Origin of the sequence: Rhizobium sp. BK491 (genome assembly GCF_014194925.1) — a bacterium.
GTDB lineage: Bacteria > Pseudomonadota > Alphaproteobacteria > Rhizobiales > Rhizobiaceae > Rhizobium.
The window spans coordinates 1-223675 of record NZ_JACIAR010000001.1; the positions used below are offsets into that span (position 1 = coordinate 1).

Here is a 223675-nt window from a genome sequence, read left to right on the forward strand (position 1 = left end):
GTCGAGATCGTCGGCATCCGTCCGACGTCGAAGACGACGGTGACGGGCGTTGAAATGTTCCGCAAGCTGCTCGACCAGGGCCAGGCCGGCGACAATATCGGCGCACTGGTTCGCGGTGTTAACCGTGACGGCGTCGAGCGTGGTCAGATCCTGTGCAAGCCGGGTTCGGTGAAGCCGCACAAGAAGTTCATGGCTGAAGCCTACATCCTGACGAAGGAAGAAGGCGGCCGTCATACGCCGTTCTTCACGAACTACCGTCCGCAGTTCTACTTCCGTACGACTGACGTGACGGGCATCGTGACGCTTCCGGAAGGCACGGAAATGGTTATGCCTGGCGACAACGTCACGGTTGCCGTTGAGCTGATCGTTCCGATCGCGATGGAAGAAAAGCTTCGCTTCGCAATCCGCGAAGGCGGCCGTACCGTCGGCGCTGGCATCGTTGCATCCATCGTCGAGTAATTCGAAGACGGCCACTCCATCCGAGTGGCCGATTCGATGACAATATTATGATGCAAGCGGCACTAGCCGCTTGCTTATGACATAGAAATGTTGCAAATGGCGCGCGAGCGCGATTTGCGCGCTGCTTCGGATGACGAAGTGGCCAATGAAATTAACAATAAGGTGGGCCGAAAGGCCTAAAGAGTGGATAGGGATGCCGTAGCCGGCGTCCCTCTCGATCTTTGAAACCGGTGGTCCGCCTTAGGAAACAGAACAAACCGTGCCTTTTCGAAAGGCACGCGAGATAACAAACACAAGGATAACGTCGAATGAACGGCCAAAATATCCGCATTCGCCTGAAGGCGTTCGATCACCGGATTCTCGATGCTTCCACGCGCGAGATCGTGTCGACGGCGAAGCGCACCGGTGCAAGCGTCCGGGGCCCCGTTCCGCTTCCGACTCGTATCGAGAAGTTTACGGTAAACCGGTCCCCGCACATCGACAAGAAGAGCCGCGAGCAGTTCGAGATGCGCACGCATAAGCGCCTCCTCGACATCGTTGACCCGACCCCGCAGACGGTAGACGCGCTGATGAAGCTCGATCTCGCCGCCGGTGTCGATGTTGAGATCAAGCTCTGAGACCTCCGGTCCTCGAGCTGAGTGAGAAGGATTGAACCGATGCGTTCAGGTGTGATTGCACAGAAGGTGGGAATGACCCGCGTCTATAACGACGCCGGCGAGCATGTCCCGGTTACCGTATTGCGTTTGGATGGCTGCCAGGTCGTAGCCCAGCGCACAGTTGAAAAGAATGGCTACACTGCAGTTCAGCTCGGTGCCGGCCAGGCTAAGGTTAAGAACACGACGAAGGCTCTTCGCGGCCATTTCGCCGTTGCAAGCGTAGAGCCGAAGGCCAAGCTCGCAGAATTCCGTGTCACGGAAGACAATCTGCTTGAAGTCGGCACCGAGCTCAACGCAGGTCACTTCACGGCGGGTCAGCTCGTCGACGTGACCGGCACGACGATCGGTAAGGGCTTTGCCGGCGCCATCAAGCGTCACGGCTTCGGCGGTCTGCGCGCCACGCACGGTGTGTCGGTTTCGCACCGCTCGCATGGTTCGACCGGTTCGCGCCAGGACCCGGGCAAGGTGTTCAAGAACAAGAAGATGGCTGGTCACATGGGCCAGACGCGCGTTACGACGCAGAACCTTGAAGTGGTATCGACCGACGAAGATCGTGGTCTGATCCTGGTCAAGGGTGCGGTTCCCGGCTCCAAGGGTGCCTGGATCATCGTGCGCGACGCCGTCAAGTCGGCAGCGAAGTAAGGGAGCCAAACCAATGGAATTCAACGTCAAGACCCTCGAGGGCAAAGACGCCGGGAAGGTTTCCCTTTCTGATGCGATTTTCGGCCTCGAGCCGCGTGAAGACATTCTCGCTCGCGTCGTTCGCTGGCAGCTTGCCAAGAAGCAGCAGGGCACGCATCAGGCAAAGGGCCGCGCGGACGTAGCGCGCACCGGCGCCAAGATGTACAAGCAGAAGGGTACGGGCCGCGCTCGTCACCATTCGGCTCGCGCTCCGCAGTTCCGCGGCGGTGGTAAGGCTCATGGCCCGGTCGCCCGCAGCCACGAGCATGATCTGCCGAAGAAGGTTCGCGCCCTCGGCCTGCGTCATGCTCTCTCGGCCAAGTTCAAGGCTGAAGACGTGATTGTTATCGACAATCTCGTCGCTACCGAAGCCAAGACCAAGGCACTCGCTGGCGCTTTCGAGACGCTCGGCCTGACGAACGCTCTGTTCATCGGCGGTGCTGAACTCGACAGCAACTTCAAGCTCGCAGCCCAGAACATCCCGAATATCGATGTTCTGCCGGTTCAGGGCATCAACGTTTACGACATCCTGCGCCGCGGCAAGCTCGTGCTGTCCAAGGCTGCAGTTGAAGCTCTAGAGGAGCGATTCAAGTGACGGATCTTCGCCATTACGATGTGATCGTTTCTCCTGCGATCACCGAAAAGTCCACGCTGCTTTCGGACAATAACCAGGTTGTTTTCAACGTTGCTAAGACCGCGACGAAGCCGGAAATCAAGGCTGCCGTCGAAGCGCTCTTCGGCGTCAAGGTTACGGCCGTTAATACTCTGCTGCGCCTCGGCAAGACCAAGCGGTTCAAGGGTCTCGTCGGCAAGCAGAAGGACGTGAAGAAGGCTGTTGTGACGCTCGCCGAAGGCCAGTCGATCGACGTCTCCACCGGTCTCTGAGGAATAAGAAAATGGCATTGAAAACATTCAATCCGACGACCCCGAGCCAGCGTCAGCTGGTCATTGTCGATCGCTCCTCGCTCTACAAGGGCAAGCCGGTCAAGTCGCTGACCGAAGGTCTCACCTCCAAGGGTGGCCGTAACAACACTGGCCGCATCACCGTCCGTTTCCAGGGCGGTGGTCACAAGCGCAGCTATCGTCTGGTCGACTTCAAGCGTCGCAAGTTCGACGTCGAGGCAACCGTCGAGCGTATCGAATACGATCCGAACCGTACGGCTTACATCGCTCTGGTGAAGTACACGGACGGCGAACTGGCCTACATCATTGCTCCGCAGCGTCTTGCTTCGGGCGACAAGGTCATCGCTTCGGAAAAGGCAGTGGACGTGAAGCCGGGCAACACCATGCCGCTTCAGTTCATCCCAGTCGGCTCCATCATCCACAACGTGGAAATGAAGCCGGGCAAGGGTGGCCAGATCGCTCGCTCCGCCGGTTCCTATGCCCAGCTCGTCGGTCGTGACCAGGGCATGGCGATCCTTCGCCTGAACTCGGGCGAACAGCGCCTCGTGCACGGCACCTGCCTCGCAACGATCGGTGCGGTTTCGAACCCGGATCACGGCAACATCAACGACGGTAAGGCCGGTCGTTCGCGTTGGCGTGGCAAGAAGCCGCATAACCGCGGCGTTGTCATGAACCCGGTCGACCATCCGCACGGCGGTGGTGAAGGCCGCACCTCCGGTGGTCGCCATCCGGTGACCCCATGGGGCAAGCCGACCAAGGGCAAGCGTACGCGGTCGAACAAGTCGACCGACAAGATGATTATGCGCTCGCGCCATCAGCGCAAGAAGTAAGAGAGGAAGTCTCAAGTGGCTCGTTCAGTATGGAAAGGTCCGTTTGTTGACGGCTATCTTCTCAAGAAGGCTGAGAAGGTGCGTGAAGGCGGACGTAACGAAGTAATCAAGATGTGGAGCCGTCGCTCCACCATCATGCCGCAGTTCGTTGGTCTCACCTTCGGTGTCTACAACGGCAGCAAGCACATTCCGGTCAGCGTCAATGAAGACATGGTCGGACACAAGTTCGGCGAGTTCGCCCCGACCCGTACCTATTATGGTCACGGTGCGGACAAGAAGGCGAAGAGGAAGTAACAATGGGCAAGGCAAAAACCGAACGCCGGCTGAAGGACAATGAAGCGCAGGCAGTTGCGCGCACGCTCCGTGTCAGCCCGCAGAAGCTCAACCTGGTCGCGGCTTCGATCCGCGGCAAGAAGGTTGATCGCGCGCTCGCAGAGCTGGAATTCTCACGCAAGCGCATCGCAGGAGCCGTCAAGAAGACGCTCGAATCTGCGATCGCCAATGCAGAGAACAACCATGATCTCGACGTTGACTCGCTGGTCGTAGCGGAAGCTTACGTCGGCAAGTCGATCGTCATGAAGCGTTTTCACGCTCGTGGCCGTGGCCGCGCATCTCGCATCGAGCGTCCGTTCGCACACCTGACGATCGTCGTTCGTGAAGTGGAAGCTCAAGAGGAGGCCGCATAATGGGTCAGAAAATCAATCCGATCGGCTTTCGTCTTGGCATCAACCGCACTTGGGATAGCCGCTGGTTTGCGGACAATGCCGAGTACGGCCAGCTCCTCCACGAAGACCTGAAGATGCGCAAGTTCGTTATGAACGAACTGAAGCAGGCTGGTATCTCCAAGGTGGTCATCGAGCGTCCGCACAAGAAGTGCCGCGTCACGATCCACTCGGCTCGTCCGGGCCTGATCATCGGCAAGAAGGGCGCTGACATCGACAAGCTCCGCAAGAAGCTGTCGGACATGACGAATTCCGAAACGCACCTCAACATCGTTGAAGTTCGCAAGCCGGAAATCGACGCGACGCTGGTTGCCCAGTCGATCGCTCAGCAGCTGGAACGCCGTGTTGCTTTCCGTCGCGCCATGAAGCGCGCCGTTCAGTCCGCGATGCGTCTTGGCGCCGAAGGCATCAAGATCACCTGCGCCGGCCGTCTCGGCGGTGCTGAAATCGCTCGTACGGAATGGTACCGCGAAGGTCGCGTGCCGCTGCACACGCTGCGCGCCGACATCGACTACGGTACGGCTGAAGCAGAAACCGCTTTCGGTATCTGCGGCATCAAGGTCTGGATCTTCAAGGGCGAAATCCTTGAGCACGATCCGATGGCCTCCGAACGCCGCGCGCTCGAAGGCGACGCCCAGGGTCCGGCTAGCCGCGATCGCGATAGAGACCGTCGCCGCGACAACGCTTGATAGCGTACGTGGCAGATAAGTTCGGAGAATAAGAAAATGTTGCAGCCAAAGCGTACGAAGTACCGCAAGCAATTCAAGGGCCGCATCAAGGGCGTTGCCAAGGGTGGTTCTGATCTGGCGTTCGGCGAATTCGGCCTGAAGTCGCAGGAGCCCAATCGCGTCAACGCTCGCGAGATCGAAGCGGCTCGCCGCGCGATCACGCGCTATATGAAGCGCGCCGGCCGTGTATGGATCCGCGTGTTCCCGGATGTTCCGGTAACCGCAAAGCCGACCGAAGTCCGTATGGGTAAAGGTAAGGGCTCTGTTGAATACTGGGCATGCAAGGTCAAGCCCGGCCGTATGATGTTCGAGATCGACGGTGTGAGCGAAGAAATCGCTCGTGAGGCTCTGCGCCTCGGCGCTGCCAAGCTCTCGGTCAAGACGCGCTTCGTTCAGCGCATTGCAGAGTAAGGAAGAAGCTCATGAAAGCCGCAGATGTTCGCGCCCTGAGCGCCGACCAACTCAAGGACGAGCTTGCCAAGCTGAAGAAGGAGCAGTTCAACCTGCGCTTTCAGAAGGCGACCGGCCAGCTCGAGAAGTCCTCGCGCATCAACGAAGTCCGCAAGGACATCGCTCGCGTAAAAACCATTGCCCGCCAGAAGGCGGCAGAAGCAAAGGCCTAAAGGAAAAATAACATGCCGAAGCGCATTCTGCAGGGCGTCGTGGTCAGCGACAAGAACGAGAAGACGGTAGTTGTCCGCGTTGAGCGTCGTTTCGCTCACCCGCTGCTCCAGAAGACCGTTCGTCGTTCCAAGAAGTACAAGGCTCACGACGAAAACAATCAGTACAAGACCGGCGACGTCGTTTCCATCGAGGAATGCGCGCCGATCTCCAAGGACAAGACCTGGACGGTCATTTCCGCCCAGTCCAAGTAACAGAATTTCGCTCAGGCCCTTGCGCTTGGGCGAAATATCTGTATGAAGCACGAGCTTGGAAGCAGGACGCTCGAGAACGGGCGTTCTTTTGCTTTATTGATGGCCGGCAGAGACGATCCTTGTGGTCGCGAAGCCAGGCATAATCAGACAAGACACTAGTCCATAAGCCGGGGTAGGGGGTCTATTGGCCCAACCATTCCGGTAACAACAAGAAGGCGACCTGACATGATTCAGATGCAAACAAACCTCGACGTGGCGGATAATTCCGGCGCACGTCGTGTCATGTGCATCAAGGTGCTGGGCGGCTCGAAGCGCAAGTATGCCTCGATCGGCGACGTTATCGTCGTTTCGATCAAGGAAGCTATTCCGCGCGGCCGTGTGAAGAAGGGTGACGTGATGAAGGCGGTCGTCGTTCGTACCGCCAAGGACATCCGTCGTCCGGATGGCAGCGTCATCCGCTTCGATACCAACGCAGCAGTCCTCATCGACAACAAGAAAGAGCCGATCGGCACCCGCATCTTCGGACCGGTTCCGCGCGAACTTCGCGCCAAGAACCACATGAAGATCATCTCGCTGGCTCCAGAAGTACTGTAAGGAGCGGAGCGATGCAGAAGATCCGTAAAGGCGACAAGGTTGTCGTATTGACCGGTAAGGACAAGGGCCGTACCGGCGAAGTCATTCAAGTGCTGCCGAAGGAAGACCGTGCGGTCGTTCGTGGCGTCAACGTCATCAAGCGCCATCAGCGCCAGACGCAGAACCAGGAAGCCGGCATCATCAGCAAGGAAGCCTCGCTTCACCTGTCCAACCTGGCAATCGTCGACAAGGACGGCAAGCCGACCCGCGTCGGTTTCAAGGTTGTAGATGGCAAGAAGGTCCGCGTGGCGAAGACCTCGGGAGAAGTGATCGATGGCTGAGGTAAAGTACGAGCCGCGGCTCAAGAAAGAATACGTTGCTCGCATCCGTGCAGCCATGCAGGAGAAGTTCTCCTACGCTAACGAGATGCAGATCCCGAAGCTGGACAAGATCGTGATCAACATGGGTGTTGGCGAAGCGACGGCTGATTCGAAGAAGCCGACCGTTGCTGCTGCCGACCTGGCGGCCATCGCTGGCCAGAAGCCGGTCATCACCCGCGCACGCAACTCCATCGCTGGCTTCAAGGTCCGCGAAAATATGCCGATCGGCGCGAAGGTCACCCTGCGCGGCGCCCGCATGTATGAGTTCCTGGATCGTCTGGTCAACATCGCGCTTCCGCGCGTTCGCGACTTCCGCGGCCTGAACCCGAAGAGCTTTGACGGTCGTGGCAATTTTGCCATGGGCATCAAGGAGCACATTGTGTTCCCTGAGATCAACTACGACAAGGTTGATCAGATGTGGGGCATGGACATCATCGTTTGCACGACGGCGACGACCGACGACGAAGCACGGGCTCTTCTGACAGAGTTCAACTTCCCGTTCCGTCAATAACCGTAACGACGAGCGTAGAAAAGGAACCCTGATATGGCGAAGACAAGCGCAGTTGAAAAGAACAAGCGCCGCCGCAATACGGTTGCCAACCAGGCCGCGAAGCGGGCTGCTCTCAAGGCAATCATCATGAACCAGTCTCTCTCGATCGAAGACCGGTTCAAGGCCACTCTGAAGCTGGCATCGCTGCCGCGCGATGGATCGAAGACCCGTATTCGCAATCGTTGCGAAGTGTCTGGCCGTCCGCGCGCCTACTACCGCAAACTGCGCATGTCGCGTATCGCGCTGCGTGAACTCGGCAATCTCGGCAAGGTGCCGGGCATCGTCAAGTCCAGCTGGTAAGGAGCAGATTAGATGTCTATGACTGATCCTTTGGGCGATATGCTCACCCGCATCCGCAATGGCGCTTCGCGCCGCAAGTCGTCGGTTTCGACGCCTGCGTCCAAGCTCCGTGCACGCGTTCTCGATGTGCTCCAGGCTGAAGGCTACATCCGTGGCTACTCCGTCGTCGATTTCGGCAACGGCAAGTCTGAGCTCAACATCGAACTCAAGTACTACGAAGGCGCATCGGTGATCCGTGAGATCGGCCGTGTGTCTAAGCCGGGCCGCCGGGTTTATGTCTCGGTCAAGTCCATTCCGCAGGTCGCGAACGGCCTCGGCATCACCATCCTTTCGACTCCGAAGGGTGTGATGGCCGATCACCAGGCTCGCGAACAGAATGTTGGTGGTGAGGTTCTCTGCTCGGTCTTCTAAGATCGAACAGAAATCTCCTTCGAAACAGACAGGTTTGAAAAATGTCTCGTATCGGTAAGAAGCCCGTTCAGGTACCTGCAGGGATCACGGCCACGGTTGATGGCCAAAAAGTGACCGCTAAGGGCCCCAAGGGCGAACTGTTTTTCGTCGCTAACGACGAAATCGGTCTCAAGCTGGAAAACAATGCAATCGTCGTGACGCCGCTCAACGACTCCAAGGATGCTCGCGCAAAGTGGGGCATGTCCCGCACGATGATCGAGAACATCCTCAAGGGTGTTAAGGACGGCTACGAGCGCAAGCTCGAAATCAACGGCGTCGGCTACCGTGCCTCCATGCAGGGCAAGAACCTGCAGCTCGCGCTCGGCTTCAGCCACGACGTGGTTTATGAGCCGCCGCAGGGCATCTCGATCGCTGTACCGAAGCCGACGGAAATCGTCGTCACCGGCATCAACAAGCAGCAGGTCGGCCAGGTTGCCGCTGAAATCCGCGAATACCGCGGCCCCGAGCCTTACAAGGGCAAGGGTGTTAAGTATGCCGAAGAGCGGATCATCCGCAAAGAAGGCAAGAAGAAGTAAGGATCACGCGAAATGGCTAGCAGGAAAGAAGCACTTGCGCGTCGCGCCAACCGCGTGCGCCGCCAAATCAAGTCGGTGGCCAATGGCCGTCCGCGCCTGTCGGTTCATCGCTCGTCGAAGAACATCTACGCCCAGGTCATCGATGACGTGGCTGGCAAGACCCTCGCGGCTGCCTCCACCCTCGACAAGGATCTGCGCGGTTCTCTGAAGACCGGTGCCGATACCGCAGCCGCAGCCCTCGTTGGCAAGCTCGTTGCAGAGCGCGCCTCCAAGGCCGGCGTGAAGGAAGTCGTGTTCGATCGCGGCGCTTTCATCTACCACGGCCGTATCAAGGCTTTGGCTGAAGCAGCCCGCGAAGGCGGCCTGACCTTCTAATCAGATTTCCGGCCGGCGATCCCAGGATGCCGGCCGGATATTCACCGGACCGCAGGTTTCCCGCAAGGGAAGGCATGCGGTCTTCGTTTTGTTTGCCGATTGCACCCGGAAAAGAAAAAGGAAGAGGACAATGGCACAGGAAAAGAGGGCTCCGCGGGAAGACCGTCAGAGCCGTGAAGAGCGCGATAGCGAATTCGTCGACAAGCTGGTCGCGATTAACCGCGTCGCCAAGGTTGTTAAGGGTGGCCGTCGCTTCGGCTTCGCCGCTCTCGTCGTCGTCGGCGACCAGAAGGGCCGCGTAGGCTTCGGTCATGGCAAGGCACGTGAAGTGCCGGAAGCTATCCGCAAGGCAACCGAAAGCGCGAAGCGCGACATGATCTTCGTACCGCTGCGCGACGGCCGTACGCTGCATCACGACGTTCATGGCCGTCATGGCGCCGGCAAGGTTCTGCTGCGCTCGGCCAAGGTCGGTACCGGTATCATCGCCGGTGGCCCGATGCGCGCCGTTTTCGAAACGCTCGGCGTTCATGACGTCGTTGCCAAGTCGACCGGTTCGTCGAACCCGTACAACATGGTTCGCGCCACGTTCGACGCCCTGAAGCACCAGGTTCACCCGAAGGACATCGCAGCTCAGCGCGGCATCAAGTATGCCACCCTGCAGGCTCGCCGCGCCGCTTCGGGCAACGCCTCCGAAGAATAAGGGAGTTTGACCTATGGCCAAGACGACCAAGAAGGCTGAAGCTAAGGCGACCGTTACGGTCGAGCAGATTGGCAGCCCGATCCGCCGTCCGGATGTTCAGCAGAAGACGCTGATCGGTCTCGGACTGAACAAGATGCACCGTCGCCGCACGCTGGAAGATACTCCGGCTGTTCGTGGCATGATCCGTGCTGTCCAGCATCTCGTTCGCGTTGTCGACGAGAAGTGAGCCGGAGGTAATTCGCTATGAAACTGAATGAAATCAAGGATAACGAAGGCTCGACCCACAGCCGCAAGCGCCTCGGCCGCGGCATCGGCTCCGGCTCCGGTAAGACCGGTGGCCGTGGTGTGAAGGGTCAGAAGTCCCGTTCGGGCGTTGCGATCAACGGCTTCGAAGGCGGTCAGATGCCCATCTACCGTCGTCTGCCGAAGCGCGGCTTCAACAACATCTTCGCATCCGACTACGTCGTCGTATCGCTGGCACGCATCCAGGCTGCCGTCGATGCCGGCAAGCTCGATGCCAAGAACACCGTTGATGCAGCGGCTCTCAAGGCTGCCGGCGTTATTCGCCGCGTCAAGGACGGCGTTCGTGTTCTCTCGGACGGCGAACTGAAGGCGAAGCTTGCTCTTGAAGTTGCAGGCGCTTCCAAGTCTGCAGTCGAGAAGATCGAAAAGGCTGGCGGCTCCGTTAAGCTGCTCGCTGCCGCTGCAGAATAATATTATCAATAATCGCCCGAAGTGACTTCACTTCGGGCGATTTTGCTCCCATATGTGAGCCTCACGAATCTGATCGATGCGGCAAGTGTCTTTCCGATCGATAACGGGAACCAAGGGTGAGGCGCCCGATTGCTGCGCAATCCGTCCGAAGCCCGGCTTTTGAACAATTTACAGACCGATTCCGGACTCGGCCGACTATGCCGGAATTGGTGATGCGGAGATTTGCATGGCTTCTGCAGCGGAACAATTGGCGTCCAACCTCAATTTTTCGACCTTTGCCAAAGCCGAGGATCTCAAGAAGCGCCTGTGGTTTACGCTCGGTGCTCTCCTCGTCTACCGGCTCGGCACCCACATTCCGCTTCCTGGCCTCAATCCTGCCGCTTACGCCCAGGCTTTCCAGAATCAGTCGGGCGGCATTCTCGGCCTCTTCAACATGTTCTCGGGCGGCGCTGTGCAGCGCATGGCGATCTTCGCGCTCGGCATCATGCCCTACATTTCCGCCTCGATCATCGTTCAGCTGATGACGTCGGTCGTCCCGTCGCTCGAAAACCTGAAGAAGGAAGGCGAGCAGGGCCGTAAGATCATCAACCAGTATACCCGCTACGGCACGGTGCTGCTCGGCGCATTGCAGGCTTATGGCATTGCGATCGGTCTAGAGCATGGCAACGGCGTGGTCGTAGATCCCGGCTGGTTCTTCCGCATCTCCACCGTTATCACGCTGCTCGGCGGCACAATGTTCCTGATGTGGCTTGGTGAGCAGGTGACGTCGCGCGGTATCGGCAACGGCATCTCGCTGATCATTTTCGCGGGTATCGCTGCAGGTCTTCCGACTGCGCTTGCCGGTACGCTCGAACTCGGCCGCACCGGCGCGCTTTCCACGCCGCTCATTCTCGCCGTGCTGATCGTCGCTATTCTGGTCATCGCACTCATCGTCTTCGTCGAGCGTGCGCAGCGTCGCCTTCTGATCCAGTATCCGAAGCGCCAGGTCGGCACGCGCATGTTCCAGGGCGATACGTCGCACCTGCCGCTGAAGCTCAACACTTCGGGCGTCATCCCGGCGATCTTCGCGTCGTCGCTGCTGCTGCTGCCGGCAACCGTTGCAGGCCTCGGCAACAACACCGCGCTCCCGACCTGGGTGACTTCGATCGTTGCGGCACTCGGCCACGGCCAGCCGGTCTATATGGTGCTTTACGGCGCTCTGATTGCCTTCTTCGCTTTCTTCTACACGGCTCTCGTCTTCAATCCGAAGGACACGGCTGACAATCTGAAGAAGCACGGCGGCTTCATTCCGGGCATCCGTCCGGGTGAGCGCACCGCCGAATATATCGATTACGTGCTGACCCGCATCACGGTCGTCGGCGCGATCTATCTTGTCTTCGTCTGCATCCTGCCCGAAATTCTCGTATCCCAGACCGGTATTCCCTTGTCTCTGGGTGGCACTTCGCTTCTGATCGTGGTTAGCGTAACGCTGGATACGGTGGCGCAGATTCAGGGTCACCTGATCGCACAGCAATATGAAGGCCTGATCAAGAAATCGAAGTTGCGTGGAGGAAAGAGGGGGCGATGAGACTCATACTTTTAGGGCCGCCGGGAGCAGGTAAGGGGACCCAGGCCCAGCGCATCGTGGAAAAGCACGGCATTCCGCAGCTTTCCACAGGCGATATGTTGCGCGCGGCCGTTCAGGCCGGCACGGAAGTCGGCAAGCGCGCCAAGGCTGTCATGGACGCCGGCAAGCTTGTTTCGGATGAGATCGTGAATGCGATCGTTTCCGAGCGCATCGATCAACCGGATTGCGTCAGGGGCTTCATCCTCGACGGCTTTCCGCGCACCTTGGTGCAGGCCGATGCCACCGAAAAAATGCTCAATGCGAAGGGCCTCGAACTCTCCGTTGTGATCGAGTTGAAGGTCGATGATGCCGAACTGATTCGGCGCGTCTCCGGCCGCTATTCCTGCTCGAACTGCGGCAGCGTCTATCACGACACTGACAAGGTTCCTGCAAATGCCGGTGTCTGCGACAAATGCGGCTCGACTCATTTCAAGCGCCGCCCTGACGATAATGCTGAAACCATGGCGACTCGCCTCCAAGTCTACTACAAGGAGACGTCGCCGCTGATCGGTTACTACTATGCTAAGGGTAAGTTGCAGAGCATCGATGGCATGGCCGATATCGAGCATGTGACCGAAAGCATAGAGGCTATCCTGGCTAAGCTCTAGATAGCCTAAAATAAACTTGCCGGAGCGGTTGCTTTTTCGCGCTGATTCCGCTAAACACCGCGCCAACTCGCGACATGCTATGCGATCGGCGCGGATTTCCAACGGGAAGTCCGAGCACGGTCGTTTTGACATGTGGCGGACACACATCGAACAAGCAGCTCCCGGGCTGCATAACAAGACCCTTTGCCAAGGCAAAAGGAATGCAAGGAGAACAGGCGTGGCTCGTATCGCTGGCGTCAACATCCCGACTGCAAAGCGCGTAGTTATTGCGCTTCGTTACATTCACGGGATTGGACCGAAGTTTGCACAGGAAATCTGCGAAAAGGTTGGTATTCCGGCCGAGCGTCGCGTCAACCAGTTGACGGATGCTGAAGTTCTGCAGATCCGCGAAACCATCGACCGTGACTATCAGGTCGAAGGTGATCTGCGTCGCGAAACCGCGATGAACATCAAGCGTCTTATGGACCTGGGTTCCTACCGTGGTCTGCGTCATCGCCGCGGCCTGCCGGTTCGTGGCCAGCGCACGCACACCAATGCCCGCACCCGCAAGGGCCCGGCAAAGGCGATCGCTGGTAAGAAGAAGTAATTTCCGGGCAACCGGATTTGGGAGGCTGGCGGTCCGCCGGCCTCTTTTGAGTTTGAAGCGGTGCTCCATGGGTGCCGCTTCGGTGTAGCCGCTGGCATTACGGCGGTGCAGAGATCCAAGAAAGGACTAACATGGCCAAGGAAGCCGTACGCGTTCGTCGTCGCGAGCGTAAAAATATCACGTCGGGCGTCGCACACGTCAACTCGACCTTTAACAACACGATGATCACCATCACCGACGCACAGGGCAACGCTATTGCCTGGTCGTCCGCTGGTGCCAAGGGCTTCAAGGGTTCGCGCAAGTCGACCCCGTTCGCTGCCCAGATCGCTGCCGAAGACTGCGCCAAGAAGGCTCAGGAACACGGCATGAAGTCGCTGGAAGTTGAAGTTTGCGGTCCGGGCTCCGGTCGTGAATCCGCTCTGCGCGCCCTCCAGGCTGCTGGTTTCATGATCACGTCGATCCGCGACGTGACCCCGATCCCGCACAATGGTTGCCGCCCGCGCAAGAAGCGTCGCGTCTGATCATCGCCACTCACGACACCGGCCGGGGTAGATGCGCCCGGCTTGGTGTTACTCAAGCTCGGTTGCCACGATTGGATGGTGGCAACGAACGGAAGGCAAAAACATGATTCAGAAAAACTGGCAGGAACTGATCAAGCCCAACAAGGTCGAGTTCACCTCGAGCGGCCGCACCAAGGCAACGCTCGTGGCTGAACCGCTGGAGCGTGGCTTCGGTCTCACCCTCGGCAACGCGCTGCGTCGCGTTCTGCTGTCCTCTCTGCGCGGTGCCGCTGTAACGGCCGTGCAGATCGACGGCGTGCTGCATGAGTTCTCCTCTATCCCGGGCGTTCGGGAAGACGTGACGGACATCGTGCTGAACATCAAGGAAATCGCCATCAAGATGGACGGCGATGATGCCAAGCGCATGGTCGTCCGCAAGCAGGGCCCAGGCGTAGTAACGGCTGGCGACATCCAGACGGTCGGCGATATCGAAATCCTCAACCCTGAGCATGTCATCTGCACGCTCGACGAGGGTGCCGAAATCCGCATGGAATTCACCGTCAATAACGGCAAGGGCTATGTGCCCGCCGAGCGTAATCGTGCGGAAGATGCTCCGATCGGGCTCATCCCGGTCGACAGCCTCTATTCGCCGGTCAAGAAGGTGTCCTACAAGGTTGAAAATACCCGCGAAGGACAGGTTCTCGACTACGACAAGCTGAGCATGTCGATCGAAACCGATGGTTCGATCAGCGGCGAAGATGCAGTCGCCTTCGCGGCCCGCATTCTTCAGGATCAGCTTGGCGTGTTCGTCAACTTCGACGAGCCGCAGAAGGAAACCGAAGAGGAAGCAGTTACCGAACTCGCTTTCAATCCGGCGCTCCTCAAGAAGGTGGACGAACTCGAACTGTCCGTTCGTTCGGCAAACTGCCTGAAGAACGACAACATCGTCTACATCGGCGACCTCATTCAGAAGACCGAAGCAGAAATGCTCCGCACGCCGAATTTTGGTCGCAAGTCGCTGAACGAAATCAAGGAAGTTCTCGCTTCCATGGGCCTGCACCTCGGCATGGAAGTGCCGGCATGGCCGCCCGAGAACATCGAAGATCTCGCCAAGCGTTACGAAGACCAATACTAACCAACAAACTGCAGGCGAACGATGCCTGCAAGTGAAGGAGAATAGCCATGCGCCACGGTAAAGCCGGCCGCAAGCTGAATAGAACCGCTAGCCACCGCAAGGCGATGTTCGCCAACATGGCGGCTTCGCTCATCACCCATGAGCAGATCGTCACCACGCTCCCGAAGGCGAAGGAAATTCGTCCGATCGTCGAGAAGCTGGTAACCCTCGGCAAGCGCGGCGACCTGCACGCTCGTCGTCAGGCCATCTCGCAGATCCGCGACGCAGCTGTCGTTTCGAAGCTGTTCGACGCGATCGCAACCCGCTACGCCACCCGCAACGGCGGCTACCTGCGTATCATGAAGGCCGGCTTCCGCCAGGGCGACAATGCCGCTCTCGCAGTCGTCGAGTTCGTGGATCGTGACGTCAATGCCAAGGGCGCAGCCGACAAGGCTCGCGTTGCTGCTGAAGAAGAAGCCGCAGCCGCTTAAGGCTAAGCTTCGGATTAAATATAAAAGGCCGGATGAGCGATCGTCCGGCCTTTTGTCGTTTGTGCTATGGGAGCGGCCTTTCAATCCCTCTGAATGCTTTGGAGTATCGTAAGCAGCCTTGCTGAGTCGCAGGCGACTCGGGTGCATCAGGGCAGGGAGCGTTGTGGGACATGCAGCGAAAATTGAAGCGTGGGAGACTGCTTCTGGTCGTGGCGCTGCTGGTCACCATCGCCAGCGGTCTTGCGTTGCGGCGCTATGGTTATGCGATCAATCTGCCCTTCGTGGTCGTCAAATATGGCGGCTCGCTCCTATGGGGAGCGATGGTCTATTGGCTCCTGGCGGCAATCTTCGTGTCGCCAGCGCGTTTTGGGATTGCCGCGGCGGCATTGCTCATCGCGGTGGCCGTAGAGTTTTTCCGGCTTTGGCACACGCCTGATCTCGATGCTTTTCGATTGACTGCCGCCGGAGCCCTGTTGCTGGGCAGGGTATTCTCGCCGTGGAATATCGTCGCCTATGCCGCCGGCATTGCGCTGGCGCTGGCGGTCGATTGCGCGCTGTCGAAACCCAAACCGGTGTGAAAAGCCAAAACCGCTAGGGCGCGAGCTCATTCAGCCGCCGCAGCCAGCCTGCGCGCGGGTTCGCTACGATGAAGATGAACGGCAAGCGTGTCCCAGGGCGGTGTAATGGAGAGCTGCGCTAGAAGTCGACCGATCTCGCCTCTGTGGTAGCCCCCATGCGTGACGACATGAAGGAGCATCTCCTGGCGCGTCATGCAGCCTCTGTCGCCATCCGTGAAGACGAATGGTATCTGAGCAACGCCGATCGATGAAAGACGGGTCGAGTGGCTGGGCCGATCTCCACGCCTGCAATCTCGACCTCATTACTGTCTTGGCTATCGTTGAGCGCATAGCTGCATTTCCCATTTAGAATAGCGCTTTCGATGATAATAATTTGAATCCTAATTAGTTTAGTGCTAATAGGTTCTCATGAACTCGTCAAACGCCCTGCAACGTATATTCACCGCCAATCTGCTGACCACCGGCCGCCAATGGCGCCGGGCTGTCGATCTTGCGCTGAGCTCCCATGGCATATCCGAGGCGGTGGCCGCGCCGCTGCTTTGGATCGGCCGCCTGGGGGGAGGCGTGCGGCAGGTGGTGCTCGCCACCTGTGTCGGTATCGAAGGCCCGTCTCTGGTTCGGTTGATCGATCAGCTCGAAGGCATGGAACTTGTCATCCGCAAGGATGATCCCACGGATCGGCGCGCGAAGGGCCTGTGGCTGACGCCTGAGGGCGAAAAGCTGGCTTCCCGTATGGAAGACGTACTTGATGAGCTGCGTGGCAAGATCCTTGCCAATGTCGACCCTGCGGATATCGAAGCCGCGGTTCGCGTCCTGAAGGCTTTCGAGGAGTTTGAGGCATCCAAGGCCGTCGAGCCGGAGCCGGAGAAGGTCTCATGAGCGTTCCATCCTGGCGTGAGTGGTTATTTTCCGCCAAAGCCTTCATTGCTGCGATCATGGCGCTGTTTATCGCCTTGTCGCTCGATCTGCCGCGTCCCTATTGGGCGATGGCCGCTGTCTATGTGGTTGCCAATCCTCTTGCCGGCGCAACCAGTTCCAAGGGACTTTACCGCGCGCTCGGCACGCTTATCGGTGCTACCGCGTCGGTTATCCTTATTCCGCTCTTCGTCAACGCGCCGGAATTGCTTTCCGTCGTCGTCGCGTTATGGACCGGCACCTTGCTGTTCATCTCGATGCTCGATCGCACCTCGCGCAGCTATGTCTTCATGCTGGCCGGCTATACCTTGCCGCTGATCGCGCTGCCGACCGTCGGCTCGCCCGAAACCATTTTCGATGTGGCGCTTGCCCGCTCCGAGGAGATTATTATCGGCATCGTCTGCGCTAGCGTGGTAAGCGCCGTCGTCTTTCCGAGCAGCGTCGGCACCGTGCTCGGCCAGCGCATAGGTTCCTGGCTGGATGACGCAGGCACCTGGGCGGATGAGATCCTGCGCGGCGAGGGCGCTTCGCCCGCAACTCCCCTGAAGCGGCAGAAGCTTGCCGCCGACGTTTCCGGCCTGGATCTCGTCATCAGCCAGTTGCGCTATGATGCCGGCAGCCGCGACATCGTGAGACATTCGCGCGAGCTGCGTGGCCGTTTGTTGATGCTGCTGCCGCTCTTCTCCTCACTTGCCGATCGCCTCCACGCCTTGAAGGCTAGCGGTAGGCCGCTGCCGCAGGAATTGGTTGCCGTTCTGAATGAGGTGGCCGACTGGCTCGGGCAGGGCGGTCGCAGCAAGGCCGATGGAACGGCCGAGACCTTGTCGCGGAAGATCGAGGAGTTGCAGGAGGACGACCTCGATATCGGTTGGGACGATCTCGTCCGGTCAAGCGCTCTCGCTCGCCTCAAAGAAATTGTCGACTTGTGGCAGGATTGCCTGACGCTGCGCGCCCATATCGTCTCAGGACAGCAGGTCGGTACCTGGCGTCCCGCATTCCGCTACCGCAATGTCGTCGGTCGCAGCAGGCATTATGATTACGCCCTGCTGGCCTTCTCTGCCGGTAGCGTCATCGCCGGGATTGCCGTCGCCTGCTTCTTCTGGATCTATTCCGGCTGGGCGGATGGTGCCGGCTTCATCGCCATGGTGGCCGTTGCCTGCTCGTTTTTCGCCGCGCTCGATCGTCCCGCCCCCTTCATCACCACCATGTTCATTTGGACTGCGGTGAGCCTGGTTATCGCCTGCGTCTATATCTTCATGGTGCTGCCGTCGATTTCCGGTTTCGAGATGCTGGTGCTGGTCTTTGCACCGCCCTTCCTGGTGATGGGGCTGCTGATTACCCGCCCGCAAACCAACATGCTCGGCATGCTGCTGGCGGTAAACGGTGCAAGTTTCATTGCACTGCAGGATCGTTACACCGCCGATTTCGCCAGCTTCACCAACAGTGCGATCGCCGCTCTGGCCGGTGTTGGCTTCGCCTTGGTCTGGACCTTGCTTACCCGTCCCTTCGGTTCTGAGCTTGCCGCCTGGCGTTTGGTTCGAGCCGGCTGGAGAGATCTGGCCGAAACTGCTGCCGGTATCCGCCGCGCCGATCATGAACGGCTCTCCGGCCGCATCCTCGACCGCCTGGGTCAGCTCGTGCCCCGCCTTGCAGGCATTGAGGACCGAGAGTTGAAGAAGGTCGATGGCTATGCCGATGTCCGTCTCGGCTTCAACGTGCTGATGCTGCAGAAGGAGCGCGGCCAGCTGAAACCGGCTGCTGCTGCATCCGTCAGCGAAGTGCTCATCGGCGTATCGGATTTCTATCGTTCGCGGCTGAAGGCAAAACGGGCCGTAGATCCGGCCGATGACCTGCGCGCCTCGATCGACCATAGCCTAGAAGCCGTTGCGCAGGAAAAGCGAGAATCCACTCGGGCGAGCCTCGATGCACTGGTCGGCCTTCGCCGGGCGCTCTTCCCGCATTCCGAACCGCCGGCGAGCTGGCGACCGCCCGTAGCGGACATAACCCCACCACATCCCATTGCCGCCGAGTAATATCATGCCCGCAGAATTCGATCTTTATGGCGTCTATATCCCGCGCCTTCTCGTTCTCATGCTCTTGACCTTGTTCATCGTCATCATCCTTCGACGTCTGCTCGCATGGATCGGAGTCTACACTCTGGTCTGGCATCGCGGTCTTTTCGATCTCGCGCTTTATGTCCTGCTGCTCGGCGCCGTCTCCTCAGTCTCCCGTTGGTACTTCACATGAACGCGTTAAAACTCATCGGCCGTGTGGCTGTCACTCTCATCTTCGTCGTTGCCGCCGTCTATGTCGGCCGCCAGCTCTGGGGCCATTACATGGACGAGCCGTGGACGCGCGATGCGCGCCTCAGGGCCGATGTCGTCGGCATTGCGCCTGACGTCTCCGGCCTGGTGAGCGAGGTCCTCGTCAAGGATAATCAGGCCGTCAAGAAGGGCGATGTCCTCTTCCGCGTCGATCGCGATCGCTTTGCCATCGCTCTCGAACAGGCGGATGCGGCGCTTGCCAGCAGCAAGGCGGCTCTCGATCAGGCCCAGCGTGAAAGCGCGCGGCAGGCGCGCCTCGGCGATGCCGCCTCTCTACAGCAGAAGGAACAGGCGCTGACCACCGTGCAGCAGGATGAAGCCGCCGTTCGTCAGGCGACCGCCAATCGCGAACTCGCCCAGCTCAATCTCGACCGCTCCGAGGTTCGCGCCACCGTCAACGGCACGATCTCGAACCTCAGCCTGCGTCCGGGCGATTATGTCTCTGCGGGCACCGCCAAGGTGGCGTTGATCGACAGCGATTCCCTACGCGTCGAAGGCTATTTCGAGGAAACCAAGCTGCCGCGTATCCAGATTGGAGATGAGGTCTATATCCACCTGATGGGTCAGGCCGAGAAGCTGACGGGCCATGTCGAGAGCATCGCCTATGGCATCGAGGACCGCGAACGCACCTCCGGCAGCCTGCTTGCCAACATCACCCCGACCTTCAGCTGGGTGCGGCTGGCGCAGCGCGTGCCGGTGCGCATCGCGCTCGACAAGGTTCCCGATGGCACGAAGCTGATCGCCGGCCTGACGGCAACCGTCGAGGTGCAGGAACAGAGCCAGGCAAAGATCGCCAGCGCCGCCGAATAACCATCACTGGAACAGGCAGTGCGGCCGTCTCAAGCCGCTCTGGAGCTCGACGCCGCAGCCGGCTTACGCGCCGCCCGGCGTCTTTCCATCATGATCGGCCGGTAGGACCTGTAGAGGATCATGGCGATCAGCAGGCCGATATAGATGAACTGCTCCACCGACAGCACCTTGGTCGACAGTGCAAAGTGCAGAGCACCGCAGGCGGCGATGATATAGACGAGGCGATGCAGCCAGATCCATTTCTTGCCGAGACGCTTGATCGAGAAATTGTTCGAGGTGACAGCCAAGGCCAGCAGCATGACGAGCCCCGCCATGCCGAACATGATGAAGGGCCGCTTCAGCACGTCGTCGATGACGGCATATACGTCGAGCGCCTGGTCGAGGACCATATAGACGGTCAGGTGCATCAGCGCGTAGTAGAAACAGAGCAGGCCGAGCGCGCGGCGATAGCGTAGATAGTTCCAGCCGAAGAGATCGCGGAGCGGCGTCACCGCAAGCGTCAGCAGCAGGAAGCGGATCGCCCACAGGCCCAGGAAGAGCTCGAAGGTTTTCACCGCATCGGCGCCGAGCTGATCGGTAGCGCCAAGATAGAATTCCCAGGCCGCCGGTAAAAGCCCGACAAAGTAGAGCGCCCAGACGGAGGCGGGTTGCCAGCGCTTGGGAAGAGCGAAGGAGAGGGCCATCAGAAATTCACCCTGAGATCCATGCCGCTATAGAGGCTGGCGACCTGATCGGCATAGCCATTGAAGGGCAGGGTGGGGTGGCGATTGGAGCCGAAGAAGCCGCCTTCGCCGATGCGCCGTTCGGTCGCCTGGCTCCAGCGCGGATGATCGACGGCCGGATTGACGTTGGCATAGAAGCCATATTCCTGGCTGTTCGTCGCCTGCCAGGTATTGATCGGCTGCTTGTCGGTGAGCGTGATGCGGACGATCGACTTGATGCCCTTGAAGCCATATTTCCAGGGCACGACGAGCCGGATAGGCGCGCCGTTCTGGTTTGGCAGGGTCTCGCCATAGAGGCCGACGGCAAGCAGCGTCAGCGGGTTGCGCGCCTCATCCAGACGCAGGCCCTCGACATAGGGCCAGTTCAGCGATTGCAGGAGGCCAGACTGCCCCGGCATTTCTTCAGGTCGCACCACGGTCTCGAAGGCTACATATTTGGCGCTGCCCTGTGGCTCCACCTTGTCGAGCAGGGCGGAGAGCTGGAAGCCGTCCCATGGAATGACCATCGACCAGGCCTCGACGCAGCGCATGCGATAGACGCGCTCTTCCGGGGGAAATTCCTTGATCAAGGCATCGACATCGAACGTGCCGGGCTTGTTGACCATACCGTCGACCTTGATTGTCCAGGGACGTGGCTTGAATTTGCCCGAGAGGTTGGCCGGATCGGCCTTGTCGAGGCCGAATTCGTAGAAGTTATTGTAGGTGGTAACATCCTTGATCGGCGTCAGCTTCTCATTGACCGTGTAATTACTCTTGGTCGCCGTCAGGGCTTCCGCAAGCGCCGCCTTGCCGCCGATAGCCGTCATGCCTATGCCGGCCGCTGCGACCGTTAGGAAGTCGCGGCGCTTCAGATAGATCGAGCGGGGTGTAATCTCCGAGGATGCGATTTTCGGCGGGCGATAGGCGGCCATGGAACGATTCCTTTATGCGATAGCAGCTTCGATATGAGCGATACGCAATGGACACAGGTTTTGTTACACTCTTAGGCAGGCATTTCTTTGGAAGTGAAAGCAACTTTTTGTGTGCGCTTGTGATCGGCCTGTTCCGTTCCCAACTTTGGTCGAGCGACTTGTTTGCCTGGACGCGGCCTTTGCCCGGCAGCGTACCGGATTCGCTTGAGTTGATAGTGACAGTACTGCACGATTGGATTAGGACAATTCCAAAAAGCGGAGTTGCCGGCGCTCCTTTGGCCTAAAACCTATGGCCATGCCCGACGCCGCGCAAATTCCAGGATGACGAGGAAGACACCATGCCAGCTTATCGTTCCAGAACAACCACCCACGGCCGCAACATGGCCGGCGCGCGCGGCCTTTGGCGCGCGACGGGTATGAAGGACAGCGATTTCGGCAAGCCTATTATTGCGGTGGTCAACTCCTTCACCCAGTTCGTGCCCGGCCACGTTCACCTCAAGGATCTCGGCCAGCTCGTCGCGCGTGAAATCGAGGCGGCCGGCGGCGTTGCCAAGGAATTCAACACCATCGCCGTCGACGACGGTATCGCCATGGGCCATGATGGCATGCTCTATTCGCTGCCGTCGCGCGAACTGATTGCCGATAGCGTCGAATACATGGTCAACGCCCATTGCGCCGATGCCATGGTCTGCATTTCCAACTGCGACAAGATCACCCCCGGCATGCTGATGGCGTCGCTGCGCCTCAATATCCCGACGGTCTTCGTGTCCGGTGGCCCGATGGAAGCCGGCAAGGTCGTTCTTCATGGCAAGAAGGTCGCGCTTGACCTCGTCGACGCCATGGTTGCGGCGGCCGACGACAAGATCAGCGATGAAGACGTCCAGGTCATCGAGCGCTCGGCCTGTCCGACCTGCGGCTCGTGCTCGGGCATGTTCACCGCCAATTCGATGAACTGCCTGACTGAAGCGCTCGGCCTGTCGCTGCCGGGCAACGGCTCGACGCTTGCCACCCACGCCGATCGCAAGCGCCTCTTCGTCGAGGCCGGCCATCTGATCGTCGATCTCGCCCGCCGTTACTACGAGCAGGACGATGCCTCCATCCTTCCACGTTCCGTCGCCTCCAAGCAGGCCTTCGAGAACGCCATGGCGCTCGATATCGCCATGGGCGGCTCCACCAACACGGTTCTGCACATCCTGGCAGCTGCGCACGAAGGCGAGGTCGATTTCACCATGGCCGATATCGACGCGCTGTCGCGCCGCGTCCCGTGCCTGTCCAAGGTTGCGCCTGCCAAGAGCGACGTTCACATGGAAGACGTGCACCGCGCTGGCGGCATTATGTCGATCCTCGGCGAACTCGATAAGGGCGGCCTCATCAACCGCGATTGCCCGACGGTTCACGCCGAAACGCTCGGCGACGCCATCGACCGTTGGGATATCACCCGTACCAACAGCGAAAGCGTACGCGAATTCTTCCGCGCGGCTCCGGGCGGCGTTCCGACGCAGGTTGCCTTCAGCCAGAGCTCCCGCTGGGATGAACTCGATACGGACCGCGAGAAGGGCGTTATCCGCTCCGTCGAGCATCCCTTCTCCAAGGATGGCGGTCTTGCTGTCCTCAAGGGCAACTTGGCGCTTGACGGCTGCATCGTGAAAACGGCCGGCGTCGATGAATCGATCCTGAAGTTCTCCGGCCCGGCCAAGGTCTTCGAAAGCCAGGACGCGGCCGTCAAAGGCATCCTCAGCAACGAAGTGAAGGCTGGTGACGTGGTCGTCATCCGATACGAAGGCCCGAAGGGTGGCCCCGGTATGCAGGAAATGCTCTATCCGACGAGCTACCTGAAGTCGAAGGGCCTCGGCAAGGCCTGCGCGCTGATCACCGACGGCCGCTTCTCCGGCGGCACCTCGGGCTTGTCGATCGGCCATGCTTCGCCGGAAGCGGCCAATGGCGGTACGATTGGCCTGGTGCGCGAAGGCGACATGATCGACATCGACATCCCGAACCGCACCATCAACCTGCGCGTTGATGACAAGGAACTTGCCGCTCGCCGCGAAGCGCAGAACGCCAAGGGCTGGCATCCGGCCGAAGCGCGCAAGCGCAACGTCACGACGGCCTTGAAGGCTTATGCCGCTTTCGCAACCAGTGCTGACCGTGGCGCTGTTCGGGATTTGGGTGGGAAGTAACAAAGCACCTTCGCCCCGTGAAACGGGGAGAAGGTGGACTTGAGCGGTCGAGCGGAGCTCGGCTGCGAGAGGGCGGATGAGGGGCTTTTCGAATTCCATCGCGATGGCACAGCTTGCCGTTCCTGCGTTTGCCCCTCACCCTGACCCTCTCCCCGCATGCGGGGAGAGGGGACTTTGTCCGGTCAAGCCCGCAAACCTTTCGAACCAATTCCTTACAGCGGCCGATTGATCTGCTTGTAGGTGTCGTTCAGCACCTTCAGGCGCTCCTCATAGGACGTCTTCAAGCAGGCGACATCCGCCTCGCAGGCCTGCCGCTTCTTCAGCCATTCGGTCTGCTGGTCCTGCATCGTGCCACGCGCGCCCATGGCAAGCAGCCCCGAAAGCAGGTCGAAGGTCGTTACCATTCTCACGTCGGCATCATTGAGCGCCCTCACGTCGCAGATCGTCTTCTCATCCGGCTTCAGGTTCTGCGCCTCGCAATCGAAACTGGCGGCGTGAGAGGCACCGGCCATGCCCAGAGAGACGAGGAAAGTGGCGGCGGCAAGATGGTTCAATCGCATGTCTGGTTCCCTTTTGACGATTCCCAACGCGAAATGCATCACAGCATGTTTTTGTTCGGCGAGCCTGTTTTTTATCGTCGCCAGCTTCCATTTATGCTTCATGGTTCCGCCCTCTTTTCTTTCTAGCGTCGGGCGCTACAACGTTGTTTAAAGAGAATTAAAAAGGGAAATTTCCATGCATGTCTTCCTGAAGCGCACTGCCGTTTCGATGATTGCCCTCGTCATGGCGATGCCGCTTTCCGCTGAGGCTCAAACGGCAAAGACGCTGCCGCAAAGCCAGACGCAGATGCAGCTTTCCTTCGCTCCGCTGGTCAAGCAGACCTCCGGCGCCGTAGTGAATGTCTATGCCGAGCGCGTGGTGCAGCGTCAGTCGCCCTTCGCCGGCGATCCCTTCTTCGAGCAGTTTTTCGGTCAGCGCATGCCGAATCGCACCGAGAAGCAGTCTTCACTCGGCTCCGGCGTCATCGTGGAGGCGAATGGTACCGTCATCACCAACAACCACGTCGTCGATGGTGCTGACGATATCAAGATCGCTCTTTCGGACGGCCGCGAATTTCCCTGCAAGGTCGTCCTGAAGGACGATCGCGTCGATCTCGCTGTCCTGAAGATCCAGTCGAAGAACGAGAGCTTCCCGGTTCTGCCGCTCGGCAATTCCGACGGCATCGAGGTCGGTGATCTCGTGCTCGCAATCGGCAATCCCTTCGGCGTGGGCCAGACGGTCACGAGCGGTATCGTCTCGGCGCTTGCCCGTAACCAGGTCAAGAACGAGGTTGGCTTCTTCATCCAGACCGATGCCTCGATCAACCCTGGCAATTCGGGCGGTGCGCTCGTCAACATGACCGGCGAGCTGATCGGGCTGAATACGGCGATCTTCTCCCAGGGCGGCGGCTCCAACGGTATCGGCTTCGCCATCCCCGCCAATCTGGTCAAGGTCTTCCTTGCCGCTGCCGATCGCGGCGACAAAGCCTTCGAGCGCCCCTATATCGGCGCCTCCTTCGAGCCGGTGACATCGGACGTCGCCGAAGCACTCGGCCTCGACAAGGTGCGCGGTGCGTTGGTAACGAAGGTGGTCGATGGCGGGCCTGCGGCCAAGGCCGGCCTCAAGCCCGGCGAAGTGATCACAGCCCTGAACAATATCTCAATCGAGCATCCCGATGCGCTCGGCTATCGCCTGACGACGGCCGGTCTCGGCGCGACGGTGGCATTGACGGTGCTGGATAACGGAAAGGAACATCAGGCCACGATGACGCTGGCCGCAGCGCCCGAATCGACACCGCGCGACGAGCGGGTGATCGACGGCAACAATCCTTTCTCCGGCGCGACCGTTGCCAATCTCTCGCCGCGCGTTGCCGATGATCTCCATATGCCGCCGGATTCCACCGGCGTCGTCATCGAGAGCCTGAAGCAGAACTCGCCGGCTGACCGGCTTGGTTTTGCCGCCCGCGATATCGTCATCTCCATCAATGGCGTCGCGATCAACACCACGGAAATCCTTCAGAAGACCGTCACGTCAAACCCCAGCTTCTGGCGCGTCGAGATCGAGCGTGACGGCCAGCGTATCAGGCAGTTCTTCCGATGAGCGATGATCTGTTTGCACCGCGGATACCGGAGGAGGTCGCCAACAAGCGGCCTCTCGCCGATCGCCTGCGGCCGCAAACACTGGCCGAAGTCACCGGTCAGGAACATCTGACCGGCGAGGATGGTGTATTGCGTCGGATGATCGAGGCGGGTTCGCTTGGATCGATGATCTTCTGGGGACCGCCCGGCACCGGCAAGACGACCGTTGCAAGGCTGCTTTCGGGCGAGGCGGGCCTCGCCTTCGAACAGATTTCGGCAATCTTCTCCGGCGTGGCCGATCTGAAGAAGGTGTTCGAGGCGGCGCGTCTGCGCCGCATGGATGGCCGCCAGACCCTGCTGTTCGTCGACGAGATACATCGCTTCAATCGCGCGCAGCAGGATAGCTTCCTGCCTGTGATGGAGGACGGTACTGTCATTCTTGTGGGAGCGACGACCGAAAATCCATCCTTCGAACTCAACGCCGCTCTTTTATCCCGCGCCCGTGTCCTGACCTTCCATTCGCACGACGAGGAAAGTCTGGAAGAGCTGCTGCGCCGGGCCGAGACCGTGGAGGGCAAGCCGCTGCCGTTGACGGAGGATGCCCGTGCCAGCCTGATCCGCATGGCGGATGGCGATGGCCGCTCGGTGCTGACGCTGGCGGAAGAGGTCTGGCGTGCCGCGCGCAAGGACGAGCTTTTCGATCCCGATATGCTGGTCAAGATCGTCCAGCGCCGCGCTCCGGTCTATGACAAGGCGCAGGATGGGCATTACAATCTGATTTCTGCGCTGCATAAATCGGTTCGTGGCTCCGACCCGGACGCCGCGCTCTATTATCTCGCCCGCATGTTCGATGCCGGCGAGGATCCGCTTTATCTCGGACGCCGGCTGGTGCGCATGGCGGTGGAGGATATCGGGCTTGCCGATCCGCAGGCTCTGGTTATCTGCAATGCTGCCAAGGATGCCTATGATTATCTCGGGTCGCCTGAGGGTGAATTGGCGTTGGCGCAGGCCTGCGTCTATCTCGCCACCGCCCCGAAATCCAACGCCGTCTACACGGCCTTCAAGGCGGCGACCCAGGCCGCCAAGCAGAATGGCTCGCTGCTGCCGCCGAAACACATCCTGAACGCGCCCACGAAGCTGATGCGCACGGAAGGCTATGGCGACGGCTATCGCTACGATCACGACGAGCCGGATGCTTTTTCAGGGCAGAATTACTTTCCGGAGAAGATGGGTCGCCAGACCTTCTACGATCCGCCGGAACGGGGCTTCGAGCGTGAAATCCGCAAGCGGCTGGATTGGTGGGCGAAGCTGCGTAAGGAGCGTGGCGAGCGCTAGTCCATATATCACCTGGCGGTGACGGATTGCCGCTATGCTTTTTGCATGCGTGGAACGGTTGCCCTGTCCACCATTTTGACGCTCGATTCCGCCAGGCTCTTATGACCTTCCATATCGACCACCAGATGCCAATGGCCAGCCTCAGGAATGACCAGCCGTATCGGCGATTTCTTGGCAACGCCGCCGAGAAACTGATGCTTCAGCGTTTCGGTGAAGCGCTCGAAATTCGAGCCGTTCATCAGCCTGACATTGGCAATGGCCGAGAGCGTGATTTCGATCACCGTTCCGGCGCGCTGTTCTCCGAGATCGTAGTGGCTATAGCGGAAGGCAGGCTTCGACATTGTCTTCTGTTCTATGGATATCTGGCGAAAGCTTACCTTGGGGCGGTTAAGGAAGCGTTCGGCGGGATATTGTCGAAGCCTGCCAAGGGCAAGTTCAGTGCAGGTTTGACGGGGCGAGGGTAAAGCCATCCAGATCGAGGATGGCGCCTTCGGGTGCCAGGCAGATGTCGGCCGGATTGTGGTTACATTCCTCGGCGGCGAAGTGGAGGGCCGCCGCTTCATTGCGGAACAGACCGCCAACGAGGCCTTGCCGGTCCTGAACGATCCAGCTGCCGCGGCGGTCACGACCGATGATGAAACGCGCCGGCGCCGGAGCGAGCGGGCTGCGGGCCGAGCGACGTTGAAGATGTTGTGCGTTTGCCATTGTTATTTCCTCTTGGATCTCTTCGATTTCACTCAGTGTCCGGTCAGATGCAGCCCCATTTGCAGGGCGGCGGCGACCAGGAGGACAAGTCCGAGGCGCGGAGCGACGGAGCGAATTCCGTCCAGCAATGCGTCCGAAGAGAAGTGACGCTCGTCGCGCGCAAACGCGACGGCGCGAGGGCGTTGGAGAGGGTCGGCGGATAGGCCGACTTGCCTGTAGCGTGACATCATGGTTCCTTTCAGTGTCACCAGCACTACGGGTCCGATAAGACCATTTCCGGTGCTACGCTGTTGAATCTATGAGGGGGCTGCTAGGTTTTCCATTTGCCAGAAACGGCAAAAATATAAAAATCTCATAGGGATGAAGCGATTTCACAATCCCCGGCGATAGGCATGGCGCGAGGCAAACCGGCCGCTGCCATCAAGCTGAAACGGAGCAATTGCCGCCTGGATGGTCGCGGCCGTCTCAGTGCCGACGCCGACCAATGGCAGGCGAACTTCCGCTTCGATATCTCTGGCTAGTGACAAGGCATGCTTGATCGTCGCCGGCTCACTCTCGCGGGCGAGTGCGTTGAACAATGGCTGCAGGCGCTCGTCGATGGATCGGGCAGCGCTGATGTTGCCGCACGCGGCCGCATGCTGCATGGATCGAAAGAGGCGTGGGACGATATTGGCCGCACTGGAGAAGCATCCATGACCGCCCGCAGCCGTAAAACCGAGCGCATTGGCGTCGTTGGATGTGAACAGGCCGAACCGCTCCGGCAGGAAGGGCCGCCAGAGGTCGACGCGCGAGATATCGCAGCCGTCGTCGGCGATCCCGATAATCCCTCGAATTTCGGCAAGCCGCGCGACCGTTGTCGGAGCGAGGTCGACGGCGGTATGCGATGGCTGATTGTGGATGATGATCGGCAGTTCGGTCCGCGCCGCCAGCTGCTCGAAATGGTGGATAATCCCTTGTTGCGTCGGCTTGGAATAGTAGGGCACCGTCACGAAGGCCGCATCTGCGCCAAGGCGCTGTGCCTGTATCGTTTCCTCCAGGGTCGTTTTCGTGTCGTTGGTTCCGGTCGCTACAATGACGGGCACCTTGTCTTCCGAAAGCTCGATGCAGATTTCGATGGCACGAATGCGCTCGGTCTCCGTCAGCGTCGGGCCTTCGCCGGTCAGCGAACAAACGAGAAGCCCATCGATCCCGCTTAGCAGCTGCCACTCGATATGAGCCATCATATCGACGCCATCGAAAACGCCGTCGCGAAAAGGCGCGACGAGGGCGGTGATCGCACCGCCGACACGCCTTCGAAAAGTCGGTCTACTCATGTCTGTGAAATCTCAGAGATAATGCAGCACGATGAAAAGCTCGAGGGCGCCGAGCAGCAGGCCGAAGGCGAGCATGGCCTGAAAGGTGCGCTTTTCCCGAACCTGGCGCGAGCGAGGCTGGTTCTTATGCGGTCTCTTCGTTGTTTCAGCCGATGCCGGAATGCGATGATGCTTCTCGTCACTGTTATGAACGAGAACACGGATGGATTCCGTGAGATTGGGTGCGTGCGTGTCGAGCATGGGATCTATCTCCATATTCCACCGCAAGTGTAGAGCCGGGTCCCATAGGAAATCCATTCACGGCCAAAGACGAAGAAGTAAGTGAAATATAAAGAACCGACATGCCCGGAGTTCCTCCGGAAACTGGCCCGTGGACCGCTGCCGGAGGATCGAAAAGCTGGCTGGCGTAGTCGACCCGCCTACTCGGCGCCTTGCTGGTTCTTGCGGTCGAGCTGCCTCACCAGCGCCAGGATGGTCGTCGAGACCGGCGTCGGTATATTCACGAGCTTTCCGAGCGAGACGACGACGCCCACGAGAGGCGTGATTTCCAACGCCTTGCCGGCAAGTAGATCCTGCAGCATCGAGGTGCGGACGGGTCCGATCTGACGGGAACGCTCAAGACGCTCCTCCACGGACACGGCAATGTGCGATCCCAAAGCCTCGGCAACGGCTTTTACCTCGCTCATCACCTGACCAACCATGGCGGCTAGTGCCGGGTCTTTCATAATATCGGACATCAATCCGCGGGTGAGCGCGCTGATCGGATTGAAGGCGGCGTTGCCCATGAGCTTGCTCCAGATATCGTCGCGAATGCGCGAGGAAATCGAAACATTGACGCCGGCCCGCTGCAGCAGCGCAGCAATGGCTTCGATATCGCCCGTCGTCTCCCCCGAAGGTTCACCAAGGATGAAATGTCCGTTGTTGGCGAGCTTGACCTCGCCGGGTGCGACGACTTCCGCTCCCTGATAGGCGACGCAGCCGATGACGCGCTCCGGCCCGATCAGACGCCAGAGATCGCCGTTCGGGTCGAGCTCTTCTATCTGGTGTTCGGCGTAACCGCTCTGGCTATCCCGGTGAAAATACCACCATGGTACGCCGTTGAGGATCATGACGACGCGCGTGCCAGAATGCAGCAATTTCGCAATGCCCGGAGCGGCTGCGCCAAGCTGATGACCTTTGAGGCCGGTGATGACGAGATCCTGTGGCGGCAACTCGCCTGAATCCGAGGTTGCTGTCATCTGCGCAACGATAGGACTGTCCGCATCCGCTTCCCACAGGCTTATGCCGCCAGCGCGAATAGCCTCCAGATGGGCTCCGCGCGCCACGACGGAAATCTTGGTCTGGCTTTCTTTGGGGGAGGCGAGCTTGGCCGCGATCGCACCGCCGAGTGCGCCGGCGCCGTAGACACAGATGTTCTTGAAGGGAGAGGACGTCATGACTTGATGCTCCGAACGAAGTCGCATGCCCCTGCCAAGATATGGCGGGACCGTAATTTGGCGAGTGGTTTATCCGATTGCCGGCAGTTGAAACTGAAAATTACGTAGCCTTTCGACACACTACGGGTCTCTCGCAATTTCACCATGCTTGTGCGGCTTGAATAAGAGGCTTTTTTATTCGGCGTAGGCTTGGGCTAGTCTTTACCACAATCACATCCTAACCTCTGTCACATCGCTCTGGACCGCGGACAACCGGTGCGATATCGATCTCTCAATTGTCCTTTCTAAGTTGATGAATTCGCCGGGGAAGATCGTTGCGTTTCGAAGCCCTCAACCGTCTCTGGGATAGCGTTCGAGAGACCAGCCATGATTTCCGTGCGTCGACGGATGTTTTTCCCGTCGTCGATATCGAAAAGCTAGGTGCGACCCTCGATCTGAAGGAAAAGGGAGCCGCAGCCGGGCGTCAGAACCGGCCGCCGCCGGATGCGCAATCGCATGACGAGACGGAGCAGCGCATCGTCGCCTGGGTCGAGGCGGAAAAGAAAAGCTCCTACCAGATCCTTGAAGATCAGTTCCAGACCTTCGATAGCCGCTTGCGCAACCTCGATTTCGAGGGCCAGTTCGGGCTGATCCGCCAGGCGAACGCATCAAGCGTCTCGGATTTCAAGGCGGAAGTGGCAAGCGGCGTCGACGAGCTTCACGGCCTGCGCCGCAAGCTGAAGACGGCCGAGGACGAGATGGTGGGCTTCAAGGCCAGGCACAAGCTGCAGCGGGCCGCCAAGGTTTCCAGCCGTGCGGCATGGGGCTTCAAGGTCTCGCTGATCGTCTTCCTCGTGCTCATCGAAATGGTGATGAACGGCAGCTTTCTGGCCAAGGGAAGCGAGCAGGGTCTCGTCGGTGGTGTAACCGAGGCGGCCGCCTTCGCCTTCCTGAACATCGGCACAGCGCTGATGTTTTCTTTCTTCTGCGTGCGTTTTCTGGTGCATCGCTCCTATGCGCTGAAGCTGCTCGGCCTGCTAGGGCTTGTCGCCTATGTCGCCGTGGCCCTAGGGATCAACATTGCGCTGGCGCATTATCGCGAGGTCTCCGCGACGATCCTGAGCGGAGCCGGTGCCGAGGTGATCCAGCGGCTCAAGACCGCACCGCTCGGGTTGCAGGAGCTGAACTCCTGGATGCTCTTTGCCATCGGTCTGATGTTCTCGCTCGTCGCCTTCATCGACGGCTGTTATCTGACGGACCCTTATCCGGGTTTTGCCGGCGTGCAGAAACGTCTCGATGCCGCGAGGGACAATTATATCGACCGCAAGCTTGATCTGATCGAAGATCTCCGCGAGATCCGCGACGAGCACAACAGCAAGATCGAGGAGATCATCCGCGACCTCTCGCTGCGCCGGCAGGAAACGGCTGCCATCATCTCCCATCGCGCCAGGACCGCAGGCCTCTTTGCAGAACACCAGAACCATCTTGAGCGCGCCGCCAATGTGCTGCTCACCTCCTATCGCGATGCGAACCGTGCTGCGCGAATCGAGGCAGAGCCACCCTATTTCAAAACCGCTTACAAGATGGAGCGCCTGGCACCTGTCATTCGCACCGAAGAAGAATGGGACGACAAGGTACTCGGCGCACGCATCCAGAGCGCCCAGGCGGAATTGTCGGAGCAGATCAAGCGGATCGGCGACGAATTCGAGCGCGCTATCGAGAAATACCATCAGCTCGACAATCTTTTCCCGGAGAGCATCCTTGGCGCGACGCAAGCGGCGTAGCCGGCGCGGCGGATCCGCCGGTCTCATCATCGCAACGGTTTGTCTCGCCGTCCTGTCCCTCGGGATCGTCGGCGCCTATGGCTGGCTGCGCTACAAGGCAAGCGGCAATGTCGCCGTCGACCAGGCGTCTCTCTGCCCGATTGATGGCCCGAAAGCGGAAACGGCCATCCTCCTCGATGTTACAGATCCGATCGCCGATGCGACGGCGCTCGATCTGCGCAACCAGTTCCAGAAGATCGTTGCGGATGTGCCAATCGGCGGCGCGATCGATATCTATGCGCTCACTGAGAAGGAAGGGGAGCTGATCCAGACCTTCCATGGCTGCAATCCTGGAAGCGGCGCGAATGTCGACGAGTGGACCAGCAATCCGCGTCTGGCGCAGGCGCGGTGGGAGAAGGGCTTCCAGAAGCCGCTCGCCGATATCGCCGGCAAGCTGACCGCGGGCGAGTCCGGCAGGCTGTCGCCGATCATGGCAGCCATCCAGAAAATCAATCTGGAGGTCTTTGCCAACGCGCCGGCAGGCTTGCCGAAGCGCCTCTACATCGCCTCTGACATGATCGAGCACACCGCCGCCTTCTCTAATTACAAGGATGGCGTGTCCTATCAAAAATACCAGAACAGCCCTGCGAACGATCGTTTCCGCACGTCACTGAGTGGTGTCACGGTCAAGATTCTCGCCTTTCAAAGGCCCAACATGAAGTTCAGCATGGAGGAACTTGCGAACTTCTGGGCGCAGTGGATCAAGAACAACAAGGGTGATTTTGGCGGCTTCGTGCGGCTGGAGGGGATACGCTGATGGCCAATACCGACGCCAGATATCTCATCCGGGATTATGGGCCGATGGTGCTTTTCGCCTCCATCACCGTCGGCGGCATGATCTTCATCTGGTCGTCGAAGCTCATGGGTTGGTCGCTGCCCATCGTGACCGGCGTGCCGCTCGCGCTGATGGGGGTCTACTTTATCGTGTCGCTCGCCGTTGCCGGGTTCCGGCTGCACAATGAGCAGGCGGGCGACAACCTCTATTACATGGGTTTTCTCTTCACCCTCTCGAGCCTTGGCGTATCGCTCTATCTCTTTGCTGGCGAAACATCGATCGAGACCATCGTCCGCAATTTCGGCATTGCCGTCACCTCGACCATTGCCGGCGTGACGCTGCGCATCCTCTTCAACCAGATGCGGCGAGATCCGATCGACATCGAGCGCAGCGTGCGCCATGAGCTTGCCGAGATGACGCGGCGCGTGCGCACCGAACTCGATTCCTCGTCGCGTGAATTCTCGCATTACCGGCGCGTCAGCAACCAGATGCTCTCCGAAGGGTTCGAGGAGATCGCGCGGCAGGCCGAGCGCAATGGCCAGGAGATCAACAAGATCCTGGAAATGCTGGCGAAGCAGGCCGTGACGCCGATCAACGATGCCGCCGCGCAGCTGACGGCGACGACCTCGCAGCTGTCCGAGATCATCGGCACGTTCGGCGCCGCCGTCGAGAATGTTGGCAAGAAGCTCGACGAGATCCGCGCGCCAGAGGATGTCGTGCGCGCTGAGCTGGCACCGGCGATCGCCGCCATCAGGGAGATGTCGGAGGCGCAATTGCAGCCATTGCGCAATATCGAGCTGGCGCTCGGTCGCGTGGCCGAAGCGATGGGGCAAACGCCGCTGCCGAGGCCCGATGGCGATATCGCTGCTGAGCCCGAAGTCGTGCAGCGAAAACGCTGGTGGCATCTATGGTAGCTGGAGGCTCGGACAACGCGCCGAAACTGGAGCACAGGGGCTATAATCGTGGCCTCATCCTTGGCCTGACGATGGCCGAATCCATGCTGCTTCTGGTCTTCTGCCTGCTGCTCGTGGCCGCCGCCATGATTTCCGCGGAGAGAAACAAGCGCTACGAGGTCGAGCGGAAGCTTGAGAAAGTCGAGCAACAGGTCGCAGTGCTGGAGAAAAAGCGGGCGGAGCAGGCGGCCGAAATCGTGCTTCTCCAGTCCAAGGTTGTCTCCGGCGATCTCACAGCGGCCGACAAGGCGATGGTAGACAAGCAATGGCGGGAGCTGGTGCTGGCGAAAGAAGCGCTAGATAGCGTGACGGACCAGGGCGCAACCCCGGCCGATCTGCAATCGCTGTCCAAGGTCGCGGCCGTTCTGAGGGAGCATGGCATCTCGCTCGCGACAGCCCCCGATGCGGTCAATAAGCTTCTGGCCAGCAATGGCGGCGGGAACGGCATGCACGACTGGCCGCCCATCATCAATCTCGACGATGCCAAGAAGAACTATTTCCAATCCGGAAGCGCCGAGCTCACAGGCACTTTCGCACAGTTGCTCAGCACGACGATTACAGATGAAATCGCCAGCAACCTGAGCCTCTACGGCGCCAATATCGTCGAGGTGATCGGCCACACCGACGAGCAGCCGGTGGCGCGCGAAAAATCCAATCTCGACGATACGATCATCAGTGCCATGGATGGCAAGCTGCCCGTATCGGCCCTGCTGCCCGCGGATAATGCCGGCCTTGGCCTTGCCCGCGCCATTGCCGTAGCCAATGTGCTGAAGGCCAATTCGAAGCTGAAGGATGCCACGATCCTGCCGATGTCCGCCGCGCAGCTGATCCTGCCCGGCGATACCGTCACTTCGGGCCAGCGCGGCGCCGTCGAGGCACGACGCCGCATCGAAATCCGTGTGCGGGGCAGGACGGCCCCCGTTGCCGTCATCAATGCCGGTGCCGCGCCCTCAACGAACACGCAATAGTGCTGGTTCGGCTTGTCATCAGCTTCTGAGGCCGGGTGCTTCGTAACCGGTGCGCTCCACATATTCCGTGTAGCCGCCGGCATATTGGTGAATGCCTTCCGGCGTCAGCTCCAGAACGCGATTGGAGAGCGCTGCCAGGAAATGCCGGTCGTGCGAGACGAACAGCATCGTGCCTTCATATTGCGACAGCGCCTCGATCAGCATTTCCTTGGTATCGAGATCGAGATGGTTGGTCGGCTCGTCGAGCACCAAAAGGTTCGGCGGATCGAAAAGCATGATCGCCATGACAAGCCGCGCCTTCTCGCCGCCCGACAATACGCGGCACTTCTTTTCGACATCGTCGCCAGAGAAGCCGAAGCAGCCGGCAAGGGCTCTCAGGGAGCCTTGGCCTGCCTGCGGAAAATCATGTTCGAGCTGCTGAAATACGGTGCGCTCTCCATCCAGCAGATCCATGGCGTGCTGAGCGAAATAGCCCATCTTCACGCTGGCGCCGAGCGCCACGCTGCCTTCATCCGGCTGTGCCGAGCCGGTAACCAGCTTCAGAAGCGTGGATTTGCCGGCACCGTTGATGCCCATGATGCACCAGCGCTCGCGCCGGCGTACCATGAAATCAAGCCCTTCATAGATGGTGCGGCTGCCATACTTCTTGTGAACGTTCTTCAGCACGGCCACGTCTTCACCCGAGCGCGGCGCCGGCTGGAATTCGAACGCAACGGTCTGGCGGCGCTTCGGCGGCTCGACGCGATCGATCTTTTCCAGCTTCTTCACGCGGCTCTGCACCTGCGAAGCATGCGATGCGCGCGCCTTGAAGCGCTCGATGAACTTGATTTCCTTGGCAAGCATCGCCTGCTGGCGCTCGAACTGCGCCTGCTGCTGCTTTTCGTTCTGAGCGCGCTGCTGCTCGTAGAATTCATAGTCGCCCGAATAGCTGGTCAGGTTGCCGGCGTCGATTTCGATGATCTTGGTGACGATGCGGTTCATGAACTCGCGGTCGTGCGAGGTCATCAGCAGCGCGCCTTCATAACCCTTCAGGAAGGATTCGAGCCAGATCAGGCTCTCAAGATCCAGATGGTTGCTCGGTTCGTCGAGCAGCATGACGTCGGGACGCATCAAGAGGATGCGGGCCAGTGCCACACGCATCTTCCAGCCGCCCGAAAGTGCGCCGACATCGCCGTCCATCATCTCCTGGCTGAAGCTCAGGCCCGCCAGCACTTCGCGAGCGCGGCCTTCGAGCGCATAGCCATCAAGCTCTTCATAGCGCGCCTGCACCTCGCCATAGCGCTCGATGATCTCATCCATCCTGTCGGCCTGGTCCGGATCGCTCATCGCTGCTTCGAGTTCGCGAAGTTCGGCGGCAACGGCGCTGACGGGACCGGCACCTTCCATCACTTCCGCGACGGCACTGCGCCCCTCCATCTCGCCGACATCCTGATTGAAGTAGCCGATGGTGACGCCCTTATCGACGGAAACCTGCCCCTCGTCGGGCTGCTCCTGTCCGGTAATCATCCGGAAAAGCGTCGTCTTGCCGGCGCCGTTCGGCCCGACGAGACCGACGCTCTCGCCTCTGTTGAGGGCAGCGGATGCCTCGATGAAGAGGATGCGATGGCTGTTCTGCTTGCTGATATTCTCGATACGAATCATGGTTACGCGAGGCCCGAAGAAAGTTTTTCGGGGGCCTTATGCCACGGGTCGGGCGTTCTGTCGCAGCTTTTCGGGCGGAGATGTAAGATCGATCGCGAACTGACGTTCAAGGGCGACAATTTCCGGTCCGCCTATTTGCCATACGGGAGAGAAACTTTCGCCGGGCGACGGATTCTGCCCACGCGTTCGTTCAAGCAGCATGACTTCCAGCAGCAGGATAGGCGCTTGATCGGATCGCCGGCTGTCTTCCGCGTGGTTGGAAGTCGCTATATTCATTGTCATCCGTCTCAGCCGAGTTTTACAGATGAAGATTATGAGAAGCATTCAGGGCCGGGTTTGCGCCCGACTGACGATCGCAGCGCTGATCGCCATCGGCATGTCGGGCGAAGCTCAATTGGCCAATGCGACTTCCGAACACCAGCGGCTCAACGAACCAGTCAAGGAGATCGCGGATCAACGCCTGCTCCTCGACACGCCTGATGGCAAAGGGGAGCTGCCCATCTACGCGGATCATGCGATCGAAGCGGCATCGCCCGATGTGACGAAGGTGTTGATCATAATTCATGGCACGCTCCGAAATGCCGATGCCTATTACGCCGCCGGAGAGGAGCTGCTCGCGAAGGCGGGGGATCTCGCCGATGGTACGATGGTGGTCGCACCGCAATTCCTGATAGGGCCTGACGTGGACGCGTTCTCACTAAATGCGCAGACGCTCGCCTGGACGCAGAATGGCTGGAAAGGCGGTGAAGCCGCGCGCCAGCCCGCGCCGATCAGTTCTTTTGCCGCGCTTGATGCCCTGCTCAAGCATTTCGCCGATCGTCGGTTGTATCCGTCTCTGAAGACCATCGTGGTGATGGGACATTCGGCGGGAGCGCAATTGGTCCAGCGTTATGCCGTGGCCGCAAGAGAGATCGAAGATTTGACGAGCGCCGGTATCTCCGTCCGCTACCTCGTCGCCAATCCTTCGAGCTATCTATATTTCGACAACGAACGACCGGCCTTGCAAGATCAGCAGGCAGGGTTGGCATCGTGCCCAAAGGCGACGCAATGGCGATATGGTCTGACCGGCGCACCGCCTTACGTGTCCACACAGGATCCGAAACTCCTCGAAAACAGATATGCCGCGCGCAATGTCGTCTATCTGCTGGGGCAGGCGGACACGAATCCCTACACCCATTTCATCGATCGCTCCTGCGGAGCAATGGCGCAGGGACCGTATCGGCTCGCGCGCGGGCTGACCTATTTCGACTATATGAGAAAGAGGCATCCATCCGATCTCAATCAGAAGGTCGTCGAGGTGCCGGGCGTGGGACATGATGACGAAGCGATGTTCACATCGGATTGCGGCATTGCTGTTCTGTTCGATCGCCCGGTGCCGCAATCCTGCCCGGTTACCGATGCGACTGCAAAAGTATCCGGAGCAGTGCCGTAAGTTTTCTAGAGTGGTCGATCCGCATCGCGATCACATGCAGGTGGTGAGGCTTTTGGGGTCCAGAGTGATCCGACCGTCCACTTTCATGCTTCAGTTGCGATAGGCCGGCTGCGGGCGCGACGATCGCATTTTTCGCTGTATCGGACGCTCGATGCCCAAGTAGAAAACGATGGCAAAGGCCAGCGAACCCAATGCGATAGGCATAGGCTGCATATCGTGCGGCACCCCGAGGCGCAAAAGCAGCGCCGTGACCAGGATGCCCGTCAGGACGTGCCAAACGTAGATGGAATAGGAGGCATCCCCCAGGAAGTGCAGGAATGCCAGCTGCGGCACGCCTCGTTCCCGCTCGGCGAAAACGGCGCCCGATAGTAGCAACATTGCCGGTATGCCCCAGCGCACGGCGCGTTCCAGATGGATCAGCGGGTCACTCGCGACGAGCAGCACGACCCCGATGATCATCAAGCCTATGGCGACGCGAAAGGGCAGCCGATATCCTTGCTTCCACAGATGCCCGATGACGATTCCAGCGGCGAATTCCAGAATGATAGGCTGCGTAAAAATACCGGCATACCCAGAGGGCAGCAGGAAATGTGCAACGACAACGGCCCCCAGGATCACGATCAGGAACCATAGCCGACGGAACTCCGGCAGGAGCAATGAAACCGAAAAGATAAGATAGAAGACCATCTCGTAGGATAGGGTCCAGCCTTGTTCGACGACGGGTTGGAGCGCTTCATCCTTGATAATAGGCACGAAAAACAACGAGCCCAACAGATTGCCGACGCTCGAATTCGTATCGAAGAAGAATTGCGGTTTCAACACGGCCACGGCGAATGTTACCAATGTCGCAATCCAGTAAAGCGGCACGATCCTGATGATCCGGCGCCACATGAATTCCTGCGGGCCGATCGGTTTTCCAACCGTCGTAACCCACATGATGAAGCCGCTGATGACGAAGAATATATCGACACCCGCCGCCCCGATCTTGAAGTTCAGGCCGTATGTTTCGCTCACATGGAAGCAAAGGACGGAGATCGCCGCGATGGCGCGCAGATACTGGATGCTCTTGATATCGTTGCCGGTTTTCAGGATGGTGCCTCCTGCGACTGGACTACTATCGCCGATGCCCTGATGGCCGATTTAGCAATAGAATGCGTCGAAAGGCCGGATACTCATGCGAAATGGCTCGGAGTACGGCAGATATGGCTGGTGGCAACAATTTCAATCAAAATGGATGATATTCCGCCATTTCGTGTGTGAAATCGGGACACCTGAGGTGAAGTGGCATGAACGCGGTAACTTTCAGCCATTCCTTCACGCGCCAAAGGTTTACCGGTTTACAAGCAATTTCGGCCTGCAATCCATCGAAGTCCTTGCCGTTTAGCCTTCGCCCATTTCTTTCAGGAACAGCTGTTATTTTCGCCGCTGAGGTTCGCCTTGCCGAGCTCAATCAACTGGTTGCGCCTCGCTGAGGACAATTATGAATATGTCGAACTGATAGGATTCACCGGCACCGCTTTCCGCAGCAGATGGGCGCTACTCGTCGGACAACTCTAGTGGAAAAGGGTTTTAGTTTCGCCCGATACCACAGTCTTGTTAGTTGAGCCTTTCTCTAGGCGCACGGCGACGGAGGTCAACAAATTTAGCAACTTTAATTGATCGTCCTTACTGGACCAGTTGATAAGTTCAGCGCCCTGATTTTCTGCCGCCTCCAAGGATGGCTGCGCGATAGTTTCCAAAGCCGACGAAGCAGAATATACAATGCGCGCCTTAGTTTGCTCACTACCAAATTTCATGCGCGCACGCTCCAACACTAACGCTGATAAAGCGATACCCGAGACCATTTTTTTTATCGCTTCCATTCCACCCGAAGCATCGACCGTCTCTATTACATGGAACGCGCCATTTTTCAGAACTAAATCTGCCACTAGTCCATTATCGAGTTGATATCCGACCACCAAACGATGAGATTCTAAGCCTTCATTGGATCGGGCGAGAATACGCTCATCTTTTAAAGTTCTCTTCAGTTCCGAAAGTAGTCGGGTTTTTTTAAAAATTGGGTATTTGAGCGCTGGCTCGGGATCAACGACCTTCGAGAGAATTTTGTCTACTCGCTCAGCGTAAGCCGTTGCAGAATCTGCAGAAAACTCACCTATATCGGACAGAGAGAAGGGCCCAATCCTTGAAATTTCTTTATATCGATCCTCTGCGGAGGATAGCCCATTTTTGCGGCTGATTGCATCGATAGTCCGTAGATTCTTCGCAAAAGAGTATAAAAGTTCGACATCAATTGCGAACGACATTGCTTTGAGTTTTTCGAGCCGCTTTGTAAATTTCACCTCAAGGTCATTCTCAAAAAAAATCGCCACACCGATATTCAGACGTTCGCCGCGAAAATCGTCGGGTGAAAGCCGTAAAATCGAAAATCTATAAGAGCGATCCATCTTTGAAGCCCTTGCGCAGCCGTTGTATTCGTTCATGCCACTTCGGCCACCATTGGTTCATAAAAGCTTGCTTATTTGAAGGCGACAACCATTCATCTGGAATATTGCGGACAATTTGCAAGACTGACTGTGTAGTGACCGTTGCCAGCTTATCCAGCATAGCCAGGGCAGAGACAAGATCAAAACCATGTAATGCGCGGAGTCGTCGTCCGACTCGAATTGTATGGTGGACATCTTGTGGAAAAGCGAAAGCGTCCTCACTCCAAAATAACGAACGACCGAAATCAATTAGATAAAAACGCCTAGTGCCGTTGTCGTCAATTGATAGATAATTCTGATCGTGTCGATCCACATTGTTAATCAACATGTCAAAGGCATACACCTCGGACAACAAAGACGCCATTCCAGCTATACGAGCCTCGGGCCGATCGAGTGTGGGAGTCGTCAATAAAGTCGTGGTCTGAAGCTGATCAGCTAAGCCGGAAATCACTCGGGAACCAAAAACCAAATCGCCGTTTGCTAACTCGATAATTTTTGCGGTTGGGCAAGGTATGTTTACGGTCTCAGCAAGTTTGGTTGCTATCAGTTCACATGCCGGTACATGTGGACCGCCTTTTGTTCCTTTCACGACATAGTCGTGTGTGTCGGTTGCTCTCACGCGCCCCCAAGCATCACCAGTGGGATAATAACCAGGGTATTCTACAACGGACCGCAGGGCGAAAAAATCGCCCTGCAGTTCGCTCAAATCGCTACCAAACTTTATATCGAGATCCGGCGTCTCAGCATTCGCTACAATGATCGACTTCGCCATAGTAAACGGTTTCCCATCCCTTCAAGAGAGATTTAGTGTTGCTGTTGAGCAAATACTTCATAATTTCTCATCCCCTTTTCACTGATGTTGTCTGTCCGTCGCCGGCGGACCATGGCTGCTATCTTAAGAGCAGCCGCTCGTTGCCCCACACGTGTCGCACTTCTCGCAAGTTCCATTCCGGACCATTGTGAAGTTCTGGCACTCGGTGCACATGTTGCCGGTATAGCCCTGCATGATAGAGCGGGCGCGTCGTTCTGATTCCAGCTTCTTGGCTTCCGTCTTGGCATTGGCAGCTTCGCTTGCCGCGTTGTCGCTGAAGAGACCTGTCGCGGATTCGGAGATGACTTCCTCTGCGATCTCTTCGGCCAGTTCCTTCGCACGCTCCTCATAATCGCGCTTGAAGGCGACGACTTCGGAGGTTGCGACGGAGCTTGCCGGTTCCAGCTTGCGGACCGTGTTGCCGGCAAAGGCGGTTACGGTCGAGTGCGAGGCAGCGCGGGCAGGGGCAGCCGTTGCCGAACCCTTGGCGTCTGCCGAACGCTCGCCCGATGTCTGAACCAGCGTCGGCTTGTAGCCGCGGGTCAGGCCCTTGGAGACGACATCGGCCTTGCCTTCGGAAACACCGCGGCCGAGCGCCGTGTTGTTGAAGTCCGAGGTGTCGACATGGGCAAGATCGTGGCGGCCGAGATAGGAGATCGCCAGTTCGCGGAACACGTAGTCGAGGATCGATGTCGCGTTCTTGATTGCGTCATTGCCAGTGACGATGCCGGCCGGCTCGAACTTGGTGAAGGTGAAGGCATCGACATATTCTTCTAGCGGCACGCCATACTGCAGGCCGAGCGAGACGGAGATCGCGAAGTTGTTGATGAAGGCACGCAGAGCCGAGCCTTCCTTGTTCATATCAAGGAAGATTTCGCCGAGACGGCCGTCGTCATATTCGCCGGTGCGCAGGAAGATCGTGTGTCCGCCGATCTTGGCCTTCTGGGTGTAACCCTTGCGGCGGCTCGGCAGTTTTTCCTGCGTGCGGATGACCTTCTCGATGACGCGCTCGACGATCTTTTCCGTGATGGTGACGGCTTGTGCGGCTGCCGGAGCCTGCAGGAATTCCTCCAGCGCATCCTCGTCGCTGTCATCCTCGATTAGCGAGGCGTTCAGCGGCTGGCTGAGCTTGGAGCCGTCGCGATAGAGCGCGTTGGCCTTCAGGCCGAGCTTCCAGGACAGCATGTAGGCGTTCTTGCAATCCTCGACGGTTGCTTCGTTGGCCATGTTGATCGTCTTGGAGATGGCGCCTGATATGAACGGCTGCGCTGCCGCCATCATCCGGATGTGGCTTTCGACCGAGAGGTAGCGCTTGCCGATCTTACCGCAGGGGTTGGCGCAATCGAAGACAGCCAGATGTTCGTTCTTCAGGAACGGCGCGCCTTCCAGCGTCATCGCACCGCAGACATGGATGTTGGCGGCTTCGATGTCCTTCTTGGAGAAGCCGAGATGGTCGAGCAGGTTGAAGCTCATGTCGGCCATCTGCTCGTCGGAAACCTTCAGCGTGCCCTTCAGGAAGTCGGCGCCGAGCGTCCACTGGTTGAAGACGAACTTGATATCGAAGGCGCTCTTGAGAGCGGCGTTGACGGCATCGACCTTCTCAGCGGTAAAGCCCTTGGCCTTCAGCGTCGATGGGTTGATGGCCGGAGCCTGGTTCAGGTTGCCGTGGCCGACAGCGTAGGCCTCGATCTCGGCGATCTGGCTTTCGGAATAGCCGAGCGTCCGCAGCGCTTCCGGAACGGCGCGGTTGATGATCTTGAAGTAGCCGCCGCCGGCGAGCTTCTTGAACTTCACCAGGGCGAAGTCCGGCTCGATGCCGGTCGTGTCGCAATCCATGACGAGACCGATCGTGCCGGTCGGCGCGATCACGGTTGCCTGGGCGTTGCGGTAGCCGTGCTTTTCGCCGAGTTCCAGCGCCTTGTCCCAGGCAGCCTTGGCATGGGCGACGAGATCCTGGTCCGGATTGTCGGAGTGGATCAGCGCCACCGGATTGACCGACAGGTTTTCATAGCCCGAGGTCTCGCCATAGGCGGCGCGGCGATGGTTGCGGATGACGCGCAGCATGTTTTCGCGGTTCGGCTTGAACATCGGGAAGGTCCCGAGTTCGGAGGCCATTTCGGCCGAGGTCGCATAGGCGACACCGGTCATGATCGCGGTCAGCGAGCCGGCGATGGCGCGGGCTTCGTCCGAGTCATAGGGAATGCCCGACGACATCAGCAGGCCGCCGATATTGGCGTAGCCGAGGCCGAGCGTGCGGTATTCATAGGAGAGTTCGGCAATGCGGCGCGAGGGGAACTGAGCCATCATCACGGAAACTTCGAGAACGACGGTCCAGAGGCGAACGGCGTGTTCGTAATCGGCAATGTTGATGCGCTTCGTCGCTGCGTCCTTGAAGGTCATCAGGTTCAGCGAAGCGAGGTTGCAGGCCGTGTCGTCGAGGAACATGTATTCCGAGCACGGGTTGGACGCGCGGATCGGGCCGGCAGCCGGGCTGGTGTGCCAGTCGTTCATCGTCGTGTTGAAGTGCAGGCCCGGATCGGCCGATGCCCAGGCGGCGTAGGAGATGGATTCCCAGAGGTCGCGGGCCTTCAGCGTCTTGACGATCTTGCCGTCCTTGCGGGCGGTCAGGTTCCAGTCGCCATCATTCTCGACGGCGCGCAGGAAGTCATCCTTGATCGAAACCGAGTTGTTGGAGTTCTGGCCCGATACGGTGAGGTAGGCTTCCGAATCCCAGTCCGTGTCGTAGGTCTTGAATTCGAGATCCTTATAGCCCTGGCGGGCGAACTGGATAACGCGCTGAACGTAGTTTTCCGGAACCTGATCCTTCTTGGCAGCACGGATCTCGCGCTTCAGGGCAGGGTTCTTGGCCGGGTCGAAGCAATCGTCATTGTCGCCTTCGCAATTGACCGTCGCCTTCATGATCGCCTTCAGGTGCTTGGCGACGATCTTGGAGCCGGTGACGAGGGCGGCAACCTTCTGCTCTTCCTTGACCTTCCAGTTGATGTATTCCTCGATATCCGGATGGTCGATGTCGACGACCACCATCTTGGCAGCGCGGCGGGTCGTGCCGCCCGACTTGATGGCGCCGGCAGCGCGGTCGCCGATCTTCAGGAAGCTCATCAGGCCCGAGGAGCGGCCGCCGCCGGAGAGCTTTTCGCCCTCGGCGCGCAGCATCGAGAAGTTGGAGCCGGTGCCCGAACCGTATTTGAACAGGCGCGCTTCGCGAACCCAAAGGTCCATGATGCCGCCCTCGTTGACGAGATCGTCTTCGACGGACTGGATGAAGCAGGCATGCGGCTGCGGGTGCTCATAGGCCGATTTGGACTTGGTGAGCTTGCCGGTGAAGGGGTCGACATAATAGTGGCCCTGGCCGGGGCCATCGATGCCATACGCCCAGTGCATACCGGTGTTGAACCACTGCGGCGAGTTCGGTGCGACGCGCTGCGTGGCGAGCATATAGGCGAGCTCGTCCTGGAACGCAGAGGCGTCTTCCTCCGACGAGAAGTAGCCGCCCTTCCAGCCCCAATAGGTCCAGGTGCCGGCGAGGCGATCGAAAACCTGGCGCGCATCGGTTTCCGAGCCGCTCTGCTGATCCTTGGGCAGATCCTTCATGGCGGCATCGTCAGGCACGGAACGCCACAGGAAGGAAGGAACGTCGTTTTCCTCGACCTTCTTCAGCTTGGCGGGCACGCCGGCCTTGCGGAAATACTTCTGCGCGAGAATGTCGGCGGCAACCTGCGAGAACTGCGCGGGTACATCGATGTTTTCTAGGCGGAACACGATCGAACCGTCAGGATTCTTGATCTCGCTCGTCGCCTTGCGGAATTCGATGTCCGCATAGGGTGACTGGCCGGCCTTCGTAAAACGACGTTCGATGCGCATGGTCCCAATCCTTCATTCGTTGGTGTGCGCCTGCATGAAAACAGGGCGCAAAAATTCTCATTCCGGCATCGCGAATTCAACGCGCAGCCAGCTTCCGATCCGCTCTTTGACAGGAGGTGTCACCCGGAGATGTCTTCCCTGTATCTTGTGGTGATGGTGGCTGCAAACACTAAATATAGTATTAACAGCTTGTTGCCGCCAGTCCCCGCATATATTTTTTCGGCAGCCTCGATACCGGCACAAAAACCCTCACGGCGGGCCACCTGCATAGGTGAAACGCCTTGAATCCAAATCCGATTTCGAATTGAGAACCAGTCCTCGTAACCCCGCCTGGTCCAGTCGCCGCCGCAACGTCGTCCATTAACTTTGAAAGACCCGATTCCGTCAAGGGGTGGTTTGTAATGGATTGCTAACCACAATATCTTGTGGGCTTGCCTGTGGAAACTGGGGAAATGCCAGTAGAGCAAGAGATTCAAGAACTTGAGGGGGGATGCTCGCCCTTCGTGCGACCGTTGGCGCAACAACTATTATCACCGCGGGTGTCGAAAGCGACAAAATTGTGACCGTGACTTGGATGCCATTGGCAGCACGGCAAAATCATGCCGTAGAGCATCATGATTCGCGTGGAAACCCTTGAATCCCACACATTCCCATCAAAGCGACGTCCACTAAATCTAGTGGGCGCCACAGCGCCCACCTCTATTACCGTTATTCGAATCATATTTCGGCATCGCGATCAGATCGGGCCTGATTCGCGCTGCCGGCAGCGGGCAGCTCAGCCGCGATGACCCTTGGCGATCGGCTCCTGATAGGTGAAGCCCATGTCCCAGGGGAAGTAGATCCAGGTATCCTGGCTGACCTCTGTGATGAAGGTGTCGATCGTGGGAACGCCGGTCGGCTTGGCGTAGACGCAGGCGAAATGCGCCTTCGGCAGCAGGGCGCGAACTTCGAGGGCCGTTTTGCCGGTATCGGTGAGATCGTCGATGACGAGGACGCCTTCCCCGCCGTTGACCGACAGCTCTGGTGCGATGCCTTTGAGCAGGTTCATTTCGCCCTGGCTGGAGTAGTCGTGATAGGAGGCGACACAGACCGTCTCGATCAGCCGGATATTGAGCTCGCGAGAGATGATGGCGGCCGGCACGAGGCCACCGCGGGTGATGCAGACGATTGCCTTGAATTCACGGTTGAGGCCGGCAAGCCGCCAGGCAAGGGCGCGCGCATCGCGATGGAACTGATCCCAGGATACGGGAAAGGCTTTATCGGGCAGGGACATGGCAGAAAGCTCCGGGGCATGGAATAATTACGCACCGGCAGCGCCGGCGACCCTGAGCAGACCCCGCGCTGGGCGCGGACCAAGAACCAAATCCGGAACGCGATTCGCTTGCTATCTGCTTGAACAGGATCTCATCCGGGAAAAGCCTGGGCTTTTCGGGATCATGCCCCTTAGACCGCGCGAACGGTTCCCTGGCGGGAATTCTGTCATCGGTCGCTGCTTTCTGCTGGATTTGCTGGCAAAAGGCAATAGCTGCAGGGGGCGCAACCGGTGCACATTCACACCGGTTGCCATAGGAATTGAGTTTTCAGCCGTTCAGCGGGCGAGCAGCGTCATCGCCGTCATCGATTGCAGCAGGGTGCGCGTCGTGCCGCCGAAGATCATCTGCCACAACCAGGAATGCGTATAGGCGCCCATGACAAGAAGGTCGATGCTATCGTCGGCCAGCCGGTTTTCGATGACCTGCGACGGCGTCGACTTGCCGGTGCAGGCTGCCGTCTCGAACTTGGCGCGCACGCCATGGCGCGTCAGCGCCGCGGCTATCCGCACACCGGTTTCCTTGGACGGATGCGGGTCCTTTTCCGATGTGCTGACGGAAAGGATCTCGACCGAATCCGCAGCCTTGAGGAAAGGCAGCGCATCAAAGGTGGCGCGGGCCACTTCCTTGGAGCCGTTCCAGGCGATCAGCACGCGGCGGACGGGCTTCGGCTCCTTGAGAATGTAGGGAATCAACAGGACCGGCCGACCGCTGTCGAACAGGAAGGTTTCGACATCGACCTGAGTATCGGCATATTTCGACGGGTCGGGCTGCACGGCCACCAGAAGATCGGCGCTGCGCGCACTTTCGATCAGCGGTTCGGTGCCGTAGCCGACCGAGCTGGCAAAACTGTGCCATTCATAGTCGAGACCGGCGGCCTCCATCTTCGAGCGGAACACCCGTTCGATTTCAACCGCCTGATTATGGGCGACGTCCTGAAGCGCCTGGACCGCGACAGGGTCCGGAATCTCCATCGGCGCCACCAGCGGCACGGTCGAGACGATTTCCGCATGAAGCCCGACGACATGGGCGCCGTGCTCCTTTGCGAGCGCCGCGGAAAATGCGGCAGCGATGCGCGTGTTATCGGGATTGTCGAGAACGGTCACTATCGTTTTGTAGGACATGAAGAGATCTCCCATGCGGAAGGGTTGGATCGGATCATGATATCAGCATTCCGCTACAAGATAATGCTCTGAATGGTCTCAGGGTTCCCCGGAAGTACACGTCCTCGTTGAGAGTCAGGCTTCAGCCGACTGATTTTCGATACAGCGCCGCGCGTCATATATGACGCGCAAAGGTCGCTGTAATACTTTAAGTCTGCTGCATAATTTATCCTTAAATCGCTTTCGATTTAAGGAATTATGCAGTCGCTTTCGACTGCCCGATGGCCTCGATCATCGCGCGCACTTCGGCTGCGACGCTTTCAACCAGTTCGGCGGAACGCCCGCGCACGACGATCTCCGTCGAAAAGAATTGGCCGACATAGCGCGGATAGGAACCGATGCTGGTATCCGGATGCGCCTTCTGAATGAGACCGAGCGGTGTGCCGATCTCGCCCTCGCCGTAGGGGCAGGAAATCGCTGTTGATAGCACCTTTGCGCCGGTCTTCAGCGTCGGGATGACATTGTCGAGCATCGCCTGGAAGACCTGCGGCACGCCGGCCATGACATAGACATTGCCGATGTTGAAGCCGGGAGCGGTCGAGACCGGATTGGCAATATGCTTTGATCCCACCGGCATGCGGGCCATGCGCTGGCGAGCCTCGGTGAACTCCATCTCGCGCCGGGCATACATTTCACCCATGATCCGCATGGCTTCGGCGTCATGCTCGCAGGGCACGCCGAAGGCCTTGGCGATGGCATCGGCGGTGATGTCGTCATGTGTCGGGCCGATGCCGCCTGACGTGAAGACGTAATCATATTGGCCGCGCAGGGCGTTCAGCGCCGAAACGATTGCGTCCTCGTCATCGGCGACGATGCGGACTTCCTTGAGGTCGATGCCGGCCAGCAGCAGCACGTCGGCGAGATGGCCGATATTCTTGTCCTTGGTCCGGCCGGAGAGCAATTCGTCGCCGATGGCGAGCATGGCGGCTGTGACAATGGTTTCGTTCGACATGAAGATATCCAGGACAATGCGCAGTCGGCGCGTTCAAAAAGGTCCGAGATAGGTAGCGCTGTTTGCAGCGAATGCAAACGCTCCTTTTGCCGGGCCGCTGGTCATCACAAGATGTTGCAAGTGAATTTCCGTCTATACAGGATGAACACTGCGTTCTGAGCGTGGGGGCTGCGCCCCTGTCGCATCGCTGATACAACATTCCCCGACATTCAACGCGTCCAACAAACGGGAGACGTACTCATGGCTAAGGTTCTGGTTCTCTATTATTCCGCTTACGGTCACATCGAGAAGATGGCCTATGCCGTCGCAGAAGGCGCAAAGTCGGCCGGTGCCGAAGTCACCGTCAAGCGCGTGCCGGAACTCGTTCCGGAAGAGGTCGCCAAGGCCTCCTACTTCAAGCTCGATCAGGAAGCCCCGATCGCAACCCCGGACGAACTGACAGACTATGACGCCATCATCGTCGGCGCCGGCACCCGCTTCGGCACGGTCGCCTCGCAGATGCGAAATTTCTGGGATCAAACCGGCGGCCTGTGGTTCGGCGGCAAGCTCGTCGGCAAGGTCGGCTCGGTCTTCACCTCGTCAGCAACGCAGCACGGTGGCCAGGAGTCCACCATCCTCGGCTTCATCCCGACGCTCCTCCACCACGGCATGGCCGTCGTCGGGCTTCCTTATGCCTTCCAGGGCCAGATGGGCACGGAAGAAGTCAAGGGCGGCTCGCCCTACGGCGCCTCCACCATCACCAACGGTGACGGCTCGCGCCAACCTTCCGAAATCGAACTGGAAGCCGCAAAGTATCAGGGCGCGCACGTCGCCAAGATTGCTGCCAAGCTCACTGCCTAAATTCGAAAGCTTTGCAAATGTTGATGAGGCGCGGCGAAAGCTGCGCCTTTTTCGTTTGGACTTTGATAAAGTTTGATCTTGGTGCGGACGACGGGGGTCGAACCCGTACAGCCAAAGGCCGAGGGATTTTAAGTCCCTTGCGTCTACCAGTTTCGCCACGTCCGCGTGCCTTTCCCCATCAAGCACTTGAGCGATTCAGTCAAGGATTGTTTTGCAGGAAGGGGCCGATCGGCGTGAGCCTGACATGCTCGGCTTAGCGACCCTTGAGAACGCTGACAAGCGCCGGTGTCACCTTCTTCTGTTGGAACATGGCCTTAAAATCAGCATAGCTGATCTTTCCCGATACCACACCATTCATCAACCGCTGACAAAAGAGCCGCTTTGCGTCGCTTCTTTGAGATTTGACGTAGAAAGCGATTTCATCCAGCGTTTCCGGTGGCAGGCGCTGCGACATGCACTTGTCGATGACCTGCGCTCGTGCCGTCGGGCTTTCCTTCATAATGGGGATGTTCTTCTCGAAGCTTTTTTCCTGCGAGGCGCAGGAAGCAAGCACCGCAAGAGTGAAAGCGATTATAGCTGGGCGCATAAGGCGCATGACGATGTTCTCCCCTCGAATGAAACTGGGATAAGCATCCTTCACGCGATTCTCAATCCCGGGCGCAAGTATAAGTTAGTGCCTAGGGATAGGCGAAGCCCGCCGGAGCCGACGGATCGGTTTTAGGGCGGGCCTCTAACCATCATCATGATGGCTGTGTCATATTGGACGCGGGGGGAGCTTGGCTGTCAACTCGCAGATTTAGGAGTTTCCGCAGTCAGGGGCATAAATAGTTAATGACTCGTCAGCGCGGCGAATACCGCTATCGCAGGTCCGAAAGCGCGATAAACAGGCTTTCTTTGCTCGTCTTTCCTGTGCCATAGCGGATGCGGATTGAAGAAGGACGGATAGACCGTGGACCAACAGACTGTTCTCGAAGCTATAGAGGCCATGCGTGGCCTCTTTCCTGCAACGCCGCTGCAACTGAACGAGCATCTTTCTGCCCGCTATGGCGCCGATATCTGGCTGAAGCGCGAAGATCTCACGCCGGTCCGGTCCTACAAGATCCGCGGCGCCTTCAATTTCTTCCGCAAGGTGATTGCCGAGGGCGGTACGGGAAAGACATTCGTCTGCGCATCCGCCGGCAATCACGCTCAGGGCTTTGCCTTCGTCTGCCGCCATTTCGGCGTGCCTGGTGTGGTCTATATGCCTGTGACGACCCCGCAACAGAAAATCGACAAGACCCGCATCTTCGGCGGCGAGTTCATCACCATCAAGCTCTTCGGCGATTTCTTCGATCAGTGCTATCAGGCGGCGCGCGAATACGTCGAAAAGATCGATGGCGTCATGGTACCGCCTTTCGATCACGCTGATATCATCGAAGGGCAGGCGACGGTCGCTGCCGAGATCGCCGAGCAGCTGCCTGATGGCGTTATCCCCGACCACGTTCTGCTTCCCGTCGGCGGTGGAGGCCTTGCAGCCGGGATCACCGGTTACTTTGCCGATACGCTTCCCCGTGACGCCTTCACCTTCGCCGAGCCTGCCGGCGCGCCGAGCCTGCGGCGCAGTATCGAGGCGGGGCATGTGGTCACACTGGCGAAGGTCGATAATTTCGTCGATGGCGCTGCCGTCGGTCGCATCGGCGAACTGAACTTTGCTGCGCTGAAGGGTTTTGCGGCCGAGCAGGTCAAGCTCATCGAGGAAAACGCCATCTGCGTCACCATCACCGATATGTTGAATGTCGAGGGCGTGGTGCTGGAGCCGGCCGGTGCGCTGGCGATCACGGCGCTGGAAAAGCTCGATCGCGAGAGCATCCGCGGCAAGACCATCATCGCCGTGGTCTCCGGTGGCAATTTCGACTTCGAGCGCCTGCCTGACGTCAAGGAGCGCGCCATGCGCTATGCAGGCTTGAAGAAATACTTCATCCTCCGGCTCGCGCAGCGTCCCGGCGCTCTTCGCGATTTCCTCAACATGCTCGGGCCGGAAGACGATATCGCCCGCTTCGAATATCTGAAGAAGAGCGCCCGTAATTTCGGCTCCATCCTGATCGGCATCGAGACGAAGAATCCCGATAATTTCAAACAGCTTATCGCGAACTTTGAAAGTTCCGGCATGGGCTACGAGGACATCACCGAAAACGAGATCCTGGCAAACCTGATCATTTGACTTTGCGGGCCCGCAACCTTCATGCTAAAGGCGATCCATGGCTTCGTTCTTTTCAAATATCCTTTCGATTTTCACCGGTGGCGCATCGCAGGCGGGCACTGAAAAGTCCGGCGGCTCGACAGTCAGCGTCGAACCCCAGGTGCATGCCGGCTGCACGATCTATGCGACGCCGCAGCGCGAGGGCAATCAGTTCCGCCTTATGGGCCGGATTGAGAAGGATGTGAACGGCGAGATCCTGGTGCGCAATTTTATCCGCGCCGATGTTTTTACCTCCTCGGATGATGCTGTGGAATCGACCTTCCGCAAGGGCCAACAGATCATCGATCAAAACGGTGCCGGGCTCTTCGGCGATGGCGAAAAGGTTCGCCAAGTTTAATTATTGGCCGACGTAGAGCCGCATCAGTACAATCCGTGCGGTAGCCAGCTTTCCAGATAGGCTTCCATCGGCCTTCCCGACATGACCGTCGAAACCCAGGCGCGACGCTCGAAATCAATAGCAACCAGCTCATACGCGCACGCCATGAGATCACTCTTGGTGAATGAAAAGCTTGGTTGTCCGGAATAGTCCGATTGAGCAGCGAATTGCATGCAAACGCACTCGTTTACCCACCATTGCGTCAATAAGGTTTTTGCGCTGCTACCGTGATGAAGGACAGCGAAGCCAGCGGAATAATGGGGCGTCACTTCCATGCGGCTGAGATTGGCTTCGACGAAAGAGCGTGCCGCAGTGATCAATTCCGGCTGCAGGAATTGATCTTTCTCCGAGGCGTGCGCAGAAATGCCGTAAGCCTTGATACGCCCGCCGGATATATGCCAAGTGCTTAAGCCTCGGAAATGCCGCGGCGTATACAACGGAATCAGCATCTTTTTTCTCTTTATACGGGTTATACGGGCCGTCGCCGCCCAGCTGGCTGGCATTTTCGTGCGAAGAACGGCGCTAAAAAGAGGCTTGTCCGCTCGGGATCACAGCATTGCAAAAGTCGTCCATTGCGGCAATCGGTTTTGGCGCAAGGCCGCCTCTGCATCTGCTTTGGCGGCCCGTAACACTCAATGGCAATTAGTGGCTGATAGTTCGCAGGGCTTAAGCCGTGCGGAATATCTTTGCGCCAGCGGGGGCATTAACGGCGCCGCCGTCGACCGTGATTTCGATCGCCGTGACATTGGCGGAATCATCGGAGGCGAAATAGAGCGCGGCCTTGGCGATTTCATCGGCTTCGCTCATGCGGCCGAGCGCACTCAGGCCGCCAAAGCGCGCCTGCAGCGCATCCAGTGCCTCCGGCGTGGCTGCGCGCGGCTCCCAGATCGGTGTCTTGGTAGCGCCTGGCGTCACCTGGTTGACGCGGATGCCGCGCGGCGCAAGCTCGGAAGCGAGATTGCGGGTCATGGCGCGAACGGCGCCCTTCGTGCCGGCATAGGCCGAAGCGCCGGGAATGCCGAGAACGGCATGCACGGAGCCGTTCAGGATCACCGAGCCGCCATCGTTCAGATATGGCAGGGCGGCCTGCACGGTGAAGAAGACGCCGGTGAAATTGACGCGGACGATGGTTTCGAACTGCTCGAGCGTCGTTTTGCCGAGCGGCGTATCCCCGGCAATGCCGGCATTGGCAAAGACCACATCGAACTTTCCAAGCTTCTCCGCAGCCTCGGCAAAGGCCCTCTCCATCGCCGGGATATCGGTCGTGTCAGCCTGCAATGCCAGCACGCCGCCGCCGAGTTGCTCGGCTGCTGCGGCCAGTGTCTTGGCGTTGCGGCCTGTTATGGCGACCTTGGCGCCTTCGGCGAGGAAGAGGCGGGCGGTGGCAAGGCCAATACCGCTGTTTCCGCCGGTGATGACGGCAACCTTGTTCTTGAGACGCATGTTCGTAGCTCCTGTTGGCTTTTGTCACGATCTGGATTATGATCGTTCTCTATAAGGATTATGATCGTAATCCATTTTGTCAAGCCGGGCATGAAAGGATTTTCGATGGGCCGCTCACAATTGGAAAAGCAGAAGACGCACGAACGCATCGTGACGCTTGCCGCCAGGCGCCTGCGCGAGGAGGGATTGGAAGGGATTGGCGTCGCCGACCTCATGAAGGAGGCGGGGCTTACCGTCGGCGGCTTCTACAAGCACTTCGCCTCTCGCGATGAATTGGTCGCAGAAGCCGTCGAATCGGCGATCGGGTCATGGCGGCGGCGGCAGGAGGAAAAGGGGATCGTCCCCGAGACCATCTCGCTCAACGATTATGTCGATACCTATCTCAGCGAAGGTCATCGCGATCATTGCGGCGAGGGCTGCGCCTATGCGGCGCTGACGGCGGATTTGGCGCGTAGCAGCGATACGGTCCGCGCCGTTGCGACGGAAGGCCTGCGACGGAATTTCAATTCCATGACGGCGCGCATGCCGGAGCCGGAAACTGCCGAAGCAAGGCGAAAGGCGATCATCGCGTCGTGCCTGATGACCGGGGCGCTCGGCCTCGCGCGCGTGGCGGATGACGAGGCTCTTTCGGCCGAAATTCTGGAGACCGTGAAGCAGTTCGTAAAGGCGCTGCCGCAAGCAAAATAGCAAAGCGGCCGGTTTTAACCCCGGCCGCCTGTGATCATCTGAATAAGTAATTGATTAAGCGGCGAGAGCCAGCTCGGAAGCGCGAGCCTGGGCAGCGCCGATGGCCTTTTCAGCAGCTTCCGGACCGAAGGCCACGCCTTCGATGTAGACGGTCTCGACATCGGTGATGCCGATGAAGGCGAGAACCGACTTCAGGTAGGGAACGGCGTGGTTCAGCGGGGCAGCCGGGCCTTCGGAGTAGACGCCGCCGGAGGCGAGCACGATGTAGGCCTTCTTGCCGGTGGCAAGGCCCTTCGGGCCGGTTTCCGTATAGGTAAAGGTGCGGCCGGCGCGGGCGATGTTATCGATCCAGGTCTTCAGCGAGGAATAGATGTTGAAGTTGATGAGGCCGGTGCCGATGACCAGCGTGTCGGCTGCGAGCAGCTCGTCGACCAGCGCGTCGGAAACCTTGACCAGTTCCTGCTGCTCGGGCGTGCGGGCGTCTGCCGGCGTGCGGATGGCGTCGGTGAACGGGCCGTCGATATGGGGCAGGTTGTCAGAAGCGAGGTCGCGCTTGACGAGCGTCTTGCCCGGGTTGTTGGACTTGATCTTCTCGGCCAGCTCGGTGGCGATCTTGGTGGAGAGCGAGTCCGGACGCGGGCTGGAGGTCAGAAGCAGAATGGAGGACATATCCGTTTTCCTTTTCAATAAGTTGCTAAATCGGCTGGGAGAGTCCGATCACGTTCGCCCCCATAAATAAGTCGTCAGTGCTATCGAGAAAAACTGTGATAATATGGATTGGAATTATCGATAGAATGGATGGCAGATGCTCCCCAATCCCACCCTTGACCAATTGCAGGTCTTTCTGACCGTCGCCGAGTCAGGCAGTTTCTCCGCCGCCTCGCGCGCGCTTAACCGCGCGCAGTCGGTCATCAGCTACACGATCGCCAATCTGGAGGCTCAGCTCGAAATGCCGCTGTTCGAGCGCTCGGGATCGCGCCAGCCGAAGCTGACGGATGCGGGCAGGGTGATGCTTGAGGATGCGCGCCGCATTCTTTCCGATCTGCAAGTGATGCGCGCCAGGGTGAAGGGTTTGAAGACCGGGCTCGAGGCGGAGGTGGCCGTCGCCATCAGCGTCATGGTGCCGGTTCATGCGACCGTCGACGTGCTGCGCGAATTCCGTGATCGTTTTCCTTACGTCTCCCTGCGGCTCGATACCGGCGAACTCGGCTCAATGCTGGAGCTTGTCACAAGCGGCAAGTCGACGATCGGTATCGGCGGCTCGGTTGTGAAACAGGATGATGCTTTGGTGATCGAGCGCATCGGACATTCCTTCATGATGCCGGTTGCTGCCCCGACGCATCCACTCGCTTTGCTGGGACGGCCGTTGACGCTTGCCGATGTACGCGAAGAAGTGCAATTGGTCGTCACCGACGCGTCAAACCTCACCAATGGCAAGGATTTCAACGTCCTGTCCTACAAGATCTGGCATCTGAGCGACATCGCCACCAAGCATCAGTTGATCCGGGGTGGTCTTGGCTGGGGCGGTCTGCCGGCCTCGTTCATCATGGAGGATCTGCAGAAGGGCAGGCTGGTGCCTTTGGCTCTCGATGTCTACGATCAGAGCGAATACCCGCTCTATGCCGTCCGCAAGGTCGACAATCCTCCGGGACCTGCTGCCGCATGGATGATCGAGGCTTTCCGCTCGCGCCTGGCGCGGTGCCCGAATCAGGAGGACTTCAAGTCCGCCGTCGAGATGTTCCATCCAGGTGACAAGCGTCTGGCAGCCGAGTGAAAAAGTCCTCTCCTGGTTACCGTAGGCACGTGCTTCTAAGGCTTTTGGTGTCGTGAATTCCTTCTCCCCAACGGGGAGAAGGTGGCCCGAAGGGTCGGATGAGGGGGGCTGATGGCCTCGAATCCATGGCTTTCGTATCCTTGACAGCCCTCTCATCCGCCTGTCGGCACCTTCTCCCCGTTGGGGAGAAGGTGTGGAGCAGCAACGACCTCATTTCATGCGTAACTAGCCTCTTTTTCCCGAAGAAGCAGCAGTCGTCAATGATTACAGCACCAGCCTGTAGTTGCGGAAGCCGTCGGCACCTTCGCCGGCATCTTCGATCTTCACGCTCTTGACCTGCTCAAGGAAATCCTTGGCCTTCGGCGAACTCTGGAACCGGACGGTCGTGTCCTCCAGCGGCTTGAAGGTCCAGTTGCCGTCGGCGGTCGGGTTGATCGTGCCCTGCTCGTGGACATAGCGCACGATGACGTCGCGGTTCGTGTCCGGCGCCTGATAGACGACCTTGTCCGCCGCGATTTCCGGGAAGTTGCCGCCGCCGCCGGCGCGGTAGTTGTTGGTGACGACCAGGAACTTCTGCGCGGGGTCGATCGGCTTGCCGTTGAACTGCAGGTTCTGGATGCGGTTTGCATCAGCATTCAGAACCTTGCCGTCATCGCCGAAGCGGCGTGGCTGCGAAAGGTCGATCTGGTAGGTGACGCCGTCGATGACATCGAAGTTGTAGGATGGGAAGCTGCTGTTGATCAGATCCGCATCCTTGGCGCCGGGCTGCACCTGGTTGAACATCGCAGCCGACATTTCCAGCCAGTTCTTGACCTGCGCGCCGTTGATGACGACGGCCTGCACGGTGTTCGGGTAGAGGTAGAGATCGGCGACGTTCTTGATGGCGATATTGCCGGCGGGAACGTCGGTATAATAGTCGGCGCCGTTGCGACCGCCGCATTTGAAGGGGGCAGCCGCCGAAAGAACCGGCAGGTCCTTGTACTGCGTCTCCTTCAATATGTTCTTGATGTACCAGATCTGCGCCTGGCTGACGATCTGGACAGAGGGATCGTCGGCGACCAGCGCGAAGTAGGAATAGAGCGGTGCGGAGGTCTTGCCGACAGGTGTGCGGACATAGGTCAGCGTCGCCTCATGCTCGGCCTTGGCTGCTTCCACGACTTCCTTCTTGTCTGCGACATCGGCGACAACCTTCTTCTTGTCGTCGCGGTGGTAGATCGGGCGTGCCTCGGAAGTGAAGTCGACGATCTTCCAGCTCTTGCCGTCCTTTTCGAGCAGCAGGTCGATGAGGCCGAGATGCGAGCCCCAGAAGCCGGCCATGACGGCGGGCTTGCCATGGAGCGTTCCCTTGACCGGATCGGCATCCTTGATGCCGTCCCACGTCTTAGGGCCGGGGAAGACGAGATGCTGATGGCCGGTGAAGACGGCATCGATGCCATCGACCGCCGCGACATAGAGCGAGGCGTTTTCCATCTTCTCGCTCGGGCCGCTGCCGTCGATGCCGGAATGCGAGAGAGCGATGACGATATCGGCGCCTTCGGCCTTCATGACCGGAACCCAGGCCGTGGCGGCTTCGACGATATCGCGCGTCTGCGCCTTACCTTCGAGGTTCTTGATGTCCCAGAGCATGATCTGTGGCGGCACGAAGCCGATGAAGCCGATCTTGATCGGGCTTTCATTGCCTGCGCCGTCCTTGATCTTCTTTTCGAGGATCAGATAGGGTTTGAAGAACAGGTCGTCCTTCGTGGGGTCGGAAGCGAGCTGGCCCTTGGTCAGGTTGGCGCAGACGAACGGGAAGTTTGCACCCGCCAGCACCTTGAACATGAAGTCGAGGCCATAGTTGAATTCGTGGTTGCCGAGCGTGCCCACGGAATAGCCGAGCGTGTTCATCGCCTTGATGACCGGATGGACGTCACCGTCCTTCATGCCGTGCTGATAGGCCATGTAATCGCCCATCGGATTGCCCTGGAGCACGTCGCCATTGTCGATGAGGAGCGAGTTGGTGGCTTCGGCCCGGATATTGTCGATGATCGTCGCCGTGCGCGTCAGGCCCATCGTATCGTTCGGCTTGTCGGCATAATAGTCATAGGGAAATACGTTGACATGAATGTCGGTCGTTTCCATGAGGCGCAGATGCGCCTGGTTGCTCGCCGCGCGGGCCGCGAAAGGATGCAGCACGATCAGCGCCGCCGTGGCACTGAGGCCTTGCAGCAGGGAACGGCGCGACATGCTGGGTAAATCCAGAATGGAAGACATAAGACACTCCTTCAACGATGGGGCTATAAATCCGTCGATCATCTCTCGGGCGAGGGAGATTAGGACGATTTTTGAAGGTGTGCACCAGTAATGTGACAGGCTTATTGTGGATCGTAGCCGGCTCAAGCCGACATGCCATCAACGTTTGAGAACAGGCTTCATGTCCTTGTGGAAAAAGCGGAAATAGGACGCGACCTTAGCCGAGGCATTGGACGAGCGGTCGAATTCGATGCCGATGCGGCCGTTGTGAGCCCAGCGCACGAAACCATCCAGCAGGCCGATATCGTCGCATTCGACGCGAACCTTGCTGCCGGCGGCGGCATAAAGCGGCGCCTGCAGGTCGAGCGCAATGCCGCTGGTGGAAATATCGACCACGCGGCCGGTGACAAGCTTGGTGAAATATCGAACCTGGCCCATGAGCCGCGCATGGTGGCGCGACGAGCCGCGTGTCTTGATTTTCAGATTGCCCTGAATGGGAGATTTCGAAGAGAACTGCATGATGTTATCCCGGCTCATCCGCCTTTTCTCGTTTTGGATATCAGATGTGCCTTGCGGGATGTTTAGCATAATCGCTAAAATTGTAGCCGGGCGTCCCGAATCGGTACCGCATCGCGATGGCTGCTGCGATCGGCGATGTGACTATGAGAGGTGCAGGATATGCGTATCGTTTCATTGAATGCATGGGGCGGCCGGCTGCATGAGCCGCTAATCCCCTATCTCGTTGATATCGATGCGGATGTTCTGTTCCTACAGGAAATGGTTCGCACGCAGGGAGCGGACGCCGATTGGCTGGTCTATCGCGATCACGGCATCGAGCTCCCGCAGCGCGCCAATCTTTTCGAGGAACTGAAGGCTGCTTTGCCAGCTTACGATGCTTTCTTTCTCCCCGTAGCGCGAGGCGATCTTTTCGATGGGGACCGGCGATTCGATTCCGAGTTCGGACTGGCAACATTCGTGCGCCGGACCTATCCGATCATCGGCCAGGCAGCCGGCTTCGTTCATGGTGAATTCTCGGCCGATGGCTATGGGCCTCATCCGCGTTCGCGCAATGCCCATTGCATCCGCCTGTTCGACTATGAGCGCGGCTATCCCATCACCATTGCGCATATGCACGGCCTGCGGGATCTCGAAGGCAAGGGCGATACGCCGGCCCGACGCCATCAGGCGTATGCGCTGGTCGAGATCATTCGCCAGGTTCGGCAAGAGGGCGACCGGCTGGTCGTTTGCGGTGACTTCAACGTGTTGCCGGATAGCGAGACCTTCAAGATCCTCGGCAGCCTGGGTCTTGTCGATCTCGTCACTTCACGGGGACATGACGACACGCGCACCTCGCATTACAAGAAGCAGCCGCGTTTTGCCGACTACATGCTGGTGACTTCGAATGTCGAGGTCATCCGTTTCGATCCTGTAGCCGAGCCCGAGGTGTCCGATCATCGCGCATTGCTGCTGGATATGCGCTGACGAAGATCACAGGCCCACATTCGGCCGGTCGATGATCTCGCGCAGCGCGAAGCTCGAATTGATCTTCACGACGTGCGGCAGGGCCGAGAGCCAGTCGCGATGGATGCGCTCGTAGTCCTCGAGGTCGCGCGCGGCGACGCGCAATATGTAATCGTATTCGCCCGACATGAGGTAGCAAGACAGCACATTGGGGCAGCGCTTCACCGCCGTTTCGAATTCCGAAAGCGTCTTGGCGAACTGGCCTGACAGCGAGATGTGCACGAAGGCGATCATCTTGTAATCAAGCGCCTTGTGCGAGAGATGCGCGTGATAGCCGTCGATGACGCCGCTCTTTTCCAGGATATCGAGCCGCCGCGAACAGGCCGAGGGCGAAAGACCGACCTTCTCGGCCAGTTCCGCATTGGTGATCCTGGCGTTCTGCTGCAGCATCCGAAGAATCGAATGATCTATGGCGTCTAGGTCGGACATTCGAAGATCTTTCGAAAAAACTCCTGTTCACGCAATAAATCACGAAAAATGGCTGCAGCGCAAATCGTCTTTGCAAGGACATTGCGGGGCGGTGGTGGTCTGATTTCAGTTGGAGAAAATGAAAGACGCAACAGCATTCGAGGAGGAATGAAATGCGCGTTGGTTGCCCGAAGGAAATCAAGAATCACGAGTACCGCGTCGGCCTGACGCCGGCATCCGTTCGCGAATATATCGCCCATGGCCATGAAGTCTGGGTCGAGACGAAGGCTGGCGCCGGCATCGGCGCCGATGATCACGCCTATGCGGCCGCCGGCGCCAAAATCGCCCCGAGCGCCAAGGATATTTTCGAGAAGTGCGACATGATCGTGAAGGTCAAGGAGCCGCAGCCCTCGGAGTGGGCGCAACTCCGTGACGGACAGCTTCTTTACACCTATCTGCATCTCGCGCCCGATCCGGAACAGACCAAGGGGCTGCTCGCATCCGGCGTTACAGCCGTTGCCTATGAAACCGTGACAGACGAGCGCGGCGGCCTGCCGCTGCTGGCGCCGATGTCGGAGGTTGCTGGCCGTCTCTCAATCCAGGCGGGTGCGACAGCTCTGCAAAAGGCCAATGGCGGGCTTGGCATCCTGCTCGGCGGCGTGCCGGGGGTGCTGCCGGCCAAGGTGACGATTATCGGCGGCGGTGTCGTCGGCCTGCATGCGGCCAAGATGGCGGCCGGGCTCGGCGCCGATGTCAGCATCCTCGATCGTTCGCTCCCGCGCCTGCGCCAGCTTGACGATATCTTCAACGGCCGCGTCCATACCCGTTATTCCAGCATCCAGGCACTGGAAGAAGAGGTCTTTTCCGCCGATCTCGTCATTGGTGCCGTGCTGATCCCCGGTGCTGCCGCGCCGAAGCTGGTCACGCGCGAAATGCTGTCGGGCATGAAGCAGGGTTCCGTTATCGTCGACGTCGCCATCGACCAGGGCGGCTGTTTCGAGACCTCTCATGCGACGACGCATTCCGATCCGACCTATGTGGTGGAAGGTGTCGTGCATTATTGCGTCGCCAACATGCCGGGTGCGGTTCCTGTTACTTCCGCCCATGCCTTGAACAACGCCACGATCTATCACGGCCTCGCTTTGGCCGATCGTGGCTTGCGCGCTATTGCGGAAGACAAGCACCTCCGCAATGGCCTCAACGTCCATAAGGGCCGCATCACCAACAAGGCGGTAGCCGAAGCGCTCGGTTATGAAGCCGTTGCGCCGGAAAGCATTCTGAACGTCGCGTAAAGCCCATCACGCGTACGTCAGATGGAGGCGCCGGCATCCGCGTATGCCGGCGCTCCTATTTTGTCGATCCGGCATTGGTAGCAATTGTTGCGCGCCGAGCGGACATGGACATAGGCAATGTCCGGGCGCTCAAACAGCGAGGCCGCATAAACAGCAATATCGCCAGTCGGCGTCACTGCACCAGTCCCGTAGACGATGCGGTCGCTCCTGCCATAGCCACGCACGATGAAATCCCGGCTGCTCGCCAGCACAGGGGGCAGGATCTCTTCCGCCTCGTAGCGCAGGCACGGCGTCTTATGCAGGAAGATCGGACCTGTTTCTGCATAGGGCTGCAGTTCAGGGAAGGGGCGATAGGCGAAGACGAGCAGCTCTTCGCCGGCATCGATATTGCGCAGGCAGTGACGGCAGGGATAGCCCGGACCATCGGAAATCATGGTCTCCGGCTGGTGACCGTAGGCATCCACGCCGCCGCTCCAAAGAGCTTCGGCGTCCGAGGTAGGCATGGCTGCAAAAGCGATGGAAGGCATGGCAAAGCTCCTTTCGAGATCTGCCATGTGATGCTCTTAAACAAAGCGCGAAACCACCCGATTCCTGCCATCTCGAAGAGTCAGCCTTTCTTCGCGAGCTCCAGCAGTTCCTTGTCGCTCAAGGGCCGAACGATGCCTTCTCCGGTCGAGATCGGCGAGAAGCCGAACATCTGGTAGAGCTGCAATGCCCTGGGATGATCGAGATTGTTCGTCGTTGTCACGATGCGTTGCGGGTTCAACGTCCAGATGGCGTAGAGCGACTGCAGCAGGAACCATTTGCCGATGCCGAGGCCGAGCGCGTTTTCGATGAGCCCGAAATGGCTGAGCTCGATCGTGTCCTCGTCCTGCCGGAAATATTCGAAGAATCCACCCGGAGCGCCGTTAACGTAAAGCACACTGATATCGTTGCGCTGGTCGTGAAGAACAGCGGTCAGCTGCTCGTCAGAGAGGCGCAGACGCTCCACCCAGTGCCAGCGGGCGCCGACCTGGCGATAGAGATAGCGATAGAAGGGCAGCGGGATGCCGGGCGCCCGCATGATCGCGGTCTGGATATTGACCGGCACCGGCAAGCTTGTCTTGGGCGGAGCGGTCATTTCTAGGCGGGTGATGTGAACCTTGATGGACGAGGGCGTCTTCACGATCGGCATGCTCAATCTTGACCGGTGACGATGGGTGTATCTTCCCGGCTGCCCCATTCCGACCAGGAGCCGTCATAGAGCTTGTTGTCGCCATGGCCGAGGGATTCGAGCGCCAGCGTGATGATGGCAGCCGTAATACCGGAGCCGCAGGTCGTCACCACGGGCTTTTCGAGATCTATGCCGGCCTTCTCGATGGTTTCCCTTAATTCCGGCAGCGACTTGAACTTGCCGTTCGTGGCGAAGACGCCCGATGGCAGGCTTCTGGCTCCCGGCATATGACCCGAGCGCATGCCTTGGCGCGGCTCAGGCTCGGTTGCTGCAAAACGGCCGCTACTGCGGGCATCGGCGATCTGCAGCGAACGGCTGTCGACGATTTCTCGCATCTCGTCGAGCGAGACGACGCGGCTGGCGTTGAACTTCGGCTTGAACGTTGCGGGCGCAAAGGCAGGCGTCGCCGTCTCCAGTGGCCGCCCTTCGGCCTTCCAGCCATCCAGACCGCCATCGAGCACGAAGACGTTTGGGGCGCCCATGACGATATGGAACAGCCACCAGACGCGCGGGGAGGCGAACAGGCCCGGACCGTCATAGATGACGATGCGGTCGTTTTCGCTGATACCGAGCTTGCCGACTTCCGCGGCGAAAAACTCGGGCGAGGGGACCATATGCGGCAGGTTGGTCGAATGATCCGCAATCTTGTCCTGGTCGAAGCGGATGGCGCCGGGAATATGGCCGCTGGCATATTCGGCATCGGCATCGCGCTTCTGCGCCGGCAGATAAAAGGATGCATCGAGGATGCGCAGGTTCTTGGCGCCCAGCTCGCTCTGCAGCCAGTCGGCGGATACGACGAAACGGCTCTTGTCCGCTGCCATGATGATCACTCCCTGCTTTGGTTTATTGGTCTTGATATCGAGATATAGGCGCTTACCCGGTCAATTCTCGTTGGTCGGTGGGCCGAAACGAATGCGGAAGCGGCGGTTTTCCTTGCCCTTCTTCTCGATCTTGGCGATATGGATCGCGCCGACCTCCTGCGTTTCCGACACATGCGTGCCGCCGCAAGGCTGGCTGTCGACGGCCGAATCCTCGCCGATGCAGACGAGACTGACGCGGCCAAGGCCCATCGGCGGGCGCACATTCTTGGATTTGACGATGCCCGGATTGGCGATCAGCTCCTCGTCGGTAATCCAGCGGACGAAGACGGGATGGTTCTCATTAACGAGCGCCATCATCTTCGCCGTCACTTCATCCTTGTCGATCGTCTCGCTCATGTCGAAATCGACCCGGCTCTCATCCTCGCCGACCGCCGCGCCCGTGATCGGATAGGGGCAGACCACCGAGAGGAGATGGCAGGCCGTATGCATGCGCATCAGCTTGTAGCGGCGCGCCCAGTCGATATGCAGCACCAGCTTCTCACCGACGATGGGCAAGGGCTGATTTTCGAGCGGGACATGAATGATGATGTCCTTGATCGGCCCATGCTTCGTTTGACCGAGCATGATCCTCGAGCCGTCGCCGCGCTCGAGGAAACCGGTATCGCCAGGCTGACCGCCCGAAGTCGCATAAAAACAGGTCTGATCGAGCTCGATGCCCCCGTCTTCGTGGATCGCGGTAACGACTGCTTCGGCCGTCGATAGATAGAAATCGTCACGATAGAGGGCATGGACGGTCATATGGTCACGCTGTTGTTTCGTAGGGGACGGCAATTTCAGTCCGCTTTTCCAAGTAGCCCGGCAGCGGCAGGCCCTTCGACTTCAGGAAGTCCGGATTGAAGAGCTTGGATTGATAGCGATTGCCGTAATCGCACAGGATGGTCACGATCGTATGTCCGGGGCCGAGATCCCTGGCGAGACGAACCGCGCCGGCAATATTGATGGCAGTCGAGCCGCCTAGGCACAGGCCCTCGTATTCGACCAGATCGAAGACGTAGGGAAGCGCTTCGGCATCGGTGACCTGATAGGCGAAATCGGGCGTGAAACCCTCCAGGTTCGCCGTGATGCGGCCTTGGCCGATGCCTTCGGTGATCGAAGAGCCGGAGGATTTCAGCTCGCCGTTCTTGTAGAATTCATAAAGGGCGGCACCTTCGGGGTCGGCAATACCGATCTTGATGTCCTTGTTAAAGGCATGCAGCCCCATAGCGACGCCGGCGAGCGTGCCGCCGGAACCGACCGAGCAGATGAAGCCGTCAATCTTGCCATCGGTATCGTACCAGATTTCTTTGGCCGTCGTCTCGATATGGGCCTGACGGTTGGCAACGTTGTCGAACTGGTTTGCCCAGATCGCGCCGTTAGGCTCGGTCTTTGCGAGCTGTTCGGCCAGCCGGCCGGAGACCTTCACGTAGTTGTTCGGGTTCTTGTAGGGGACAGCGGGAACTTCCACCAGTTCGGCCCCGAGCAGTTTCAATGCATCCTTCTTTTCCTGGCTCTGTGTCTCAGGAATGACGATGACGGTGCGGTAGCCGAGTGCCTTGGCAACCAGCGTCAGGCCGATGCCGGTATTGCCGGCCGTGCCCTCGACGATGACGCCGCCCGGCCTCAGCAGCCCCTTCTTCTCGGCGTCGCGGATGATGTAGAGCGCGGCGCGATCCTTCACCGATTGACCGGGATTGAGAAATTCGGCCTTGCCGAGAATGGTCGAGCCCGTCGCCTCGGAGGCGCCCTTGAGCTTGATCAACGGCGTATTGCCAATTGCTTCGAGGACGGACGGATGGACGGTCATTGGAATCTGCCTTCTGTTCGCAACTACTGTAAGAACGGTCTTTTCCCTTCACAAGGCGGGATAGGCAAGAAATTCTGTTCCTTGCTATCTATTCGCCTCGCAAAATTCGACTTGGCGGGCGTCTCGACCTCCCTCTTTCATCCAGGTCTTCGGTCTCCAATTGGTGACATTGTTTTCCCGATGACGCCCTTAGTCTGGCCGAAAGCGGCCACAATGATGCGCTATTTCTAAAATGCCACGGACGGCCGCAGTTCAAGCGTTTGATGTAGGCGGCCGCCAGCCAAGGAGAAGAGCCATGAGCCCGTTCATCGCACGTCCTGAACACGGAGTCGTCTGGATTACCGGCGCCAGTTCCGGTATCGGCCGCGCGCTCGCGCTGAAGCTGGCAGAAGAAGGCTACAAGGTCGCCGTTACGGCGCGCAGCCACGACAAGCTTCTGGCGCTGCAGGCCGAGGCAAGCGCGCTTGCAGGCGGCATTGTCGTGCTCGACGGCGATGTGACCGATACAGAGGACATGGAGCACACAGTTGCGGCAATTGAATATCAGCACGGCCCCATTGCCCTGGCGGTTCTGAACGCCGGCGTCTATTTGCCGGCACGGGGCGAAGATCTTAATCACGAAGTGTTCGAACGCAGTTTTGCCGTCAATCTTCACGGTGTCGTCAATTGTCTCGTTCCGGCGGTGCGGCATATGCGGGCGCGGGGATACGGCCAAGTTGCCCTTGTCTCATCCGTCGCCGGTTATGGCGGACTTCCCGGCGGTGCGGCTTACGGAGCCAGCAAGGCCGCGCTGATCAACATGGCGGAAAGCCTGAACTTCGAGCTCGATCGCATGGGCATCCGCATCCAGCTCATCACCCCGGGCTATGTCGACACGCCGTTGACGGCTCAAAATAAGTTCGACATGCCTGAGATCGTGTCGGCACAGCAGGCGGCGGATGCGATCGCCGCCGGGTTGAAATCACCATCCTTCGACATCAGTTTCCCAAAGAGCATGGTCTATCGGGCAAAGCTGCTGAAGTTTCTGCCCTATAGCCTGTATTTCAAAGTGCTCAGGTATTTTTTGGGGAGCGGCAGCAAGCGCCGGCCGGCCGGGCCGCATATCACGGCGCATCCAGCGGAATAGCGCCTATCCATCATCTTTAAGCGATGCGTGCGCGGCGAGCGCACGCTGCCGCGCCGTGGCATGATCGACGATGGGACGGGGGTAGTGTTTGCCGAGTTCTATTCCTGAACGCTTGAGCACGTCATCAGGCGCCTCGAACGGCCGGTGGATATATTTGTTGTCGAGCTTGGAGAGCTCCGGCACGAAAGTTCGGACATAGCCGCCATCCGGATCGAATTTCTCGCCCTGCAGCACCGGATTGAAGATGCGGAAGAAGGGTGAAGCATCGGCGCCGGAGCCTGCCACCCACTGCCAGTTCGCGGTATTGGCGGCCGGATCGGCATCGACGAGCGTGTCGCGAAACCAGGCTTCGCCTTCGCGCCAGTCGATCAGCAGATCCTTGATCAGGAAAGATGCCGCGATCATGCGAACGCGATTGTGCATCCAGCCATGGCGCCACAGCTGCCGCATGCCGGCATCGACGATCGGATAACCTGTCTGCCCATGCTGCCAGCTTGCCAGCAGCTTGGCATCCGATAGCCAGGGAAAATCATCGTAGCGATCGTTCCAGTTGGCTGTCCGGAGCTTTGGGAAATGAAAGAGCTGATGATAGCAGAACTCCCGCCAGACAAGCTCCTTGCGAAAGCGAACGATATCATCGTTCGGGATCTTGCCGGATAGTCCGCGTGTTGCGTGCCACATACGGGCAGGTGAAATCTCTCCGAGCGCCAGATGTGGCGAGAGCAGGGAGGTTGCCGGTTTGTCCGGAAAGTCACGGCTGACCGCATAGTTATTAAGCGCGCCGTTGACGAAGTCTTCCAGCTTATCGAGAGCCGCCGCTTCGCCTGGCGTCCAAATGTCCACGAACTCGGATGCCCAGTTCGGCTTTGTGGGCAGCAGCGACCAAGCATCAAGAGAGTCCGATTGCGGCCAGCGGTGGGGCGCAAGAAGCCTTCGGGGCGCCTCGATCGGAAACGGCGGCTCGCCGGATTGCTCGAATGCGCGCCAGAACGGCGTGTAAGTCTTGTAATGGTTACCGGTTCCCGTGCGCAGGCGCGTGGGTTCGTGCAGCAGCTGACCGGCAAAGCTGTTGGCCTCGATGCCCTTGCTCCGCAAAGCCTTCTTGATTTGGGTGTCCACCTCGATACCGGCCGGATCGTATCGACGGTTCCAGACGACGGCTTCGGCCCCGGTTTCGTCAATGAGTTTTTTAAGCACCGTCAGGGCATCGCCCTGGCGAAGAATGAGCTTGTTCCCAACTGCATCAAGAGCGGTTTGCAGGGCAGCGAGCGAATGATGCAGCCACCATTCCTGTGCTCCGCCAAGTGGGCCACGCGCCGCTACGCCTGGCTCGCGAATATAGACGGGAATTAGAGGGCGGCTCGATGTTGCCGCCGACTGCAGCGCGTGGTTGTCGTCCAGGCGGAGATCCTTGCGAAACCATAGCAGGATGGGGTTCGGCTCTTTTATCGCTGTTGTCATGGTCCTGGCCGATCGGTCATCCTCTATTGCTTCTCGCATGCCTTTTGGCTGCGGAAACCCTTATACGACGCAGACCGTCGAATGGTTTCACTACCACGCGTTACATAAGCGAATGCCACACGCAACTCTCGTAGGGAAAACTCGATCTCCTTTGTGGTATAAGGAATGCTTGTCACTGTTCTGTAATGCAAATTCGCTAGCAGTCCACCCGATTGACGTGCCGAGAATGGACAGGCGGGGAAGATTAAAATGGCGGAAATCCGCATCGAACAAGTTCGCAAGGCCTATGGACGCAATCCGGTCGTTCATGGCGTCGACCTGAATTTCCGATCGGGCGAATTTGTCGTCATCCTCGGACCTTCCGGCTGTGGCAAGTCCACCCTGCTGCGCATGATCGCCGGTCTTGAGGATATCACCTCGGGCGAAATCAGCATTGACGGCAAGGTGGTCAACCAGCTCGAGCCGCGCGAGCGCGGCTGCGCCATGGTCTTCCAGAACTACGCGCTCTATCCGCACATGGATGTCGCAGCCAACATGGGCTATGCGCTCAAGGTCGCCGGCGTGCCGCGCGCCGAGCGTGACCGCCGCATCAGGGAAACCGCCAAGATCGTCGGCCTCGAAGATTTCCTGGCACGCAAGCCGGCCGAGCTTTCCGGCGGTCAGCGCCAGCGCGTCGCCATGGGCCGCGCCATCATCCGCGAGCCGAAGGTCTTCCTATTCGACGAACCGCTTTCCAACCTCGATGCCAAGCTGCGCGTGCAGATGCGCGTCGAAATCCGCCGCCTGCACAAGCGCCTGTCGGCAACGTCGGTCTTCGTGACGCATGATCAGGTCGAGGCCATGACGCTCGCCGACAAGCTCGTCGTCATGTACAAGGGCAATGTCGAGCAGGTCGGCACGCCGCTCGAGGTCTACAACACGCCGCGCACCCGTTTCGTCGGCTCCTTCATCGGCTCCCCGGCCATGAATTTCCTGGAAGGCACTTTCGCGGCCAATGGCGAGCAATTCATCTTCGACGGCATTCCGATCGCCATCGACGCCAACATCGGCAAGCGCCATGCCGGCCAGCCGGTCGCCCTCGGCCTCCGGCCGGAACATGCACGCCTCGTTCCTGCCGGCACGCCCGGTGCTATCCCGGCAACGGTCGATTTCGTCGAAGAACTCGGTGCTGGCCGTGTCATCCATTGCGATATCAACGGTTCGAGCTTCGCCGTCGCCGTTGCCGATCATACGACAGGCCAGACCGGTCAGTCGGTTGCGCTGGAACTGCCGCAGCAGCACACGCACCTCTTCGCCCAGGATACCGGGCTGCGGCTCGACGCCGTTGCTTCGGTCACGCCGCTGAAGGTGCTGGCGAGCTGATTTCAAACATAAGTTTTCAGTAGGTATAGCCCGGAAGTTTTCCCGACTTCCGGGCTTTTTATGTGTCGGAGGTCGACGGAGCTTGCCGATCGCAAACCTGCTCAGAAGCGCTCGCTCCAATGAACATCACTTGGCTGCGATTATGGAGATGAAGCCGGAGCTAGGCGTGGCAAAGCATCGGATGGAAGCCATCCGATGCTTTGTGGAGATTTGATCTGTTGCGCAGCGGGAGAAGAGGTCTTCAAAGGGCCCCGCGCCGAGCAATGCGACGCGGCGGGTAGAATATCACTTTTCCGTAGCGATCATGCCGCGAACGACCCAACGCTGCATCAGCACGACGACGGCAAGCGGTGGAATCATAATGATCAGCGTGCCAGCCATTGCGATATGCCACTCCGGAAGGCCGCCAAAGTTCGGGATGAGTGACTTAAGCTCGTGAACAGCCGTTACGTGGGCGGGATCGGTGGTTACCAACAACGGCCACAGATACTGGTTCCAGGCCCAGAGGAACATGATGGTGCCGAGCGCGGCCATATTGGTGCGCGACAGCGGCAGCAGGATGTCGACGAAGAAGCGCAATGCCCCCGCGCCGTCCATTCGCGCGGCTTCAGCCAACTCGTCCGGTATCGTCAGGAAGAATTGGCGGTAAAGAAAGGTGCCAGTCGCCGTCGCGACCAACGGCAGGATAAGGCCGATCGAGGAGTTGAGTAGCCCGAGGTTCAGCGAGACTTCGATACCCGTAAGCTTTGCGATGAGCCAGGTGATGCCGGTGATGTCGAGAATTCCCTGGAAGGGCGACATGACGTTCGCTGCGACCGCATAGGTCGGCACGATACGCACTTCAAGCGGCAGCATGAGCGTTATGAAGATGAGCCAGAAAATGAAATGGCGGCCCGGATAGCGGAAATAGACCAGGGAAAAGGCCGTTATCGCCGAAATGAGCACTTTGCCCACCGCAACACCGGTGGCGAAGATCAGGCTGTTCAGCAGCTTGGGACCGAGACCGGCGGTCGTCCATGCCGTCTGCATGTTGACCCAGAAATCCGAGCCGGGGATCAGCGACATCGGCACTTTGTTGACGTCGGTGATGTTATGCGACGCGGCAATGGCGACGATGGCCAGCGGGCCTACAGCGACGATGAATCCAAGCAGCAGGATCAGGTGGGTGAAGAAATTAAGGATGGGGGTGCGCTCGACCATGTCAGCCTCAACGATAATGCACGCGCTTCTCGATGAAGCGGAACTGGAAGATGGTAAGCAGGACGATCAGCAGCATGAGAATGATGCTCTGCGCCGCCGCACCGGAAAAATCGAGGCCTTTGAAGCCGTCCGAATAGATCTTGTAGACCATGAGGTTGGTCGAGTTGTGCGGGCCGCCCGATGTCATGATGTCGACGATGCCGAATGAATCCTGGAAGCTTTCGGTGATGTTGATGACGAGCAGGAAGAAGATCGTCGGCGTGATCAATGGGAACTGGATGTCCCAGAAGCGGCGGAGCACGCCGGAGCCGTCCATGGCGGACGCCTCGATGAGCGCGCGTGGAATGGCCTGGAAAGCGGCGAGGAAGAAGATGAAGCTGTAGCCGATATATTTCCACGAGAAGGCGGCGATGACGCAGGCCATGGCGGCGTTGCCGTCAAGACCCGGGTCCCATATTCCCGGCCACCACTGATTGACCACGGCCATGAGTCCTGCTTCCGGCGCCAGAATGAACCGGAAGGCCATCGCCGATGCGGGGGCAGCAATACCGTAAGGCCAGATCAGGACTACGCGATAGATTTTCGAGCCGCGCAGCTGCCGATCGGTCAGCGCAGCGAGGATCAGCCCGCCTGCCATGGAAATACTTGTGCTGATGGCAGCGAAGATGATGCTGATCGTGACCGAGTTCCAGTAATCGGAGCTGGCGAGAATGGATTTGAAATTATCGAGGCCGACCCAGATATTGCCGCCACCCCAGGGCTGCTGCAGCGTCAAGGACCAGAAGACCGCCTGACCCGCCGGCCAATAGAAAAAGGTGAAGATAAGTAGCAACTGCGGCACTGCGAACAGGATGCCGACGCTCCATTTGTTGAAAGTTACTCGCTTTTCCATTGTCTCTACCGGCTTGAGATCTCGATGCCACGCTTGCCTTCATAACGAACGTCCGCCGGGAAACCCCGGCGGACGCCGTTCTGTTACGAGCTTTGCCGCTTATGGCAGCTGCTTGCCCTTGTAGGTGGCTTCGAAGCGCTCAAGAACGGCGTCGCCGTTCTTGACGAGGTTGTCGATACCTTCCTGGACGCTGACCTTGTTGGCGAAGATGGCTTGCATCTGGTTGCCGAACTCAGCGCGAATCTGCGTGAAGCTGCCGAGGCGGATGCCGCGGGTGATCGCGGTCGGCTCGGAAGCGGTCAAGCTGGCGATAGCGACTTCGCGGCCCTTGAAGGGAGCCTTGTCGTAGAAGCCGGAGGACTTCATGAATTCGAAGCCGGACTTCGTAACCGGGATGTAGCCGGTATTGGTCGACCAGAAGAGAGCGGTTTCGGGCTTGGCGATGAAGTTCAGGAACGCGGCAGCGCCCTTATATTCGTCAGCCGATTTGCCGGAGAGAACCCAGAGCGAAGCGCCGCCGACGAGCGAGTTCTTGCGCTCGGTGCCTGCGTAGACCGGAAGCTCGGCAACATCCCAGTTCATGTCGGCCTTATGAGTCTTGCCGACCGTACCATGGTCGCCGACTGAGGTCATGATCATCTGGCAATCGCCGGCGGCGAAGGCCTGAACCATGTCCTGACCGAGATCCTTGGACTTGATCTTGATGAGGCCCTGGTCGTACCAGCTCTTGAGGTCCGTCACATACTTAACGAACTTCGTCTTATTGACGGTAAGACGCGCGTCGAGGCCGTCATAGCCATTGTTCTTCGTGGCGATCGGCTGATCGTGGATGGCCGAGAATTGTTCCATCAGCTGCCAGCTTTCGTTGCCGGAAATGTTGATGGCCATCGGGCATTCATAGCCGGCACCCTTAAGCGCCTTCATGTCTTCTGCAGCTTCTTCCCAGGTCTTCGGCGCGGCGGTCTTGCCGATCTTCGCGAAGGCATCCTTGTTCCAGTAGAGCAGGGCGGTGGAAGAGTTGAAGGGGAAGGAGAGCAGCTCGCCCTTCGAGGTGGCGTAGTAGCGGGCGATACCCGGGAAATAGTTGTTCCAGTCTACCTTGTAGCCGTTTTCAGCCATCAGTTTGTTGACCGGATAGTAGGCGCCCGAAAGCATCATGGTCGCGGTGCCGACGTCGTAGACCTGAACGATCGTCGGCTGCTTGTTCGCGCGGAAGGCGGCAATGGTGTTCTGCAGAGCGGCGTCGTAGCTGCCCTGGCTGACGCAGGAAACTTCATAATCCTTCTGGGAATCGTTGAAATTCTTGCAGAGCGTCTCAACGACGCGTTGAAGGTCGCCCGACAGACCGAACCAGAAATCGAACTTGACCGGAGCTGCGGCAGCCGGCATCGCCAGGGCGACGCTCATGACGCCCGCAGCGGCGGCAGAAATGTAATTTTTAAGTTTCGACATATCCCTATTTCCTTTTGAAAGCTCGGAACCGGTGGTCTTGCGCAAGTCCGCGGTAGCGCGGGTTATAGACAAGCTGTGTGACAGTTTGTTGTGGGCAAGAATCCCGCATTGACGGGCTTTTTCATAAGGGCAGCGGCTCTGTGGAGCAGCGTTCACTTCAGGATCGTGCATTTGAGGTTTTGCTAATCAAAGGGTGTAGGCTGCGCACGTTCACTCATAGATTGCGGTTCGATCAAGAAGGCGCGATGGTCTTCCTTGCCTGTGCCCCGGGCGGTGTTGCAAGATCGCCGCCGGGACGTTCGGAAGGCATTGGAGGAATGAGAATATGGGTCTCAGCGAGCGGCAGAAAATGGCGGCGGGGGAGTGGTACTGTTGCTTCGATCCGGAACTCGATGCCTTGCGCTGGCAGGCACGCGAGGCTGTGCATGCACATAATACAATGCCGCCCGCCCAGCGCGACAATCTTGCGCCGGCTTTGTCTGCGCTTTTTGCCGAGATCGGCGAGAGCGTTTTCATCGAGGCGCCGTTTCATTGCTCCTATGGCATCAATATTTCGCTCGGCCGCCGAGTCTACATGAATGCCGGCTGCACCATCCTCGACAGCGCCAGCGTCCGCATCGGCGACGGCAGCATGCTGGGGCCGGGGGTCCATATCTATTGTGCCGAACATCACAAGGATGCCGAACTGCGCGGAGCGGGCATGGAGGTCGCACGGCCGGTAACGATAGGCAGAAGCGTATGGATCGGCGGTGGAGCGATCTTGGTCGGCGGCATCACGGTGGGCGATGGCGGGATCATCGGCGCCGGCGCGGTCGTCACCAGGGATGTTGCAGCCGGTGCGACTGTTGTCGGCAATCCTGCTCGTCCAGTTCGCGCGGGATAGCAGGAGTGTGCCGCGCTTTAGTTTGCCGGGCGGCGTTTTCGTGTCCACCATACGGCGAAGCGGCGGCGCCAGCGGCGAACCATCGGCATGTCGTGCGAGAGCACGATGAAGCCCAGTGGCAGCATCCAGAAGCCGAGCACCGGCAGGAAGCCGAGCAGTCCGCCGAAAATCAGCGCTATCCCCACGCCGACGCGGGCAAGGCGCGATCGGGGCAGGGGGATTCTCACAGAGCCGAAAACCAGCTCGCGGGTCGCGGGATCAATGCCAAAACGGCGGGTTTTCCGGCCATTCCGATCGGCATTTGCGGTCGTTTCACTTTGATCGGTCATCCACAGGAAATGGTGGCGCGAGGAAATAATGCAAGAGAATTCATTTTTTTTGAAAAAACCGCTTGGCAAATCGGGAAAGCATTTGTATTACCCCGCTCACACCGCGCCAAGCGCATTCCCTGGTAGCTCAGCGGTAGAGCATTCGACTGTTAATCGACAGGTCGCCGGTTCGAATCCGGCCCGGGGAGCCACTTTTTTCCACAGAACTGAAGTAGATAACGGCGCTAGAGCGCCCGGTTGAGTCTAGTTCCGCTTCTGCGGTTCTTAAGGCTGATGAACGCGGCCGAGCTTATAGCAGCGCATTTTTGCAGTTTTATTGCACCTGCCTCGCGGTAGTGATTTCCGCAGAGGCTCGTTCGGTTCGATCACCGCATCCTCGTTGACCTGTCTTTCCCACTCATGCCAGATTGCCGCCGCTTGTCAGCCAGGCACCAATGCCGGCGGGCAATTCAGGGATATCGGCCAGATTCGGCGGATTGGGGATAAAATGGCTGAGAATACGAGCTTTCGTGGTGGGGTGGCGCTGGGCTGGATTCTGAGCGCGATTGTTATTCTTGCATTGGCGGCCGATGCCGCTGTCGATCTCTTTATGCCGTCATTGATTGGCCCGCAGATGGCGGAGACGGGCTTTCCCACCAATCTAGGCACGGTGGTGGGTTTGATCATCCTCATCAGTGTTGTTGTTTACGCAATTCCGCGCACCGCGGTTCTTGGAGCGATCCTCACGACCGGGTTCTTCGGCGGCGCCATTTGCACCCATTTGCGTCTCGGAGAAATCGGTTCTCCACCACAACTTATCAGTTTATTGCTCGGCATCATGGCATGGGGTGGTCTCTATCTTCGTGACAAACGTATTCGGCGCCTGTTGCCCCTTCGTTCGGTGGACGACTGAAAATCGAGCGCATGCCTCATTCACGATTTTTGCGATGCAATAACAATATCTTGCGCTGCACTCTTCTTCGCACGGGATGGCGAATGGTAGCGGGCTAATGAGATTGTGCCAAGATGATGCATCCGTGCTTTTCGAGAGCGCGCGGAGGCGGCTCTCGGTTGGATATATGTGGTATTTCTGAAAAAATTAGTTCAAGGTATGGTTGCTCTCACGAATGTGACGGCATGTTCATGTGCCGTTAATGCGATGCGGCACATGAACATAATGCGCGATCCGCGCAGCATAGTCCCCCAATGCTTTAGAGGTTCGACATGAAAAATCTGATTCTTGCTTCTGCAGTAGCTGTGGCGTCGGTCTTTGCCTTCAGCGTGCCGTCCGAGGCCGCTCCGATGCATCATCGTCATTACCATCAGCACCATCATCATCACTGCCATGTGAAGAAGGTAAAGCGCAAGGTTCATGGACGCTGGGTTATCCGCCATGTGCGCGTCTGCCGCTGATCGGAAGACGCTTGGAACCGGCGCAGGTTCCTCTTAAAACAATAAGGCCGCCGCCGGAGTTCCGGTGGCGGCCTTATTGTTTGTGTTATTCCTCGAAGTGATCCGCTGCCTACCTTGTGTCCGGCGTGAGCTTGGCAGGTATCATTCCGATAAGGCAACAGGCCGCACTAAGGCCGAATCTCGAATATCACGCCGCCATGGCGGCGATGATGATAGCGACGGTCGTCCCGCCATCTGTCATCCCAATGGCGGCGGCGATCCCAGCCGCGGTCACCATGCCAGTGACGGCGATCGCGATCACGCCAGCGGGGACGGTCGTCATCGCCCCATCGGCGCGATCCTTGCTCTTGCACAAGGATAAGATCCGACGCGCGCGATATGGATGGACTGCTCGGCGGCGCGGCCATCGCGGGCAGGGCGGCGGGTAGCGCGGAGCCTATAGCCAGTGTCACGCTCAAGGCGAGTGAAGCAAAGTGGTGTCTCAAGTTTCCAACTCCTGTAGTCAGCCATGTCCCTTTCATCGCTAAACGCCAGGGCATCGACTAGGTTCCCCTTTTCGTTGACTGGAGATCCCTGTGACACGCGTATTGATCGCAGGAGGAGCGGCTGATTGCGGATGTTGCATAAAAAAGGAGGCCGGCAGGGAAAGCCGGCCCCCTTCCTTCTCTGATCGGAGGTCAAGTCTGATCAGGTTAGAAGTTGCGTTCGAAGCGCAGGATGCCCGAAACGGTGTCGTCGTGGGCATAGTCATAATGAACGTAAGTCAGTTCTGGCTCGACCAGGAGGTTCTTGACCGGGTTGAACTTCAGGTTCGTGGTTGCTTCGAAGATCTTCGAGTCGCTGTAAGCAAGCTGCAGGTTCCACTTCAGCTTATCGTTGACCGGAACGCCGACGCCGCCCCAGACAGCCCAGTCACCCCAGCCGCACTTCGATGCGTTGACGGTACCGTTCGGTGCCGTGCAAGCGGAGACGTCTTGGTTGGTGCCAGCATACTTGTTGAGCTTGTCGCCGTCCGTGTTCCAGCCGCCCATCAAGAAGGCCGTGAATGCGCCGAAGTCAGCATCGACGCGAGCCTTGATGGCGCCTTCTTCGACGATCGAGTCGTAACCGCCGACGACCTTGAAGCCCCATGCACCGGACTTGAACCCAGCACCGGCAACGACGTCAGGAGCGTAGTGGTTCTGCCTGTCATCCGTCCACCAGCTTGCGCCGTAAGATGCCGAACCGGTTGTGGCGGAGTTGGAATCTTCGAGCGAGATCACGGCCGAGAAGCCGTTGCCGCCGTCATATTCATAGGTCAGCTGGTTCAGTTCGTACGGACCGTCATAGATCACGTCGTCGTTGATGACGTCGCCGGCATAACCAATGTACAGATTGTACTGCGAGTCCTTCTTACCAACCGTAAAGCCGCCGAGGCTGATATAAGACCACAGCAGGTTGGTGGAGGTGGAGCCGCCATCGTTCCAGTCCCAGCGAACGATGGTTTCGGTCTTCAGCGGACCGTATTCGGTGTCGGTTGCGGTATCAACGTTCAGTTCGGCGCGGGTATGCCACAGCGTGCCCTGATGGCTGTCACGGTTGTAAGCGTTGTACCACTCACCTTCGGTACGTACCTTACCGCCGATCTTGAGGCAGGTTTCGGTGCCCGGGATGAAGAAGTAGCCAGCACCGTATGCGTCGCAGATGCGGACGTATTCCAGCGGCTCCGGCTCAGCTGCTACGATCGCATCAGCCGCGTGAGCACCGGATACTGCTGCAAGCGCAGCAGCGGAGCCGAGAAGAAGGCTCTTGATGTTCATAATAACTCCAATCTTTCTTGATTGGGCATGAGATATCGCGCCGAAAGACGACGTGCCCAACCCCATCCCGTTCATGTTCCCTATCAGTAGGTGCGAAGTAATAAGCCTCGCGAACTATTTCCTGAACCTGCTTCGGTGATTTGGCAAGATACTAAGGGTATGGAACTATATGTGCCCTACTTGAAAATCAGCGTTGTTGCAAAAATGACGCAATTCGCGGAGCTTCGTCGGTCACAACGCTGTCGGATCACAGTTGAATAGGCCCTGCCCACGAAACGTAAAGCGTTTACGCCGCCACGCGTTAGAGTCGACGGCGGGCGATGGGGCGAGTGAGGGTAGAGACGGCTGAAGTATGATGTTAACGGCAATCGAGCTCAGCCGTTTGCCGTCCGTGTGCGTCGCGATCTCGAGACACTTTACTGAACTGTGAGTGTGAAACAGTTGTCGGGCGGGAAAACTGAGTATCATTCTGTAGCGGAGAAGAGGGCAACTTGTCCGGCTTCCGCCCCGTTGCGATCGCTGCTGTTTGGCTGTGGTGCGTCCGACGACATTACTGGGGGCGTAGTCTCGTCGGACGCGGCACTGTCCGGTCTGTGGGTGGCGTACAAACCGGTAGTACTAATTCTAGCATCTACCTTCGGTCCCTATAACCTACCTGAATGGGCTGGCATCGACCGCGCCTCCGGACGGGTGGCGATTCCCCGAGTTGGCAATGTTCTTTTGCTCCTGAGACCCGGTTGGTTCGCGATAATTCGGCGCGATTGGCGGAGCATCCGGGTTCGCCCGTTGTCGGCAGCTGCGTCTCATGTTGCAGTCGGTCTTTGCCGATGCCAATGAAGGATCGGGTAGGCGCGTCTGATTGTCTATATCGGGCGTGTCCCGTGGGCCTGAAACCGAGCCGCTCGTTAAGGCCTAGGGGGGCGGCATTTTGCTCGCCCGCATGAGCAAATATCTTTTCGAAATGAAAAAAGGACAGGATTCGGAATGAACCCTCTTGCGGTTTTCTTTGGATCATTCTAAATCCGCGCCACCACAACGCAAATTGCTTTCGGATGGCCTCGTGGCGGAGTGGTTACGCAGAGGACTGCAAATCCTTGCACCCCGGTTCGATTCCGGGCGAGGCCTCCATCTCTTTCAAAACTGATTTATAAGTATCTGATTTCATTTTGTGTTTTCAGCTTTGGCAATCGTTGCCCCTGAGCTTTCCTCGCATTCACCGCCTAATATGATTTCGGCCGTTCCATCCAGCTAATCAAAGCCTCGAGCAAAGGATCGCTACGCCGTGATCACGAGAGATCGCGGCCGGAGCATTAACTCCAGCGGCTGGGAACTGCAGTTTCCTTACGGTGGGATGAACTTGGATTGCAGGTTATGACGAAGCCGCCAGCCTGACGGTGCCGCTGAATTCGCGATCCATCAAAAGCAAAAGCGGTCCAGTCTAGGGAAAAAACTGGGCCGCCTTTTGCTGGACTAGAGGTCAATCAAATTCAGCATGCTAATTATAAGATGGACTTAGTATTTGTCAACGGAGATGCGAGACTGCGCCTTCGTGCATCGCACGCGGTGTTCTCCACTTGATGGCAATCCTATCTCGCAAGAGCGTCTCCGCTGTGCATTCGGTGCGCAATATTGGCGGACAGGGCCGTCATCTGGATCGGTGCTCGAAATTCTGAGACATGTCCGCAGCGGCGTTGCAGCATGGAACATCGGGCCTTGCTGGCGGGCCTATTCCTCAAGGCATGGAAAGGCGAATTTATAGGCGCGTGCGATCAGAGAACTGGCGGGCCGCTCCAGTTGCCAGGAGTGCTCTGCCATCCATTTGCAGGCTATCGTCGTTGCCTTTGTGTTGCTGAGCTCGGGCGGCAGACAGAAAGCGCCCACGAACTGTTGAAGGTAGCGCTCGTAGCGCGACGAGTTTTTTGGAGTTTGCTTCGTGGCCCGGATCGTCAGGTTCTTCGTTCGCTGGGCCTCATCGAGAATGCCCTGAATATAGACCGAAGCGAGCGTTCGGTCCTCCTCGCACCATTCATCGAGCTGCTTTCCGGTAACGACATGTCCGATGATCGGGGCTGTGTCTTTCGCCTCATCCTCGCTTGATGTTTCCTCGCTCAACGCGACTTGGGGCAGGAGAAGGAGAAGCGCTGCGGCGAAGAGCGAAAGCCTCATTCGGAAAACCTACATCATCGAGGAAAGACTCGCGGCCAGAAAAACCACCAGCGGCAGCGACGTTACGACGAAAAGAACGAGAGAAACAGGCATCCGCAGCCACCTTCTATTCAAATTTAATATCTGGGCCGAATGGCTTCGGGCCGGAAGGTCGATTGGTCACCACACGGGTCCAACGCATCGAAGCGTGGTCGCGCGAAGTTAACATTTTGCTAACAGACGTCCCGGTCCGGAGCATGGCGGATCCGCAAGATGTCGCATATCCCGGATGCAGGGCGCTGACTTGTAGCTGACTTGTATTTGCGGATATCAATTGTTGTTCGTCGGCGACGCCTCGCCATGAATCTCTGCGGCTGTTGCCGCAATGCCTTGAAAGCGCGGCGTCAGGCGATTAAGACACGCGTAACAGAAAGTAGAGCCAGCTCGTTCTGGCACCAAGGGCGCAAGAGGATAAGATGGATTTCGAAGCAGCGCGCGTGAAGATGGTCGAGAACCAGATCCGGACGACGGATGTCACCTCCCATTCCGTGTTGAATGCATTTTTCGCCGTGCCGCGCGAAAATTTCGTACCGGAGAAGTCGAAGCTCCTGGCCTATGTCGATTGCGATATCGAGGTCGCTCCTGGCCGTTTCCTGATGGAAGCCTCGCCGCTAGCAAAGCTGCTGCAGCTCGGCGCCATCACCAAGGATGACAAGGTTCTCGATGTCGGCTGCGGCACGGGTTACGTGTCCGCCGTCTTGTCGCTTCTCGCCGGCAAGGTTATCGCGCTTGAATCCAACGAGGAGCTCGCGGCTCAGGCGAAGGCTAATCTTGCCGCGCTTGGCTACGACAATGTGACCGTCGTTGGCGGTGACCTTGAAAAGGGTCATGCCGCCGATGCACCCTATGATGTGATTTTCCTCAACGGTTCGATCGAACAATTGCCGCAGGGCCTGCTCGACCAGCTCGGCGAAGATGGCCGCCTTATCACCGTTATCGGCTATGGCCATGCCGCGCGCGCCACCGTTTTCATGCGCGAACGCGGTGCATTTTCGGAAAACGTCTTCTTCAACGCCTCGATCAAGCCGCTGCCGGGCTTTGCCAAGGCCAAGGAATTCGTCTTCTGATTTCGTAAAGGTCCGATGATTGAGCTTGCGACAGGCACCTTCGGGTGCCTGTTTTTTATTGTCGCGCCCTGTGGCAGAATCACGCTTAGCAGAGCGATTCGTCGTGATCGTAACAAAACTGTGCATCACCGGGTTTAGTGCTTTTCAGGTGATTTTGTTCCCGAAGACAGTCATCTAGGGTGGCCCTGATTCGGGTGCCGCCTGGCGAGTTTATGGTGCGAGTTTCCGGTCGTCGAATATGGGAAAACGGGGATGAATATGGCTCAGCCAAATGTAGTGCGTGAACCGTCCATGGAAGAAATTCTGGCGTCGATCCGCAGGATCATCGAAAGCAATGAACCCGTAGGTGCCAAGCCGACCCCCATGACGCATTTTGCCGCTTCCGGCATGCGTGACGACGACATTCAATTGACTGTGGATGAAGAATTCGCCGCCGCCGATCGCGCACGCGCTGCCGAGCAGGATCCGCGTTTCGTTGCGGCAAATTCGCAGGCGCCCGCTGTCGAGCCGGAAGGTGCCGGCCGCGGTCTGTCGCTGGCCGATGTTGCCGCGCGCGTGCGCGCTGCCTCCGAACGCAATACCGCCGCCTTGCTGAATGCCGGGCGGGAGCCGCAGCCGCGTGAGCTGCCGCCAGCCATAGCCGCACGCCTCGCCGAGGTACACGTCGAGCCGATCGCCGATGTCCCTCTGAGACAGGCCATTGGAGATGTTGCCGCACCGGTTGCTCAGCCTGTTTTGCGGGTGGCCGAGGTTGAACCCGAGATGGAAGAGCAGAAGCCGATGGCTGCCGCTATGGCGCCTCAGGTCGCAGCACCCGTCGAGGCACCTATTTTTGAGGCGCCGGAACCAGCCGTTGCCATGGAAGTGGAAGCACCCCTGCCGTCGGCCCAGGCCGTGTCTGTGTCTCCACTGCTGTCGGAAGCCGCCGGCGCACAGGTTTCCCGCTCGTTCGAGGAATTGGCCGCCATCGTTGACGGCGGTCCGCGTCGCTCCCTTGACGAGCTTGCCCAGGAGATGCTGCGCCCCATGCTGCAGGAATGGCTCGACGATAACTTGCCGACCCTTGTGGAGCGCCTCGTGCGTGAGGAAATCGAAAGGGTGGCTCGCGGTTCGCGCCGCTGACAGGCCTGAGCTTCGGGTAGCCGATCCGCCGCTCCGGGCTCCGGGGCGGCTTTTTTATTGACTTGCCCACAGCCATCCTATTTACAACCCGCATCACCCAGTCCTCTAGATCCGGTCCTAAAATGCTCGACAAAACATATGATTCCGCCACCGTCGAACCGAAGATCGCCCAAAAATGGGATGAGGCCGACGCCTTTCGCGCCGGCGCGAACGCCAAACCGGGCGCGGAAACCTTCACGATCGTCATACCGCCGCCGAACGTGACCGGTTCGCTGCACATGGGCCATGCGCTGAACAACACGCTGCAGGACATCATGGTGCGGTTCGAGCGTATGCGCGGCAAGGACGTTCTCTGGCAGCCGGGCATGGACCATGCCGGCATCGCCACGCAGATGGTCGTCGAACGCCGTCTTGCCGAACGCCAGCAGCCGGATCGCCACAAGATGGGACGCGAAGCCTTCATCCAGAAGGTCTGGGAGTGGAAGGACGAGTCCGGCGGGTTGATCTTCAACCAGCTGAAGCGCCTCGGCGCTTCCTGCGACTGGTCGCGCGAGCGCTTCACAATGGACGAGGGTCTGTCAAAGGCGGTTCTCGAAGTCTTCGTCACACTCTACAAGGAAGGTCTGATCTATCGCGACAAGCGGCTGGTCAACTGGGATCCGAAGATGCTGACCGCAATTTCGGACATCGAAGTCGAGCAGCACGAGGTCAACGGCAATCTCTGGTACCTGCGTTATCCGCTGGAACCCGGCGTCACCTATCAGCATCCGATCGCCTTCGACGAAGAGGGCAAACCGACGGAGTGGGAAACGCGCGATTATCTCGTCGTCGCCACCACGCGTCCGGAAACCATGCTCGGCGATACCGGCGTTGCCGTTAATCCGGAAGACGAACGCTATAAGCCGCTCGTCGGCAAGCATGTTATCCTGCCGATCGTCGGTCGCCGCATCCCGATCGTTGCCGACGAATATCCGGATCCGACGGCGGGAACTGGCGCGGTCAAGATGACGCCTGCACATGATTTCAACGACTTCGACGTCGGCAAGCGCCGCGGCCTACGCGTTGTCAACATTCTGACGCCGGAAGCGACCATCACCATCAAGGACAACGAGGATTTCCTTGAAGGTCTCGACAACCCTGCAGCCCTGCACGGGGCCTGGGACGAGCTGGAAGGCAAGGACCGCTTCGAGGCGCGCAAGATCATCGTCCGCATTTTCGAAGAATCGGGCCTGCTGGACAAGATCGAGCCACACAAGCACATGGTTCCGCATGGCGACCGTGGCGGCGTGCCGATCGAGCCGCGCCTGACGGAACAGTGGTATGTCGACGCCAAGACGCTCGCCGAACCGGCGATCGCCTCGGTCCGCGAAGGGCGTACGAAGCTCGTTCCGAAAAGCTGGGACAAGACCTATTACGACTGGATGGAAAACATCCAGCCATGGTGCGTTTCCCGTCAGCTGTGGTGGGGCCATCAGATTCCGGCCTGGTACGGTCCCGATGGCCAGGTCTTCGTCGAAAAGACCGAGGAAGAGGCACTGCAGGCCGCGATCCAGCATTATCTGTCGCATGAAGGGCCGATGAAGGCCTATGTCGAGGACCTGTTGGAGAACTTCAAGCCGGGCGAAATCCTGACGCGCGACGAAGACGTGCTTGACACCTGGTTCTCGTCGGCGCTTTGGCCTTTCTCGACGCTCGGCTGGCCGGATGAGACGCCGGAACTGGCACGCTACTATCCCACGAACGTCCTCGTCACCGGCTTCGATATCATCTTCTTCTGGGTTGCCCGCATGATGATGATGAGCCTTCACTTCATGAAGGACGAGGGTGGTGAGCCTGTCGAGCCGTTCAACACGGTCTATGTCCACGCCCTGGTGCGCGACAAGAACGGGCAGAAGATGTCGAAGTCCAAGGGCAACGTCATCGATCCTCTTGAGCTGATCGATCAGTACGGTGCCGATTCGTTGCGTTTCACTCTGGCGATCATGGCCGCGCAGGGTCGCGACGTGAAGCTCGATCCTGCCCGCATCGCCGGCTACCGCAATTTCGGCACCAAGCTTTGGAACGCGACGCGCTTTGCCGAAATGAACGGCGCCAAGAGCGATCCGCATTTCGTGCCGGAAGCTGCCGAGCTCACCGTCAACCGCTGGATCCTGACGGAGTTGGCGCGCGCAGAGCGTGACGTGACCGAGGCGCTGGAAAGCTTCCGCTTCAATGATGCGGCAGGCGCGCTCTATCGCTTCATATGGAACCAGTTCTGCGATTGGTATCTCGAGCTTTTGAAGCCGATCTTCAGCGGTGAGGACGAGGGTGCCAAGGCGGAAGCCCAATCTTGCGCAGCCTATGTTCTCGAAGAGACCTACAAGCTTCTGCATCCGTTCATGCCCTTCATGACCGAGGAGCTCTGGGCGCACACGGCAGGCGAGGGGCAGGAGCGTGAGGGCCTGATTTGCCATGCGGATTGGCCGGCACCGTCCTATGCCGATAACGTCGCCGCCGATGAAATCAATTGGCTGATCGATCTGGTCTCCGGCATTCGTTCTGTTCGCTCGGAAATGAACGTGCCGCCGGCTGCAACGGCACCGCTGGTCGTTGTCGATGCCAATAGCCTGACGCGCGAGCGCCTGTTCCGTCATGACGCCGCCATCAAGCGGCTGGCGCGCGTGGAATCGGTTTCACTGGCAGATACCGCGCCCAAGGGCGCCGCTCAGATCGTCGTCGGCGAGGCGACGGTCTGCTTGCCGCTTGGCAGCCTTATCGATCTCTCGGCCGAGAAGGCGCGTCTTGAAAAGGCAATTGCCAAGAACGATCAGGAGATCGCCCGCATCGCCGGTAAGCTTTCGAACGAGAAGTTCGTTGCCAATGCCAATCCGGACGTCGTCGCCGCCGAGCGCGAGCGCCTCGGCGAGCTCGAGGGGCAACAGGCGAGCCTCAAGGTGGCGCTGGCCCGGGTGAGTGAAGCCGGCTGAGGCGTCGAAGCCCGGAGATCGCGCTTCGCATTTAGTAAATACAAATTGGAGGGCATGCGGTATTCGCCGCATGCCTTTTTGTTTATCCCCATCGATTCGATGCGTTTGACTGGATATGTGCCACCACATCGCCGCCAGTTTCGCACAGGCGAAACAGACTACCCCTGAAGCTGTTGGACGCGCTCGAAAAGCAAAACTGTTGTCATATTGTAACAGAATTGTTGCGGTGAAGAATGAGAATCTATCAGGGGCCGAAAATGCTATTTCGAAAGAAAAAATTACCTACACTGATAGATTTTCAGAGGCGGGGTTCGCTTTCTTACGTAAATCAATCACTCTCTTACATGACCTGTGCTCTTATGCGCCACATTGCCAATTCACGCGATCATCGCAACAATCAAGCCACTGAATGCACATGTGGGGGAGATACAATGGCATTTTCTGTTGCGCTGAGGAGCGCACTTACACTCGTTATTAGCTCGTCTTTCGCCAGTGCTGCCTTCGCGGGCGGCCTTGATCGTGGCGGCTATGATATTGATTTGCTTTTCGATAAAGGCCGTTATGCATTCGAGTCAGGCGTTACTTACGTCATGCCCGACCGTAAACTGAAGAATGCCAAGGACATCAATCCGGCCGACGGCAATCTCAATAACCGTAACCGTTCGACGGATGCGGCGGAAAATTACGCCATTCCTTATGCCGCCTTCAAGATCGGCATCACCGATGATCTCGACTGCATGGCCGACTATTCGCAGCCTTTCGGCGGGCACCTCAACGAGGGTGCAAATTGGGCTGGCGCCAATAACGAAACCGAAGTCAAGGTTCGCACGAACAACTATTCGGCCACCTGCTCGTACAAGTTCGATGCGGGGCCGGGTCAGCTGCGTCTGATCGGCGGCGGTTTCTATCAGGAAGTCAGCGGCTACAAGTCGCGCCTCGTCTACGCCACTCCGGCCCCGATTTCTGCCATTTACAACGGCATGGGTTCGCTTGACATCGACGGTCACGGCTGGGGCTGGCGCGCCGGTATCGCCTACGAAATTCCGGAATATGCCTTCCGCACAAGCCTCGTCTACAATAGCCGGGTCAAATACGACAATCTGAAGGGTAGCGTCGACCTGACCGAAGTACCGCCGCCTGTCGTCCCAGGCTTTGGTGGCAAGGTAACCTCTGTTTTCGGCTCGGCCGATGCTCCCGACTCCCTCGAGTGGAAGGTACAGACTGGCATCGCGCCGGACTGGCTCGCCTTCGGCTCAGTCAAATGGACGAACTGGAGCGTCCTGCAAAGCATCGCGCTGTGCCCGAGCTCCACGCGCAGCATATCCTGCAGGGCCAATGGCCCCACCGAGCTCACCTCGCTTGACTTGCTGTACAAGGATGGCTGGACGATCACAGGCGGTGTCGGGCACAAGTTCAACGACAAGTGGAGCGGTGCCGTCAGTCTGACCTGGGATCGCGGCGCGAGCGACGGCTATGGCATGAATTCCGATACATGGACCCTCGGCGCAGGTGTGGCCTACAAGCCGACCGAGCATGTTCAGTTCAATTTCGGCGGCGCTCTCGGCCTCATGACATCAGGCAAGTCCGGACCGGTCACGCGTGGCGGTGTCGTCTATGGCAACGATGCGACCTACAGCTTCGGCAATGACTTGGTCGCCGCTCTTCAGACATCGGTGAAAGTCAGCTTCTGATGACAAGCCGCTGAATTGAAGGAGCCTAACGACAGTTCCTTCACTTTATTATCGACGTCGCGAGCTCTCACGGGTTTCGCGACGTTTTTTATTGGATCGGGAAAAGTGGAGCGTAAACCGGGTCTTCTGCCTGATTTATGGTTAAAGAAATCTCAAGTCCGATAAAATTTTTGTGACGAATTAGCAACACTCTATTTCAAGACATTGCAGCCACGTGATGAGATTACAATTTGTCCATTTCCCGCCACAAATGGGGAGCAGCGATTACGCAGGCATAGGGGCAAGCCTTATAGAAAGTGCGTAAGCGGTTGATGGGTGAACTTCCACTTTGGCATAAGCAAAAATCGGGGATCGGAGCCATGATGCTTCCGACGCGGGGGAAAAATCGTTGTCTGCCAAGGGAAATCGTCAACCGGACGATCTTTGATTTCCATTATCGGAAGACGATTGCGGACGCTGCTTTAGCGGCGGGACGTGATCGCGACCGGACAAATGCTGGTTTGGACATAATTGCAAGCTATGCTCGCAAATGTGGCAAACAGCATCGGTTGGACGCCACAGGAGCCGCCCTCTCGAAGGGCGATCCAGTCTCGTGCGCCATCAGGGAAAACATTCGTGAAACTGACGGCGTTTGTGCAAGCGCCGTAACAGGTCCGAATGGAGCGAAAGAAATCGACTGTTATGTTTAAGTCCGAGTTCATATCAGCGAGAGTTATGATGCTCAGCCTGTCTCTTGCCACTGCGGTGGTGCTGGCAGGGCAAGCCAAAGCATTCGACATCAATGCCGGCGTCACCAAGGAATCGGGTCCGTTCGATCTCTTCAAATTCGGCTTCAAGGCCTATAAGAACGGGCAGAAGGAAGAGGCGGTCGAAGCCTATCGGTACGCCGCCGAAAAGGGTCATACCGGCTCCCGCTGGGCTCTGGCCAACATGTATGCCGATGGCGATGGCGTGACGCAGAACGATTTCGAAGCTTTCAAGATTTATAGCGAGATCGCCCAGCAGGGCGTGGAGCCAGGTTCGGAAGACACCGGTTTCTTCATCAACGCGCTGCTGGCGCTTGCGAGCTACTACAAAAGCGGCATTCCCAATAGCCCCGTAAAGATCGACCTTAATCAGTCCCGCCAGCTTTATTTCCAGGTGGCATCCACCTTCGGCGTGCCGGAGGCGCAGTTCCAGCTGGCGCAGATGATGCTATCAGGCGAGGGCGGCGCCACCAACGTTCAGCAGGCCAAGAAATGGCTGAACCAGGCGCGCAAGAGCGGCCATCCGGGCGCCATGGCCGTTTTTGGCAATCTCCTGTTCCAGGAGGGGCAATCCATTCGCGGTCTGGCCTTCATGACGGCGGCACTCGACAAGTGCAAGCCGAAGGACTGTAGCTGGATGGAAGACATGCAGGAGCAGGCCTTCTCCATCGCCAATGAGAACGACCGCCGCGTGGCCGTTTCCATGGCTCACCAGCTCGATGTCGCAGGCCCCGATTGATTGGCATTACATCGGGCTTCCCTCCGGAAAAGACGGGTAACTTTTCCCGATCGGGATTGAAGCTTAACTGCTGAAATCCAGGTGAGCGACAACGGGGACGTGGTCGGAAGGTTTTTCCCAGGCGCGCACATGCTTCTCGATTGCCGTTCCGGTGAGGCGATCGGCTGCCTCTGGTGACAGCATCAGGTGGTCGATGCGGATACCGTTGTTTTTTGGCCAGGCGCCGGCCTGGTAATCCCAGAATGAGTAAAGCTTGATCGCGTCCGTCGTCGCACGTACGGCATCGGTAAAGCCGAGATGTTCGAGCTGGCGGAAAGCCTGACGCGTCTGCGGCAGGAAGAGTGCATCGCTCTCCCAGACCTTGGGGTCGAAACAATCATGCGGCTCGGGGATGACGTTGTAGTCTCCAGCGAGTATCAGGGGCTCTTCAAGGGCCAGGCGCTCCAGGGCGAATTTGCGCAGGCGCTCCATCCAGGCGAGCTTGTAGGGGTATTTTTCCGTATCGATCGGATTGCCGTTCGGCAAATAGAGGCAGCAGATCCGCAAGGCGCCGTGCCCTTCGACGGAGAAGACCGCCTCGATAAAGCGGGCCTGTTCGTCGCTGTCGTCACCTGGCAAGCCGCGCGTCACCTCATCCGGCTTGGTTTTCGAGAGAATCGCAACGCCGTTGAAGCCCTTTTGCCCATGCGTTTCGACGTGATAGCCAAGCGCTTCGATCTCCAGCCGCGGAAAGCCTTCATCGACGGTCTTGATCTCCTGCAGGCAGACGATGTCCGGGTTCGAGTCCTTCAGCCACTGGCAGAGGTTCTCGATACGCGCTTTGACGCCATTGATGTTCCAGGTGGCGATTTTCATGGGCGGCTCATTCCTTTGCTTCGCCCTGTTGTATCCGCAGCCGGTCGGCTTGACTACAGCCCATATGAAAGCCGGCCCGAAGCGAAGGCTCCTGGCCGGTAATCAAACTGTGGAAAAGCTGAGTGAGGATCAGATGGCAAAACTTGTGCCGCAGCCGCAACTTGCGACCGCATTCGGATTCTTGATCTGAAAGGATTGGCCGAGAAGATTGTCGACGAAATCGATCTCCGAGCCTGCCATATAGACCAGCGACAGCTGATCGATCAGGACGGTCGCATTGTTCTTTTCGACAATGATGTCGTCAGCTTCGGGGCCTTCGACGAGATCGAATTTATAAGAAAAACCCGAACAGCCGCCGCCTTCGACAGCGACGCGAAGAGCGCGCTTTCCGGCATCCGCGTCGACGATAGCAGCGATTCGCTTGGCCGCGGCATCCGATAGGGTAACACTTGTCTCAGTCATATCTTCCTCCTGCCGGGGTCAAGATCCGGAGAGAACCATTAAGCCGTCGAACTTTCAAACGGCTGATATTCGTAGCCTTTAACATGAAAGTCAGGCCGGCGACAGCTATGGTTTCCTGGTTGAGCCAGACGCCATTTTGCTGTTTTCTTGTCTATAGGTATGAAGGCCGCGAAGCGGCGTCAATGGGCCGGGATGTAGGAAGAGCGGACATATGCTCACATCGCCGGGCACGGGCAGGGACCGATTGCAGGGAAACGACTGTCGCGCTGATGGCGGTGCGGGAGCCAAATGCCGGAAATGGATTGATAATGACGATTGATACGCATGCACTGGGTTTCGGGTACGGGGAAAAGGCAGCCTATGCAACGAATCCCTGGGAATCGCGCGGACGGCTCTACGAAGAAGGATCGAGCCCGACACGTTCCGAATTCCAGCGCGACCGCGACCGGATCGTCCATGCGACCGCCTTCCGGCGGTTGAAGCATAAGACGCAGGTCTTCATCGCTCAGGATGGCGACCACTACCGCACTCGGCTGACGCATACGATCGAGGTGGCGCAGATCGCCCGCGCCCTGGCGCGAGCCCTGAAGCTGGATGAGGATCTGGCGGAGGGTGTGGCGCTTGTCCACGATTTCGGCCACACGCCTTTCGGCCATACGGGCGAGGATGCACTGCATGAGGTGCTGCTGCCCTATGGCGGCTTCGATCACAACGCCCAATCCCTGCGCATCGTCACCAAGCTCGAGCGCCGTTATGCTGATTTTGACGGGCTCAACCTCACCTGGGAAACGCTTGAGGGCCTAGTCAAGCACAATGGACCGTTGATGACGCCTGACGGCAAGGGCATTCGCGGTCCGGTGCCGCGGCCGATCCTCGATTATTGCGAGATCCACGATCTCGAAATCGCCTCCTATGCAAGCCTTGAAGCGCAGGTCGCCGCGATCGCGGATGACATCGCCTACAATACGCACGACATCGATGACGGCTTGCGCTCAGGCTATTTGACCTTCGACATGCTGGAGGAGGTGCCGTTTCTTGCCAAGCTGATGACCGAGGTGAGGGCACGTTATCCGCATCTGGAGGCGAGCCGCTTCACGAACGAAATCATGCGCCGGCAGATCACCCGCATGGTGGAGGATGTGATCGCCGTTTCGCAGCAGGCGCTCGCTGAAATCAAGCCCCGCAATGTGGCCGACATTCGGGCTGCCGGGCGGATCATCGCGACCTTCTCGCCGGAGATGGCCGAAACCGACAAGCTGATCAAACAGATGCTGTTCAAGCGCATCTACCGTCATCCCGACATCATGCGCATCCGTGCCGGCGCGGCGCAGATCGTCACGGACCTTTTCCACGCCTATATGGAAAATCCCAGGGAGATGCAAAGCCATTATTGGGTCGATCATATTGCCGGTTTGGCGATCGCCCCCAAGGCAAGGCATGTCGGCGACTACCTCGCCGGCATGACGGACACCTACGCCATCAGCGCCCACAAGCGCCTGTTTGACCAGACTCCCGATTTGCGGTAGGCAGCGGCGGCGTCGGGCCGATAGCGGCTCGCGAAGCTAATGCGTGGACGATATGATGAACCTTTTCACCGACTTCGAACTAAGAATTAAGAACGCTCTCGAACAAATTGATATTGTGCGGGAAAAGCGATCTGAGCTCGACTTCGGACGTATCGGCGTAGAGCCGCCGCGCGATGCCACTCACGGCGATGTCGCCACCAATGCGGCCATGGTTCTGTCCAAGCCGCTCGGCACGAATCCGCGTGCGCTTGCCGAAATCATCGTCGCCAAGCTGAAGGAAGATGCTGATGTCGCCGAGGTTTCGGTGGCCGGCCCCGGCTTCATCAATCTCCGTCTTTCGGTCGGCTATTGGCAGCGGCTGCTGTCCACGATGATCGCGGAAGGCGAAAAGTTCGGCCGTTCCAAGCTCGGCGAGGGGCAGACGGTCAATGTCGAATATGTTTCGGCCAACCCGACCGGGCCGATGCATGTCGGCCACTGCCGCGGCGCCGTCGTCGGCGATGCGCTGGCAAACCTGCTGGCCTTCTCCGGCTATGAGGTCACAAAGGAATATTACATCAACGATGCCGGCTCGCAGATCGACGTGCTCGCACGCTCCGTCTTTATTCGCTATCGCGAGGCGCTGGGCGAGCAGGTCGGCGAGATACCCCCGGGCCTTTATCCCGGTGATTATCTCGTTCCGGTCGGTGAAGCGCTCGCCAAGGAATTCGGCACCAAGCTACGCGGCATGCCGGAAGAGCAGTGGCTTCCGATCGTCAAGGACCGCGCCATCGACGCTATGATGGCGATGATCAGGGAAGACCTGGAGGCGCTGAACGTCCATCACGACGTATTCTTCTCCGAGCGCACCCTGCATGCCAATGGTGCGGCACTGATCCGCACCGCGATCAATGATCTTACGTTCAAGGGCTATGTCTACAAGGGCGCGCTGCCGCCGCCGAAGGGGCAGTTGCCGGAAGACTGGGAAGATCGCGAACAGACGCTCTTCCGCTCGACGGAAGTGGGTGACGATATCGACCGCCCGCTGATCAAGTCTGATGGTTCCTACACTTACTTTGCCGCCGACGTTGCTTACTTCAAGAATAAGTTCGACCGCGGCTTCAACGAGATGATCTACATCCTCGGCGCGGACCATGGCGGCTACGTCAAGCGGCTGGAGGCGGTGGCCCGCGGCATTTCCGATGGTGCTGCGAAGCTGACGGTGCTTCTATGCCAGCTCGTCAAACTGTATCGAAATGGCGAACCGGTGAAGATGTCGAAGCGCTCGGGCGATTTCGTCACCCTGCGCGAAGTCGTCGATGAGGTCGGCCGCGATTCGGTGCGCTTCATGATGCTTTACCGGAAGAATTCCGAGCCACTGGACTTCGATTTTGCCAAGGTTACCGAGCAATCGAAGGACAATCCGGTCTTCTACGTGCAGTATGCTCATGCCCGCTGCATGTCGGTCTTCCGTCAGGCCAGGGAAGCCTTCCCGGATCTCGATATAGCCTCGCTGGATCTGTCGAAAGCTGTCGTCGGCGCGATCTCTGATCCTACTGAATTGCAGTTGGTTGCGAAGATTGCGGAATTCCCGCGAATCATCGAAGCTGCAGCTCAGTCTCAAGAGCCGCATCGCATCGCTTTTTATCTTTACGATTTGGCCAGTTCCTTCCACGGACACTGGAATAAAGGTAAAGATTTACCGGAATTACGTTTTGTTAACGATAAGAACCGAGAATTGAGCATTGCCAGACTTGGGCTGGTGTACGCTGTCGCGTCGGTTTTGAAGTCGGGTCTTGGTATAACCGGGACCGCTGCACCGGACGAAATGCGATAAACGTCACCATTTACCCACATTACGCTGGCATCAGTTGAAGCGTTTTCGAGTGGAACGGGTGATGGCAGAAAAACAGTTCGCGTATCGCGCAAGCGGAAACGACAAGTTCTTTGCGGATGATGATCCGCTTGCGGAACTTGCTCGTATCGTAGGTTTCGAGCCGCGCCCCGCTGCTCAGGAGAGTGCTCCGGTTCAACGGCAGGATCCCGCCTTCAACCTCGAAGACGAGCTTCTTCGCGAATTCGAGCGGTACGATACGCCGCGAATGAGTCCGGCAAATGACATTTCGGCTCCGGCGGAGCAGGGGTCGCCGCCGAGCCATGAGCAGGCCGCTCTTCCAGCTGAGCCGGTACAGGCTGAGCCCAAGTTTGAAGAGCCGAAGTTCGAAGAGCCTGTGCCGCAGCCGGCGGCTCCCATCAAGCCGACGATCGGTGCTCGCGATCTGATCGACGAGCTCGAAATGTCGATTGCGCCGGTTTTGCAGCCGGCGCAAAAGCCCGTGTCCGTCGAGCCGCAACCGGCTGCTCCGGTGCTGAAGCCGACGCCGCAATCCGCTGCCGCCACCATAAGGCTGCCGCTTGCCAACTTTACGCTGGCAACCCCGGCTGCCCCGCGTGAGCAATTCACGCCGGCTGCTGTTCCCTCACCGAAGGCCGCTTCCGACGAAGCGCTGTTCGATAACGCCGTCGATTTCGAGGCGTTCGGCCCTGTGGAGCCTGCGCGCGCTCTGGAGCCAGTCGCTCGGCCCGCCATATCCCAGCCGGCTCCGGCCGTCTTTCATGCGCCCGAGCCGCCAAAGGTGGTCAAGGCCGATCCGGCCGCACTTTCGGCTGAGATCGATGCCCTCCTGGCTGATGTGAATCGCTATCCGGTTCCATCCAAGACCGATGCGCCGGTTGCTAAGGAAGAGCCAGCTTTCGAAGATTTCAGCGCCTCCTTCTCGGAGCTTGCAGAACTGCCGGTCGCTCCGGCCCCTGTAGCACAGCGCGAAGAGGCAAAGCCAATTACCTTCGGTGCGGAAGATCCCTTCACCGATCAGGACTTCGAATTCGATCTGGCCGATATCGAGATGGAACTTGCTGGTCTCGATTTCGCTGAGGCCGATAAGTCTTCTGCCGCACGGCAGTCGGCTGCCGCCGCTCCGATGGCGGAGCCGGCCCTTTCCCGTGCAACGCCCGTTGCGCCTGCGCCTGCTGCTCCGGTATTTGCCGCCGCAGCGCCCCGGCCCGTGCAACCTATCCAAACGTCTGCCGCAAATGCTGCGCCTGCAGCGACTATGGCCGCGCCGATATTCGAAGCCGATCAGCCACTGCCGTTTGATCCGACGGAAATCGCCGAGACGGAGGAGCGTGTCGAAACCTTCGAGGGTTCCCATGTTCCGCATCTGCCGGCAATCGAGCCGGAGGAGCCGATCGCGGTGCCGTCGGAATTTGATTTCGATCTCGATTCGGAAATGGCGAGCCTGCTCGGTACTCCGGCCAAGGAAGCGGCACCTGAACCGATCAAGCCGGCTGTTGCCGCCGCACTTGGTGGTGCCGCTGCCGCCGCTTCCTGGTCGAAGAATGCTGCTGCCCAGCCTGCCGTGCCCGTCGCAAAGCAGCCGATCGAAGAGTTCGACGAGTTCGAGCGTGCACTGGAAGAGGACTTCCGCCGCAGCTATCGCGAAGCCGTGACGCCTGTCGAGAATGTCGCCAGGATGACGCTGAACCCCGCGGCCAACCGTCGCCCGGTTCGCTCCGTTCGTGGAATGGTGACGACTGCCGCTGTCATCGTGGTTCTTGGCGTCGGTGCTTATGGCGCCTACAGCTGGATCCGCCACGGAGCGCCGATCTCCAGCTTCTCGGGTGAGCCGCGCGTGATTGCAGCCGACAGCGATCCGGTAAAGGTCGCTCCGGAAAATCCAGGCGGCACCGTCGTTCCGAATCAGGACAAGGCCGTCTACGACCGCGTTGCCGGCGACAGCACAGCGGCGCCGAAGCAGAAGGAGCTTGTCTCCTCCAACGAGCAGCCTGTCGATGTCGTCCAGAAGACGCTGATTCCCGAAGCCGTATCTCCGGATGACGGCAGCGGCGATCAGGTCACGCCGACGCCGGTCGGTGAAACCGAAGATCCACGCCTGCTGCCGAACCAGGATGGCGGCAACACCAATGTCGCCGCCAACAACGACGAACAGGTGCCGTCGGTCTCGCCGCGCAAGGTGCGCACGATGATCGTCAAGGCGGATGGTTCACTGGTGCCGCGCGACGAGCCGGTTGCCGATACGACGACTGCAGCCGCCAAGCCGGCAAACAATCCGGTCGCATCCACCAATTCGCGCCCGTCTCCAGCAAATGCCCCGACGGCAGCTCAGTCGGATAATACGGATGCCGCTAGCGCGGAGAGCACGCCGATCCGCGTCGTCAAGACGAACCCGGTTCCGACGGCACGTCCGGAGCCTGCCGCCAAGGCGAATACGGCTGCTCCGGCCCAGGAAGCCCACGCTCAAGCTCAGCCCAAGGCCCAGCCGAAGCAGGTCGCATCTGCTAGCCCGGCGACTGCAACTCCGGCTGCCACCTCCGCTGCAAGTGGCGGCGCTTACGGTGTGCAGATCGCATCCCTGCCGACCGAGGCCGACGCGCAGAAGTCGCAGGCAAACCTCAAGGTCAAATTCGCCAGCGTCATCGGCAACCATCCTCTGGAGATTCGCAAGGCCGATATCGCCGGCAAGGGCACATATTATCGCGTCCGCGTCGTCGCCGGCTCGAAGGATGATGCCGCTGCCATCTGCACGCGCTATCGCGCCGCCGGCGGCACCTGCCTGATTTCGAAGTAAAATCAGATACGAAACTTGGAAAACGGCGAGCATCGGCTCGCCGTTTTTATTTGGAGCGCGCTGTTCCTGTGCATCTCCGCTTGACGTCACTCGCATTTCCCGGCGCAAGCCTTATGATTCGGATATGACCGAATCGAAATCCATGATCCTCGGCTGTAGCGGCCACACCATAACCCCCGAAGAGCGATCCTTTTATCAGGGGGAGCAGCCCTGGGGCTTTATCCTGTTCGGACGCAATATTTCCGAGCCGGCGCAGATCGCCGATCTCGTTGCGTCCCTGCGCGACAGCGTCGGCCGTGACGCAGCGGTTTTCATCGATCAGGAAGGCGGCAGGGTGCAGCGCATCCGTCCGCCGATCCTGCAACATTATCCCTCGGGGCAGGCACTCGGCGATATCTATCGCCAGGATCGCGAACGAGGCCTGCGTGCCGCATGGCTGATGTCGCGGCTCCACGCCTTCGATTTGCTGAAGTTTGGCATCAATGTCGATTGCTTGCCGGTGCTGGACGTGCCTGTGGAGGGATCGAGCAACGTCATCGGTAATCGCGCCTATGGCTCCGATCCGGTGACGGTGACGGAGATGGGGCGTGCTGCCGCGGAAGGTCTGAAAGCCGGCGGCGTGCTGCCCGTTATGAAGCATATGCCCGGCCATGGCCGCGGCTTTGCCGATTCGCATCATGAATTGCCTGTTGTTTCGGTTCCGCGCGCGGAGCTGGAGGCGCACGATTTCGCGCCTTTCGTGGCTCTCAAGGATGAGCTGATGGCAATGACCTGCCATGTCGTCTTCACCGATATCGATCCGGAGAACCCGGCCACGACGTCGCGCAAGGTGAACGAGGAGATTATCCGTGGCTATATCGGTTTCCAGGGGCTACTCCTGTCGGACGATACCTCGATGAATGCGCTGAAGGGCACGATTGGCGAGCGCGCAGCAAATATTGTTGCGGGCGGATGCGATATCGTGCTGCATTGCAATGGTGTCATGGACGAGATGCAGCAGGTGGTTCGCAATGTTCCCGCGCTGGCGGGTGCATCGCTGGCAAGGGCCAAGGCGGTCGAAGCGGCTTTCGGCAGGAATGATGGTGCCGATGAAGCCTCTATTCGGGCGGAATTCGACGCGATCTTCGCCGTAGCGTAAAGCCGGACTTCTAGGAACGGACGGGTGACAGAGTGAGCGGCAGCACGGACAAGCTTCAGCAGGCGGCAACGCCGATGGACAAGCTCTGGCAGGAAGGCGAGGCGCAGCGCGGCTCGCACGAACCGTCGCTTGTCGTCGATCTTGCCGGCTTTGAAGGACCGCTCGATCTTCTGCTGCATCTCGCGCGCACCCAGAAAGTCGACCTTTCCCGAATCTCCGTTCTGGCGCTTGCCGAGCAATATCTTCAGTTCATCGACAGCGCCCGGCGCATCCGTATAGAGCTTGCGGCCGATTATCTCGTCATGGCCGCATGGCTCGCCTATTTGAAATCCAAGCTGCTCATCCCGCAGCAGAGCAAGGAAGACGGGCCGACGGGCGAGGAGATGGCGGCAACGCTTGCCTTCCGCCTGAAGCGCCTTGAGGCCATGCGCGATGCCGCAACCGATCTCGTCAATCGCAACCGCCTCGGCCGCGATATCTTCGCGCGTGGCGCGCCGGAGCATATTCCAGATCGCCGCCAATCGGCCTTCGATGCCAGCCTTTATGATCTCCTGACCGCCTATGCCAGCCTGCGTCAGCGCCAGGCCGTGACCCAGGTGACGATCGAGAAGCGCCGTGTCTGGTCGCTCGCCGATGCCCGCGTCATCCTTGACCGCATGATCGGTGAAATTACCGATTGGACAGCCCTGGAGCATTATCTGCTGAGCTATATGACGACTTCAAGCGAACGGGCGACGGCGATCGCCAGCGCCTTTGCAGCTTCGCTCGAACTGGTGCGCGAGGGGCAGCTCGAAATTCGTCAGGAAGGCGCGTTTCAGCCGCTTTACATGCGGCGCGGGCCGAAGCATTCGTCACTGGAAGCAGCTGAATAGGGCAGGGAACGCGTGACGAAATCGGACGACGAACAGCAGCATGTTGGGCACGAGGCGGAGACGCCCGATGCGGACGATCGTCTGCTGAGCGAGGCCGAGCGCATCGCCGAAGCGTTGGTTTTTGCCTCGGCGCAGCCGGTTTCCGAAGCTTTCATTGCCGAGCGCGTGGCGCGTGGCATCGATATTGCAGCCATTATGCAGAAGCTCAAGGCCGATTACGCGATGCGTGGCGTCAATCTCGTGCAGGTGGATGGCGCCTGGGCCTTCCGTACGGCCGCAGATCTCTCCTTCGTGATCCGGCGCGATGAAAGTGAGGTACGCAAGCTGTCCCGTGCTGCGCTGGAAGTGCTGGCCATTATCGCCTACCACCAGCCCGTCACGCGTGCCGAGATCGAAGATATCAGGGGCGTGCAGACCTCCAAGGGTACGCTCGACGTGCTAATGGAAGCCGGCTGGGTCCGCTTCCGTGGTCGTCGGCGCACGCCCGGACGGCCGGTGACGCTCGGCACGACGCGCGATTTCCTCGATCATTTCGGCCTGGAAGAGCTGCGGGATCTGCCTGGTCTCGAAGAGTTGAGGGGGGCAGGGCTGCTCTCGGGCCGTATCCCGGCCAATTTCAACATTCCCTCGCCATTGATGAGTGATGAGCTCACCGAGGATGAAGATCCGATCACGCAGCTGGATCTGGAGGAACTCGGCATCCTGCCACCGAGCGGCTCAAGCGATTGAACCATCGGCCTGTTCCTGAAAGGCGGCCGCAATCGCATCGGCAGAATTTTCGCGAAACGGAGCGTCAGGTCTCTCTTTCGCCATCAGCGGGTGCGAATATAATAATCATCCTCTCGGCTTGGAGACGTTCGGTCGCCCGCATCGGCGTTCGCTATCCCGATATGCGTGGATGTACTACATTTTCGTGTTTGAAAAACATCCGCAAACGTCTTACATCGAAAAGACACTGTAATTGGGAGTTAAAGCAATGGGTTCTCTAAGCATATGGCACTGGCTGATTGTCCTGGCCATCGCGCTGTTGTTGTTCGGCCGTGGAAAGATTCCGGAGCTGATGGGTGATGTCGCCAAGGGCATCAAGAGCTTCAAGAAGGGCATGAACGACGACGAGGATACGTCGACATCCGCGACGACGACGTCCCGTACGGTCGAGCACAAGGCTGACGAAACGAAGTAATCATGTCGGGCAGGCGCAAGCTGAAAGGCTTGCCGTTAGCCCAGGAGCCTTTGCATGTTCGATATAGGCTGGTCCGAGCTTGTGGTTATTGGCGTCGTGGCTTTGGTGGTGATTGGCCCCAAGGAGTTGCCGTCGACATTGCGGACCATCGGTAAGATGACGGCGCGGGCCAGGAAGGTCGCTGGCGACTTTCGTGCCCAGTTTGATGAAGCCATGCGCGAGGCGGATCTGGACGATGTCCGCCAGACGATTGCCGACGCCCAGAAGCTCAATCCGGTCAACTCACTGCGGGAAGCCATGAACCCGCTGCGTGAAATGGGCAATGAGATAAAGGCCGATCTGCAGCGTGTGGCGACGCCGGAGAAAGCAGCTCCGGCCGCGACGCCGTTGCCGTCTGAGCCGGTTCCTGGTGTCACTTCCGGCCTGCCGGAAGCTCTTGCGGCCTCATCTCTGACGTCTGCCGGTTCGAGCAACCCGTCGCCGGCGGCTGCCGAGACAGTGGCCGCAATCGTTCCGCAGCCGATTGCCGCTGCAAGCGAACCCGCCGAGAAGCCAAAGGCCGTGCGTAAGCCGCGCTCGAAGGCTGTCGCCAAGTTCGACGAGGTCGCAGTCGCTGCCGTTCAGACACCGATCGTGACGGAAAAACCAAAGCGAGCCCCGCGCAAGGTCGCGACCGCTGCTGCCGCAGAGAAAGCGCCTCCGGCTCCCAGGAAGCGTGCGGCTGCCACAGCGAGCAAGACCACGCCTAAAACGCCCAAGAAGAAGGACCAGGCATGACGGGTGACATCGACGATAAGCCGCAGCCGCTTATCGAACACCTTATGGAATTGCGCACGCGGCTGATCTGGTCGCTCGTTGCGTTCTTCGTTGCCTTCATCGGATGTTTCGCTGTGGCGAAGCATCTCTTCAATTATCTGGTCTATCCATACAAATGGGCCGTCGAATGGGCTCATCTCGATCTCGCGAAGTCCGAACTGATCTACACCGCGCCGCAGGAATTCTTCTTCACGCAGGTGAAGGTCGCAATGTTTGGCGCCTTGGTGATTTCATTCCCGATCATCGCCGCGCAGATCTATAAGTTCGTGGCGCCGGGTCTCTATAAGAACGAGCGTTCCGCCTTCTTGCCGTTCCTGATCGCGTCGCCGATCCTGTTCCTCATGGGCGCTGCACTTGTCTACTTCTTCTTTACGCCCATGGTCATGTGGTTCTTCCTGAAGATGCAGCAGGCGCCAGCCGAAGGTCAGGTGGGCATCGCGCTGTTGCCGAAGGTCTCGGAATATCTGAGCCTCATCATGACGCTGGTCTTTTCGTTCGGCCTCGTCTTCCAGCTTCCCGTCATCACGACGCTGCTTGCGCGCGTCGGCCTGCTGACGTCGGCCTGGCTCGCGGAAAAGCGCAAGTTCGCCATCGTTTTCGCCTTTATCGTCGCCGCCGTGCTGACACCGCCAGATCCGATGTCCCAGATCGGCCTTGCACTGCCGACGATCCTTCTCTACGAGATTTCCATCTATGCGGCGAGACTCGTAGAACGCCAGCGTAGCCGGCAAACGCTTGAAGAGAGTGGCGGGACTTCCGAGATCACCGAGACGGACGACGTCTAGGCGAGGAAGGTTCAGCCTCGTTCCCCAGCTATTGCCGTTTCGACCTCCGACCGAGACCTCGGTCGGAGCTATACTTATGTCAAACGACCTGGAACGAAGATGCTTGATATCAGATGGATTCGTGAGAATGCCGAAGCTTTCGATGCAGCGCTTGCAAAGCGCGGTGCGGAGCCTCAGTCGCAAAGCCTCATAGCGCTCGATGAGAAGCGCCGCTCCGTCGTCCAGTCCGTCCAGGACATGCAGTCCCGCCGCAACGCCGCGTCCAAGGAAATCGGCGCGGCGATGGCGCAGAAGAACAGCGAGCTTGCCGAAAAGCTGAAGGCGGAAGTTGCCGACCTCAAAGTTTCGCTTCCGGCTGCGGAAGAAGAAGAGCGCACGCTGACGGCCGAGCTCAATGATGCGCTGTCGCGCATTCCGAACATCCCGCTCGAGGACGTGCCCGTCGGCAAGGACGAGCACGACAACGTCGTAAAGCATCTCTGGGGCTCCAAGCCCACATGGAACCATCAGCCGAAAGAGCACTTCGAAATCGGTGAAGCGCTCGGCTACATGGATTTCGAGCGCGCAGCAAAACTGTCAGGCTCGCGCTTTACGGTGCTGACCGCGCAGCTTGCTCGTCTTGAGCGCGCGCTTGGCCAGTTCATGCTTGATCTCCACACCAGCGAGCATGGCTATACCGAAGTCAGCGCACCGCTGATGGTACGCGACGAGGCGATGTTCGGAACAGGTCAGCTGCCGAAATTTTCCGAGGATTCGTTTAGGACCACGGACGGCCGCTGGCTGATCCCGACGGCGGAGGTTTCGCTGACCAATCTCGTTTCCGGCGAGATCCTTGATCAAGAGAAGCTGCCACTGCGCTTCACGGCTCTGACGCCATCCTTCCGCTCGGAAGCAGGCTCCGCCGGCCGCGACACGCGAGGCATGCTGCGCCAGCATCAGTTCTGGAAGTGCGAGCTCGTGTCGATCACCGATGCGGAAAGCTCCGTTGCCGAACATGAGCGGATGACGGCTTGCGCGGAAGAGGTGCTAAAGCGCCTCGGTCTGCATTATCGCGTCATGACGCTCTCGACCGGCGATATGGGCTTTGGCGCACGCAAGACCTACGATCTTGAGGTCTGGCTGCCGGGGCAGGATACCTATCGCGAGATTTCGTCCTGCTCGGTCTGTGGAGATTTCCAGGCGCGGCGCATGAACGCCCGCTACCGCGGCAAGGACGATAAGAACACCAAATTCGTTCACACGCTGAACGGTTCTGGCACTGCAGTCGGTCGCTGCCTCATCGCCGTCCTTGAGAATTATCTCAATGCCGACGGCTCGGTCACGGTCCCCGACGCACTCCTGCCATATATGGGTGGTCTGAAGAGGATCGAAAAAGCAGCATAATCGGGTGGTGGGGCGATGCGTATTCTTCTGACCAATGATGACGGCATTCATGCCGAAGGTCTGGCGGCGTTGGAGCGTATCGCCCGCACTCTGTCCGACGATGTCTGGGTTGTCGCGCCCGAGACGGATCAGAGCGGACTTGCCCACTCATTGAGCCTTTCCGAGCCGTTGCGCATGCGCAAGGTTTCCGAGAAGCATTATGCACTCAGGGGAACGCCGACGGATTGCGTCATCATGGCGATCCGCCAGGTGATGGACGTCAAGCCGGATATGGTGCTTTCGGGCGTCAATTCCGGCTCGAACGTTGCCGACGACGTCACCTATTCCGGCACCATAGCCGGTGCCATCGAGGGCACCCTGCAAGGTGTTCGTTCCTTTGCGCTGAGCCAAGCCTATCTCTATGAAAACGGCTCCCGCGTTGTGCCCTGGGATGTCGCCGAAACGCATGCGCCTGCTTTGCTCAACAAGCTGATGACTGTCGATTTGCCTGACGGGACGTTCCTCAATCTGAACTTTCCGAACTGTCGCCCCGACGAGGTCCATGGCGTGGAGGTGACCGCACAAGGCAATCTTGCCTTCAACGTGCAGGTCGAGGAGCGGGCCGACGGCCGCGGATTCCCATATTATTGGCTTCGCTTCGGCGAGCGAAACGGTATCTTCCGTCCGGGCACTGATATTCAGGCGTTGAAACAAAATCGTATTTCGGTAACGCCTTTGAAACTCGATTTGACGGATTATTCGGCGCAGGACCGCGTGGCGCGGGCGCTCGGTATGGAGTAGCGGATTGACACCTCGTTTGGTGGAAAAGGAAGGCTTTGCGGCCGTGGTGTTGCGGCTGCGGGCAGAGGGCATATTGGATATCGATCTGATGACGGCGGTCGAGCAGACACCGCGCATGCCTTTCGTGCCGATGCAGTTTGCCGATGATGCCTATTCCAGCCGGACGATTCCAATCGATTGCGGTGCCTTCATGGAAGGCATCGATTTGGTAGTGCGTATTCTTCACAGCCTGAAGATCAAGCCTGGCCACCGCGTGCTCGAAATTGGTACGGGCAGCGGCTTCACCGCTGCCGTCATGGGGCGGATCGTCGAGCGCGTGCTGACGGTCGATCGCTACAAGACGCTGACGACATCGGCGCAGCAGCGCATGGATGCGCTCGGCCTGCGTAATGTCATCATCCGCCAGGCGGACGGCAGCGCCGGTTTGCCGGGCGAGGGCACGTTCGACCGCATTCTGGTCACTGCCGCCTTTACCACGATGCCGCGCTTCTATGCAGAACAGCTGGTGTCCGGCGGCTCGATGATAGCCCCGCTTATCGTCGATGAGCATACGTGTCGTCTGGTGCGCCTGACGAAGACGGGAAGCCGATTCGAGCGCGAAGAATTATTCGACGTTCCCTACCAGCCCATCGTTCCCATGCTCGCCTCCTATCTTTGAGGCTCAAATCGGGCTGACGCCCCTATGGAAGCGGGCGATTGGCGCCGTTTCATTTTCTATGGTTATCAATTCCTCAAAAAAACACATGCTGCACCAGTGCTTTAACCGCATGGTAAGATTAACGCGCTTTAATCGACCCATAATCGGTTGCGTCTTAAGTGGGTCGAGTCATGGGTTTCAGTCTTTCTTCAAACGTCAGCAAATCGGCAGGGAAAGTCCTGGTGGCCGTTCTTCTGGCGAGCACTGCCACAGCTTGCAGTTCGGACACGACCCGCTTCAGCGGTCTTTTCAACAAGACGGACAATGTAACGACCGGCTCGATCAACCGGCGCGGCCTCAATGGTCCGAATGGTGATCCGGTGCCCCGCGCCGACGTTGCTCAGGCTGGCGGCTACGGCCAGCAGGATTATTCGCAGCAGAGCGCGCCGGTGTCGCAACCATACCCGAATTCTCCGGCTCGCTATAACCCATCCTATTCCAGCGCACGGGCTTCGACCGCTCCTGTCGCAATTCAGCGCGCCGATCTCGCTCCTCCCGGCGCTTCCGCCAATGCCGGTCGTCCTCGTGCGGTATCGCAGGGACAAGCCGAAGCGCTCGCGCAGCCGTTCCCCTCGTCGCGTGGCAATGGATCCCGTGCCGCACCGGCGCTTGCTCCCGATACAATGTCTACCGGCACGATCAAGGCGGCCGCCGCGCAGCAGATGTCTCCCGGCTGGACTACGGTCAATGCCCCGAGCGTGACGCTGCATCAGGGTGAAAACATTGCGCTGCTGTCGCGCCGCTATGGCGTTCCGGAAAAGGAGATCCTGCGCGCGAATGGCCTGCGCAATGGCGCCGCGGCGCAGCCAGGCCAGCAGATCATCATCCCGACGATGAATGGGGCAGGTGTCTCAGGTCCGGCCAAGATGGCCGCTGAAGCGACGGATCTTTCTAAGGGCGGCAAGATGCCCGGTCCGGCCAAGGCGCCGCAGCAGGAAGCGCTTGCGCTGCCTTCCGGCAACCAAATGCGCGGCAAGTCCCAGGCTGGCCTTGCCGATCCCAATAAGCTCGCCGCCGGCAATGGCAAGGGGCCAACGCCGAAGGGCACTTACGTCGTCAAGCCAGGTGACTCGCTGGCGAGAATTGCCAAAGAAAGCGGCGTGAGCGTCGCCGAACTGAAGCGTGCGAACAACATGCAGGCCGGCGACAGTATTCGCATCGGTCAGGCACTCGCGTTGCCGCACGGTGGTGTCGCTGCCGCAGATCCGGTCAAGACCGCTTCGATCGAGCCGCAGAAGGCGTCGGTCAAGCCGGGCGCAGTGCCTGTAGAGCCGAAGCAGGCCGCTGCCGACCCCATCGCCAAGCAAGCACCTAAGGTTACCGCCCATGCCGATGCGGCAGCTGATGCCCCCGCCAAGCCGAAGGAAGTTGCATCCGCTTCGCCGGGCCAGTCCATCAATGATGCCGCAAAGTCGGATGCGCAGGCCGATGCGCCTGAGGCGACCGGTATCGGCAAGTATCGCTGGCCAGTTCGCGGCGCTGTCGTCGCCGGCTACGGCGCCAACGTCAACGGCAGCCGCAATGATGGCATCGACATCTCCGTTCCGGAGGGCACGCCGATCAAGGCTGCCGAAAACGGTGTCGTCATCTATGCGGGCAACGGCCTAAAGGAGCTCGGCAACACCGTCCTCGTCCGCCACGACGACGGCACGGTAACGGTCTATGGCCACGCGGATGCGCTTAGCGTCGCTCGCGGCCAGAAAGTCCAACGCGGTCAGACGCTCGCCACATCAGGCATGAGCGGCAATGTCAGCCAGCCGCAGCTGCACTTCGAAGTCCGCAAGAATTCGGCCCCGGTCAACCCAATGACGTTCCTTGAATAGGTAGTGCGTCTCAAGGACTCTGCAAAAAGCCCGGTCAATGCCGGGCTTTTTGTCGTTTATGGCGATGTTGATCGCTTGAGGATCAATCACGCTCCAGCACGATGCGCAGCCGGCCGGCCAGATCCTGGATATATTGCCAGGCGACGCGACCGGAACGGGCGCCGCGGGTCGTCGCCCACTCCAGGGCTTCGTGATGCATTTGGGCGCGATCAAGATCGAGCTTGAAGTGATCGGCATAGGCATCGATCATCTGCAGATAGTCTTCCTGGCTGCATTTATGAAAGCCGAGCCAGAGGCCGAAGCGATCGGAGAGCGAAACCTTTTCCTCGACGGCTTCCGAAGGATTGATGGCGGTCGACTGTTCGTTTTCCATCATATGACGCGGCAGCAGGTGGCGGCGGTTGGATGTCGCATAGAACAGCACATTATCAGGCCGTCCCTCGACGCCGCCGTCCAAAGCCGCCTTCAGCGACTTATAGGCAGTGTCGTCATGATCGAAGGAGAGATCGTCGCAGAAGATGATGATGCGATGCGGCGTTGCCTTCAGGATATCGAGCAGCACTGGCAGCGAGGAAATATCCTCGCGATGGACTTCAATCAGCTTCAGTGAAACGCCGGTCGCCCGACGCACGTCTTCATGCACTGCTTTGACGAGCGAGGATTTGCCCATGCCGCGCGCGCCCCAGAGCAGCACGTTGTTGGCCGCGAAACCTTCCGCGAAACGCAGCGTATTTTCGTGCAGAATATCGCGCACGTGATCGACGCCACGGATGAGGGTGAGCGCCACACGGTTCGGCCGTGGTACCGGCTGCAGATAGAGTCGGGCAGGGACCCAGACGAAGCAGTCGGCGGCATTCCATTCATTGACGGCCGGGGCCGGTCCGGCCAGGCGTTCGACAGCGTCGGCAAGGCGACGCACTTCGGCAAGGATCAGGGCGTTTTGGTCTTCAGTCACCGTTTCCTCCTGAATATTGAACAAGAAAGTCGTAAAATGCGCGCGCTGTCTTGCCGGGTATCATGCTCTTTTGGGGGCTGAAAGGCTAACAGACCGGGAAAACGGTACGGTTGACGGCTGTTTTTGTTGCATTCGCCATGCGCGTAACTATATTCCGGCCACCTGACGCGGGGCCTTGCTCCCGCTAGGAGTTCAAGGGAGTTCTCGATGTTTATCACCAACGCATATGCGCAGAGCGCAACAGATTCGGCCGCGAGCGCCTTCGGCGGTTCCGGCTTTGAAATGATCATCCTGTTTGTGCCGCTGATGGTCGTTTGGTATTTCCTCCTCATCCGTCCGCAGCGCGCGCAGGCGAAGAAGCGTGACGAGGTCCTGAAGAATATTCGTCGCGGTGATCAGATCGTCACCAGCGGCATCGTCGGCAAGGTCACGAAGGTGATCGACGAAAAGGAACTGGAAGTCGAGATCGCCGATGGCGTGCGCATCCGCGTTGTCCGCAGCGCTATTTCCGAGGTTCGCGTCAAGGGTGAGCCCGTCAAGGCGGATGCCGCGTAAGGCTCTTTCCGAGAGGCGGCTCCCGCTGCCGCTGCGCATCTTCCAAATTCGAGATCGACTTTCTTGAAGGATTGTGCACAAATTCAAGGTGTTACTGCGCCCTTTGCATTTTCGTTCGAAAGGGAGGGCGCAGTAGGGAAATCCTAATTCGAGAGAGCGATGCTGCACGTCTCCTGGTGGAAGACCACCCTGATCTGGTTCGTCGTTCTCTTGAGCGTGCTTCTGGCCGCTCCCAATCTTCTTGGCGAGCGCGCGCTTTCATTCCTTCCGACATGGTGGGTACACCGAAAGATCGAGCTTGGCCTCGATCTTCGGGGCGGATCGCATCTGCTGCTGAAGATGGAACGGGGCGATGTCGAGAAGGATCGCCTGGAAAGTATTGTCGGCGATATCTCCACCCGGCTGCGTACCGTCAATGTCGCCTATTCGGGCCTGACCGGCACTGGCCGCAAGATCCAGCTTCGCATCAATGATCCCGCACAGGTCCAGGCGGCCTTGACGGCACTGCAGCCGCTGACATCAGGACCGGATAAGCCGTCCGTGGTTCTATCTCAGGGTGACAACGGTGCGCTGACGCTCGATATCACCGATACCGATATCGACAGCCATGTGTCATCGGCGACCGCACGCGCGATGAAGGTCATCCACGCCCGCATCGCACAACTCGGCGTAGGCGAACCCGTAATCCGCAGGCAAGGGTCTGACCGCATCGTCGTGCAGGTGCCGGATCTTGCCGATGCGCAGCGGCTGAAGAACCTTCTCGGCCAACCCGCCAAACTCAGCTTCCGCCTGATAGATCAGTCGATGTCGGTCCAGGACGCTATGGACAAGCAGCCGCCGGCCGGGTCCGATGTGCTATTTTCCGAAGATGATCCGCCCGTTGGCTATCTCGTGCAGCGGCAGCCGCTGCTTTCGAACATCGATTTTTCCGATGCCGTCGCGGTCGTTGACAATCAAAAAGGCGAGGGTACGGTCTCCGTGAAGCTGACGCAGGAGGCGACCCACCGCTTCGCACAATCGACGGCCAGCAATCTCGGCAGGGTCATCGTTGTCGTGCTTGACGACCAGGTCATCTCCGCGGCCTCGCTGAAGACGGTCATAGCAACGGGCGAGATCGACGTTCCCGGGGATTTCACGGCCCAGGGCGCCCAGGATCTTGCCGTCATGGTCAAGAGCGGACCATTGCCCGCGACGCTGACGACGGTCGAAGAGCGGACCATTCAGCCCGGTCTTGGTGGCGAAACGGCACGTTATGGCCTGATTGCCTGCATTGCCGCCGCGGTCTTCGTCGCCGCCTTGATGATCGGTTTCTATCGCCTGCTCGGCATCATCGCGACCATCTCGCTCGTCATCAACATGATCATGGTCGCGGCGCTCATGGGCTTGCTCGGTATCACCCTGACCTTGCCCGGCGTTGCGGCAATCGTTCTCATCATCGGCATCGGCCTCGATGCGCTGGTGCTGATCTATGAGCGTGTGCGCGAGGAGGAGAAGAAGACCCATCTTCTTGTCGATGCGCTGCGCCACGGCTTCAACCGCGCAGCTGCGACCGTGGCCGATGCCAATCTGACAGTGCTGATCGTTGCCGCCATTCTCTTCTACGCTAGCACGGGCGCGGTGCGCGGCTTTGCCGCGACGCTGATGGTCGGCGTTATCTCGACCTTCTTCACCTCCTGCTTCGTCACGCGGTCGCTGGTGAATATTTGGATTTCACACCGCAAGCCGCGTACTTTGCTGGTTGGCGTCAGCAGCGGCATTTTTGATAATGCCAATATTCGCTTCATGGGCATCCGCCGCTATACATTTACGGTCTCCGCCGCCCTGTCCGTCATCACGCTCATTGCCTTCGCGACGGTCGGCATGCACCTCGGCATCGATTTTGCCGGCGGATCGATCATCGAGGTCCGCGCCAAGCAGGGTGTTGCCGACGTTGTTGATATTCAGACGCGCCTTGAAGCCGTCGTACCTGGCGACGTGCGCGTCGAGCGGCTGGCCGATCGGCTTGGCGCCGTGGTTCGTGTCCATGCGCAGGACGGTGGCGAGAACGCCGAACAGTCGGCCGTTTCCCTGGTGCAGGACGAATTGAGCAAGAACTACAATTTCTCTCGCGTCGAGGTCGTCGGCCCGGCGGTATCGGGAGAAATCACCTTGACGGCCTCCCTTGCCGTCCTGGCGGCGCTGGCAGCAATTCTGATCTACATCTGGCTTCGATTCGAATGGCAATTCGCAGTCGGCGCGATCATCGCGACACTGCACGATGTCATCCTGACGCTCGGCCTCTTCGTGCTATCAGGCATGGAATTCAACATGACCGGCATTGCCGCGATCCTGACGATTGTCGGCTATTCGCTGAACGACACGGTTGTCGTCTATGACCGCATGCGCGAAAACCTGAAGCGCTATTCGCAGATGCCGTTGCCGATTTTGATCGATGCCTCCATCAATCAGACACTATCTCGTACCATTTTGACATCCGCGACGACGCTTCTGGCGCTGCTCGCGCTCTATATTTTCGGCGGCGAGGTGATCCGTGCCTTCACCTTCGTCCTGCTTTTCGGCGTCGCAGTCGGCACTTTCTCGTCGATTTATATTGCGGCGCCCGTGCTGATCCTGTTCAAGCTGCGGCCGGACAAGTTCCAGACCGGCGGTGAGAGCAATGGACCCGCAGCCGGCAACATCCAGTCAGGCAAACCAGCGGTGTGATACAGTGGCTAAAGGTATAGAAATCCGAAACGCGCATTTCCCCGGACGCGCGCCGATCGACGCTTACGGAAATGGTGGCTTCCGTTTTGCCGACATGTCGCATCGCGGCTCGCTGCTTTGCCTGCCCTCGGGCATCTACGGCTGGGACATGCTGCAGGGCGATGCGCTGACGCCGGATCGCTTCCAGAAGGTTCTCGATGAAGCTGCCGAGATCGAAGTGCTGCTCGTCGGCACCGGCATGGAGCTGCGACCGCTTCCCGCCGAGTTGAAGGCTGCCCTGCGTGGAAGGCAGATTTCGTCCGACCCGATGAGCACCGGCGCTGCCGTGCGCACATTCAACATCATGCTGTCCGAATCGCGCGCCGTGGCCGCCGCGCTGATCGCCGTCTGATATTCGGATCCAGGTATGACGATAACAGCTGCGCCCCGTAGCAACCGGGACATCTGCCTCGCAACGCTTCGCGACACCGATCGCGATCGCTATCTCGCCTGCCTGCTGGCGCCGGAAGAGAAGCGCCCTGCGCTGGCCGCGCTCTATGCCTTCAATGCGGAGTTGGCGCGCGTGCGCGATCTCGTGCACGAGCCACTGCCCGGCGAGGTGCGCATGCAGTACTGGCGCGATCTCCTGGAGGGGCAATCTCACGGATCGAGCGAAGCCAATCCGCTGGCCTCCGAGCTTCTGACCGCGATCGAAGAATATCGCTTGCCGCGCCAGACGCTGATTAACATGATCGATGCGCGCATCTTCGATCTCTACGACGATCCCATGGAAAGTCGCAGCAGCCTGGAAGGCTATGCCGGCGAGACGGCGTCTGCTCTCATCCAGCTTGTAAGCCTGGTTTTGTCTGCCGACGAGGCGAAGCGCTCCGCCGATGCCGCCGGCCATGCGGGCGTTGCTCAGGCAATCGCCGGATTGCTGCTTCTGATGCCGCTTAATCGCCATCGCGGCCAGGTGTACCTTCCGCTGGAGATCCTCTCGGCGACAGGGCTTGACCGCGACAGTTTTCTCGCTGGTGAAGACAAGCCGCGCATTTCGGCAGCGGTCGAAGCCTTCGCCGGTCTTGGTCGCGAGCATCTCGCCAAGGCGAGGGCGGCAGGCGCCATACCGCAGGCCGTATTCCCCGCCTTTCTGCCTGTTACCTTGGCCGAGCCTGTCCTGCAGAAGGCACAGAAGCTTGGCGCGGACATCTTCGATCGATCCCTTGTGGTGCCGCAATGGCGCCGGCAGCTGCGCATGGCGATAGCGTCGATCACAAAGAAAATCTAAAATACACCAAGCTCGCGCAAGTCTCGGCGTCTATGGAGATGGCCGGCACTTGATTTGCATTTTAGGGGGATCTGCCGTGGGTATTGTCGTCTGGTGCATATTGTTCGCGATCGTCATCTTCATTGCCTATTACGCGACGCGCATGGCATCGCAGAACAAGGAAGACGGCCTGCACGATACCGGCCTTGCCATTCTGGAATTCGGCCGTGCCTTTCCGACCGAAGCGATCCGGCAATTGCAGGCAACCGCAGACGGGCAGGCGGTCTTCGTGCGGCTCCACGATGACAAAGCCGGCTTTATGCGCAACGTGCGCAATCATTTCAGCGTCCATCTGATCGAGCCTGGCAAGGCGCGTGCCAAGATTTCAGCAACCGGACGCGGCTTGATCGTCGATTTCCTCGATGTTCCACATCACAACGGCACGTTCGAGTTCAAGACGCCGGCGGAAGCTGCGGAGGTCTCGCTCTGGCTGCTCGGCAACTATGTCGCCGGCGAAGACGCGAAACTCGAGCACCACGCGCCGCCGGCAACAAGCTGAAGATCAAGAAAGCCGCTGGAGCATTTCCAGGAAAAGTGCGCAGCGGTTTTCCGTCCGGAATGCGTCAGGAAACAAGAAGATAGAGCGTTTTCGCTATTCGAAGAAAAGCGAAAATGCTCTAGGTCAGGCGCTTTCCGCCAACACGGGCGCCGGCACGCCGAGCCAGCCAGCGCAATCGGCAAGCGCACGCTTGGCGATGAGCTGACGTTTCATGATGGTCTTGTCCTTGCCGCGGAAGCGCTTGACGCCTTCCGGCTTGACGATCGATCCCGGCTCCAGTTCCGGGAAAAGCCCAAAATTGATATTCATCGGCTGGAAGGAGCGTTTGCCCGGCTCCTCGTCCGAAACGATATGGCCGCCGGTAATGTGATTCAGCAGCGAGCCGAGCGCCGTCGTATCCGGTGGCAGCGACGGTGCTTCGCCCCTGCGCTCAGCGGCGGCGAAGCGGCCGGCGAGCAGGCCGATGCTGGCGCTTTCGACATAGCCTTCGCAGCCGGTGATCTGGCCGGCAAAACGCAGGCCCGGCCGGGATTTCAGCACCAGCGAGCGGTCGAGCAGGGTCGGCGAGTTGATGTAGGTATTGCGGTGCAGTCCGCCGAGGCGTGCGAATTCCGCATTCTCAAGGCCGGGAATGAGCCGAAAGATTTCCGCCTGCGCGCCATATTTCAGCTTCGTCTGGAAGCCGACCATGTTGTAGAGCGTGCCGAGCGCATTGTCCTGCCGCAGCTGCACGACCGCATAGGCCTTGACCGTCGGATTATGGGCATTGGTCAGTCCCATCGGCTTCATCGGGCCGTGGCGCAGCGTCTCACGCCCGCGCTCCGCCATGACCTCGATCGGCAGGCAGCCGTCGAAATAGGGCGTACCTTCCCATTCCTTGAAGCCAACGGCATCGCCGGCGATCAGCGCATCGAGGAAGGCATTGTACTGGGCCTCGTCCATCGGGCAGTTGATATAATCTTTGCCCGTACCGCCGGGACCGACCTTGTCGTAACGCGACTGATACCAGCAAATGTCCATGTTGATGCTATCGCGATAGACGATTGGCGCAATGGCATCGAAGAAGGCGAGCGCATCCGCGCCGGTTTCAGCCTGGATGGCGCTCGCAAGATCAGGCGCAGTCAGCGGACCGGTGGCGATGATCGCCTGGTCCCAATCCCTCGGCGGCAGGCCCTGGATTTCCTCGCGGAGAACTGTGATCAGCGGGTGGCTCTGTACCGCCTGCGTCACGGCAGCCGAAAAGCCGTCGCGATCCACAGCAAGCGCGCCGCCGGCCGGCACCTGATGCCTGTCCGCACATGCCATGATGAGCGAACCCGCCATGCGCATTTCCGCATGGATGACGCCGACGGCATTGCTGGTGGCATCGTCGGAGCGGAATGAGTTGGAGCACACCAGCTCGGCAAGATCGTCCGTCTTGTGCGCTTCCGTGCCGCGCACGCCGCGCATTTCATGCAGGATGACCGGAACGCCGGCATTGGCGATCTGCCATGCGGCTTCCGAGCCCGCGAGGCCGCCGCCGATGACGTGAATGGGAGAGTGGGAAGTGATCTGTGTCATGCGCGCGTCATTATCACGGGCAGGCCGGCGATCCAATTGATTTGCTGACAGCCGGAATCAAAAACGGCGCCGAAAGGCGCCGTCTTGAGGCAGTCTGCTTAGTCCGTTCCTATTAACGGAAAGAACGAGCAGCGATGTTGCGGATTTCGTAACGGCTGACGCCGATGTCCGAAAGGGTCTGGCTGGAGAGGTTGCCAAGTTCGTTCAGAGTGCGGCGGTAGCTGATCCAGTTCTTTGCAATGCGAATCGGGTTCATGATCTTTTCCTCAGTATCTTGTTTGCGGGCGGTACGATTACCGCCTCAGCGCTTGCACTCTATATAGGCGCGAAGAGACTGATTGTGCAGTGCAAAGAAGAGGCGTCTGCCATGCATTTGTGCAATATGACGCCCAAAAAGCAGTCGATGCTCAAAATTTGTGTGCTTTGCAAATGGGGAATAGCTCGCAGCGGAATCGATTATGCTGCGTCTGCTCAGTCGATAGGCAAAAAAAAGAACGCCCGCCGCGGAGGTCCGCAACGGGCGTTGAGAAGGCTTTCGCTGTTGGGCGAAGCCTATCCGGCTGTTAACGGCCGGTGGCTTCGCGGGCAACGCGATGGATGTCGGCGCGGTCGATGCCGAGGTCGTGCAGTTCACGCGAGCTCATGCGGCCGAGTTCGTTGACGGTCTGACGATACTTGCGCCAGTTGTTGAAGGAGCGGGTCAGGTTCATTGGAGTCCCTTTCGAGGATCAAGGGATCGAGCAGTTCCGTGATTGGTTCCGTCGTCGATCTAATGGATTTAAATATATGCTGCGCCGCGAAAACTAAAAGCGCGAAAGCTTCATGCCACCTATGCGCCACATGCAAGTCTTATGGTGTTTTGCCTAAGATGATGGCTTCTTTGTGTGCATATCACGACCAACCGGGTTCGCCGCTGGAAGTCAATTTCGAGCAAGTGTCGGACATTCCGAAGCGCTTGCCGGCGGCGGCCCGCTTTTAGCCATCTTTTCGCCGGCCCTGCTATTTTGGAGGGCCCGAATTCCGCTGCGAACTGCCATGCGGCCTTTCGATTGTAGTCCGCTGGCCAACATGCGCATCTGCGCAGCATAAACCGATTTAAGGGAGGTAAAAAAATAACGCCCACCGCGGGAGGAGGATGCGATGGGCGTCATTTGTGGTGATTGACGACTGGGAGGAGGAGTGTCGTCAATCGATCGGAGCGCATTGGGAGGAGGAGTATGCGGCTCCGAATATGGTGTCGGGATATCCATCCCCAGGCTTGATCCGATCTGAAGCGGCCCGGCGCGCCACCGCCGTTTTGTTGCCTGATAAATAGTATGACTTTTCGAATTTGTGCAGCGCAATAATTTCATGGGAGGCATGAGCTGCGCGCATATCTGCAGTCGGTATCTCTTTACCGGCCCCAAAGATACTGCATGATCCCTTAATTCCGTATTAATATGGCACATATTCCTGTGAGCCGAAGCTTCTGCCAGAACCGCTCGACTCGCATCGATTGTGCGGCGATTTGTGCTAACTCTGTCGCAAGCAGAATCGCAGCGAGGGGGAGCCGGGCATGTACAGGGGCAGGCTGGAGCGGGATCTGAAGATCTGGACCGACAAGGGCCTTGTCGACGCGGGGACGGCCAAAGCCATCCTCGGCGAGTATGACGGCCGCCAGACGAGTTTCAGCGCCGGCCGGGTACTGACCATCATCGCCGCCGTGCTTCTCGGCCTCGCCATCTTGCTGTTCATATCTGCAAACTGGGAGACCATTCCGAGAATTGCCCGTCTGCTGGGGCTGGTCACGATGATATGGGCCTTCCATCTCGCGGCTGCATATTTGTTAGGCCAGGGTCGCTCCATCATCGCCGCTGCATTGTTGATTCTCGGCACCTTGAGTTTTGGTGGCGCCATGGCACTGGTCGGCCAGATGTACAATCTGTCCGGCGATGAACTGAGAATGATGCTCGTCTGGTTCGCTGCTGCCTGCATCGTGGCGGCCTTGTTCCGTTCCTCGGCTCAGGTCGGGCTCGCCGGTTTTCTGGCCTGGGCATTTTGCGGCGTCTATCTCTGGGGGCATTTCGACGAATGGTATGGGATCATGCCCTGGATGCCGCCTCTGATGGCTGCGGTCCTGATTGGGCTTGTCCGCTATGCCGACGCGCCCATGGCTCGGCATTTGGCTTATCTCATGCTCGTGGGCTGGCTGACATGGCTGTTCGGCCGCCATGAGGGATTGAATACCGCGATCCTGTTTGCCGCTCTCGGCATGGCGGCGTTTCTCGTCGTCAGTGTTCCCGCTTCGCCGCTCCTGCCCTTCGCCCGCACGGCCGGCGCCGCGCCGGCTTTCTACACCTTTCTGATCGCATCGATCGGCTTCTTTCTTGTCCATGCCGAAATCAGCAACGGTTCCTTTGAAAATAATGTCTGGATCGAGGATAAATTGCCGCTTGTCATCGTGGCGGCGGCGACACTGGCGAGCGCGGTGATCGCAATAGCCCTCAGCGGCCGCGACAATGGCGCGGTGCGCTATCTCGCTTACTTCGTCTTTGCCTGCGAAATTCTCTATCTTGCAGGTGAGACGATAGGCTCGATCATCGGCACTGCGGGGTTCTTCCTCGTTGCCGGCTTGCTTGTGGCCATTGCAGCCTGGCTGGTCATCCAGCTGGAACGGCGCTTTTCCGGCAATAGCGGGCAGGGGACACAGGCATGACCGATATCGCTGAAAAGAGCCCGACCATCGGTTCCCGCCGACTATGGATTGCTGCCATCGTCGTTGCCGCTTTGCAGACGGCAGTTCTCGGCTACATGGTCGGCGAGCGCGCCTGGGGGCTGCGAAGCGGCGTCGAGATTCTCTTGAGGACCGCACCGGTCGATCCGCGCGATCTTCTGCGCGGCGACTACGTGACCTTGAACTACGACATCTCACGGGTTCCGTTCTCGACGATGGTCGAGGGACCGCCGAAAATGAGCCGAAGTGCCGCGATATTGTCCGTTCGGCTGAAGAGGCAGGATGACGGTTACTGGGGCATCGTCGAATCATCCTTTGGAAAGCTCGATCAGAAACCCGATACGGTCGTGCTCAAAAGCCTGCCTGTCGAATATGTTTTCTATGGCGATGCCACCGATCCCCAGCAGGCGATTGTAGGGGTCACCTATGGCATCGAGCGCTACTATGTGCCCGAAGGGCAGGGGCATGATATCGAGAGCGCCCGCAACGCCGATCGCGTCGCCATCGCGGCTCGGGTGTCTTCCGATGGCGTTGCCCATATCAGAAGCCTGCTTCTCGACGGCAAATCGGTCTATGAGGAGCCGCTTTACTGACGATATCTGCACGAAGAGCTCCGATAAGCTTTAAGCGTCGTCGCGGAACCGTCATTTTTCCTTTGCGTGGTTTGAAACGGGTGATATAGAGACGCCGCGCTCCGGAAGGCCCCATGGGCAGGCATCGCCATGCGGTTTTGGGAACGCGGGTATGGTGAAATTGGTAGACACGCCAGATTTAGGTTCTGGTGCCGCAAGGCGTGGGAGTTCAAGTCTCTCTACCCGCACCAACACTGTCTTGTGGATAGGGGGAGGCTGACCAAGCCTGTCTTCCAAATGCCGCAGGACGCGCCATCTTGCCCGAAGCATCCCGCTTTCGATGAGGAAAGTGGACAAGATGTTTTGGCTCGTGACGGGATAGAGCTGCCTCTTGCGCGTTTGTTTGAATGCGCGGCGCTCTTGCAAGGTGAAAGAGAATTGCATCCAAGCCACGCTCGGGATTTTCCGGCGTCGTGCTCATCGAAACGAACGGCAGGCTGGGCACGGCCGCCATGAATGAAGGTAGGACAATGCAGGTTATCGAAACGCTCGCTGAAGGGCTGAAGCGCGAAATCAAGGTGGTCATCCCGGCCAAGGACATGGAAGTGCGCATGAACGAGCGCCTGGCCGAGGTCAAGGACAAGGTCCGCATCAACGGCTTTCGTCCGGGAAAGGTTCCGGTCTCGCACCTGAAGAAGGTCTACGGTAAGTCGATCATGGCCGATCTCGTCAACGAAATCGTTCGCGACCAGCCGCCGGCGATCCTGACCGAGCGCGGCGAAAAGTCGGCCACTCAGCCGGAAATCGCGATGACGGAAGACCAGGACGAGGCAGAAAAGATCCTCTCCGCTGAGGCCGATTTCGAATTCACGCTCTCTTACGAAGTCATTCCGGCGATCGAACTGAAGCCGGTCAGCGGCATCAAGGTCACCCGCGAAGTCGCCGAGATCGGCGAAGACGAAGTGACCGAGCAGATCCTCAAGATCGCCGAGAGTGCCCGCAGCTACGAGACCAAGAAGGGCAAGGCCGCCAACGGCGACCGCGTCACCATCGATTATCTCGGCAAGGTCGATGGCGTTGCCTTTGACGGCGGCAAGGACGAAGACGCACAGCTCGTTCTCGGCTCCAACCGCTTCATTCCGGGCTTCGAAGAGCAGCTCGTCGGCCTCAAGGCTGGCGATGAGAAGGTCATCACCGTAACCTTCCCGGCCGACTATCCGGCCAAGAACCTCGCCGGCAAGGAAGCCACCTTCGACATCAATGTCAAGGAAGTTGCAGCTCCCGGCGAAATCGAGATCAACGACGAACTCGCTTCCAAGCTCGGCCTCGAATCGGCTGACCGCCTGAAGGAGATCGTTCGCGGCCAGATCGAAAGCCAGTACGGTTCGGTCACCCGCCAGAAGGTCAAGCGTCAGATCCTCGACCAGCTCGACGAAATGTACCAGTTCGACACGCCGCAGAAGCTCGTCGACGCTGAATTCGCCAGCATCTGGCGCCAGATCGAAACCGACCTCAGCGAATCCGGCAAGACCTTCGAAGACGAAGACACCACGGAAGAAAAGGCTCGCGAAGAATACCGCAAGCTCGCTGAGCGTCGCGTCCGCCTTGGCCTCGTTCTCTCCGAAATCGGTGAAAAGGCCGGCGTCGAAGTCAGCGAAGACGAACTGCAGCGTGCTCTCTACGCACAGCTCCAGCAGTTCCCGGGCCAGGAAAAGGAAATCCTGGAATTCTTCCGCAAGACGCCGGGCGCTTCCGCTAACCTGCGCGCCCCGATCTTCGAAGAAAAGGTCATCGACCATCTGCTGACCGAGGTTAACGTCACCGACAAGACCGTTTCCAAGGAAGCGCTGCTGGCTGACGACGAAGAAGAAGACAAGCCGGCTGCCAAGAAGGCAGCTCCGAAGAAGAAGGCTGCTGCCAAGGCTGAAGCGACTGAAGCTGCCGCCGAAGGCGAAGAAGCTGCTGCTCCGAAGAAGAAGGCTGCTCCGAAGAAGAAGGCTGCTGAAGACAGCGCCGAGTAATCGGTTCTCTTTCCGACTGAAATTGAAGCCCTGCCGTTCGCGGCAGGGCTTTTTGTTGTGCCGATATCAGGAAGCTTTCTGACACCATCGGTTTAGTCAATATTGCCTGGTGCAGCTGCATATCGCCTTTGCCGTTCAGGCGGCGCTTGCAGCCTAACTCGATCGTTTGCAATGGACACTTCTCATTAGAACCCTAGGCTCTACCCGAAGCCTAGTACGGTGAACGGCGAAGGAGACCGAACTTGATTAAAGGGGCAATGTTTGATCTGGACGAAACCCTTATCGATCGGCGCGCCGCCCTGCTGGCATTCCTGCCGGATCACTTCAAACGGCTTGAAGATCAACTGAGGGGCGTTACTTTTCAGAGTTTTCAAGAAACGTTCTTTGCCTTGGAGAAGGAAGGTCTCGTCGACAAACAAAAGCTTTATCCGCGGTTGGCGGCTGCTCTCAGTGTGAGCGACGATTGCGGAGCTCTCTTGCTTTCCGATTTTCAAAGGCGCTACCCACATTTCGCACGGCCATCGATAGGCGCCCTTGAAATGCTTGCCGCGCTGCGCAGGCACGGCTTGAAGACGGCCATCATCAGCAACGGCCATAGCGACGTTCAATCCGCAAAAATTGAGATCACGGGACTGAGAGATGCCGTGGATCTCGTGGTCATTTCAGAGGATGTCGGCCTGCGGAAGCCGGACGCGAGAATTTTTCAGCTTGCCGCTGAACGGCTGGGCGTGGCCCCGGCAAGCTGCATTTTTGTCGGTGACAATCCAGAGGCCGATGTCAGGGGCGCGGAGGCGGCGGGAATACGAGGTGTATTCTACGCTGCTGGCACTTCTTGGCCGGACATGCTGCCATCCCCGAAATACAGCATCTGTTCCTTCGCCGAAGTCCTGCCCCTGATCGAAGCCCTAAGTGAGGCCCATCGGCCTCGCTTAGGGTGAGGTTTCACGGAGCCGCTCAAATCTCCGACTTGATGTCGCCCATGCGGTTCCAGGCGTCGAGGCCGGCGATCTTGTAGGCTTCCGCGAGCGTCGGATAGTTGAAGGTGTTTTCGACGAAATATTCGACGGTGCCTTTGAGGTTCAGCACGGCCTGGCCGATGTGCACGAGTTCGGTGGCGCCTTCGCCGACGATGTGGACGCCGAGCAGGCGGCGTGTCTTCAACGAGAAGATCATCTTCAATAGGCCGGTATCGAGGCCCATGATATGGCCGCGCGACGTCTCGCGGAAGCGGGCGATACCGCATTCATAGGGAATGTGCCGGTCCTTGACCTCTTCCTCGGAGAGGCCGCAGGTGGAAATCTCCGGCACGGCATAGATGCCGTAGGGAAAGTATTTCGGCGGCTCCTTGGCGATCGCGCCGACAGCGACGCGTGCCGCGATGCGACCCTGTTCCATCGAGGTGGACGCAAGGCTCGGGAAGCCGACGACGTCGCCGGCGGCGAAGATATGCGGAACCTTGGTGGCGAAGGTTTCCGGATTGACGTTCAGGCGACCACGGGCATCGGCCTCGAGGCCGGCAGCGGGGAGATTAAGGGTGTCGGTGGCACCCATGCGGCCGGCGGCAAACAGCACCATGTCAGTGGTCAGACGGCGGCCATTGTCGAGCGTCAGCTCGACCTTGCCGTTCGGCAGGCGCTCCACCTTTTCGGCCTTCTGTCCGAGCAGCAGCTTCATGTTGCGGTCACGAAGCTGATAGGTGAAATCCTCGACGATCTCCTTGTCGATGAAATCGAGCATGGTCGATTTCGGATCGATCAGTGTCACTTGCGTGTCGAGAGCACTGAAGATTGTGGCGTATTCGATGCCGATGACGCCGGCGCCGATGACGACCATCGATCGCGGCAGATCCTGGATATCGAGGAGTTCGTCGCTGTCGAGAACCGTCTTGTCGTCGAACGGCATGTAATCCGGACGGAAAGGCTTGGTGCCGACTGCAAGCAGAATGCTGGCGGCGGACACGGTGACGACCTCGCCATCATCCTTGACGATCTGCATCGTCTGCGGATCGAGGAAGCTTGCCTTGCCTCTGATGTGCTGGACGCGATTGCGGGCGAACTGATGCTCAAGCACCTCGACCTCGTGGTCGAGAGTGATCAGCAGGCGGCGGCGCAAATCTTCGGCGCTGATTTCCTGTTTGACGCGATAGGCGCGGCCGTAGAAGCCGCGTTCTCGCCAGCCCGAAAGGTTCAGCGCCGTTTCGCGTAGCGTCTTGGAAGGGATGGTGCCGGTGTGGACCGAAACGCCACCGACCCGTTTGCCTTGCTCGACGACGAGCACCTTCTTGCCGAGTTTGGCGGCCTGGATAGCGCCTCTGCGGCCGGCAGGGCCGCTACCCACGACTAGGAGATCGAATTGGTCCATCGGGAAGCCTCGGATGACTGGAATAGGGAATCAATGTCGCAATGCAACATGCACTCCGTCAACCGGTAGCGGCTCAATGTTACAGATTATCTAACGGGAAGTTTGGCGCTCAGGACGCTGAAAGGCCGAGCCAAGGCTCCAGCTTCTCGAAGGTACGGTCCATGGCATAGGCACGGGTGAAGGAGAACGGCAGGTGACCATAGATGATCGACATCTGACCCTCCGCGGTAGCCTCATTCGTCTTGGCAATGGCGGCAAGGTAAAGTGCCGAAGCCAGGCCGGTTCTGTCGGCTCCGGCCTGGCAGTGAATGAGGATCGGCTTCGGCGCATTTCGCATGATATCGACGAGTTGGGCCGCCTGCTCCTGCGTCAGTTCGCGGCCCGAAGACATGTGGAAATCGATATGGTCGATGTTGAGCGCTTTCGCCTGGGCGACTTCCGTATCATACCAATGGTGCCCGCTATTGTCGCCGCGCAGGTTGATAATGGTCCTGATGCCGTATTGCTTCTGAAACTCGGCGATGTTGCTGGCCGAGGGCTGCGAGGAGCGGTAGAGCTCGCCGGCGATGACCGGATGGAAATTCGTCGTCCAGAGCATGTGAGCATAGAAGCCGCCGGCGATTGCCGCAAAACCGATCGAGGCAACGAACGCGCCACGGCCAAAACGGCGAAGGCGAGAGGCAAGTGTCGGCGATGTCTTCTGCATGCGATCTCCGGACCGGGTCGACCACCGAGGCGGATTGGTCAAATCAAAACAGCAGCTTCCGCCAGCAGGCCTGCCGTTGCGATAGCCGCGATCCTTCTGCCAGATGATCCTGACGCTGAACTGAAAAATGGTAACTGACGGGGATTGGCGATTCACAGCCGCTTCGAAAAATCGGAAGCGTCAGCTAATTTAAAAAATAATAAATATATCAAAAGTTTGGGTTGCATTTTTAACTAGAAATCTTAGGAAGCGTTCGGCGATTTCAGATCAATCGCAATGCCCGGAAGCTGACGTGGCCGTTTTTTCCAATGATAACATGGTCGTGAACAGTGATGCCCAAGGGCTTGGCGGTATCGATGATGGTCTTGGTCATCTCGATATCGGCGCGTGAGGGAGTGGGATCTCCTGACGGGTGGTTGTGGACTAAAATCACTGCCGAGGCGGAGAGTTCGAGTGCGCGTTTGACGACCTCGCGCGGGTAGACCGGCGTATGATCGATGGTGCCGAAGCCCTGCACCTCGTCGGCGATCAGGGCATTGCGCTTGTCGAGAAACAATAGGCGGAATTGCTCGCGGGCTTCATGCGCCATGGCGGCATGGCAATAATCGATGAGCGCCTTCCAGGAGGAGAGCACCGGCTTGCCCGTCAATTCGCTCTTCAGCATGCGCTGTGCGACGCTCGCGACCAGCTTCAGGTCGAGCGCGACCGCATCGCCGACGCCGCTGACCTCGGTCAACAGGCCGACCGGCGCGCCGAATACGCCGCCGAGCGAGCCAAAGCGGGCGAGCAAGGCCTTGGCGATGGGTTTCGTGTCGCGACGCGGGATCAGCCGGAAGAGCAGCAGCTCGAGGATTTCGTAATCGGCCAACGCCGCGTCGCCACCGTCGCGATAGCGATTGCGCAACCGTTCGCGGTGACCATGATAATGGGCTTCGACATTGGGCGGCGCGGATTTGCCAGCCGGGGCCGATTTTGTGGTCTGCGAGGCCGGCTTGACAGTCTGTTGGGGGAAGAACAGCCGCTCGTCGAGCAGCGCAGCCTCTTCCAAAGTCTCCGGCTTCCCGCCTCTTTCGAGGGGCATGTCACCATGTCCGTTGGAAGAAGCGGGCCGTTTCGCCATGAATTATCCCTGCAGCGGCGGCAGGCCGGGGCGGTCGAGGCCGCCGGGCGACAGGGTGAAGATTTCGCAGCCCGTGGCCGTGACGCCGACCGTATGTTCGTATTGTGCTGACAGCGAACGGTCGCGAGTGACGGCGGTCCAGCCATCGCCGAGTACTTTCACATGCGGCTTGCCGAGATTGATCATCGGCTCGATGGTGAAGATCATGCCTTCGCGCAGTTCCGGGCCGTCATTGACCCGGCCGTAATGGAGGATATTCGGCGAGTCATGAAAGAGGCTGCCGACGCCATGGCCGCAGAAGTCACGCACGACCGAGCAGCGTTCGCCCTCGGCATAGGTCTGGATCGCTTCGCCGATGGCGCCCGTGCGGGCACCCGGACGAACGGCGGCGATGCCGCGCATCAGGGATTCATAGGTGACTTCAAGAAGCCGTTCGGCCGATCGCTTGATTTCGCCAACCGGATACATGCGGCTGGAATCGCCATGCCAGCCATCGAGCACATAGGTCACGTCGATATTGACGATATCGCCGTCGCGCAGCGGCTTGTCATTGGGAATGCCATGGCAGACGACGTGGTTGATCGACGTGCAGGAGGATTTCATGTAGCCGCGGTAGTTCAGCGTCGCGGGATAAGCGCCGTGATCCATGCCGAATTCGAAGACGAAACGGTCGATGACATCGGTGGGCACGCCGGGCTTGACGATCGCGGCGAGTTCATCGAGGCAGCGGGCGGTCAGTTGGCACGCCTTGCGCATTCCGGCAAAGGCGTCCTCTCCATAGATGCGGATGGCCCCCGTATTCTTCGCCGGCGCCGTTGCCGCTTCGATGTAATTCACCATGACTAGCCTTCGATAGAGATCTTAAACTGTTCTAATGCAGCTATGCCGGGTTCGTCTATCGGGATCAACCCGGCAGGCGCGATTTCCGTCGGCGAAACCCTGCATTTCAGCGCATAGACTTCGACACCACGCGCCAAAGCGCGATGGTAAGCCTTGGCATAAACCGGATCGAGATCACCGCAGATGCGGAAGCGATGGCAATCATTGCGCTGGATCACGAACAACATGACGGCGCGGTAACCGGCCTCGGCCATATCGCCGAGTTCTTCCAGATGCTTGGCGCCGCGTGCCGTCGCCGTATCGGGGAACTCTGCAAGACCCGGCTGCCGCATGAAATGGACGTTCTTCACCTCGACATAGGTGGTTGTCCGCAAAGGGTCGGTCAAGAGCAGGTCGATGCGAGAGTTGCGGCCGTAATTCTGCTCGCGTTTGACCATCGTGTACTCCCCGAGATCGGAGACTTGCCCAAGCGCAATCGCTTCCGCCGCAATGCGATTTGGCATGGCGGTATTGACGCCGACCGTGGTGTCGTCGGCTTCGATCAATTCGAAGACATGACGGTATTTTCGCTTCGCGCCCTCGTGCTCGGAGAGCCAGATTCGCGAGCCCGGCGCCGTCAGACCAAGCATCGAGCCGGTATTGGGGCAGGAGCCGGTGATGAAGGTGCCGTCCTCCAGTTCGGCATCGAAGAGGAAGCGCTTGTAGCGGGAAATCAGGCGAGCGGGGACGAGAGGCGAAGGAAATTGCATAATCGGGCGACTGCCTACGCCCGTTCCAGGACGTAGCTGCCGGGGGCTTCTTCCAGCGCATTGAGGGCCTTGCCGCCGGGTTTGCGCGCAGCCGTCATGCGATGATCTTGCTCGAGGATCCAGGCATGCCAATGCGGCCACCAGGAACCAGGCGTCTCCTTTGCCTCCGCGAGCCAATCCTCATAGTCGCCGGTTGGCGGGCTGCCTGTCCAGAACTGGTATTTGTGCTTGTCGGGCGGATTGACGACGCCGGCAATGTGACCGGAGCCCGTCACCACGAATTCCACCGGACCGCCGAAACATTGGCTGCCGACGAAGACCGATTTGGCCGGCGCGATATGGTCTTCGCGCGTCGCCAGATTGTAGACGGGGATGCGAACGTCCTTCAGCGACAGCGTCTTGCCGTCGAGCACCATTTTGCCCTGGCTCAATGCATTGTTGAGGTAGCAGTTGCGCAGGTAAAATGAATGGTTGGCCGCAGCCATGCGCGTCGAATCGGCATTCCAGAACAGGAGGTCGAAGGGCATGGGTTCCTGCCCCTTCAGATAGTTATTGACGAAATAGGGCCAGATCAGTTCGGAGGCGCGCAGCATGTTGAAAGCCGTCGCCATCTTCGAGCCTTCGAGATAGCCGAGCACATTCATCTGCTCTTCGAGCGCTGCGATCTGCTCCTCGTCGACGAAAACCTTCAGATCGCCAGCAAAGGTGAAATCGACCTGCGTCGTCAGGAAGGTAACCGTTCGGATGCGCTTGTTCTTTTCCTTGGCATGGAGGGCAAGCGTCGCCGCGAGCAGCGTGCCGCCGACGCAATAGCCCACGGCGTTGACCTCCTGCTCGCCCGTCGCCTTCTCGATCGTTTCCAAAGCGAAATCGATGCCTTCGCGGGCATAGGAGGTCCAGTCCTTGGCGGCATGCCGCTGATCGGGATTGACCCAGGAAATGACGAAGACGGTGTGACCCTGCTCCACGCACCATTTGATGAAGGATTTCTGCGGGTTGAGATCGAGAATGTAGAATTTGTTGATCCAGGGCGGGCAGATTAGCAGCGGTCGTTTCAAGACCTTGTCGGTCGCCGGCTCATATTGGATCACCTGGCAGACATCGCTCTGCGCAATGACCTTGCCTGGAGTGAGCGCCATGTCGCGGCCGACCGCGAATTTCGTCATGTCCGTTTGCCGCAGACGCAGCTCGCCGTGGCCGAGGCTGATATCTTCCGCCAGCATCTTCATGCCGCGCACGAGATTCTCGGCATTGGAGGCGATGGTTTCGCGGTAGACCTGCGGATTCGTCGCGATGAAATTGGTCGGCGAGAAGGCGGCAGTGATCTGCTTCGTGTAGAACGCCGCCTTGTGACGTGTGTGTTCATCCAGTCCTTCCGCATCTCCGACCAACTTTTCAGCCCAGTTCGATGTCAGAAGATAGGTCTGCTTCAGGAAGTCGAAGAAAGGATTCGTCTGCCAGTCCTCATCGGCAAAGCGCCTGTCCTTCACTGGTTCGGCTTCGGCTGACGAATCGCCGCTGAGGCGCTGCATGGTCTTCGTCCACAGGCCGAAATAGCCGGAAAGCAGATGAGTCTGCGCCTCCAGTGTGCGGCGGGGATCGGAAAGCCAGTACTCTCCGACCTTGGAGAGTGTCTTGACCATGTCGGTGAAGGGATCGGCAACCGTATCGACCTTCTCGCCGCGCTCGCGCGGCGCAAGCCAGGCTGAGGCCGCCTTGCCGAGATTTTCCAGCGCACGGGCAAAGTTGACGGCCATCGCTTCGGGATCCCTTACGATGTAAGGCTCGACTGACTTTGGATCAAAGCCGGGAAAGCCGCCATTACCTTCATTCTTGTCCCGCTTGCTGTCGGTCACGCTCATCCTCCCGGCGGCAGCTCGTGTCTTGTTTTCCATTTGTACATCTTGCGGGAAAAGGAATACAAGTCGAATGAAACGCAACCCTGCTCTTGCTTTGCTGCTGCGACAAATTTAACAGTCGCAACCCACAGCAAGGAATAGCGCAGGAAGACAATTATGGGCGGCGGCATGGTGGCAAGACTGAACCGGTATTCCGTACTCTGCGGTGCAATGTGCGGAATTCTCGCATTGACGCTCGCGGGCTGCTCGACGCCCGAGGAAAAGGCGGCCTTCGCCAAGCGCAAGCAGCCGCCTCAGGCTGTCATCGTAAAGCCCGCCAGAGGTACGCCGGTGGTGGAAACCAGCACGCAGCAATATTACAAGGACGGCTATCCTTCCTTCAATGCGCCGCCGACCGCTGCAAACGTCCAGATCAACGATCAGCAGGCTGGCGATCTGGTCAAGCAGCTGACGGCACTTGGATCGCAGCGCAAGGCCGGCACGATCTCCGAGGCCGAGTACCAGAGGCGTGTTGCCGAAATGCGCAAGCTCGCTGCCGAACATGGCCAGGATACGCTGCAGGAAATTCAAAAAGAGGGCGGCACGCCGCCGGCACAGACGCAGAATTAGCCTTGCGTTTCAGGCGATTTGGCCGCAAAGCGTTCGGATAGGCCGAATTTGGATGTATCTGACCGGCGGATTGCATTTTGCGTGCATAAGCGCCCAAGATTCACCTTATCTTTCGAGATAGCATGAATACGGCGCCGCGAGTCCCAAGTTCGTATCGCGGCTGGCCGGGAGAGCAACGAACTTCAGCGCGGTTTCGAGGGCCGCTGTCCCATGGGGAAAGAAATGGAAGAGTTTCATAAAGTCCGGCGTTTGCCGCCCTACGTTTTCGAACAGGTCAATCGTTTGAAAGCGAGCGCGCGAGCGGGCGGGGCGGACATTATCGACCTCGGCATGGGCAATCCAGATCTTCCAACCCCCAAGGCCATCGTCGACAAGCTGTGCGAAGTGGTTCAGGACCCGCGCACGCATCGCTATTCCTCCTCCAAGGGCATTCCGGGCCTTCGCCGTGCGCAGGCCGCCTATTATGCCCGCCGTTTCGGCGTGAAGCTCAATCCGGATACGCAGGTGGTCGCCACCCTCGGCTCGAAGGAAGGCTTCGCCAATATGGCGCAGGCAATCACGGCGCCCGGCGACGTCATCCTCTGCCCGAACCCGACCTATCCGATCCACGCCTTCGGTTTCCTGATGGCCGGCGGCGTCATCCGCTCGATCCCGGTCGAGCCGGACGATAGCTTCTTCCCGCCGCTGGAACGGGCCGTGCGCCACTCGATCCCGAAGCCACTGGCTCTGATTTTGAATTACCCGTCAAACCCGACGGCCTATGTCGCGACGCTCGATTTCTACAAGGAAGTCGTCGCTTTCGCGAAGAAGCACGACATCATCGTGCTTTCGGATCTCGCCTATTCGGAAATCTACTTCGACGATGCGCCGCCGCCGTCGGTGCTGGAGGTTCCAGGCGCCATCGACGTAACGGTCGAATTCACCTCAATGTCGAAGACCTTCTCCATGCCCGGCTGGCGCATGGGCTTTGCCGTCGGCAACGAGCGGCTGATTGCGGCGCTGACGCGTGTGAAATCTTACCTCGATTACGGCGCCTTCACACCGATCCAGGTGGCGGCGACGCATGCGCTGAACGGTGATGGCTCCGACATCGCCGAAGTGCGCAACATCTACAAGCGGCGCCGCGACGTTCTGGTCGATAGCTTCGGCAAAGCGGGCTTCGACGTGCCACCGCCGGCGGCGACCATGTTCGCCTGGGCGAAGATTCCCGAAAAGTTCCGCCACCTCGGCTCGCTGGAATTCTCCAAGCTTCTGGTTGAGAAGGCCGACATCGCGGTCGCTCCGGGCATCGGCTTCGGCGAGCAGGGCGACGATTACGTGCGCATAGCGCTTGTTGAAAACGAGCATCGCATCCGTCAGGCCGCGCGCAATCTAAAGCGCTTCCTCTCCACCGCGGACGAGACGATGCACAATGTCATTTCGCTGAACGCTCACCGTTCATAATATCGTGCGGCAGCCGTTTCCGCGGCTGCCGTCCCAATACTGATCAGGAATTTTCCATGGTAGATGCCCTCAAAATCGGCATTGCGGGCTTGGGTACCGTTGGTGCCTCGCTCGTCCGCATCATCCAGAGCCGCGCTAACGAGCTTGCCGTTACCTGCGGTCGTCCCGTCAAGATCGTCGCCGTCACAGCGCGCGATCGCACGCGGGATCGCGGCATCGATCTAACGGGCATCGAATGGTTCGGCGGTCCGGTCGATCTGGCACAGAAGGCCGATATCGGCGTTTTCGTCGAGCTGATCGGCGGTTCCGAGGGCGCGGCCAACGCAGCGGTGCGCGCGGCGCTTGCACGCGGCCTGCATGTCGTCACCGCCAACAAGGCGCTGCTTGCCTATCACGGTGTGGAACTCGCGCAGATCGCCGAAGAGAAGGGCGCTTTGCTGAATTTCGAAGCGGCCGTTGCCGGCGGCATTCCGGTCATCAAGGCGCTGCGCGAATCCCTGACGGGCAATACGATTTCCCGCGTCTATGGCATCATGAACGGCACCTGCAACTACATCCTGACCCGGATGGAGAAGGAAGGCCTGTCCTTTAGCGATTGCCTCAAGGAGGCACAGCGTCTCGGTTATGCCGAGGCCGATCCGGCCTTCGATATCGAAGGCAATGACACGGCTCACAAGCTCGCCATCCTGACGACGCTCGCCTTCGGCAACCGCATCGCGGCCGACGACATCTACCTCGAAGGGATCACCAACGTTTCCATCGAGGATATCCGCGCCGCCGCCGATCTCGGCTACCGCATCAAGCTGCTCGGCGTCGCCCAGCGCACCGAAAGCGGCATCGAGCAGCGCGTGCATCCGACCATGGTGCCGCTCGATTCGGTCATCGCCCAAGTCGATGGCGTCACCAATGCCGTGGCGATCGAATCCGATATCCTTGGCGAATTGCTGATGGTCGGCCCCGGCGCCGGCGGCAATGCGACGGCCTCGTCCGTCCTCGGTGACATCGCCGATATCGCCAAGAGCCGCCCGGGCGAGCAGCGCGTACCTGTGCTTGGTCATCCAGCCAAGGCGCTGGAGCCCTACCGCAAGGCGCAGATGCAGAGCCATGAAGGCGGCTATTTCATCCGCCTGACCGTGCTTGACCGCACCGGTGTTTTTGCGAGTGTCGCGACGCGCATGGCGGAAAACCATATTTCGCTCGAATCGATCGTCCAGCGCTCCAAGCAGCATCTGGCGCCATCCGATCACCAGACGATCATCCTCGTCACCCATGCGACGACGGAGGATTCGGTGCGTAAGGCGGTTGCCTCGATCAAGAACGAGGGCTATCTCGTCGGCGAGCCGCAGGTTATTCGCATCGAGCGGCCGAAAGAATAGTCTGATCAGCGGCGGCGTGCCTCAAAGGGACGCCGCACTCAAATTCCGGGAGAGATGGTGGAGCAACCGGTCGATCCAGTTCAGCGGGCATTTCTAGGTGTCGAGCGCTCGGTATCAGGCAATCGCTGGGTGTCCCGACTCGACCAGGCCGGCCAGAACAGGGCGCTCGCCATCGCGCAGACGCACGGCCTGCCGGAACTGATTGCCCGCGTGCTTGCCGGCCGCGGCGTCGGGCAGGACGAAGCCATGGCCTTCCTCGATCCGACCATCCGCGGCCTGATGCCCGATCCACATCTGCTGACCGATTGCGAAAAGGCCGCACGACGGCTCCTGCACGCGATCAGGAAGGGCGAGACGGTCGCGATCTTCGGTGACTACGATGTCGACGGCGCAGCCTCCTCGGCGCTGCTCTATCGCTTCCTCACCCATTTCGGCGTTCCGGCCAGCATCTATATTCCCGATCGCATCTTTGAGGGTTACGGGCCTAATCCCACCGCTATCGGCCAGCTCATCGACAATGGCGCGACGCTGATCGTGACGGTCGATTGCGGCTCCACCAGCTTCGAATCGCTTGAAGTGGCGAAGGCACGCGGTATCGATGTCGTCGTCATCGATCACCACCAGGTGGCGCATGAGCTGCCTCCATGCCACGCGCTGGTCAATCCGAACCGTGAAGACGATCTTTCGGGGCAGGGGCATCTCTGTGCCGCCGGGGTGGTCTTCATGGTTCTTGTCGCGGCGCTGCGGCTGCTGCGCGAGGCGGGTGATTCCCGCGTGCGATCCATTGACCTGCTTGCCTGGCTCGATATCGTCGCGCTCGCGACCGTCTGCGATGTCGTGCCGCTGAAGGGCTTGAACCGCGCCTATGTCGTCAAAGGGCTGATCGCTGCCCGCCATCAGGGCAATCTCGGGCTCGCAGCGCTCTTTCGCAAGGCGGGCCTCAATGGTCCTGTCACGCCCTATCATTTCGGCTTCCTGATTGGTCCGCGCATTAATGCCGGCGGCCGTATCGGCGATGCCGCTCTTGGCGCACGCCTGCTGACGCTGGCCGATGGGGGCGAAGCCGACACGATCGCTGCGAAGCTCGACGAGCTCAATCGCGAGAGGCAGGCCATGGAAGCCGCCATGCTGCAGGAGGCGGAGGCCGAGGCGCTGGCGGAATATGGCAATGGCGATGGCGCCTCCGTCATCATCACAGCGCGCGAGAACTGGCATCCGGGTATCGTCGGTCTGATTGCCTCACGATTGAAGGACAAGTTCCGCCGGCCGGCCTTTGCTATCGCCTTTGATCCGATGGGCAAGGGCACAGGCTCCGGCCGATCCATCAACGGCTTCGACATGGGTCGCATGGTGCGCGCAGCCGTCGATGCCGGTCTGCTGGTCAAGGGCGGCGGCCATGCAATGGCGGCCGGCCTGACGGTGGAGCGAAGCAATCTCGGAAAGCTGCGCGCCTTCTTCACGGAGAAGGCGGAGAAACAGGTAGCAGGGCTCGTTGCCAACGAAACGTTGAAGATCGACGGTGCGCTCGGCGCAAGCGGCGCGACCGTGGAGCTGATCGATAGGCTGGAGACAGCTGGTCCCTATGGCTCGGGCCATCCACAGCCCGTCTTCGCCCTTCCGAGCCACCGTCTGCGCGATTCCCGCCTCGTCGGCCAGTCGCACATCAAGATTACGCTCGAGGCGCAGGACGGCGGCCGAGTGGATGGCATCGCCTTCCGTGCGACCGAGACCCCCTTGGGTGAGCTGCTGATGTCGTCGCGCGGCGCGCAGATCCACGTCGCCGGCACGCTCGGCGCCGATCACTGGCAGGGCAGCCGCCGCGTGCAGCTGCGGGTCACGGATGCGGCGAAAGCTCCGTAATGCAGATCACGCCAGATACGCATCTGCATAACAGCGCTTAGCGAGCAAAAACATCAAATTAAGGGGAAGAGGTAGTGGCACGCCCTAGGGGAGTCGAACCCCTCTTTACAGAATGAAAATCTGTCGTCCTAACCGATAGACGAAGGGCGCGTGCTGTGGCGCCCTTATAGTCAGCACCTTTCATTCCCGCAAGCGGAAAAACGAGAAAAATCGCAGAAAAATCCATGACTAGGCGAAGAATTTTCGAGGCGACTGTGGAAAACGTCGAGCCGCACGATTGGTACGCCCTAGGGGAGTCGAACCCCTCTTTACAGAATGAGAATCTGTCGTCCTAACCGATAGACGAAGGGCGCATGCTGCGCGGTGTAAATAGGAATAGTCTATTGCGTCCGCAAGCGGTAGCTAAAATGATTGGCCGTGGGGGAAGAACAACAGTGGCACGCCCTAGGGGAGTCGAACCCCTCTTTACAGAATGAAAATCTGTCGTCCTAACCGATAGACGAAGGGCGCGTTCAGCTGTTGTGTGGCGCGCTTATAGCGGGGTGATTTCATTCCCGCAAGCGGCAATTTTGCTTTTTTGTGGAAAAAATGACAGATGAGTGAAACTGCCGCCGACGCTGAATAAGCAAGCCTTAACAGGCTCTTGCCAGTGACAGTGAAGAATCCTTTGAAACGTAGGCTCTTTATTGCCCGGTCGCGCTTTGCACCGGCTGCACCAGCAGCTTGCCGTTCTGCGGCTGGTTCTTCGAGGCGATGAATTGGGCGAGGGCGGCCGCTTGTCTGCCGTTCAATTCATGGACATTTGGGGTCGGCGTTGCTGCCGCTCCGGACGCCGTTACCTGGGCAATCGGCTGTGGCGAACCCGCAGCCGGCGAGGTTGCATTGCGGATGACGGGCGGCGGCAGCATCTCTGCCGAGGTGCGAGCGTTCGGTGCGGCGGCATCCATCGCCGGTGGTGCCGCTGTCGGCATTGCTGACGGGGGCGTGCTGTAGACACTGCGCATCATCGGCGTAATGGGCTGGGCTCCGTCGGCTCCGGCCTTGGCAAGCGTCCCATCCGGATTGACGGCAATGGGCGGCGGTGCGGAAAAGATGCTGCTTCTGCTCGCATTGACGCCGGTCGGCTGCGTGACCAGGCCCGCAATACCGGTTTGCCCCTCGGGGGGAGTTTCCACAGGCGCCGGATAGAGCGCCTGATTCTGCTGCGCGACGATCTGGTGGCGCGTGCCGTTGACGCTATGCACCAGCGGGTCGCGATAGGCGAGGTCGGCGTTGCGTCGCCGGGCGTCGGCCTTATTGTTCATATCGGTCGCGAGTTGTTCGGCTGTCGTCGGCTGAACAGCAGGCGCGATGTACGATGTTTCCGTTGGCTTTTTGGCCGTGGTCGCGCAGCCCGCAATCATCACAAATGAGGCAAGAACGGCAATTGTGCTTGCTAGCTTCTTCCTGCCGTATAAAATCTGCTGATCGCACATAGGACGTTCCCTGCAAAAAGGTTTGCATCGGAACGGCCTCCTGCGAGGGACGATGATATCGCACGCGCCGACTGGGAACGATGACCGCGCGATATCCGATGCATGATGCTTCGAGTCGTCCAAGCATGCCGGAAGATGGGCATGGGCGGCAAGCGCGAAACGGATGGCTCCGCGCGTGCCGTAAGCCTCGCGAAAGCTTAGGCCTTACCAGGAGCCGGTATTGGCCATGGAAGCCCAGGGCTCGGCCGAGGGAAGATTGGCGCCCTTCTGCAGGATCTCGATCGAAATGCCGTCCGGAGAGCGCACGAAAGCCATGTGACCATCGCGGGGCGGGCGGTTGATCGTGATGCCGTTGTCCATCAGCTTCTGGCAGGTCGCATAGATATCGTCGACCTCGTAGGCGAGGTGGCCGAAATTGCGTCCTCCGCTATATTCTTCCGGGTCCCAGTTATAGGTCAGTTCCAGGCTGGGGGCGCCGTTGCTGCGGGATGATTCGGCATCCTCGTCGGCCGCAAGGAAAACGAGCGTATAGCGGCCTTTCTCGTTTTCGTAGCGGCGGGTTTCGACAAGCCCGAATAGGGTGCTATAAAAATGCAACGAGGCGTCGAGATCGGTGACGCGGACCATCGTATGGAGATAACGCATTCTATTTCCTCTCTTAATGTTGAGCTGGACGGATCTTCGATCGCGGCACCAGCTTCGCGCAAGTCTTGGAGCAATAATCTTAGGGTGGGAATAAACGAAAACTAGGACTTGCGCTTTTCCGTTACCAAGATGTTAATCTTGATATCAGGGAATCAGTTAACCGTAACAGTGTGACGCGTAATCGAGGGCTGACTAGGATGGGTGACAGAATTTCATCGAAGGGAGTTGTCGACTTCGAGGAGATGTCCGGCGATACCGTCGAGCTCATCGAAATCTCAGGCGTCGTCAAGTGGTTCGATGTCGCCAAGGGCTTCGGTTTTATCGTGCCTGACAATGGCATGCAGGACGTATTGCTGCATGTGACGTGTCTGCGCCGTGACGGTTATCAGACGATTCTCGAAGGAACTCGCATTGTTGCGCTGATTCAGCGCCGCGAGCGCGGCTACCAGGCCTTCAAGATCCTCTCCATGGATCAATCGACGGCGGTACATCCCTCGCAGATGCCGCCTGTCCGTACACACGTACAGGTGACGGCGACGAGTGGACTGGAGCGTGCGCTGGTCAAGTGGTTCAATCGCACCAAGGGCTTCGGCTTCCTGACGCGCGGCGAGGGCACGGAGGATATCTTCGTGCACATGGAAACGCTGCGCCGCTTCGGTCTCGCCGAGCTTCGGCCGGGGCAGGTGGTGCTCGTTCGCTTCGGACCGGGCGAGAAAGGCCTGATGGCCGCCGAAATCCACCCGGATGCGCCGAGCCCGGTGACACGGCCGCACTGATATGAGCAAAGCTGGTTTTTCCGGAATTTTGAAAAGCGCCATTTTGGCGCTTTTTCTCGTTGGGGCCGTAATCCCGGTGTCCTTTGCGGGACAAACTGCGGGCCGGCAGTCGATGGCTTTCGATTCGGAACCGCTTTCAATCGCATCGCCCAAGGGCCAGACGCATAAATTCACCGTGGAACTGGCCCTGACGCCGCCACAGCTCGAACTCGGCCTGATGTATCGCGACAGCATGCCGGCCGATCATGGTATGCTGTTCGATTTCGGCACGCCACGGCCTGTCATGATGTGGATGAAGAACACCAAGTTGCCGCTCGATATGCTGTTTCTGGATCAAAAGGGTGTCGTCACCCATATCCAGGAAAACGCCGTGCCCTATTCCGAAGCGATCATCAGCTCCGGTGGGCCGGTTGCCTATGTCATCGAGCTGAACGCCGGCATTGTTCGCAAACTCGGCCTTGCCGTTGGCGATACGGTGACGAGTGCCACCATTTCAGGAAAGCTCGGCAAGTAAATTTTCATCGGGGAAGATGTGCCGGCCGAGATTTTACCTGTTGCAGCGGGGAGATGAACCGTGTATCTCCCCACTCGTTCCGCAGGATCAAGCGTTCGGCGGAAATCAACTCATGATCCCGTTAGGGTCATGCTGACGGTACGGAGTGTAGCGCAGTCTGGTAGCGCATCTGGTTTGGGACCAGAGGGTCGGGAGTTCGAATCTCTCCACTCCGACCATGTCTTCCCATTGGAAATCAAATAGAATATTGATTTCACAACGGGATTTCCAATCTTCCGTTACAAACTTTGTTACAAAGCGGAAGTGATTTGGATGGTGGCTAAGGTCAAAAACCTTCTCAATCGTGATGGTCGATATTTCTCGCGGCTCGTGATCCCGAAAGAGTTACGGCCCTTTCTCGATAATAAGACGGAGCTTCGCGAACCGCTCGGGGCTGATCGCCGCACGGCTATTGCCCGGCACGCTACCGCGCTTGCCGGGCTTCAAGCGAAGATTGCCGTAGCCGAACGAAAGGCGCAGATCGCCAAGGGTGAACCGATCACACCGGGCCGTTATCCCCTTCCTGTAGATCAGATCGCGCTACGCAACTACAATGAACGCCTTGCCTTTGATGACCTGTTGCGGAACTCCGGGCCGCAATGGGCAAGCGCTAGCATCGATGATTTACACGTAGCGCTGTTACGGGATGGCATCGCGGGTAACCTGAACGATACCGCGCTTGAAAGGCTGGTCGGCGACAGGATCGAACGTTACCGCCGTCTCGGCAATACCACTGTGGTTAATGGTAGCGACGAATGGCGCACACTCGCTCGCGCCCTGTGCATGTCGGAATATGAAGCGCTTGCTCGCGTGGCAGAACGTGATCAGGGGGATTTTGCTGGCAAGCCCGACGCCCCCATGCTCGCGAAGGCCGTGGAGATTGACGAGGTTGCGGCAGACGTCAAGGTGTCGGAATTCAATAACCTCACCTTTGAGGCAGTCATTCAGGAGAAGGAGCGCCGGACCGGTAATGGTTTAGGCGGTCACGTTAAATCGGACGCGACCCTCAAGAAGTATCGCAATGCCGTTCACGACTTTGAGCAGTTCCGGCGTTCAAAAAAGGTAGCAACTGTGACGCTTGAGGAAGGGGAGGCATGGCGCGATGGCATGCTAGAAGCAGGCGCGTTGAGCCGGAAGACAATCAGTGACAAATTGGCTGCCATCCGGGCTATATTGGGATGGGCGCAAGATCAGGCAAAGGGAAGGCTATTTCCCAATCATCCCAAGGGAACTCCGTTCGATCATCTTGACATGCCCGTGGCGGAAGAAACGGACAGCGCCACCCGGACCTATTCGCTCGAACAAGCCCGCATTGTTCTCAAGGCTGCGCGCGCGCGGATCGATAAGCCAAACTTCCGATGGATTCCGTGGTTGCTGGCATACTCCGGAATGCGCGTCGGGGAGGCGCTACAACTCGATAAGACTGACGTTTTCGAGCTTGAGGGGCATTGGTTCATCCATGTTCGCGTCGGCAACGGTCGCACGACGAAGACAAAGAAGGCGCGGAAAATTCCGGTGCATCAAGCGCTTATTGCTGAAGGCTTCACCGATTTCGTAAAGAACTTGCCGGCTGGTAGGCTCTTTCCAGGCGGCACCGCTGAAGATCAGCGCATCCGTGAATGGCTGCATGATGGGCCGTTGAAGGAAATGGAAGACGCACCGCCTCCAAATCACGGGTTCCGGCATCTATTCGAAGATGCCCTGTTCGGTGGTGTCAGTCACAAGGTTGCGCTCTACATCACCGGCAGGGCGTCCGGTTCTTCAGATGATGACTACGGCGGGAGCGATTTGCGGCTTTTGGAGCTTGCTGCTCAGATGGCGAAGGTTCGCGACTTTCTGGCTGTCAGATGATTGACGTTTTCGCCTAGAGAGACGGGTCCCAACGAGTGCTGCGAATCATGGCGAACACAATTTCGGTTGCGTTCAGTGCGCCATCCCCGCATTCCACAGCGAAGTCCACAATGTATTGTGGTTAGCAATCCCTATCAAACCACCCCTTGACGGAATCGGGTCTTTCAATGTTACTTGGATTTGTCCAATGTGATGGGGGACGATGATCAGGTGGTTGCAACACCGTAAATCATCGTCCCGCGCAGTGCCCGTTGGGCTGGTGCCCCCTGCATTGAGCAAGGGCAACTTGAGAACTGCCATCGAGTTCTCATTTCAATAGACTATCCCAAAAGCCTTTGTTGCCAAGCCCCTTGACGAAGTTTTCGTCAGGCCGGCGCAATAGAGAATCGCATAATAGGAATTTTTTCCCAAGAAGGGGATTCACAGGGGATTCCGACCATGAGACAATAGTTTCCAGATAGTTTTTCTGGGAACAAAGAATGAATATTGCTTCTGTCATTTCGAGCGCAAAGAAAGCTTTTGGCTTTCCGACAGCACAGAAGGCGTATTCCCTCAACAGTCCTGAATTCGCCGACTTGATCGGCTTTCGCCCTACTTACTCAGGCATTAATATCGGTGGACAGTCTGCGCTTTACGTGCCGGCTGTTCTTCAAGCCGTCCGGTTGATCTCTGAAACTATTGGCTCGCTTCCTTGCAAGCTTTACCGGGAAACCCCGGCGGGCAAGGAAGAGGCCAAGGACCATCCGGCCTACAAGCTGGTGCACAACCGCGCGAATGAAGAGATTGGAGCGGGCCGCTTGCGCGAACTGCTCACGAAGCACGCTTTGCTCTACGGCAGCGGCTTCGCCCGCGTCCAGCGCACCGAAGAGGGCTCGCCCTTCGAACTCTACCGCATCAAATACGGCAGCACGTCCGTCTACGAAGACGACATCACCGGCTTTCTAACCTATCGTGTGTCCGATCCAGACGGCCAGCGCTCCTACAGCCATTCCGATATTTTGCATGTCTCGACATTCGACGACGTGTCGCCGTTGGCCTACGGCAAAGAGGCAATCGGCCTTGCTGCGATCCTTGAGCGCGACGGTGCTCAGTTCTTTGCCAACGGCCGCAGGCCGGCCGGCATCATTTCCAGCGACAAACCCCAGGGCGGTGACGCAGGCGCAACCACGGTCATCAACATTCTCAAGAGCTTCCGGAAGTGGCGGGACAGCGCGAACAGCGATCCACTCGTGCTCGATGCCGGATGGAAGTATGACGCACCGGCGATGACCTCGACGGATGCTCAATATCTTGAGAACCGCATTTTTCAGATCGATGAAATCGCCCGCATCTTCGGTGTTCCGCCGACGCTGTTGTTCGAACTCACGCGCGGCACATGGAGCAATACCGAACAACTCGGCGCGCAATTCCTGCAACTCACTCTCCGGCCGTGGCTGAACCGCTGGCAAGACGCCTATGCCACCTGCCTGCTCACGGAAGAAGAGCGCGACGCCGGTTTCCATTTCGAGTTTGTCGTGGACGATCTCTTGCGCGCCGACGCGGCAGCCCGCGCCGAAGTCTTCGGCAAGCTGATCTCGGCCCGCGTTCTCACGCCGAACGACGTGCGCGGCATCATCAATATGCCGCCGCTTCCGGGCGGCGATGACCTCGCAAATCCCTATACAAGCACGAACAACGCCGGCCCGGCCCCGGCGAAGGAAGCAGCATGATCGAACACCGCGCATATTTCGGCGACGGCGAGAAGACGTTCGCCTTTCCGTCTCGCGAACTTATCGAAGAGCTTGAACGCAAGACCGGTGTCGGTATCGGCGGGCTGTTCCGACGCTTCCGCGCGTCGGACTATTCCCTGTCCGACGTGCTTCAGGTTCTCCGGCTTGGCCTTGTCGGTGGTGGAGCCGCACCTGCCGAAGCTGAACAGCTTATTTCCGTCTATGGCCTCGGTCGCCCGCTGGCCGAAGTCTTTGCGGTCGCCGATGGCGTCATCACGGCTTTGTTCTTCGGTAATGAAGCCCCGGTGACCGCATGAAGAACGACAACGTGCTTTTGAAGGCGGAAATCTCGGCAGATGAAACGGGCATCGTTTCCGGCATTGCTTGGCCATTCGATGGGCCGGACACCGAAGGCGACATCATCAATAAGGGCGCATTCGCATTCGCCCCTGACGTGCCGATGTTTATCGATCATGACGGGCGGCAGGCCGTTGGCGTGTGGAAGTCCTATCGCGAAACCGACGCCGGTCTTGAAGTCACTGGACGTCTGTTCATCGAAGCCAGCGCCCCGGCTCGCGAAGCTCACCGCCTGCTTCGCAAGGGCATAATCACCGGTCTTTCTATCTCCGGCCCGGTCACCGGAAGCGAACGCCTGCCTACGGGCGGGCGGAACATTCACGGCGTCACCGTAAATGAAATCTCTCTCTGCAAGCGCCCCGTCAACTCCGGCGCTCGCGTCACCCTCGTAAAATCCATTCAAGAAGGAAATCAGATGGAAAACGAACTTGAGAATGCGCCGGAGGCAAAGGCCGATCCGGTGATCAGCGCCGATGAATTCAAGGCTCTGAAGGAAGATATGAAGGTGGTCAAGGCGAAGCTCAATCGCCCGATCGCCGCGAACAACAATCATCCGTCGCCGGACAATGACAATTCGGCCCGCAAGGCGTTTGCGCACTTTCTGCGCACTGGCCTCGATGCCGCTCCGGAGAGCGTTCGCAAGGCCCTGACGGTCGGCGCCGATGAACTCACGGGCTATGTGCTGGCGCCGGAAGAAACGAGCGCTGAATTCATCCGCAACCTCGTGGAATTTTCCCCGGTTCGCGCTCTTGCCGATGTCCGCACTGCCGGTTCACACACCGTCGTGCTGCCAAAGCGCCTCTCTGTCACCAACGCAAAGTGGAAGGGCGAAGCTACTGCTTCCGATCCCTCTGAACCGACGTTCGGCGACATGGAAATTAGCGTGAAGGAACTCAATACCCACGTCGATCTTTCCAATTGGATCATCGAAGACGCCAGCGCCGATGTTGTCGGTGAAGTCAATCTTGCCCTCGCCGAAGACTTCGGCACGAAGGAAAGCGCGGCTTTCGTCAACGGCACCGGTGCAGCGCCGGCCGGCTTTATGACCGAAACCGCCATTTCCAGCGCACTGAATGGCCACGCAACGAACCTTTCCGGCGATGCCCTGATCACTCTCATGTATTCGCTACCGGGCACCTACCGGAACCGTGGAACGTGGGCAATGAGCGGCACCACACTTGCCGCTATCCGCACCTTGAAGGATGGCAACGGCAACTATCTGTGGCAGCCGTCCTATCAGGCTGGCCAACCTGAAACGATCCTTGGCCGTCCAGTTGTCGAACTGATCGACATGCCGGATATCGAGGCCGACGAGACGCCGATCATCTTCGGCGACTTCAAGTCCGGCTATCGCATCTATGACCGCATTTCCTTCGGCGTCCGTCCGAACCCCTACCTTCTAGCAACAGAAGGGCAGGTTCGCTTCCATGCCCGTCGCCGCGTCGGCGCTGGCGTCGTCCGTCCGGATGCGTTCCGCAAGCTGAAGATGGCTGCCTAAGCCATGACCTACCAGCGGCCCACATATGAAGAGGTGAGGATCGCGCACGGTGGCAACATCGTGACGCTTCGCCCTTCCTTGCGAGCCGCTACCATTCTTGTTGATCGTTACGGCTTCCCGGAGCTCGCTCGGGCATTGGATGAATTCAATCTCACGATCATCTGCGAAATCATCCGCGTGTCAGCCACCCGCGCGGATGCGGCGGCTTTCCTGTCCGATCTTGCGGGAAAGCCGCTTCTCCCTTTCCTCCTCGCCGTCCGCCAGCCGCTTGCCGAACTGGTGAGCATGTTTATGCCTGCACCCGACTCGAAGGCGAAGCCCTCGGCTGGCAAGGGTAAGCCGATGACGTGGCCACAAGTATATGCGGCTCTGTATGATCATGCGACCGGCTGGCTTGGCTGGACACCTGAAACGGCATGGAACGCCACACCGACCGAAATCGACCGTGCCCACGCCGCTCATATCGGACGCCTCGTGACGACCGGCATCCTTCTCCGCAACGAAGAGCAGTCCGACCATGATCCGCGTGAGGAAGTCTCGGAAGAGGAAGTCCGTTCCGGCATTGCCAGGCTGAGGGCCAATGCCAAGCGAGGCAAGCAATGACCAAACCGCCCCGCATCTGCCCTTGCAACAATGTCGTGCCGCATGGCGAGCTTTGCGCTTGCCAGCAGAAGGCGCGCCAACAGCGCAATCAGCGCCACGATACACGCCGGCCCGCTGCTCGCGACCGTGGTTATAACCACGAGTGGCGCAAGGCCCGCGTCGAATACTTAGCCGCACATCCCCATTGTCGCGAGTGCGCCCGCCTTGGCGTCGCTAGGCCTGCAACCGTGGTTGACCACATCATTCGCCATAGCGGCGACAAGAACCTCTTTTGGCACCGCGCAAATTGGCAGCCGCTTTGTGAACCTTGTCACAACTCCATCAAACAGCGGCAGGAGCGCAGCCAATGAACACCCTACAAAAGGTGAGGGGCGTCACTCGGACGCCCCTCTTGTCACCCGGTGGGACTCGAACCCACAACCTCCAGCTTGGTATGCCGGCGCTCTGTCCAGTTGAGCTACGAATGTTCAGCGGTTGCAGGATGGAAGACTTCACTAATAGAGTCAAGGAGGCCCCGTGACCGCAGCCGAACGCTCCCGCCAAATTGACAAGCAAGAATTCGAAGCCGAATGCAAAGCCGCACATGATCGTGCGCTTGCCTACGCAAAGCAGTGTCGGAAGGTCGAAACGCAGAAGGTCAGAGCTTGGCTTTCCGGATCGGAACCACCGAACATGCAGCCTGCCTTGATGAAGATTGCTCGCGAACCTGTGAAGCATTGCGTCAATGGCGAAAGTCGCACGATGGATGGATGGGCGAAGCACCTTGGTATCTCCATTCATACGCTTATCGTTCGCAGACGGAAGCTCGGCTCACTCGAAGCTGCCATTGCAATGGGCTTCGGGAGTCGGCGTGGGAAGCGAGCGGCCGTTATCGAATTCAATGGTGAAGCACTGACCATCAAGGAATGGGCAGCAAAGCTCGGCATCAAAGAAGACAGCCTTCGGCAGCGAGCGCACGGTGGCCGCACGATCCAAGACGCGATTGCGCTCGGTAGCGCAATCCGACAACGCACCCCGGGGGTGGCCTCCAATTTTGAGGGTTCAGAGGGGACCGGCGGGGGGAGCACCGTGCAAGAGACGCCGAAAATAACTTTTTCAAAGAAGGCCTGAATACAGCATGTCCGTGGTATCCCTTGAACTCGCCAAGGCACACATGAAGATTGATGGAAACGCCGAAGATGAGCTGATTTCGCTCTATATCGACAGCGCGGAAACGTCGGTCGGCAACTACATCGGCCGGCCCGTTGCCGACTTCGATCCCGTTCCGGCAGACGTGAAAATCGCAATTTTGCGGCTCGTTTCCTTCTATTTCGAGTGCCGAAACATCGCGACTTTTGGCACATCTTTGCAGCTTGCACCGCGAAGCATCACGTCGGATCTCGATAGCTATCGTGAAAAGTGGTTCACCGATGGCGAATGACGACGGGCTCTCGAACCTCATGAACGCCTTTGATCGCGTCAAGGCGGCACCGCGCAAGCAGATCACGAAGGCGCTCTTGGCTTCGGGCAACGAACTGGCCGACGCACAGCGGCATCTTGCGCCGGAAGAGACCGGCGCTCTCAAAGCCAGCATCGCAGTCACCGGCCCCGGCGAGACGACCCCGCCTTACAGTCAGCCCGGCGGTTCCCGTGTCGCCGGCGACACTGAGGTGATCGTCACGGCCGGCAACACCGATGTCCGCTATGCGCACCTTATCGAATACGGCACCAGCAAGACCGAAGCGCAGCCCTTCTTTTGGCCGGCCCTTCGGCTTCTCCGCAAGCGCCTTCAGCAACGTATCGACCGCGCCGGCCGGAAAGCTGTCCGTGATGCATGGAGTGGAAAGAATGTTTGAGCCGACCCTTGCCCTGCAGACCGCAATCCGCACCGCGCTTGTGGCATCGCCGGACGTAACGGCGCTTGTTCCGGCCGGCCAAGTCCGCGCCGGCAGCACCCGGCCCGATAAGACACCAGCCATCATCATGAGCGACGGCAACACCAGCTTGCACGGACAAGGCTATACCAGTCAGCGTGTGGCTTGGGTCTATATGGACCTGCATATCTGGACTCTGAACGCTGGCCAGGACGCGGCGAAACACATCGCCGGCACAGTTATGTCGGCGCTCGATAAGCCGCTCGCTTTTGAGGGGTGCGACTGTGACCATTTCCGTATCACAACATCCCGATTTCCCCGTGATCCCGACCCGGCCTATGGGCATGGCGTGCTGTCCGTCGAGGCTTTGATCAGGTGGTTCGTCTGAGATGCTGAATATCGGACGGATGAACCGCCGCATCATCATCGAGCGCGAAACAGAAGTCGTGTCTCCGTCTGGTGACGTATCGAAGGTGTGGGCACTCGTCGCGACCACATGGGCCGAAATGGTGCAGCAGTCGGCAAGCGAATTCTTCACCGGATACGGCGAGGCCGAAACCGGCACCGTGATTTTCCGCATCCGATATCGCCCAGAGATCACCGCGGCCGACCGCGTCACCTACGCCGGCACGACCTACAACCTCAAAGAAATCAAGGAAATCGGCTGGCGTGACGGCCTTGAGCTTCGCGGCGAGGCAGTGCAGTGACGCATCTTCGAGGCGTTAAGCCGCCCGTTCAACGCGACAATAACGCCCTGACGAAGGCACCGGCAGCGCCGAAGCACCTTTCCATCTATGCGCGCGCCGAATGGAAGCGGATCATGCCCGGCCTGATTGAGCGCGGGATTATCACGCGTGGCGATATCGGCGGGGTGGAAGATTATTGCCGTGCCCGTGGCCTTGTCCGCGAAATTGAGGACTCCCTTCGCGCGTCCGGCGAAATCGACATGAAGCTTTGCCGTCTTCAGGACAAGGCAATGCAGACGGCCCGGCAGCTTGCGGCCGAATATGGTTTGTCGCCGGTATCGCGTGCCCGCGTTGGCAGTGCCTCGACTGACGATGACGACGACAATCCGATGATGATCGGCAGAAACCGGGCATGAGCAAGAGCGCGTTCCCGCACTGGATTTGTGACGGCAGCGCCATCGCCGACCCGTTCGGTTATGGACAGGAAGCCGTCGATTTCATTCGGGCGCTGAAGCATCCGGCCAGCACCGCGCCGAAGGGCCGTTTCCAGCTTTATGACTTTCAGGAGCGCATGACGCGCCGCATCTACGGCCCGCGCAACCCTGATGGAAGCAGGATCGTCCGCACGGTCTTCCTCATGCTCCCGCGCGGCAACCGCAAGACCAGCATCGCGGCAGCATGGGCGCTTCTTCATACCATCGGCCCGGAAGCTCGCCCGGCTGGACAGGCCATTTTGCCGCCTCCGACCGCGAACAGGCCGGAATCGGCTTCAAGGAGGCCGCGAACATCGTGCGCGAAGACCGCCGCCTTGTCGCCGCGACCCGCATCTATGACGCCCATAATTCGGCGAAGAAGATCGCTTGCCGCCCGAATAAGGCCGAATTGCTCGCTGTCTCAAGCGACGGCGCGGCCCAGCACGGCAAGACGCCTAGCTTTGTGCTTGTTGACGAAATCCATGCTTGGAAGGGCCGCGACCTTTGGGAAGCGCTCAAGTCTGGCATGGCGAAGGTTCCCGACACCCTCATGATTATCGCCACGACTGCCGGCCGTGGACAGGAAAACATCGGTTTCGAGCTCTACGACTACGCCCACAAGGTCGCGACTGGCGAGATTGGCGACCCTTCATTTCTGCCGATCATCTTCGAAGCAGAACCCGGCGACGATTGGCGTGACGAAGCCGTTTGGCACAAGGTCAATCCCGGACTTGCCCATGGCTTCCCCGATCTTGGCGGCTTGCGCACGATGGCGCGCGAGGCCGAACACCGGCCTGCCGAACGGTTCGCTTTTCAGCAGTTCCACCTTAATATGTGGCAGGCCGCTTCCCGCGATCCGCTGTTCGATATGACTGTCTATGACGCCGGCCACGATCCGCATTTCAGCCTTGCCGAACTCGAAGGTTTGCCTTGCTGGCTGGGCGTTGACCTCTCCCGCTCCGGCGACCTGACGGCGATCGTCGCGGCCTTCCGGCACGATGATGGACGCATCTCGCTTCATCCGTGGTTTTACCTGCCGGCCGAAGGCTTGGAAGAGAAGGCCAAGGTTGAACAAGTTCCTTATCCCCGGTGGCGAGACGATGACCTTCTGAACGTGATCGACGGCCCGGTGATCGAACCCGACGCGATCGCGGACCAAATCATTGACCTTTGCGGCACCTACAATGTGCAGGAAGTCATCTTTGATCCGTCGCTTGCGGGCCCAATCATGGCGAAGCTCTTGGATCACGGTATCACCGTGCTCCAGCACCCGCAAACATCGAAAAACATGCACGGTCCAATTTGCGACCTGGAGCGCGTCGTGAACGGCAAGCGCGTTCGGCACGGGGCGCACCCGATCCTTCGCAACCACTTCGAAAGCGTCGTGGTGAAGCGTGCGACCAATGCCGGCGAATTGACCACGATGCACAAGGGCACGCGCCATTCAAACCATATCGACGGCGCCGTTGCGGGCGCGCTGGCCGTCTTCCGTGCCGCTGCAAACGACAACCGGCGTTCGATTTTCGACCTTGATCCCGACGAATTTGACAGACTTCGCGATGACGAAGCAGCATAGGAGTTGCCAGCATGGCAGATGATGAACAGCGCCTTCTTGTGTCCTTTGAGGCCCGCCTGACGAAGTATGAGCGTGACCTTGATCGCGCCAAGAACAAGAGCCGCACCAATTTCAAGGCAATCCAAAAGGAAGCCGAAGAGGCCGGCTCCGGCATCGAAAAGGCCATGTCTAGTGCCCTTGGCACGCTCGGTAGCTTCGGCAAGGGGCTCGCCGGTGGCATCGTTGGCGGGCTCGCCGTGGGCGGTATAGACGAGATCCTTGGTCGCGTCCGCGAACTCTCCAAGAGTGTCGCCGAAGTCGGCGATCAGGCCAAGATGACCGGCATGAAGGCGAAGGACTTTCAGGAACTTGCCTATGTCGCGGAGCAGAACCGCATTCCTGTTGACGCACTTGCGGACGGCATGAAGGAGCTGTCGCTTCGCGCCGACGAATGGATCAAGACCGGCCAGGGTAGCGGCGCGGAGTCTTTCCAACGGCTCGGCTATTCCGCAACGGACCTTGCCAAGAAGCTCGAAGACCCGAAGGAACTCTTGCTCGATATCATCGACCGGATGCAGGACCTCGACCGCGCGGCTCGCATCCGCGTTTTCGATGAACTCTTCGGCGGCCAGGGCGGCGAAAAGTTCGTGCAGCTTATCGACCGTGGCAGGGAAGGCATCACCAAGACCATTAAGGAAGCGAACGATCTCGGCATCATCATGTCCGATCAGCTTATCCAGCGTGCCGACGAATTCAATCAGAAGTGGGATGCCATCGGCCGGACGATCAGCACGAACGTCAAGCAGGCCGTGCTTGGCCTTGCGTTTGCCGCCGACGATTTCCTCGATAGCTTCAACAAGGTTGAAGAGCAGGCCACCGGCAATGTTCAGAAGGCCCTTATCGCCAGGTATAAGGAGCTTGCTGAGGCCAAAAAGAAGCTGGCCGAACTTCAGCAGGATCAAGTCGCGAACCCGGACGACCCCTTTGCAGCGCAGAATGTCGAACGTCAGAAGGAGCTTATTGCCGACCTCACGAAGGAAGCCATGAAGCTCCGCGACGTTCTCGACCGTCGCAGCGGCTACAACGACAATTTCGTCTATAAGACCGGCGAGGAAGCCAAGGGTGCGACCCCGCTACTCGAAGCATTGAACGCGGCCTTGGCAAACACTGACGTCAGCACCCGCAGCGCTGTCAATGCGATGAAGAGCTACGCCGACGCCATCCGCGCGCTCAAGGGCGAGGTTCCCGAACTGGCACAGCAGCTCGCCGAGCTCGACGCCAAGAACAAGATTGAAGCCATCTATCAGAAGGCGGTTTCGATGGCGAACGGCCCGGCGGACGTCTATCTCGCCCATGAGGTTCGCGGCAAGGCGCTTTCGGCGCTGAACCTCAAGAGCGCAACCGACGATCCCGAACGCTACCTCTCTTCCATTCTGGCGACCGGCAAGGGCGCAAGTAGCATCACCGGCATGCAGTCGGCTTTCCAGCAGAAGCTTGCCAAGATGGTTGCCAGCATGCCCGCCGATCTTCGGGGCACTGTCACCATCAATTCCGGCTTCCGCGATATCCAGCGCCAGCAAGAGCTTTGGCTTGAAGCTCTGAAAAAGTATGGTTCTCCGGAAGTGGCCCGCAAGTGGGTGGCACCGCCCGGCAACAGTCAGCACAACAAGGGCAATGCTGCCGATCTCGGTTTCGCCAATGACAACGCGCGGCAGTGGGTGCACGAGAACGCCGGCAACTTCGGCCTGAGTTTCCCGCTCTCGAATGAGAATTGGCATATTGAGGATAACGCGGCCCGTTCCAAGGAGACCGCCGCTGAAATCGAGAAACTGACCCAAGCGGCACAAAAGCAATCTGAAGCTTATAGACGCATCACCAGCAGCGCCCGCACCTATATCGATGAACAGCAGACCGAACGGCAAGCCCTCGGCATGACCGCCGACAAGGCTAAGGCTCTCCGGCTGGAGCACCAATTGCTCGCCCAGGCTCAACGTTCCGGTATCACCCTGACGGCAGAGAACCGGCAGGAAATCGCCAGATTGGCCGAAGGCATGGCGATAGCCGACAGCAGCCTTGAGCAGTATCGCGAGCGGCAGGAGCAAGCGCAGGAGACTGCGCATTTCTTCGGCCAGACCATGACCGACGCGCTTACCGGCATCATCAGCGGCACCGAAACCGCGCAACAGGCTATGCAGCAGCTCCTCCAGGCCATGCTCAAGGCGACATTGCAAGCCTTGCTCATGGGGGAAGGTCCGCTTGCAAACCTGTTCGGCACCGCACCGAAAAAGGATGCCAGCGGCAACAGCGTCGGGTTCGGCGGGCTGTTCGGCTCATTGCTCGGCGGGTTGTTCGGTTTCAGCGACGGCGGTTATACCGGCCCCGGTGCAGTGGACGAACCACGCGGCGTTGTCCATGCCGGTGAAGTTGTCTGGTCGCAGCGCGACGTGGTGCGAGCCGGTGGGCCGGCAGTGGTTGACGCCATGCGGCTCGGCCGGCGCGGCTATGCGGATGGTGGCGTTGTGGGTGGCTATGCTGGGACCGCGCCGACGCTGCGCACGCCGGACGTGAAGACCGCAAACGGCAATGTATCGCCTAATCAGCAGATCAACATTACCGCGCCAATCACCGTCAATGCCAATGGCGGAACGCCGGAGCAGAACAACGACCTTGCAAAACGGATGAGCAAGCAGCTTGAGCAGTCTATGCGGGGGGTGGTTGCCGATGAGATCCGAAAACAGACACGGCCGGGCAACTTCCTGAATACCAGAAGCAGATAGAGGTTGAACGCAAAACGCCGGAAGTCGGGAAGCTTCCGGCGTTCGCAATCAACTTTGCTATCCCCACGGCGACGCTATTGCCGCCGCTCGTGATTGAGCGCCATGATTCTCGCAGGAGAAAGAATCACCGTCAATATCTTTAAGTATAATTTGTTTGTCTAATGACCAACTTTAAATGGAAATTAGACAAACGTAATGTATTGAGGTGTTACCGCCCCGTTGGTATGATGTATCTCATGTGAAAAATAAAAGGGCCGGTCCACTTTCGACGGAAGACCGAGCCCTTAAAGGTTCTGAATGAACACATATTACCATCGTAACAGCGAAGGTCAAGATTCTTGCGTTGTTTTTACTGCAAAATTGCGGCCTGAAGAGGCCAGCGAAAACGAGAGTTTTGCAACAAATCCGACGTTCGAAAATCAGGCTGGAGCCCCCGCAGCGCAAGGCGTTCCGGCTGCTTACGATGATGCAGGTCTAGTTCAATACGAACATCCCACACCCGCCTACCTTCCCATTGTCACCGAACGTCTCGCCAGAACACCGAAGCCTAGAGGTCGTCATGCTCGCAAGCGGAAGCCGATCACCAGAGCATGGGAACGTCTGACGCCGGCTGAGAAGTTGGAAGCAACCTTTGATCGGGCATTCCAGCGCGAGGCCATCGCCTTCAGCTTGAATTTCAGCGGTAAGAAGATCGCTAAGCTCGAAGCATCTGCCGATCCGGCACGCGATCTCTCTTGTGCCATCAATCGCGTTGCCAAGGAACTGCTCGGGTTCCCGTTGCCGTTGGCGTTCTCATTCGAGTTCAGCGACGACGGCCGACTGCATTGCCATGGCGTGGCGATCCTGCCTGATTGGCAGGCCGAAACCGTCAACCGTTTCCGGCAAGTCCTGAAGCGCGCTGGTGGCATGATGCACGGCATTGGCAGTGGACGGCAGGTTGACGTGAAGGTGCTCACCAATTGGAAGGGATGGAACGGCTACCGCATGAAGGATCGGGACAGAACCACCACGAGGCTCGGCACTTCGAAGATCGATTACACCTCGAACGCCCTGAAGAAGGTTGCGCGGGAAGATCATGATGCCGAGCTTGCCCGGCGGAAGAATAGCAGAACGACTCACAGGAGGCCCGCCAGCGCGAAGAAGCCTTTGGCGAGTCCCACCCACTCGCCGGCAGCGGAAGCGCGCCAGCGGCCTCTATGAGTCAAGGCGAGCGCCCGACCGCAGTCAATCAATATTTACTTACTAAGTATTTGAAAAATAACATATTTTTCTATCTTAACTCTTTACCTCACGCGTTAAGTCGGGCATACGGGGAGGCGTTAATCGATAACCACAGGAACCTAGACATGCAGAACGCCATCAACGAAATTTACCTTCCCGATGATCTCTATGAGGAAGTCGTCAACCGGCTTGTCGAGACGATCCCCTTGTTGGGCGGGCGTGACGAACTTGTTGCCCGCTTGGGGGAAGTGACGGGGATTTGGCCCGAACACACCCGATCCGACGCAGAGTTCGAATTCGCGCTTGCGTCTTAACACTAACGTGTTAAATGTTAAATCGTCAGCAAGGGGCTAACGATGGTTAAGACAGCAGCAGAGTATCAGCGCGCGTATCGTGAGCGGCTGAAGGCGCAAGAGAAGCAGACTGTCGGCGTTGCCGACAGCGCTTTCAAGGCACCTTTCCACGAGTTCATGGGAGACTTCTGGAACGACGTCACGACCTATCTCGAATGGTCCGGCGTAAAGGAAATCCCCGACTATGTTGCCGACGGCGACACAGACCCCGATTGGAACCCTGAAACCGACGGTCCGAACCGTGGCGCACTCGGCAGGGCCGAACGGATGGTCGGGCTTTACCTCGACGCGGCCAGCACGCTCGCAGACTACATCAACCGCTACAAGGTGCAGGAAATAAACGCCCGTCTCGCTGAACTTGAGGTCGCTGACCTCAGCGATACCCAGGCACGCAAACAGGCAGTGGCTGATATCGTCAGGCTTACGAAATTCCGCGACCAGCTTTCCAAGCAGGTCCGGTGGACCCTTCCGCAATGGAAGGTCAAAGGCGAGTAATCGCTGAAACGTGCCTACCGGAAGCGGCTGGAACCGCCCCGGTAGGATTTGAAACACCCATCTCTCAAACAAGGAGTTCCATATTGGAAAATAACACCTCGACTACAGGCGAAGCAACGCCTCGCGAACAGGTTCTCGACTTGATCGCCTCCGCCATCCGATCGGCAAAGACGCATGAGGGAGAAGTCGATTTCGAGCAGGAAGCAATCATTTTGCTTGATGAACTTGAGCGCCGTGCCATTGGCATCGATACCGGCACTGACGGCAGCGCGATTTTGATCTTCTGCGACCCTAACATGCCAGTCGATTTCATTGAGGGAGGGGCGTGATGTCATATCAACCGCGCCGCACCCCGTTGAGCGAGATCGTGGAAGCGTTGCACCACCGGCAACGGACCTCTGTCGCGAACATCGTCGCTCAAGCTCATCTCAAGTTCGAGTCCGATCGGGAAACCTATCGCGAAGTCGCACGCGACCTGATCGAAGGATTCCACCGCAAATGGGCGAATGCCTTTGGCCTGGCCCCCGGGGCATTCGCCCAAATTCCGGCTGACATGCTCGATCAACTGATTGCGTCAACTCACACCCAAAAGGAGCTTGCACTCATCCCAGATGCGAAGATCAGCGTTGACTTTACGAGCACTGTGACGGTCAACGGCCGTCCTCTGCCTGAAGCCGAATAACGCGCCACCATAAGCATGATCGGCCCGCGTCGAAGCGGGCCTTTTCACGTTCAAGGCAATATCTCGCTTGGAGTTGTCACATGGTTAGCCGCGCTGAAAGAAGGCGGAGACGCTATAAGCAATGGTTTCATCAATATGAGGTCGAATATTATATTCGCCAGACGTATCCAGCTTGTCCCGAATTTGCGGTCGTCTACTTCGCGACCTACGTTTGCAAGACGCCAAAGAACTGGCGCGGCGCGACGGTCGAAGAAGCCGTTGAAGTTACGATGCAGAACGAACTGCGGCACCAGCACACCGATTACTATCAGCTCATGTTGGTCGGCGTCCGGCGGAAGGAAGCTCGGCGCCGGGTGCAGCCAAAAATCGACGCTGTAATGGCGAGTTGGAAGAAGCAGGCCAATTGAAACAAGAAGCCCGCCGGTCAAGATCGGCGGGCTTTCCTACTTCAATTTTGTGTTGCATAAACCTTACGAAATTCGAAGAATCGGGCTAGGGCGCATGGCAAACAAACTGTATTATGGTGACAATCTTTCGGTGCTCCGTGAGAGCATTGCGTCTGAATCAGTCGATCTAATTTACCTCGATCCGCCATTTAACTCTAACGCATCCTATAACGTCTTGTTCAAGGCCCCATCTGGTGAGCAGTCTGCCGCGCAAATCGAAGCTTTTGATGATTCATGGCATTGGACAGATGCTGCGGAACTCGCGTTTGACGAGGTAATGAGCAGCACGCATTCTGATGCCGCTATCATGCTTCGTGCAATGCGTTCGGCTCTCGGCGAGAACGATATGATGGCTTATCTTACCATGATGGCCGCCCGATTGATCGAACTGCACCGAGTTCTAAAGTCGACCGGCTCGCTATATCTGCATTGTGACCCGACAGCGAGTCACTATCTTAAAATCCTATTGGACGCAGTTTTCGGCGCGCCGCGCTTTAAAAATGAGATAGCTTGGAAAAGGACTGGGCACCATGGTGGAGCGCGCCGGTGGGGACCAGTTCACGATACGCTGCTTTTCTACACCAAGGGTGAACGTTACACTTGGAACAAAACTTTGCAGGCGTATGACCCCTTCTACGTAGAAGAGAAATTCAAGAATACGGACGAGCGCGGCAATTTCCAGGACGTCAGTTTGACCGGTGCTGGAACGCGTCAAGGCGATTCAGGTATGCCTTGGCGAAATTTCGATCCTACCGAGAAGGGTAGGCACTGGGCGATACCGCTGGAGGCCGGAGCTGAGATAGACGGGTTCGCCTCCATGTCGATTCAACAGCGTCTCGATGCTCTTGACGCCGCCGATCGCCTCTATTGGCCGAAGCCGCGCGATGGTGGTGTTGGATTTCCGCGCATCAAACAATACCCTTTTGAAGGGCAAGCAGTGCAAGACTGCATTGTCGATATTTCTGCTCTCAACTCGCAAGCGCAGGAGCGTCTGGGCTATCCTACGCAGAAGCCGGTAGCACTTCTCGAACGCATTATTTTGGCATCATCGAACCTGAACGATGTTGTGCTCGACCCATTTTGTGGTTGCGGCACAACGGTTCATGCAGCGCAGAAGCTCGGTCGGCAATGGGTTGGCGTTGATATTACACATCTTGCAATTGGCCTGATTGAACGTCGTTTGAAGGAAGCTTTCCCAGGCATTATCTATCAGGTCTATGGCGTTCCTAAAGACGTTGAAGCCGCGCGTGATCTGGCCGCTCGCGACAAACACGAATTTCAGAAGTGGATTGTTGGATCTATTGGGGGGCAACCTTACAAGGGGGGCAAAAAGGGCATGGATCGTGGGATCGACGGTTATATGCATTTTCGCGATGCCGATAAGAAGCCCCAGTTTGCTATTATTTCTGTTAAAGGGGGCGGGATAAAATCTGGCGACATACGCGATCTAAAAGGCACAATGGAACGCGAGAAGGCAGCGCTCGGGATTTTTCTTACATTAAATGAGCCGACGCGTGAGATGGAGCGCGAGGCCGCCGCTGCTGGAATCTATGAGACTGGCGGAATGAAGGTGCCAAAGCTTCAGATATTGACCGCTGCCCAAATACTGGACAACCGAAGGCCCCAAGTGCCGTTCGGCCATACGGAAGGATATAAGAAAGCAGAACGCGAAATTGACGACCGGCAGGCGAAATTGTTTTGAGGAAACACTAAATTGGGCGCTCGGCGATGGCGGCTAGGCGTGCAGTCGATCAAAAATCCACCACAAAACAACCTCCGTTACATCGTTACAAAATGCAAAAATAAACCTTGAAAATCAATAATATATGCGATTTCGAATCTCTCCACTCCGACCATTTAACATCCCCTCATAGAAGTCGTTGAATTCGTCCCGATGGCGGCTGCCTTTTCGCTTGAAAACAAAGGGATTCGCGGCTAAGCAAAAGTCGTGTTCGCGTGACCTGCAAGGGATCGCGCCAAGCAAGAGAAGCAAGAAGGCGGATCATTCCCGCTTGATTCGGAGGCGCTGCAGCAATGCCTGCCAAGATTTATCGTCCTGCAAAAACCGCCATGCAATCCGGCAAGGCCAAAACCAATATCTGGGTTCTGGAGTTCGATCAGGAAACGCCGCGCAAGATCGATCCGATCATGGGCTATACGTCCTCGGGCGATATGCGCCAGCAGCTCAAGCTGACCTTCGAGACGCAGGAGCAGGCGGAAGACTACGCCAAGCGCAACGGCATCGATTACCGCGTCGTCCCGCCGAAGGATCCTATCCGGCAGACGTTGTCTTATTCCGACAACTTCCGCTTCAACCGCATCCAGCCCTGGACTCACTGAAGCCAGGCACTTATTGAACGCCGCCCATTGAGTTTGGCGGCGGTTTCAGGCATGTGTTGCCCGCCGCACTTAAGGTGCGGCCAGGCCTTACGGCCCCTTAGCTCAGCTGGATAGAGCACTTGCCTTCTAAGCATGTGGTCGCAGGTTCGAATCCTGCAGGGGTCGCCATTTTCCGATCAGGTAGCGTGCTGCTGATCACGCGCGATCAGCTCGCTTTATGCTCAGTTCGCCGTCGTTGACCAGCCGCCGGCGCCTACGGGCCTTGTAGCATCGACCGCCATCTGAATGAGATCGTGGCCATACATTGCTCCGGCCAGTTTTATGACGATGATGGCGGCGCTTAAGAGTGCGAGCCCGCCGATGATCCTGTCGCTTTTTTTCACGGCCCGCTTCCCTCGACGTCTCGTGAATTCCGCATTATTCGCGGCTATAAAGAATATATCGCTTTTTTTGCGAAGCGCTACAGGGCTTGCTCACGCTACCTATTGTCAGACGACAATCAGGAGAGACAGTCCGTGATATCCTCGCCTAACGCCGATAACAGTCACTGAACCGGCGGCCTATGAAAAAACCCGCCGGCTGCGACGCAGCGGCGGGTTTTGTTCATTCGATCTGTTCCAAATCAGTGCAGGATCTGGCTGAGGAACAGCTTTGTGCGCTCATGCTGCGGGTTGTCGAAGAATTCCTTCGGCGAATTCTGCTCGACGATCTGGCCCTGGTCCATGAAGATGACGCGGTTGGCGACCTGGCGGGCAAAGCCCATTTCGTGGGTGACGCACAGCATGGTCATGCCTTCTTCAGCAAGGCCAACCATGGTGTCGAGCACTTCCTTGATCATTTCGGGGTCGAGCGCAGACGTCGGCTCGTCGAACAGCATGATCTTCGGGTTCATGCAGAGCGAGCGGGCAATCGCCACACGCTGCTGCTGGCCGCCGGAAAGCTGGCCGGGGTATTTCTTGGCCTGCTCCGGGATCTTGACGCGGGTGAGGAAGTGCATGGCGATCTCTTCCGCCTGCTTCTTCGGCATCTTGCGCACCCAGATCGGTGCCAGCGTGCAGTTTTCCAGAATGGTCAGGTGCGGGAAGAGATTGAAGTGCTGGAACACCATGCCGACTTCGCGGCGCACTTCGTCGATCTTCTTCAGATCGTTGGTGAGCTCGACGCCGTCAACGATGATCTGGCCTTTCTGGTGTTCTTCCAGGCGGTTGATGCAGCGGATCATCGTCGATTTGCCCGAGCCGGAGGGGCCGGCAATGACAATGCGCTCACCGCGCATGACCTTCAGATTGATATCGCGCAGCACGTGGAAATCGCCGTACCACTTGTTCATGTTGATCATGTCGACCGCGACCTCGGTCTCGGAGACAGTCATTTTCTTCGATTGGGCTTCAGCCATTTTGTGTTTCCCTCAATTTTATCGCTTGTGGCCGGTGTCGAGATGGCGTTCCACGAAACCTGAATAGCGCGACATGCCAAAGCAGAACAGCCAAAAAACGAAGCCGGCGAATACAAGACCCGTTACTGGCGTCACCGCACTTGCCCAGGTCGCATCCGAAAAGTTCTGGCGGACGATGCCGAGCAGGTCGAACATGCCGATGATCGCAACCAGCGACGTGTCCTTGAACATGCCGATATAGGTGTTGACGATGCCGGGAATGACCAGCTTGATCGCCTGCGGCAGAATGATCAGCCGCATCTTCTGCCAATAGCCGAGGCCGAGTGAATCGGCGCCCTCGAACTGGCCCTTGGGTATGGCCTGCAGACCGCCGCGAATGACTTCGGCCATATAGGCCGAGGTGAAGATCGCAACGCCGATCACGGCACGCAGCAGCTTATCTACCGTCCAGCCCTGCGGCATGAACAGTGGCAGCATGTAGCTTGCCATGAACAGCACGGTGATCAGCGGCACGCCGCGGATGATCTCGATGAACATCACGCACAGCATGCGCAAAACCGGCATCTTGGAACGGCGGCCGAGCGCAAGCACGATGCCGAACGGGAACGACACTGCGATGGCGACGAAAGCGATCACCAGCGTTACCAGCAGGCCGCCCCATCGTTCTGTTTCCACCGTCTGAAGGCCGAAGCCTCCGTGGAGCAGGAAGAACGAAACGACTGGCAGCACGAAAAATGCCAGGATTGCGTTCAACCCCTTCCGGGGAACCGATGGTATCAGCAACGGAGCGAAGCTGGCGATCATCAGGATGCAGACGAGGATCGGTCGCCAGCGCTCGTCCGGCGGATAAAGGCCGAACATGAAGATGGCGAATTTTGCGCGGACAAAGGCCCAGCAGGCGGCGTTCCAGCCATCCGGCTGCGTTCCGCCCTGAACGGTTGTGGCACAGAAGGTGCGGTCGGTCCCGCTCCAGACTGCATTTATGAACAGCCAGTCGACCAGGTGCGGGATCACCCACGCAAGGAAGGTGATGGCAATAAGAGTCAGGACGATGTCCTTCGGCGTGGCAAACAGGTTCTTTTTCAACCAGTGCCACGCGCCTCTTTCGCTAGCGGGCGCCGGCTGCGCCATAAGCAATGTCTTGCTGACGAAGTGTTGATCTACGCTCGACATCTTATCTCTCCACCAGAGCCATCTTGGCGTTGAACCAGTTCATGAACAGCGATGTTACGATGCTCAGGGCGAGATAGATGATCATCCAGATGATGACGACTTCGACGGCTCTGCCGGACTGATTGAGGATCACGCCACCGACAGCGACGAGATCGGCATAGCCGATCGCGATGGCAAGCGACGAGTTCTTGATCAGGTTGAGATATTGGCTCGTCAGCGGCGGAATGATGATGCGCATTGCCTGCGGTATGACGATCAGCCGGTTGATGGCTGATGCACGCAGACCAAGTGCGCCTGCAGCTTCCGATTGCCCTCTCGGCACGCCACGGATACCTGCGCGTACGATTTCGGCAATATAGGATGCGGTATAAAGGGAGAGGGCGAGGAGAAGTGCAAGGAATTCCGGCCCTATGACCGTACCGCCCGTCAGGTTGAATTTGCCGGCAATGGGATAGTCGAAAGAAAGTGGCATGCCCGTTACCAGGAAGACCAGCAACGGCAGCCCGATCAGGATGCCGATTGATACCCACACCGTATGGAATTGCTGACCGGTTGCCGCCTGACGCCTGTGCGCCCAGCGCGCCACGAAAAATACGGCGACTATGGCGATGATAAAGGCGATACCGACGGCCCACATGCCCGCGCCGAAGATCGGGCTCGGAAAGGCAAGGCCGCGATTGCTGAGATAGCTGGAAAAGGGCAGGTGCACGGCATCGCGCGCCTGCGGCAGCAGCACCAGAACGCCGCTGTACCAGAAGAAGATGACGAGGAGGGGCGGGATGTTGCGGAAGATTTCGACATAGGCCTGGGAAAGTTTCGCAATCAGCCAGTTATGCGAAAGCCTGCCGATGCCGATGAGGAAGCCAACGATAGTCGCCGCGACGATGCCTACCACCGAAATCAGGAGTGTGTTCAGCACGCCGACGAGAAGGGCCGTGGCATTGGTCGAATCGCTGGAGTAGGGAATCAGCGCTTGTCCCAGGTTAAAGCCAGCGCGCCCTTCGAGAAAGCCGAAGCCGAATGAGCGGTTCAATGCGCGCAGATTATCGATGGTGTTCGTGACGACAAACCAGCAGAGTCCCGCGAGAATGATGATAGTAAGCGCCTGATAGAAGGCACCCCGAACTTTGGGGTCGTATAGCGCCGCTGATAGTGCTGAGCGCCCGCCTTCAGGCGAGTTTACAGTAATTGCCATATAGAGTTTTTCCCCAATGTGCCTGTTTCAGGCTTGTTTTCTTGAGGGGAGAGAGGCGAAGCCGCCTCTCTCTTAAAGCTAGGCTCTTTGCGACTTAGCGTACCGGCGGTGCGTACTGGATGCCGCCCTTGCTCCACAGAGCGTTGAGACCACGAGCGATCTTCAGCGGGCTGCCTGCGCCGATGTTGCGGTCGAAGACTTCGCCGTAATTGCCGACGCCCTTGATGATGTTATAGGCCCAGTCGTTGGTCAGGCCGAGGTCGGTGCCGATCGTCGAACCCTGTTCTGCGCCCAGAAAGCGCTTGATGTCCGGATTAGCCGAGTTCTTCATCTCGTCGACGTTCTTCTGGGTGATGCCGAATTCTTCGGCGTTCACGAGCGCATAGGCCGTCCAGCTGACAATGTTGAACCATTGGTCGTCGCCCTGGCGAACGGCCGGGCCGAGCGGCTCCTTGGAGATGATTTCCGGCAGAACGACGTTGTCGTCCGGGTTCTTCAAGGTCAGGCGCAGAGCGTAGAGACCGGACTGGTCGGTCGTGTAGACATCGCAACGACCGGAATCATAGGCGGTGTTGACTTCTTCGAGCTTGTCGAAGACGACCGGATTGTATTGCAGGTTGTTGGTCTTGAAATAGTCTGCCAGGTTCAGCTCGGTCGTCGTGCCGGACTGGACGCAAACTGCCGCGCCGGAAAGTTCGAGCGCCGATTTTACGTTCAGCTCCTTGCGAACCATGAAACCCTGGCCGTCATAATAGGTGACCGGACGGAATTTGAGGCCGAGCGCGGTGTCGCGGTTGATGGTCCAGGTGGTGTTACGGGAAAGTACGTCGATTTCGCCGGACTGCAGCGCGGTGAAGCGGTCTTTGGCGCTGAGAGGCGTGTACTTCACCTTGGTCGGATCGCCAAAGACAGCGGAAGCGACAGCCTTGCAGAAGTCGATGTCAAAACCGGCCCAGTTACCGGCCGCATCAGGCTGTGCAAAGCCGAGAAGGCCGGTATTCACGCCGCACTGGACGAAGCCCTTGGCCTTTACGTCGCTCAGCGTCGAAGCCGGCGCACCGGACGCGGTGTAAGCCAATGCTGCGGCTCCGAGGAATACGGAGAGAGCAAACTTTTTCATTTTCCCTACCTTTGTCTATTTGTTTTATAATTAAAAGAGTATCGCCTCCGAAGCAGGTCCCTTGGGAACCACGTTCCTTCCTTCCCGGAGCGAGTGGCGCTATCACAGTCGTAAAAGGTGTAGCGGTCAAGAGATCGCCCTAATTATTGCGGATTTATTCGGCATTTTCGCTCGCCCCGGCCGAAAACTGGGCATTTGGCGTCAAAATGAGCGACGTTTTGCCAAAAAACTGCGCGAAAATGCGGTTTCTTCTCTCATTTTTGTTATTTTAGCCTTCGAATAATGTGAGCGCACTGGAAGCGCCGGGGTTGACCAGGCGGAGCTTGGTCGCCACAAATCCACTTTCTCGCAGCGCCAAAGGCATATCCGGACATGAAAGACAAAGACAACTTCCTGCAGAACGCCGGCATCAACACGCGTTTGTCCCATATCGGCAATTCGCCATTCGATTTCCATGGATTCGTCAATCCGCCCGTGGTGCATGCTTCGACGGTGCTGTTTCCTAATGCGCGGGTGATGGAGACGCATGACCAGAAATACACCTACGGTACGCGTGGAACGCCGACCACGGATGCGCTTTGCGAGGCGATGAATGCGCTGGAAGGCTCCGCTGGAACGGTGATCGTTCCCTCTGGGCTTGCTGCGGTAACGGTGACGTTTCTCGCTTATCTGTCTGCCGGCGATCATGCCTTGATCGTCGATTCGGTCTACGGCCCCACGCGATTCTTCTGCGATACGATGCTGAAGCGCCTCGGTATCGAGGTCGAATATTACGATCCTATGGTGGGTGCCGGTATCGAGCAGCTGATCAAGCCGAACACCAGGCTGGTCCATACTGAAGCGCCTGGCTCCAACACCTTCGAAATGCAGGATATTCCGGCTATTTCGGCGGCGGCTCATCGTCACGGCTGCGTCGTCGCCATGGACAACACCTGGGCGACGCCGCTCTATTTCAAGCCGCTCGACCATGGCGTCGACGTTTCCATTCATGCCGTGACGAAATATCCGGCTGGCCATTCAGACATCTTGATGGGAACCGTTTCGGCCAATGAAGCGCATTGGAAGCAATTGATCGCGGCGCATGGGCAGCTCGGCCTCTGCGGCGCGCCTGATGATGCTTATCAGGTCCTGCGCGGCTTGCGTACCATGGGCGTGCGTCTGGAGCGTCATCAGGAAAGCGCGCTTGCGATCGCACAATGGCTCGAGGGTAGAGAAGAAGTTGCGCGCGTGCTGCATCCGGCCCTGCCGAGCTTCCCGGGCCACGACTTGTGGAAGCGCGATTTCAAGGGAGCGAGCGGAATTTTCTCTTTCGTTCTGGCCGTCGACGATCCGCAAAAATTCAAGGTGAAGGCGCATGCCTTCCTGGATGCTCTGCGCATTTTCGGTCTCGGCTATTCCTGGGGCGGCTTCGAGAGCCTTGCACTGCAGGTCAACCTCAGTGACCGGCGCGTGACCAAGGCTCCGACGGAGGGGCCCGTTATCCGGCTGCAAATCGGCCTGGAAGACGTCGCCGACATCAAGGCGGACATCGAAAACGGCTTTGCTGCCGTCCGGCAGGCCTGATCAGCCGATGGCGCGATAGCCGTAGATCCAATCCATGTCCGCCGCGAGACTTTGCGGCGGGCGTAGCGAGAGGACGAGATCGCGCGCCAAGCGGATGGGGCCGCGTGCGTGATAGGCAAACTGGTTGAAGGCGGCGCGCTGGCGCAGGCGGGATATCCGCGGGGCTCGATGCCTCTCGTAGAGCTCGAAAGCTTCCGCGGGCTCGCGTCCCGAAAGCATGCCGGCAAGCTCGAAGGCGTCCTCTATTGCCATGGCCGCACCCTGGGCCGCAAACGGCATCATCGCATGCGCAGCGTCCCCGATCAGAATCGTATCGCTGCCATTATGCCATCGGCCCGCCTTCATCTCGTAGAGCGGCCAGAAGCTGGCCTGCTCCTGGGCTTCGAGCATTTGCAGGATCGTTCTGTTCCAGCCGGAAAAGCCGCGCAGCATCTGCTCACGCTGCGTTCTGTTGCCGGCTATGCCCCAATCGCGGCTGGTGCCGCTGCCGGAGACGATCGCGACGATATTGAAGGCGGCAGTTTCCCGAATGGGATAGCAGACGAGATGGCTCGATGGCCCGAGGAAGGCCGTAACGCTTGTCTTGCTCAGGACGGAAGGGGCGACCGCCTCAGGAATGGAGAAACGCCAGGCAATATTGCCCGAAAAGAGCGGCGAGGGCGCGCCTGGCACCATCGCGTGCGCTTTCGACCAGACGCCGTCGGCACCGATAACGAGATCGAACTGCTTTCCTGCGATCTCTTCCAGCGCCAGCTTGTTTTTGACGTCGAGGTGCCGGCCGAGATGCAGCCTGCATAGGGTATTGCCCGTCAACGCATCCAGAAGCGCCTTTTGCACGGTCGCCCGATGCGCGGTCCCGTAGGGCGCACCCCATCGCTCTCTTGCAAATTTTCCACAGGGAACCAACGCAACGGGACGCAGGGATGAGCCGGACACGAGCCGGACTTCCTCGGGCTCCAGCCAGAAGGATCGAAGTTTGTCGAGAACGCCGAGCGTATCGAGAATGCGGGAGGCATTTGGCGAAATCTGCAGGCCGGCGCCAACCTCGGTCAGCGCCTCTGCCTGTTCGAAAATGTCGGAGGCAATGCCATGTCGCGCCAGCGCCAGCGCCGCCGTCAATCCAGCTATTCCGGCGCCGATGATTGCGGCTGCTTTGATCGGCATTTTCTTGTGTCCGATCGGACGCTGTGGCGTCAGGCAGCCTTGAAATGGAAGACGCAGCCGGCCGGATTGGTCTGATCCGCCTTCAGCGACGGATTGTAGCGATAGAGCGTCGAGCAGTAGGAGCAGACCTTCTCGTTCTCGTCTCCGAGATCGATGAAGATGTGCGGATGATCATAGGGAACCGAAGCGCCGGTGCACATGAATTCCTTCACGCCGATTTCGATGACGCGATGTCCGCCGTCGTTCTGGAAATGGGGAATATTGTGGCCGGCCATGATGATCTCCGAATGCGTCTTGCCGTGAGCGGCATGAATGTTGCGCCAGACTTGGTAGCCCCTCTTTATAATCCTTCTTCCCGATTGTGTAGTGCGAAAGTCCGGCTTGATGCAGAGATTTTCGCAAGCGCAGGGTTCATTTGATATCGCCGATAAAATATGGTCCGCCGCCAAGAGGACCCATTTATAAAGACGAAGCCATGAATTTGAATGCTCCCAAGATGCTCCACTTTGTCCGAGATGGATTGAAGCTCGCCTTTTTCGACGAAGGAGATCCGAACGGCCCGCCGGTGTTGCTGATCCACGGCTTCGCCTCCACGGCGATTACCAATTGGGTCAATCCGGGCTGGCTGAAGACGCTCGGCGAGGCGGGTTGTCGCGTCATCGCCATCGACAATCGCGGTCACGGCTCGAGCGACAAACCTTACGATGTCGATGTCTATCACCCTTGGATCATGGCAGAGGATGCCGTGGCACTCCTCGAGCATCTAGGCATTTCAGAGGCGCATGTCATGGGTTATTCCATGGGCGCGCGCGTTTCGGCCTTCGTGGCGATCGCTCATCCGGATCGTGTCCGCTCATTGGTTCTCGGCGGTCTCGGCATTGGCATGGTTGAGGGCGTCGGCGATTGGGATCCGATTGCGGATGCGCTGGTGGCGTCGTCGCTCGATGATGTCACCCATGCGCGCGGGCGCATGTTCCGTGCTTTTGCCGAACAGACGAAAAGCGACCGTCAGGCGCTGGCCGCCTGCATCCAGGGCTCGCGCGATCTGGTTTCACGGGACGATGTGGCGAAGATCGAGGCACCGACATTGATCGCCGTCGGCACCAAGGACGATATTGCCGGCTCGGGCCAGGAGCTGGCCGCATTGATGCCGAATGCGCAGGCCATCGACATACCGAACCGCGATCACATGCTCGCCGTCGGCGACAAGGTTTTCAAAGCGGCGGTTCTGGAATTCTACCAGCGCCTGGACAAGCGCTAGGTTTCAGGTCACTTGCCGGTGAAATGCGGCTTCCGCCGCTCGGCAAAGGCGGCACGGCCCTCGGCGTAATCGGCGCTGTCGAAAGTCTCGGCGCCGATTACTTCCGCCTCGCGCAACAGGTCGCCATCCTGCTCGATGACGGCCCGGATCGCGAGTTTCGAAGCGTGCAGCGCGATCGGCGCATTGGCGGCGATGGCATGGGCGAGGGCGGATACTTCCTGATCGAATACGCTTGCCTCGACTTCCTCCAGAAGAAAGCCGACGGCAGCCATCTTCTCGCTCGACATGGAGGCCCCGGTAAACAAGGCAACCTTCGCCATCTGCTGCCCGAGCGCGTTGACGATATCCTGCACGGCGTCGGCGGGATAGGCGATGCCGAGGCGAGCGGCGGGAACGGAAAACCGCGCGCCTTTTTCGGCGATCCGCAGATCGCAGGCGGCCGCGAGCCCGAAGCCGCCTCCATAGCAGATGCCGCGGATTGCGGCGATCGTCGGCACGCGGCAGTGACGGATAGCCTCGAAAGCCCGGCTGTTCAGAGCCTCATAGGCGACTGCGGTCTCGGAATTCTTGCGAACGCTGTCGAATTCGCTGATATCGGCGCCGGCTGAAAAATCCACGCCCGTGCCACGCAGAACAATCACATGCGCATGGGCTTCATCGGTCAGAATGCGCGCTGCTTGCGGGATCGCACGCCACATGGCGGCCGTCACCGCATTCTTTCTGTCGGGGTTGCTGATCGCGATCATGCCTATGCCATCGCTGCATGTCGCGCGAATGAGACCGCCGGCAAAGTCATGCTCGAAAATCATATGCGACCAACCCATTTGTCTTGTGTGGCTTTTATTCTATATAATGCACCCCTGACAGAAAATCGGGAGACCGCCAATGGTCGCAGCAATGGATATTCGCCAGGTAGAGGGCTTGGGCGCAGTGAAGGTCATGGACCCGATCTGGGACAGCATGCGCGAGGAAGCACGCGCCGCTGCCGAAAAGGACCCGCTCCTTGCTGCCTTCCTCTATTCGACGATCATCAACCATCGTTCGCTGGAAGAATGCGTTATCTATCGCATTTGCGAGCGGCTCGACCATCCGGACCTGCAGGCCATCCTCCTGCGGCAGACCTTCGAGGAAATGCTGGCAGACTGGCCGGAGTGGGGATCGATTCTGCGCGTCGATATCCAGGCCGTCTATGATCGCGACCCTGCCTGCCTGCGGTTCCTGGAGCCGGTGCTCTATTTCAAGGGCTTCCATGCGCTGCAGACACATCGCCTTGCGCATTGGCTCTATAATCGCGGCCGCCGCGATTTCGCGCTCTATCTGCAGAGCCGCTCCTCCAGCGTCTTCCAGACCGATATCAACCCGGCGGCGCGCATCGGCAAGGGCATCTTCCTCGATCACGCGACCGGTCTTGTCGTCGGCGAGACGGCCGTGATCGGCGACAACGTCTCCATCCTGCACGGGGTCACGCTCGGCGGCACCGGCAAGGAGGGCAGCGACCGCCATCCGAAGATCGCCCATGGCGTCCTCATCGGCGCGGGCGCCAAGATTCTCGGCAATATCCAGATCGGCCATTGCTCGCGCATCGCCGCAGGCTCGGTAGTGCTGAAGGAGGTCCCCGCCAAGACGACCGTGGCCGGCGTTCCGGCCAAGGTAGTCGGAGAAGCAGGGTGTTCGGAACCTTCACGCTCGATGGACCAGCTGTTGGCCGAGCAATTGGTCGTGGATCAGATCATGGGCGCGGGAATCTAGAAAAATCCCGTGTGATTTTCGGAGGCTTGTGCTGCCGCTGAGGGGGTATGCGCGGTTCCGGTCTTTACACCGCCGCTTTTCCTATGCAAGAAGCGGCCAACCGAGATCCTCACGGAGAAGCATTGTGAAGCCTGAAGAAATCAAGAAGCTCGACGCCTATTTCAAGCGCACGTTCAACCCGCAGGTCGTGGTGAAGGCCCGCCCGCGCAAGAACGATTCTGCGGAAGTCTATCTCGGCGAAGAATTTCTGGGTGTCGTCTATATCGACGATGAAGATGGCGACCGCTCCTATAACTTCTCGATGGCCATTTTGGACGTCGATCTCTGATTCCATCGATCTCGTATAGTGATCGAGTATTCCGGCCGTATTTCATTGAAATGCGGCCTTTTTCTTTGGCAGTTATCAATTTGATCATTCCGCCACCGTTTTGATCTCTTGCGGCTTCTTTCTGACCAAATGCCAATATTTTAATCAAAGCCTGTGGTTGCAGGCCCGATGATATATTTTAGAAAAAACAAAATGATGCGCAGCACTCATCACTAGCGGCATTAGGGTGTTATCTAAAATACAACTAAAAGGGGTTATTGCGACGCACAAGACTACTTGACTATTTGTGCATTGCATTTAAGTTTTACCCCTGTAAACCGGCCACCGGTCGGCCAACAAGGGACGGAGAAGCATGTTCAATTTCGATGAAGCCAACAAGAAGGGCAAGGAAGCCATGGACACGGCGCTGAAGAGCTATTCCGATGTCACCAAGGGTTTTCAGGCGATCGCCGCCGAAGCTGCTGAATACTCCAAGAAGTCTTTCCAGGATGGTGTTGCGCACTTCGAAACGCTCGCCGGCGTCAAGAGCTTCGAAGCTGCCTTCGAACTGCAGAGCAGCTATGTGAAGTCCTCCTACGAAAATTTCGTTGCCGAAGCCACCAAGCTCGGTGAAATGTATGCCGATCTCGCCAAGAACGCCTACAAGCCCTACGAGGCGCCCGTCGCGGCTGCAACGAAGGCTGCCAGCAAGGCAGCAGCTACGGCGACCGCCGCTTAAGCTTTCGCCGAAAGGCAAAATTTCCGAAAAGGCCGGCTGCGCGATGCGTGGCCGGTCTTTTGCGTTTTGGTGCATCGAACCAAAGGCGAAGATATGCAGCGACTTTTTTGACCGCAGCCCGCTTTGTCAGCGAATTATGATTGCAGTGTCCCGCAAGGGGCTTAAAATCCCGCCAATATGAACTAAGTTAGAGGTTCGGATATCCGGCCCGACCAAGTGAAGAACCCAACCCCAGTGCCAAGTCGGAATGCGATAGCTTCTGCCGGATGATTTGAGGATTGAATGAAATGATCGCTGAGCCGATCCGGATGCAAAACAACAGCGAAAGGAACGGGGACAACGGAAACCGTGGGACCTCGGTGATTACACGCACCAAGCCCAAAACCAAAAAACCGAACCTGTACCGCGTGCTGCTTCTGAATGACGACTATACGCCCATGGACTTCGTGATCCATATCCTGGAGCGTTTCTTCCAAAAGGATCTCGAAGGCGCCACCCGTATCATGCTTCATGTCCACAACCATGGCGTGGGTGAGTGCGGGATATATACATATGAAGTAGCCGAAACGAAGGTGAGCCAGGTGATGGATTTTGCCCGGCAGCACCAGCATCCGCTGCAATGTGTTATGGAAAAGAAGTGAGGATCTGAACGTGCCAACATTTTCGCCTAGTCTTGAGAAGGCGCTGCATCAGGCACTGACCTACGCGAACGAGCGGCATCACGAGTATGCCACGCTGGAACATCTGCTTTTGGCGCTGGTAGACGACGCCGATGCCGCAGCTGTCATGGGCGCGTGCAATGTTGATCTCGACGCGCTCCGTAAGACTCTGACTGAATACGTCGATAATGAACTCTCCAACCTGGTCACGGGCTATGATGAGGACTCGAAGCCGACCTCCGGCTTCCAGCGCGTCATCCAGCGCGCCGTGATCCATGTGCAATCTTCCGGCCGCGAGGAAGTGACGGGCGCCAATGTTCTCGTCGCGATTTTCGCGGAGCGGGAAAGCCATGCTGCCTTTTTCCTGCAGGAGCAGGAAATGACCCGCTACGACGCGGTCAACTACATCTCTCACGGCATCGGCAAGCGCCCGGGTTCCTCCCAGACCCGCACGCCGCGCGGCGCCGAGGAAAGCGAATCCGAGAGCAAGCCGACCTCCCGCGGCGAGCAGGAGGAGGGCAACGGCAAGAAGCAGCAGGATGCGCTGAAGGCCTACTGCGTCAACCTCAATGAGAAGGCCAAGAGCGGCAAGATCGATCCGCTGATCGGCCGCCACTCTGAGGTCAACCGCACCATCCAGGTGCTGTGCCGCCGCTCGAAGAACAACCCGCTCTATGTCGGCGATCCCGGCGTCGGCAAGACGGCGATTGCCGAAGGTCTTGCCAAGCGGATCGTAGAAGGCAAGGTGCCTGAAGCTCTGGCCGATGCCACGATCTTTTCGCTGGATATGGGCACGCTGCTTGCCGGCACCCGTTATCGCGGCGATTTCGAAGAACGCCTGAAGCAGGTCGTCAAGGAACTCGAAGAGTATCCGGGTGCCGTGCTGTTCATCGACGAAATCCACACCGTTATCGGTGCAGGCGCCACCTCCGGTGGCGCGATGGATGCGTCGAACCTGCTGAAGCCTGCTCTTTCCTCTGGCGCGATCCGTTGCATCGGCTCGACCACCTATAAGGAATACCGTCAGTTCTTCGAAAAGGACCGGGCTCTCGTCCGCCGCTTCCAGAAGATCGACGTCAACGAGCCGAGCATCGAGGATGCCATCGAAATCATGAAGGGCCTGAAGCCCTATTTCGAAGAGTATCACCACCTGCGCTACTCGAACGACGCCATCAAGTCGGCGGTCGAGTTGTCGGCCCGCTATATCTCCGACCGCAAGCTGCCGGACAAGGCGATCGACGTCATCGATGAAACCGGCGCCGCGCAAATGCTGTTGCCGCCCTCGAAGCGTCGCAAGCTGATCACTGAGCGCGAGATCGAGGTGACGATCGCCACCATGGCCCGCATTCCGCCGAAGACGGTTTCCAAGGATGACGAGATGGTTCTCGCCAACCTCGAGCAGGAACTGCGTTCGGTCGTCTACGGCCAGGATACGGCGATCGAAGCACTTTCGACTTCGATCAAGCTGGCACGTGCCGGCCTGCGCGAACCGAACAAGCCGATCGGCTGCTATGTCTTCTCCGGCCCCACCGGCGTCGGCAAGACGGAAGTCGCCAAGCAGCTTGCCTCGTCGCTCGGCGTCGAACTGCTGCGCTTCGACATGTCGGAATATATGGAGCGTCATACGGTTTCCCGTCTGCTTGGTGCACCTCCCGGCTACGTCGGCTTCGACCAGGGCGGCCTCCTGACCGACGGTGTCGATCAGCATCCGCACAGCGTGGTTCTGCTCGACGAAATCGAGAAGGCGCATCCGGATATCTTCAATATCCTGCTGCAGGTCATGGACCACGGCGCGCTGACCGACCATAACGGCAAGAAGATCGACTTCCGCAACGTCATCCTGATCATGACGACCAACGCGGGCGCTTCGGAAATGGCCAAGGCTGCGATCGGCTTCGGTTCGTCCAAGCGGACCGGCGAAGATGAAGAGGCTCTCAACCGCCTGTTCACCCCGGAATTCCGCAATCGTCTGGATGCGGTCATTCCCTTCGCACCGCTGCCGACGACCGTTATCCACAAGGTCGTGCAGAAGTTCATCATGCAGCTGGAAGCGCAGCTTTCCGAACGGAACGTTACCTTCGACCTGCATGAGGACGCCATCGCATGGCTGTCCGAGAAGGGTTACGACGACAAGATGGGCGCCCGTCCGCTGGCGCGCGTCATCCAGGAAAACATCAAGAAGCCGCTGGCGAATGAAATCCTCTTCGGCAAGCTGAAGAAGGGCGGCGTCGTCACCGTCACGGTCGGCAAGAAGGAAGACGGCTCGACCGGCATCCTGCTCGAGGCGATCGCCGACACCGCTCCGATCCGGCCGAAGCCGGAAGCCGAAGTGGGCGATGTGCCGGCCGAGGTGGAAGAGGATGACGGCGACACGACAGTCAAGGCCAGAAGCCGCGTCGGTAAGGCTGCAACGGCAGCCGATAGCCGCCGCTCGGCTAAAGCCGCGACATCAGGTGAAAGCGGTGAGTCCGAAGGCAAGTCACCGCGTAAGGGCGGTGGCGCGGTTCCGAAGGTTCCGCGTAAGTAGTCACCGATCGGTGATTTGAGAAAAATGAAACGGCTGCATTAGAGATAATGCAGCCGTTTTTATATGGTTATGAGAAAAATCTCAGAGAGGACTTGAGGAACTCAGCGCATCAAGCCAGCGCTTCGATGATCTTCCTCGCGTTTTCCGCCAGCACGGCGCCATCCTCCATCTTGCCCGAATGCGGCTTCAGCGCGACACCCTCGATGCGCGGAATAACGTGGAAATGCAGATGGAAGACGGTTTGTCCCGCGGGGGGCTCGTTGAACTGCGCGATATAGACGCCGTCCGCGTCGAAGGCTTCCCGAACGGCGACGGCGATCTTCTGTACCACAGTGATAGCCTGCTGCAGGGCGGCCGGATCGGCGTCGAAAATATTGCGGGAGGGCGCCTTCGGCACGACAAGCGTGTGGCCCGGCGACTGCGGCATCACATCCATGAAGGCGACTGTGTGCTCATCCTCGTAGACGCGGTAGGAAGGGATCTCGCCCTTCAGGATCTTTGCGAAGATATTGTTGTCGTCATAGGCGGGGCTGGTCATCCAGTGTCTCCTCGTCTTGCATTTGTGTTTATGCCGAACGGTTAGATATCCTGCCGCTCGCCCTTGCGGAAGGGGCTGTGCTCGGTGAGGATTTCGCTCATCTCCTCCACTTGTTCCCGCTCATGCTTCAGATAGTCCGCAACGGCGCGTCGCAGGCCCTGATGGCCGATATAGTGCGCGGAATGCGTGATGACGGGAAGATAGCCACGCGCCAACTTGTGTTCGCCCTGCGCCCCGGCTTCCACGCGCTTCAAGCCTTTACTCAGCGCAAAATCGATCGCCTGATGATAGCAGACTTCGAAATGCAGAAAGGGATGATCCTCGATGCAGCCCCAATGGCGGCCGTAAAGCGTCTCACCGCCGATGAAGTTGATGGCGCCGGCGATGTAACGTCCTTCGCGCTTCGCCATGACGAGCAGGATATCGTCAGGCATACGCTCGCCGATCAGCGAATAGAATTTCCGCGTGAGGTAGGGGCGGCCCCATTTGCGGCTGCCGGTATCCATATAGAAGGCGAAGAACTGGTCCCATATGCCTTCGGTCAGATCGCTGCCGGTCAGCCAGTCGATGGTGATGCCGTGCTCGACCGCCGCGCGCCGTTCCTTCTTCAACGCCTTCCGCTTGCGCGATGCCAGCGTCTCCAGAAACGCGTCGTGATTGGCATAGCCCTCGTTGATGAAGTGGAACTGCTGGTCGGTGCGATGCAGATAACCGTCCGTTTCGAAAACAGAAATCTCGTCTTCCGGCAGGAAGGTGATGTGCGCCGAGGAAACGCCGAGCTGCCGGGTGACCTCTTTCAGGCTCTCGGCAAGCGCCGGCTGCAGCACGCTTCGGTCCTGTCCCTCAGCGACGAGCAGCCGCGGTCCCGTGGCGGGCGTGAAGGGAATGGAGCACTGCAGCTTCGGATAATAGCGGCCGCCGGCCCGTTCGAAGGCATCGGCCCAGCCGTGGTCGAAGACATATTCGCCCTGGCTATGGCTCTTCAGGTAGCCCGCGACGGCACCAAGCAATTCGCCGCCGTCGGTTTCGAGCAGCAGATGACTGCCGAGCCATCCCGCCTTGTCAGTCGCGGAACCGGACTCCTCAAGCGATGAGAGGAAGGCGTGCGAGATAAAGGGATTGTAGGGCAGGACGCTGCCGGTTCTGGACGCTCCGGCGAGCTTCGACCAGCTTTCCGGGGCGATATTCTTGAAGGATCGTTCGACTCGAATGGATAATTCGTCTGTCATCAAACTCTTGCGCTTGGAAGGAAGGGGCTCTCACCGCTGCGCCATCCGCCCGATGGGCTGTTGTCGGCGCAGCGGCAATTTGGGTATGCGCAAAGCCTCTCCTTCAATCGATGCCGATTTACGAGGCCAGGCGCGGATCAAAACCTTCGAAGGTCATCTGGTCTGCGTTGGCAAATGTATGTTTGCGGGCCGCTTCGTCGCGCACGGTCCAGGTGATGACCGGAATACCGCGCTGGCGTTGCGCCGTAACAAAGGGGTTCGGCAAGTGGCCGTAGAAATACGAAATGAAGTCTAGCCCAAGATGCATGGCTTCGTCATGCTGAAAAAACGTCTCAGGCTTGTTTCCTTCGGCCGTCAGCCCCACAGGGTAGGGTGCTTCCAGCGCCTTGAGGTCCTTGAGCAGCCAATGGTCGAAACTCATCAGGGCCACATACCCTTTATAGCCTTCGAGCACTTCGAGAACGGATTCCGCAAAGCCTTCGTCATCGCCCTCGCGTCCTTTCAGCTCAAGCACGAGCGGCACCTTGCCGCCGCAGAGCTGCAGGAGTTGCTTCAGCGTCGGGATCTTGTCGTTCGTACCGCCGATAGAAAGCAGGCCGAGTTCCGCCGAGGTGCGCTCGCGCACTTCGCCCGGCAGATTGCAGACGCGCTGGAGGTCGTCGTCGTGGAAGACCACGGGAACGCCGTCCGAGGCGTAGTGGAGATCGCACTCGATGGCAAAGCCGGCTTCGATAGCGCGGCTGAAGGCGGAAAGCGTGTTCTCCCAAACTTCTTTATTCATGTCATGATAGCCGCGGTGAGCGACGGGGCGCTCGGTCAGCCAGGCAAGCTTGCTCATCATGCAATTTCCAGAATGGCATCGATTTCAACGGCGGCATTGAGCGGCAGGGCAGCCATGCCGACGGCGGCGCGGGCATGCTTGCCGGCTTCGCCCAGTACGTTTGCCAGAAGATTGGATGCGCCGTTGATCACAAGGTGTTGTTCGACGAAATCGGGCGTTGAGGCAACGAAGCCATTGAGCTTGATCAGCCGCTTGATCCGGCCGAGATCGCCGCCGAGGGCAGCTTTCGCCTGGGCGAGAATATTGATGGCGCAGAGCTCTGCCGCACGCTGGCCGGCGGCTACATCGACGTCCTTGCCGAGATGACCTGTTACGCCGATCTTGCCGTTTTCCATCGGCAGCTGGCCCGAAAGATAGAGAAGATTGCCGCTGATGACATAGGGAACGTAATTGGCGGCAGGTGCTGCAGCCTGCGGCAGAACGATGCCGAGTTCCTTCAGGCGATCCTCGATAGCGTCGGACATTATTCATCTCCCGTTTTGTTGTAAAAACTTCAAAAATCCGGCATCAAGACTAAATTCGGTCACTTAGGATCGGCAGCCTCGTTTCAGCCGAAAGCGTTCTTATAACATCGCGTGCGAGTCCAACAGGAGATAATGAATGTTCCGCTCGAGTCTTGCTGCTACCGTTTTTTCGGGCCTGAGCATTCTGTCCCTAGGGGCTTCGGCAGCCCATGCGGCCGGTCCAAGCGGGCTGATCGCGCATCGCGCCGTCTACGAGCTCGAACTGAAGGATGCTTCTGATCGCTCCGGCATTTCCGGCATGGTCGGCCGGATGGTCTATGAGTTTGAAGGCTCGGATTGTACCGGATTCACCACTAATTTCCGTTTCGTGACCAAGATCGACACCGGCGATTCCACTCGCGTCAGCGACCAGCAGACGACGACCTTCGAGGATCTCGGCAAGCGCTTGTTCCGCTTCGAAACCAAGTCCTATACCGACAGCCAGCTCGACAAGGATGTGCGCGGTGCGGCAAGCGACGACCAGAAGGGCATCAAGGTGGACCTCACGCAGCCGCACAACAAGCAGGTCCAGATCATCGAGAGCCGTTTCCCGACGGAGCATATGCTCGACATCATCCATAACGCGAAGCTCGGCAAGAATTTCTTCGAGGCGCAGGTCTTCGATGGTTCGGACGACGGCGACAAGCCGCTGATCGCCACCACCGTCGTCGGCAAGGAGCAGACGCCGGCCACCGATGATCCCGATGCTGACAAGGCTGGCGCCTTCTCCAAGACACCTTTCTGGCCGGTGACCGTGGCTTATTTCAACGAAAAGTCCACGGGCGACGCCGTACCTGTCTACCGTATGTCCTTTAAACTCTACGAGAACGGCATCACGCGCGACCTCACCATGGATTATGGTGACTTCGTGCTGACCGGTAAGCTCACCAAGCTTGAAGTTCTCGGTACGAAGGCCTGCCAGTAGCCAGCTGCGGGACGGATTGAGGTAAGAATCGGCTATTTTAAGCCTCAAGCCTTGCATTCCACGCGAATCGAATGTATGGGCACCGGCATTCCACACGTAAGGCATGGGATTGTCCGGGAGAAATCCGGATTGTTCCGCCCGGTGGCATTCTCGAAGAGGGTGCTGTTCGCCTTGCGGAGGTTCAACCGGAAAAGGATACAAAGGCATGGCATTGCCCGATTTTTCTATGCGCCAGCTTCTTGAAGCAGGTGTTCACTTCGGCCACCAGACGCACCGCTGGAACCCGAAGATGAAGCCGTACATTTTCGGCGATCGTAACAACATCCACATCATCGACCTTGCCCAGACGGTTCCGTTGCTGAGCCGCGCTCTGCAGGTTGTCAGCGACACCGTTGCCCGTGGCGGCCGCGTCCTGTTCGTCGGCACCAAGCGTCAGGCGTCCGAACTGATCGCTGACAGCGCAAAGCGTTCGGCTCAGTACTACGTTAACGCCCGCTGGCTCGGCGGCATGATGACCAACTGGAAGACGATCTCCAACTCGATCCAGCGTCTGCGCAAGCTCGACGAAATCCTCTCCGGCGAAGCCCAGGGCTTCACCAAGAAGGAGCGTCTGAACCTTGAGCGCGAGCGCGAAAAGCTCGACAAGGCCCTCGGCGGTATCAAGGACATGGGCGGCACGCCGGACCTGATGTTCATCATCGACACCAACAAGGAAAAGATCGCGATCGACGAAGCCAAGCGCCTCGGCATCCCGGTCGTCGCCATCATCGACTCGAACTGCGATCCGGACCTGATCGACTATCCGATCCCGGGCAACGACGACGCCTCGCGCGCCATCGCTCTTTACTGCGACCTGATCTCGCGCGCTGCCATCGACGGTATCGCTCGCCAGCAGAGCGCATCGGGCCGTGACCTCGGCGCTTCCGAAGAAGCTCCGGTCGAGCCGACCCTGGCGGACGGCACCGAAGCCTGATCGCGCCAAGAGGCGGACAATAAACTGTCCGCCCAAGCGCAATGACATCCGGGATAAGGCCGTTTGCGACTTAACAAGTTCGAGCGGCCTTATCGCGTTTTTGGTAACAGCTCGCCTGGACGGAAAATCCAGGCATGTTCCAATCAAGAATTCCACAGTATGACGCTGCTTCATAACGCTGTCATACTTACGGGTACATTTCGTCCCTCAAATCGGTGCCGCTTCGGCTTGACGCCCTTCGCCGCACCGTATGAACCGACAAGAGGAAGCTTATGACCGAGATTACGGCTGCACTGGTGAAAGAACTGCGCGAAAAGTCTGGCGCAGGCATGATGGACTGCAAGAAGGCGCTGACCGAGACGAACGGCGATATCGAAGCCGCAATCGACTGGCTGCGCGCCAAGGGCATCTCCAAGGCCGACAAGAAGTCCGGCCGCACCGCCGCTGAAGGCCTGATCGCCATTGCCGGCGCCGGTCACAAGGCCGTTGTTGTCGAACTCAACTCCGAAACGGACTTCGTTGCCCGCAACGATGCCTTCCAGGACCTCGCTCGCGGTATCGCCGAAGTTGCGTTGTCCACCGACGGCACGGTTGAAGCTATTTCGGCTGCGACCTATCCCGCATCCGGCAAGCCGGTCGCCGACGCCATCAAGGACGCGATCGCAACCATCGGCGAGAACATGACGCTGCGTCGTGCCGCTAAGCTGGAAGTAGAGCACGGCGTCGTGGCGACCTACATCCATAACGCTGCCGGTGACGGTATCGGCAAGCTCGGCGTTCTCGTCGCCCTGAAGTCGGTCGGTGACAAGGCCGTTCTGACGTCGATCGGCCGTCAGATTGCCATGCACATTGCTGCTACCAACCCGCTGGCTATCCGTGCCGAAGAAGTCGATGCCGCCGTCGCCGAGCGCGAGCGCAACGTCTTCATCGAACAGTCCCGCGAATCCGGCAAGCCGGAAGCCATTATCGAAAAGATGGTCGAGGGCCGCATGCGTAAGTTCTTCGAGGAAGTCGCTCTTCTCTCGCAGGCTTTCGTCATCAATCCGGACCTGACGGTCGGTGCTGCCCTCAAGGAAGCTGAAAAGACTGCCGGCGCCCCGATCGAAATCACCGGCATGGCCCGTCTGCTGCTCGGCGAAGGCGTCGAGAAGGAAGAAAGCGACTTCGCCGCAGAAGTTGCAGCTGTCGCCAAGGGCTGATCTGAGCATTTCCAGGAAAAGTGCCTAGCGGTTTTCCGTTCGGAATGCGTAAGGAAACAAAACGATACGGCTTTTCCGCAGTTTGAAGACGTGCGGAAAAGCCCGATCGAAAAGAGACATATCCCGGTTTGGTGAAACCATATCAGGGAAAACGTCAGGGCATCGCGTGACAACGCGGTGCCCTTCGTGTATCCGGCTTTCACAATCATTCCCCGGTGATCACTTCAAGGAGCTACGATGTCCCAGCCGATCTACAAGCGCGTGTTGCTCAAGGCCTCCGGTGAAGCTCTGATGGGCAGTCAGGGTTTCGGTATCGATGTCACCGTCGCGGACCGGATTGCCGGCGACATTGCGCAGGCGCGCGAAATGGGTGTCGAGGTCGGTGTCGTCGTCGGCGGCGGCAACATCTTCCGCGGGGTAGCCGTGGCTTCCAAGGGTGGGGACCGCGTGACCGGGGACCACATGGGCATGCTCGGCACGGTCATCAATGCATTGGCCCTGGCGACCTCGCTGCGCAAGCTTGATATCGATACCGTCGTGCTCTCGGCCATCTCCATGCCGGAAATCTGCGAGAGCTTCTCGCAGCGCGCCACGCTTTACCACCTCTCGCTCGGCCGCGTGGTGATCTTCGCCGGCGGTACCGGCAATCCCTTCTTCACAACCGATTCTGCCGCAGCGCTGCGTGCCGCCGAAATGGGCGCCCAAGCGATCTTCAAGGGAACTCAGGTCGATGGCATTTATTCCGCCGATCCGAAGAAGTTCCCCGATGCCGAGCGCTTCGATCATCTGACCCATAGCCAGGTGCTCGAAAAGGGGCTAGCCGTCATGGATGTTGCAGCCGTTGCGCTTGCACGCGAAAATTCCATTCCGATCGTCGTCTTCTCCATTCACGAGAAGGGCGGTTTCGCGGAAATCTTGACCGGCGGCGGCCGCAAGACCATCGTATCAGACAATTGATATTCCTGTGACGTCGGGTCAGCCCCGGTGTCGCCTCACTACAGGGGAGCATAGACATGAGTGAAGCCAGCGATCTCAAGGAACTGAAGCGCCGTATGGATGGCGCCATTGCGGCATTCAAGAGCGATATCGCCTCACTGCGCACCGGGCGTGCATCCGCCAACATTCTCGATCCTGTGACGATCGAAGCTTATGGCTCGCGCATGCCGCTGAACCAGGTGGCCAACATCACCGTGCCGGAGCCGCGCATGCTGACCGTGTCGGTATGGGACAAGTCGATGGTCAGCGCCGCCGAGCGAGCCATTCGCGAATCCAATCTCGGCCTCAATCCGATCGTCGATGGCCAGAACCTGCGCATCCCGCTGCCGGAACTCAACGAAGAGCGGCGCCGTTCGCTGGTGAAGGTCGCCCACGAATATGCCGAAAAGGCGAAGGTAGCGATTCGCCACGTGCGTCGCGATGGCATGGATGGCCTCAAAAAGGCCGAAAAAGACGGCGTAATCGGTCAGGACGAGAGCCGCTCGTTGTCCGAACGTGTGCAGAAAATGACGGATGAGACGATTTCGGAAATCGACCGCTTGCTAGCCGACAAGGAAAAGGAAATCATGCACGTCTGATCGTACGCTGGGGAGTGTCGAGCTTTTCGCAATATTGAAAGCCGCGACCGCGCCCTAGATTACCAGACCATAGCATCTTTCCGCTGAACGAAACCGGACCCATATGTCAGCTCCTACGTTGTCTGCCGTACCTGAACACGTTGCCATTATTATGGATGGCAACGGTCGCTGGGCCAATGCGCGCGGCCTGCCGCGCACCATGGGTCATCGCAAGGGCGTGGAGGCGGTTCGGGAGACGGTGCGGGCGGCGGGCGACATCGGCATAAAATATCTGACGCTGTTTGCCTTCTCTTCGGAGAATTGGCGCAGGCCCGAGGCGGAGGTGAGCGATCTCCTTGGCCTTCTCAAGGCCTTCATCCGTCGGGACCTTGCCGAACTTCATCGCCAGAACGTACGTATCCGCGTCATCGGCGATCGTACCGGTCTGCGTGGCGATATCCTGCCCCTGCTGCTCGAGGCGGAGGAGACCACCAGGAACAATACGGCCCTGACGCTGGTCATTGCCTTCAACTATGGCTCGCGCGACGAAATCACGCGTGCCTTCGTAAGTCTTGCCAAGGATGTCGAAGCCGGAAGGCTGCGCCCGCAGGACATCACTGCGGACTTGGTCGATGCCCGTCTCGACACGGCAGGTATTCCTGATCCGGATCTCATCATCCGCACGAGCGGCGAGGAGCGGCTCTCTAATTTCCTGCTCTGGCAGGCCGCTTATTCGGAATTCATGTTCGTGCCGGATTATTGGCCTGATTTCAGCCGCGAGCTTTTCTTCTCGGCGCTGGAGAAATATGCTGCTCGCGACCGGCGTTTTGGCGGCCTTTCCGCCAAGCAGGCGGCGGCCGTGGGGTCCTGATGAGCCGCGAACTCAGGCTGCGCATTATCTCTGGCATTATTCTCGCTGTCGTCGTTCTTGCTGCTACCTGGTATGGCGGCACAGGCTTTCGCCTGTTGGCTGCCGTGATCGGGCTGCTCGTCTATTATGAATGGTCGACGATATCGGATCTGCATGGCCGCGATCCTCAGGGAAACGCGCTCGGCTGGCTTGGGCTCGTATTGATCGCCGGCGCGACCGTGTTGAGCGAATCCGTCTATTCCATAGAGGTTCTTGCTGCCTTCGTCGCTGTCACGGCGATCATGGTCGCGGCGCGCGGCAAGAGCTGGTGGCTGCCGGGCGGCATATTCTATTCCGGACTGACGGCGATTGCCCTTGCCGAGATTCGCGATGACGATTTTCGCGGTTTCGTGCTGATGCTGTTTATCTTTGCCGTGGTATGGGCGACTGATATCTTTGCCTATTTCGTTGGCCGCGCTATAGGCGGGCCGAAGCTTGCGCCACGCATATCGCCGGGTAAAACATGGTCGGGCGCAATCGGAGGCGCCGTCGCAGCCGTCGTGGCGGGAGCCGCTGTCGTCTGGAGCTTCTTTTCAGCTGAAGACCTGTGGATCCCCGTCCTTGCCCTGGTGCTTTCGGTCTGCAGCCAGATCGGCGACCTATTCGAGTCATTCATCAAGCGCAAGTTTGGCGTGAAAGACTCCAGCCGTATGATTCCCGGACATGGCGGCGTCATGGATCGGGTCGATGGACTAATTTTTGCTTGTTTTGCAGCGTTTTTGTTGGCTATCGTAATATCGCTGACAATGGGCGGCGAGACCTTATCATTGGGCGGCGTTCTGCTCGGGGTCTGATACCAGAGCAATTTCAGGAAAATCGCTCAGCGGTTTTCCGTCCGGAATTGCGAGAAAACAGAAAGATGGGGTAGTTCGGAGCTTCCGTGAAAGCTTGAACCACTCCAACACGAACAGGATCGTTGCATGGGTAGCGCGGCTGGCTTCATCGGTTTCTTGACAAACAACGTTATTACGTTTGTTTTTGTGCTGTCGCTGCTCGTTTTTGTGCACGAAATGGGCCATTACCTGGTGGGCCGTTGGTCGGGCATCCGCATTATGGCTTTTTCGATCGGCTTCGGGCCGGAGATTGCCGGATTTACCGACAGGCACGGCACCCGCTGGAAGCTTTCCCTTATTCCGCTCGGCGGTTATGTGCGATTCTTCGGTGATGAGGATGCCTCCAGCAAGACCGATGTGGATCAGCTCTCGGCGATGACGGAGGAGGAGCGCGCTCAATCCTTCGCCGGCGCCAAGCTCTGGAAGCGGGCCGCAACCGTGGCAGCGGGCCCGATTGCCAATTTCCTGCTCGCAATTGTGATCTTTGCCGTTCTTTTCAGCGTCTACGGCCGCACGGTCGCTGATCCTGTCGTTGCAATGGTGACGCGTGACGGCGCGGCCGCGGAGGCTGGCATTGAACCAGGCGACCGCCTGATCGCTGTCGATGGCAACAAAGTGACGACTTTCGATGAAGTGCAGCGCTATGTCGGCCTGCGCCCGGGCCGTACTATCGTACTGACTGTCGACCGCGACGGTCAGAATCGCGATTTCCGAATCGTGCCGAAGCTGGTGGAGGACACGGATCAGTTCGGCAACAAGATGGAAATGGGTCGCATCGGCATTGCGCTGGTCGATCCGGTCGTCACTGCGGTGGAGCCGGGTGGACCGGCGGCAAAGGCCGGCGTGCAGGCGGGAGACCACTTGATTGCCGTTGATGGCAATAATGCTGCCACCTATTACGATATCGGCCGCTACATCGCCGAGCACCCTGGCAAGAGCGTCGTGCTGACAGTTCAGCGTAATGGCGTGATCCGCGATTTCACGATGACGCCCGAAACATTGCCGGATACGGATGCATCCGGCAATAAGAAGGATGTCGGCAGCATCGGCATCGCGCCGATCGATCCGTTGATTGCGTCGATCGGTGCTGACAGCCCGGCCCAGGCGGCAGGCTTGGAGCTCAGTGACCGCATTCTTTCTGTGGATGGACGAGCGATCGGCTCCATCGGTGAGGTGCAGCGTTACGCTGCAGCTCATGCCGACAAACCCATCACGCTCTCGGTGGAGCGCAACGGCCAGACACGCGAAGTGGCCGTGACGCCGAAAAAGTCGGAGGAGACCGATGTCTTCGGCGCTCGGACGGAGATTGCCACGATCGGGATCGGCGACGGACAGAAGCCGATCAAGCTGCGTTACGAGGCTTATGGGCCGCTGCGGGCGCTTTCCGAAGGGGTGAAACAGACCGGCAGTATCGTTTCCGGTACCTTTGAATATCTCGGCAACGTCATCGGCGGGTACATGAAGGCCGATCAGCTCGGGGGACCTATTCGGGTTGCGCAACTTTCGGGGCAGATGGCAACCCTGGGTTTTGCCGCGGTGCTCCAATTCGCCGCCATACTTTCTGTTTCAATAGGGTTATTAAATTTGATGCCGGTCCCGGTACTTGATGGCGGCCATCTGATGTTCTATGCGATTGAAGCCGTAAGGGGAAAACCTCTGGGTGCACGGGCGCAGGATATCGCTTTCCGGATTGGATTTGCGATGGTGCTCTCGCTCATGGTGTTTGCGACCTGGAACGATATTAGTTCCCGAATAGGCTAGTGGGGCGACGAGAGGAAAATTACGATTTATTTACGATGTTTCAAAGCGGTAGTGGCGAATGGGCCACGGTTTGAAATGAAGTAAACAGAAATTAACGTGCTCCCTTGCTTGTATGTCAAAAGCGGGTAAAACGACACACGTGGCCGGAATCGGGTTCGCTCGAGGCTGGGGACGATTGAAAAAAGGTAAGAAGTGAAATGAAGGCTGGTTCAAAATTTTTGAACGCAGTGTCGGCGGTAGCGCTGTCTGCAGGTGTTGTTGCGTCCGGCGCTGGTGTGATCACCCTTGCCTCTGCTTCTGTCGCTGAGGCAGCTGTTATTCAGCGGGTTGACGTTCGCGGTGCTGGGCGCGTCGGCGAGACGGCCGTCCGGGATAATATCACGATCAAGCCCGGCAAGAGCTTCTCCGCCAGTGACATTGATGCTTCGGTGAAGCAGCTCTATGCCACCGGATATTTCTCCGATGTCCACATTACCGTTTCGGGTAGCGCGCTGGTTGTATCGGTCAGCGAAAACAAGCTCATCAACGCTGTGGTCTTCAACGGCAACCGCAAGATCAAGGACGACAAGCTTCAGGGCATCGTCCAGACGCATGCTGCAGGCCCGTATAACGAGGCGACCGTTCAGGCTGACGTCAAGACCATCAAGGATGCCTATGCATCCATCGGTCGTAACGATGTGCAGGTGACCACGCAGACCGCCGAGGTCGCGCCGGGCCGTCTGAACGTGGCCTTCGTCATCAACGAAGGCGAGCGTACCAAGATCGACAAGATCAATTTCTCGGGCAACCAGGCCTATGGCAGCGGTCGCCTTGCTTCGGTCATCGGCACGAAGAAGAGCAACTTCCTCTCGTTCCTGACGCGTAAGGACGTCTACAGCCCCGAGCGCCTGCAGGGCGATCAGGATCAGCTGCGTCAGTTCTACTACAATCATGGTTATGCCGACTTTCGCGTCGTCAGTGCCGATGCGACGCTGAATGAGCAGAACAACGAATACACACTGAATTTCAACGTCGATGAAGGCCCGCGTTACACCTACGGCGACATAAACGTCATCTCGACCGTCGAGGGCATCAATGCCGACGAGCTGAAGGGCCTTGTCATCACCCACAAGGGCGATGTCTACAGCGCCAAGGATATTCAGACTTCGATCGAGAACATTTCCAAGCGCGTCGCGGCTGCCGGCTATCCGTTCGCCCGCATCACGCCGCGCGGCAACCGTGATCTGTCTGGTCATACCATCGGCATCGAATATCTCGTCGACCAGGGTGAGCGCGCCTATGTCGAACGTATCGAAATCCGCGGCAACACGCGCACGCGCGATTACGTCATCCGCCGCGAGTTCGACCTGAACGAAGGCGATGCTTTCAACCAGGAAATGATCACGCGCGCCAAGCGTCGTCTTGATGCGCTCGGCTACTTTACCAAGGTCGATATCTCGACGGCTCAGGGCAGCGCTCCGGACCGCGTCGTTGTTATCGTCAATGTTGAAGATCAGCCGACCGGCTCCTTCGGTATCGGCGCCGGTTACGCTGTCGGCAACAATGGCGGCCTGCTTCTCGAAGCCTCGGTCGAAGAAAAGAACTTCCTCGGTCGCGGTCAGTACATCCGTCTCGCCGCAGGTGCCGGCACGGAAGGCAATCGTACCTACAACATCTCGTTCACCGAGCCTTATTTCCTCGGTTATCGTCTGGCTGCCGGTTTCGATATCTTCAAGAACCAGACGTCGAGCGACGATTACTACGACTATTCGGAAGAAGGCTTCTCGCTGCGCGTCACCGCGCCGATCACCGAGAACCTGGCAACGACGCTGCGCTACAACTACAAGCGCTTGACCTACGACGGTACGAACGATTGGCAGAACAATCTTTCGGCTCCGTATCTCAATCTCGTCGAGAACGGTCCGTGGGTGCAGTCGACGGTTTCGCAGACCTTCACCTACAATACGTTGGACGATCAGAACCTCCCGCGTGAGGGCATCATCGCCAAGTTCACGCATGAATTTGCGGGTCTCGGCGGCGACTCCGACTTCTACAAGCTGAGCGGTAAGGCTCGTTACTACCAGATGATCAGCGACGAAGCCGATATCATCGGCTCGCTGACGGTGGGTGCCGGCTACGTGATGCCGACGAATGGCAAGCTGAACGTCTTCGATCAGTTCACGCTCGGCGGCCGCGAAATCCGCGGCTTCGAGAATGCTGGTATCGGTCCGCGTTCGTCGCATGGCGATCCGCTTGGTGGCACGACTTACTTCACGGCTTCGGCTGAAGCGAGCATGCCAATGCCGGGTGTTCCTCAGGATATCGGTCTGCGTATCGCAGCCTTCGCTGATGCGGGCACGCTCTACGGCAACAAGGCGAATCTCTTCGGCGATACCCTTCATAACGACAGCTCGATCCGCGCATCGCTCGGTGCCGGTCTGATCTGGTCGTCGCCGTTCGGTGTCATCCGCGTTGACTATGCGGTGCCGGTCTTGAAGGAAGATTACGACAAGACTGAGAATTTCCGGTTTGGCATCGCCAACCAGTTCTGATATCGGCAGTCCAGAACTGCGGGCTTGAACACCGTTCTGGAGCTGGTGCTTATGGAACATACTGGTTTTTTCCCGCCCCATGGTGGCGTCAGCTTGAAACAGCTGGCTGAGCATCTTGGGGCGGAACTGGCTGATGCGACCTCTTCGGAGGTCGTCATCAGATCTATCGCTCCCGTCTACCGGGCAGGCGAAGGTGACATTTGTTATATCCTTTCCCGAAAGAATCGTGGTGAGCTGGAGACCTGCAAGGCTTCGGCGATCATTTGCCTTCCGGCGCTGAGATCTTTCGTCCCCGATCACATCCCGGTACTTCTGTCGAAGAAGCCGCATACGGATTTCGCCATTGCCGGTGCATTGCTGCATCCGCAAGCCATGAGGCCGGTTACGTTTACCGCGAATCCGACGACGATTTCGCCCGCCGCGACGATCGATGCGACCGCTAAGCTGGAGGCCAATGTCGGCATCGAGCCGGGTGCAATTATTGGCCCGGGTGCAGAGATCGGCGAGGGGACTTATATCGGCCCTAACGCTCTCATCGGGCCGGGTGTCAAAATCGGGCGCAATTGCAGCATCGGCGGCGGTGCGAGCGTGCTCTGCGCCTATCTCGGCAACGGCGTCATCGTCCACAATGGCACGCGCATCGGTCAGGACGGTTTTGGCTATGCGCCGGGACCGCGTGGCATGATCAAGATCGTGCAGATCGGCCGCGTCATCATCCAGGACAATGTCGAGATCGGCGCCAATACTACGATCGATCGCGGCACCATGGATGATACCGTGATCGGCGAAGGCACGAAGATCGACAATCAGGTCCAGATCGGACATAACGTCCGCATTGGCCGTCACTGCGCTATCGTCAGTCAGGTCGGCATTGCCGGCAGCACGGTGATCGGCGATGGTGTGCAGATCGGCGGCCAGGCGGGCCTCAACGGGCATATCCACATCGGCGACGGCGTGCAGATCGGCGCCAAGAGCGGCGTGATGAACAGCATCCCGGCGGGCGAGCGCTATGCGGGCCTTCCGGCGCGGCCGCTATGGGATTTTCTAAGGGAATCGGCGGAGATCGCAAAGCGGTCAGGAGCCAGAGACAAGAAAGACGGGAGTGCGGAGCATGACTGAGGAAGCCAAGGCGTCGTTGTCGTCGGCTGACGTTCTGGAAATTATGAAGCTTTTGCCGCATCGCTATCCCTTCTTGATGGTCGACAAGATCATCGAGATCGATAGCGATAATTCCGCGATCGGCATCAAGAACGTGACGGCCAACGAGCCGCAGTTCACGGGGCATTTTCCCGGTTCTCCGATCATGCCGGGCGTATTGCTCATCGAGGGTATGGCGCAGACTGCGGGTGCGATCTGCGCCCGCAAGGATGGCATCGGCGGCAACCTCGTCTACTTCATGACGATCGACAACGCCCGCTTCCGCAGGCCAGTTGTTCCGGGCGACCGCGTCGAGTTCCACGTCGTCAAGCAGAAGCAGCGTGGCACCATCTGGAAGTTCCATTGCGATGCCAAGGTCGACGGTTCTCTGGTGGCCGAGGCTGATATCGGTGCGATGATCGTACGGAAGGATCAGGAACAGGCATGAGCAGCATCGCAAAGAGCGCCCGCATTCATAAGCTGGCGGTTGTCGAGGACGGCGCGGTCGTCGGCGAGAATGTTGTTGTCGGCCCGTTCTGCTATGTCGGTCCCAAAGTCGTTCTGCACGACGATATTCAGTTGCTCAATAATGCAGTCGTGACTGGCCGCACGACGATCGGTAAGGGAACGAAGATCTTTCCGATGGCCGTTGTGGGCGGTGATCCGCAGAGCGTCCACCATCACGGCGAAGAGACGACGCTTGATGTCGGTGAGAACTGCACGATCCGCGAAGGCGTGACGATTAACACCGGTACGGCCGATTACGGCGGCAGGACGATCGTCGGCAACAACAACCTCTTTCTCGCCAATTCGCACGTCGCACATGATTGCCGCGTCGGCAACAATGTCATCATGTCGAATAACGTCATGTTGGCTGGTCATGTGACCATTGAGGACCGCGCTATTCTTGGCGGCGGCTGCGCTGTGCACCAGTTCACGCGTATCGGCAGGCAAGCCTTCATTGGGGGGCTTACGGCAGCCAGCTACGATGTCATCCCTTATGGCATGTTGAACGGCAATCCTGGCGTGTTGTCAGGATTGAATGTCGTCGGGATGAGCCGCGCAGGGATAGATCGCGCCGTCATTCACCGCGTTCGCCGCGCCTACAAGAGCATCTTCGAAGGCGAAGGATCCATTCGCGACAATGCAGCGGCTATCCGCGAGGAATATGCCGATTGCAAGGAAGTGATGGAAATTCTCGATTTCATTGCTGCCGAAAGCGACCGTGCGCTTTCATCGCCGAATCGCGGCAAGAGCTGAGGGTGGTTTCGGCCAGCGAAAACGGCAAGGGCAGACTGGCGATCATCGCCGGCAGTGGGCTTTTGCCGGTTTACGTCGCCGATGCCGCCCGCCACGCCGGAGAGAATCCTGTCATTATTGCTTTGACTGACGAAGCGGACCGCGACTGGTCTGCCTTCGATCATGCCAATCTTGGCGTCGGCAATTTTGCCGGTCTCGAGGCAATGTTCCGCCGGCACGGTGTCGATCGTGTTGTCATGTCGGGCGGTGTTGCACGACGTCCTTCGTGGCGTCAGGTGCATCCGACCTGGCGCGTCATCAAGGAATTACCCTCCACGATCCGCACTCTTCTTTCGGGAGGGGACAACGCCGTTCTGCAGATGGTCATACGTCTGATTGAGGCCGGCGGCGTTCGCGTCGTGGGTGCGCATGAAATTGCGCCGGATCTTTTGGCGGCGACGGGGCCGCTTGGAAAATTCTCGCCGGCGAAAGAGGATCTGCGCGATATTGCCCAGGGCGCAAGGGCCGCGGATGCGCTGGGGCTTTTGGATGTCGGACAGGGCGCTGTCAGCGTCGGAGGCCGCGTTGTCGCGCTCGAGGGCGCCGAGGGTACTGACAGGATGATCGAGCGAGTTGCCGAACTGCGTGCGGCCGGACGCATCTCGACGCGCCGTCGTGGCGTGCTCGTCAAACTCTGCAAGCCGCAGCAGGATATCCGGGCTGATCTGCCGTCGATCGGCATGTCTACGGTATCGAATGCCAAGAAGGCTGGACTGGCCGGCATCGCCGTCGAAGCCGGCAGAGCGCTGATCCTCGACCGGCAAGCGGTAATTGCCGCTGCCGACGAGGCCGGCATTTTCGTCTGCGGCATCGATCGCGGCCTCAGCGCCGAGGGCTTCATGTGAGCGCGGCGCCTTTGAAGCTTGCCGTCGTTGCCGGAGAAGTCTCCGGCGATCTCTTGGGTGGCGATCTCGTCGCGGCCCTGAAGCGGCGTCACGGTGGTGCGGTCGAGCTGGTGGGCGTCGGTGGCGAGGCGCTGGAGGCACAAGGTCTCCGCTCGCTCTTCGATTACTCCGAGCTCTCGATCATGGGCTTCATTCAGGTCATCAAGCGGCTGCCAAAGCTACTGGCCCGCATCCGACAGACGGCAGATGCGATCGTTGCCGCAAAGCCCGATGTGCTTCTGATCATCGATAGCCCCGATTTCACTCATCGCGTTGCCAAGCGTGTGCGCAAGGCACTGCCCAACCTGCCAATCATCGATTACGTCTGCCCCAGCGTCTGGGCATGGAAGGAATATCGCGCGCAGAAGATGCTCGCTTACGTCGACCATGTACTGGCCGTATTGCCGTTCGAGCCTGCTGCCATGGAGCGGCTGGGCGGTCCGGCAACTACGTATGTCGGCCACCGCCTGACGGTCGATGCTAATCTGCTGGAAACTCGCCGTCAGCGCGCCTTGCGCGGTCTGGCAGGCCCCGATGCCCAAAAGACGATCCTGCTTCTGCCCGGATCGCGTGCATCGGAGATTCGGCAGCTACTACCGGTTTTTGAGCAGGCTATCGAAGAACTTAGCCGGAGAAATAGAAATCTTCGTTTTCTGCTGCCGACAGTGCCGAAGCAGGAGGCGTTGGTTCGTTCGCTGACGGAAAAATGGCAGGTCAAGCCGGATATCTTTGTCGGTCAGGACGCCAAGTGGAGCGCCTTTGCTGGGGCCGATGCTGCCATGGCCGCCTCCGGAACCGTGATCCTGGAATTGGGCCTAGCCGGGGTTCCGGTGGTTTCGACCTATAAGACCGAATGGCTGGCGAAATTCGTGCTGTCGCGGATCAAGATCTGGACGGCCGCCTTGCCGAACCTCATCGCCGACTATGCTGTACTGCCGGAGCTCATCAATGATGTTCTGCGGCCGGGCATGCTGGCCCGCTATATGGAGCGGCTGGCGAGCGAGACGCCGGAGCGTGTGGCGATGTTGGCGGGTTACGATCTGGTCTGGGAGCGAATGCAGACCGAGGAGCCGCCCGGCGATAAGGCGGCGCAGATTGTTCTGGATGTTCTAGCCCATAAAAAAACCGGTCATCTCTGACCGGTTTTTTGTTTCAATACCGAAGCTTAGCGCTTGGAAACAGGCACATATTCGCGCAGCGGAGCACCGGTGTAGAGCTGGCGCGGACGGCCGATGCGCTGATGCGGATCTTCGATCATTTCGTTCCACTGGGCGATCCAGCCGACGGTGCGGGCAAGAGCGAAGAGAACGGTGAACATGGTGGTGGGGAAGCCGAGAGCCTTCAGCGTGATGCCGGAATAGAAGTCGACGTTCGGGTACAGCTTCTTCTCGATGAAATATTCGTCCGTCAAAGCGATGCGCTCCAGCTCGATCGCGATGTCGAGCAGCGGATCGTCCTTGATGCCGAGTTCGCCGAGAACTTCGTGCGCCGTCTTCTGCATGATCTTGGCACGCGGGTCGTAGTTCTTGTAGACGCGGTGACCGAAGCCCATCAGGCGGAACGGGTCGTTCTTGTCCTTGGCGCGGGCGATGAATTCCGGAATGCGGTCGACCGTGCCGATTTCGTTCAGCATGTTCAGGGCCGCTTCGTTGGCGCCGCCGTGAGCCGGTCCCCAGAGGCAGGCGATGCCTGCTGCGATACAGGCAAACGGATTGGCACCGGAAGAACCAGCCAGGCGAACCGTCGAAGTCGAGGCGTTCTGCTCGTGATCTGCATGCAGGATGAAGATGCGGTCCATGGCGCGGGCAAGCACCGGGTTGACGACATATTCTTCGCACGGAACGGCAAAGCACATGCGCAGGAAGTTCGACGCATAGTCGAGGTCATTCTTCGGATAAACGAAGGGCTGGCCGATATGGTACTTATAGGCCATGGCGGCAAGCGTCGGCATCTTGGCGATCATGCGCAGGCTTGCGACCATGCGCTGGTGCGGATCGGTGATGTCGGTCGAGTCGTGATAGAAGGCGGAGAGCGCGCCGACACAGCCGCACATGACGGCCATCGGATGCGCGTCGCGGCGGAAGCCGGTGAAGAAGCGCGACATCTGCTCGTGCACCATCGTGTGGTGGGTCACACGATAGTCGAAGTCCTTCTTCTGCGCTGCTGTCGGCAGTTCGCCGTAGAGAAGGAGGTAGCAGACTTCGAGGAAATCGCCGTGTTCGGCCAGCTGATCGATCGGATAGCCGCGGTGCAGCAGAACGCCTTCGTCGCCATCGATATAGGTGATGCTCGACTCGCACGATGCGGTGGAGGTGAAACCAGGATCGTAAGTGAAAGTGGAGGTGTTCTTGTAAAGGGCACCAATATCAATGACACTCGGGCCGATGGTTCCGGTCTTGACCGGCAGGTCCACCGTCTTTTCACCCCAAGTTAGTTTCGCGCTTTGTTCCGTCATGCTGATCCTCCAAGATTTGGCGGGATTGACGCCATAAAAAGCGCCAAAAGGTTAAGCGACTACCGACTAGCTATATGATCCAGAGCCTAATGCCAAGTTATCCTAACGCCAAATTGTGCAATGCAGTATCAACTTTTGGGCACTGCAGAAGCGTCCTTTCGTATGCTACGCCGGGAAACCGGTCCAATTGAGCTTTGTTCCCGCCGATTTCAGTTGAATTCACTGGATGGTGACGGCACAAATCGCGCAGAAGCTGTAATTTGGCGCGGGGGCAGTCAGCGAGTGCCTAATTTCGAGGCATCCGACCAGCAGGAAGAGAGCAGGGACGTCACCGCGTCTCCGCAACCTCATGCCTTTTCCGCCACCATTACCCTCCGCGCCAAAGCGCAACAATGGGAACGAACACAGGATCAGGCGCCGCTGACGTCGCGTTTCCTGCGTGTCCCGAAGCGTCTTGGAACCGCTGTTCTCGGCTTGATTGCGGAGGAGGCGGCCCATGGCCGTGCTGTTCTTTTCGCGCCGATCTATATGGGTTTGGGTGCGATTATCTGGTTCGAGGCGCAAGTCGATCCGCCTCCGCAGGCGTTTCTCGCAGGCCTCGTTCTGTTTGCTTTGGGTTTTTTGCTAAAGCGCGATGCGGGCAGGCTGCTTCATCACACGCTTTTCGCCGGTATGCTCATCTGCCTGGGCATGGCGCTCGCGCAGTGGGAAAGTTGGCGGGTTTCCACCGTCATGCTCGACTCGGCCGTGACGACGACCGTGACCGGGCAGATCGAGCGACGGGAATTCTATGACAATGGGCGCTGGCGCTATATCGTCCGCGTCGAGGCAACGGAAAAACCCTCTATCCGTCGCGCGCCGCAGCGGGTTACGGTCTTCGTGCGCAAGCAGGCGGAGCCGTTCGATCTGGGGGATCGAATCCGGGGCAGGGCGCGCCTGACGCCTCCGGCCGGACCGGCATTGACGGGTCTCAACGATTTTGCCTTCAGCTCCTATTTCAACGGCATCGGCGCGAATGGCTTTGCCTACGGAACGCCGGAATTATTATCGCCATCCGGTGACAATGTTGCCGGCTCGCTACTGGATGCGGCCGATATCTGGCTCGCTGGCCTGCGCAACAGCATAGGCGACCGCATCAGGCAAACCTTGCCCGGAGATACCGGCGCCTTTGCAGCAGCGCTTGTCACCGATGAGAGACGTGCGATCTCGAAGGATACGACCGAGGCTCTGAGAATTGCCGGCCTGACCCACATCATCGCAATTTCCGGTCTCAACATGGCGTTGTCGGCTGGCATCTTCTATGTCGGTCTGCGCTATTTGTTCAGCCTGTTTCCCGGCGTCGTCCAGGCTTGGCCGACGAAGAAGTTCGCAGCCTTCGGCGCGCTTCTAACGGTAACGGCCTATTACCTCATTTCCGGATTCGGCGTCTCCGCCGAACGCGCCTTCATCATGATGGCGATCATGCTGGTGGCCGTACTTTTCGACAGGCCATCCATCAGCTTGCGCAATGTGGCGCTCTCAGCCATCGTCATCCTAGTCTTGTCACCGTCTCAGGTACTCGGTCCGAGTTTCCAGATGTCTTACGCCGCTACGCTGGCGCTGGTATCAGGCTATTCGCTCTGGAAACGACGGCGGCATCGCGAAAACATCCTGCCGCGCATCCGTCTGTTAAGTCCGCTACTGTTCGTCACGCGCTTCTTTGGAGGTGTGATGTCGACCTCGTTCATCGGCGGTGCGTCGACGGCCATTTTCTCGATCGAGCATTTTCACCGGTTGGCGACATATGGACTTGCTGCCAATCTTGCGGCCATGCCCGTCGTCTCTTTCATCGTCATGCCCTTCGGTATGATGGCGATGCTGCTGATGCCTTTCGGAATCGATGGACCGTTCTGGAAAGTCACCGGTGAGGGACTGGAGCTTGTGATCGCTATTGCAAAAACGGTGGCTGGGTGGGGAGGTGACATTACCTTTGGCCGCCAGCCCGGCTGGCTGATGCCGACTTTCATCGCCGGCTTCCTGATCATGAGCATGCTGCGGACCCGGCTTCGCCATCTGGGCCTGTTGCTGCTGCTGTCATCTGTCGGTGTAGCCGCGTTCGGCTCTGGTGTGCCGAAGCCGGATCTGATGATCTCGGAAGATGGCATTCTGGTTGCCTTGCGCCAGGACGATATCCTCGCCACCAATCGCGAGAGACCGCAGGCCTTCATCTTCGAGCAATGGCAGAAAGCGCTGGTCGCGGCCGAACATCAACCGCCGACCATGCTTCCGACCGATAGCCGGCTTCCGCAGATCAGCAAGACGGATCGGCATAAGCGATTAAGCAATGCCGAGCAGAAGGCGGTCCGCACAGCAATGGAAGAAGCTTTGGACCGCACCATGCAAGGCAGCTTTGCTTGTCAGAAGGGAGCATGGTGTGTCGCCATGCTCGAAAACGGCGCGATATTGGTCACCATCGAGAACGCAGCCTATCTGCCCACGGCTTGCGACACCGGGAATATTATCGTGACGCCAATCCGGCTGCGGCTGGACCATTGCCGCTCCGGAGCAACGCTCATAACCGGTGCGACATTGCGCAAAACCGGCTCCATCGAAATGGTGCTTACCTCAGACAAACCCATTATATCCGCCGCATTCAACAACCCGCAGCGCCCATGGACCAGGCATCGAACTTATGATTGGCGCACCGGCAAATTTAACGCGCCAATTGCAAAGGCACCACCAGTTCTGGACAATTCACCGGTCAGTGATAGCGACGAATAAGGCCGACGAGCTTGCCCTGAACCTTGACGCGATCCGGCCCGAAGATGCGGGTTTCATAGGCTGGGTTCGCGGCTTCCAGCGCGATGGAGGCACCCTTGCGACGGAAGCGCTTCAAGGTAGCTTCTTCATCGTCGACGAGTGCAACGACGATATCGCCGGGATTGGCCGTGGTCGAATTGCGGATAATGACCGTATCGCCGTCGAAAATTCCGGCGTCGATCATCGAATCTCCTCGAACTTCAAGCGCATAATGTTCGCCGGAGCCGAGCATGTCGGCGGGAACGGTAATGTCGTGCGTATTGTTCTGGATGGCGGAGATCGGAACGCCGGCTGCGATGCGACCCATCACGGGTACGGACGCCGAGCCGTTGTGATCGTCATTTGCCACTTTCGACGGAGCGGGCGGGGCAACGGGCTGTGGCTTGCCGAGGCTGCCCTCGATGACGCTGGGCGAAAAACCGCGGCGCTGTTGCAGGCTCGGATTATAGGCGTCGGGAAGCTTGATGACTTCGAGCGCTCTGGCCCGGTTCGGCAGCCTGCGGATGAAACCTCGCTCCTCCAGCGCCGTGATCAGGCGGTGAATGCCGGATTTGGATGCCAAATCCAGTGCATCCTTCATCTCGTCGAAGGATGGCGGAACACCGGATTCCTTCATGCGTTCGTGAATGAAGAGAAGCAGTTCCTGCTGCTTGCGCGTCAACATCGTCTTGGAACCCCAGAATCAAGAAAAGCCGTGAAACAAATCCAGAACGGACACTATATGTTCCATATGTGTTCCGCAAGTGCTTAAATTTCGGTAAAGCCTTGTGGGGCCAGTTAAATAATTACCATTTGCGAATAGATCGGATCGGAACATCGAGGCGCCATATCTGCGTTAACCCATGGAAAAATATGAGAAATGCCGCTCTGTTCGCTCCCAGGGCCTTGTCGTTCAGTCCGTGCGCCCAGCATTTGGATCAAAGTGCCACACTACTGCATAAGCCGGCTATGGGAGAGAATCAGCAATCACGTTTGCGAGATCGCCTTCAATCCATGTCGTGTGCTTCGGGATGTTCCGTCCTTCCATCTTGAATTGCTTGGGGGATGGGCGCAAATCTGCTTCCGCAAGCAAACAGGAGAAGCCATGATTTCGTCTCCGCATCCGCTGGATCATCTCGTGCTGCCGACCGTCAATATCGCTCTGGCGCGCGAACGCCTCGGCAAGCTCGGTTTCACGGTGGCTCCAGATGCGCGCCATCCCTTTGGCACTCAGAATGCCTGCGTCTTCCTTGCCGATAAAACCTATCTCGAACCTCTGGGCGTCGCATCTCCGGAGCAATGCGAGAAGAGCATCGTGGATGGCAATGTTTTCGTCGCGCGCGATCAGGCTTATCGTTTCCGGGTGGGGGATGATGGCTTCTCGGCCGTGGTATTCGGTACGGATGATGCGGTGGCGGATGACAAGCGTTTCAACGCGGCGGCGATTTCGGCGGGGCGAATGCTGGATTTCTCCCGTCCGATGAAGATGCCGGATGGAACCGAAACCACGGCAGGCTTTCGTCTTGCCTTTGCCGCCGATCTGCGCGCGCCGGATTTTCTCGCTTTCTGCTGTCAGCGCATCAATCCGCTGCCGGCTGATCGCAGCGCGCTCGAGCGTCACGAGAACGGCGTGACTGGTATCGCGCGGGTAGCGCTTTGCGCGCCGAAGCCGGCGGTCTATCGCGGTTTCTTCGAAGAGGTTGTCGGCGCCCCACGCATTATGGAGCATTCCTTTGGCCTGACAATCAGGACTGCCAATGCCGATCTGGAGATTTTGACGCCCGAAGGAATGGAGGCATTCTATGATCTGCCTGTTCGCACGAATGATCCGGGGCTCAGGGCGCGGGCAATCCTTTTCAAAACGCGCGATCTTTCCGTGACATCGTCGCATTTCACTGCTAACGGCGTCACCTATACGCGTAAGAACAATCGTCTATTGGCGAGGTTGGCGCCCGGTCAGGGCGCATTGTTCGCCTTTGAGGAGATAAAATGAGCACAAATTCCGAAGTCACCGTCGGCGAGGGTGCCTCCAAGGTCCTTTTTTCCAATACTGCAAAGCTGTCGCTGATCGCCGGTCCCTGCCAGATGGAAAGCCGCGACCATGCTTTCATGGTTGCCGGCGTTTTGAAGGAACTTTGCGGCAAGCTGGGCATCGGCCTCGTCTACAAGTCCTCCTTCGACAAGGCCAACCGCACTTCGCTGTCCGGCAAGAGGGGCATCGGCCTGGAAAAGGCGCTGGAGGTTTTTGAAGACCTGAAGAAGGAATATGGCTTCCCGGTCCTGACCGACATCCACACGGAAGAGCAGTGCGCCATCGTTTCCAAGACGGTCGATATCCTGCAGATCCCGGCTTTCCTGTCGCGCCAGACAGACCTTTTGGTTGCCGCTGCCAAGACCGGCCGCGTGGTCAACGTCAAGAAAGGCCAGTTCCTGGCGCCATGGGATATGAAGAACGTGCTTGCCAAGCTGAACGAAAGCGGCAATCCGAATATTCTTCTTTGCGAGCGCGGCGCCTCCTTTGGCTACAATACGCTTGTTTCCGACATGCGCTCGCTGCCGATCATGGCGGCGATGGGCGCGCCCGTCATCTTCGACGCGACCCATTCCGTGCAGCAGCCAGGCGGACAGGGCGGTTCGACCGGCGGCGATCGCCGGTTCGTCGAGACACTGGCGCGCGCCGCCGTCGCCGTCGGTGTCGCAGGCGTTTTTGTCGAGACGCATGAGGATCCGGACAATGCACCGTCAGATGGCCCGAACATGGTCTATCTGAAGGATATGCCGCGGCTTCTGGAGAAGCTGCTGGCCTTCGACGCCATCGCCAAGGCCTGAAACGTAGCCGGCATTCAACAGGCTGACATGAACTTGCGTTACGGGCCTGCAGGAGTGCCAAATCGCGGCGCGGATCGCCATTGAAATTTCCGCGCCTTCGATTAAGACGATTTAAATCGATTTATAAACCAGCGAGCAGGGAGCTATCATGACCGCAATCACCGACATTATCGCCCGCGAGATTCTCGACAGCCGTGGCAATCCGACTGTCGAAGTCGATGTCTACCTCGAAGATGGCAGCATGGGCCGCGCGGCGGTTCCGTCGGGTGCGTCGACCGGCGCGCATGAAGCTGTCGAGCTTCGCGATGGCGGCAAGCGCTACCATGGCAAGGGTGTCGAGAAGGCCGTCGAAGCCGTCAATTCGGAAATCTTTGACGCGATCGGCGGCATGGATGCCGAAAACCAGATCCAGCTCGACAACATCATGATCGAGCTCGACGGCACGCCGAACAAGTCGCGCCTCGGCGCCAACGCCATCCTCGGCGTCTCGCTCGCCGTTGCCAAGGCTGCTGCCCAGAGCGCCAACCTGCCGCTCTACCGTTATGTCGGCGGCGCTCACGCCCGCCTGCTGCCAGTCCCGATGATGAACATCATCAACGGTGGCGCCCATGCCGACAACCCGATCGACTTCCAGGAATTCATGATCCTGCCGATCGGCGCTGACTCGATCCGCGAAGCCGTCCGCATGGGCTCAGAAGTCTTCCACGTTCTGAAGAAGGAACTGGCATCGCAGGGTCACAACACCAACGTCGGTGACGAAGGTGGTTTCGCACCGGGCCTTTCCAGCGCCCCGGCAGCTCTCGACTTCATCATGAAGTCGATCGAGAAGGCCGGCTACAAGCCGGCCGAAGAAATTGCTCTCGGCCTCGATTGCGCTTCGACCGAATTCTTCAAGGACGGCAAGTATGTTCTCGAGGGCGAAGGCCGCACGCTGGAATCCGGCGCCATGGCTGAATACCTCGCAGAACTCGCAGCCAAGTACCCGATCGTTTCGATCGAAGACGGCATGGCTGAAGACGATTGGGAAGGCTGGAAGACGCTGACCGACCTCATCGGCAAGAAGACCCAGCTCGTCGGCGACGACCTGTTCGTCACCAACTCTGCCCGCCTGCGTGATGGCATCGGCATGGGTGTAGCCAACTCGATCCTCGTCAAGGTCAACCAGATCGGCTCGCTGACCGAGACCCTCGACGCCGTGGAAACTGCGCACAAGGCGAACTACACCGCCGTCATGTCGCACCGCTCCGGCGAAACGGAAGATTCCACGATCGCCGATCTCGCTGTCGCCACCAACTGCGGCCAGATCAAGACCGGCTCGCTGTCGCGTTCGGACCGTCTTGCCAAGTACAACCAGCTCATCCGTATCGAGGAAGCGCTTGGCCCGCAGGCAAAATATGCCGGCCGCTCCATCCTTCGTGGCTGATATCCGAAGCCTTGGATCCGCACGGGTCTGCGGCCAGATTGTTTGCTTGGATCGAACCGCGCCTTCGGGCGCGGTTTTTTGTTGGTCCTGGCAGTTAGAGTCAACGGACAGTTAATCTCTGCCGGTTATCTTGGCTGCAGGTATTTGATTTCATGTGATCTTGTTTGGGCCGAACGGGCTTTGAGGAGATCGCGCAAAGCCAGAGCGTGACGAGCGAGTATGTGGACAAAGTATCATAAGAAGAGAAGGTTCGGCCGTCTCATCCTTCCCGCCATCACCATCGCTTTTGTGAGCTACTTCGGTTATCATTGCATTCATGGCGATTACGGCCTGAAGGCGACTGAGGTTTTCGAGCAGCGCCGCGTCGACCGTGCCAAGGAGTTGGCTGATCTTGTCGCCAGGCGCGAGCACCTTGAAAAGGAGGTCGCGCTGTTGAGCGATGGCTCTCTGGATAAGGATATGCTCGATCAATATGCGCGCTACCAGTTGACCTATTCCAAGGCGAACGAGATCGTCATCTTCAATAAATAGCCACAATTAACCGAATTCCGGTTAATTGAATTTTTGTGAGTTATATCAATAACTTGCAGTGAATATGAGCCATGCAATTATAGCATTGCTGTGGCGGGCAATCTTCCCTATGTTACGCCTCACCAAAAAACGAGGCTACTCACACAGGGAGGGTTGAATGGCGCCGCGAAAGAACGCGACCGTTTCCAGCCGTAAAACAGCATCAAGGCCTGCCAAGGAAACCAATGGCGGCCCGATCGCAGATTTCGATCGTGATGCGGAGCTCAAGGCTTATCGTGAGATGCTCCTGATCCGCCGCTTCGAAGAGAAGGCCGGCCAGCTTTACGGCATGGGCTTCATCGGCGGCTTCTGTCACCTTTACATCGGTCAGGAAGCAGTCGTCGTCGGCATGCAGCTGGCGCTGAAGGATGGCGACCAGGTCATTACCGGCTATCGCGACCATGGCCATATGCTGGCGACCGGCATGAGCGCGCGCGGCGTCATGGCCGAGCTCACCGGACGCCAGGGCGGCTATTCCCGAGGGAAGGGCGGCTCCATGCACATGTTCTCCAAGGAAAAGAACTTCTACGGCGGTCATGGCATCGTCGGCGCACAGGTCTCGCTCGGCACCGGCCTTGGCTTTGCCAACTGGTATCGCGGCAATGACAATGTCAGCGTCGCCTATTTCGGTGACGGTGCCGCCAACCAGGGCCAGGTCTACGAAAGCTTCAACATGGCGCAGCTCTGGAAGCTGCCCGTGATCTTCGTGATCGAAAACAACCGCTACGCCATGGGCACCTCGACCGCTCGCGCCACAGCCCAGGCTGATTTCTCCAAGCGTGGCGCCTCCTTCGGCATTCCCGGTATTCAGGTCGATGGTATGGACGTTCGCGCCGTCAAGGCTGCGGCTGACGAAGCCGTTGCGCATTGCCGCTCCGGCAAGGGTCCGATCATTCTGGAAATGCTGACCTACCGCTACCGCGGTCACTCCATGTCCGACCCGGCGAAGTACCGTTCCAAGGATGAAGTGCAGAAGATGCGCTCCGAGCACGATCCGATCGAGCAGGTCCGTATTCGCTTGCTCGAAAAGGGCTGGGCGACCGAGGACGATCTGAAGGATATCGACAAGGATGTCCGCGACATCGTCGCAGACAGCGCCGATTTCGCCCAGAACGATCCGGAGCCGGATGCATCCGAGCTCTACACCGACATTCTGCTCTAAATCGGGGAGGGACACTATGCCCATCGACATTCTCATGCCCGCCCTTTCTCCGACTATGGAAGAGGGTACCCTTTCGAAATGGCTCAAGAAGGAAGGCGACAAGGTCGTTTCCGGTGACGTCATTGCCGAAATCGAAACCGACAAGGCCACCATGGAAGTGGAAGCCGTCGACGAAGGCACGATCGGCAAGCTGCTGATCGACGCCGGCACCGAAGGCGTCAAGGTCAACACCAAGATCGCCATCCTCTTGCAGGACGGTGAATCCGCAGACGCTATTTCGTCCGCAAAGGCTGCACCTGCTGCCGAGCCGGCAAAGACCGAGGCGCCTGCCGCCGCTCCGGCGCCGGCCGCTGCGCCGGTCCCGGCCCAGCCGAAGGTTGCCGCTGCGGCTGATCCGGAAATTCCGGCCGGCACGGAAATGGTGTCGATGACAGTGCGTGAAGCGCTGCGCGATGCGATGGCCGAAGAAATGCGCGCCAACCCAGACGTCTTCGTCATGGGTGAAGAAGTCGCCGAATATCAGGGTGCCTACAAGGTGACCCAGGGCCTGCTGCAGGAGTTCGGCGCCCGCCGCGTGATCGATACCCCGATCACCGAGCACGGCTTTGCCGGTATCGGCGTCGGCGCCGCTATGGCCGGCCTCCGCCCGATTGTCGAGTTCATGACCTTCAACTTCGCCATGCAGGCGATCGACCAGATCATCAATTCCGCCGCCAAGACGCTGTACATGTCCGGTGGCCAGATGGGCGCTCCGATCGTCTTCCGCGGCCCGAACGGTGCTGCTGCCCGCGTCGGCGCTCAGCACAGCCAGGACTATGCCGCCTGGTACAGCCACATTCCGGGCCTCAAGGTCGTCATGCCCTACACGGCAGCCGACGCCAAGGGGCTACTCAAGGCTGCGATCCGCGATCCGAACCCGGTCATTTTCCTTGAGAATGAAATCCTCTACGGTCAGCATTTCGATGTGCCGAAGCTCGATAACTTCGTTCTGCCGATCGGTAAGGCCCGCATTCATCGTCCTGGCAAGGACGTGACGGTCGTCTCTTTCGGCATCGGCATGACCTATGCCACGAAGGCCGTCGCCGAGCTGGAAGCCCAGGGCATCGATGTCGAACTCATCGACCTGCGCACCATCCGTCCGATGGATCTTCCGACGATCATCGAATCGGTCAAGAAGACCGGTCGCCTGGTCACCGTCGAGGAAGGCTATCCGCAGTCCTCCGTCGGCACGGAAATCGCCACCCGCGTCATGCAGCAGGCCTTCGATTATCTCGATGCGCCGATCCTGACGATCGCTGGCAAGGACGTACCCATGCCATACGCCGCCAACCTCGAAAAGCTGGCGCTTCCGAGCGTCGCCGAAGTGGTCGATGCGGTGAAGGCCGTTTGCTACAAGTAAGGGGAGGGCTCATCGATGCCTATCAACATCACCATGCCTGCCCTCTCGCCGACCATGGAAGAGGGCAACCTCGCCAAGTGGCTGGTCAAGGAAGGCGACAAGATCAAGTCCGGCGATGTCATCGCCGAGATCGAGACTGACAAGGCAACGATGGAAGTCGAGGCTGTCGATGAGGGCACGGTCGCCAAGATCGTCGTTCCTGCCGGCACCGAAGGCGTGAAGGTCAATGCCCTGATCGCCGTGATCGCTGCCGATGGCGAGGATGTCGCGGCTGCAGCATCCGGCGCTAGTGCCGCTGCTGCTCCGGCAGCCAAGGAAGCTCCGAAGGCGGAAGCCGCACCTGCGGCAGCTCCGGCTCCGGCAAGCGTTTCGGCTCCTGCGGCTGCACCTGCACCCGTTGCATCGGCTCCAGCAGCAAACGATGGTCATCGCACCTTCGCGTCTCCGCTCGCACGCCGTCTTGCCAAGGAAGCCGGCATCGATGTGACTGCGGTTTCCGGCACCGGCCCGCATGGTCGCGTGGTCAAGAAGGATATCGAAGCTGCCGTTTCCGGCGGCACCGCCAAGGCTGCTCCTGCAGCGACGCCGGCCGCACAGCCGGCAGCAGCCGCTGCTCCGGCCGCTGCGAAGGGCATGTCCGACGACGCCGTGCTCAAGCTGTTCGAGCAGGGTTCCTACGAGCTCGTGCCGCATGACGGCATGCGCAAGACGATTGCGAAGCGCCTGCAGGAATCCAAGCAGACGATCCCGCATTTCTACGTTTCGGTCGATTGCGAACTCGACGCGCTGCTGGCGCTCCGCACGCAACTCAACGATTCCGCTCCGAAGTCGAAGGATGGTGTTCCGGCCTACAAGCTCTCGGTCAACGACATGGTCATCAAGGCCCTGGCGCTGGCGCTGCGCGACGTTCCGGATGCCAACGTTTCCTGGACCGACAGCGCCATGGTCAAGCACAAGCATGCCGATGTCGGCGTTGCCGTCTCCATTCCGGGCGGCTTGATCACCCCGATCATCCGCAGCGCCGAGCAGAAGACGCTCTCCACCATCTCCAACGAGATGAAGGACTATGGCAAGCGCGCCAAGGAGCGCAAGCTGAAGCCCGAGGAGTATCAGGGCGGCACGACCGCCGTGTCCAACATGGGCATGATGGGTGTCAAGAACTTCGCCGCCGTCGTCAACCCGCCGCACGCGACCATTCTGGCTGTCGGCGCGGGCGAGCAGCGCGTCATCGTCAAGAAGGGCGAAATGGTGATTGCCAACGTGATGACCGTCACGCTGTCGACCGACCACCGCGCCGTCGACGGTGCGCTCGGTGCCGAGCTCCTGGCAGCCTTCAAGGGCTACATCGAAAATCCGATGGGGATGCTCGTCTGAGCCTTGTTGTGACACGGAGGCATGAATGACCAAGACTGTTCTGTGTTACGGCGACTCGCTGACATGGGGCTACAGTGCCGAAACGGTCGGCCGTCATGCCTATGAAGATCGGTGGCCGAGCGTGCTGCAAAAGGCGCTCGGCAACCAGGTGCGCGTGATCCCGGAAGGATTGAACGGCCGCACGACCGCTTTCGACGATCATCTCGCCGATTGCGACCGCAACGGTGCGAGGATACTGCCGACGATCCTGCAGACCCACAATCCCCTTGATCTCGTTATCATCATGCTCGGCACTAACGACATGAAGCCCGTCGTTGCCGGTTCGGCCTTTGCCGCTCTGCAGGGCATTAGTCGCTTGGTCCAGCTGGTGCGCAATCATGCCTGGGGGTTCGACTACGAGGTGCCCGATATCCTCGTCGTCGCCCCGCCGGCAATCACTGAGACTGCCAATGCCGCTTTTGCGGCCAGCTTTCTCGGCGCAGTCAAGGAATCGAGCAAGCTGCCGACGCTCTATAGCGATCTGGCGGACGAACTCGGATGCGGCTTCTTCGACGCTAATACGGTCGCTGTGACCACGCCGCTCGATGGCGTTCATCTCGATGCGGAAAACACCCGGGCGCTCGGTCGCGGCCTCGAGCCGATCGTGCGGATGATGCTCGGTCTCTGATAGATTCAAGGCGCCGGCTCCGATCCGCCGCCAGCAATAAGGCAGGAAACACATGGCTGAGAATTACGACGTCATTATCATCGGCTCCGGTCCGGGCGGTTATGTCGCCGCCGTGCGCGCCGGCCAGCTTGGCCTGAAGACCGCGATCGTCGAGCGCGAGCACCTGGGCGGCATCTGCCTCAACTGGGGCTGCATACCCACCAAGGCGCTGCTTCGTTCGGCCGAAATTCTCGATCATTCCAATCATCTGAAGGATTACGGCCTCGTTCTCGAAGGCAAGGTAAGCGCGGATGTGAAGGCCGTGGTCGCCCGTTCGCGTGGCGTTTCCGCTCGGCTCAACACCGGCGTCGGCTTCCTGATGAAGAAGAACAAGGTCGACGTCATCTGGGGCGAAGCCAAGATCACCAAGCCGGGCGAGATCGTTGTCGGCAAGTCGACCAAGCCGGTCGTCGAGCCGCAGCATCCGGTGCCGAAGAACGTCAAGGGCGAAGGCACCTATACCGCCAAGCACATCATCGTCGCGACCGGAGCCCGTCCGCGCGCGCTGCCAGGCATTGAGCCGGACGGCAAGCTGATCTGGACCTATTTCGAAGCGCTGAAGCCGGATTTCCTGCCGAAGTCGCTGCTCGTCATGGGCTCGGGCGCCATCGGCATTGAATTTGCAAGCTTCTATCGCTCGATGGGCGTCGACGTCACCGTCGTTGAAGTCATGCCGACCATCATGCCGGTCGAGGATGCCGAAATCTCCGGCATTGCCCGCAAGCAGCTGGAAAAGCGCGGCCTGAAGATCTTCACCAAGGCGAAGGTCACGAAGGTCGATAAGGCTGCCAACTCGATCACTGCCCATGTCGAAACCGAAGACGGCAAGGTGCAGCAGATCGTTGCCGACCGTATGATCTCGGCCGTCGGTGTCCAGGGCAACATTGAGAACCTCGGCCTCGAAGCGCTCGGCGTGAAGACCGACCGCGGCTGCGTCGTCATCGATGGCTACGGCAAGACCAACGTGCCGGGCATCTACGCGATCGGCGACGTTGCCGGTCCTCCGATGCTGGCGCACAAGGCCGAGCATGAGGGCGTCGTCTGCATCGAGAAGATCGCCGGCCTGCCGAATGTTCACCCGACCGACAAGAGCAAGGTGCCGGGCTGCACCTATTGCCAGCCGCAGGTTGCTTCCGTCGGCCTCACCGAAGCCAAGGCCAAGGAACTCGGCCGCGATATCCGCGTCGGCCGCTTCTCCTTCGTCGCCAACGGCAAGGCGATCGCGCTTGGCGAAGACCAGGGTCTCTGCAAAGTCATCTTCGACAAGAAGACCGGCGAGCTTCTGGGCGCACATATGGTTGGCGCCGAGGTCACCGAACTCATCCAGGGCTTCGTCGTCGCCATGAACCTGGAGACGACCGAAGAAGAGCTGATGCATACGATCTTCCCGCATCCGACCGTTTCGGAAACGATGAAGGAAGCCGTGCTGGATGCCTATGGCCGGGTGCTGAACGCTTGATAATTTCCTGCCATGCCCTTTATCCAGGGGGTGGAAAACAGGAAAGGAAATCAACATGTCTATAACGGCGGAAGGTTGGATCGTCTTTCTTCTCATCGGGTTGGTCGCGGGTTTCCTCGCGAGCCTGATCGTTGGAGGCGGTGGGCTCATCGGTTGCCTGGTGAGCGGTGTGATCGGGGCTTTCGTGGGCGGTTTCCTCTTCCGTTATTTCGGGATATCGCTCGGCATTGAAAATGCGCTTGTCGTGGAGATCATCCATGCCACGGTCGGTGCGATCATTGTGGTGCTGTTGGCGAGATTGATCGTCTAGAGCATCATCGTTAAGACGCAATGCGACGCCCGGCAGGACTGTCCTGAAGGGCGCCCGAAAAGAGGGTTTGATGGAAAGCGTAGGTTGGCTGGGTCTGATCATCATCGGCGGTCTTGCGGGCTGGCTCGCGGGCAAGCTGATGGACGCACGCTATGGCGTCATCCTGAACATCATCCTCGGCATTGCCGGCTCGGTCGTGGCTGCGGCGCTGATGGTGGCCCTGCATGTCGGCGTACCCGGCGGCCGGCTTGGCTTTTTCATCACCGGTTTCATCGGTGCATGCATTCTGATATTCCTCGCCAAATTCGCTCGGCGATGAAGGGCCGCATTTCAAGCGGCGGAAAGTAGACGTTTCATGGTCACCATTCTCGACACGATCAACCCGGACGCCAAGCGCGTGCGACACCCGGAGAAGGCGCATCGGCCGGATACGGAAGTCATGCGCAAGCCGGACTGGATCCGCGTGAAGGCGCCGACATCGAAGGGCTATGCCGAAACCCGCTCGATCGTGAAGGAGCACAAGCTCGTCACGGTCTGCGAGGAAGCCGGCTGCCCGAATATCGGCGAATGCTGGGACAAGAAGCACGCCACCTTCATGATCATGGGCGAGATCTGTACCCGCGCCTGCGCCTTCTGCAACGTCGCGACCGGCAAGCCGAACGCGCTCGACATGGCGGAGCCGGAAAACGTCGCCAAGGCCGTCAAGCAGATGGGCCTCAGCCACGTCGTCATCACCTCGGTCGACCGCGACGACCTGGAAGATGGCGGCGCCGAGCATTTCGAGAAAGTCATCTGGGCGATCCGCGCCGCTTCGCCCTCGACCACGATCGAAATCTTGACGCCGGACTTCCTGAAGAAGCCGGGCGCCCTGGAGCGCGTCGTCGCTGCCAAGCCCGACGTCTTCAACCACAATCTGGAAACCGTGCCCGGCAATTATCTGACGGTTCGCCCCGGCGCGCGCTACTTCCACTCCGTCCGCCTGCTGCAGCGGGTCAAGGAACTGGACCCGACCATGTTCACCAAATCGGGCATCATGGTCGGCCTCGGCGAAGAGCGCAACGAAGTGCTGCAGCTGATGGACGACCTGCGCACCGCCGATGTCGACTTCCTGACCATCGGCCAATATCTGCAGCCGACGCGGAAGCATCATCAGGTGATGAGCTTCGTGACGCCGGAAGAGTTCAAGTCGTACGAAACCGTGGCTTACACCAAGGGCTTCCTAATGGTCGCTTCCAGCCCGCTGACGCGCTCGTCGCATCACGCCGGCGACGATTTCGCGCGTCTGCGTGCTGCCCGAGAAAAGAAGCTGCTGCTGGCAGCGGAATAGGAAAAAAGTAGTCTCTTTGTCCCCAGGGGCGGCGACGCGGAGATCTCAGGAGCTTTTTGATTCGAATAGTTCGATCGCGTTCCCGGACGGATCCTCGCACAGGATTTGTCGTCCGCCTGGTCCCTCTATGATGTCGTTGCGGAAATGAACACCATGTTCGCGCAGAGTGGAAACGAGTGTGGGCAATTCTTCCTGAATCTCAAGCACGAACCGGTTCCAGCCGCCCGGTTCAGGTTTGCGGCCATCCGGCATTGGGCGGGAAGCCGACGCCATCGGGCCTGCAAGCCACAATGTGAGGTCATCCCGTGTCAGAATCGCCATTGCCGGTCCGAACTGTTGTTTTAGCGTAAAGCCGAAATGCTTCAGATAGAATGCCGCTGCCGCTTCCACATCCTCGACTATGTACCGCACCATCGCCATTGCGCTGCTCCTCGATCTGGCCAAGGGATCCTTACCACGGTTTTCGCGTGCTCTGCCACAGGATCGTCATCCGCTTGATTTAGGAAGCACGCCAGCCGTTTGTTGCCCGTACCGGCGCCCGTCAAGATCGAATATGGAGCCGAATCGTGGAGCAGATCGTCGCGCCGCAAGCGCTTGTCCGTGTCGTTAATATCGAAGAGGCGGCTGCGCTTGTCAAAAAGGCGAACCGAATCCTCGTCATGGGCTGCTCCGGCGGCGGCAAGTCGACCCTGTCGCAGAAGATCGCCACACACGTCGGCCTTGCCTATGTCTCGATCGATCGCGACGTTTTGTGGCTGCCAGGCTGGGTTCAGCGCGACAAGGCTGAGCAGCGCGCCATCATCGTTGCCAAAGTGCAGGGCGAGCGATGGATTATGGACGGGACCAATCCCTCGACATTCGATGTGCGTCTGCCACGCGCGGACTTGGTCATATGGGTGAGGATGCCTCGCGTACTATGCATCTGGGGTGCCGTTTCTCGCTGGATCAAATGGATGGGCCGCACGCGACCGGAGATGGCGCCTGGCTGCATAGAAAAAATCGATTGGGAGTTCCTGCGCTTCATCTGGACATTTGAAGAAAAATTCACGCCGCGGGTTCTTGCCGGTCTTGCCGAGCACGGTCCTGATGTCCCCGTTTTGCAGCTGAAATCCCGCGGCGAAATGCGTCAGCTCCTTGATCTTCTTGGCCGTCCTGCTTAATTGCGGCTCATGCCTCAATTCGAAACCCATCGCCCCGTTCCGCATTCGCCAGACCAGATGTTCGACCTCGTCGCCGATGTGGAGCGCTATCCGGAATTCCTGCCGCTTTGCGAGGCGCTGACGATCCGCAGCCGCAAGGAGCGTGACGGCAAGAGCCTGCTGGTTGCCGATATGACGGTCGGCTATAAGGCCATCCGCGAGACGTTCACCACACAGGTGCTGCTGAACAAAGCGGAGCGCGCGATCGACGTGAAATACATCGATGGACCGTTTAAATATCTCGATAATCGCTGGCGCTTTGCGCCCTCTGAAAACGGCGGCTGCAGTATCGATTTCTTTATCGATTACGAGTTCAAGAGCCGCATCCTCGGCGCCTTGATGGGATCGATGTTCGATCGGGCTTTCCGCATGTTCACGGATGCCTTCGAGACGCGCGCGAACAAGATCTATGCTTGAAGCTACGCCCGGTCACTGACCGAGCATGACGAGCATCTCCAGCGCCGTCTTCAACGTAGCGAGCCGAACCTTGTCGCGGCCGATGTCGCCATAGCGCATTTCGTGATGGAGGAGCGCGCCGCTGCGAGCCTTGGCGGCGAGGTGGACGAGCCCGACCGGCTTTTCTGCCGAACCGCCACCGGGGCCGGCGATACCCGTAACCGCTACGGCGAAATCAGCCCGGGAGCGGAAGAGGGCGCCATGGACCATCTGCAGCGCCGCTTCCTTTGAAACCGCGCCGAACTGCGTAAGCGTCTGCTCCTGAACGCCGAGCATCTCCATCTTGGCAGTGTTGGTGTAGGTGACGAAGCCGCGATCGAGGACGGCGGATGAGCCGGGAATTTCCGTCAGAGCGCCGGCGATCAGCCCGCCGGTGCAGGATTCGGCTGTCGCGACCATCCAGCTTTTTGCTGTGAAATCCGTCACGATAGTTTGCGCGAGCGCGATAATCTCATCGGGAAAATGCATTATGCCTTGCCTCCGCGATAAACGACGGTGGCGGTCGCGATGGCCGCTATGCCTTCACGGCGGCCGACGAAGCCGATCTTCTCGTTTGTCGTCGCCTTAACCGAGCAGCGATCGATGCTGATGCCCAGAAACTCCGAGAGCCTGGCCCGCATGGTGTCGCGATGCGGCCCGACCTTCGGCGCCTCGGCGATCAGCGAGACATCGGCATTCATGATGGTGCCGCCGCGTTCGCGAACGATCTTTGCCGCATGCTCGATGAAGATGCGCGACGGAGCGCCCTTCCATTGCGGATCGGAGGGCGGGAAATGATCGCCGATATCGCCGGCGCCGCAGGTGGCGAGCAGCGCGTCCGTCAGGGCATGCAGGGCGACATCGGCGTCCGAGTGCCCCTTCAGCTTCTGGTGGTGGGGAATGAAGACGCCGCAAAGAGTGACGCCATCGCCCGGCTCCAGCTGGTGGACGTCATAGCCGTTGCCGGTGCGCACATCAGGCAGCAGGCCGGCGCCGAGCTTTTCATCGGCCATGGCAATATCCCTTTTGATTGTAAGTTTTACGTTGTCGGCGCTGCCGATCACTAATGTCACCGGTAGCTTACACCATTCCGCGATTGCCGCATCGTCCGTGAAATCGGTTCTGCCATCGGCAGCGGCTTTTTCATGGGCGTCGAGAATATCGGCGAAACGGAAGGATTGCGGCGTCTGCGCGGCGTGCAACCCGGTGCGGGGAATCGTGTCGACGACTAGTCCATCGGTATTGCCGCGCTTCAGCGTGTCTGTGACGGGCATAGCTGGCAGCACGGCCCGCGCACCGTCTGCAAGCGCTGCGGCGACACGATCCAGCAGATCATGATCGAAGAAGGGGCGTACGGCATCGTGGATCATCACATGCGTGACGCCGCTGTCTTTCAAAGCGCGCAGCCCGGCAAGCACGGACTGCTGGCGAGTCGCCCCACCGAAGGCGATCTTGATCTCAGGCAGGCCTGAAACCTGTTCCAGAGCCGCACGCAGCAGCTTCTCATCGTCGCGATGGATGACGACGACGATTTTCGATGCCTGCGGCCATGTCACGAATCTTTCAAGCGTATGCGCAATAACCGCTCTGCCGCCGATCGGACGATATTGCTTGGGGCCTTCTTCCGGAGAACCCGCCCGTTCGCCGCGCCCGGCGGCCACGATGACGATTCCCACCGACAACGGTTGCTTTGAATGCATTTGCGTCATAAATCCCCGAAGATGAAAGGCTCCGTCTCGGCATGGCTTTGAAAAGCGTAGAGCTTTCTTTTGAACAAGCACATGCTAAATAGTTCGCCAAAACGGGACCCTGCTCAAGCAGGGTCTATCGCCTCAACTGAGTATTTTCCAGCATCTGCCCAAAAAATATCGGGATTCTTCGAAACCCCTTGGCAAACTTTCAAAGCGTGTCTAAAAATAGTGCAGACGTATGGTGTGCCCGAAAGATAATCATTTGCTGTCTTCCAAGCTTGCAGCCCCATTTTCCATCGGTTCCGTATCCATCCGGAATCGTGTGATCCTGGCACCGATGTCGGGCGTGACCGATCTGCCTTTCCGGCAGCTTGCCTTGCGCTATGGCGCCGGTCTGGTCGTTACCGAAATGGTCGCAAGCCGCGAGCTCGTGCAGGATACGGCTGAATCCTGGGCGCGTCTGAGAAGCGCAGGGCTGAAGCCGCATATGGTGCAGCTTGCCGGCCGCGAGGCGCATTGGATGGCCGAGGCTGCAAAGATCGCCACGAACAATGGCGCCGATATCATCGATATCAATATGGGCTGCCCCGCCAAGAAGGTGATTGGCGGCTATTCCGGCTCGGCACTGATGCGCGATCCGGATCATGCGCTGACATTGATCGAAGCGACGGTCCGTGCGGTGAACATTCCCGTCACGCTGAAGATGCGGCTCGGCTGGGACGAGAATTCCATCAATGCGCCTTATATCGCGCGCCGGGCCGAAGAGGCCGGAATTCAGCTCGTCACCATTCACGGCCGCACGCGCATGCAATTCTATGAGGGCAGGGCGGATTGGAATGCCATCCGCGCCGTGCGCGATGTTGTCTCCATCCCGCTTGTTGCCAATGGCGATGTCGAAACGGCTGAGGACGCCGAGGAAATTTTGCGCCGCTCCGGTGCCGATGCCGTCATGATCGGCCGTGGCTGCCAGGGCCGCCCGTGGCATGCGGGCGTGTTGGCCGGTCATCGCGAGCCAAGCCGCCAGGAGATCGTCGAGATCGCTCTCGAACACTATCGGATGATGCTGGAATTCTACGGCGAAACGGTCGGCATTCGCCATGCGCGCAAGCATCTCTCCTGGTATCTCGACCGCTACGCGTCGGCAACGGCAGGTACCGACAAGGCAAAAATTATGACGTCGAAAGATAGCGGCGAAGTGGCTGCATCCTTCCGTGCCGCGCTGCAGGCCGGCGCCAATCTCGCCCAATGCGTTCAGGAGGCTGCATGACTTCGAAATCCAGCTCCGGCGCCGGTGATACCGCGGCCAACTCTGTCGCCATGGCGGTTCTCAATGCAATCCAGAATCCCGTCGTCATGGTCGACGAGGCGGGTTTGATTGCTTTCGCCAACTGGGAGGCGGAGGCCTTCTTCGGCGCCAGCGCATCGCATCTGTCGCGCTACAAGATTTCGACGTTCATTCCGTTCGGCAGCCCCTTGCTGGCGTTGATCGATCAGGTGCGGGAGCGCCGCGCGCCGGTCAACGAATATCGCGTCGATCTGAGTTCGCCGCGCCTGGGACAGGACAAGCTGGTGGATATTTATGTTGCGCCGATTTCCAGCGACCCCGGCTCCGTGGTGGTGGTGTTCCAGGAACGCTCCATGGCGGACAAGATCGACCGGCAGCTGACGCATCGCGCCGCCGCCCGCTCGGTCACAGGCCTTGCCTCCATGTTGGCGCATGAGATCAAGAATCCGCTGTCGGGCATCCGCGGCGCCGCACAGCTGCTGGAGCAATCGGTCGAAGACGACGATCGCGCGCTGACGCGCCTTATCTGCGACGAGACGGACCGTATCGTCTCGCTGGTCGACCGCATGGAAGTTTTCTCCGACGAGCGGCCCGTCGATCGCGTCCCCGTCAACATCCACTCCGTGCTCGATCATGTGAAGGCCGTCGCCAAGGCAGGCTTTGCCCGCAACATCAAGATCTCAGAGAATTACGACCCCTCGCTGCCGGCGGTTTTCGCAAACCGGGATCAGCTCGTACAGGTCTTTCTCAATCTGGTGAAGAACGCTGCTGAAGCGGTGGGTGATCGTCAGGATGGCGAGATCATGCTGACAACGGCCTATCGTCCCGGCATCAGGCTCTCGGTTGCCGGCACGCGCGAGAAGATCTCGCTGCCGCTGGAATTCTGCGTCATCGACAATGGCCCGGGCGTGCCGGCCGATCTCGTGCCGCATCTCTTCGATCCGTTCATCACGACCAAGACGAACGGAACCGGGCTCGGCCTTGCGCTGGTCGCCAAGATCATCGGCGACCACGGCGGCATCGTCGAATGCGACAGCCAGAACCATCGCACCACTTTCCGTGTTTTGATGCCTGCCTCCAAAGGCATCACCTCAGAAGATGCCCCACTTCCGAACTCTACAGGGACTACTCGATGACAGCCACGATCCTTGTCGCCGATGACGATGCGGCTATCCGCACCGTGCTCAACCAGGCTTTGAGCCGCGCGGGTTACGATGTACGCATCACATCGAACGCTGCCACGCTCTGGCGTTGGGTCTCCGCCGGCGAAGGCGACCTTGTCGTAACCGACGTCGTCATGCCCGACGAAAACGCATTCGACCTGCTGCCGCGCATCAAAAAGGCGAGGCCGGATCTGCCTGTTCTGGTCATGAGCGCACAGAATACGTTCATGACGGCGATCAAGGCATCGGAGAAGGGCGCCTACGACTATCTCCCGAAGCCTTTCGACCTGACCGAGCTGATCGCAATCGTCGGTCGCGCGCTGTCGGAGCCGAAGCGCAAGCCGGCAAAGATTGAAGACGACATGCAGGATGGGATGCCGCTCGTCGGCCGCTCCGCCGCAATGCAGGAAATCTACCGCGTGCTCGCACGCCTGATGCAGACAGATTTGACGCTGATGATCACTGGCGAATCCGGTACCGGCAAGGAACTGGTGGCGCGTGCCCTGCATGACTACGGCAAGCGCCGTAACGGCCCCTTTGTGGCCATCAACATGGCTGCCATCCCGCGCGACCTGATCGAATCCGAACTGTTCGGCCACGAGAAGGGCGCCTTCACCGGTGCGCAGACCCGTTCGACGGGCCGCTTCGAGCAGGCCGAAGGCGGCACGCTGTTCCTCGACGAAATCGGCGATATGCCGATGGATGCGCAGACGCGCCTGCTGCGCGTGCTGCAGCAGGGCGAATATACCACCGTTGGCGGCCGCACCCCGATCCGCACCGATGTCCGCATCGTCGCCGCCACCAACAAGGACCTGAAGCAGGCGATTAATCAGGGCCTCTTCCGCGAGGATCTCTATTACCGCCTCAACGTCGTGCCGCTGCGCCTGCCGCCGCTGCGCGACCGCGCCGAGGACATCCCGGATCTCGTGCGTCATTTCATCCAGCAGGCCGAGAAGGAGGGGCTGGGTTCCAAGCGTTTCGATCAGGAAGCGCTCGAACTCATGAAGGCCTATCCCTGGCCGGGCAACGTCCGCGAGCTGGAAAATCTTATCCGCCGGCTGATGGCGCTTTATCCGCAGGATGTCATCACAAAGGAGATCATCGACGCGGAGCTGCGCGCCGACGTGCCCGACAGCCCGATCGAAAAAGGGCCGGTCCGCACCGGCTCCATGACTATTGCGCAGGCGGTGGAAGAGAATATGCGGACCTATTTCGCCAGTTTCGGCGAGAACCTGCCGCCCCCGGGTCTCTACGACCGCGTATTGACGGAGATGGAATATCCGCTGATTCTCGCCGCCCTGACCGCGACACGCGGCAATCAGATCAAGGCGGCCGATCTTTTGGGTCTCAACCGCAATACGCTGCGTAAAAAGATCAGAGAACTGGGTGTTTCGGTTTACAGAAGTTCCCGAACGGCTTGACAACGCGAGCCGATGCGTTGCATTTTCGCCACAATGCGTTGCTTAAAGGTCACGCAGTTGATTCGTCGTTTTTGCAGTGGCGATTCGTCTGGCCAGCTCTCCCAAAGGCAAGAGTTAGTCTGATTTTTCAGCTATTTGCAGTGATGACCTGAAGTAAGGGTTTCGCTCCTTAGCGAAACCGGACGACAGTTCCCGCCTCTGCCTGTCACTCGCATGAAGGTCGTAATTGGCCGTGCATTTGACCAGGGCGCCGACCGTCGCTCGGGCGTGGAGATTGATGGGAATGATACAGGACGCGGTGTCGCCGGCGGCGAGCGACGAGACGGTTGTCAAGGTGACGGATCGTCGTGCTTCCTTTGCCCTACCTGGTCTGATCCTGGCCGGCGGCGCGCTTTTGTGCGCCATTGCGACCTTGCTGATGCTTCTCGGGCTGACGCCAGTCGCCCCGACATCATCCGTCGTTTTCACCTCGGTCGTTATCAACGGACTTTTCGTCCTGGGTCTGATCGCTCTGATCGCCCGAGAGGTGGCGCGCCTGATGAAGGCACGCAGCCGTGGTCGCGCGGCGGCCCGCCTGCATATCCGCATCGTCGTTCTGTTCTCGATCGTCGCGATCACGCCGGCCATTCTCGTTGCCATCGTTGCCAGCCTGACGCTCAATGTCGGCCTGGATCGCTGGTTCGGCGTGCGCACGCAGCAGATCATCAGCTCCTCGCAGAACGTCGCGCAGGCCTATCTGATGGAGAATGCGAGTTATCTGCAAGGGCAGACCGTATCGATGGCGAACGATCTGGAGCGCAACCGTTCGCTCTTCAATCTCGATCGCACCGGCTTTGCCGACTTGATGACCCGTCAGGCACGCGGGCGCGGCTTGCTGGGTGCATTTCTCGTGCGCCGCGACGGCAGCGCCATCGTCCAGGCCGAGATCAAGACCGAACGTCCGCTGCCGGCCATTCCAAAAGACGCGCTTGATTCTTCGGCGAACGGGCAACCGACTCTCATCCCGCCTGGCGTGACCAATCTTGTCGGCGCTGTCATCAAGCTCGATGAAATACCCGGCGCGTTTCTCTACACCGTTCGGGCGGTCGACCCGCGCGTCATGAATGCGATGCGGATGGTGGAGGACAATACCGTCGAGTACAAGGCGATGGAAGAAGGGCGCATGTCGCTCCAGATCGCTTTTGCCGTTCTTTATATCGGCTTTGCTCTCATCGTACTTCTGGCGGCGATCTGGACAGCCATCGCAATTGCCGATCGTATCGTCAGGCCCATCCGTCTCCTTATCAGCGCTGCGGATAACGTTGCCTCGGGGAACATGAACGTACTGGTGCCGGTACGCTCGGCTGACGGCGACGTCGGCAGCCTGTCGCGCACCTTTAACAAGATGATCTCGGAAATTCGCACGCAGCGCGATGAAATCCTTGAAGCGAAGGACGAGGTAGACGACCGACGCCGCTTCATCGAGGCCGTGCTGTCGGGGGTGACGGCGGCCGTGATCGGTGTCGAGCACGATCGGCGCATCACCATCGTCAATACTTCGGCTGAAGATCTACTGACGCTCAAGAGCGATGAGCTCATCGGCAAGAATCTGTCTGATATCTCACCAGAGGTCGATCAAGTCGTGACGGAAGCGACGACGCGCCATCGCAGCGATTTCCGCAAGCAGATCAGCCTTGTTCGCGGCGGAACGGTACGCACGCTCAGCGTTCAGGTAACGCGTGAGGAATCGCGCGATGCCAACGAGTCCTATGTCATCACACTCGATGACATTACCGATCTTGTCATAGCGCAACGCTCGACCGCCTGGGCCGATGTCGCCCGCCGCATTGCCCATGAGATCAAGAACCCGCTAACGCCCATTCAGCTGTCGGCCGAGCGTATCCGTCGCCGTTTCGGCAAGAACATCGCCGATGCCGACCGTTCTGTCTTCGACCAGTGCACGGATACGATCATCCGGCAGGTCGGTGATATCGGCCGCATGGTCGACGAGTTCTCCTCCTTCGCCCGCATGCCGAAGCCGACCATGGAGCCGACCGATCTGCGCGATATTCTGCGCGACGCCGTGTTCCTGCGCGAAATGGGCAATACACATGTCCAGTTCGGGCGTGAGCTGGGCGACGAACGGCTCGAGGGCATGTTCGATGCGCGAATGCTCGGCCAGGCCTTCGGCAATCTCATCAAGAATGCCGTCGAGGCAATCGAAGGCGTACCGAGCGACCAGGCTCGCGAGCAGCCGAAGATCCTCGTGCGCTCGTCGCTCGATCCGGATCGCGATCGCTTCACTGTCGACGTCATCGACAATGGCCGCGGCCTGCCGGTGGAAAACCGGCACAGCATTCTCGAACCCTATATGACGATGCGCGAGAAGGGCACGGGCCTTGGCCTCGCCATCGTCAAGAAGATCATTGAAGACCATGGCGGGCAGATCGAACTCCACGACGCGCCAGCCGATTTCGACCAGGGCAGGGGGGCCATGATCCGCGTGCATCTGCCGCGCCGTGAGCAAGCCGCCATCGCCCATACAGAAAATGACAAGGAAAGCGTCTATGGCATCTGATATTCTCGTAGTCGACGACGAGGAAGACATTCGCGAAATCGTTTCGGGAATTCTTTCGGATGAGGGCCACGAAACCCGCACCGCGCATGACAGCGACAGCGCGCTCGCCGCGATTTCCGATCGCGCGCCGCGGCTGATCTTCCTCGATATCTGGATGCAGGGCAGCAAGCTCGATGGTCTGGCGCTCTTGGATGAGATCAAGGCGCGCCATCCGGAGCTGCCCGTGGTCATGATTTCCGGTCACGGCAATATCGAGACGGCCGTCTCCGCCATCAAGCGCGGCGCTTTCGATTTCATCGAAAAGCCGTTCAAGGCCGATCGCCTCATCCTGATTGCAGAGCGCGCGCTCGAAAATTCCAAGTTGAAGCGCGAAGTCTCCGAGCTGAAGCGCCGCACGGGCGACGCCGTTGAATTGATCGGCACATCGGTAGCCGTGTCGCAGCTGCGCCAGACCATCGACAAGGTTTCTCCCACCAACAGCCGCATCATGATCTTCGGTCCATCGGGCTCCGGCAAGGAGCTTGTGGCCCGGATGATCCACAAGAAATCGACCCGGGCCAATGGCCCCTTCGTGGCGCTGAACGCCGCCACAATCACGCCGGAGCGCATGGAAATCGCCCTGTTCGGCACCGAAGGCTCGCCGGGGCAGGCGCGCAAGATCGGTGCCTTGGAAGAGGCCCATCGCGGCATCCTCTATCTCGACGAAGTCGGTGAAATGCCGCGCGAGACGCAGAACAAGATCCTGCGGGTGCTCGTTGACCAACAGTTCGAGCGTGTCGGCGGTTCCAAGCGGGTAAAGGTGGATGTGCGCATCATCTCGTCCACGGCCTACAATCTCGAGAGCCGCATTGCCGAGGGCCTGTTCCGCGAAGATCTCTATCACCGCCTAGCTGTCGTGCCCGTCCGCGTCCCGGCTCTTGCCGAGCGTCGGGAGGATATTCCCTTCCTCGTCGATCAGCTGATGCGCCAGATTTCGGAGCAGGCGGGCATCCGGCCGCGTCGCATCGGTGACGACGCCATGGCCGTGCTGCAGGCGCATGATTGGCCCGGCAACATCCGCCAGCTGCGCAACAATATCGAGCGGCTGATGATCCTGGCGCGCTCGGATGGGGCCGAGACACCGATCACCGCGGAAATGCTACCGACCGACCTCGGCGATATGCTGCCGAAGGTCTCCGCCAAGAATGATTACCACATCATGACATTGCCGCTGCGCGAAGCCCGCGAAATGTTCGAGCGCGATTATCTCATCGCTCAGATCAACCGGTTCGGCGGCAATATCTCGCGCACGGCGGAATTTGTAGGCATGGAACGCTCGGCACTCCATCGCAAGCTGAAGTCGTTGGGCGTCTGAACGGCCGCCCGACATTTCGAACATCACAGAATTCGGATCAGGGGCTTCTATGCCGAGAATAGCTTACGTCAACGGCCGCTATGTCAAGCACAGCGATGCCATGGTGCATATCGAGGATCGCGGCTATCAGTTCGCCGATGGCGTCTACGAGGTGTGCGAGGTTCGTCATGGCGTGATCGTCGACCTGACGCGCCATCTCGATCGCCTCAACCGTTCGCTGGGCGAGCTGCGCATCGCCTGGCCGATGACGCGCCAGGCATTGGTTCTCGTGATTCGCGAGACTTTGCGCCGCAACCATGTCCGCGACGGCCTATTCTATCTACAGGTGACGCGCGGCGTTGCCCGTCGCGATCACGTCTTCCCGCCGGCCGGCACGCCATCCTCGATCGTCGTCACCGCCAAGAGCACCGATCAGTCCGTGATCGCCAAGAAGAACGCCAATGGCATCAAGGCGATCACCGTCCGCGACAACCGCTGGGATCGCGTGGATATCAAGTCGGTCGGACTGCTTCCGAACGCGATGGCCCGTCAGCAGGCCAAGGAGGCCGGCGCGCAGGAGGCGATCTATATCGATCACAATGGCATGGTGAAGGAAGGTGCGGCGACCAACGTCTGGATCGTCGATCACGACGGGAATCTCGTCACCCGCCCGGCCGAACACGGCATCCTGCGCGGCATCACCCGCACGACGCTGATGGACGTTGCAGCCAAGCTCGACGTGACGATCGTCGAGCGATTCTTCTCGGTCGAAGAGATGATGAAGGCCCGCGAAGTCTTCATCACGGCGGCGACAAGTATCTGTTTTCCGGTCGTTTCTATCGATGGAGAGACGATAGCGAACGGTCATCCGGGCAGCATGTCACAGAAAATTCGTGAAGCCTTTTTCGACGTTGCGGAAAAGACTGCGATTTGATACCAACATTCGCTGGGGGGAGAGAATGAGGGTATCTCCCGTCCGGGACCTCTGTATACCATGACATTCAACCGGCTCAGGTCGGCAAAAAAGAAAGAAGCGGCGCGATGGCGGAACGTTCTCAGAACTTGCAGGACTTGTTTCTCAATACTGTTCGCAAGCAAAAGATTTCACTCACAATTTTCTTGATTAACGGCGTGAAGCTCACAGGTGTCGTAACCTCATTCGACAATTTCTGCGTCCTGCTCCGCCGCGATGGCCATTCGCAGCTCGTCTACAAGCATGCGATCTCGACGATCATGCCGGGTCAGCCGATGCAGATGTTCGAGAGCGAAGAAGCCGCATCCTAACTGGGACTTGCCGTTATCACGACACGCGATACCAAAAATGATTCCCTCATCCCGGAGACCGTAAAACACCGGGATGACATGCGCGCTGTTGTCGTCGTGCCTGTGCTGAAACAGGCGCGCGCCGCGCGTTCCTCTCAAGCCGACAGTGCCATCTCCGTTTCACGCCCGCCCGAAAGCCGACTGGAAGAGGCAAAGGGGCTTGCGCTGGCCATCGATCTCGATGTCGTCAACGGCTCAATCGTTCCCATCAACGATCCGCGGCCGGCAACGCTGCTCGGGACCGGCAAGATCGAAGAGATTCGCGCGCTGCTCGACGAGTTCAACGCCGGCCTCGTCATCGTCGATCATCCGTTGACGCCGGTACAGCAGCGCAATCTTGAAAAGGCTTGGAACGCCAAGGTCATCGACCGCACCGGCCTCATTCTCGAAATCTTCGGCCGCCGCGCCTCCACCAAGGAGGGTACGCTGCAGGTCGAGCTTGCGCATCTGAACTACCAGAAGGGCCGATTGGTTCGAAGCTGGACCCACCTTGAACGCCAGCGCGGCGGTGCCGGCTTCATGGGCGGCCCGGGTGAAACCCAGATCGAAGCCGACCGGCGCATGCTGCAGGAACGGATCATCCGGCTGGAGCGCGAGCTGGAACAGGTGGTTCGCACCCGCCAGCTTCATCGCGCCAAACGCAAGAAGGTGCCGCATCCGATTGTGGCTCTCGTCGGCTATACCAATGCCGGCAAGTCGACGCTCTTCAATCGCATTACCGGCGCCGGCGTGCTCGCGGAAGACATGCTGTTTGCGACGCTCGATCCGACGCTGCGCCGCATGAAGCTGCCGCATGGCCGCACGGTCATTCTCTCAGATACTGTTGGCTTCATCTCCGACCTGCCGACTCATCTGGTGGCCGCGTTTCGCGCAACGCTGGAAGAGGTGCTGGAAGCCGACCTGATCCTGCATGTCCGTGATCTCTCGGATGACGACAATCAGGCCCAGAGCGCTGACGTGATGCGCATTCTCGGCGATCTCGGCATTGGCGAGGCCGAAGGCGCCGAGCGCATCCTTGAGGTCTGGAACAAGATCGACCGCCTGGAGCCGGAAGCTCACGATGCCATCGTCCAGAAGGCGTCGACCGCGGAAAACGTCATTGCCGTCTCAGCGATAACAGGCGAGGGCGTCGATCGTCTGATGGATGAAATCAGCCGGCGCCTTTCCGGCGTGCTGACGGAAACGACGATCACCTTGCCCGTCGAAAAGCTGGCGCTGCTGCCCTGGCTTTACAATCACGCCATCGTCGATAACCGCGAGGACAATGAGGATGGCACGGTGACGCTCGACGTCCGACTCACAGAGACCGAAGCGGCTGAATTGGAGCGGCGCATGGGCAACGGCCCGAAGCCGCAACGCGAAGATTGGGAATAGACGGCTTTTACGCCGACTTGACACCTGCCAGCTGCCGCTCGATGGCCTTTGCTGACTGCCAGATTTCTTCCATCCGCTCCAGCGAGGCGCCTTCCAGCGTCTCGCCTTTAGCCTCGAGCGTTGTTTCGATGTGATGGAAGCGGCGGCGGAATTTGGTGTTCGTGCCGCGCAACGCCTGTTCGGGATCGGCGTTCACATGCCGGCCGATATTGACGACAGCAAAGATTAGATCGCCGAGTTCATCGCTGACCTTGGCCTTGTCGCCGCTTGCAAGCGCTGCCCGCAATTCGCCGATCTCCTCCTCGATCTTGTCGAGGATCGGCTCCGGCGCAGACCAATCGAAACCCACCTTGGCGGCGCGCTCCTGCAGTTTCAAGGCTTCGGTCAGGGCAGGGAAAGTCCGCTGCACCGAACCCAGGAAACCGGCCTTGAAATCTTCAGTGATACCGCTCGTGGCACGGCGTTCGGCGCGTTCCCGCTTCTCTTCGGCCTTGATCCGGTCCCATTGCAGCGTCACCGCATCCTCGGTCTTGGCATCGGAGACGGCAAAGACATGTGGATGGCGACGGATCATCTTGCGGGTAATGGCGTGCACGACATCACCGAAGGAAAATGCTCCGGCCTCCTCGGCGATTCGCGCGTGGAAGACGACCTGCAGCAGGAGATCGCCGAGCTCGTCGCAAATATCGTCGTTATCCTTGCGCTCGATCGCATCCGCGACCTCATAGGCCTCTTCGATCGTATAGGGCTTGATGGTTTCGAAGGTCTGGACGATGTCCCAGGGGCAACCGCTCTCCGGGTTTCGCAGCGCCGCCATGATGTCGATCAGACGGGAAATGTCTCGCGATGCTTCCATCATTGCCTCTGGTCTTGCTCTATCAATTCAAAGGGATGTCGTTGCCGCTCTTCGACGCCTGGTAGTTGTCGGAGAGATCGGCATAGGCCTGCTTGATACGCGCTGTCTGGTCTTTGAGCTCGCCTTTGCGTGGATCCGCTTCCGTCTCCACCAGGTCGGAGATGGCAAAACTGTTCCAGAATGCGTTTTGGCGACGATAGCCGCCCGGCTCCAGGCCGAAGACTTCCTTCAGGATCTTGAGATCGTGCGGGATTGCGAAGGCGTCCCGCGAATCCTCATGGCTAAAGAAATAGTAGAAATTATCGAAGCCGGCCCAGGTGATGGCGGACATGCACATGGTGCACGGCTCGTGCGTGGACAGGAAGATCAGATCCTTGGTCGCCGGCTTCTCGCCAAGCTCGTAGAAGCGTTTGAGGGTGTGAACCTCGCCATGCCAGAGCGGGTTTTCCAATTCATTGTTGGTTTCCGCAACGACCAGTGAGAGATCGGACTTCCGCAGGATGGCCGCGCCGAAAACCTTGTTGCCGGCAGCCACGCCTCTGCGGGTCAGGGGAAGGATGTCATGCTCGACGACATTGAGGAGGCGTGCAGCGATGCTATTGTCAGGCAAGGGTTTTCTCCAGCGATTTTCGCTGCAGTCTATCGGGATTGCAAATGCGGCGGTATGCGTAAATAACTTAAAGACTATGTTTGCCACAAGCAATAAAGCAGCTCGGCAATGGGGCTAAGTCATAAAAATCTATAAATTTTATAGGCTTATTGCGATCTGCTCGCCTGGTGAGTTTTGCTCAAATCCTTGGCATGTCGAGCAAAAGAATACGCGCATGCATGGGCATTAGAATTTCTGTTTCTTCAATCTCTTGGCCGCAGGGGCGATATTCGCTAAATCTTGAAGTGGAATAGTGATGCCTCCCAGGACTGAACAGCTTTCGGTGTTTCCCGCTTTCTTCCGCGTGGAAGGAAGGGTGGCGGCTGTCTTCGGTAATGGCGACGAGGCCTTTGCCAAGGTGCGACTGCTTTTGAACACGCAGGCGAAAGTCGTTGCCTTTACGCCGGCGCCCGAGGCTAACTATCATGCTTTCCTCATCGCCAACCAGATCGAAACTGTACGTGGCGATTTTTCACCCGATCAGGTCAAGGGCGCGACGCTCGTCTTTGCCGCCACTGGCGATGCCGAAGCAGATCGCGCTATCGTCGATGCGGCTCGCGCCGAGCGAGTTCCGGCAAACGCCGTCGATCAGCCCGATTATTGCGATTTCTATACGCCGGCGCTGGTCAACCGCGCGCCTGTTGCCGTTGCCATCGGCACCGAGGGTGCCGGACCTGTGCTGGCGCAGATGATCCGTGCGCAGATCGATCAGATGCTGTCGCCGTCGCTTGGCAAGCTTGCAGAATTGGCGACGCGCTTCCGTAAACCGGTCGATCGCCTCGTGCCGCGCGGCGTTGCTCGCCGCATCTTCTGGCGGGAGTTCTTTTCCGGATCCGTCGCCGACGCCGTCAATGCTGGCCATGTCGCGCAGGCGGAGCAGGCAGCCGATGAGCTGCTGCGGTCGTCACGTGAGGTCGAGGGTCGCGTATGGCTGGTCGGTGCCGGCCCTGGCGCCGAAGATCTGCTGACGCTGCGGGCGCAGCGCGTCATGATGGAAGCCGATGTCATCGTCTACGACGCGCTTGTGCCGCAGGCGATCGTCGACATGGGCCGCCGCGATGCCGAGCGCCTGTCCGTCGGCAAGCGCAAGGGATGCCATAGCAAGTCGCAGGAAGAGATCAACGATCTGCTGGTGCAGCTTGGCCGCGAAGGCAAGCGCGTCGTGCGGCTGAAGTCCGGCGATCCGCTGGTTTACGGCCGTGCCGGTGAGGAAATGGCGGCTCTGCGCGCTGCCGGCATGGGCTATGAGATCGTTCCGGGCATCACCTCGGCTTTCGCCGCCGCTGCCGATTTCGAGTTGCCGCTGACGCTGCGTGGCGTCGCCTCGTCGCTGGTCTTCACAACGGGTCACGATCTTACAGGTGATGTGCTGCCCGATTGGGCGAGTTTGGCCGTATCCGGCGCCACGATTGCGGTGTATATGGGACGTACGGTTGCCGCCTCCGTCGCCGGCCGTCTGATGCAGGCCGGTCTGCCGCCCGAGACGACCGTTGCCATCATCGAGAATGCGAGCCGGCGCGATCGCCGCCTGATGCACGGAATATTGCGGGATCTGCCCGATCTCGAACGCCGCGATGAGCTGGGTGGGCCGGTCATGGTCATTATCGGCGATGCCGTCGCCGGTGCGAATTTTGAACAATCCGAGCCGCTGGTCCGTCGCGAGACCGCTGCTCAAGACTACGCAAGGAACTGATTGATGGTCGACAAGGTTCTGACCGCAAACCGGCTCACCGATGGCGTCGCCGTCTGGCTGAACGCAAATGGCGAGTGGGTGACATCGCTGCAGGAGGCGCTTGTCGCTCGGCATGCCGAAGCGGAAGCCGCACTGGAAGCGATCGGCAAGCAGGCCTATGCTGACAACAAGGTTGTCGACGTCAATCTCATCGACGTGCAGGAAACCGGCGGCAAGCTTTGGCCGCTGCGCCTGCGCGAGCGCATCCGCGCCGAAGGCCCCACCATGGAATACGCGCCCGGCTATGCCGCCGCCGATCCCGATTTCATTGCAGTCTGAGAAGTCCCGAGGAAGTCATGTATCGTTACGATGAATTCGACCACGCCTTTGTTGCGGAACGGGTTGCCCAGTTTCGCGATCAGGTGGAGCGACGCCTCTCGGGGGAGCTTTCGGAAGACGCCTTCAAGCCGCTACGCCTGATGAACGGCGTCTATCTGCAGCTGCACGCCTATATGCTGCGCATCGCCATTCCCTATGGCACGCTGAGCTCACGCCAGATGCGCATGCTCGCCCATGTCGCCCGCACTTATGACCGCGGCTATGGCCACTTCACCACGCGTCAGAACCTGCAGTTTAACTGGCCGAAGCTCTCCGAGATGCCGGACGCGCTGGCTGATCTCGCTTCGGTCGAGATGCACGCCATCCAGACCTCGGGCAACTGCATTCGCAACGTGACTGCCGACCATTTTGCCGGCGCCGCGGCCGACGAAGTCGCCGATCCCAGGCCTTATGCCGAAATCCTGCGCCAATGGTCCTCCGTTCATCCGGAGTTCTCCTTCCTGCCGCGTAAGTTCAAGATTGCCGTCACCGGCGCCGAGCGCGACCGTGCCGCCATTCAGGTGCATGATGTCGGCCTGCATCTGAAGAAAAACGACAAGGGCGAGATCGGTTTTGCTGTCTATGTCGGCGGCGGGCAGGGGCGTACGCCGCTGGTTGCCAAGCTGATCCGTGACTATTTGCCGGAAGCGGATCTTCTTTCCTACATCACCGCCATCATGCGCGTTTACAATCTGCATGGCCGCCGCGACAACAAGTACAAGGCGCGCATCAAGATCCTCGTGCATGAAACGGGCGCCGAGGAGCTGGCACGTCAGGTCGAAGTCGAGTTCGACAAGCTGCGAGACACCGAGCTGAAGCTGCCGGAAGCCGATGTCCAGGCCATCTCGGCCTATTTTGCGCCGCCGGCGCTGCCGGAGCGCCCTGAAGGCTGGGAAAGCCTGGCGCGCTGGAAGAAGGCCGATCCGGCCTTTGCCCGCTGGGTGCAGCAAAACGTGCAGCCGCACAAGAACCCCGATTACGGCATGGTGACAATCTCGCTGAAGCCGATCGGCGGCATTCCTGGCGATGCGACGGATGTCCAGATGGACGCTGTCGCCGATATCGCCGAGGAATATGCCTTCGACGAAATCCGTGTCAGCCATGAGCAGAATCTCATCCTGCCGCATGTTGCACTGGCAGATCTCGAAGCCGTCTATCGCGGCCTCGTCGCTATCGGCCTGGAGACGGCCAATGCCGGCCTGATCACGGATATTATCGCCTGTCCTGGCCTCGACTATTGCGCGCTTGCCAATGCGCGCTCCATTCCGGTTGCGCAGGAAATCTCTACGCGTTTCGGTTCGCCCGAGCGCCAGGCGGAGATCGGCGAGCTGAAGATCAAGATTTCCGGCTGCATCAATGCCTGTGGCCATCACCATGTCGGCCACATCGGTCTGCTCGGTGTGGAGAAGAAGGGCGCAGAACTCTATCAGATCACGCTCGGCGGCTCCGGCGACGAGAATACCTCGATCGGTGAGATCATCGGCCGCGGCTTCGAGCCCGACAAGGTGACCGACGCGATCGAGACCATCGTCGACACCTATCTCGGTCTTCGTCTGGATCCCTCCGAAACCTTCCTCGCCGCTTATCGCCGCGTCGGGCCGCAGCCGTTCAAGACCGCGCTTTACGGCGCGTCCTCGTCGGCAGCCGAAGCAGCGTAAGGAGATTGACCATGACCAAGATCTGGCGTGAAACAGGCTTCGTGGAGCATGATCCGTGGGTCATCGAGACTGACGAGGTCAAGGCAACCAAGGCGCAGAAGCCGCTGCTTGGCCTCGATGCGTTGATCGCAAAGGCGGAAGAGAGCAATGAGGCCGGCCTCGGCGTCGTCATCAAGCCAGCCGACGACGTGACACGGCTGCAGCCCTATCTCGATCGTCTCGATATCGTCGCGCTTGCTTTTCCGGCATTCAACGATGGCCGCGCCTTCAGCCATGCCTCGCTGCTGCGCCAACGCCTCGGCTACTTCAATGAGCTGCGCGCTGTCGGCGACGTGCTGATCGACCAGATTCCGCTGATGCTGCGCGTCGGCATTGATACTTTCTCGGTGACGAATGAAACAGCACTGAGGAGGTTGGCGGAGAACCGCCTTCCGGGCATTCCGCATTACTATCAGCCGACCGCGCGCCGCGCAGAAGGCGGGCAGGCCTATAGCTGGCGGCGATTGCCGGCAAAGTCGGCCTGATGTCGAAAGGCGGCCGTTGCGGCAATTTGATGGTGTCGGATTGCCGTATTCAAGCCTTTCGAATTATGTACGCTCGGTGATATGGAAACTTGACTGGAATAGGCATATTTCAGTCCCGTAACGTCGGTTGGAATGGAATGCCTTTCAAAACCGGCTATATTGTTATATCAGCGTCGCGAAATGAGCCTGCCAGGGAATACGTGCCCAGGAAGAACGCGTAAGACTAATACGGGATTCGAGACAGAATGAACGCCCCCGCAAAGACAGATGAATTTGCTTCAGCAGTACCCACCGGCGTCTTCGCCGAGAAGGTGCTGAGCGTCACGCATTATACCGATCGGCTCTTTCGCTTCACCATGACCCGGCCGCAGGGCTTCCGTTTCCGCTCGGGCGAGTTCGCCATGATCGGCCTCATGGTCGAGGGGAAGCCGCTTTATCGCGCCTATTCGATCGCGAGCCCTGCCTGGGCCGACGAGCTTGAATTCTTTTCCATCAAAGTGCCGGACGGTCCGCTGACCTCGCACCTGCAGAACATCAAGCCCGGCGACGAAGTGCTGATGCGCAAGAAGCCGACGGGCACGCTGGTTCTGGATGCGCTGACGCCTGGCCGTCGGCTCTATATGTTCTCGACCGGCACCGGAGTTGCGCCATTTGCGAGCCTTATCCGCGATCCGGAAACCTATGAAAAATTCGAGGAAGTCATCCTCACCCACACGACGCGCGATGTTGCCGAGCTGAAATACGGCTTCGATCTTGTCGAGGAAATCCGCAATGACGAAATCCTCAGCGAAGTCGTCGGCGATAAGCTGCGCCATTACGCGACCGTCACCCGCGAGGAATTCCCCTTCAAGGGCCGCATCACCGATCTTATCGAAAACGGCAAGCTTTTCAGCGACCTCGGCGTACCGCCGCTGGATCCCGCGATCGATCGCGGCATGATCTGCGGCTCCTCCGCCATGCTGAAGGACACCAAGGGCCTGCTCGAAAAGGCCGGCCTGAACGAAGGTGCCAACAACAAGCCGGCCGAGTTCGTCATCGAACGCGCTTTCGTCGGTTAAGTGAATTGTTCCAATGCAAAAAAAGGCGGTTTCGGCGACGAAGCCGCCTTTCTCATGCATTGTTGAGATAATCGATGAGTGCGGCCATGGCTGTGCGTGCCTTGTCGGCATCGCCGTCCCGGATGGCGTCTATCGCCTGAACATGCATGGCAATCGCGCCGCCCATGCGGTCATGCGTTCCAGTCGAATACCACAGCCGGCGCGCATGTGTTTGAACTGGGGCGAGCGCTGCCGTGATGAAGTTGTTGGGGCAGGCGGCTTC

The 223675-nt window shown here is 58.9% G+C and carries 231 protein-coding genes, 10 tRNA genes and 1 pseudogene (1 of these 242 cut by a window edge); 165 read left to right on the top strand and 77 right to left on the bottom strand.

The features are described 5' to 3' along the window. The 29 genes from FHX05_RS00005 to FHX05_RS00145 all read left to right on the top strand — a co-directional run. The coding region (locus FHX05_RS00005; RefSeq protein ID WP_246698818.1) for an EF-Tu/IF-2/RF-3 family GTPase at window positions 1–459 on the top strand (459 nt) is incomplete at its 5' end. 308 nt (window positions 460–767) lie between these two features. Then, a complete protein-coding gene (rpsJ, locus tag FHX05_RS00010; RefSeq protein ID WP_003547547.1) occupies window positions 768–1076 on the top strand; it encodes a 30S ribosomal protein S10 in 309 nt (102 codons plus the stop codon). A gap of 39 nt (window positions 1077–1115) precedes the next feature. After that, window positions 1116–1757: a 50S ribosomal protein L3 gene (gene rplC, locus FHX05_RS00015; protein ID WP_015339598.1), complete on the top strand. Its 642-nt coding sequence runs from the start codon at window positions 1116–1118 to the stop codon at window positions 1755–1757. 13 nt (window positions 1758–1770) lie between these two features. Beyond that, window positions 1771–2391 (top strand): 50S ribosomal protein L4, encoded by a 621-nt coding sequence (gene rplD / locus FHX05_RS00020; RefSeq protein ID WP_015339599.1) that lies wholly within the window; start codon window positions 1771–1773, stop codon window positions 2389–2391. Then, complete coding sequence (locus FHX05_RS00025; RefSeq protein WP_015339600.1) at window positions 2388–2681, top strand: 50S ribosomal protein L23; 294 nt, start codon at window positions 2388–2390, stop codon at window positions 2679–2681. Before rplD ends, FHX05_RS00025 begins: the two co-directional genes overlap by 4 nt. 11 nt (window positions 2682–2692) lie before the next feature. Beyond that, window positions 2693–3529 (top strand): 50S ribosomal protein L2, encoded by an 837-nt coding sequence (rplB, locus tag FHX05_RS00030; RefSeq protein ID WP_015339601.1) that lies wholly within the window; start codon window positions 2693–2695, stop codon window positions 3527–3529. A gap of 15 nt (window positions 3530–3544) precedes the next feature. Continuing rightward, complete coding sequence (gene rpsS, locus FHX05_RS00035; RefSeq protein WP_037199970.1) at window positions 3545–3823, top strand: 30S ribosomal protein S19; 279 nt, start codon at window positions 3545–3547, stop codon at window positions 3821–3823. Window positions 3824–3825: 2 nt separating this feature from the next. Continuing rightward, window positions 3826–4215 (top strand): 50S ribosomal protein L22, encoded by a 390-nt coding sequence (gene rplV / locus FHX05_RS00040; protein ID WP_015339603.1) that lies wholly within the window; start codon window positions 3826–3828, stop codon window positions 4213–4215. Further along, window positions 4215–4940: a 30S ribosomal protein S3 gene (gene rpsC, locus FHX05_RS00045; protein WP_004118393.1), complete on the top strand. Its 726-nt coding sequence runs from the start codon at window positions 4215–4217 to the stop codon at window positions 4938–4940. The genes rplV and rpsC overlap by 1 nt, the downstream gene beginning before the upstream one ends. Before the next feature lie 36 nt (window positions 4941–4976). Continuing rightward, the gene (gene rplP / locus FHX05_RS00050; RefSeq protein WP_004118395.1) at window positions 4977–5390 is read left to right on the top strand and encodes a 50S ribosomal protein L16; all 414 of its coding nucleotides are present in this window, start codon (window positions 4977–4979) and stop codon (window positions 5388–5390) included. A gap of 11 nt (window positions 5391–5401) precedes the next feature. Then, the gene (gene rpmC / locus FHX05_RS00055; RefSeq protein WP_007690763.1) at window positions 5402–5602 is read left to right on the top strand and encodes a 50S ribosomal protein L29; all 201 of its coding nucleotides are present in this window, start codon (window positions 5402–5404) and stop codon (window positions 5600–5602) included. 12 nt (window positions 5603–5614) lie between these two features. Next, window positions 5615–5854 carry a 30S ribosomal protein S17 gene (gene rpsQ, locus FHX05_RS00060; RefSeq protein ID WP_015339604.1) on the top strand — a complete coding sequence of 80 codons (240 nt, stop codon included), beginning with the start codon at window positions 5615–5617 and terminating at the stop codon, window positions 5852–5854. Window positions 5855–6079: 225 nt separating this feature from the next. Further along, window positions 6080–6448 (top strand): 50S ribosomal protein L14, encoded by a 369-nt coding sequence (rplN, locus tag FHX05_RS00065; protein ID WP_003573790.1) that lies wholly within the window; start codon window positions 6080–6082, stop codon window positions 6446–6448. A gap of 11 nt (window positions 6449–6459) precedes the next feature. Then, window positions 6460–6768 carry a 50S ribosomal protein L24 gene (rplX, locus tag FHX05_RS00070; protein ID WP_015339605.1) on the top strand — a complete coding sequence of 103 codons (309 nt, stop codon included), beginning with the start codon at window positions 6460–6462 and terminating at the stop codon, window positions 6766–6768. After that, window positions 6761–7318 carry a 50S ribosomal protein L5 gene (gene rplE, locus FHX05_RS00075; RefSeq protein WP_015339606.1) on the top strand — a complete coding sequence of 186 codons (558 nt, stop codon included), beginning with the start codon at window positions 6761–6763 and terminating at the stop codon, window positions 7316–7318. Before rplX ends, rplE begins: the two co-directional genes overlap by 8 nt. Window positions 7319–7351: 33 nt before the next feature. Continuing rightward, the gene (gene rpsN, locus FHX05_RS00080; protein WP_004118406.1) at window positions 7352–7657 is read left to right on the top strand and encodes a 30S ribosomal protein S14; all 306 of its coding nucleotides are present in this window, start codon (window positions 7352–7354) and stop codon (window positions 7655–7657) included. A 12-nt stretch (window positions 7658–7669) separates the two neighbouring features. Further along, on the top strand, window positions 7670–8068 hold the full coding sequence (rpsH, locus tag FHX05_RS00085) for a 30S ribosomal protein S8 (protein WP_015339607.1): 399 nt from the start codon (window positions 7670–7672) through the stop codon (window positions 8066–8068). A gap of 41 nt (window positions 8069–8109) precedes the next feature. Beyond that, window positions 8110–8643 carry a 50S ribosomal protein L6 gene (gene rplF, locus FHX05_RS00090; RefSeq protein WP_015339608.1) on the top strand — a complete coding sequence of 178 codons (534 nt, stop codon included), beginning with the start codon at window positions 8110–8112 and terminating at the stop codon, window positions 8641–8643. A 12-nt stretch (window positions 8644–8655) separates the two neighbouring features. Further along, window positions 8656–9018, top strand: coding sequence for a 50S ribosomal protein L18 (gene rplR / locus FHX05_RS00095; protein WP_004118412.1), 363 nt, complete (start codon window positions 8656–8658; stop codon window positions 9016–9018). A 130-nt stretch (window positions 9019–9148) separates the two neighbouring features. Then, a complete protein-coding gene (gene rpsE, locus FHX05_RS00100; protein WP_004118414.1) occupies window positions 9149–9718 on the top strand; it encodes a 30S ribosomal protein S5 in 570 nt (189 codons plus the stop codon). A gap of 13 nt (window positions 9719–9731) precedes the next feature. Next, window positions 9732–9944 carry a 50S ribosomal protein L30 gene (gene rpmD, locus FHX05_RS00105; protein ID WP_007690786.1) on the top strand — a complete coding sequence of 71 codons (213 nt, stop codon included), beginning with the start codon at window positions 9732–9734 and terminating at the stop codon, window positions 9942–9944. 17 nt (window positions 9945–9961) lie between these two features. After that, entirely contained in the window at window positions 9962–10432 is a 471-nt protein-coding gene (rplO, locus tag FHX05_RS00110; protein WP_095434669.1) for a 50S ribosomal protein L15, read from the top strand. 226 nt (window positions 10433–10658) lie between these two features. Then, window positions 10659–11999 carry a preprotein translocase subunit SecY gene (gene secY / locus FHX05_RS00115; protein ID WP_183870336.1) on the top strand — a complete coding sequence of 447 codons (1341 nt, stop codon included), beginning with the start codon at window positions 10659–10661 and terminating at the stop codon, window positions 11997–11999. Then, window positions 11996–12646 carry an adenylate kinase gene (locus FHX05_RS00120; RefSeq protein WP_112337465.1) on the top strand — a complete coding sequence of 217 codons (651 nt, stop codon included), beginning with the start codon at window positions 11996–11998 and terminating at the stop codon, window positions 12644–12646. Before secY ends, FHX05_RS00120 begins: the two co-directional genes overlap by 4 nt. 217 nt (window positions 12647–12863) lie before the next feature. Further along, entirely contained in the window at window positions 12864–13232 is a 369-nt protein-coding gene (rpsM, locus tag FHX05_RS00125) for a 30S ribosomal protein S13 (RefSeq protein WP_004118424.1), read from the top strand. 131 nt (window positions 13233–13363) lie between these two features. Next, window positions 13364–13753 (top strand): 30S ribosomal protein S11, encoded by a 390-nt coding sequence (rpsK, locus tag FHX05_RS00130; protein WP_004118426.1) that lies wholly within the window; start codon window positions 13364–13366, stop codon window positions 13751–13753. Between the two features lie 103 nt (window positions 13754–13856). Further along, window positions 13857–14867 (top strand): DNA-directed RNA polymerase subunit alpha, encoded by a 1011-nt coding sequence (locus tag FHX05_RS00135; protein WP_112337464.1) that lies wholly within the window; start codon window positions 13857–13859, stop codon window positions 14865–14867. A gap of 47 nt (window positions 14868–14914) precedes the next feature. Further along, complete coding sequence (gene rplQ / locus FHX05_RS00140; protein WP_015339614.1) at window positions 14915–15337, top strand: 50S ribosomal protein L17; 423 nt, start codon at window positions 14915–14917, stop codon at window positions 15335–15337. 170 nt (window positions 15338–15507) lie between these two features. After that, window positions 15508–15915 carry a DUF2809 domain-containing protein gene (locus FHX05_RS00145; protein ID WP_183870337.1) on the top strand — a complete coding sequence of 136 codons (408 nt, stop codon included), beginning with the start codon at window positions 15508–15510 and terminating at the stop codon, window positions 15913–15915. Window positions 15916–15941: 26 nt separating this feature from the next. Here the strand turns inward: FHX05_RS00145 and FHX05_RS00150 are convergent, their stop codons facing one another. Next, window positions 15942–16160 (bottom strand): DinB family protein, encoded by a 219-nt coding sequence (locus tag FHX05_RS00150; RefSeq protein ID WP_348648309.1) that lies wholly within the window; start codon window positions 16158–16160, stop codon window positions 15942–15944. A gap of 163 nt (window positions 16161–16323) precedes the next feature. Between FHX05_RS00150 and FHX05_RS00155 the strand changes: the two genes are divergently transcribed. The 4 genes from FHX05_RS00155 to FHX05_RS00170 are packed head-to-tail and all read left to right on the top strand — an operon-like array spanning window position 16324 to window position 19964. After that, window positions 16324–16794 (top strand): MarR family transcriptional regulator, encoded by a 471-nt coding sequence (locus FHX05_RS00155; RefSeq protein WP_112399790.1) that lies wholly within the window; start codon window positions 16324–16326, stop codon window positions 16792–16794. Continuing rightward, window positions 16791–18863, top strand: coding sequence for an FUSC family protein (locus FHX05_RS00160; protein ID WP_183870338.1), 2073 nt, complete (start codon window positions 16791–16793; stop codon window positions 18861–18863). Before FHX05_RS00155 ends, FHX05_RS00160 begins: the two co-directional genes overlap by 4 nt. A 4-nt stretch (window positions 18864–18867) precedes the next feature. Then, the gene (locus FHX05_RS00165; RefSeq protein ID WP_112610045.1) at window positions 18868–19077 is read left to right on the top strand and encodes a DUF1656 domain-containing protein; all 210 of its coding nucleotides are present in this window, start codon (window positions 18868–18870) and stop codon (window positions 19075–19077) included. Further along, complete coding sequence (locus FHX05_RS00170; RefSeq protein ID WP_183870339.1) at window positions 19074–19964, top strand: HlyD family secretion protein; 891 nt, start codon at window positions 19074–19076, stop codon at window positions 19962–19964. Before FHX05_RS00165 ends, FHX05_RS00170 begins: the two co-directional genes overlap by 4 nt. Window positions 19965–19993: 29 nt before the next feature. On the opposite strand, the gene msrQ is transcribed toward FHX05_RS00170, so the two are convergent. Beyond that, the gene (gene msrQ, locus FHX05_RS00175) at window positions 19994–20650 is read right to left on the bottom strand and encodes a protein-methionine-sulfoxide reductase heme-binding subunit MsrQ (RefSeq protein WP_183871152.1); all 657 of its coding nucleotides are present in this window, start codon (window positions 20648–20650) and stop codon (window positions 19994–19996) included. Continuing rightward, the gene (gene msrP / locus FHX05_RS00180) at window positions 20647–21597 is read right to left on the bottom strand and encodes a protein-methionine-sulfoxide reductase catalytic subunit MsrP (RefSeq protein ID WP_183870340.1); all 951 of its coding nucleotides are present in this window, start codon (window positions 21595–21597) and stop codon (window positions 20647–20649) included. The genes msrQ and msrP overlap by 4 nt, the downstream gene beginning before the upstream one ends. A gap of 338 nt (window positions 21598–21935) precedes the next feature. Here msrP and ilvD point away from each other — a divergent pair, with 338 nt between their 5' ends. Continuing rightward, entirely contained in the window at window positions 21936–23774 is a 1839-nt protein-coding gene (gene ilvD, locus FHX05_RS00185; protein ID WP_183870341.1) for a dihydroxy-acid dehydratase, read from the top strand. 212 nt (window positions 23775–23986) lie between these two features. Here ilvD and FHX05_RS00190 read toward each other — a convergent pair whose 3' ends face one another. After that, window positions 23987–24286 (bottom strand): hypothetical protein, encoded by a 300-nt coding sequence (locus tag FHX05_RS00190; protein WP_246698855.1) that lies wholly within the window; start codon window positions 24284–24286, stop codon window positions 23987–23989. A gap of 223 nt (window positions 24287–24509) precedes the next feature. Here FHX05_RS00190 and FHX05_RS00195 point away from each other — a divergent pair, with 223 nt between their 5' ends. Both FHX05_RS00195 and FHX05_RS00200 read left to right on the top strand, forming a co-directional pair. Continuing rightward, window positions 24510–25913 (top strand): DegQ family serine endoprotease, encoded by a 1404-nt coding sequence (locus tag FHX05_RS00195; RefSeq protein WP_112337457.1) that lies wholly within the window; start codon window positions 24510–24512, stop codon window positions 25911–25913. Further along, the gene (locus FHX05_RS00200; RefSeq protein WP_112337456.1) at window positions 25910–27226 is read left to right on the top strand and encodes a replication-associated recombination protein A; all 1317 of its coding nucleotides are present in this window, start codon (window positions 25910–25912) and stop codon (window positions 27224–27226) included. The genes FHX05_RS00195 and FHX05_RS00200 overlap by 4 nt, the downstream gene beginning before the upstream one ends. A 32-nt stretch (window positions 27227–27258) precedes the next feature. On the opposite strand, the gene FHX05_RS00205 is transcribed toward FHX05_RS00200, so the two are convergent. The 6 genes from FHX05_RS00205 to FHX05_RS00230 form a co-directional block, all read right to left on the bottom strand. After that, window positions 27259–27567 carry a DUF1883 domain-containing protein gene (locus tag FHX05_RS00205; RefSeq protein WP_183870342.1) on the bottom strand — a complete coding sequence of 103 codons (309 nt, stop codon included), beginning with the start codon at window positions 27565–27567 and terminating at the stop codon, window positions 27259–27261. A 94-nt stretch (window positions 27568–27661) separates the two neighbouring features. Then, entirely contained in the window at window positions 27662–27931 is a 270-nt protein-coding gene (locus FHX05_RS00210) for a hypothetical protein (protein ID WP_183710252.1), read from the bottom strand. A gap of 32 nt (window positions 27932–27963) precedes the next feature. Further along, a complete protein-coding gene (locus FHX05_RS00215; RefSeq protein WP_183870343.1) occupies window positions 27964–28179 on the bottom strand; it encodes a hypothetical protein in 216 nt (71 codons plus the stop codon). A gap of 123 nt (window positions 28180–28302) precedes the next feature. After that, window positions 28303–29244, bottom strand: a complete 942-nt coding sequence (gene dapA, locus FHX05_RS00220; protein ID WP_183870344.1) for a 4-hydroxy-tetrahydrodipicolinate synthase — start codon at window positions 29242–29244, stop codon at window positions 28303–28305. A 12-nt stretch (window positions 29245–29256) separates the two neighbouring features. Next, window positions 29257–29484: a hypothetical protein gene (locus tag FHX05_RS00225; protein WP_183711139.1), complete on the bottom strand. Its 228-nt coding sequence runs from the start codon at window positions 29482–29484 to the stop codon at window positions 29257–29259. 179 nt (window positions 29485–29663) lie between these two features. Next, window positions 29664–30680, bottom strand: a complete 1017-nt coding sequence (locus FHX05_RS00230; RefSeq protein WP_183870345.1) for a 2-dehydropantoate 2-reductase — start codon at window positions 30678–30680, stop codon at window positions 29664–29666. A 314-nt stretch (window positions 30681–30994) separates the two neighbouring features. On the opposite strand from FHX05_RS00230, the gene FHX05_RS00235 reads away from it, so the two are divergent. The 4 genes from FHX05_RS00235 to FHX05_RS00250 are packed head-to-tail and all read left to right on the top strand — an operon-like array spanning window position 30995 to window position 35178. Continuing rightward, window positions 30995–32443: a hypothetical protein gene (locus tag FHX05_RS00235; RefSeq protein ID WP_183870346.1), complete on the top strand. Its 1449-nt coding sequence runs from the start codon at window positions 30995–30997 to the stop codon at window positions 32441–32443. After that, on the top strand, window positions 32421–33239 hold the full coding sequence (locus FHX05_RS00240; RefSeq protein ID WP_183870347.1) for a hypothetical protein: 819 nt from the start codon (window positions 32421–32423) through the stop codon (window positions 33237–33239). Before FHX05_RS00235 ends, FHX05_RS00240 begins: the two co-directional genes overlap by 23 nt. Next, a complete protein-coding gene (locus FHX05_RS00245; RefSeq protein WP_183710242.1) occupies window positions 33239–34171 on the top strand; it encodes a hypothetical protein in 933 nt (310 codons plus the stop codon). Before FHX05_RS00240 ends, FHX05_RS00245 begins: the two co-directional genes overlap by 1 nt. Next, window positions 34165–35178 (top strand): OmpA family protein, encoded by a 1014-nt coding sequence (locus FHX05_RS00250; RefSeq protein ID WP_183871153.1) that lies wholly within the window; start codon window positions 34165–34167, stop codon window positions 35176–35178. The genes FHX05_RS00245 and FHX05_RS00250 overlap by 7 nt, the downstream gene beginning before the upstream one ends. Before the next feature lie 18 nt (window positions 35179–35196). Here FHX05_RS00250 and FHX05_RS00255 read toward each other — a convergent pair whose 3' ends face one another. Then, window positions 35197–36819, bottom strand: a complete 1623-nt coding sequence (locus FHX05_RS00255) for an ABC-F family ATP-binding cassette domain-containing protein (RefSeq protein ID WP_183870348.1) — start codon at window positions 36817–36819, stop codon at window positions 35197–35199. Window positions 36820–37132: 313 nt separating this feature from the next. On the opposite strand from FHX05_RS00255, the gene FHX05_RS00260 reads away from it, so the two are divergent. Beyond that, a complete protein-coding gene (locus tag FHX05_RS00260; RefSeq protein ID WP_246698820.1) occupies window positions 37133–38251 on the top strand; it encodes an alpha/beta fold hydrolase in 1119 nt (372 codons plus the stop codon). Between the two features lie 90 nt (window positions 38252–38341). Here FHX05_RS00260 and FHX05_RS00265 read toward each other — a convergent pair whose 3' ends face one another. Beyond that, complete coding sequence (locus FHX05_RS00265; RefSeq protein WP_348648298.1) at window positions 38342–39265, bottom strand: acyltransferase; 924 nt, start codon at window positions 39263–39265, stop codon at window positions 38342–38344. Here FHX05_RS00265 and FHX05_RS00270 point away from each other — a divergent pair, their 5' ends adjacent. Both FHX05_RS00270 and FHX05_RS00275 read left to right on the top strand, forming a co-directional pair. Then, entirely contained in the window at window positions 39266–39511 is a 246-nt protein-coding gene (locus tag FHX05_RS00270) for a hypothetical protein (protein ID WP_183870350.1), read from the top strand. It begins immediately after the preceding gene. A 26-nt stretch (window positions 39512–39537) separates the two neighbouring features. Beyond that, on the top strand, window positions 39538–39723 hold the full coding sequence (locus FHX05_RS00275; RefSeq protein WP_183870351.1) for a hypothetical protein: 186 nt from the start codon (window positions 39538–39540) through the stop codon (window positions 39721–39723). 81 nt (window positions 39724–39804) lie between these two features. On the opposite strand, the gene FHX05_RS00280 is transcribed toward FHX05_RS00275, so the two are convergent. From FHX05_RS00280 to FHX05_RS00305, 6 genes are all read right to left on the bottom strand, one after another. Beyond that, window positions 39805–40731 (bottom strand): DUF3037 domain-containing protein, encoded by a 927-nt coding sequence (locus tag FHX05_RS00280; protein ID WP_183870352.1) that lies wholly within the window; start codon window positions 40729–40731, stop codon window positions 39805–39807. Beyond that, window positions 40679–41506, bottom strand: a complete 828-nt coding sequence (locus tag FHX05_RS00285) for a HipA family kinase (protein WP_183870353.1) — start codon at window positions 41504–41506, stop codon at window positions 40679–40681. The genes FHX05_RS00280 and FHX05_RS00285 overlap by 53 nt, the downstream gene beginning before the upstream one ends. A gap of 123 nt (window positions 41507–41629) precedes the next feature. Then, window positions 41630–45427, bottom strand: coding sequence for a vitamin B12-dependent ribonucleotide reductase (locus FHX05_RS00290; protein WP_183870354.1), 3798 nt, complete (start codon window positions 45425–45427; stop codon window positions 41630–41632). Window positions 45428–46202: 775 nt separating this feature from the next. Then, window positions 46203–46700, bottom strand: coding sequence for a xanthine phosphoribosyltransferase (gene gpt, locus FHX05_RS00295; RefSeq protein WP_015339639.1), 498 nt, complete (start codon window positions 46698–46700; stop codon window positions 46203–46205). A 315-nt stretch (window positions 46701–47015) separates the two neighbouring features. Then, window positions 47016–47861: a universal stress protein gene (locus tag FHX05_RS00300; protein WP_112337439.1), complete on the bottom strand. Its 846-nt coding sequence runs from the start codon at window positions 47859–47861 to the stop codon at window positions 47016–47018. Window positions 47862–48096: 235 nt separating this feature from the next. Continuing rightward, entirely contained in the window at window positions 48097–48852 is a 756-nt protein-coding gene (locus tag FHX05_RS00305; RefSeq protein WP_183870355.1) for a competence/damage-inducible protein A, read from the bottom strand. A gap of 240 nt (window positions 48853–49092) precedes the next feature. Here FHX05_RS00305 and wrbA point away from each other — a divergent pair, with 240 nt between their 5' ends. Beyond that, on the top strand, window positions 49093–49692 hold the full coding sequence (wrbA, locus tag FHX05_RS00310) for an NAD(P)H:quinone oxidoreductase type IV (RefSeq protein WP_112610087.1): 600 nt from the start codon (window positions 49093–49095) through the stop codon (window positions 49690–49692). A gap of 79 nt (window positions 49693–49771) precedes the next feature. On the opposite strand, the gene FHX05_RS00315 is transcribed toward wrbA, so the two are convergent. Both FHX05_RS00315 and FHX05_RS00320 read right to left on the bottom strand, forming a co-directional pair. Beyond that, window positions 49772–49857 (bottom strand) — tRNA-Leu (locus tag FHX05_RS00315). A gap of 88 nt (window positions 49858–49945) precedes the next feature. Beyond that, the gene (locus FHX05_RS00320) at window positions 49946–50287 is read right to left on the bottom strand and encodes a hypothetical protein (protein ID WP_069611935.1); all 342 of its coding nucleotides are present in this window, start codon (window positions 50285–50287) and stop codon (window positions 49946–49948) included. A gap of 354 nt (window positions 50288–50641) precedes the next feature. Between FHX05_RS00320 and ilvA the strand changes: the two genes are divergently transcribed. Next, window positions 50642–51892, top strand: coding sequence for a threonine ammonia-lyase IlvA (gene ilvA, locus FHX05_RS00325; RefSeq protein ID WP_183870356.1), 1251 nt, complete (start codon window positions 50642–50644; stop codon window positions 51890–51892). Window positions 51893–51929: 37 nt separating this feature from the next. Continuing rightward, window positions 51930–52268: an HlyU family transcriptional regulator gene (locus tag FHX05_RS00330; protein WP_015339645.1), complete on the top strand. Its 339-nt coding sequence runs from the start codon at window positions 51930–51932 to the stop codon at window positions 52266–52268. Window positions 52269–52291: 23 nt separating this feature from the next. Here FHX05_RS00330 and FHX05_RS00335 read toward each other — a convergent pair whose 3' ends face one another. Continuing rightward, a complete protein-coding gene (locus FHX05_RS00335) occupies window positions 52292–52756 on the bottom strand; it encodes a hypothetical protein (protein ID WP_183870357.1) in 465 nt (154 codons plus the stop codon). 217 nt (window positions 52757–52973) lie between these two features. Further along, the gene (locus tag FHX05_RS00340) at window positions 52974–53750 is read right to left on the bottom strand and encodes an SDR family oxidoreductase (protein ID WP_112610093.1); all 777 of its coding nucleotides are present in this window, start codon (window positions 53748–53750) and stop codon (window positions 52974–52976) included. Between the two features lie 105 nt (window positions 53751–53855). On the opposite strand from FHX05_RS00340, the gene FHX05_RS00345 reads away from it, so the two are divergent. Next, complete coding sequence (locus FHX05_RS00345) at window positions 53856–54437, top strand: TetR/AcrR family transcriptional regulator (protein WP_112412147.1); 582 nt, start codon at window positions 53856–53858, stop codon at window positions 54435–54437. Window positions 54438–54491: 54 nt separating this feature from the next. Here the strand turns inward: FHX05_RS00345 and FHX05_RS00350 are convergent, their stop codons facing one another. After that, window positions 54492–55106 carry an FMN-dependent NADH-azoreductase gene (locus FHX05_RS00350; protein ID WP_112610095.1) on the bottom strand — a complete coding sequence of 205 codons (615 nt, stop codon included), beginning with the start codon at window positions 55104–55106 and terminating at the stop codon, window positions 54492–54494. 136 nt (window positions 55107–55242) lie between these two features. On the opposite strand from FHX05_RS00350, the gene FHX05_RS00355 reads away from it, so the two are divergent. Continuing rightward, window positions 55243–56211 (top strand): LysR family transcriptional regulator, encoded by a 969-nt coding sequence (locus FHX05_RS00355; protein WP_183870358.1) that lies wholly within the window; start codon window positions 55243–55245, stop codon window positions 56209–56211. Window positions 56212–56475: 264 nt separating this feature from the next. On the opposite strand, the gene FHX05_RS00360 is transcribed toward FHX05_RS00355, so the two are convergent. Further along, complete coding sequence (locus tag FHX05_RS00360; protein WP_183870359.1) at window positions 56476–58464, bottom strand: bifunctional 2',3'-cyclic-nucleotide 2'-phosphodiesterase/3'-nucleotidase; 1989 nt, start codon at window positions 58462–58464, stop codon at window positions 56476–56478. Window positions 58465–58602: 138 nt separating this feature from the next. After that, window positions 58603–58962, bottom strand: coding sequence for a PilZ domain-containing protein (locus FHX05_RS00365; protein WP_112337591.1), 360 nt, complete (start codon window positions 58960–58962; stop codon window positions 58603–58605). A gap of 159 nt (window positions 58963–59121) precedes the next feature. Between FHX05_RS00365 and FHX05_RS00370 the strand changes: the two genes are divergently transcribed. Next, entirely contained in the window at window positions 59122–59925 is an 804-nt protein-coding gene (locus FHX05_RS00370) for an endonuclease/exonuclease/phosphatase family protein (RefSeq protein WP_183870360.1), read from the top strand. A 6-nt stretch (window positions 59926–59931) separates the two neighbouring features. On the opposite strand, the gene FHX05_RS00375 is transcribed toward FHX05_RS00370, so the two are convergent. Next, window positions 59932–60393: an Lrp/AsnC family transcriptional regulator gene (locus FHX05_RS00375; RefSeq protein WP_075852386.1), complete on the bottom strand. Its 462-nt coding sequence runs from the start codon at window positions 60391–60393 to the stop codon at window positions 59932–59934. A gap of 152 nt (window positions 60394–60545) precedes the next feature. Here FHX05_RS00375 and ald point away from each other — a divergent pair, with 152 nt between their 5' ends. Then, complete coding sequence (gene ald / locus FHX05_RS00380; protein ID WP_112337428.1) at window positions 60546–61664, top strand: alanine dehydrogenase; 1119 nt, start codon at window positions 60546–60548, stop codon at window positions 61662–61664. Window positions 61665–61681: 17 nt separating this feature from the next. Here the strand turns inward: ald and FHX05_RS00385 are convergent, their stop codons facing one another. The 5 genes from FHX05_RS00385 to FHX05_RS00405 all read right to left on the bottom strand — a co-directional run bounded on the left by FHX05_RS00385 (window position 61682) and on the right by FHX05_RS00405 (window position 65541). Further along, complete coding sequence (locus tag FHX05_RS00385; protein WP_183870361.1) at window positions 61682–62191, bottom strand: DUF1203 domain-containing protein; 510 nt, start codon at window positions 62189–62191, stop codon at window positions 61682–61684. 80 nt (window positions 62192–62271) lie between these two features. Next, on the bottom strand, window positions 62272–62832 hold the full coding sequence (locus FHX05_RS00390; protein WP_112610331.1) for a GNAT family N-acetyltransferase: 561 nt from the start codon (window positions 62830–62832) through the stop codon (window positions 62272–62274). Window positions 62833–62840: 8 nt separating this feature from the next. Then, window positions 62841–63698, bottom strand: a complete 858-nt coding sequence (gene sseA / locus FHX05_RS00395; protein WP_183870362.1) for a 3-mercaptopyruvate sulfurtransferase — start codon at window positions 63696–63698, stop codon at window positions 62841–62843. 60 nt (window positions 63699–63758) lie between these two features. Continuing rightward, complete coding sequence (locus FHX05_RS00400) at window positions 63759–64496, bottom strand: alanyl-tRNA editing protein (protein ID WP_183870363.1); 738 nt, start codon at window positions 64494–64496, stop codon at window positions 63759–63761. A gap of 4 nt (window positions 64497–64500) precedes the next feature. Then, window positions 64501–65541, bottom strand: coding sequence for a cysteine synthase A (locus tag FHX05_RS00405; RefSeq protein ID WP_112415176.1), 1041 nt, complete (start codon window positions 65539–65541; stop codon window positions 64501–64503). Between the two features lie 295 nt (window positions 65542–65836). On the opposite strand from FHX05_RS00405, the gene FHX05_RS00410 reads away from it, so the two are divergent. Next, on the top strand, window positions 65837–66667 hold the full coding sequence (locus FHX05_RS00410) for an SDR family NAD(P)-dependent oxidoreductase (RefSeq protein ID WP_183870364.1): 831 nt from the start codon (window positions 65837–65839) through the stop codon (window positions 66665–66667). A gap of 3 nt (window positions 66668–66670) precedes the next feature. Here FHX05_RS00410 and FHX05_RS00415 read toward each other — a convergent pair whose 3' ends face one another. Then, window positions 66671–68128 carry a deoxyribodipyrimidine photo-lyase gene (locus tag FHX05_RS00415; protein ID WP_183870365.1) on the bottom strand — a complete coding sequence of 486 codons (1458 nt, stop codon included), beginning with the start codon at window positions 68126–68128 and terminating at the stop codon, window positions 66671–66673. A 249-nt stretch (window positions 68129–68377) separates the two neighbouring features. Between FHX05_RS00415 and FHX05_RS00420 the strand changes: the two genes are divergently transcribed. Beyond that, window positions 68378–69490, top strand: coding sequence for a sn-glycerol-3-phosphate import ATP-binding protein UgpC (locus FHX05_RS00420; RefSeq protein ID WP_112610111.1), 1113 nt, complete (start codon window positions 68378–68380; stop codon window positions 69488–69490). Window positions 69491–69775: 285 nt separating this feature from the next. Here FHX05_RS00420 and FHX05_RS00425 read toward each other — a convergent pair whose 3' ends face one another. From FHX05_RS00425 to FHX05_RS00435, 3 genes are all read right to left on the bottom strand, one after another. Next, window positions 69776–70690, bottom strand: a complete 915-nt coding sequence (locus tag FHX05_RS00425; protein WP_183870366.1) for an ABC transporter permease subunit — start codon at window positions 70688–70690, stop codon at window positions 69776–69778. Between the two features lie 7 nt (window positions 70691–70697). Beyond that, window positions 70698–71582 (bottom strand): sugar ABC transporter permease, encoded by an 885-nt coding sequence (locus tag FHX05_RS00430; protein ID WP_112337420.1) that lies wholly within the window; start codon window positions 71580–71582, stop codon window positions 70698–70700. A gap of 99 nt (window positions 71583–71681) precedes the next feature. Then, window positions 71682–73034, bottom strand: a complete 1353-nt coding sequence (locus tag FHX05_RS00435) for an extracellular solute-binding protein (protein ID WP_112337419.1) — start codon at window positions 73032–73034, stop codon at window positions 71682–71684. Window positions 73035–73359: 325 nt separating this feature from the next. On the opposite strand from FHX05_RS00435, the gene FHX05_RS00440 reads away from it, so the two are divergent. Next, the gene (locus FHX05_RS00440) at window positions 73360–73917 is read left to right on the top strand and encodes a sugar O-acetyltransferase (RefSeq protein WP_183870367.1); all 558 of its coding nucleotides are present in this window, start codon (window positions 73360–73362) and stop codon (window positions 73915–73917) included. Between the two features lie 17 nt (window positions 73918–73934). Here the strand turns inward: FHX05_RS00440 and FHX05_RS00445 are convergent, their stop codons facing one another. Continuing rightward, window positions 73935–74246: a hypothetical protein gene (locus tag FHX05_RS00445; RefSeq protein WP_015339668.1), complete on the bottom strand. Its 312-nt coding sequence runs from the start codon at window positions 74244–74246 to the stop codon at window positions 73935–73937. Between the two features lie 116 nt (window positions 74247–74362). Here FHX05_RS00445 and FHX05_RS00450 point away from each other — a divergent pair. The 3 genes from FHX05_RS00450 (at window position 74363) to FHX05_RS00460 (ending at window position 75638) form a co-directional block, all read left to right on the top strand. Next, window positions 74363–74437 (top strand) — tRNA-Asn (locus FHX05_RS00450). A gap of 296 nt (window positions 74438–74733) precedes the next feature. Next, window positions 74734–75138 carry a DoxX family protein gene (locus FHX05_RS00455; RefSeq protein ID WP_183870368.1) on the top strand — a complete coding sequence of 135 codons (405 nt, stop codon included), beginning with the start codon at window positions 74734–74736 and terminating at the stop codon, window positions 75136–75138. Window positions 75139–75449: 311 nt separating this feature from the next. Beyond that, window positions 75450–75638 carry a hypothetical protein gene (locus FHX05_RS00460; protein WP_081598371.1) on the top strand — a complete coding sequence of 63 codons (189 nt, stop codon included), beginning with the start codon at window positions 75450–75452 and terminating at the stop codon, window positions 75636–75638. Window positions 75639–75825: 187 nt separating this feature from the next. Here FHX05_RS00460 and FHX05_RS00465 read toward each other — a convergent pair whose 3' ends face one another. Then, window positions 75826–75993, bottom strand: coding sequence for a hypothetical protein (locus FHX05_RS00465; protein ID WP_183870369.1), 168 nt, complete (start codon window positions 75991–75993; stop codon window positions 75826–75828). A 337-nt stretch (window positions 75994–76330) separates the two neighbouring features. Beyond that, the gene (locus FHX05_RS00470; protein WP_015339672.1) at window positions 76331–77437 is read right to left on the bottom strand and encodes a porin; all 1107 of its coding nucleotides are present in this window, start codon (window positions 77435–77437) and stop codon (window positions 76331–76333) included. A 1054-nt stretch (window positions 77438–78491) separates the two neighbouring features. Here FHX05_RS00470 and FHX05_RS00475 point away from each other — a divergent pair. Then, window positions 78492–78565: transfer RNA gene (locus FHX05_RS00475), tRNA-Cys, on the top strand. 597 nt (window positions 78566–79162) lie between these two features. On the opposite strand, the gene FHX05_RS00480 is transcribed toward FHX05_RS00475, so the two are convergent. Then, window positions 79163–79603: a Rap1a/Tai family immunity protein gene (locus FHX05_RS00480; protein WP_112338269.1), complete on the bottom strand. Its 441-nt coding sequence runs from the start codon at window positions 79601–79603 to the stop codon at window positions 79163–79165. A gap of 455 nt (window positions 79604–80058) precedes the next feature. On the opposite strand from FHX05_RS00480, the gene FHX05_RS00485 reads away from it, so the two are divergent. The 6 genes from FHX05_RS00485 (at window position 80059) to exoR (ending at window position 87973) form a co-directional block, all read left to right on the top strand. Next, window positions 80059–80709 carry a protein-L-isoaspartate O-methyltransferase gene (locus tag FHX05_RS00485; RefSeq protein WP_112610129.1) on the top strand — a complete coding sequence of 217 codons (651 nt, stop codon included), beginning with the start codon at window positions 80059–80061 and terminating at the stop codon, window positions 80707–80709. Window positions 80710–80967: 258 nt separating this feature from the next. Beyond that, on the top strand, window positions 80968–81831 hold the full coding sequence (locus tag FHX05_RS00490) for a DUF2497 domain-containing protein (RefSeq protein ID WP_183870370.1): 864 nt from the start codon (window positions 80968–80970) through the stop codon (window positions 81829–81831). 122 nt (window positions 81832–81953) lie between these two features. Then, complete coding sequence (locus FHX05_RS00495) at window positions 81954–84797, top strand: valine--tRNA ligase (RefSeq protein ID WP_183870371.1); 2844 nt, start codon at window positions 81954–81956, stop codon at window positions 84795–84797. 431 nt (window positions 84798–85228) lie between these two features. Continuing rightward, window positions 85229–86488 (top strand): OmpP1/FadL family transporter, encoded by a 1260-nt coding sequence (locus tag FHX05_RS00500; protein WP_183870372.1) that lies wholly within the window; start codon window positions 85229–85231, stop codon window positions 86486–86488. A gap of 311 nt (window positions 86489–86799) precedes the next feature. Then, complete coding sequence (locus FHX05_RS00505) at window positions 86800–87177, top strand: hypothetical protein (RefSeq protein ID WP_210294784.1); 378 nt, start codon at window positions 86800–86802, stop codon at window positions 87175–87177. Then, the gene (gene exoR, locus FHX05_RS00510) at window positions 87170–87973 is read left to right on the top strand and encodes an exopolysaccharide production regulator ExoR (RefSeq protein WP_112338273.1); all 804 of its coding nucleotides are present in this window, start codon (window positions 87170–87172) and stop codon (window positions 87971–87973) included. Before FHX05_RS00505 ends, exoR begins: the two co-directional genes overlap by 8 nt. Before the next feature lie 63 nt (window positions 87974–88036). On the opposite strand, the gene xth is transcribed toward exoR, so the two are convergent. Continuing rightward, entirely contained in the window at window positions 88037–88828 is a 792-nt protein-coding gene (gene xth, locus FHX05_RS00515) for an exodeoxyribonuclease III (RefSeq protein WP_112610135.1), read from the bottom strand. A gap of 129 nt (window positions 88829–88957) precedes the next feature. Continuing rightward, window positions 88958–89290, bottom strand: coding sequence for an iron-sulfur cluster insertion protein ErpA (gene erpA, locus FHX05_RS00520; RefSeq protein WP_112610137.1), 333 nt, complete (start codon window positions 89288–89290; stop codon window positions 88958–88960). A gap of 308 nt (window positions 89291–89598) precedes the next feature. On the opposite strand from erpA, the gene FHX05_RS00525 reads away from it, so the two are divergent. The 13 genes from FHX05_RS00525 to FHX05_RS00585 all read left to right on the top strand — a co-directional run bounded on the left by FHX05_RS00525 (window position 89599) and on the right by FHX05_RS00585 (window position 104921). Continuing rightward, on the top strand, window positions 89599–90816 hold the full coding sequence (locus FHX05_RS00525; protein WP_183870374.1) for a deoxyguanosinetriphosphate triphosphohydrolase: 1218 nt from the start codon (window positions 89599–89601) through the stop codon (window positions 90814–90816). 55 nt (window positions 90817–90871) lie between these two features. Then, window positions 90872–92632 (top strand): arginine--tRNA ligase, encoded by a 1761-nt coding sequence (gene argS / locus FHX05_RS00530; protein ID WP_112610335.1) that lies wholly within the window; start codon window positions 90872–90874, stop codon window positions 92630–92632. A 61-nt stretch (window positions 92633–92693) separates the two neighbouring features. Then, window positions 92694–95444: an SPOR domain-containing protein gene (locus FHX05_RS00535; protein ID WP_183870375.1), complete on the top strand. Its 2751-nt coding sequence runs from the start codon at window positions 92694–92696 to the stop codon at window positions 95442–95444. A 124-nt stretch (window positions 95445–95568) separates the two neighbouring features. Beyond that, window positions 95569–96582, top strand: coding sequence for a beta-N-acetylhexosaminidase (gene nagZ / locus FHX05_RS00540; RefSeq protein ID WP_183870376.1), 1014 nt, complete (start codon window positions 95569–95571; stop codon window positions 96580–96582). A 74-nt stretch (window positions 96583–96656) separates the two neighbouring features. Further along, entirely contained in the window at window positions 96657–97454 is a 798-nt protein-coding gene (locus FHX05_RS00545; RefSeq protein ID WP_051043255.1) for a ScpA family protein, read from the top strand. An 81-nt stretch (window positions 97455–97535) separates the two neighbouring features. Next, a complete protein-coding gene (gene scpB, locus FHX05_RS00550) occupies window positions 97536–98183 on the top strand; it encodes an SMC-Scp complex subunit ScpB (protein ID WP_210290309.1) in 648 nt (215 codons plus the stop codon). A 247-nt stretch (window positions 98184–98430) separates the two neighbouring features. After that, window positions 98431–98637: a twin-arginine translocase TatA/TatE family subunit gene (locus tag FHX05_RS00555; RefSeq protein WP_015339687.1), complete on the top strand. Its 207-nt coding sequence runs from the start codon at window positions 98431–98433 to the stop codon at window positions 98635–98637. Window positions 98638–98691: 54 nt separating this feature from the next. Further along, window positions 98692–99414 carry a Sec-independent protein translocase protein TatB gene (gene tatB, locus FHX05_RS00560; RefSeq protein ID WP_183870378.1) on the top strand — a complete coding sequence of 241 codons (723 nt, stop codon included), beginning with the start codon at window positions 98692–98694 and terminating at the stop codon, window positions 99412–99414. Next, window positions 99411–100238 carry a twin-arginine translocase subunit TatC gene (gene tatC / locus FHX05_RS00565; protein ID WP_183870379.1) on the top strand — a complete coding sequence of 276 codons (828 nt, stop codon included), beginning with the start codon at window positions 99411–99413 and terminating at the stop codon, window positions 100236–100238. Before tatB ends, tatC begins: the two co-directional genes overlap by 4 nt. 99 nt (window positions 100239–100337) lie before the next feature. Continuing rightward, complete coding sequence (gene serS / locus FHX05_RS00570; RefSeq protein ID WP_112415163.1) at window positions 100338–101621, top strand: serine--tRNA ligase; 1284 nt, start codon at window positions 100338–100340, stop codon at window positions 101619–101621. Window positions 101622–101636: 15 nt separating this feature from the next. Continuing rightward, window positions 101637–102401 (top strand): 5'/3'-nucleotidase SurE, encoded by a 765-nt coding sequence (surE, locus tag FHX05_RS00575; protein ID WP_183870380.1) that lies wholly within the window; start codon window positions 101637–101639, stop codon window positions 102399–102401. A 4-nt stretch (window positions 102402–102405) separates the two neighbouring features. Then, window positions 102406–103059: a protein-L-isoaspartate(D-aspartate) O-methyltransferase gene (locus FHX05_RS00580; protein WP_183870381.1), complete on the top strand. Its 654-nt coding sequence runs from the start codon at window positions 102406–102408 to the stop codon at window positions 103057–103059. A 170-nt stretch (window positions 103060–103229) separates the two neighbouring features. Then, a complete protein-coding gene (locus tag FHX05_RS00585; protein ID WP_183870382.1) occupies window positions 103230–104921 on the top strand; it encodes a peptidoglycan DD-metalloendopeptidase family protein in 1692 nt (563 codons plus the stop codon). An 82-nt stretch (window positions 104922–105003) separates the two neighbouring features. On the opposite strand, the gene FHX05_RS00590 is transcribed toward FHX05_RS00585, so the two are convergent. Further along, complete coding sequence (locus FHX05_RS00590; RefSeq protein ID WP_183870383.1) at window positions 105004–105876, bottom strand: ATP-binding protein; 873 nt, start codon at window positions 105874–105876, stop codon at window positions 105004–105006. Between the two features lie 207 nt (window positions 105877–106083). Here FHX05_RS00590 and yajC point away from each other — a divergent pair, with 207 nt between their 5' ends. From yajC to FHX05_RS00615, 5 genes are all read left to right on the top strand, one after another. Further along, entirely contained in the window at window positions 106084–106431 is a 348-nt protein-coding gene (gene yajC, locus FHX05_RS00595) for a preprotein translocase subunit YajC (RefSeq protein ID WP_015339695.1), read from the top strand. A 159-nt stretch (window positions 106432–106590) separates the two neighbouring features. Further along, window positions 106591–109134 carry a protein translocase subunit SecDF gene (gene secDF, locus FHX05_RS00600; RefSeq protein WP_183870384.1) on the top strand — a complete coding sequence of 848 codons (2544 nt, stop codon included), beginning with the start codon at window positions 106591–106593 and terminating at the stop codon, window positions 109132–109134. 4 nt (window positions 109135–109138) lie between these two features. After that, window positions 109139–109525, top strand: a complete 387-nt coding sequence (locus FHX05_RS00605; RefSeq protein WP_112610155.1) for an Mth938-like domain-containing protein — start codon at window positions 109139–109141, stop codon at window positions 109523–109525. A 15-nt stretch (window positions 109526–109540) separates the two neighbouring features. Continuing rightward, on the top strand, window positions 109541–110401 hold the full coding sequence (locus tag FHX05_RS00610; RefSeq protein WP_183870385.1) for a phytoene/squalene synthase family protein: 861 nt from the start codon (window positions 109541–109543) through the stop codon (window positions 110399–110401). 76 nt (window positions 110402–110477) lie between these two features. Then, a complete protein-coding gene (locus FHX05_RS00615; protein WP_112610157.1) occupies window positions 110478–110939 on the top strand; it encodes a hypothetical protein in 462 nt (153 codons plus the stop codon). Window positions 110940–111062: 123 nt separating this feature from the next. Here the strand turns inward: FHX05_RS00615 and trmFO are convergent, their stop codons facing one another. The 3 genes from trmFO to FHX05_RS00630 all read right to left on the bottom strand — a co-directional run bounded on the left by trmFO (window position 111063) and on the right by FHX05_RS00630 (window position 113209). After that, window positions 111063–112499: a methylenetetrahydrofolate--tRNA-(uracil(54)-C(5))-methyltransferase (FADH(2)-oxidizing) TrmFO gene (gene trmFO / locus FHX05_RS00620; protein WP_183870386.1), complete on the bottom strand. Its 1437-nt coding sequence runs from the start codon at window positions 112497–112499 to the stop codon at window positions 111063–111065. A gap of 112 nt (window positions 112500–112611) precedes the next feature. Then, window positions 112612–112755: a DUF1127 domain-containing protein gene (locus FHX05_RS00625; protein WP_069611985.1), complete on the bottom strand. Its 144-nt coding sequence runs from the start codon at window positions 112753–112755 to the stop codon at window positions 112612–112614. Between the two features lie 307 nt (window positions 112756–113062). Further along, window positions 113063–113209 carry a DUF1127 domain-containing protein gene (locus FHX05_RS00630; protein ID WP_015339702.1) on the bottom strand — a complete coding sequence of 49 codons (147 nt, stop codon included), beginning with the start codon at window positions 113207–113209 and terminating at the stop codon, window positions 113063–113065. An 845-nt stretch (window positions 113210–114054) separates the two neighbouring features. On the opposite strand from FHX05_RS00630, the gene FHX05_RS00635 reads away from it, so the two are divergent. The 5 genes from FHX05_RS00635 to FHX05_RS00655 all read left to right on the top strand — a co-directional run bounded on the left by FHX05_RS00635 (window position 114055) and on the right by FHX05_RS00655 (window position 118743). Then, window positions 114055–115194: a DUF2157 domain-containing protein gene (locus FHX05_RS00635; protein WP_183870387.1), complete on the top strand. Its 1140-nt coding sequence runs from the start codon at window positions 114055–114057 to the stop codon at window positions 115192–115194. Then, a complete protein-coding gene (locus tag FHX05_RS00640) occupies window positions 115191–115805 on the top strand; it encodes a GDYXXLXY domain-containing protein (RefSeq protein WP_183870388.1) in 615 nt (204 codons plus the stop codon). The genes FHX05_RS00635 and FHX05_RS00640 overlap by 4 nt, the downstream gene beginning before the upstream one ends. Before the next feature lie 145 nt (window positions 115806–115950). Beyond that, window positions 115951–116035: transfer RNA gene (locus tag FHX05_RS00645), tRNA-Leu, on the top strand. Window positions 116036–116314: 279 nt separating this feature from the next. Continuing rightward, window positions 116315–117805 carry a trigger factor gene (tig, locus tag FHX05_RS00650; protein WP_112610341.1) on the top strand — a complete coding sequence of 497 codons (1491 nt, stop codon included), beginning with the start codon at window positions 116315–116317 and terminating at the stop codon, window positions 117803–117805. 242 nt (window positions 117806–118047) lie between these two features. Continuing rightward, window positions 118048–118743, top strand: a complete 696-nt coding sequence (locus tag FHX05_RS00655; protein ID WP_183870389.1) for an HAD family hydrolase — start codon at window positions 118048–118050, stop codon at window positions 118741–118743. A gap of 16 nt (window positions 118744–118759) precedes the next feature. Here FHX05_RS00655 and sthA read toward each other — a convergent pair whose 3' ends face one another. The 6 genes from sthA to phaC all read right to left on the bottom strand — a co-directional run bounded on the left by sthA (window position 118760) and on the right by phaC (window position 125437). Beyond that, complete coding sequence (gene sthA, locus FHX05_RS00660; protein ID WP_183870390.1) at window positions 118760–120166, bottom strand: Si-specific NAD(P)(+) transhydrogenase; 1407 nt, start codon at window positions 120164–120166, stop codon at window positions 118760–118762. 109 nt (window positions 120167–120275) lie between these two features. Further along, the gene (locus FHX05_RS00665) at window positions 120276–120872 is read right to left on the bottom strand and encodes a dual specificity protein phosphatase family protein (protein WP_112401101.1); all 597 of its coding nucleotides are present in this window, start codon (window positions 120870–120872) and stop codon (window positions 120276–120278) included. A 262-nt stretch (window positions 120873–121134) separates the two neighbouring features. Further along, window positions 121135–121953: a DNA repair protein RadC gene (gene radC / locus FHX05_RS00670; protein ID WP_246698821.1), complete on the bottom strand. Its 819-nt coding sequence runs from the start codon at window positions 121951–121953 to the stop codon at window positions 121135–121137. Between the two features lie 42 nt (window positions 121954–121995). Further along, window positions 121996–122832, bottom strand: coding sequence for a type I methionyl aminopeptidase (map, locus tag FHX05_RS00675; RefSeq protein ID WP_183870391.1), 837 nt, complete (start codon window positions 122830–122832; stop codon window positions 121996–121998). 2 nt (window positions 122833–122834) lie between these two features. Next, window positions 122835–123581, bottom strand: a complete 747-nt coding sequence (sfsA, locus tag FHX05_RS00680; protein ID WP_183870392.1) for a DNA/RNA nuclease SfsA — start codon at window positions 123579–123581, stop codon at window positions 122835–122837. A 14-nt stretch (window positions 123582–123595) separates the two neighbouring features. After that, a complete protein-coding gene (gene phaC / locus FHX05_RS00685) occupies window positions 123596–125437 on the bottom strand; it encodes a class I poly(R)-hydroxyalkanoic acid synthase (RefSeq protein ID WP_183870393.1) in 1842 nt (613 codons plus the stop codon). A gap of 159 nt (window positions 125438–125596) precedes the next feature. Here phaC and FHX05_RS00690 point away from each other — a divergent pair, with 159 nt between their 5' ends. The 4 genes from FHX05_RS00690 (at window position 125597) to recJ (ending at window position 130728) form a co-directional block, all read left to right on the top strand. Continuing rightward, window positions 125597–126049 (top strand): hypothetical protein, encoded by a 453-nt coding sequence (locus FHX05_RS00690; protein ID WP_112338298.1) that lies wholly within the window; start codon window positions 125597–125599, stop codon window positions 126047–126049. A gap of 222 nt (window positions 126050–126271) precedes the next feature. Continuing rightward, a complete protein-coding gene (locus tag FHX05_RS00695; RefSeq protein ID WP_095434780.1) occupies window positions 126272–127492 on the top strand; it encodes an LL-diaminopimelate aminotransferase in 1221 nt (406 codons plus the stop codon). A 56-nt stretch (window positions 127493–127548) separates the two neighbouring features. Continuing rightward, on the top strand, window positions 127549–128868 hold the full coding sequence (locus FHX05_RS00700) for a homoserine dehydrogenase (protein WP_183870394.1): 1320 nt from the start codon (window positions 127549–127551) through the stop codon (window positions 128866–128868). 57 nt (window positions 128869–128925) lie between these two features. Then, window positions 128926–130728: a single-stranded-DNA-specific exonuclease RecJ gene (recJ, locus tag FHX05_RS00705; protein WP_183871155.1), complete on the top strand. Its 1803-nt coding sequence runs from the start codon at window positions 128926–128928 to the stop codon at window positions 130726–130728. A gap of 75 nt (window positions 130729–130803) precedes the next feature. On the opposite strand, the gene FHX05_RS00710 is transcribed toward recJ, so the two are convergent. From FHX05_RS00710 to FHX05_RS00730, 5 genes are all read right to left on the bottom strand, one after another. Continuing rightward, window positions 130804–130878 (bottom strand) — tRNA-Glu (locus tag FHX05_RS00710). Window positions 130879–131006: 128 nt separating this feature from the next. Next, window positions 131007–131081 (bottom strand) — tRNA-Glu (locus FHX05_RS00715). Between the two features lie 82 nt (window positions 131082–131163). Then, window positions 131164–131238, bottom strand: a tRNA-Glu gene (locus tag FHX05_RS00720). 173 nt (window positions 131239–131411) lie between these two features. Beyond that, the gene (locus tag FHX05_RS00725) at window positions 131412–132032 is read right to left on the bottom strand and encodes a hypothetical protein (RefSeq protein WP_246698822.1); all 621 of its coding nucleotides are present in this window, start codon (window positions 132030–132032) and stop codon (window positions 131412–131414) included. A gap of 375 nt (window positions 132033–132407) precedes the next feature. Then, window positions 132408–132848, bottom strand: a complete 441-nt coding sequence (locus FHX05_RS00730; RefSeq protein WP_015339720.1) for a VOC family protein — start codon at window positions 132846–132848, stop codon at window positions 132408–132410. Window positions 132849–133045: 197 nt separating this feature from the next. Between FHX05_RS00730 and FHX05_RS00735 the strand changes: the two genes are divergently transcribed. The 9 genes from FHX05_RS00735 to FHX05_RS00775 all read left to right on the top strand — a co-directional run bounded on the left by FHX05_RS00735 (window position 133046) and on the right by FHX05_RS00775 (window position 140545). Continuing rightward, window positions 133046–133624 (top strand): cold-shock protein, encoded by a 579-nt coding sequence (locus tag FHX05_RS00735; protein ID WP_015339721.1) that lies wholly within the window; start codon window positions 133046–133048, stop codon window positions 133622–133624. 112 nt (window positions 133625–133736) lie between these two features. Beyond that, window positions 133737–134138, top strand: a complete 402-nt coding sequence (locus tag FHX05_RS00740; RefSeq protein ID WP_246698823.1) for a DUF192 domain-containing protein — start codon at window positions 133737–133739, stop codon at window positions 134136–134138. Between the two features lie 141 nt (window positions 134139–134279). Continuing rightward, window positions 134280–134356, top strand: a tRNA-Pro gene (locus FHX05_RS00745). Window positions 134357–134450: 94 nt separating this feature from the next. Then, window positions 134451–136028: a site-specific integrase gene (locus FHX05_RS00750; RefSeq protein WP_183870397.1), complete on the top strand. Its 1578-nt coding sequence runs from the start codon at window positions 134451–134453 to the stop codon at window positions 136026–136028. A gap of 479 nt (window positions 136029–136507) precedes the next feature. Beyond that, the gene (locus tag FHX05_RS00755; protein ID WP_183870398.1) at window positions 136508–137737 is read left to right on the top strand and encodes a phage portal protein; all 1230 of its coding nucleotides are present in this window, start codon (window positions 136508–136510) and stop codon (window positions 137735–137737) included. Beyond that, a complete protein-coding gene (locus FHX05_RS00760; protein WP_183870399.1) occupies window positions 137734–138054 on the top strand; it encodes a gene transfer agent family protein in 321 nt (106 codons plus the stop codon). The genes FHX05_RS00755 and FHX05_RS00760 overlap by 4 nt, the downstream gene beginning before the upstream one ends. Further along, window positions 138051–139592: a phage major capsid protein gene (locus tag FHX05_RS00765; RefSeq protein WP_183870400.1), complete on the top strand. Its 1542-nt coding sequence runs from the start codon at window positions 138051–138053 to the stop codon at window positions 139590–139592. Before FHX05_RS00760 ends, FHX05_RS00765 begins: the two co-directional genes overlap by 4 nt. A 3-nt stretch (window positions 139593–139595) precedes the next feature. Then, entirely contained in the window at window positions 139596–140195 is a 600-nt protein-coding gene (locus FHX05_RS00770) for a hypothetical protein (RefSeq protein ID WP_183870401.1), read from the top strand. Next, a complete protein-coding gene (locus tag FHX05_RS00775; RefSeq protein ID WP_183870402.1) occupies window positions 140192–140545 on the top strand; it encodes an HNH endonuclease signature motif containing protein in 354 nt (117 codons plus the stop codon). The genes FHX05_RS00770 and FHX05_RS00775 overlap by 4 nt, the downstream gene beginning before the upstream one ends. Window positions 140546–140588: 43 nt before the next feature. Here FHX05_RS00775 and FHX05_RS00780 read toward each other — a convergent pair. Then, window positions 140589–140662: transfer RNA gene (locus FHX05_RS00780), tRNA-Gly, on the bottom strand. 49 nt (window positions 140663–140711) lie between these two features. Between FHX05_RS00780 and FHX05_RS00785 the strand changes: the two genes are divergently transcribed. The 17 genes from FHX05_RS00785 to FHX05_RS00865 all read left to right on the top strand — a co-directional run bounded on the left by FHX05_RS00785 (window position 140712) and on the right by FHX05_RS00865 (window position 153244). Further along, complete coding sequence (locus FHX05_RS00785) at window positions 140712–141305, top strand: hypothetical protein (RefSeq protein ID WP_183870403.1); 594 nt, start codon at window positions 140712–140714, stop codon at window positions 141303–141305. Between the two features lie 7 nt (window positions 141306–141312). Continuing rightward, window positions 141313–141615: a head-tail connector protein gene (locus FHX05_RS00790; protein WP_183870404.1), complete on the top strand. Its 303-nt coding sequence runs from the start codon at window positions 141313–141315 to the stop codon at window positions 141613–141615. After that, a complete protein-coding gene (locus FHX05_RS00795; RefSeq protein ID WP_183871156.1) occupies window positions 141605–142030 on the top strand; it encodes an HK97-gp10 family putative phage morphogenesis protein in 426 nt (141 codons plus the stop codon). Before FHX05_RS00790 ends, FHX05_RS00795 begins: the two co-directional genes overlap by 11 nt. Further along, window positions 142023–142436 carry a DUF3168 domain-containing protein gene (locus FHX05_RS00800; protein ID WP_183870405.1) on the top strand — a complete coding sequence of 138 codons (414 nt, stop codon included), beginning with the start codon at window positions 142023–142025 and terminating at the stop codon, window positions 142434–142436. Before FHX05_RS00795 ends, FHX05_RS00800 begins: the two co-directional genes overlap by 8 nt. A gap of 1 nt (window position 142437) precedes the next feature. Beyond that, complete coding sequence (locus FHX05_RS00805) at window positions 142438–142755, top strand: phage head closure protein (protein WP_183870406.1); 318 nt, start codon at window positions 142438–142440, stop codon at window positions 142753–142755. After that, the gene (locus FHX05_RS00810) at window positions 142752–143150 is read left to right on the top strand and encodes a phage terminase small subunit P27 family (protein ID WP_183870407.1); all 399 of its coding nucleotides are present in this window, start codon (window positions 142752–142754) and stop codon (window positions 143148–143150) included. The genes FHX05_RS00805 and FHX05_RS00810 overlap by 4 nt, the downstream gene beginning before the upstream one ends. Before the next feature lie 262 nt (window positions 143151–143412). After that, a complete protein-coding gene (locus FHX05_RS00815; protein ID WP_348648299.1) occupies window positions 143413–144783 on the top strand; it encodes a terminase TerL endonuclease subunit in 1371 nt (456 codons plus the stop codon). A gap of 11 nt (window positions 144784–144794) precedes the next feature. Then, the gene (locus tag FHX05_RS00820) at window positions 144795–147539 is read left to right on the top strand and encodes a D-alanyl-D-alanine carboxypeptidase family protein (protein ID WP_183870408.1); all 2745 of its coding nucleotides are present in this window, start codon (window positions 144795–144797) and stop codon (window positions 147537–147539) included. Window positions 147540–147836: 297 nt separating this feature from the next. After that, the gene (locus FHX05_RS00825; protein ID WP_183870409.1) at window positions 147837–148739 is read left to right on the top strand and encodes a hypothetical protein; all 903 of its coding nucleotides are present in this window, start codon (window positions 147837–147839) and stop codon (window positions 148737–148739) included. A gap of 146 nt (window positions 148740–148885) precedes the next feature. Next, window positions 148886–149074, top strand: a complete 189-nt coding sequence (locus tag FHX05_RS00830) for a hypothetical protein (RefSeq protein ID WP_183870410.1) — start codon at window positions 148886–148888, stop codon at window positions 149072–149074. A gap of 42 nt (window positions 149075–149116) precedes the next feature. Next, window positions 149117–149608: a hypothetical protein gene (locus tag FHX05_RS00835; RefSeq protein WP_183870411.1), complete on the top strand. Its 492-nt coding sequence runs from the start codon at window positions 149117–149119 to the stop codon at window positions 149606–149608. A gap of 83 nt (window positions 149609–149691) precedes the next feature. Then, the gene (locus FHX05_RS00840) at window positions 149692–149937 is read left to right on the top strand and encodes a hypothetical protein (RefSeq protein ID WP_183870412.1); all 246 of its coding nucleotides are present in this window, start codon (window positions 149692–149694) and stop codon (window positions 149935–149937) included. Beyond that, entirely contained in the window at window positions 149937–150290 is a 354-nt protein-coding gene (locus tag FHX05_RS00845; RefSeq protein WP_183870413.1) for a hypothetical protein, read from the top strand. The genes FHX05_RS00840 and FHX05_RS00845 overlap by 1 nt, the downstream gene beginning before the upstream one ends. 80 nt (window positions 150291–150370) lie before the next feature. Continuing rightward, window positions 150371–150697, top strand: coding sequence for a DUF2293 domain-containing protein (locus FHX05_RS00850; RefSeq protein WP_183870414.1), 327 nt, complete (start codon window positions 150371–150373; stop codon window positions 150695–150697). A 94-nt stretch (window positions 150698–150791) separates the two neighbouring features. Then, a complete protein-coding gene (locus tag FHX05_RS00855; protein ID WP_183870415.1) occupies window positions 150792–152438 on the top strand; it encodes a site-specific DNA-methyltransferase in 1647 nt (548 codons plus the stop codon). 332 nt (window positions 152439–152770) lie between these two features. Further along, window positions 152771–153076, top strand: a complete 306-nt coding sequence (locus FHX05_RS00860) for an ETC complex I subunit (RefSeq protein ID WP_112338303.1) — start codon at window positions 152771–152773, stop codon at window positions 153074–153076. Between the two features lie 91 nt (window positions 153077–153167). Beyond that, window positions 153168–153244, top strand: a tRNA-Arg gene (locus FHX05_RS00865). A gap of 53 nt (window positions 153245–153297) precedes the next feature. On the opposite strand, the gene FHX05_RS00870 is transcribed toward FHX05_RS00865, so the two are convergent. From FHX05_RS00870 to FHX05_RS00890, 5 genes are all read right to left on the bottom strand, one after another. Beyond that, entirely contained in the window at window positions 153298–153459 is a 162-nt protein-coding gene (locus FHX05_RS00870; RefSeq protein WP_165915190.1) for a hypothetical protein, read from the bottom strand. Window positions 153460–153698: 239 nt separating this feature from the next. Next, window positions 153699–154472 carry an amino acid ABC transporter ATP-binding protein gene (locus FHX05_RS00875; protein ID WP_015339774.1) on the bottom strand — a complete coding sequence of 258 codons (774 nt, stop codon included), beginning with the start codon at window positions 154470–154472 and terminating at the stop codon, window positions 153699–153701. A gap of 18 nt (window positions 154473–154490) precedes the next feature. Continuing rightward, window positions 154491–155645: an amino acid ABC transporter permease gene (locus FHX05_RS00880; protein WP_112610189.1), complete on the bottom strand. Its 1155-nt coding sequence runs from the start codon at window positions 155643–155645 to the stop codon at window positions 154491–154493. A 1-nt stretch (window position 155646) separates the two neighbouring features. After that, window positions 155647–156840 carry an amino acid ABC transporter permease gene (locus FHX05_RS00885; RefSeq protein ID WP_183870416.1) on the bottom strand — a complete coding sequence of 398 codons (1194 nt, stop codon included), beginning with the start codon at window positions 156838–156840 and terminating at the stop codon, window positions 155647–155649. A 94-nt stretch (window positions 156841–156934) separates the two neighbouring features. After that, window positions 156935–157960, bottom strand: a complete 1026-nt coding sequence (locus FHX05_RS00890) for an amino acid ABC transporter substrate-binding protein (RefSeq protein WP_183870417.1) — start codon at window positions 157958–157960, stop codon at window positions 156935–156937. Window positions 157961–158332: 372 nt separating this feature from the next. On the opposite strand from FHX05_RS00890, the gene FHX05_RS00895 reads away from it, so the two are divergent. Further along, the gene (locus FHX05_RS00895) at window positions 158333–159523 is read left to right on the top strand and encodes a cystathionine beta-lyase (RefSeq protein ID WP_183870418.1); all 1191 of its coding nucleotides are present in this window, start codon (window positions 158333–158335) and stop codon (window positions 159521–159523) included. Here FHX05_RS00895 and FHX05_RS00900 read toward each other — a convergent pair whose 3' ends face one another. Both FHX05_RS00900 and FHX05_RS00905 read right to left on the bottom strand, forming a co-directional pair. Continuing rightward, on the bottom strand, window positions 159524–160687 hold the full coding sequence (locus FHX05_RS00900; protein ID WP_183870419.1) for an FAD-dependent monooxygenase: 1164 nt from the start codon (window positions 160685–160687) through the stop codon (window positions 159524–159526). A gap of 29 nt (window positions 160688–160716) precedes the next feature. Beyond that, window positions 160717–160962 (bottom strand): zinc-finger domain-containing protein, encoded by a 246-nt coding sequence (locus FHX05_RS00905; protein ID WP_015339780.1) that lies wholly within the window; start codon window positions 160960–160962, stop codon window positions 160717–160719. A gap of 200 nt (window positions 160963–161162) precedes the next feature. On the opposite strand from FHX05_RS00905, the gene FHX05_RS00910 reads away from it, so the two are divergent. Further along, a complete protein-coding gene (locus FHX05_RS00910; RefSeq protein WP_183870420.1) occupies window positions 161163–161948 on the top strand; it encodes an alpha/beta hydrolase in 786 nt (261 codons plus the stop codon). An 8-nt stretch (window positions 161949–161956) separates the two neighbouring features. Here the strand turns inward: FHX05_RS00910 and FHX05_RS00915 are convergent, their stop codons facing one another. Next, complete coding sequence (locus tag FHX05_RS00915; RefSeq protein WP_183870421.1) at window positions 161957–162757, bottom strand: enoyl-CoA hydratase-related protein; 801 nt, start codon at window positions 162755–162757, stop codon at window positions 161957–161959. A gap of 76 nt (window positions 162758–162833) precedes the next feature. Here FHX05_RS00915 and cysE point away from each other — a divergent pair, with 76 nt between their 5' ends. From cysE to clpA, 5 genes are all read left to right on the top strand, one after another. Next, the gene (gene cysE, locus FHX05_RS00920) at window positions 162834–163697 is read left to right on the top strand and encodes a serine O-acetyltransferase (RefSeq protein WP_112400491.1); all 864 of its coding nucleotides are present in this window, start codon (window positions 162834–162836) and stop codon (window positions 163695–163697) included. A 124-nt stretch (window positions 163698–163821) separates the two neighbouring features. Further along, window positions 163822–164025 carry a DUF3126 family protein gene (locus FHX05_RS00925; RefSeq protein WP_015339784.1) on the top strand — a complete coding sequence of 68 codons (204 nt, stop codon included), beginning with the start codon at window positions 163822–163824 and terminating at the stop codon, window positions 164023–164025. A gap of 352 nt (window positions 164026–164377) precedes the next feature. Beyond that, window positions 164378–164743, top strand: coding sequence for a phasin family protein (locus FHX05_RS00930; RefSeq protein ID WP_075852495.1), 366 nt, complete (start codon window positions 164378–164380; stop codon window positions 164741–164743). Window positions 164744–165030: 287 nt separating this feature from the next. After that, entirely contained in the window at window positions 165031–165384 is a 354-nt protein-coding gene (gene clpS / locus FHX05_RS00935) for an ATP-dependent Clp protease adapter ClpS (RefSeq protein ID WP_041677877.1), read from the top strand. Between the two features lie 10 nt (window positions 165385–165394). After that, window positions 165395–167929 carry an ATP-dependent Clp protease ATP-binding subunit ClpA gene (gene clpA, locus FHX05_RS00940; RefSeq protein ID WP_132716500.1) on the top strand — a complete coding sequence of 845 codons (2535 nt, stop codon included), beginning with the start codon at window positions 165395–165397 and terminating at the stop codon, window positions 167927–167929. A 109-nt stretch (window positions 167930–168038) separates the two neighbouring features. Here the strand turns inward: clpA and FHX05_RS00945 are convergent, their stop codons facing one another. From FHX05_RS00945 to FHX05_RS00960, 4 genes are all read right to left on the bottom strand, one after another. After that, on the bottom strand, window positions 168039–168467 hold the full coding sequence (locus FHX05_RS00945; RefSeq protein WP_095434798.1) for an HIT family protein: 429 nt from the start codon (window positions 168465–168467) through the stop codon (window positions 168039–168041). Between the two features lie 41 nt (window positions 168468–168508). Beyond that, the gene (locus FHX05_RS00950; RefSeq protein ID WP_183870422.1) at window positions 168509–169696 is read right to left on the bottom strand and encodes a GNAT family N-acetyltransferase; all 1188 of its coding nucleotides are present in this window, start codon (window positions 169694–169696) and stop codon (window positions 168509–168511) included. Between the two features lie 118 nt (window positions 169697–169814). Then, complete coding sequence (locus FHX05_RS00955) at window positions 169815–170534, bottom strand: glycerophosphodiester phosphodiesterase (RefSeq protein WP_183871157.1); 720 nt, start codon at window positions 170532–170534, stop codon at window positions 169815–169817. After that, complete coding sequence (locus FHX05_RS00960; protein WP_132716503.1) at window positions 170534–171001, bottom strand: RidA family protein; 468 nt, start codon at window positions 170999–171001, stop codon at window positions 170534–170536. Before FHX05_RS00960 ends, FHX05_RS00955 begins: the two co-directional genes overlap by 1 nt. A 136-nt stretch (window positions 171002–171137) precedes the next feature. Between FHX05_RS00960 and FHX05_RS00965 the strand changes: the two genes are divergently transcribed. The 14 genes and pseudogenes from FHX05_RS00965 (at window position 171138) to lpxB (ending at window position 186184) form a co-directional block, all read left to right on the top strand. Next, window positions 171138–171965, top strand: a complete 828-nt coding sequence (locus tag FHX05_RS00965; protein WP_015339792.1) for a cell envelope integrity EipB family protein — start codon at window positions 171138–171140, stop codon at window positions 171963–171965. Between the two features lie 205 nt (window positions 171966–172170). Next, entirely contained in the window at window positions 172171–172938 is a 768-nt protein-coding gene (gene rpsB, locus FHX05_RS00970; protein ID WP_069612086.1) for a 30S ribosomal protein S2, read from the top strand. Between the two features lie 272 nt (window positions 172939–173210). After that, on the top strand, window positions 173211–174137 hold the full coding sequence (gene tsf / locus FHX05_RS00975) for a translation elongation factor Ts (RefSeq protein WP_069612087.1): 927 nt from the start codon (window positions 173211–173213) through the stop codon (window positions 174135–174137). Window positions 174138–174374: 237 nt separating this feature from the next. Beyond that, the gene (pyrH, locus tag FHX05_RS00980) at window positions 174375–175094 is read left to right on the top strand and encodes a UMP kinase (protein WP_112610205.1); all 720 of its coding nucleotides are present in this window, start codon (window positions 174375–174377) and stop codon (window positions 175092–175094) included. A gap of 56 nt (window positions 175095–175150) precedes the next feature. Further along, complete coding sequence (gene frr / locus FHX05_RS00985) at window positions 175151–175711, top strand: ribosome recycling factor (RefSeq protein ID WP_015339796.1); 561 nt, start codon at window positions 175151–175153, stop codon at window positions 175709–175711. A gap of 100 nt (window positions 175712–175811) precedes the next feature. Further along, window positions 175812–176561 (top strand): annotated as a pseudogene (locus FHX05_RS00990) (isoprenyl transferase); the annotation flags it as partial. Next, complete coding sequence (locus FHX05_RS00995) at window positions 176561–177394, top strand: phosphatidate cytidylyltransferase (RefSeq protein ID WP_112610207.1); 834 nt, start codon at window positions 176561–176563, stop codon at window positions 177392–177394. The pseudogene FHX05_RS00990 and the gene FHX05_RS00995, both read left to right, overlap by 1 nt. Window positions 177395–177520: 126 nt before the next feature. Beyond that, a complete protein-coding gene (gene rseP / locus FHX05_RS01000; RefSeq protein WP_112610209.1) occupies window positions 177521–179194 on the top strand; it encodes an RIP metalloprotease RseP in 1674 nt (557 codons plus the stop codon). A gap of 197 nt (window positions 179195–179391) precedes the next feature. After that, window positions 179392–181725, top strand: coding sequence for an outer membrane protein assembly factor BamA (bamA, locus tag FHX05_RS01005; RefSeq protein WP_112610211.1), 2334 nt, complete (start codon window positions 179392–179394; stop codon window positions 181723–181725). A gap of 51 nt (window positions 181726–181776) precedes the next feature. Further along, entirely contained in the window at window positions 181777–182844 is a 1068-nt protein-coding gene (gene lpxD / locus FHX05_RS01010) for a UDP-3-O-(3-hydroxymyristoyl)glucosamine N-acyltransferase (protein ID WP_112610213.1), read from the top strand. Beyond that, entirely contained in the window at window positions 182837–183310 is a 474-nt protein-coding gene (gene fabZ / locus FHX05_RS01015) for a 3-hydroxyacyl-ACP dehydratase FabZ (protein ID WP_112610215.1), read from the top strand. Before lpxD ends, fabZ begins: the two co-directional genes overlap by 8 nt. Continuing rightward, a complete protein-coding gene (lpxA, locus tag FHX05_RS01020) occupies window positions 183307–184122 on the top strand; it encodes an acyl-ACP--UDP-N-acetylglucosamine O-acyltransferase (RefSeq protein ID WP_183870423.1) in 816 nt (271 codons plus the stop codon). Before fabZ ends, lpxA begins: the two co-directional genes overlap by 4 nt. Window positions 184123–184124: 2 nt before the next feature. Continuing rightward, window positions 184125–185006: an LpxI family protein gene (locus FHX05_RS01025; RefSeq protein ID WP_183870424.1), complete on the top strand. Its 882-nt coding sequence runs from the start codon at window positions 184125–184127 to the stop codon at window positions 185004–185006. After that, window positions 185003–186184: a lipid-A-disaccharide synthase gene (gene lpxB / locus FHX05_RS01030; RefSeq protein ID WP_112610219.1), complete on the top strand. Its 1182-nt coding sequence runs from the start codon at window positions 185003–185005 to the stop codon at window positions 186182–186184. Before FHX05_RS01025 ends, lpxB begins: the two co-directional genes overlap by 4 nt. A 26-nt stretch (window positions 186185–186210) precedes the next feature. On the opposite strand, the gene gltA is transcribed toward lpxB, so the two are convergent. Beyond that, a complete protein-coding gene (gene gltA / locus FHX05_RS01035; protein ID WP_015339806.1) occupies window positions 186211–187500 on the bottom strand; it encodes a citrate synthase in 1290 nt (429 codons plus the stop codon). Window positions 187501–188028: 528 nt separating this feature from the next. Between gltA and FHX05_RS01040 the strand changes: the two genes are divergently transcribed. Further along, window positions 188029–190260: a ComEC/Rec2 family competence protein gene (locus FHX05_RS01040; RefSeq protein ID WP_246698857.1), complete on the top strand. Its 2232-nt coding sequence runs from the start codon at window positions 188029–188031 to the stop codon at window positions 190258–190260. Here FHX05_RS01040 and lexA read toward each other — a convergent pair. Further along, on the bottom strand, window positions 190241–190963 hold the full coding sequence (gene lexA / locus FHX05_RS01045) for a transcriptional repressor LexA (protein ID WP_112338327.1): 723 nt from the start codon (window positions 190961–190963) through the stop codon (window positions 190241–190243). The genes FHX05_RS01040 and lexA overlap by 20 nt on opposite strands. Window positions 190964–191383: 420 nt before the next feature. Between lexA and FHX05_RS01050 the strand changes: the two genes are divergently transcribed. The 12 genes from FHX05_RS01050 (at window position 191384) to lipA (ending at window position 202837) form a co-directional block, all read left to right on the top strand. Next, the gene (locus FHX05_RS01050; protein ID WP_112338328.1) at window positions 191384–192271 is read left to right on the top strand and encodes a VOC family protein; all 888 of its coding nucleotides are present in this window, start codon (window positions 191384–191386) and stop codon (window positions 192269–192271) included. Next, window positions 192268–193107: a 3-deoxy-8-phosphooctulonate synthase gene (kdsA, locus tag FHX05_RS01055; protein WP_112338329.1), complete on the top strand. Its 840-nt coding sequence runs from the start codon at window positions 192268–192270 to the stop codon at window positions 193105–193107. Before FHX05_RS01050 ends, kdsA begins: the two co-directional genes overlap by 4 nt. A gap of 148 nt (window positions 193108–193255) precedes the next feature. Then, window positions 193256–194530, top strand: a complete 1275-nt coding sequence (gene eno / locus FHX05_RS01060; RefSeq protein ID WP_183870426.1) for a phosphopyruvate hydratase — start codon at window positions 193256–193258, stop codon at window positions 194528–194530. Window positions 194531–194749: 219 nt separating this feature from the next. Further along, window positions 194750–195061: a septum formation initiator family protein gene (locus tag FHX05_RS01065; protein ID WP_015339812.1), complete on the top strand. Its 312-nt coding sequence runs from the start codon at window positions 194750–194752 to the stop codon at window positions 195059–195061. Window positions 195062–195218: 157 nt separating this feature from the next. Further along, window positions 195219–196262 carry a pyruvate dehydrogenase (acetyl-transferring) E1 component subunit alpha gene (gene pdhA / locus FHX05_RS01070; RefSeq protein ID WP_015339813.1) on the top strand — a complete coding sequence of 348 codons (1044 nt, stop codon included), beginning with the start codon at window positions 195219–195221 and terminating at the stop codon, window positions 196260–196262. Window positions 196263–196278: 16 nt separating this feature from the next. Continuing rightward, window positions 196279–197661, top strand: a complete 1383-nt coding sequence (locus FHX05_RS01075) for a pyruvate dehydrogenase complex E1 component subunit beta (RefSeq protein ID WP_112338331.1) — start codon at window positions 196279–196281, stop codon at window positions 197659–197661. 15 nt (window positions 197662–197676) lie between these two features. Further along, entirely contained in the window at window positions 197677–199035 is a 1359-nt protein-coding gene (locus FHX05_RS01080) for a pyruvate dehydrogenase complex dihydrolipoamide acetyltransferase (RefSeq protein WP_183870427.1), read from the top strand. Between the two features lie 25 nt (window positions 199036–199060). Further along, complete coding sequence (locus FHX05_RS01085; protein ID WP_183870428.1) at window positions 199061–199702, top strand: SGNH/GDSL hydrolase family protein; 642 nt, start codon at window positions 199061–199063, stop codon at window positions 199700–199702. 52 nt (window positions 199703–199754) lie between these two features. After that, entirely contained in the window at window positions 199755–201200 is a 1446-nt protein-coding gene (lpdA, locus tag FHX05_RS01090; protein ID WP_112415153.1) for a dihydrolipoyl dehydrogenase, read from the top strand. 55 nt (window positions 201201–201255) lie between these two features. Next, window positions 201256–201510 (top strand): GlsB/YeaQ/YmgE family stress response membrane protein, encoded by a 255-nt coding sequence (locus FHX05_RS01095; protein WP_015339818.1) that lies wholly within the window; start codon window positions 201256–201258, stop codon window positions 201508–201510. Between the two features lie 70 nt (window positions 201511–201580). Further along, the gene (locus tag FHX05_RS01100; RefSeq protein ID WP_015339819.1) at window positions 201581–201829 is read left to right on the top strand and encodes a GlsB/YeaQ/YmgE family stress response membrane protein; all 249 of its coding nucleotides are present in this window, start codon (window positions 201581–201583) and stop codon (window positions 201827–201829) included. Between the two features lie 36 nt (window positions 201830–201865). Beyond that, window positions 201866–202837, top strand: coding sequence for a lipoyl synthase (gene lipA / locus FHX05_RS01105; protein WP_112338334.1), 972 nt, complete (start codon window positions 201866–201868; stop codon window positions 202835–202837). A 45-nt stretch (window positions 202838–202882) separates the two neighbouring features. Here lipA and FHX05_RS01110 read toward each other — a convergent pair whose 3' ends face one another. Further along, on the bottom strand, window positions 202883–203257 hold the full coding sequence (locus FHX05_RS01110) for a VOC family protein (protein WP_183870429.1): 375 nt from the start codon (window positions 203255–203257) through the stop codon (window positions 202883–202885). Window positions 203258–203403: 146 nt separating this feature from the next. Here FHX05_RS01110 and FHX05_RS01115 point away from each other — a divergent pair, with 146 nt between their 5' ends. Further along, window positions 203404–203997: an AAA family ATPase gene (locus tag FHX05_RS01115; RefSeq protein ID WP_183870430.1), complete on the top strand. Its 594-nt coding sequence runs from the start codon at window positions 203404–203406 to the stop codon at window positions 203995–203997. 9 nt (window positions 203998–204006) lie between these two features. Further along, window positions 204007–204453 carry a type II toxin-antitoxin system RatA family toxin gene (locus FHX05_RS01120; protein WP_112338338.1) on the top strand — a complete coding sequence of 149 codons (447 nt, stop codon included), beginning with the start codon at window positions 204007–204009 and terminating at the stop codon, window positions 204451–204453. Between the two features lie 12 nt (window positions 204454–204465). Here FHX05_RS01120 and FHX05_RS01125 read toward each other — a convergent pair whose 3' ends face one another. After that, entirely contained in the window at window positions 204466–204960 is a 495-nt protein-coding gene (locus FHX05_RS01125; protein ID WP_210294788.1) for a CinA family protein, read from the bottom strand. Further along, window positions 204960–206180 (bottom strand): bifunctional 2-C-methyl-D-erythritol 4-phosphate cytidylyltransferase/2-C-methyl-D-erythritol 2,4-cyclodiphosphate synthase, encoded by a 1221-nt coding sequence (locus FHX05_RS01130; protein ID WP_183870431.1) that lies wholly within the window; start codon window positions 206178–206180, stop codon window positions 204960–204962. The genes FHX05_RS01125 and FHX05_RS01130 overlap by 1 nt, the downstream gene beginning before the upstream one ends. A 220-nt stretch (window positions 206181–206400) precedes the next feature. Between FHX05_RS01130 and dusB the strand changes: the two genes are divergently transcribed. The 8 genes from dusB to hflX all read left to right on the top strand — a co-directional run bounded on the left by dusB (window position 206401) and on the right by hflX (window position 216618). After that, window positions 206401–207429, top strand: coding sequence for a tRNA dihydrouridine synthase DusB (dusB, locus tag FHX05_RS01135; RefSeq protein WP_183870432.1), 1029 nt, complete (start codon window positions 206401–206403; stop codon window positions 207427–207429). After that, complete coding sequence (locus FHX05_RS01140; protein WP_015339827.1) at window positions 207426–208583, top strand: nitrogen regulation protein NR(II); 1158 nt, start codon at window positions 207426–207428, stop codon at window positions 208581–208583. The genes dusB and FHX05_RS01140 overlap by 4 nt, the downstream gene beginning before the upstream one ends. Then, window positions 208580–210031: a nitrogen regulation protein NR(I) gene (gene ntrC / locus FHX05_RS01145; protein WP_183715181.1), complete on the top strand. Its 1452-nt coding sequence runs from the start codon at window positions 208580–208582 to the stop codon at window positions 210029–210031. The genes FHX05_RS01140 and ntrC overlap by 4 nt, the downstream gene beginning before the upstream one ends. A gap of 283 nt (window positions 210032–210314) precedes the next feature. Continuing rightward, window positions 210315–212588, top strand: a complete 2274-nt coding sequence (locus FHX05_RS01150; RefSeq protein WP_183870433.1) for a PAS domain-containing sensor histidine kinase — start codon at window positions 210315–210317, stop codon at window positions 212586–212588. Continuing rightward, on the top strand, window positions 212578–213942 hold the full coding sequence (locus FHX05_RS01155; protein ID WP_015339830.1) for a sigma-54 dependent transcriptional regulator: 1365 nt from the start codon (window positions 212578–212580) through the stop codon (window positions 213940–213942). Before FHX05_RS01150 ends, FHX05_RS01155 begins: the two co-directional genes overlap by 11 nt. Before the next feature lie 49 nt (window positions 213943–213991). Continuing rightward, on the top strand, window positions 213992–214855 hold the full coding sequence (locus tag FHX05_RS01160; RefSeq protein WP_183715185.1) for a D-amino-acid transaminase: 864 nt from the start codon (window positions 213992–213994) through the stop codon (window positions 214853–214855). 107 nt (window positions 214856–214962) lie between these two features. Beyond that, on the top strand, window positions 214963–215205 hold the full coding sequence (gene hfq, locus FHX05_RS01165) for an RNA chaperone Hfq (RefSeq protein WP_003539403.1): 243 nt from the start codon (window positions 214963–214965) through the stop codon (window positions 215203–215205). 78 nt (window positions 215206–215283) lie between these two features. After that, window positions 215284–216618 carry a GTPase HflX gene (hflX, locus tag FHX05_RS01170; RefSeq protein WP_183870434.1) on the top strand — a complete coding sequence of 445 codons (1335 nt, stop codon included), beginning with the start codon at window positions 215284–215286 and terminating at the stop codon, window positions 216616–216618. A 7-nt stretch (window positions 216619–216625) separates the two neighbouring features. On the opposite strand, the gene mazG is transcribed toward hflX, so the two are convergent. Beyond that, entirely contained in the window at window positions 216626–217474 is an 849-nt protein-coding gene (mazG, locus tag FHX05_RS01175; protein ID WP_183871159.1) for a nucleoside triphosphate pyrophosphohydrolase, read from the bottom strand. Window positions 217475–217496: 22 nt separating this feature from the next. Further along, entirely contained in the window at window positions 217497–218084 is a 588-nt protein-coding gene (locus FHX05_RS01180; protein ID WP_183870435.1) for a nucleoside deaminase, read from the bottom strand. A gap of 295 nt (window positions 218085–218379) precedes the next feature. Here FHX05_RS01180 and cysG point away from each other — a divergent pair, with 295 nt between their 5' ends. The 5 genes from cysG to FHX05_RS01205 all read left to right on the top strand — a co-directional run bounded on the left by cysG (window position 218380) and on the right by FHX05_RS01205 (window position 223413). Further along, window positions 218380–219816 carry a siroheme synthase CysG gene (gene cysG, locus FHX05_RS01185; RefSeq protein WP_183870436.1) on the top strand — a complete coding sequence of 479 codons (1437 nt, stop codon included), beginning with the start codon at window positions 218380–218382 and terminating at the stop codon, window positions 219814–219816. Window positions 219817–219819: 3 nt separating this feature from the next. Next, on the top strand, window positions 219820–220134 hold the full coding sequence (locus FHX05_RS01190; RefSeq protein ID WP_015339836.1) for a DUF2849 domain-containing protein: 315 nt from the start codon (window positions 219820–219822) through the stop codon (window positions 220132–220134). A 17-nt stretch (window positions 220135–220151) separates the two neighbouring features. Then, window positions 220152–221831 carry a nitrite/sulfite reductase gene (locus tag FHX05_RS01195; RefSeq protein ID WP_112610245.1) on the top strand — a complete coding sequence of 560 codons (1680 nt, stop codon included), beginning with the start codon at window positions 220152–220154 and terminating at the stop codon, window positions 221829–221831. Window positions 221832–221842: 11 nt separating this feature from the next. After that, window positions 221843–222355, top strand: a complete 513-nt coding sequence (locus tag FHX05_RS01200) for a DUF934 domain-containing protein (protein ID WP_183870437.1) — start codon at window positions 221843–221845, stop codon at window positions 222353–222355. A gap of 245 nt (window positions 222356–222600) precedes the next feature. Next, on the top strand, window positions 222601–223413 hold the full coding sequence (locus FHX05_RS01205) for a ferredoxin--NADP reductase (protein WP_183870438.1): 813 nt from the start codon (window positions 222601–222603) through the stop codon (window positions 223411–223413). Window positions 223414–223465: 52 nt separating this feature from the next. On the opposite strand, the gene FHX05_RS01210 is transcribed toward FHX05_RS01205, so the two are convergent. Continuing rightward, window positions 223466–223675, bottom strand: partial view of a GntR family transcriptional regulator gene (locus FHX05_RS01210; RefSeq protein ID WP_183870439.1) — the end only. 405 nt of this gene lie beyond the right edge of the window; the window shows 210 of its 615 coding nt (coding positions 406–615); the start codon falls outside the window, past its right edge; it ends in the stop codon at window positions 223466–223468.

Excerpts from the sequence above, each read along its gene's own strand:
- rpsJ (WP_003547547.1), top strand. The coding sequence starts at position 768 with ATGAACGGCCAAAATATCCGCATTCGCCTGAAGGCGTTCGATCACCGG.
- rplC (WP_015339598.1), top strand. The coding sequence starts at position 1,116 with ATGCGTTCAGGTGTGATTGCACAGAAGGTGGGAATGACCCGCGTCTAT.
- rplD (WP_015339599.1), top strand. The coding sequence starts at position 1,771 with ATGGAATTCAACGTCAAGACCCTCGAGGGCAAAGACGCCGGGAAGGTT.
- rplB (WP_015339601.1), top strand. The coding sequence starts at position 2,693 with ATGGCATTGAAAACATTCAATCCGACGACCCCGAGCCAGCGTCAGCTG.
- rplV (WP_015339603.1), top strand. The coding sequence starts at position 3,826 with ATGGGCAAGGCAAAAACCGAACGCCGGCTGAAGGACAATGAAGCGCAG.
- rpsC (WP_004118393.1), top strand. The coding sequence starts at position 4,215 with ATGGGTCAGAAAATCAATCCGATCGGCTTTCGTCTTGGCATCAACCGC.
- rplP (WP_004118395.1), top strand. The coding sequence starts at position 4,977 with ATGTTGCAGCCAAAGCGTACGAAGTACCGCAAGCAATTCAAGGGCCGC.
- rpmC (WP_007690763.1), top strand. The coding sequence starts at position 5,402 with ATGAAAGCCGCAGATGTTCGCGCCCTGAGCGCCGACCAACTCAAGGAC.
- rpsQ (WP_015339604.1), top strand. The coding sequence starts at position 5,615 with ATGCCGAAGCGCATTCTGCAGGGCGTCGTGGTCAGCGACAAGAACGAG.
- rplN (WP_003573790.1), top strand. The coding sequence starts at position 6,080 with ATGATTCAGATGCAAACAAACCTCGACGTGGCGGATAATTCCGGCGCA.
- rplX (WP_015339605.1), top strand. The coding sequence starts at position 6,460 with ATGCAGAAGATCCGTAAAGGCGACAAGGTTGTCGTATTGACCGGTAAG.
- rplE (WP_015339606.1), top strand. The coding sequence starts at position 6,761 with ATGGCTGAGGTAAAGTACGAGCCGCGGCTCAAGAAAGAATACGTTGCT.
- rpsN (WP_004118406.1), top strand. The coding sequence starts at position 7,352 with ATGGCGAAGACAAGCGCAGTTGAAAAGAACAAGCGCCGCCGCAATACG.
- rpsH (WP_015339607.1), top strand. The coding sequence starts at position 7,670 with ATGTCTATGACTGATCCTTTGGGCGATATGCTCACCCGCATCCGCAAT.
- rplF (WP_015339608.1), top strand. The coding sequence starts at position 8,110 with ATGTCTCGTATCGGTAAGAAGCCCGTTCAGGTACCTGCAGGGATCACG.
- rplR (WP_004118412.1), top strand. The coding sequence starts at position 8,656 with ATGGCTAGCAGGAAAGAAGCACTTGCGCGTCGCGCCAACCGCGTGCGC.
- rpsE (WP_004118414.1), top strand. The coding sequence starts at position 9,149 with ATGGCACAGGAAAAGAGGGCTCCGCGGGAAGACCGTCAGAGCCGTGAA.
- rpmD (WP_007690786.1), top strand. The coding sequence starts at position 9,732 with ATGGCCAAGACGACCAAGAAGGCTGAAGCTAAGGCGACCGTTACGGTC.
- rplO (WP_095434669.1), top strand. The coding sequence starts at position 9,962 with ATGAAACTGAATGAAATCAAGGATAACGAAGGCTCGACCCACAGCCGC.
- secY (WP_183870336.1), top strand. The coding sequence starts at position 10,659 with ATGGCTTCTGCAGCGGAACAATTGGCGTCCAACCTCAATTTTTCGACC.
- FHX05_RS00120 (WP_112337465.1), top strand. The coding sequence starts at position 11,996 with ATGAGACTCATACTTTTAGGGCCGCCGGGAGCAGGTAAGGGGACCCAG.
- rpsK (WP_004118426.1), top strand. The coding sequence starts at position 13,364 with ATGGCCAAGGAAGCCGTACGCGTTCGTCGTCGCGAGCGTAAAAATATC.
- FHX05_RS00135 (WP_112337464.1), top strand. The coding sequence starts at position 13,857 with ATGATTCAGAAAAACTGGCAGGAACTGATCAAGCCCAACAAGGTCGAG.
- rplQ (WP_015339614.1), top strand. The coding sequence starts at position 14,915 with ATGCGCCACGGTAAAGCCGGCCGCAAGCTGAATAGAACCGCTAGCCAC.
- FHX05_RS00145 (WP_183870337.1), top strand. The coding sequence starts at position 15,508 with ATGCAGCGAAAATTGAAGCGTGGGAGACTGCTTCTGGTCGTGGCGCTG.
- FHX05_RS00155 (WP_112399790.1), top strand. The coding sequence starts at position 16,324 with ATGAACTCGTCAAACGCCCTGCAACGTATATTCACCGCCAATCTGCTG.
- FHX05_RS00160 (WP_183870338.1), top strand. The coding sequence starts at position 16,791 with ATGAGCGTTCCATCCTGGCGTGAGTGGTTATTTTCCGCCAAAGCCTTC.
- FHX05_RS00165 (WP_112610045.1), top strand. The coding sequence starts at position 18,868 with ATGCCCGCAGAATTCGATCTTTATGGCGTCTATATCCCGCGCCTTCTC.
- FHX05_RS00170 (WP_183870339.1), top strand. The coding sequence starts at position 19,074 with ATGAACGCGTTAAAACTCATCGGCCGTGTGGCTGTCACTCTCATCTTC.
- msrP (WP_183870340.1), bottom strand. The coding sequence starts at position 21,597 with ATGGCCGCCTATCGCCCGCCGAAAATCGCATCCTCGGAGATTACACCC.
- ilvD (WP_183870341.1), top strand. The coding sequence starts at position 21,936 with ATGCCAGCTTATCGTTCCAGAACAACCACCCACGGCCGCAACATGGCC.
- FHX05_RS00190 (WP_246698855.1), bottom strand. The coding sequence starts at position 24,286 with ATGGCCGGTGCCTCTCACGCCGCCAGTTTCGATTGCGAGGCGCAGAAC.
- FHX05_RS00195 (WP_112337457.1), top strand. The coding sequence starts at position 24,510 with ATGCATGTCTTCCTGAAGCGCACTGCCGTTTCGATGATTGCCCTCGTC.
- FHX05_RS00200 (WP_112337456.1), top strand. The coding sequence starts at position 25,910 with ATGAGCGATGATCTGTTTGCACCGCGGATACCGGAGGAGGTCGCCAAC.
- FHX05_RS00205 (WP_183870342.1), bottom strand. The coding sequence starts at position 27,567 with ATGTCGAAGCCTGCCTTCCGCTATAGCCACTACGATCTCGGAGAACAG.
- FHX05_RS00210 (WP_183710252.1), bottom strand. The coding sequence starts at position 27,931 with ATGGCAAACGCACAACATCTTCAACGTCGCTCGGCCCGCAGCCCGCTC.
- dapA (WP_183870344.1), bottom strand. The coding sequence starts at position 29,244 with ATGAGTAGACCGACTTTTCGAAGGCGTGTCGGCGGTGCGATCACCGCC.
- FHX05_RS00225 (WP_183711139.1), bottom strand. The coding sequence starts at position 29,484 with ATGCTCGACACGCACGCACCCAATCTCACGGAATCCATCCGTGTTCTC.
- FHX05_RS00230 (WP_183870345.1), bottom strand. The coding sequence starts at position 30,680 with ATGACGTCCTCTCCCTTCAAGAACATCTGTGTCTACGGCGCCGGCGCA.
- FHX05_RS00245 (WP_183710242.1), top strand. The coding sequence starts at position 33,239 with ATGGCCAATACCGACGCCAGATATCTCATCCGGGATTATGGGCCGATG.
- FHX05_RS00250 (WP_183871153.1), top strand. The coding sequence starts at position 34,165 with ATGGTAGCTGGAGGCTCGGACAACGCGCCGAAACTGGAGCACAGGGGC.
- FHX05_RS00255 (WP_183870348.1), bottom strand. The coding sequence starts at position 36,819 with ATGATTCGTATCGAGAATATCAGCAAGCAGAACAGCCATCGCATCCTC.
- FHX05_RS00260 (WP_246698820.1), top strand. The coding sequence starts at position 37,133 with ATGAGAAGCATTCAGGGCCGGGTTTGCGCCCGACTGACGATCGCAGCG.
- FHX05_RS00270 (WP_183870350.1), top strand. The coding sequence starts at position 39,266 with ATGGAAGCAAAGGACGGAGATCGCCGCGATGGCGCGCAGATACTGGAT.
- FHX05_RS00275 (WP_183870351.1), top strand. The coding sequence starts at position 39,538 with ATGAACGCGGTAACTTTCAGCCATTCCTTCACGCGCCAAAGGTTTACC.
- FHX05_RS00280 (WP_183870352.1), bottom strand. The coding sequence starts at position 40,731 with ATGAACGAATACAACGGCTGCGCAAGGGCTTCAAAGATGGATCGCTCT.
- FHX05_RS00285 (WP_183870353.1), bottom strand. The coding sequence starts at position 41,506 with ATGGCGAAGTCGATCATTGTAGCGAATGCTGAGACGCCGGATCTCGAT.
- FHX05_RS00290 (WP_183870354.1), bottom strand. The coding sequence starts at position 45,427 with ATGCGCATCGAACGTCGTTTTACGAAGGCCGGCCAGTCACCCTATGCG.
- gpt (WP_015339639.1), bottom strand. The coding sequence starts at position 46,700 with ATGTCCCTGCCCGATAAAGCCTTTCCCGTATCCTGGGATCAGTTCCAT.
- FHX05_RS00300 (WP_112337439.1), bottom strand. The coding sequence starts at position 47,861 with ATGTCCTACAAAACGATAGTGACCGTTCTCGACAATCCCGATAACACG.
- FHX05_RS00305 (WP_183870355.1), bottom strand. The coding sequence starts at position 48,852 with ATGTCGAACGAAACCATTGTCACAGCCGCCATGCTCGCCATCGGCGAC.
- wrbA (WP_112610087.1), top strand. The coding sequence starts at position 49,093 with ATGGCTAAGGTTCTGGTTCTCTATTATTCCGCTTACGGTCACATCGAG.
- FHX05_RS00320 (WP_069611935.1), bottom strand. The coding sequence starts at position 50,287 with ATGCGCCTTATGCGCCCAGCTATAATCGCTTTCACTCTTGCGGTGCTT.
- FHX05_RS00330 (WP_015339645.1), top strand. The coding sequence starts at position 51,930 with ATGGCTTCGTTCTTTTCAAATATCCTTTCGATTTTCACCGGTGGCGCA.
- FHX05_RS00335 (WP_183870357.1), bottom strand. The coding sequence starts at position 52,756 with ATGCTGATTCCGTTGTATACGCCGCGGCATTTCCGAGGCTTAAGCACT.
- FHX05_RS00340 (WP_112610093.1), bottom strand. The coding sequence starts at position 53,750 with ATGCGTCTCAAGAACAAGGTTGCCGTCATCACCGGCGGAAACAGCGGT.
- FHX05_RS00345 (WP_112412147.1), top strand. The coding sequence starts at position 53,856 with ATGGGCCGCTCACAATTGGAAAAGCAGAAGACGCACGAACGCATCGTG.
- FHX05_RS00350 (WP_112610095.1), bottom strand. The coding sequence starts at position 55,106 with ATGTCCTCCATTCTGCTTCTGACCTCCAGCCCGCGTCCGGACTCGCTC.
- FHX05_RS00355 (WP_183870358.1), top strand. The coding sequence starts at position 55,243 with ATGCTCCCCAATCCCACCCTTGACCAATTGCAGGTCTTTCTGACCGTC.
- FHX05_RS00360 (WP_183870359.1), bottom strand. The coding sequence starts at position 58,464 with ATGTCTTCCATTCTGGATTTACCCAGCATGTCGCGCCGTTCCCTGCTG.
- FHX05_RS00365 (WP_112337591.1), bottom strand. The coding sequence starts at position 58,962 with ATGCAGTTCTCTTCGAAATCTCCCATTCAGGGCAATCTGAAAATCAAG.
- FHX05_RS00370 (WP_183870360.1), top strand. The coding sequence starts at position 59,122 with ATGCGTATCGTTTCATTGAATGCATGGGGCGGCCGGCTGCATGAGCCG.
- FHX05_RS00375 (WP_075852386.1), bottom strand. The coding sequence starts at position 60,393 with ATGTCCGACCTAGACGCCATAGATCATTCGATTCTTCGGATGCTGCAG.
- ald (WP_112337428.1), top strand. The coding sequence starts at position 60,546 with ATGCGCGTTGGTTGCCCGAAGGAAATCAAGAATCACGAGTACCGCGTC.
- FHX05_RS00385 (WP_183870361.1), bottom strand. The coding sequence starts at position 62,191 with ATGCCTTCCATCGCTTTTGCAGCCATGCCTACCTCGGACGCCGAAGCT.
- sseA (WP_183870362.1), bottom strand. The coding sequence starts at position 63,698 with ATGGCAGCGGACAAGAGCCGTTTCGTCGTATCCGCCGACTGGCTGCAG.
- FHX05_RS00400 (WP_183870363.1), bottom strand. The coding sequence starts at position 64,496 with ATGACCGTCCATGCCCTCTATCGTGACGATTTCTATCTATCGACGGCC.
- FHX05_RS00405 (WP_112415176.1), bottom strand. The coding sequence starts at position 65,541 with ATGACCGTCCATCCGTCCGTCCTCGAAGCAATTGGCAATACGCCGTTG.
- FHX05_RS00410 (WP_183870364.1), top strand. The coding sequence starts at position 65,837 with ATGAGCCCGTTCATCGCACGTCCTGAACACGGAGTCGTCTGGATTACC.
- FHX05_RS00415 (WP_183870365.1), bottom strand. The coding sequence starts at position 68,128 with ATGACAACAGCGATAAAAGAGCCGAACCCCATCCTGCTATGGTTTCGC.
- FHX05_RS00420 (WP_112610111.1), top strand. The coding sequence starts at position 68,378 with ATGGCGGAAATCCGCATCGAACAAGTTCGCAAGGCCTATGGACGCAAT.
- FHX05_RS00425 (WP_183870366.1), bottom strand. The coding sequence starts at position 70,690 with ATGGTCGAGCGCACCCCCATCCTTAATTTCTTCACCCACCTGATCCTG.
- FHX05_RS00430 (WP_112337420.1), bottom strand. The coding sequence starts at position 71,582 with ATGGAAAAGCGAGTAACTTTCAACAAATGGAGCGTCGGCATCCTGTTC.
- FHX05_RS00435 (WP_112337419.1), bottom strand. The coding sequence starts at position 73,034 with ATGTCGAAACTTAAAAATTACATTTCTGCCGCCGCTGCGGGCGTCATG.
- FHX05_RS00440 (WP_183870367.1), top strand. The coding sequence starts at position 73,360 with ATGGGTCTCAGCGAGCGGCAGAAAATGGCGGCGGGGGAGTGGTACTGT.
- FHX05_RS00445 (WP_015339668.1), bottom strand. The coding sequence starts at position 74,246 with ATGACCGATCAAAGTGAAACGACCGCAAATGCCGATCGGAATGGCCGG.
- FHX05_RS00455 (WP_183870368.1), top strand. The coding sequence starts at position 74,734 with ATGGCTGAGAATACGAGCTTTCGTGGTGGGGTGGCGCTGGGCTGGATT.
- FHX05_RS00460 (WP_081598371.1), top strand. The coding sequence starts at position 75,450 with ATGAAAAATCTGATTCTTGCTTCTGCAGTAGCTGTGGCGTCGGTCTTT.
- FHX05_RS00470 (WP_015339672.1), bottom strand. The coding sequence starts at position 77,437 with ATGAACATCAAGAGCCTTCTTCTCGGCTCCGCTGCTGCGCTTGCAGCA.
- FHX05_RS00480 (WP_112338269.1), bottom strand. The coding sequence starts at position 79,603 with ATGAGGCTTTCGCTCTTCGCCGCAGCGCTTCTCCTTCTCCTGCCCCAA.
- FHX05_RS00485 (WP_112610129.1), top strand. The coding sequence starts at position 80,059 with ATGGATTTCGAAGCAGCGCGCGTGAAGATGGTCGAGAACCAGATCCGG.
- FHX05_RS00490 (WP_183870370.1), top strand. The coding sequence starts at position 80,968 with ATGGCTCAGCCAAATGTAGTGCGTGAACCGTCCATGGAAGAAATTCTG.
- FHX05_RS00495 (WP_183870371.1), top strand. The coding sequence starts at position 81,954 with ATGCTCGACAAAACATATGATTCCGCCACCGTCGAACCGAAGATCGCC.
- FHX05_RS00500 (WP_183870372.1), top strand. The coding sequence starts at position 85,229 with ATGGCATTTTCTGTTGCGCTGAGGAGCGCACTTACACTCGTTATTAGC.
- FHX05_RS00505 (WP_210294784.1), top strand. The coding sequence starts at position 86,800 with ATGGGTGAACTTCCACTTTGGCATAAGCAAAAATCGGGGATCGGAGCC.
- exoR (WP_112338273.1), top strand. The coding sequence starts at position 87,170 with ATGTTTAAGTCCGAGTTCATATCAGCGAGAGTTATGATGCTCAGCCTG.
- xth (WP_112610135.1), bottom strand. The coding sequence starts at position 88,828 with ATGAAAATCGCCACCTGGAACATCAATGGCGTCAAAGCGCGTATCGAG.
- erpA (WP_112610137.1), bottom strand. The coding sequence starts at position 89,290 with ATGACTGAGACAAGTGTTACCCTATCGGATGCCGCGGCCAAGCGAATC.
- FHX05_RS00525 (WP_183870374.1), top strand. The coding sequence starts at position 89,599 with ATGACGATTGATACGCATGCACTGGGTTTCGGGTACGGGGAAAAGGCA.
- argS (WP_112610335.1), top strand. The coding sequence starts at position 90,872 with ATGAACCTTTTCACCGACTTCGAACTAAGAATTAAGAACGCTCTCGAA.
- FHX05_RS00535 (WP_183870375.1), top strand. The coding sequence starts at position 92,694 with ATGGCAGAAAAACAGTTCGCGTATCGCGCAAGCGGAAACGACAAGTTC.
- nagZ (WP_183870376.1), top strand. The coding sequence starts at position 95,569 with ATGACCGAATCGAAATCCATGATCCTCGGCTGTAGCGGCCACACCATA.
- FHX05_RS00545 (WP_051043255.1), top strand. The coding sequence starts at position 96,657 with ATGGACAAGCTCTGGCAGGAAGGCGAGGCGCAGCGCGGCTCGCACGAA.
- FHX05_RS00555 (WP_015339687.1), top strand. The coding sequence starts at position 98,431 with ATGGGTTCTCTAAGCATATGGCACTGGCTGATTGTCCTGGCCATCGCG.
- tatB (WP_183870378.1), top strand. The coding sequence starts at position 98,692 with ATGTTCGATATAGGCTGGTCCGAGCTTGTGGTTATTGGCGTCGTGGCT.
- tatC (WP_183870379.1), top strand. The coding sequence starts at position 99,411 with ATGACGGGTGACATCGACGATAAGCCGCAGCCGCTTATCGAACACCTT.
- serS (WP_112415163.1), top strand. The coding sequence starts at position 100,338 with ATGCTTGATATCAGATGGATTCGTGAGAATGCCGAAGCTTTCGATGCA.
- surE (WP_183870380.1), top strand. The coding sequence starts at position 101,637 with ATGCGTATTCTTCTGACCAATGATGACGGCATTCATGCCGAAGGTCTG.
- FHX05_RS00585 (WP_183870382.1), top strand. The coding sequence starts at position 103,230 with ATGGGTTTCAGTCTTTCTTCAAACGTCAGCAAATCGGCAGGGAAAGTC.
- yajC (WP_015339695.1), top strand. The coding sequence starts at position 106,084 with ATGTTTATCACCAACGCATATGCGCAGAGCGCAACAGATTCGGCCGCG.
- secDF (WP_183870384.1), top strand. The coding sequence starts at position 106,591 with ATGCTGCACGTCTCCTGGTGGAAGACCACCCTGATCTGGTTCGTCGTT.
- FHX05_RS00610 (WP_183870385.1), top strand. The coding sequence starts at position 109,541 with ATGACGATAACAGCTGCGCCCCGTAGCAACCGGGACATCTGCCTCGCA.
- trmFO (WP_183870386.1), bottom strand. The coding sequence starts at position 112,499 with ATGACACAGATCACTTCCCACTCTCCCATTCACGTCATCGGCGGCGGC.
- FHX05_RS00625 (WP_069611985.1), bottom strand. The coding sequence starts at position 112,755 with ATGAACCCGATTCGCATTGCAAAGAACTGGATCAGCTACCGCCGCACT.
- FHX05_RS00630 (WP_015339702.1), bottom strand. The coding sequence starts at position 113,209 with ATGAACCTGACCCGCTCCTTCAACAACTGGCGCAAGTATCGTCAGACC.
- FHX05_RS00635 (WP_183870387.1), top strand. The coding sequence starts at position 114,055 with ATGTACAGGGGCAGGCTGGAGCGGGATCTGAAGATCTGGACCGACAAG.
- FHX05_RS00640 (WP_183870388.1), top strand. The coding sequence starts at position 115,191 with ATGACCGATATCGCTGAAAAGAGCCCGACCATCGGTTCCCGCCGACTA.
- tig (WP_112610341.1), top strand. The coding sequence starts at position 116,315 with ATGCAGGTTATCGAAACGCTCGCTGAAGGGCTGAAGCGCGAAATCAAG.
- sthA (WP_183870390.1), bottom strand. The coding sequence starts at position 120,166 with ATGGACCAATTCGATCTCCTAGTCGTGGGTAGCGGCCCTGCCGGCCGC.
- FHX05_RS00665 (WP_112401101.1), bottom strand. The coding sequence starts at position 120,872 with ATGCAGAAGACATCGCCGACACTTGCCTCTCGCCTTCGCCGTTTTGGC.
- radC (WP_246698821.1), bottom strand. The coding sequence starts at position 121,953 with ATGCCCCTCGAAAGAGGCGGGAAGCCGGAGACTTTGGAAGAGGCTGCG.
- map (WP_183870391.1), bottom strand. The coding sequence starts at position 122,832 with ATGGTGAATTACATCGAAGCGGCAACGGCGCCGGCGAAGAATACGGGG.
- sfsA (WP_183870392.1), bottom strand. The coding sequence starts at position 123,581 with ATGCAATTTCCTTCGCCTCTCGTCCCCGCTCGCCTGATTTCCCGCTAC.
- FHX05_RS00690 (WP_112338298.1), top strand. The coding sequence starts at position 125,597 with ATGGGCGGCGGCATGGTGGCAAGACTGAACCGGTATTCCGTACTCTGC.
- FHX05_RS00695 (WP_095434780.1), top strand. The coding sequence starts at position 126,272 with ATGGAAGAGTTTCATAAAGTCCGGCGTTTGCCGCCCTACGTTTTCGAA.
- FHX05_RS00700 (WP_183870394.1), top strand. The coding sequence starts at position 127,549 with ATGGTAGATGCCCTCAAAATCGGCATTGCGGGCTTGGGTACCGTTGGT.
- FHX05_RS00725 (WP_246698822.1), bottom strand. The coding sequence starts at position 132,032 with ATGAACAATAAGGCCGACGCCCGGCGACGCAACGCCGACCTCGCCTAT.
- FHX05_RS00730 (WP_015339720.1), bottom strand. The coding sequence starts at position 132,848 with ATGCGTTATCTCCATACGATGGTCCGCGTCACCGATCTCGACGCCTCG.
- FHX05_RS00735 (WP_015339721.1), top strand. The coding sequence starts at position 133,046 with ATGGGTGACAGAATTTCATCGAAGGGAGTTGTCGACTTCGAGGAGATG.
- FHX05_RS00740 (WP_246698823.1), top strand. The coding sequence starts at position 133,737 with ATGGCTTTCGATTCGGAACCGCTTTCAATCGCATCGCCCAAGGGCCAG.
- FHX05_RS00750 (WP_183870397.1), top strand. The coding sequence starts at position 134,451 with ATGGTGGCTAAGGTCAAAAACCTTCTCAATCGTGATGGTCGATATTTC.
- FHX05_RS00755 (WP_183870398.1), top strand. The coding sequence starts at position 136,508 with ATGAATATTGCTTCTGTCATTTCGAGCGCAAAGAAAGCTTTTGGCTTT.
- FHX05_RS00760 (WP_183870399.1), top strand. The coding sequence starts at position 137,734 with ATGATCGAACACCGCGCATATTTCGGCGACGGCGAGAAGACGTTCGCC.
- FHX05_RS00765 (WP_183870400.1), top strand. The coding sequence starts at position 138,051 with ATGAAGAACGACAACGTGCTTTTGAAGGCGGAAATCTCGGCAGATGAA.
- FHX05_RS00770 (WP_183870401.1), top strand. The coding sequence starts at position 139,596 with ATGACCTACCAGCGGCCCACATATGAAGAGGTGAGGATCGCGCACGGT.
- FHX05_RS00775 (WP_183870402.1), top strand. The coding sequence starts at position 140,192 with ATGACCAAACCGCCCCGCATCTGCCCTTGCAACAATGTCGTGCCGCAT.
- FHX05_RS00790 (WP_183870404.1), top strand. The coding sequence starts at position 141,313 with ATGTCCGTGGTATCCCTTGAACTCGCCAAGGCACACATGAAGATTGAT.
- FHX05_RS00795 (WP_183871156.1), top strand. The coding sequence starts at position 141,605 with ATGGCGAATGACGACGGGCTCTCGAACCTCATGAACGCCTTTGATCGC.
- FHX05_RS00800 (WP_183870405.1), top strand. The coding sequence starts at position 142,023 with ATGTTTGAGCCGACCCTTGCCCTGCAGACCGCAATCCGCACCGCGCTT.
- FHX05_RS00805 (WP_183870406.1), top strand. The coding sequence starts at position 142,438 with ATGCTGAATATCGGACGGATGAACCGCCGCATCATCATCGAGCGCGAA.
- FHX05_RS00815 (WP_348648299.1), top strand. The coding sequence starts at position 143,413 with ATGGGCGCTTCTTCATACCATCGGCCCGGAAGCTCGCCCGGCTGGACA.
- FHX05_RS00820 (WP_183870408.1), top strand. The coding sequence starts at position 144,795 with ATGGCAGATGATGAACAGCGCCTTCTTGTGTCCTTTGAGGCCCGCCTG.
- FHX05_RS00825 (WP_183870409.1), top strand. The coding sequence starts at position 147,837 with ATGAACACATATTACCATCGTAACAGCGAAGGTCAAGATTCTTGCGTT.
- FHX05_RS00830 (WP_183870410.1), top strand. The coding sequence starts at position 148,886 with ATGCAGAACGCCATCAACGAAATTTACCTTCCCGATGATCTCTATGAG.
- FHX05_RS00835 (WP_183870411.1), top strand. The coding sequence starts at position 149,117 with ATGGTTAAGACAGCAGCAGAGTATCAGCGCGCGTATCGTGAGCGGCTG.
- FHX05_RS00845 (WP_183870413.1), top strand. The coding sequence starts at position 149,937 with ATGTCATATCAACCGCGCCGCACCCCGTTGAGCGAGATCGTGGAAGCG.
- FHX05_RS00850 (WP_183870414.1), top strand. The coding sequence starts at position 150,371 with ATGGTTAGCCGCGCTGAAAGAAGGCGGAGACGCTATAAGCAATGGTTT.
- FHX05_RS00855 (WP_183870415.1), top strand. The coding sequence starts at position 150,792 with ATGGCAAACAAACTGTATTATGGTGACAATCTTTCGGTGCTCCGTGAG.
- FHX05_RS00860 (WP_112338303.1), top strand. The coding sequence starts at position 152,771 with ATGCCTGCCAAGATTTATCGTCCTGCAAAAACCGCCATGCAATCCGGC.
- FHX05_RS00875 (WP_015339774.1), bottom strand. The coding sequence starts at position 154,472 with ATGGCTGAAGCCCAATCGAAGAAAATGACTGTCTCCGAGACCGAGGTC.
- FHX05_RS00880 (WP_112610189.1), bottom strand. The coding sequence starts at position 155,645 with ATGTCGAGCGTAGATCAACACTTCGTCAGCAAGACATTGCTTATGGCG.
- FHX05_RS00885 (WP_183870416.1), bottom strand. The coding sequence starts at position 156,840 with ATGGCAATTACTGTAAACTCGCCTGAAGGCGGGCGCTCAGCACTATCA.
- FHX05_RS00890 (WP_183870417.1), bottom strand. The coding sequence starts at position 157,960 with ATGAAAAAGTTTGCTCTCTCCGTATTCCTCGGAGCCGCAGCATTGGCT.
- FHX05_RS00895 (WP_183870418.1), top strand. The coding sequence starts at position 158,333 with ATGAAAGACAAAGACAACTTCCTGCAGAACGCCGGCATCAACACGCGT.
- FHX05_RS00900 (WP_183870419.1), bottom strand. The coding sequence starts at position 160,687 with ATGCCGATCAAAGCAGCCGCAATCATCGGCGCCGGAATAGCTGGATTG.
- FHX05_RS00905 (WP_015339780.1), bottom strand. The coding sequence starts at position 160,962 with ATGGCCGGCCACAATATTCCCCATTTCCAGAACGACGGCGGACATCGC.
- FHX05_RS00910 (WP_183870420.1), top strand. The coding sequence starts at position 161,163 with ATGAATTTGAATGCTCCCAAGATGCTCCACTTTGTCCGAGATGGATTG.
- FHX05_RS00915 (WP_183870421.1), bottom strand. The coding sequence starts at position 162,757 with ATGATTTTCGAGCATGACTTTGCCGGCGGTCTCATTCGCGCGACATGC.
- cysE (WP_112400491.1), top strand. The coding sequence starts at position 162,834 with ATGGTCGCAGCAATGGATATTCGCCAGGTAGAGGGCTTGGGCGCAGTG.
- FHX05_RS00930 (WP_075852495.1), top strand. The coding sequence starts at position 164,378 with ATGTTCAATTTCGATGAAGCCAACAAGAAGGGCAAGGAAGCCATGGAC.
- clpS (WP_041677877.1), top strand. The coding sequence starts at position 165,031 with ATGATCGCTGAGCCGATCCGGATGCAAAACAACAGCGAAAGGAACGGG.
- FHX05_RS00945 (WP_095434798.1), bottom strand. The coding sequence starts at position 168,467 with ATGACCAGCCCCGCCTATGACGACAACAATATCTTCGCAAAGATCCTG.
- FHX05_RS00950 (WP_183870422.1), bottom strand. The coding sequence starts at position 169,696 with ATGACAGACGAATTATCCATTCGAGTCGAACGATCCTTCAAGAATATC.
- FHX05_RS00955 (WP_183871157.1), bottom strand. The coding sequence starts at position 170,534 with ATGAGCAAGCTTGCCTGGCTGACCGAGCGCCCCGTCGCTCACCGCGGC.
- FHX05_RS00960 (WP_132716503.1), bottom strand. The coding sequence starts at position 171,001 with ATGTCCGACGCTATCGAGGATCGCCTGAAGGAACTCGGCATCGTTCTG.
- FHX05_RS00965 (WP_015339792.1), top strand. The coding sequence starts at position 171,138 with ATGTTCCGCTCGAGTCTTGCTGCTACCGTTTTTTCGGGCCTGAGCATT.
- rpsB (WP_069612086.1), top strand. The coding sequence starts at position 172,171 with ATGGCATTGCCCGATTTTTCTATGCGCCAGCTTCTTGAAGCAGGTGTT.
- tsf (WP_069612087.1), top strand. The coding sequence starts at position 173,211 with ATGACCGAGATTACGGCTGCACTGGTGAAAGAACTGCGCGAAAAGTCT.
- pyrH (WP_112610205.1), top strand. The coding sequence starts at position 174,375 with ATGTCCCAGCCGATCTACAAGCGCGTGTTGCTCAAGGCCTCCGGTGAA.
- frr (WP_015339796.1), top strand. The coding sequence starts at position 175,151 with ATGAGTGAAGCCAGCGATCTCAAGGAACTGAAGCGCCGTATGGATGGC.
- FHX05_RS00995 (WP_112610207.1), top strand. The coding sequence starts at position 176,561 with ATGAGCCGCGAACTCAGGCTGCGCATTATCTCTGGCATTATTCTCGCT.
- rseP (WP_112610209.1), top strand. The coding sequence starts at position 177,521 with ATGGGTAGCGCGGCTGGCTTCATCGGTTTCTTGACAAACAACGTTATT.
- bamA (WP_112610211.1), top strand. The coding sequence starts at position 179,392 with ATGAAGGCTGGTTCAAAATTTTTGAACGCAGTGTCGGCGGTAGCGCTG.
- lpxD (WP_112610213.1), top strand. The coding sequence starts at position 181,777 with ATGGAACATACTGGTTTTTTCCCGCCCCATGGTGGCGTCAGCTTGAAA.
- fabZ (WP_112610215.1), top strand. The coding sequence starts at position 182,837 with ATGACTGAGGAAGCCAAGGCGTCGTTGTCGTCGGCTGACGTTCTGGAA.
- lpxA (WP_183870423.1), top strand. The coding sequence starts at position 183,307 with ATGAGCAGCATCGCAAAGAGCGCCCGCATTCATAAGCTGGCGGTTGTC.
- gltA (WP_015339806.1), bottom strand. The coding sequence starts at position 187,500 with ATGACGGAACAAAGCGCGAAACTAACTTGGGGTGAAAAGACGGTGGAC.
- FHX05_RS01040 (WP_246698857.1), top strand. The coding sequence starts at position 188,029 with ATGGGTTTGGGTGCGATTATCTGGTTCGAGGCGCAAGTCGATCCGCCT.
- lexA (WP_112338327.1), bottom strand. The coding sequence starts at position 190,963 with ATGTTGACGCGCAAGCAGCAGGAACTGCTTCTCTTCATTCACGAACGC.
- FHX05_RS01050 (WP_112338328.1), top strand. The coding sequence starts at position 191,384 with ATGATTTCGTCTCCGCATCCGCTGGATCATCTCGTGCTGCCGACCGTC.
- kdsA (WP_112338329.1), top strand. The coding sequence starts at position 192,268 with ATGAGCACAAATTCCGAAGTCACCGTCGGCGAGGGTGCCTCCAAGGTC.
- eno (WP_183870426.1), top strand. The coding sequence starts at position 193,256 with ATGACCGCAATCACCGACATTATCGCCCGCGAGATTCTCGACAGCCGT.
- FHX05_RS01065 (WP_015339812.1), top strand. The coding sequence starts at position 194,750 with ATGTGGACAAAGTATCATAAGAAGAGAAGGTTCGGCCGTCTCATCCTT.
- pdhA (WP_015339813.1), top strand. The coding sequence starts at position 195,219 with ATGGCGCCGCGAAAGAACGCGACCGTTTCCAGCCGTAAAACAGCATCA.
- FHX05_RS01075 (WP_112338331.1), top strand. The coding sequence starts at position 196,279 with ATGCCCATCGACATTCTCATGCCCGCCCTTTCTCCGACTATGGAAGAG.
- FHX05_RS01080 (WP_183870427.1), top strand. The coding sequence starts at position 197,677 with ATGCCTATCAACATCACCATGCCTGCCCTCTCGCCGACCATGGAAGAG.
- FHX05_RS01085 (WP_183870428.1), top strand. The coding sequence starts at position 199,061 with ATGACCAAGACTGTTCTGTGTTACGGCGACTCGCTGACATGGGGCTAC.
- lpdA (WP_112415153.1), top strand. The coding sequence starts at position 199,755 with ATGGCTGAGAATTACGACGTCATTATCATCGGCTCCGGTCCGGGCGGT.
- FHX05_RS01095 (WP_015339818.1), top strand. The coding sequence starts at position 201,256 with ATGTCTATAACGGCGGAAGGTTGGATCGTCTTTCTTCTCATCGGGTTG.
- FHX05_RS01100 (WP_015339819.1), top strand. The coding sequence starts at position 201,581 with ATGGAAAGCGTAGGTTGGCTGGGTCTGATCATCATCGGCGGTCTTGCG.
- lipA (WP_112338334.1), top strand. The coding sequence starts at position 201,866 with ATGGTCACCATTCTCGACACGATCAACCCGGACGCCAAGCGCGTGCGA.
- FHX05_RS01110 (WP_183870429.1), bottom strand. The coding sequence starts at position 203,257 with ATGGCGATGGTGCGGTACATAGTCGAGGATGTGGAAGCGGCAGCGGCA.
- FHX05_RS01120 (WP_112338338.1), top strand. The coding sequence starts at position 204,007 with ATGCCTCAATTCGAAACCCATCGCCCCGTTCCGCATTCGCCAGACCAG.
- FHX05_RS01125 (WP_210294788.1), bottom strand. The coding sequence starts at position 204,960 with ATGCATTTTCCCGATGAGATTATCGCGCTCGCGCAAACTATCGTGACG.
- FHX05_RS01130 (WP_183870431.1), bottom strand. The coding sequence starts at position 206,180 with ATGACGCAAATGCATTCAAAGCAACCGTTGTCGGTGGGAATCGTCATC.
- dusB (WP_183870432.1), top strand. The coding sequence starts at position 206,401 with ATGGTGTGCCCGAAAGATAATCATTTGCTGTCTTCCAAGCTTGCAGCC.
- FHX05_RS01140 (WP_015339827.1), top strand. The coding sequence starts at position 207,426 with ATGACTTCGAAATCCAGCTCCGGCGCCGGTGATACCGCGGCCAACTCT.
- ntrC (WP_183715181.1), top strand. The coding sequence starts at position 208,580 with ATGACAGCCACGATCCTTGTCGCCGATGACGATGCGGCTATCCGCACC.
- FHX05_RS01150 (WP_183870433.1), top strand. The coding sequence starts at position 210,315 with ATGATACAGGACGCGGTGTCGCCGGCGGCGAGCGACGAGACGGTTGTC.
- FHX05_RS01155 (WP_015339830.1), top strand. The coding sequence starts at position 212,578 with ATGGCATCTGATATTCTCGTAGTCGACGACGAGGAAGACATTCGCGAA.
- FHX05_RS01160 (WP_183715185.1), top strand. The coding sequence starts at position 213,992 with ATGCCGAGAATAGCTTACGTCAACGGCCGCTATGTCAAGCACAGCGAT.
- hfq (WP_003539403.1), top strand. The coding sequence starts at position 214,963 with ATGGCGGAACGTTCTCAGAACTTGCAGGACTTGTTTCTCAATACTGTT.
- hflX (WP_183870434.1), top strand. The coding sequence starts at position 215,284 with ATGCGCGCTGTTGTCGTCGTGCCTGTGCTGAAACAGGCGCGCGCCGCG.
- mazG (WP_183871159.1), bottom strand. The coding sequence starts at position 217,474 with ATGGAAGCATCGCGAGACATTTCCCGTCTGATCGACATCATGGCGGCG.
- cysG (WP_183870436.1), top strand. The coding sequence starts at position 218,380 with ATGCCTCCCAGGACTGAACAGCTTTCGGTGTTTCCCGCTTTCTTCCGC.
- FHX05_RS01190 (WP_015339836.1), top strand. The coding sequence starts at position 219,820 with ATGGTCGACAAGGTTCTGACCGCAAACCGGCTCACCGATGGCGTCGCC.
- FHX05_RS01195 (WP_112610245.1), top strand. The coding sequence starts at position 220,152 with ATGTATCGTTACGATGAATTCGACCACGCCTTTGTTGCGGAACGGGTT.
- FHX05_RS01200 (WP_183870437.1), top strand. The coding sequence starts at position 221,843 with ATGACCAAGATCTGGCGTGAAACAGGCTTCGTGGAGCATGATCCGTGG.
- FHX05_RS01205 (WP_183870438.1), top strand. The coding sequence starts at position 222,601 with ATGAACGCCCCCGCAAAGACAGATGAATTTGCTTCAGCAGTACCCACC.